General features: G+C 61.5%; 200 protein-coding genes, 1 tRNA gene, 2 rRNA genes, 15 pseudogenes, 2 riboswitches and 1 other annotated feature (1 of these 221 only partly in view). Of the genes and pseudogenes, 120 read left to right on the top strand and 98 right to left on the bottom strand.

Features of this window, described 5'->3' with window-relative positions; all coding sequences use genetic code 11:
- The 3 genes from OVY48_RS01085 to OVY48_RS01075 all read left to right on the top strand — a co-directional run.
- Nucleotides 1–2,086, top strand: a 23S ribosomal RNA gene (locus OVY48_RS01085) (it extends 710 nt beyond the left edge of the window).
- 163 nt (nt 2,087–2,249) lie between these two features.
- Nucleotides 2,250–2,364: ribosomal RNA gene (gene rrf, locus OVY48_RS01080) — 5S ribosomal RNA — on the top strand.
- Between the two features lie 106 nt (nt 2,365–2,470).
- Nucleotides 2,471–2,547: transfer RNA gene (locus tag OVY48_RS01075), tRNA-Met, on the top strand.
- Between the two features lie 95 nt (nt 2,548–2,642).
- Here the strand turns inward: OVY48_RS01075 and OVY48_RS01070 are convergent.
- The 6 genes from OVY48_RS01070 to OVY48_RS01045 form a co-directional block, all read right to left on the bottom strand.
- Complete coding sequence (locus OVY48_RS01070; protein ID WP_313921605.1) at nt 2,643–2,939, bottom strand: hypothetical protein; 297 nt, start codon at nt 2,937–2,939, stop codon at nt 2,643–2,645.
- Nucleotides 2,939–4,567, bottom strand: coding sequence for an IS66 family transposase (gene tnpC, locus OVY48_RS01065; protein WP_313921664.1), 1,629 nt, complete (start codon nt 4,565–4,567; stop codon nt 2,939–2,941). Before tnpC (OVY48_RS01065) ends, OVY48_RS01070 begins: the two co-directional genes overlap by 1 nt.
- A 63-nt stretch (nt 4,568–4,630) precedes the next feature.
- Nucleotides 4,631–4,978, bottom strand: a complete 348-nt coding sequence (tnpB, locus tag OVY48_RS01060; RefSeq protein ID WP_096064158.1) for an IS66 family insertion sequence element accessory protein TnpB — start codon at nt 4,976–4,978, stop codon at nt 4,631–4,633.
- The gene (gene tnpA, locus OVY48_RS01055; protein WP_313921603.1) at nt 4,975–5,349 is read right to left on the bottom strand and encodes an IS66-like element accessory protein TnpA; all 375 of its coding nucleotides are present in this window, start codon (nt 5,347–5,349) and stop codon (nt 4,975–4,977) included. The genes tnpB (OVY48_RS01060) and tnpA (OVY48_RS01055) overlap by 4 nt, the downstream gene beginning before the upstream one ends.
- Nucleotides 5,350–5,412: 63 nt before the next feature.
- Nucleotides 5,413–7,032 (bottom strand): recombinase family protein, encoded by a 1,620-nt coding sequence (locus OVY48_RS01050; RefSeq protein ID WP_313921663.1) that lies wholly within the window; start codon nt 7,030–7,032, stop codon nt 5,413–5,415.
- 322 nt (nt 7,033–7,354) lie between these two features.
- Nucleotides 7,355–8,263 carry an AraC family transcriptional regulator gene (locus OVY48_RS01045; RefSeq protein ID WP_313921662.1) on the bottom strand — a complete coding sequence of 303 codons (909 nt, stop codon included), beginning with the start codon at nt 8,261–8,263 and terminating at the stop codon, nt 7,355–7,357.
- A 131-nt stretch (nt 8,264–8,394) separates the two neighbouring features.
- Between OVY48_RS01045 and OVY48_RS01040 the strand changes: the two genes are divergently transcribed.
- From OVY48_RS01040 to OVY48_RS01025, 4 genes are read left to right on the top strand one after another with little or no spacing between them, the layout of a single operon-like run.
- Complete coding sequence (locus OVY48_RS01040) at nt 8,395–9,138, top strand: SDR family NAD(P)-dependent oxidoreductase (protein ID WP_313921661.1); 744 nt, start codon at nt 8,395–8,397, stop codon at nt 9,136–9,138.
- Between the two features lie 10 nt (nt 9,139–9,148).
- Complete coding sequence (locus OVY48_RS01035; protein WP_313921660.1) at nt 9,149–9,550, top strand: VOC family protein; 402 nt, start codon at nt 9,149–9,151, stop codon at nt 9,548–9,550.
- The gene (locus OVY48_RS01030) at nt 9,540–9,896 is read left to right on the top strand and encodes a hypothetical protein (RefSeq protein ID WP_313921659.1); all 357 of its coding nucleotides are present in this window, start codon (nt 9,540–9,542) and stop codon (nt 9,894–9,896) included. The genes OVY48_RS01035 and OVY48_RS01030 overlap by 11 nt, the downstream gene beginning before the upstream one ends.
- A gap of 23 nt (nt 9,897–9,919) precedes the next feature.
- Nucleotides 9,920–10,909 carry a saccharopine dehydrogenase family protein gene (locus OVY48_RS01025; protein WP_313921658.1) on the top strand — a complete coding sequence of 330 codons (990 nt, stop codon included), beginning with the start codon at nt 9,920–9,922 and terminating at the stop codon, nt 10,907–10,909.
- A gap of 216 nt (nt 10,910–11,125) precedes the next feature.
- Here the strand turns inward: OVY48_RS01025 and OVY48_RS01020 are convergent, their stop codons facing one another.
- The 5 genes from OVY48_RS01020 to OVY48_RS01000 all read right to left on the bottom strand — a co-directional run bounded on the left by OVY48_RS01020 (nt 11,126) and on the right by OVY48_RS01000 (nt 14,503).
- A complete protein-coding gene (locus tag OVY48_RS01020) occupies nt 11,126–11,854 on the bottom strand; it encodes an SDR family oxidoreductase (RefSeq protein ID WP_313921657.1) in 729 nt (242 codons plus the stop codon).
- A 7-nt stretch (nt 11,855–11,861) separates the two neighbouring features.
- Nucleotides 11,862–12,344, bottom strand: a complete 483-nt coding sequence (locus tag OVY48_RS01015; protein ID WP_313921656.1) for a nuclear transport factor 2 family protein — start codon at nt 12,342–12,344, stop codon at nt 11,862–11,864.
- A gap of 167 nt (nt 12,345–12,511) precedes the next feature.
- On the bottom strand, nt 12,512–13,252 hold the full coding sequence (locus OVY48_RS01010) for an SDR family oxidoreductase (protein ID WP_313921655.1): 741 nt from the start codon (nt 13,250–13,252) through the stop codon (nt 12,512–12,514).
- A gap of 103 nt (nt 13,253–13,355) precedes the next feature.
- Nucleotides 13,356–13,748 carry a VOC family protein gene (locus OVY48_RS01005; RefSeq protein WP_313921654.1) on the bottom strand — a complete coding sequence of 131 codons (393 nt, stop codon included), beginning with the start codon at nt 13,746–13,748 and terminating at the stop codon, nt 13,356–13,358.
- Nucleotides 13,749–13,762: 14 nt separating this feature from the next.
- Entirely contained in the window at nt 13,763–14,503 is a 741-nt protein-coding gene (locus OVY48_RS01000) for an SDR family oxidoreductase (protein WP_313921653.1), read from the bottom strand.
- A 112-nt stretch (nt 14,504–14,615) separates the two neighbouring features.
- Here OVY48_RS01000 and OVY48_RS00995 point away from each other — a divergent pair, with 112 nt between their 5' ends.
- Nucleotides 14,616–15,209, top strand: a complete 594-nt coding sequence (locus OVY48_RS00995; protein ID WP_313921652.1) for a TetR/AcrR family transcriptional regulator — start codon at nt 14,616–14,618, stop codon at nt 15,207–15,209.
- 197 nt (nt 15,210–15,406) lie between these two features.
- Nucleotides 15,407–16,405, top strand: coding sequence for a zinc-dependent alcohol dehydrogenase family protein (locus tag OVY48_RS00990; protein WP_313921651.1), 999 nt, complete (start codon nt 15,407–15,409; stop codon nt 16,403–16,405).
- Nucleotides 16,406–16,783: 378 nt separating this feature from the next.
- Here the strand turns inward: OVY48_RS00990 and OVY48_RS00985 are convergent, their stop codons facing one another.
- The gene (locus OVY48_RS00985) at nt 16,784–17,467 is read right to left on the bottom strand and encodes a FadR/GntR family transcriptional regulator (RefSeq protein ID WP_313921650.1); all 684 of its coding nucleotides are present in this window, start codon (nt 17,465–17,467) and stop codon (nt 16,784–16,786) included.
- Nucleotides 17,468–17,641: 174 nt separating this feature from the next.
- On the opposite strand from OVY48_RS00985, the gene OVY48_RS00980 reads away from it, so the two are divergent.
- The 6 genes from OVY48_RS00980 to OVY48_RS00955 all read left to right on the top strand — a co-directional run bounded on the left by OVY48_RS00980 (nt 17,642) and on the right by OVY48_RS00955 (nt 23,758).
- Nucleotides 17,642–18,520, top strand: a complete 879-nt coding sequence (locus OVY48_RS00980; protein ID WP_313921649.1) for a fumarylacetoacetate hydrolase family protein — start codon at nt 17,642–17,644, stop codon at nt 18,518–18,520.
- Between the two features lie 3 nt (nt 18,521–18,523).
- Nucleotides 18,524–19,291 (top strand): alpha/beta hydrolase, encoded by a 768-nt coding sequence (locus tag OVY48_RS00975; RefSeq protein ID WP_313921648.1) that lies wholly within the window; start codon nt 18,524–18,526, stop codon nt 19,289–19,291.
- Between the two features lie 9 nt (nt 19,292–19,300).
- Nucleotides 19,301–19,684 carry a DUF1636 family protein gene (locus OVY48_RS00970; RefSeq protein WP_313921647.1) on the top strand — a complete coding sequence of 128 codons (384 nt, stop codon included), beginning with the start codon at nt 19,301–19,303 and terminating at the stop codon, nt 19,682–19,684.
- Between the two features lie 54 nt (nt 19,685–19,738).
- Nucleotides 19,739–21,016: an amidohydrolase family protein gene (locus tag OVY48_RS00965; RefSeq protein ID WP_313921646.1), complete on the top strand. Its 1,278-nt coding sequence runs from the start codon at nt 19,739–19,741 to the stop codon at nt 21,014–21,016.
- Between the two features lie 47 nt (nt 21,017–21,063).
- The gene (locus OVY48_RS00960) at nt 21,064–23,388 is read left to right on the top strand and encodes a TonB-dependent receptor (RefSeq protein ID WP_313921645.1); all 2,325 of its coding nucleotides are present in this window, start codon (nt 21,064–21,066) and stop codon (nt 23,386–23,388) included.
- A gap of 112 nt (nt 23,389–23,500) precedes the next feature.
- A complete protein-coding gene (locus OVY48_RS00955; RefSeq protein ID WP_313921644.1) occupies nt 23,501–23,758 on the top strand; it encodes a hypothetical protein in 258 nt (85 codons plus the stop codon).
- A 44-nt stretch (nt 23,759–23,802) separates the two neighbouring features.
- Here OVY48_RS00955 and OVY48_RS00950 read toward each other — a convergent pair whose 3' ends face one another.
- The gene (locus OVY48_RS00950; RefSeq protein WP_313921643.1) at nt 23,803–24,201 is read right to left on the bottom strand and encodes a heme-binding protein; all 399 of its coding nucleotides are present in this window, start codon (nt 24,199–24,201) and stop codon (nt 23,803–23,805) included.
- Nucleotides 24,202–24,311: 110 nt separating this feature from the next.
- On the opposite strand from OVY48_RS00950, the gene OVY48_RS00945 reads away from it, so the two are divergent.
- Complete coding sequence (locus OVY48_RS00945) at nt 24,312–24,581, top strand: DUF5661 family protein (RefSeq protein WP_313921642.1); 270 nt, start codon at nt 24,312–24,314, stop codon at nt 24,579–24,581.
- 52 nt (nt 24,582–24,633) lie between these two features.
- Here the strand turns inward: OVY48_RS00945 and OVY48_RS00940 are convergent, their stop codons facing one another.
- Genes OVY48_RS00940 through OVY48_RS00925 form a run of 4 tightly spaced genes read right to left on the bottom strand, consistent with a single transcriptional unit; the run spans nt 24,634 to nt 27,671 of the window.
- Nucleotides 24,634–25,656 carry an aldo/keto reductase gene (locus OVY48_RS00940; RefSeq protein ID WP_313921641.1) on the bottom strand — a complete coding sequence of 341 codons (1,023 nt, stop codon included), beginning with the start codon at nt 25,654–25,656 and terminating at the stop codon, nt 24,634–24,636.
- A gap of 30 nt (nt 25,657–25,686) precedes the next feature.
- Nucleotides 25,687–26,421, bottom strand: a complete 735-nt coding sequence (locus tag OVY48_RS00935) for a 3-oxoacyl-ACP reductase family protein (protein ID WP_313921640.1) — start codon at nt 26,419–26,421, stop codon at nt 25,687–25,689.
- Nucleotides 26,422–26,469: 48 nt separating this feature from the next.
- A complete protein-coding gene (locus OVY48_RS00930; RefSeq protein ID WP_313921639.1) occupies nt 26,470–27,282 on the bottom strand; it encodes an aldo/keto reductase in 813 nt (270 codons plus the stop codon).
- 11 nt (nt 27,283–27,293) lie between these two features.
- Nucleotides 27,294–27,671 carry a transcriptional repressor gene (locus OVY48_RS00925; RefSeq protein WP_313921638.1) on the bottom strand — a complete coding sequence of 126 codons (378 nt, stop codon included), beginning with the start codon at nt 27,669–27,671 and terminating at the stop codon, nt 27,294–27,296.
- Nucleotides 27,672–27,821: 150 nt separating this feature from the next.
- Here OVY48_RS00925 and OVY48_RS00920 point away from each other — a divergent pair, with 150 nt between their 5' ends.
- From OVY48_RS00920 to OVY48_RS00900, 5 genes are all read left to right on the top strand, one after another.
- The gene (locus OVY48_RS00920; RefSeq protein ID WP_313921637.1) at nt 27,822–28,601 is read left to right on the top strand and encodes a helix-turn-helix transcriptional regulator; all 780 of its coding nucleotides are present in this window, start codon (nt 27,822–27,824) and stop codon (nt 28,599–28,601) included.
- 126 nt (nt 28,602–28,727) lie between these two features.
- The gene (locus OVY48_RS00915; protein WP_313921636.1) at nt 28,728–29,444 is read left to right on the top strand and encodes a siderophore-interacting protein; all 717 of its coding nucleotides are present in this window, start codon (nt 28,728–28,730) and stop codon (nt 29,442–29,444) included.
- Nucleotides 29,419–29,595 (top strand): hypothetical protein, encoded by a 177-nt coding sequence (locus tag OVY48_RS00910; RefSeq protein WP_313921635.1) that lies wholly within the window; start codon nt 29,419–29,421, stop codon nt 29,593–29,595. The genes OVY48_RS00915 and OVY48_RS00910 overlap by 26 nt, the downstream gene beginning before the upstream one ends.
- Nucleotides 29,592–30,116: a demethoxyubiquinone hydroxylase family protein gene (locus tag OVY48_RS00905; RefSeq protein ID WP_313921634.1), complete on the top strand. Its 525-nt coding sequence runs from the start codon at nt 29,592–29,594 to the stop codon at nt 30,114–30,116. Before OVY48_RS00910 ends, OVY48_RS00905 begins: the two co-directional genes overlap by 4 nt.
- Nucleotides 30,117–30,150: 34 nt before the next feature.
- The gene (locus tag OVY48_RS00900; protein ID WP_313921633.1) at nt 30,151–31,698 is read left to right on the top strand and encodes an IMP dehydrogenase; all 1,548 of its coding nucleotides are present in this window, start codon (nt 30,151–30,153) and stop codon (nt 31,696–31,698) included.
- Between the two features lie 49 nt (nt 31,699–31,747).
- Here OVY48_RS00900 and OVY48_RS00895 read toward each other — a convergent pair whose 3' ends face one another.
- The gene (locus OVY48_RS00895) at nt 31,748–32,803 is read right to left on the bottom strand and encodes an SDR family oxidoreductase (protein WP_313921632.1); all 1,056 of its coding nucleotides are present in this window, start codon (nt 32,801–32,803) and stop codon (nt 31,748–31,750) included.
- Nucleotides 32,804–33,033: 230 nt separating this feature from the next.
- Between OVY48_RS00895 and OVY48_RS00890 the strand changes: the two genes are divergently transcribed.
- Nucleotides 33,034–33,750 carry an SDR family oxidoreductase gene (locus tag OVY48_RS00890; RefSeq protein ID WP_313921631.1) on the top strand — a complete coding sequence of 239 codons (717 nt, stop codon included), beginning with the start codon at nt 33,034–33,036 and terminating at the stop codon, nt 33,748–33,750.
- A gap of 94 nt (nt 33,751–33,844) precedes the next feature.
- Complete coding sequence (locus OVY48_RS00885; RefSeq protein WP_313921630.1) at nt 33,845–34,759, top strand: LysR family transcriptional regulator; 915 nt, start codon at nt 33,845–33,847, stop codon at nt 34,757–34,759.
- A 120-nt stretch (nt 34,760–34,879) separates the two neighbouring features.
- Here OVY48_RS00885 and OVY48_RS00880 read toward each other — a convergent pair whose 3' ends face one another.
- Entirely contained in the window at nt 34,880–35,512 is a 633-nt protein-coding gene (locus OVY48_RS00880; protein WP_313921629.1) for a tyrosine-type recombinase/integrase, read from the bottom strand.
- A gap of 292 nt (nt 35,513–35,804) precedes the next feature.
- Nucleotides 35,805–36,683, bottom strand: coding sequence for a LysR family transcriptional regulator (locus OVY48_RS00875; RefSeq protein ID WP_313921628.1), 879 nt, complete (start codon nt 36,681–36,683; stop codon nt 35,805–35,807).
- Between the two features lie 210 nt (nt 36,684–36,893).
- Between OVY48_RS00875 and OVY48_RS00870 the strand changes: the two genes are divergently transcribed.
- From OVY48_RS00870 to OVY48_RS00815, 12 genes are all read left to right on the top strand, one after another.
- Nucleotides 36,894–37,589 (top strand): type 1 glutamine amidotransferase domain-containing protein, encoded by a 696-nt coding sequence (locus OVY48_RS00870; protein WP_037479462.1) that lies wholly within the window; start codon nt 36,894–36,896, stop codon nt 37,587–37,589.
- 2 nt (nt 37,590–37,591) lie between these two features.
- The gene (locus OVY48_RS00865; protein WP_313921627.1) at nt 37,592–38,047 is read left to right on the top strand and encodes a VOC family protein; all 456 of its coding nucleotides are present in this window, start codon (nt 37,592–37,594) and stop codon (nt 38,045–38,047) included.
- On the top strand, nt 38,047–39,153 hold the full coding sequence (locus tag OVY48_RS00860; RefSeq protein ID WP_409592751.1) for an NADH:flavin oxidoreductase/NADH oxidase: 1,107 nt from the start codon (nt 38,047–38,049) through the stop codon (nt 39,151–39,153). Before OVY48_RS00865 ends, OVY48_RS00860 begins: the two co-directional genes overlap by 1 nt.
- A complete protein-coding gene (locus tag OVY48_RS00855) occupies nt 39,150–39,815 on the top strand; it encodes an L-dopachrome tautomerase-related protein (protein ID WP_313921626.1) in 666 nt (221 codons plus the stop codon). The genes OVY48_RS00860 and OVY48_RS00855 overlap by 4 nt, the downstream gene beginning before the upstream one ends.
- The gene (locus OVY48_RS00850) at nt 39,812–40,300 is read left to right on the top strand and encodes an L-dopachrome tautomerase-related protein (protein ID WP_313921625.1); all 489 of its coding nucleotides are present in this window, start codon (nt 39,812–39,814) and stop codon (nt 40,298–40,300) included. The genes OVY48_RS00855 and OVY48_RS00850 overlap by 4 nt, the downstream gene beginning before the upstream one ends.
- A 76-nt stretch (nt 40,301–40,376) precedes the next feature.
- Complete coding sequence (locus OVY48_RS00845) at nt 40,377–41,117, top strand: SDR family oxidoreductase (RefSeq protein ID WP_037473338.1); 741 nt, start codon at nt 40,377–40,379, stop codon at nt 41,115–41,117.
- Nucleotides 41,118–41,228: 111 nt separating this feature from the next.
- Complete coding sequence (locus OVY48_RS00840) at nt 41,229–41,522, top strand: putative quinol monooxygenase (protein WP_037473339.1); 294 nt, start codon at nt 41,229–41,231, stop codon at nt 41,520–41,522.
- A gap of 460 nt (nt 41,523–41,982) precedes the next feature.
- Nucleotides 41,983–43,122 (top strand): glutathione-independent formaldehyde dehydrogenase, encoded by a 1,140-nt coding sequence (locus tag OVY48_RS00835; RefSeq protein ID WP_313921624.1) that lies wholly within the window; start codon nt 41,983–41,985, stop codon nt 43,120–43,122.
- A gap of 31 nt (nt 43,123–43,153) precedes the next feature.
- Nucleotides 43,154–43,723, top strand: a complete 570-nt coding sequence (locus OVY48_RS00830; protein ID WP_313921623.1) for a type 1 glutamine amidotransferase domain-containing protein — start codon at nt 43,154–43,156, stop codon at nt 43,721–43,723.
- Between the two features lie 313 nt (nt 43,724–44,036).
- Nucleotides 44,037–44,669 (top strand): TetR/AcrR family transcriptional regulator, encoded by a 633-nt coding sequence (locus OVY48_RS00825; protein ID WP_313921622.1) that lies wholly within the window; start codon nt 44,037–44,039, stop codon nt 44,667–44,669.
- A gap of 57 nt (nt 44,670–44,726) precedes the next feature.
- Nucleotides 44,727–45,164 carry an alcohol dehydrogenase catalytic domain-containing protein gene (locus OVY48_RS00820; RefSeq protein ID WP_313921621.1) on the top strand — a complete coding sequence of 146 codons (438 nt, stop codon included), beginning with the start codon at nt 44,727–44,729 and terminating at the stop codon, nt 45,162–45,164.
- A gap of 82 nt (nt 45,165–45,246) precedes the next feature.
- Nucleotides 45,247–45,717 (top strand): hypothetical protein, encoded by a 471-nt coding sequence (locus OVY48_RS00815; RefSeq protein ID WP_313921620.1) that lies wholly within the window; start codon nt 45,247–45,249, stop codon nt 45,715–45,717.
- A gap of 35 nt (nt 45,718–45,752) precedes the next feature.
- Here the strand turns inward: OVY48_RS00815 and OVY48_RS00810 are convergent, their stop codons facing one another.
- The 4 genes from OVY48_RS00810 to OVY48_RS00795 all read right to left on the bottom strand — a co-directional run bounded on the left by OVY48_RS00810 (nt 45,753) and on the right by OVY48_RS00795 (nt 48,555).
- Nucleotides 45,753–46,058 (bottom strand): ArsR/SmtB family transcription factor, encoded by a 306-nt coding sequence (locus OVY48_RS00810; RefSeq protein ID WP_120252771.1) that lies wholly within the window; start codon nt 46,056–46,058, stop codon nt 45,753–45,755.
- A 443-nt stretch (nt 46,059–46,501) separates the two neighbouring features.
- On the bottom strand, nt 46,502–47,266 hold the full coding sequence (locus OVY48_RS00805) for an IS6-like element IS6100 family transposase (RefSeq protein ID WP_001389365.1): 765 nt from the start codon (nt 47,264–47,266) through the stop codon (nt 46,502–46,504).
- On the bottom strand, nt 47,232–48,008 hold the full coding sequence (locus OVY48_RS00800; protein ID WP_313921619.1) for a FecR domain-containing protein: 777 nt from the start codon (nt 48,006–48,008) through the stop codon (nt 47,232–47,234). The genes OVY48_RS00805 and OVY48_RS00800 overlap by 35 nt, the downstream gene beginning before the upstream one ends.
- A gap of 1 nt (nt 48,009) precedes the next feature.
- The gene (locus OVY48_RS00795) at nt 48,010–48,555 is read right to left on the bottom strand and encodes an RNA polymerase sigma factor (RefSeq protein WP_076605507.1); all 546 of its coding nucleotides are present in this window, start codon (nt 48,553–48,555) and stop codon (nt 48,010–48,012) included.
- A gap of 325 nt (nt 48,556–48,880) precedes the next feature.
- Here OVY48_RS00795 and OVY48_RS00790 point away from each other — a divergent pair, with 325 nt between their 5' ends.
- Complete coding sequence (locus OVY48_RS00790) at nt 48,881–49,093, top strand: DUF6961 family protein (protein ID WP_037476111.1); 213 nt, start codon at nt 48,881–48,883, stop codon at nt 49,091–49,093.
- A gap of 10 nt (nt 49,094–49,103) precedes the next feature.
- On the opposite strand, the gene OVY48_RS00785 is transcribed toward OVY48_RS00790, so the two are convergent.
- Nucleotides 49,104–49,697, bottom strand: coding sequence for an alpha-ketoglutarate-dependent dioxygenase AlkB (locus tag OVY48_RS00785; protein WP_037476113.1), 594 nt, complete (start codon nt 49,695–49,697; stop codon nt 49,104–49,106).
- Nucleotides 49,698–50,265: 568 nt separating this feature from the next.
- A riboswitch (cobalamin riboswitch) is annotated at nt 50,266–50,500 on the top strand.
- A 217-nt stretch (nt 50,501–50,717) separates the two neighbouring features.
- Here OVY48_RS00785 and OVY48_RS00780 point away from each other — a divergent pair.
- From OVY48_RS00780 to cobJ, 8 genes and pseudogenes are all read left to right on the top strand, one after another.
- A pseudogene (locus OVY48_RS00780) lies at nt 50,718–52,708 on the top strand (TonB-dependent receptor).
- Nucleotides 52,709–52,789: 81 nt separating this feature from the next.
- Nucleotides 52,790–53,836, top strand: coding sequence for a HoxN/HupN/NixA family nickel/cobalt transporter (locus OVY48_RS00775; RefSeq protein ID WP_052027683.1), 1,047 nt, complete (start codon nt 52,790–52,792; stop codon nt 53,834–53,836).
- A gap of 87 nt (nt 53,837–53,923) precedes the next feature.
- Nucleotides 53,924–54,153: riboswitch (cobalamin riboswitch) on the top strand.
- 181 nt (nt 54,154–54,334) lie between these two features.
- Nucleotides 54,335–55,372: a cobalamin biosynthesis protein CobW gene (gene cobW, locus OVY48_RS00770; protein ID WP_037478584.1), complete on the top strand. Its 1,038-nt coding sequence runs from the start codon at nt 54,335–54,337 to the stop codon at nt 55,370–55,372.
- Between the two features lie 10 nt (nt 55,373–55,382).
- On the top strand, nt 55,383–58,667 hold the full coding sequence (cobN, locus tag OVY48_RS00765; protein WP_313921618.1) for a cobaltochelatase subunit CobN: 3,285 nt from the start codon (nt 55,383–55,385) through the stop codon (nt 58,665–58,667).
- On the top strand, nt 58,664–59,794 hold the full coding sequence (locus OVY48_RS00760) for a cobalamin biosynthesis protein CobG (RefSeq protein WP_043152858.1): 1,131 nt from the start codon (nt 58,664–58,666) through the stop codon (nt 59,792–59,794). Before cobN ends, OVY48_RS00760 begins: the two co-directional genes overlap by 4 nt.
- On the top strand, nt 59,794–60,423 hold the full coding sequence (locus OVY48_RS00755) for a precorrin-8X methylmutase (protein ID WP_037474434.1): 630 nt from the start codon (nt 59,794–59,796) through the stop codon (nt 60,421–60,423). Before OVY48_RS00760 ends, OVY48_RS00755 begins: the two co-directional genes overlap by 1 nt.
- On the top strand, nt 60,420–61,157 hold the full coding sequence (cobI, locus tag OVY48_RS00750) for a precorrin-2 C(20)-methyltransferase (RefSeq protein ID WP_037474432.1): 738 nt from the start codon (nt 60,420–60,422) through the stop codon (nt 61,155–61,157). The genes OVY48_RS00755 and cobI overlap by 4 nt, the downstream gene beginning before the upstream one ends.
- Nucleotides 61,154–61,915, top strand: coding sequence for a precorrin-3B C(17)-methyltransferase (cobJ, locus tag OVY48_RS00745; RefSeq protein WP_037474429.1), 762 nt, complete (start codon nt 61,154–61,156; stop codon nt 61,913–61,915). Before cobI ends, cobJ begins: the two co-directional genes overlap by 4 nt.
- On the opposite strand, the gene OVY48_RS00740 is transcribed toward cobJ, so the two are convergent.
- Nucleotides 61,879–62,640: a cobalt-precorrin-6A reductase gene (locus tag OVY48_RS00740; protein WP_037474427.1), complete on the bottom strand. Its 762-nt coding sequence runs from the start codon at nt 62,638–62,640 to the stop codon at nt 61,879–61,881. The genes cobJ and OVY48_RS00740 overlap by 37 nt on opposite strands.
- On the opposite strand from OVY48_RS00740, the gene OVY48_RS00735 reads away from it, so the two are divergent.
- From OVY48_RS00735 to cobU, 16 genes and pseudogenes are all read left to right on the top strand, one after another.
- The gene (locus tag OVY48_RS00735) at nt 62,639–63,847 is read left to right on the top strand and encodes a bifunctional cobalt-precorrin-7 (C(5))-methyltransferase/cobalt-precorrin-6B (C(15))-methyltransferase (protein WP_043152860.1); all 1,209 of its coding nucleotides are present in this window, start codon (nt 62,639–62,641) and stop codon (nt 63,845–63,847) included. The two genes, OVY48_RS00740 and OVY48_RS00735, sit on opposite strands and share 2 nt — an antisense overlap.
- Nucleotides 63,844–64,224: a cobalamin biosynthesis protein gene (locus OVY48_RS00730; RefSeq protein WP_037478077.1), complete on the top strand. Its 381-nt coding sequence runs from the start codon at nt 63,844–63,846 to the stop codon at nt 64,222–64,224. Before OVY48_RS00735 ends, OVY48_RS00730 begins: the two co-directional genes overlap by 4 nt.
- Nucleotides 64,221–65,018 carry a precorrin-4 C(11)-methyltransferase gene (gene cobM / locus OVY48_RS00725; protein WP_037474424.1) on the top strand — a complete coding sequence of 266 codons (798 nt, stop codon included), beginning with the start codon at nt 64,221–64,223 and terminating at the stop codon, nt 65,016–65,018. Before OVY48_RS00730 ends, cobM begins: the two co-directional genes overlap by 4 nt.
- Nucleotides 65,015–66,349 (top strand): cobyrinate a,c-diamide synthase, encoded by a 1,335-nt coding sequence (locus OVY48_RS00720; RefSeq protein ID WP_043153170.1) that lies wholly within the window; start codon nt 65,015–65,017, stop codon nt 66,347–66,349. The genes cobM and OVY48_RS00720 overlap by 4 nt, the downstream gene beginning before the upstream one ends.
- The gene (cobA, locus tag OVY48_RS00715) at nt 66,346–67,068 is read left to right on the top strand and encodes a uroporphyrinogen-III C-methyltransferase (RefSeq protein WP_037472924.1); all 723 of its coding nucleotides are present in this window, start codon (nt 66,346–66,348) and stop codon (nt 67,066–67,068) included. The genes OVY48_RS00720 and cobA overlap by 4 nt, the downstream gene beginning before the upstream one ends.
- Nucleotides 67,065–67,829: a precorrin-6A synthase (deacetylating) gene (gene cobF, locus OVY48_RS00710; RefSeq protein ID WP_037472921.1), complete on the top strand. Its 765-nt coding sequence runs from the start codon at nt 67,065–67,067 to the stop codon at nt 67,827–67,829. Before cobA ends, cobF begins: the two co-directional genes overlap by 4 nt.
- Nucleotides 67,819–68,445 (top strand): cob(I)yrinic acid a,c-diamide adenosyltransferase, encoded by a 627-nt coding sequence (gene cobO, locus OVY48_RS00705; protein ID WP_037472919.1) that lies wholly within the window; start codon nt 67,819–67,821, stop codon nt 68,443–68,445. Before cobF ends, cobO begins: the two co-directional genes overlap by 11 nt.
- A gap of 14 nt (nt 68,446–68,459) precedes the next feature.
- Entirely contained in the window at nt 68,460–69,107 is a 648-nt protein-coding gene (bluB, locus tag OVY48_RS00700) for a 5,6-dimethylbenzimidazole synthase (protein WP_037472928.1), read from the top strand.
- A 25-nt stretch (nt 69,108–69,132) separates the two neighbouring features.
- Nucleotides 69,133–69,540, top strand: coding sequence for a DUF1636 domain-containing protein (locus OVY48_RS00695; protein ID WP_037472918.1), 408 nt, complete (start codon nt 69,133–69,135; stop codon nt 69,538–69,540).
- Nucleotides 69,537–70,553 carry a nicotinate-nucleotide--dimethylbenzimidazole phosphoribosyltransferase gene (gene cobT, locus OVY48_RS00690; RefSeq protein ID WP_043153173.1) on the top strand — a complete coding sequence of 339 codons (1,017 nt, stop codon included), beginning with the start codon at nt 69,537–69,539 and terminating at the stop codon, nt 70,551–70,553. Before OVY48_RS00695 ends, cobT begins: the two co-directional genes overlap by 4 nt.
- Nucleotides 70,550–71,131: a histidine phosphatase family protein gene (locus OVY48_RS00685; RefSeq protein WP_037476294.1), complete on the top strand. Its 582-nt coding sequence runs from the start codon at nt 70,550–70,552 to the stop codon at nt 71,129–71,131. Before cobT ends, OVY48_RS00685 begins: the two co-directional genes overlap by 4 nt.
- Entirely contained in the window at nt 71,128–71,856 is a 729-nt protein-coding gene (gene cobS / locus OVY48_RS00680; RefSeq protein ID WP_037476296.1) for an adenosylcobinamide-GDP ribazoletransferase, read from the top strand. Before OVY48_RS00685 ends, cobS begins: the two co-directional genes overlap by 4 nt.
- A complete protein-coding gene (cobD, locus tag OVY48_RS00675) occupies nt 71,853–72,836 on the top strand; it encodes a threonine-phosphate decarboxylase CobD (RefSeq protein ID WP_037476298.1) in 984 nt (327 codons plus the stop codon). The genes cobS and cobD overlap by 4 nt, the downstream gene beginning before the upstream one ends.
- Nucleotides 72,829–73,778 (top strand): annotated as a pseudogene (cbiB, locus tag OVY48_RS00670) (adenosylcobinamide-phosphate synthase CbiB). The gene cobD and the pseudogene cbiB overlap by 8 nt, the downstream one beginning before the upstream one ends.
- Nucleotides 73,766–75,253 (top strand): cobyric acid synthase, encoded by a 1,488-nt coding sequence (locus OVY48_RS00665; RefSeq protein ID WP_313921617.1) that lies wholly within the window; start codon nt 73,766–73,768, stop codon nt 75,251–75,253. The pseudogene cbiB and the gene OVY48_RS00665 overlap by 13 nt, the downstream one beginning before the upstream one ends.
- Nucleotides 75,250–75,777: a bifunctional adenosylcobinamide kinase/adenosylcobinamide-phosphate guanylyltransferase gene (cobU, locus tag OVY48_RS00660; protein WP_037476300.1), complete on the top strand. Its 528-nt coding sequence runs from the start codon at nt 75,250–75,252 to the stop codon at nt 75,775–75,777. Before OVY48_RS00665 ends, cobU begins: the two co-directional genes overlap by 4 nt.
- A 626-nt stretch (nt 75,778–76,403) precedes the next feature.
- On the opposite strand, the gene OVY48_RS00655 is transcribed toward cobU, so the two are convergent.
- From OVY48_RS00655 to OVY48_RS00590, 14 genes and pseudogenes are all read right to left on the bottom strand, one after another.
- The gene (locus OVY48_RS00655; RefSeq protein ID WP_037478651.1) at nt 76,404–77,447 is read right to left on the bottom strand and encodes an IS110 family transposase; all 1,044 of its coding nucleotides are present in this window, start codon (nt 77,445–77,447) and stop codon (nt 76,404–76,406) included.
- 138 nt (nt 77,448–77,585) lie between these two features.
- A pseudogene (locus tag OVY48_RS00650) lies at nt 77,586–77,717 on the bottom strand (transposase); the annotation flags it as partial.
- A gap of 182 nt (nt 77,718–77,899) precedes the next feature.
- Nucleotides 77,900–78,628: an IS21-like element helper ATPase IstB gene (gene istB, locus OVY48_RS00645; protein WP_313921616.1), complete on the bottom strand. Its 729-nt coding sequence runs from the start codon at nt 78,626–78,628 to the stop codon at nt 77,900–77,902.
- Complete coding sequence (gene istA, locus OVY48_RS00640) at nt 78,615–80,129, bottom strand: IS21 family transposase (RefSeq protein ID WP_313921615.1); 1,515 nt, start codon at nt 80,127–80,129, stop codon at nt 78,615–78,617. Before istA (OVY48_RS00640) ends, istB begins: the two co-directional genes overlap by 14 nt.
- 283 nt (nt 80,130–80,412) lie before the next feature.
- Nucleotides 80,413–81,429, bottom strand: a complete 1,017-nt coding sequence (locus tag OVY48_RS00635) for an IS110 family transposase (protein ID WP_037475392.1) — start codon at nt 81,427–81,429, stop codon at nt 80,413–80,415.
- A 132-nt stretch (nt 81,430–81,561) separates the two neighbouring features.
- Complete coding sequence (locus OVY48_RS00630; RefSeq protein WP_313921614.1) at nt 81,562–82,482, bottom strand: nucleotidyltransferase domain-containing protein; 921 nt, start codon at nt 82,480–82,482, stop codon at nt 81,562–81,564.
- The gene (locus tag OVY48_RS00625; RefSeq protein ID WP_037475387.1) at nt 82,482–82,919 is read right to left on the bottom strand and encodes a TA system VapC family ribonuclease toxin; all 438 of its coding nucleotides are present in this window, start codon (nt 82,917–82,919) and stop codon (nt 82,482–82,484) included. Before OVY48_RS00625 ends, OVY48_RS00630 begins: the two co-directional genes overlap by 1 nt.
- Nucleotides 82,916–83,140: a CopG family transcriptional regulator gene (locus tag OVY48_RS00620; RefSeq protein ID WP_193378838.1), complete on the bottom strand. Its 225-nt coding sequence runs from the start codon at nt 83,138–83,140 to the stop codon at nt 82,916–82,918. The genes OVY48_RS00625 and OVY48_RS00620 overlap by 4 nt, the downstream gene beginning before the upstream one ends.
- 31 nt (nt 83,141–83,171) lie before the next feature.
- Nucleotides 83,172–83,597: a MarR family transcriptional regulator gene (locus OVY48_RS00615; RefSeq protein WP_051520215.1), complete on the bottom strand. Its 426-nt coding sequence runs from the start codon at nt 83,595–83,597 to the stop codon at nt 83,172–83,174.
- 44 nt (nt 83,598–83,641) lie between these two features.
- Nucleotides 83,642–84,541 carry a phytanoyl-CoA dioxygenase family protein gene (locus OVY48_RS00610; RefSeq protein WP_043155060.1) on the bottom strand — a complete coding sequence of 300 codons (900 nt, stop codon included), beginning with the start codon at nt 84,539–84,541 and terminating at the stop codon, nt 83,642–83,644.
- 11 nt (nt 84,542–84,552) lie between these two features.
- On the bottom strand, nt 84,553–85,167 hold the full coding sequence (locus tag OVY48_RS00605) for an acyl-homoserine-lactone synthase (protein WP_096063691.1): 615 nt from the start codon (nt 85,165–85,167) through the stop codon (nt 84,553–84,555).
- 134 nt (nt 85,168–85,301) lie between these two features.
- On the bottom strand, nt 85,302–85,592 hold the full coding sequence (locus OVY48_RS00600; RefSeq protein WP_052027838.1) for a helix-turn-helix domain-containing protein: 291 nt from the start codon (nt 85,590–85,592) through the stop codon (nt 85,302–85,304).
- A gap of 54 nt (nt 85,593–85,646) precedes the next feature.
- Entirely contained in the window at nt 85,647–86,063 is a 417-nt protein-coding gene (locus OVY48_RS00595) for an autoinducer binding domain-containing protein (RefSeq protein WP_052027839.1), read from the bottom strand.
- A 377-nt stretch (nt 86,064–86,440) separates the two neighbouring features.
- A complete protein-coding gene (locus OVY48_RS00590; RefSeq protein ID WP_076605622.1) occupies nt 86,441–86,707 on the bottom strand; it encodes a hypothetical protein in 267 nt (88 codons plus the stop codon).
- Nucleotides 86,708–87,018: 311 nt separating this feature from the next.
- Between OVY48_RS00590 and OVY48_RS00585 the strand changes: the two genes are divergently transcribed.
- The gene (locus OVY48_RS00585) at nt 87,019–87,282 is read left to right on the top strand and encodes a LysR substrate-binding domain-containing protein (RefSeq protein WP_235209967.1); all 264 of its coding nucleotides are present in this window, start codon (nt 87,019–87,021) and stop codon (nt 87,280–87,282) included.
- Nucleotides 87,283–87,515: 233 nt separating this feature from the next.
- On the opposite strand, the gene OVY48_RS00580 is transcribed toward OVY48_RS00585, so the two are convergent.
- Genes OVY48_RS00580 through OVY48_RS00570 form a run of 3 tightly spaced genes read right to left on the bottom strand, consistent with a single transcriptional unit; the run spans nt 87,516 to nt 90,495 of the window.
- Complete coding sequence (locus OVY48_RS00580; protein WP_052027840.1) at nt 87,516–87,947, bottom strand: DUF1636 domain-containing protein; 432 nt, start codon at nt 87,945–87,947, stop codon at nt 87,516–87,518.
- Nucleotides 87,948–87,949: 2 nt separating this feature from the next.
- Nucleotides 87,950–88,492, bottom strand: a complete 543-nt coding sequence (locus OVY48_RS00575) for a hypothetical protein (protein WP_037480377.1) — start codon at nt 88,490–88,492, stop codon at nt 87,950–87,952.
- Nucleotides 88,493–88,539: 47 nt separating this feature from the next.
- Complete coding sequence (locus OVY48_RS00570; protein WP_052027841.1) at nt 88,540–90,495, bottom strand: TonB-dependent receptor plug domain-containing protein; 1,956 nt, start codon at nt 90,493–90,495, stop codon at nt 88,540–88,542.
- Nucleotides 90,496–90,962: 467 nt separating this feature from the next.
- Here OVY48_RS00570 and OVY48_RS00565 point away from each other — a divergent pair, with 467 nt between their 5' ends.
- Entirely contained in the window at nt 90,963–91,997 is a 1,035-nt protein-coding gene (locus tag OVY48_RS00565) for an IS110 family transposase (protein WP_107126479.1), read from the top strand.
- A gap of 261 nt (nt 91,998–92,258) precedes the next feature.
- Here OVY48_RS00565 and OVY48_RS00560 read toward each other — a convergent pair.
- The 4 genes and pseudogenes from OVY48_RS00560 to OVY48_RS00545 all read right to left on the bottom strand — a co-directional run.
- Nucleotides 92,259–93,362, bottom strand: a pseudogene (locus tag OVY48_RS00560) (IS256 family transposase); the annotation flags it as partial.
- 481 nt (nt 93,363–93,843) lie between these two features.
- Nucleotides 93,844–94,635, bottom strand: coding sequence for an alpha/beta hydrolase (locus tag OVY48_RS00555; RefSeq protein WP_037480383.1), 792 nt, complete (start codon nt 94,633–94,635; stop codon nt 93,844–93,846).
- Between the two features lie 30 nt (nt 94,636–94,665).
- Nucleotides 94,666–95,442: an SDR family NAD(P)-dependent oxidoreductase gene (locus tag OVY48_RS00550; RefSeq protein WP_037480385.1), complete on the bottom strand. Its 777-nt coding sequence runs from the start codon at nt 95,440–95,442 to the stop codon at nt 94,666–94,668.
- 30 nt (nt 95,443–95,472) lie between these two features.
- Nucleotides 95,473–96,300, bottom strand: coding sequence for an alpha/beta fold hydrolase (locus OVY48_RS00545; RefSeq protein WP_037480387.1), 828 nt, complete (start codon nt 96,298–96,300; stop codon nt 95,473–95,475).
- Between the two features lie 124 nt (nt 96,301–96,424).
- Between OVY48_RS00545 and OVY48_RS00540 the strand changes: the two genes are divergently transcribed.
- On the top strand, nt 96,425–97,426 hold the full coding sequence (locus OVY48_RS00540) for a GlxA family transcriptional regulator (RefSeq protein WP_052027842.1): 1,002 nt from the start codon (nt 96,425–96,427) through the stop codon (nt 97,424–97,426).
- Between the two features lie 141 nt (nt 97,427–97,567).
- Here OVY48_RS00540 and OVY48_RS00535 read toward each other — a convergent pair whose 3' ends face one another.
- The 7 genes from OVY48_RS00535 to OVY48_RS00505 all read right to left on the bottom strand — a co-directional run bounded on the left by OVY48_RS00535 (nt 97,568) and on the right by OVY48_RS00505 (nt 103,611).
- Complete coding sequence (locus OVY48_RS00535) at nt 97,568–98,395, bottom strand: 23S rRNA (adenine(2030)-N(6))-methyltransferase RlmJ (RefSeq protein ID WP_037480389.1); 828 nt, start codon at nt 98,393–98,395, stop codon at nt 97,568–97,570.
- Between the two features lie 361 nt (nt 98,396–98,756).
- The gene (locus OVY48_RS00530; RefSeq protein ID WP_037480390.1) at nt 98,757–99,563 is read right to left on the bottom strand and encodes a S1/P1 nuclease; all 807 of its coding nucleotides are present in this window, start codon (nt 99,561–99,563) and stop codon (nt 98,757–98,759) included.
- A gap of 78 nt (nt 99,564–99,641) precedes the next feature.
- On the bottom strand, nt 99,642–99,857 hold the full coding sequence (locus OVY48_RS00525) for a hypothetical protein (protein WP_313921613.1): 216 nt from the start codon (nt 99,855–99,857) through the stop codon (nt 99,642–99,644).
- Between the two features lie 356 nt (nt 99,858–100,213).
- The gene (locus OVY48_RS00520) at nt 100,214–101,485 is read right to left on the bottom strand and encodes a Y-family DNA polymerase (RefSeq protein ID WP_037480396.1); all 1,272 of its coding nucleotides are present in this window, start codon (nt 101,483–101,485) and stop codon (nt 100,214–100,216) included.
- The gene (locus OVY48_RS00515; protein WP_052027853.1) at nt 101,482–101,895 is read right to left on the bottom strand and encodes a LexA family protein; all 414 of its coding nucleotides are present in this window, start codon (nt 101,893–101,895) and stop codon (nt 101,482–101,484) included. The genes OVY48_RS00520 and OVY48_RS00515 overlap by 4 nt, the downstream gene beginning before the upstream one ends.
- A 75-nt stretch (nt 101,896–101,970) precedes the next feature.
- Nucleotides 101,971–102,552: an SOS response-associated peptidase family protein gene (locus OVY48_RS00510; RefSeq protein ID WP_052027844.1), complete on the bottom strand. Its 582-nt coding sequence runs from the start codon at nt 102,550–102,552 to the stop codon at nt 101,971–101,973.
- Nucleotides 102,553–102,606: 54 nt separating this feature from the next.
- Nucleotides 102,607–103,611: an IS30 family transposase gene (locus OVY48_RS00505; protein ID WP_069064301.1), complete on the bottom strand. Its 1,005-nt coding sequence runs from the start codon at nt 103,609–103,611 to the stop codon at nt 102,607–102,609.
- Between the two features lie 182 nt (nt 103,612–103,793).
- Between OVY48_RS00505 and OVY48_RS00500 the strand changes: the two genes are divergently transcribed.
- The 4 genes from OVY48_RS00500 (at nt 103,794) to OVY48_RS00485 (ending at nt 104,954) form a co-directional block, all read left to right on the top strand.
- Nucleotides 103,794–103,985, top strand: a complete 192-nt coding sequence (locus OVY48_RS00500; RefSeq protein WP_037472503.1) for a DUF6771 family protein — start codon at nt 103,794–103,796, stop codon at nt 103,983–103,985.
- Nucleotides 103,986–104,135: 150 nt separating this feature from the next.
- Nucleotides 104,136–104,321 (top strand): hypothetical protein, encoded by a 186-nt coding sequence (locus OVY48_RS00495; protein ID WP_037472192.1) that lies wholly within the window; start codon nt 104,136–104,138, stop codon nt 104,319–104,321.
- A gap of 10 nt (nt 104,322–104,331) precedes the next feature.
- Nucleotides 104,332–104,754, top strand: coding sequence for a thermonuclease family protein (locus OVY48_RS00490; RefSeq protein ID WP_037472191.1), 423 nt, complete (start codon nt 104,332–104,334; stop codon nt 104,752–104,754).
- Nucleotides 104,655–104,954, top strand: a complete 300-nt coding sequence (locus OVY48_RS00485; RefSeq protein WP_237748742.1) for a DUF5818 domain-containing protein — start codon at nt 104,655–104,657, stop codon at nt 104,952–104,954. Before OVY48_RS00490 ends, OVY48_RS00485 begins: the two co-directional genes overlap by 100 nt.
- 222 nt (nt 104,955–105,176) lie before the next feature.
- Here the strand turns inward: OVY48_RS00485 and OVY48_RS00480 are convergent, their stop codons facing one another.
- Nucleotides 105,177–107,099: a S9 family peptidase gene (locus OVY48_RS00480; RefSeq protein WP_037472188.1), complete on the bottom strand. Its 1,923-nt coding sequence runs from the start codon at nt 107,097–107,099 to the stop codon at nt 105,177–105,179.
- A 392-nt stretch (nt 107,100–107,491) separates the two neighbouring features.
- Here OVY48_RS00480 and OVY48_RS00475 point away from each other — a divergent pair, with 392 nt between their 5' ends.
- The 21 genes and pseudogenes from OVY48_RS00475 (at nt 107,492) to OVY48_RS00375 (ending at nt 132,290) form a co-directional block, all read left to right on the top strand.
- The gene (locus OVY48_RS00475; RefSeq protein WP_037472185.1) at nt 107,492–111,046 is read left to right on the top strand and encodes a hydantoinase B/oxoprolinase family protein; all 3,555 of its coding nucleotides are present in this window, start codon (nt 107,492–107,494) and stop codon (nt 111,044–111,046) included.
- Complete coding sequence (locus OVY48_RS00470) at nt 111,043–111,714, top strand: DUF969 domain-containing protein (protein ID WP_037472184.1); 672 nt, start codon at nt 111,043–111,045, stop codon at nt 111,712–111,714. Before OVY48_RS00475 ends, OVY48_RS00470 begins: the two co-directional genes overlap by 4 nt.
- On the top strand, nt 111,711–112,661 hold the full coding sequence (locus OVY48_RS00465; RefSeq protein ID WP_037472182.1) for a DUF979 domain-containing protein: 951 nt from the start codon (nt 111,711–111,713) through the stop codon (nt 112,659–112,661). The genes OVY48_RS00470 and OVY48_RS00465 overlap by 4 nt, the downstream gene beginning before the upstream one ends.
- Nucleotides 112,652–113,647 carry a DUF2891 domain-containing protein gene (locus OVY48_RS00460; RefSeq protein ID WP_037472180.1) on the top strand — a complete coding sequence of 332 codons (996 nt, stop codon included), beginning with the start codon at nt 112,652–112,654 and terminating at the stop codon, nt 113,645–113,647. Before OVY48_RS00465 ends, OVY48_RS00460 begins: the two co-directional genes overlap by 10 nt.
- A gap of 691 nt (nt 113,648–114,338) precedes the next feature.
- On the top strand, nt 114,339–115,319 hold the full coding sequence (locus OVY48_RS00455; protein WP_037472179.1) for a hypothetical protein: 981 nt from the start codon (nt 114,339–114,341) through the stop codon (nt 115,317–115,319).
- Between the two features lie 2 nt (nt 115,320–115,321).
- Nucleotides 115,322–115,660, top strand: a complete 339-nt coding sequence (locus OVY48_RS00450) for a hypothetical protein (RefSeq protein ID WP_037472177.1) — start codon at nt 115,322–115,324, stop codon at nt 115,658–115,660.
- Nucleotides 115,661–115,699: 39 nt separating this feature from the next.
- Complete coding sequence (locus OVY48_RS00445; protein WP_037472175.1) at nt 115,700–116,053, top strand: hypothetical protein; 354 nt, start codon at nt 115,700–115,702, stop codon at nt 116,051–116,053.
- Between the two features lie 523 nt (nt 116,054–116,576).
- Nucleotides 116,577–116,867 (top strand): hypothetical protein, encoded by a 291-nt coding sequence (locus OVY48_RS00440; protein WP_313921610.1) that lies wholly within the window; start codon nt 116,577–116,579, stop codon nt 116,865–116,867.
- A 44-nt stretch (nt 116,868–116,911) separates the two neighbouring features.
- Nucleotides 116,912–118,275 (top strand): IS3 family transposase gene (locus tag OVY48_RS00435; protein ID WP_409592734.1). Its coding sequence is split into 2 segments (ribosomal slippage): nt 116,912–117,259 and nt 117,262–118,275, totalling 1,362 coding nucleotides; the frame shifts between segments, so codons are not numbered across the junction.
- A 72-nt stretch (nt 118,276–118,347) separates the two neighbouring features.
- A pseudogene (locus OVY48_RS00430) lies at nt 118,348–118,863 on the top strand (multicopper oxidase domain-containing protein); the annotation flags it as partial.
- Entirely contained in the window at nt 118,860–120,020 is a 1,161-nt protein-coding gene (locus OVY48_RS00425) for a copper resistance protein B (RefSeq protein ID WP_037474442.1), read from the top strand. The pseudogene OVY48_RS00430 and the gene OVY48_RS00425, both read left to right, overlap by 4 nt.
- Before the next feature lie 209 nt (nt 120,021–120,229).
- Entirely contained in the window at nt 120,230–120,820 is a 591-nt protein-coding gene (locus tag OVY48_RS00420) for a DUF305 domain-containing protein (RefSeq protein WP_288287812.1), read from the top strand.
- Between the two features lie 129 nt (nt 120,821–120,949).
- On the top strand, nt 120,950–123,640 hold the full coding sequence (locus tag OVY48_RS00415) for a vitamin K epoxide reductase family protein (protein ID WP_313921608.1): 2,691 nt from the start codon (nt 120,950–120,952) through the stop codon (nt 123,638–123,640).
- 324 nt (nt 123,641–123,964) lie between these two features.
- The gene (locus OVY48_RS00410) at nt 123,965–124,411 is read left to right on the top strand and encodes a DUF411 domain-containing protein (RefSeq protein ID WP_037478843.1); all 447 of its coding nucleotides are present in this window, start codon (nt 123,965–123,967) and stop codon (nt 124,409–124,411) included.
- Nucleotides 124,412–124,463: 52 nt separating this feature from the next.
- Nucleotides 124,464–124,814 (top strand): hypothetical protein, encoded by a 351-nt coding sequence (locus OVY48_RS00405; protein WP_237748951.1) that lies wholly within the window; start codon nt 124,464–124,466, stop codon nt 124,812–124,814.
- Between the two features lie 102 nt (nt 124,815–124,916).
- Nucleotides 124,917–125,201, top strand: coding sequence for a hypothetical protein (locus tag OVY48_RS00400; protein WP_037476709.1), 285 nt, complete (start codon nt 124,917–124,919; stop codon nt 125,199–125,201).
- Between the two features lie 133 nt (nt 125,202–125,334).
- The gene (locus OVY48_RS00395; protein WP_037476710.1) at nt 125,335–126,564 is read left to right on the top strand and encodes a TolC family protein; all 1,230 of its coding nucleotides are present in this window, start codon (nt 125,335–125,337) and stop codon (nt 126,562–126,564) included.
- The gene (locus OVY48_RS00390) at nt 126,561–128,048 is read left to right on the top strand and encodes an efflux RND transporter periplasmic adaptor subunit (RefSeq protein WP_288287814.1); all 1,488 of its coding nucleotides are present in this window, start codon (nt 126,561–126,563) and stop codon (nt 128,046–128,048) included. The genes OVY48_RS00395 and OVY48_RS00390 overlap by 4 nt, the downstream gene beginning before the upstream one ends.
- Nucleotides 128,045–131,185, top strand: coding sequence for an efflux RND transporter permease subunit (locus OVY48_RS00385; protein ID WP_288287815.1), 3,141 nt, complete (start codon nt 128,045–128,047; stop codon nt 131,183–131,185). The genes OVY48_RS00390 and OVY48_RS00385 overlap by 4 nt, the downstream gene beginning before the upstream one ends.
- Before the next feature lie 14 nt (nt 131,186–131,199).
- Nucleotides 131,200–131,592 carry a copper-binding protein gene (locus OVY48_RS00380; RefSeq protein ID WP_037476713.1) on the top strand — a complete coding sequence of 131 codons (393 nt, stop codon included), beginning with the start codon at nt 131,200–131,202 and terminating at the stop codon, nt 131,590–131,592.
- A 116-nt stretch (nt 131,593–131,708) separates the two neighbouring features.
- Nucleotides 131,709–132,290: a YgjV family protein gene (locus OVY48_RS00375; RefSeq protein ID WP_237748901.1), complete on the top strand. Its 582-nt coding sequence runs from the start codon at nt 131,709–131,711 to the stop codon at nt 132,288–132,290.
- A 48-nt stretch (nt 132,291–132,338) separates the two neighbouring features.
- On the opposite strand, the pseudogene OVY48_RS00370 reads toward OVY48_RS00375, so the two are convergent.
- Nucleotides 132,339–132,497: pseudogene (locus OVY48_RS00370) on the bottom strand (IS630 family transposase); the annotation flags it as partial.
- Between the two features lie 87 nt (nt 132,498–132,584).
- Here OVY48_RS00370 and OVY48_RS00365 point away from each other — a divergent pair.
- A pseudogene (locus OVY48_RS00365) lies at nt 132,585–133,722 on the top strand (IS3 family transposase).
- Nucleotides 133,723–133,968: 246 nt separating this feature from the next.
- On the opposite strand, the gene OVY48_RS00360 reads toward OVY48_RS00365, so the two are convergent.
- On the bottom strand, nt 133,969–134,973 hold the full coding sequence (locus tag OVY48_RS00360; RefSeq protein ID WP_069064301.1) for an IS30 family transposase: 1,005 nt from the start codon (nt 134,971–134,973) through the stop codon (nt 133,969–133,971).
- Between the two features lie 177 nt (nt 134,974–135,150).
- Here OVY48_RS00360 and OVY48_RS00355 point away from each other — a divergent pair, with 177 nt between their 5' ends.
- Nucleotides 135,151–135,618 carry a YybH family protein gene (locus OVY48_RS00355; RefSeq protein ID WP_037472261.1) on the top strand — a complete coding sequence of 156 codons (468 nt, stop codon included), beginning with the start codon at nt 135,151–135,153 and terminating at the stop codon, nt 135,616–135,618.
- Nucleotides 135,619–135,919: 301 nt separating this feature from the next.
- On the opposite strand, the gene OVY48_RS00350 is transcribed toward OVY48_RS00355, so the two are convergent.
- Nucleotides 135,920–136,369 carry a flagellar hook-basal body complex protein FliE gene (locus OVY48_RS00350; protein ID WP_037472259.1) on the bottom strand — a complete coding sequence of 150 codons (450 nt, stop codon included), beginning with the start codon at nt 136,367–136,369 and terminating at the stop codon, nt 135,920–135,922.
- A gap of 212 nt (nt 136,370–136,581) precedes the next feature.
- On the opposite strand from OVY48_RS00350, the gene OVY48_RS00345 reads away from it, so the two are divergent.
- The 3 genes from OVY48_RS00345 (at nt 136,582) to OVY48_RS00335 (ending at nt 139,983) form a co-directional block, all read left to right on the top strand.
- Nucleotides 136,582–137,813, top strand: a protein-coding gene (locus OVY48_RS00345; RefSeq protein WP_197716492.1) for an IS3 family transposase whose coding sequence is annotated in 2 segments (ribosomal slippage) — nt 136,582–136,918 and nt 136,918–137,813 — 1,233 coding nt in all. Because the reading frame shifts where the segments join, the coding sequence is not laid out codon by codon here.
- A gap of 407 nt (nt 137,814–138,220) precedes the next feature.
- Nucleotides 138,221–138,787, top strand: coding sequence for a hypothetical protein (locus OVY48_RS00340; RefSeq protein WP_052027594.1), 567 nt, complete (start codon nt 138,221–138,223; stop codon nt 138,785–138,787).
- Nucleotides 138,784–139,983 carry a carboxylate--amine ligase gene (locus OVY48_RS00335; RefSeq protein WP_088181955.1) on the top strand — a complete coding sequence of 400 codons (1,200 nt, stop codon included), beginning with the start codon at nt 138,784–138,786 and terminating at the stop codon, nt 139,981–139,983. Before OVY48_RS00340 ends, OVY48_RS00335 begins: the two co-directional genes overlap by 4 nt.
- A gap of 258 nt (nt 139,984–140,241) precedes the next feature.
- Here OVY48_RS00335 and OVY48_RS00330 read toward each other — a convergent pair.
- Nucleotides 140,242–140,466, bottom strand: a pseudogene (locus tag OVY48_RS00330) (transposase domain-containing protein); the annotation flags it as partial.
- The gene (locus tag OVY48_RS00325; RefSeq protein ID WP_037477681.1) at nt 140,394–140,780 is read right to left on the bottom strand and encodes a hypothetical protein; all 387 of its coding nucleotides are present in this window, start codon (nt 140,778–140,780) and stop codon (nt 140,394–140,396) included. The pseudogene OVY48_RS00330 and the gene OVY48_RS00325, both read right to left, overlap by 73 nt.
- Here OVY48_RS00325 and OVY48_RS00320 point away from each other — a divergent pair.
- From OVY48_RS00320 to OVY48_RS00290, 7 genes and pseudogenes are all read left to right on the top strand, one after another.
- Complete coding sequence (locus OVY48_RS00320) at nt 140,779–140,964, top strand: hypothetical protein (RefSeq protein ID WP_130753559.1); 186 nt, start codon at nt 140,779–140,781, stop codon at nt 140,962–140,964. The genes OVY48_RS00325 and OVY48_RS00320 overlap by 2 nt on opposite strands.
- Nucleotides 140,951–141,274: a recombinase family protein gene (locus OVY48_RS00315; protein ID WP_037477679.1), complete on the top strand. Its 324-nt coding sequence runs from the start codon at nt 140,951–140,953 to the stop codon at nt 141,272–141,274. Before OVY48_RS00320 ends, OVY48_RS00315 begins: the two co-directional genes overlap by 14 nt.
- Nucleotides 141,275–141,488: 214 nt before the next feature.
- On the top strand, nt 141,489–142,952 hold the full coding sequence (gene istA / locus OVY48_RS00310; protein ID WP_193378901.1) for an IS21 family transposase: 1,464 nt from the start codon (nt 141,489–141,491) through the stop codon (nt 142,950–142,952).
- Complete coding sequence (locus OVY48_RS00305; protein WP_076605538.1) at nt 142,952–143,575, top strand: ATP-binding protein; 624 nt, start codon at nt 142,952–142,954, stop codon at nt 143,573–143,575. Before istA (OVY48_RS00310) ends, OVY48_RS00305 begins: the two co-directional genes overlap by 1 nt.
- Before the next feature lie 477 nt (nt 143,576–144,052).
- Entirely contained in the window at nt 144,053–146,146 is a 2,094-nt protein-coding gene (locus OVY48_RS00300) for a recombinase family protein (RefSeq protein WP_037473055.1), read from the top strand.
- Between the two features lie 4 nt (nt 146,147–146,150).
- Nucleotides 146,151–146,312 (top strand): annotated as a pseudogene (locus OVY48_RS00295) (ATP-binding protein); the annotation flags it as partial.
- A gap of 49 nt (nt 146,313–146,361) precedes the next feature.
- Nucleotides 146,362–147,087, top strand: coding sequence for a recombinase family protein (locus OVY48_RS00290; RefSeq protein ID WP_313921606.1), 726 nt, complete (start codon nt 146,362–146,364; stop codon nt 147,085–147,087).
- 162 nt (nt 147,088–147,249) lie between these two features.
- Here the strand turns inward: OVY48_RS00290 and OVY48_RS00285 are convergent, their stop codons facing one another.
- From OVY48_RS00285 to OVY48_RS00220, 15 genes and pseudogenes are all read right to left on the bottom strand, one after another.
- Complete coding sequence (locus OVY48_RS00285) at nt 147,250–147,639, bottom strand: hypothetical protein (protein ID WP_288287737.1); 390 nt, start codon at nt 147,637–147,639, stop codon at nt 147,250–147,252.
- Nucleotides 147,640–147,719: 80 nt separating this feature from the next.
- A protein-coding gene (locus tag OVY48_RS00280) for an IS3 family transposase (protein ID WP_409592734.1) occupies nt 147,720–149,083 on the bottom strand; the annotation gives its coding sequence in 2 pieces (ribosomal slippage) (nt 147,720–148,733 and nt 148,736–149,083; 1,362 coding nt in all).
- A gap of 72 nt (nt 149,084–149,155) precedes the next feature.
- Nucleotides 149,156–149,737 (bottom strand): annotated as a pseudogene (locus OVY48_RS00275) (IS5 family transposase); the annotation flags it as partial.
- A gap of 16 nt (nt 149,738–149,753) precedes the next feature.
- Nucleotides 149,754–150,050, bottom strand: coding sequence for a hypothetical protein (locus OVY48_RS00270; RefSeq protein ID WP_313921605.1), 297 nt, complete (start codon nt 150,048–150,050; stop codon nt 149,754–149,756).
- A complete protein-coding gene (tnpC, locus tag OVY48_RS00265) occupies nt 150,050–150,844 on the bottom strand; it encodes an IS66 family transposase (protein ID WP_313922035.1) in 795 nt (264 codons plus the stop codon). The genes OVY48_RS00270 and tnpC (OVY48_RS00265) overlap by 1 nt, the downstream gene beginning before the upstream one ends.
- Before the next feature lie 11 nt (nt 150,845–150,855).
- Nucleotides 150,856–152,084, bottom strand: a protein-coding gene (locus OVY48_RS00260; RefSeq protein WP_096064161.1) for an IS3 family transposase whose coding sequence is annotated in 2 segments (ribosomal slippage) — nt 150,856–151,796 and nt 151,796–152,084 — 1,230 coding nt in all. Because the reading frame shifts where the segments join, the coding sequence is not laid out codon by codon here.
- Nucleotides 151,689–151,803, bottom strand: a sequence feature (AL1L pseudoknot). It overlaps the preceding gene by 115 nt.
- Nucleotides 152,085–152,132: 48 nt before the next feature.
- Nucleotides 152,133–152,681, bottom strand: a pseudogene (gene tnpC / locus OVY48_RS23800) (IS66 family transposase); the annotation flags it as partial.
- Nucleotides 152,682–152,693: 12 nt separating this feature from the next.
- A pseudogene (locus tag OVY48_RS23795) lies at nt 152,694–153,002 on the bottom strand (transposase domain-containing protein); the annotation flags it as partial.
- 63 nt (nt 153,003–153,065) lie between these two features.
- Entirely contained in the window at nt 153,066–153,413 is a 348-nt protein-coding gene (gene tnpB, locus OVY48_RS00250; protein WP_096064158.1) for an IS66 family insertion sequence element accessory protein TnpB, read from the bottom strand.
- On the bottom strand, nt 153,410–153,784 hold the full coding sequence (gene tnpA, locus OVY48_RS00245; protein ID WP_313921603.1) for an IS66-like element accessory protein TnpA: 375 nt from the start codon (nt 153,782–153,784) through the stop codon (nt 153,410–153,412). Before tnpA (OVY48_RS00245) ends, tnpB (OVY48_RS00250) begins: the two co-directional genes overlap by 4 nt.
- 105 nt (nt 153,785–153,889) lie before the next feature.
- A pseudogene (locus OVY48_RS00240) lies at nt 153,890–154,135 on the bottom strand (transposase); the annotation flags it as partial.
- Nucleotides 154,136–154,375: 240 nt separating this feature from the next.
- Nucleotides 154,376–155,896: a DUF1593 domain-containing protein gene (locus OVY48_RS00235; RefSeq protein ID WP_037473576.1), complete on the bottom strand. Its 1,521-nt coding sequence runs from the start codon at nt 155,894–155,896 to the stop codon at nt 154,376–154,378.
- A gap of 356 nt (nt 155,897–156,252) precedes the next feature.
- Nucleotides 156,253–159,330 (bottom strand): family 78 glycoside hydrolase catalytic domain, encoded by a 3,078-nt coding sequence (locus OVY48_RS00230; protein WP_313921602.1) that lies wholly within the window; start codon nt 159,328–159,330, stop codon nt 156,253–156,255.
- Nucleotides 159,331–159,373: 43 nt separating this feature from the next.
- On the bottom strand, nt 159,374–160,681 hold the full coding sequence (locus tag OVY48_RS00225; protein ID WP_237748780.1) for a glycoside hydrolase family 1 protein: 1,308 nt from the start codon (nt 160,679–160,681) through the stop codon (nt 159,374–159,376).
- A gap of 12 nt (nt 160,682–160,693) precedes the next feature.
- On the bottom strand, nt 160,694–163,021 hold the full coding sequence (locus tag OVY48_RS00220) for a TonB-dependent receptor (RefSeq protein ID WP_313921601.1): 2,328 nt from the start codon (nt 163,019–163,021) through the stop codon (nt 160,694–160,696).
- A 201-nt stretch (nt 163,022–163,222) separates the two neighbouring features.
- Between OVY48_RS00220 and OVY48_RS00215 the strand changes: the two genes are divergently transcribed.
- Entirely contained in the window at nt 163,223–163,864 is a 642-nt protein-coding gene (locus OVY48_RS00215; protein ID WP_037473580.1) for a TetR/AcrR family transcriptional regulator, read from the top strand.
- A 41-nt stretch (nt 163,865–163,905) separates the two neighbouring features.
- On the opposite strand, the gene OVY48_RS00210 is transcribed toward OVY48_RS00215, so the two are convergent.
- Nucleotides 163,906–164,973 carry an aromatic ring-hydroxylating dioxygenase subunit alpha gene (locus tag OVY48_RS00210; protein ID WP_037473581.1) on the bottom strand — a complete coding sequence of 356 codons (1,068 nt, stop codon included), beginning with the start codon at nt 164,971–164,973 and terminating at the stop codon, nt 163,906–163,908.
- An 88-nt stretch (nt 164,974–165,061) separates the two neighbouring features.
- Between OVY48_RS00210 and OVY48_RS00205 the strand changes: the two genes are divergently transcribed.
- Nucleotides 165,062–166,006 (top strand): LysR family transcriptional regulator, encoded by a 945-nt coding sequence (locus tag OVY48_RS00205; protein WP_037473583.1) that lies wholly within the window; start codon nt 165,062–165,064, stop codon nt 166,004–166,006.
- Here the strand turns inward: OVY48_RS00205 and OVY48_RS00200 are convergent.
- From OVY48_RS00200 to OVY48_RS00190, 3 genes are read right to left on the bottom strand one after another with little or no spacing between them, the layout of a single operon-like run.
- Entirely contained in the window at nt 165,993–166,904 is a 912-nt protein-coding gene (locus tag OVY48_RS00200) for an NAD-dependent epimerase/dehydratase family protein (RefSeq protein ID WP_037473585.1), read from the bottom strand. The genes OVY48_RS00205 and OVY48_RS00200 overlap by 14 nt on opposite strands.
- Nucleotides 166,901–167,455, bottom strand: a complete 555-nt coding sequence (locus OVY48_RS00195; protein WP_037473586.1) for a cupin domain-containing protein — start codon at nt 167,453–167,455, stop codon at nt 166,901–166,903. The genes OVY48_RS00200 and OVY48_RS00195 overlap by 4 nt, the downstream gene beginning before the upstream one ends.
- A 27-nt stretch (nt 167,456–167,482) precedes the next feature.
- Entirely contained in the window at nt 167,483–169,759 is a 2,277-nt protein-coding gene (locus OVY48_RS00190) for a TonB-dependent receptor (protein WP_037473588.1), read from the bottom strand.
- Nucleotides 169,760–169,882: 123 nt separating this feature from the next.
- Between OVY48_RS00190 and OVY48_RS00185 the strand changes: the two genes are divergently transcribed.
- The 6 genes from OVY48_RS00185 (at nt 169,883) to OVY48_RS00160 (ending at nt 175,841) form a co-directional block, all read left to right on the top strand.
- Nucleotides 169,883–170,797 carry a LysR family transcriptional regulator gene (locus tag OVY48_RS00185; RefSeq protein WP_037473590.1) on the top strand — a complete coding sequence of 305 codons (915 nt, stop codon included), beginning with the start codon at nt 169,883–169,885 and terminating at the stop codon, nt 170,795–170,797.
- A gap of 81 nt (nt 170,798–170,878) precedes the next feature.
- A complete protein-coding gene (locus tag OVY48_RS00180; RefSeq protein ID WP_037473592.1) occupies nt 170,879–171,994 on the top strand; it encodes an FAD-dependent oxidoreductase in 1,116 nt (371 codons plus the stop codon).
- A gap of 30 nt (nt 171,995–172,024) precedes the next feature.
- Nucleotides 172,025–172,927, top strand: a complete 903-nt coding sequence (locus OVY48_RS00175) for a VOC family protein (protein WP_037473593.1) — start codon at nt 172,025–172,027, stop codon at nt 172,925–172,927.
- 16 nt (nt 172,928–172,943) lie between these two features.
- Nucleotides 172,944–174,101, top strand: a complete 1,158-nt coding sequence (locus OVY48_RS00170) for an alpha/beta hydrolase family protein (protein WP_037473594.1) — start codon at nt 172,944–172,946, stop codon at nt 174,099–174,101.
- Nucleotides 174,098–174,877 (top strand): cyclase family protein, encoded by a 780-nt coding sequence (locus OVY48_RS00165; RefSeq protein WP_313921598.1) that lies wholly within the window; start codon nt 174,098–174,100, stop codon nt 174,875–174,877. The genes OVY48_RS00170 and OVY48_RS00165 overlap by 4 nt, the downstream gene beginning before the upstream one ends.
- Before the next feature lie 4 nt (nt 174,878–174,881).
- Nucleotides 174,882–175,841, top strand: a complete 960-nt coding sequence (locus OVY48_RS00160; protein ID WP_037473598.1) for a fumarylacetoacetate hydrolase family protein — start codon at nt 174,882–174,884, stop codon at nt 175,839–175,841.
- Nucleotides 175,842–176,128: 287 nt separating this feature from the next.
- Here OVY48_RS00160 and OVY48_RS00155 read toward each other — a convergent pair whose 3' ends face one another.
- From OVY48_RS00155 to OVY48_RS00140, 4 genes and pseudogenes are all read right to left on the bottom strand, one after another.
- Nucleotides 176,129–176,530: a type II toxin-antitoxin system VapC family toxin gene (locus tag OVY48_RS00155; protein ID WP_037473599.1), complete on the bottom strand. Its 402-nt coding sequence runs from the start codon at nt 176,528–176,530 to the stop codon at nt 176,129–176,131.
- A 3-nt stretch (nt 176,531–176,533) separates the two neighbouring features.
- Nucleotides 176,534–176,767, bottom strand: coding sequence for an antitoxin (locus OVY48_RS00150; RefSeq protein ID WP_037473601.1), 234 nt, complete (start codon nt 176,765–176,767; stop codon nt 176,534–176,536).
- A 260-nt stretch (nt 176,768–177,027) separates the two neighbouring features.
- Nucleotides 177,028–177,425 (bottom strand): annotated as a pseudogene (locus tag OVY48_RS00145) (IS5 family transposase); the annotation flags it as partial.
- Nucleotides 177,422–177,823: a hypothetical protein gene (locus OVY48_RS00140; RefSeq protein ID WP_313921597.1), complete on the bottom strand. Its 402-nt coding sequence runs from the start codon at nt 177,821–177,823 to the stop codon at nt 177,422–177,424. The pseudogene OVY48_RS00145 and the gene OVY48_RS00140, both read right to left, overlap by 4 nt.
- 96 nt (nt 177,824–177,919) lie before the next feature.
- On the opposite strand from OVY48_RS00140, the gene OVY48_RS00135 reads away from it, so the two are divergent.
- Nucleotides 177,920–179,119, top strand: coding sequence for an IS256 family transposase (locus OVY48_RS00135; RefSeq protein WP_145206734.1), 1,200 nt, complete (start codon nt 177,920–177,922; stop codon nt 179,117–179,119).
- Nucleotides 179,120–179,231: 112 nt separating this feature from the next.
- A complete protein-coding gene (locus tag OVY48_RS00130) occupies nt 179,232–179,846 on the top strand; it encodes a hypothetical protein (RefSeq protein ID WP_156106121.1) in 615 nt (204 codons plus the stop codon).
- Nucleotides 179,847–179,968: 122 nt separating this feature from the next.
- Here OVY48_RS00130 and OVY48_RS00125 read toward each other — a convergent pair.
- The 3 genes from OVY48_RS00125 to OVY48_RS00115 all read right to left on the bottom strand — a co-directional run bounded on the left by OVY48_RS00125 (nt 179,969) and on the right by OVY48_RS00115 (nt 182,470).
- Nucleotides 179,969–181,107, bottom strand: a protein-coding gene (locus OVY48_RS00125; RefSeq protein WP_148648459.1) for an IS3 family transposase whose coding sequence is annotated in 2 segments (ribosomal slippage) — nt 179,969–180,840 and nt 180,840–181,107 — 1,140 coding nt in all. Because the reading frame shifts where the segments join, the coding sequence is not laid out codon by codon here.
- A 161-nt stretch (nt 181,108–181,268) separates the two neighbouring features.
- Entirely contained in the window at nt 181,269–182,102 is an 834-nt protein-coding gene (locus OVY48_RS00120) for a ferredoxin--NADP reductase (RefSeq protein ID WP_313921595.1), read from the bottom strand.
- Complete coding sequence (locus OVY48_RS00115; protein ID WP_037473612.1) at nt 182,099–182,470, bottom strand: hypothetical protein; 372 nt, start codon at nt 182,468–182,470, stop codon at nt 182,099–182,101. The genes OVY48_RS00120 and OVY48_RS00115 overlap by 4 nt, the downstream gene beginning before the upstream one ends.
- A gap of 264 nt (nt 182,471–182,734) precedes the next feature.
- Here OVY48_RS00115 and OVY48_RS00110 point away from each other — a divergent pair, with 264 nt between their 5' ends.
- From OVY48_RS00110 to OVY48_RS00090, 5 genes are all read left to right on the top strand, one after another.
- Nucleotides 182,735–185,206, top strand: a complete 2,472-nt coding sequence (locus tag OVY48_RS00110; RefSeq protein WP_037473613.1) for a TonB-dependent receptor — start codon at nt 182,735–182,737, stop codon at nt 185,204–185,206.
- A gap of 38 nt (nt 185,207–185,244) precedes the next feature.
- On the top strand, nt 185,245–186,450 hold the full coding sequence (locus tag OVY48_RS00105) for a cytochrome P450 (protein ID WP_152542803.1): 1,206 nt from the start codon (nt 185,245–185,247) through the stop codon (nt 186,448–186,450).
- A 143-nt stretch (nt 186,451–186,593) separates the two neighbouring features.
- Nucleotides 186,594–189,002, top strand: coding sequence for a TonB-dependent receptor (locus tag OVY48_RS00100; protein WP_037473616.1), 2,409 nt, complete (start codon nt 186,594–186,596; stop codon nt 189,000–189,002).
- Between the two features lie 6 nt (nt 189,003–189,008).
- A complete protein-coding gene (locus tag OVY48_RS00095; RefSeq protein WP_037473618.1) occupies nt 189,009–191,246 on the top strand; it encodes a molybdopterin-dependent oxidoreductase in 2,238 nt (745 codons plus the stop codon).
- A complete protein-coding gene (locus OVY48_RS00090) occupies nt 191,243–191,632 on the top strand; it encodes a DUF4345 family protein (RefSeq protein WP_037473619.1) in 390 nt (129 codons plus the stop codon). Before OVY48_RS00095 ends, OVY48_RS00090 begins: the two co-directional genes overlap by 4 nt.
- On the opposite strand, the gene OVY48_RS00085 is transcribed toward OVY48_RS00090, so the two are convergent.
- From OVY48_RS00085 to OVY48_RS00065, 5 genes are read right to left on the bottom strand one after another with little or no spacing between them, the layout of a single operon-like run.
- Nucleotides 191,624–191,968 carry a hypothetical protein gene (locus tag OVY48_RS00085; RefSeq protein WP_037473621.1) on the bottom strand — a complete coding sequence of 115 codons (345 nt, stop codon included), beginning with the start codon at nt 191,966–191,968 and terminating at the stop codon, nt 191,624–191,626. The genes OVY48_RS00090 and OVY48_RS00085 overlap by 9 nt on opposite strands.
- Nucleotides 191,965–193,203, bottom strand: a complete 1,239-nt coding sequence (locus OVY48_RS00080; RefSeq protein ID WP_037473622.1) for an aromatic ring-hydroxylating oxygenase subunit alpha — start codon at nt 193,201–193,203, stop codon at nt 191,965–191,967. The genes OVY48_RS00085 and OVY48_RS00080 overlap by 4 nt, the downstream gene beginning before the upstream one ends.
- The gene (locus OVY48_RS00075) at nt 193,200–193,853 is read right to left on the bottom strand and encodes a glutathione S-transferase family protein (protein WP_052027557.1); all 654 of its coding nucleotides are present in this window, start codon (nt 193,851–193,853) and stop codon (nt 193,200–193,202) included. The genes OVY48_RS00080 and OVY48_RS00075 overlap by 4 nt, the downstream gene beginning before the upstream one ends.
- Nucleotides 193,854–193,886: 33 nt before the next feature.
- Nucleotides 193,887–194,744 carry a helix-turn-helix transcriptional regulator gene (locus OVY48_RS00070; RefSeq protein ID WP_052027558.1) on the bottom strand — a complete coding sequence of 286 codons (858 nt, stop codon included), beginning with the start codon at nt 194,742–194,744 and terminating at the stop codon, nt 193,887–193,889.
- A gap of 15 nt (nt 194,745–194,759) precedes the next feature.
- A complete protein-coding gene (locus OVY48_RS00065; RefSeq protein ID WP_156106123.1) occupies nt 194,760–196,157 on the bottom strand; it encodes a phosphotransferase in 1,398 nt (465 codons plus the stop codon).
- A gap of 163 nt (nt 196,158–196,320) precedes the next feature.
- On the opposite strand from OVY48_RS00065, the gene OVY48_RS00060 reads away from it, so the two are divergent.
- Both OVY48_RS00060 and OVY48_RS00055 read left to right on the top strand, forming a co-directional pair.
- Nucleotides 196,321–197,016: a TetR/AcrR family transcriptional regulator gene (locus OVY48_RS00060; protein WP_081912770.1), complete on the top strand. Its 696-nt coding sequence runs from the start codon at nt 196,321–196,323 to the stop codon at nt 197,014–197,016.
- Nucleotides 197,017–197,026: 10 nt separating this feature from the next.
- Nucleotides 197,027–197,225, top strand: a pseudogene (locus tag OVY48_RS00055) (IS3 family transposase); the annotation flags it as partial.
- Nucleotides 197,226–197,301: 76 nt separating this feature from the next.
- Here OVY48_RS00055 and OVY48_RS00050 read toward each other — a convergent pair.
- Nucleotides 197,302–197,526 carry a hypothetical protein gene (locus tag OVY48_RS00050; RefSeq protein WP_037473628.1) on the bottom strand — a complete coding sequence of 75 codons (225 nt, stop codon included), beginning with the start codon at nt 197,524–197,526 and terminating at the stop codon, nt 197,302–197,304.
- Nucleotides 197,527–197,901: 375 nt separating this feature from the next.
- On the opposite strand from OVY48_RS00050, the gene OVY48_RS00045 reads away from it, so the two are divergent.
- Nucleotides 197,902–198,933, top strand: a complete 1,032-nt coding sequence (locus OVY48_RS00045) for an IS110 family transposase (protein WP_037473632.1) — start codon at nt 197,902–197,904, stop codon at nt 198,931–198,933.
- A gap of 597 nt (nt 198,934–199,530) precedes the next feature.
- Here the strand turns inward: OVY48_RS00045 and OVY48_RS00040 are convergent.
- The 6 genes from OVY48_RS00040 to OVY48_RS00015 are packed head-to-tail and all read right to left on the bottom strand — an operon-like array spanning nt 199,531 to nt 206,863.
- Entirely contained in the window at nt 199,531–200,637 is a 1,107-nt protein-coding gene (locus OVY48_RS00040; RefSeq protein ID WP_037473633.1) for a phosphotransferase, read from the bottom strand.
- 38 nt (nt 200,638–200,675) lie between these two features.
- Nucleotides 200,676–201,443 carry an SDR family NAD(P)-dependent oxidoreductase gene (locus OVY48_RS00035; protein ID WP_237748782.1) on the bottom strand — a complete coding sequence of 256 codons (768 nt, stop codon included), beginning with the start codon at nt 201,441–201,443 and terminating at the stop codon, nt 200,676–200,678.
- Nucleotides 201,425–202,603, bottom strand: a complete 1,179-nt coding sequence (locus OVY48_RS00030; RefSeq protein WP_237748783.1) for a hypothetical protein — start codon at nt 202,601–202,603, stop codon at nt 201,425–201,427. Before OVY48_RS00030 ends, OVY48_RS00035 begins: the two co-directional genes overlap by 19 nt.
- Nucleotides 202,590–203,750: a sulfotransferase family protein gene (locus tag OVY48_RS00025; RefSeq protein WP_037473636.1), complete on the bottom strand. Its 1,161-nt coding sequence runs from the start codon at nt 203,748–203,750 to the stop codon at nt 202,590–202,592. The genes OVY48_RS00030 and OVY48_RS00025 overlap by 14 nt, the downstream gene beginning before the upstream one ends.
- A gap of 3 nt (nt 203,751–203,753) precedes the next feature.
- Nucleotides 203,754–205,244: an aldehyde dehydrogenase family protein gene (locus OVY48_RS00020; RefSeq protein ID WP_037473638.1), complete on the bottom strand. Its 1,491-nt coding sequence runs from the start codon at nt 205,242–205,244 to the stop codon at nt 203,754–203,756.
- Nucleotides 205,241–206,863 carry a GMC family oxidoreductase gene (locus tag OVY48_RS00015; RefSeq protein ID WP_037473639.1) on the bottom strand — a complete coding sequence of 541 codons (1,623 nt, stop codon included), beginning with the start codon at nt 206,861–206,863 and terminating at the stop codon, nt 205,241–205,243. The genes OVY48_RS00020 and OVY48_RS00015 overlap by 4 nt, the downstream gene beginning before the upstream one ends.
- Nucleotides 206,864–207,012: 149 nt before the next feature.
- On the opposite strand from OVY48_RS00015, the gene OVY48_RS00010 reads away from it, so the two are divergent.
- Nucleotides 207,013–207,663 carry a TetR/AcrR family transcriptional regulator gene (locus tag OVY48_RS00010; protein WP_161774232.1) on the top strand — a complete coding sequence of 217 codons (651 nt, stop codon included), beginning with the start codon at nt 207,013–207,015 and terminating at the stop codon, nt 207,661–207,663.
- Nucleotides 207,664–207,807: 144 nt separating this feature from the next.
- Nucleotides 207,808–210,000, top strand: a 2,193-nt coding sequence (locus OVY48_RS00005) for a TonB-dependent receptor (protein WP_313921587.1), incomplete at its 3' end; no start/stop codon positions are given.

Below are 210,000 nucleotides of genomic sequence, written 5' to 3'. Positions count from 1 at the left end.
CCCGGCGATCTATGCATGACCAGGTTGAAGGTGCGGTAACACGCACTGGAGGACCGAACCGTTCAATGTTGAAAAATTGTCGGATGAGTTGTGCTTAGGGGTGAAAGGCCAATCAAGCCGGGAAATAGCTGGTTCTCCGCGAAATCTATTGAGGTAGAGCGTCGGATGATTGCCGTTGGGGGTAGAGCACTGGATGGTTGCGGGGGTCGCGAGATCTACCAACACTAACCAAACTCCGAATACCAACGAGTCTAGTCCGGCAGACAGACGGCGGGTGCTAAGGTCCGTCGTCAAAAGGGAAACAGCCCTAACCTACAGCTAAGGTCCCCAAGTCATCACTAAGTGGGAAAGCATGTGGGATTTCCAAAACAACCAGGAGGTTGGCTTAGAAGCAGCCATCCTTTAAAGAAAGCGTAACAGCTCACTGGTCTAAATAAGAGATCCTGCGGCGAAGATGTAACGGGGCTAAAGTGATGCACCGAAGCTTAGGGTGTGATCGTTTACGATCACGCGGTAGCGGAGCGTTCCGTAGGCCGTTGAAGCGATCTGGTAATGGGTCGTGGAGGTATCGGAAGTGCGAATGCAGACATGAGTAGCGATTAACAGTGTGAGATGCACTGTCGCCGAAATTCCAAGGGTTCCTGCTTAAAGCTAATCTGAGCAGGGTAAGCCGGCCCCTAAGACGAGCCCGAAGGGGGTAGTCGATGGGAACCACGTTAATATTCGTGGGCCTGGAGGTGTGTGACGGATGGTGTAAATGGTCTGGGCTTATTGGATTGCTCCAGGCTGTGAAATCGTCCCAGGAAATAGCCCCTCCGTATAGACCGTACCCTAAACCGACACAGGTGGAATGGTAGAGTATACCAAGGCGTTTGAGAGAAGTATCCTGAAGGAACTCGGCAAATTGCCTCCGTACCTTCGGAAGAAGGAGGCCCCATATAAGCGCAAGCTCTTATGGGGGGCACAGGCCAGGGGGTAGCGACTGTTTAGCAAAAACACAGGGCTCTGCTAAGTCGGCTTCAAGACGACGTATAGGGCCTGACGCCTGCCCGGTGCCTGAAGGTTAAGAGGAGGTGTGCAAGCACTGAATTGAAGCCCAGGTAAACGGCGGCCGTAACTATAACGGTCCTAAGGTAGCGAAATTCCTTGTCGGGTAAGTTCCGACCTGCACGAATGGCGTAACGACTTCCCCACTGTCTCCAGGATATGCTCAGCGAAATTGAATTCTCCGTGAAGATGCGGAGTACCCGCGGTTAGACGGAAAGACCCCGTGCACCTTTACTGCAACTTCAGAGTGGCATTAGGAAAGAGCTGTGTAGCATAGGTGGGAGGCTTTGAAGCATCGACGCCAGTTGATGTGGAGCCATAGGTGAAATACCACCCTGCTGTTTTCTGATGTCTAACCTCGTACCGTTATCCGGTACAGGGACCCTCTGTGGTGGGTAGTTTGACTGGGGCGGTCGCCTCCTAAAGAGTAACGGAGGCGCGCGATGGTGGGCTCAGGACGGTTGGAAACCGTCTGTTAGAGTGCAATGGCATAAGCCCGCCTGACTGCGAGACTGACAAGTCGAGCAGAGACGAAAGTCGGTCATAGTGATCCGGTGGTCCCTCGTGGAAGGGCCATCGCTCAACGGATAAAAGGTACGCCGGGGATAACAGGCTGATGATTCCCAAGAGCTCATATCGACGGAATCGTTTGGCACCTCGATGTCGGCTCATCACATCCTGGGGCTGGAGCAGGTCCCAAGGGTTTGGCTGTTCGCCAATTAAAGTGGTACGTGAGCTGGGTTCAGAACGTCGCGAGACAGTTTGGTCCCTATCTGCCGTGGGCGTCGAAATTTGAGAGGAGTTGACCCTAGTACGAGAGGACCGGGTTGAACATACCTCTGGTGTACCAGTCGTTCCGCCAGGAGCGCAGCTGGGTAGCTATGTATGGACGGGATAACCGCTGAAAGCATCTAAGCGGGAAGCCTCCCTCGAGATAAGATTTCATCGAGCCGTCGTAGACCACGACGTTGATAGGCTGGATGTGGAAGTGGAGTAATCCATGAAGCTAACCAGTCCTAATTGCTCTGTTCGCGCTTAAACGGTTCATTCGTGAATCGCAGAGTCCCACCATCAATGACAGCACTGGCAACAGGTAGCTTGAATGAGATGGCGTGGTTCTTAAGCCAGCCAGAAATCACGACACACGCAAAACACCGTGCACGGTATCGATTATAAACCCTGATTTTGCGCCAGCTTCATTGCTTGGTGACCATAGCGTCTGTGACCCACCCGATCCCATCCCGAACTCGGCCGTGAAACCAGTCTGCGCCGATGGTACTATTGCTCAAGCACTGGAAGAGTAGGGCGTCGCCAGGCATTGAAGCTCGCGCAAAATCAGCAAAAACCCATTCACATTGTCAAAAAAGGCGGCCCCAAAGCCGCCTTTTTTGCGTTACCCCAAAACCAAGGGGCAACCACGTGTCGCGGGATGGAGCAGCCCGGTAGCTCGTCAGGCTCATAACCTGAAGGTCGTAGGTTCAAATCCTACTCCCGCAACCACCGAAACCGACATTCCACAAAGCCCCGACGCCAAAGCGCCGGGGCTTTGTGCATTCTGCGCCACTCGACGCTGTTCGATCGTAACCGTCCGATTGTTACCGCGGCTTATGGGCCTTGAAGCGCGCGGCGAGCTCGGGATCGTCGATAAAGTCATCGAGGAATTGGTGCCAGGCCTTGGTCGTGAGACGTGCTTGGCTAAGCATGTCCGTCAGTTCTTCCACGCCGTGATCCGTCAGCGCGGTGATGGACTCGTCCAGACCGGTGTGGACGCTGACGATGGCGCCGTAGGTGAGGTTGTCGTCGTTTGAAACGATGGCTTCCAGCAACTCCACGTTCTCGTCGAGTATCTTGGCGACATAGTCGAGGGTGAGCAAGGAAGTGACGGCGGCCATCAGGCGGCCAGTGCTAGCGGGATGGTGAGCGGCACCCAGTTCCAGGGTAACAGCTCGTCGATCCTGTTGATCTTGTGATCGTGGATGCGATTGAGCAAGTCGGTGATGTATGCTTGTGGATCGAGACCGTTCATTTTGGCGCTTTCGATCAGCGTCATGGCGCGGGCGAGGGTTTCGGCGCCTGTTTCGGAGCCGGCGAATAACCAGTTCTTCTTGCCCAGGCATATGGGCCGGACAGCCCGCTCGGCAGCGTTGTTGTCGATGGCGACGCGTCCATCGTCGATAAAGAGGCTGAAGGCGTGCCAGCGCCCCAGGGCGTAGCGAAAGGCCTTCGCCAGGTCTCCCTTGGTCGAGATACGGGTGAGTTGCTTCTCGGCCCAGCTATGCAGAGCCTCAAGCTTGGGTCGGCTCAACTCCTGGCGTATTGCCTGGCGGATATCGGCAGGCTTGCCCGCGATCTTGCGCTCAATGTCGTAGAGTTGCCCGATACGCTCGAGCGCCTCGTGTGCGATCTCGGATTTTTGCGACGTCCAGATGTCATGAAAATCGCGTCGCCAATGCGCAAAGCAGGCCGCTTCCCGGAAGCGAGGCTCACCATCCGCGACGGGTTCGTAGAGCTTAGCATAGCCTTTGTAGGCGTCGGCTTGAAGAATACCGCTTGCGCTGCCCAAGTGCGCCAGCACGTGCTCGGCTTTCCAGTTGGGCGCATAGCGGTAGAGGACGCCAGGCGGCGCGGTGCCGGCCCAAGGCCGCTGATCACAGACATAGCCCCAGATCCGGCCTTGCATCACACCCTTGCCGATACCCTTGGCGCGTCGTTCCGGAGCCAGCACGCGGATCGGTGTATCGTCGGCGTGCAGGATGTCGCTGCCCAGGACCGAGGCCTCGATCCGGTCGATCACCGGCTGCAGGATCCGCATCGAGCGACCACACCAATCGGCCAGCGTGCTGCGTGGGATGTCGGCACCCATGCGCGCGATGATCTCGTTCTGCCGGTACAGCGGCAAATGGTCGTCAAACTTCGAGATCAGCACGTAAGCCAGGAGACTTCCTCCGGCCATGCTACCGGGGATCGGTCGGCTCGGGGCTGGCACCTGGACCATCTTCTCGCAGCAACGGCAGGACTTCTTCGGGCGGACGACTTCGATGACCTGGAGCTTTGCCGTGATCATCTCGAGGATCTCGCTCACGTCTTCGCCGACGAGACGCAGCTCGCCGCCGCACTCCGGACAGGTGCTGCCGGGGTCAAGTTCGTGGCGTTGGCGCGGCGTATCCGCCGAGACGCGTGGGCGCCGAGATGGACGCGGCCCAGGGGTGGTCTCGGCAGACGCGACCGCCGCTTGCGCCTCGGAATCGTCCAGGCCACTTGTCACGAGGCCCTGTTGCGCGACCGAAACAAGCACGTCTTCGAGAGCGAACTCGAGTTGCTCGATCTCGCGTTCGATCTTCTCGGAGGATTTGCCGAAAGCCTGCTTCCTGAGCCTGGCGATCTGCAAACGCAGTGCCTGGACGACCAGGTCATGGGCGCGCAGCGTCGTCGTCAGCTTCTTGTTCTGGGCCTGCAACTGGGCGATCAGCGCCTTGAGAAGGGCCGGGTCTTCGGGAAGATCGGATGCCGCGTTGAGCATGGCTTTTTATACAGGAAATCGGCCGCAAAGCCTAGCAGAACAGCCGCTTTTGCAGAAGAAAAGTTACCCCGCGCGTGTAGGCGGCGCACCCCAGTTCGGACGCCTCCAGTCGATCCCTTCCCACAGCATCGCGAGTTGGGCCGATGTCAGTCGCGCCGCCCCGTCAGCCGCAGAGGGCCAGGGAAAACGGCCGCGCTCCAGGATCTTGTAATAGAGGCAAAATCCCTGACCATCCCAGTAAAGCAGCTTCAGCCTGTCGCCGCGCCGTCCCCGAAAGGCGAATACGGCACCACTGGCCGGCTTCTGTCGCAGCACGGTCTGGGCCAGCATTGCAAGACCCGAAATCCCTTTGCGCATGTCAGTGACGCCGCAGGCGAGATAGACCCTTACGCCGGTGCCCGGTCCGATCATGCAGCTTCCACCGACCGGATAAGCTGGGTCAAGGCAGTAGCCTCGATGCCGGCATCGAAGCGCAGCCGCCGTCCTTGCGCCAGACACAGCTCGACGATCAAGGGCGAGACCACCACCCGGTCATCGAGCACGGGCTCCGCGCTCAGCATGGGCGCCCCGATATCAACCGGCAAAAAGGTCGGCCCGTCCGCCGCAGGCAGCAACCCTCGCTTCCTGAACAGATGGCGCCATTGATAGATCTGGCTTCGCGACACATCGTAGCGCCGCGCGACGCGCGCCAACGTCTCTCCGTTCATTCCCACAGCGGCGACGATCTCGAGCTTCTCCGCGTTGCTCCACCGACGACGCCGTTCCCGGCCCAATATCTCCACCGCCGTCCCTCGCTTTGGCTCAGGACGTCCATAACGACGTCCTTATGGACGTCTCTTACGCGCTCACATCACAGCAAGGCAGGCGGCCTCAACCGGTCGGTTACGTTCGATCCACTCCAGGATTCTGCCAAACTCGCCATGGAGCATGGCGTTGACCTCACCACGCTTCGCGCCGGGCGTAAGCTCGATGCGCTCGATCAGCGCCCGCAACGCATCGGCGGCTTCCTGGCGCTCCTCCGGCTGCGATAGTGCGTGCGTCAATCGCTCGACTTTGCGCCGATAAATCTCGGAGATGTTGGGATGGATGTCCGGCACGTCAGCAGGGGCCGCAGCCAAACGAGCGCGGATCGCATCCTCCTGGGCTTCCAATTCCAAAAGCTCATCGACCAGCGCGCGCGTGCCCTTGCCTGCCTTTGCGAGTGTCACGAGACCCTTGATGGCCTTGACGACTTTCTGCAGGTCGGTTCGATCGGCACTTTCTGACGCGCGGCGCTGGTGGTTAATGCGATTATTCTCCTCGACATAGGTCCGAATGGCCTCTGCCGCGACCTCGGGGGTCATCATGCGATCGCGCAGACCATCAAGGACGCGCGCTTCCAGCTTGTCGCGTGTGATGCTGTGGCTGTTCGAGCAGCTTTTCGTATCACCATGGTTCGAACAGGCAAACCGCCCCTGCCCGCGAAGGGAATAAGGACCGCCGCAGCAGCCGCAATAGACCAGGCCTGAGAGAAGGCTTTTGGGGCGATGCGTTCGATTAAGAGCTGTATGGGCAGAGCGCGTTGCCTCGATGACGTCGGCATATTGGATCGCGATATTCTCCTGCCTTGCCTTCACAGCCTGCCAGAGTTCTTCATCCACGATCCGCAGGTCAGGAACCTCGGTCACAATCCATTCGGATTTGGGATTGATGCGGGAGACCCGCTTGCCGGTTTGCGGGTTCTTCAGATAGCGCAGCCGGTTCCAGACAAGTTTGCCGATATAAAGCTCGTTGTTGAGGAGGCCTGTGCCGCGCTTGGCGTGGCCGCGGATCGTGGTTGATGTCCACAGCTTGCCCGTTGGGGCTGAAATCCCGGAATCATTCAGACGGCAGGCGATTGCGTGGGGGCTGAGCCCGTTGGCGAACTGTCGGAAAACCTGGCGAATGACTTCAGCTTCGGCGGCATTGATACTCCGCTCGCCGTGGACCGGTTCGCCTTCGCTGGAGAAGCGCCGCACGACGTCATAGCCAAAGCAAAGCCCGCCCCCGGATTTGCCCTTCTCGACGCGGCCGCGCAGACCGCGATGGGTCTTCTTCGCAAGATCCTTGAGGAACAGCGCGTTCATCGTGCCCTTGAGGCCGACATGCAGTTCAGAAACTTCACCCTCTGCCAGGGTGACGATCTTCACGCCGGCGAACTGGAGATTCTTGTAGAGCGTGGCGACGTCGGCCTGGTCGCGTGACACCCGATCCAACGCCTCGGCCAGCAGAATGTCGAAGCGCCCCATCTGCGCATCGTGCAAAAGTGACTGGATGCCTGGACGGAGTATGACGCTTGCGCCGGAGATCGCGGCATCTTTATAATTGGCGACAATCCGCCAGCCTTCGCGCGCCGCCTGTTCACGGCATATCAAAAACTGATCGTCGATCGATGCAGGGCTCTGCTTATCGTCGGAATAGCGGGCATAAAGCGCTACGCGGGGCATTTGGAGTCTCCAGAGATGAGCTTTGGGGTCAGTCTACAGATTTGACCATTCTTGCCAATCTGAGGAAGATATCAAAATTGGAGCGCGCTTTTATGCTGTCCCCCGGAATTCCGCCCCCTCACTGCACAGGGGTCTGCGATGCCGGAATCGATAAGCGGGTGCAGTCTGTCTCCTGCTAATCCGGCGGGAGTCGACCAAACCAAGTCGTTCGACAGTCAACGGGCAAACGTCAGCTTACACCAGAACCCGCCGCCACCTTCGCAGGAGACGGCCGTCACCTTCAGGCTTGGCTAACCGGTTCGTGCAGCAAGTTACCGGAAAGCTACACCGTTGACACTTCACCCAGACGATTGTCGTACACTCTACGTAACAGGGCCGCATCACGCGAAGGCGGGAGGCCAAACTGGCGGGCGTATTCGCGGCTGAACTGGTTGGGGCTCTCATAGCCAACACCGAACGCGACAGCGGTCGCGTTGCCCTCGCCGGCCAGCAGCAGCGATCGTGCGTGCAGGAGCCGAACATGTTTCTGGTACTGAAGGGGGCTGAGCGCAGTGACAGCCTTGAAGTGCCGATGGAAGGCGGAGACGCTCAGGGCCGCCATCTCGGCCAAGGCCTCGACCCGCAGCGGCTTGGCAAAGTTCTCCCTGATCCATTGGATCGCAACGCCGACCCGAGAAAGCGCAGTGTTCGGTGTGGCGATGTCCCGCAGCATCCAACCTAATGGCCCCTGCAGTACGCGGAACAGGATCTCGCGCTCGTAAGCGGGCGCCAAGGCCGCAATTTCGTTCGGCCGCTCCATCAATCGCAGCATCCTGACCCAGGCGTCGAGCAGGTCGAGTGTCACCGGCGCAACCGAGAAGCCAGGCGCGTAGAGCCCGCCTCCGGCAGGTTTAGGCAGATCAGACAGCAAATTGGCAACGATCGTGGGTTCCAGCGTAAGGCTAACAGCGAGGTAGGGTTCCCCCTCCTCGGATGGGTGAACTGAGCCCACCGCCGGCAGGTCGATGGACATGACGAAGTACGTTGCAGGGTCGTAGCGGAAAGTTCGGTCCGCGACCGTCATCGTCTTTGATCCTGTCAGGATCAGATTGACCATCGGTTCGTAAACCGCGGCGAGCTGGTGCTCCGGGATTTCGCCCTGGACCATAGCGACGCGCGGGATGCCGGTCTCGGTCCGCCGGTTCTTTGCCTTGGCTGCGAGACCGCGGAGTTCCTGAAGCTGCATTTCCATGCTGCCCTTGTCTCATCCAAGCGGCACGGCATCAACACAAAAGCAGAAATAGGCAATCATAGAGGAGGATCGTGTGAGCGCACGGAGCGCAGGTACGGCACAACGCTGACAGACAGTTTGAAGGAGCAGCTATGAGCATCGTCATTATCACAGGAGGCAGCCGCGGCCTGGGCGCGAGCACCGCCATCCAGTGCGCCGCGCGCGGTATGGGCGTTATCCTCACCTACAACAGCAACCCGGATGCGGCGAACACCGTCGTCGCCGAGATCGAGGAGAAGGGCGGCAAGGCGGTCGCCCTGCAGCTCAACGTCGCCGACTGCGCCAGCTTTCCCACGTTTCGCGATCAGGTGCGTGACGCGCTGCAGGCGATCTGGGACCGCCGCGACTTCGACGCGCTCGTCAACAACGCCGGCTATGGCCTCTACAATCCGATCGCTACGGTCACAGAGGAGGAGTTCGACGGACTGTTCCGCGTGCACCTCAAGGGCCCGTTCTTCCTGACGCAGACGCTGCTGCCGCTGATCTCGAACGGGGGCCACATTGTGAATGTCGCAAGCGCCACGAGCCGGGTCGCGACCGCAGGGGTTGCACCTTACGCTTCCTTCAAGGGCGGACTGCAGGTGCTGACCCGTTACATGGCCAAGGAGTTCGGCGACCGCCGCATCCGGGCCAACTCGATCGCTCCAGGTGCGATCAAGACCGAACTGGGTGGTGGCCTCAACGACGAGTTCGAAGCCATGCTCGCAAGCCAGACAGCGCTCGGGCGGGTCGGCGAGCCCGACGATATCGGCTGCATGATCGCCAGCCTGCTGTCCGACGATAATCGCTGGATTAACGCCCAGAACATCGAAGTCGCCGGCGGCTACATCATCTGAGGAAAAGCACATGCTCGATCACATCTTCCTGACGGTGAGCGACACGGATCGCTCCATCGCCTTCTACGAACGGGTGCTGCCTGTGCTCGGAATCACTGCACGCGGCGACTATGACGGGAAGGACGGACCGCCCGGTCATCCCGACCTGAAGGGCTTCGGCGCCAGGGGCCGCATGTTCTTTTGGCTTCGGCAGGGCGTTGCCGCGCCGGACGCAGTGCATGTCGGCCTGGTCGCCGATTCCGAAGCGATGGTGAACGCGGCGCATGCCGCGGCGATGACAGCAGGAGCCAGTCAGATCCACCCGCCGGGTCCACAGCTCCACTACGATCCGCGCTACTATGCGGCGCAGGTTCGTGATCCGGACGGCTACAGTCTCGAATTCGTCTTCAAGAGCTGGCAGCATGAGGACTGAGGCCCGTCACGCGGGCGACCTGCGACCGATCGCCGACGCGCTGATTTCGGCGACCAATGCGTTCGCCGTCGAGCCGGCGTTGGGGTTGTTCACGGCTGACGCCGTGATCGATGATCCCTCGACCGAGGAGCGCTTCGACGGGCAGGCCGGCGTGCGTGACTACATCAAGCGCTTCTTCGTCGGCTACCGGACGGCCACGCGGCCGCTTTCGTTTACGCGCATCGACGAGCACCGAGCGCGGCTGCGCGTCGATTTCACCGGCGACTTCGGACACGAGATCGGCCTGCTGGAGATCGTCACCGATCCCGCAGGGCTGATCGTCCGCATCGACGCCCACCTCGAATAATTCAAAAGAAGGCAATCGATACGATGAACAGGCTGATGATCTACGGGGCAGCCGGCTATACCGGCCGCATGGCGAGCGCGAACGCCAAGGCTGCGGGGATTGACCTGGTCCTCGCGGGCAGACCGAAGGACGAGGCGAAGCTGGTCAGGCTGGCTGCGGAGATGGGCGCCGGGTACCGGCTGTTCGCGGTCGACGACGTTACGGGATGCGAAGGAGCGCTCTGCGATATCGCCGGCCTGCTCAACTGCGCAGGTCCGTTCATGCGGACGGCGGAGCCGCTGATGCAGGCGTGCATGGCCTCCGGCACCCACTATCTCGACATCGCGGCCGAATTGGACAGCTACCGCCTGGCCGAGCGATACGATGAGGACGCACAGGCCGCCGGCGTCATGCTTCTACCGGGCAGCGGCGGAAGCGTGGCGTTGCTCGGATGCCTCGCCGGGCATGCGGCCAAGCGTGTGGCGAATCCCAGTAAGCTGAGCATCGCTCTCCATGTGGCGGGCGGCTTCTCCCGGGGATCGGCCGTCAGCGCGAGCGAAAACGTAACTACCGAGACGCTCCACAGGGTGGACGGGGAGCTTGTCAGTCGTGCGGCCGACGAACTCCGCGAATTCGACTTCGGGAATGGGCCCGCCACCTCCTTCCCGGTCACCCTGCCGGAACTGATCACGATTTGGCGGGCCACCGATATTCCGAACATCGAGACGTACGTGCACGTGACCGACGGCGCTTTCCCAGAGGGCGATCTCGCAGCCATGCCCGATGGCCCCACGCTCGAGGAGCGCGAAGCCAACCGCTACCATGCGGCGGTCGAGGTCACGGGCGGGGACGGCACCGTCGTCCGCTCCATTCTCGATACGGTGAACGGCTATACGTTCACGACGCTGGCTGCGGCCGAGGCGGCGCGACGCGTGGTTGGCGGAGAAGCCCGGGCAGGCTTCCAGACTCCCGCCGGCCTGTTCGGCGACGGCTTCGCCGAGACGATCGCTGACACGACGATCGTCGACGTCTGATCGTCAGCACACGTTGGTCGTCTTCGCAGTCGGTGCGATCCTAAGCTCCGGGCGGCACGATGCGCCGCCCGGAGCCGATCCTGAATGCATATAACGGCACGGAGCATCTGTTTTGCCGCGACCGGCCCCCGATCGACGATCCGGGCGCTGCCGTGGGCGATCAGCAGCAAATTCTTCTGCGGATCGTAGCCTAGTGCTGCCGAGCCAGCTCGTCGCTCACCATGGCTGGCGGCCGTGACTCCCAAAGAAGCCGCCGGTCGGACCGTCCTTGTCGATCAGGGCCATCCTAATCGCAAGCTCGGCGCCTTCTTCCGGTGTCAAAAGGCCCGAGTTGCCGTTGAGGTCGGTTCGCACGTTTCCTGGCTCGACCGCATTGACCTTTATCTCGAACGGCTCGAGCTCCTTGGCGAAGGAGACCGTCACGGCGTTCAGCGCGACCTTCGATGACGTGTAGGCTAGAAGGTTGACGGTCGAGAACAGCGAGGTCGGATCGGTGATGAGGGTCAGCGAACCCAAGCCGCTGCTCATGTTCACTATCCGTGCGTCGTCGGCGGCCTTCAGGAGAGGGGCGAAGGCCTGCGTCACCCGGATAGGGCCGAAGGCGTTCACCTCGTAGGTGGCCTTTACGTCATCCATGCCGAGCTCGCTTGGCGGGGTCTGGAGATCGAGCACGATGCCTGCATTGTTCACGAGGACGTGGAGGGCGTCGAGCTCATGTCCGACCGTCTCGGCCGCGCGACGAACGCTTGCGTCATCGGCCACGTCGATCTCGACGAAGCGGACGTCGAGGCCCTCGCCGCGTAGGGACTTCACCGCCTCCTCCCCTCGGGAACGGTCGCGTGCGCCCATCCATACCGAGAGGCCGGCGGAGGCGAGTCCCTTGGCTATGGCAAGCCCGAGGCCTTTGTTCGCGCCGGTCACCAGCGCCTGGCGCTTATGGGTCATCACTGCCTCACTCCTCCGCGGCTTCAACCGGGGCGGCGGCATGCTTGCTGATGTCGCCGAACAGGCGGGGCTCGATCTCACGCGATGCGAAACGCCATGCCCCGTCATGAAGCTCGAAAGTGTCGATGTAGCGGCCGGTCACGATCGGCTGCAGCGGCAGGCCAGGCAACTCCTGGTGGACGGTGAAGTAGCAGATAGAACTGGCGGCCGTCACGGAGGCAACGTCGACGAGTACGTTCGAGACCGAATGCCAGGTCCGGGGCGTGTCATCGACATGGTACTGGAGGTTGTTGCGCAGGAACTGAGCGATGCTGTCGCGTCCTTCCACGATCGTACCGGCGATGTTGAACTTGGCAGCCGCCAGCAGCTCGGCATTCGCATCGACCTTCCCGTAGTCGAGGTTGTGGACATATTCTGCAAGCAGGCGGCGAACCTCGCTCTCGATGACGAGTTTATCGATCGCGCTGGGGAGGGTGGCATTGGTGGACATGGGTCTTTCCTTCATGATGATTTTGATGTGACGTTCACGGTCGGTGAGATGCTTTTTGTGCCGCCGGCCCGGGGGGAGTAGGCCGACGGCACGCAGGCTATGATCGCGCGAGGGGGGCGAGCGCGATCACGGCAGCTCGATGATTGGGACAGGACGAGTACGGTCCATCAGACCTGCGAAGCACCCCCATCGGCGAACAGTTCGGTGCCGTTAATGTAGCTGGCGGCATCGCTGCCGAGGAACGCGACCGCGCGCGCGATCTCTTCCGGCCGACCGATACGGCCGATCGTGCTGCGATCGGCGAGGTAGGCCAGCGCCTCGTCGGCCTGCTCGCCGAGGAAGGAACGCAGTGAGGCGGTGTCCACCGGACCGGGACTTACGATGTTAATGCGAACGCCCGATCCCTTGACCTCCGTCACCCAGCCACGCACCATCGCGCGCAGCGCCGCCTTGGTGCCGCCGTAGACGCTGAGGCCCGGACCTGGCTGGATCGAGGACGTCGATCCCACGATGACGATTGCGCCGCCTTCGCCCATAAGCGGCAGCGCCTTCTGGACGGAGAAGGTCACGCCTTTCACGTTGCTATCAAATGCGCGGTCGAAATGATCTTCGGTGATTGCCTCTAGCGGCACGATTTCGCCGGCGCCGGCATTGGCGACAAGCAGGTCGAGGCGACCGTGCTTCTCCTTCACATGGGCATAGAGCCTGTCGAGATCGGCAAGGTTCGAGACCTCCGCGCGCACGCCTTCGGCGCCGCTCCCGAGCACGGCAACCGCCTCGTCCAGCTTCCCACGGTTGCGACCCGTGATGATGACTCTGGCTTTCTGCGACGCGAGTTCCTGCGCGACAGCAAGCCCGATGCCGGATGTACCGCCTGTCACGATGACAACCTTATCGGCGAATGACATGATGAGTTCCTTTATTGATGGATAGCCGCGGCGGCTCTGCCGGGTGCTTCCCACTGAGATCGTTTGGAGGCTGTTCGCCGGTCCCTGACGGTGCGGACCCGAACTACTCGGTCTGGCAGACGGCCTCGATGTTGTTGCCATCGGGGTCGAGCACGTAGGCAGCGTAGTAGTTCGGGTGATACCGTTCGCGGACGCCGGGCGCGCCGTTGTCGCTCCCGCCGTTGGCCAGCGCCTTCTCGTGGAACGCATCGACGGCCTCCCTGTCGCCAGCGGTGAACGCGACATGGACGGGAAGTCGGTTGCCAGTCTCCTCGTGGAACCACAGGCTCGGATACCCCTCCTGGCCGAACCCGTGTCTCGCGCCCCCAGACGCGGTGCGCGCCGGATCGATGCTGACGACCAGCGACAGCCCAAGCGGCTCCAGCGCCGCATCGTAGAAGCGGCGGGACGCTTCCGCGTCGCCCACGGGCAGTTCGATGTGGTTGATGATACTCATAGTCGGATTTTCCTTCATGCCTGGGACGCCCCGCCATCGGCGAAAAGCTCGACACCGTTGATGTAGCTTGCGGCGTCGCTGGCAAGGAACGCCGCGACCTCCGCGATCTCCTCAGGCTCGCCGATGCGGCCCATCGGGCTCTTCTCCCGCAGGAAGGCGAGCCCCTCTTCCGCATGCTCGCCGAAACCGTCCCGCAGCGCCTGTGTGTTCGTCGGCCCCGGGCTGACGATGTTGATGCGGATGCCGGAGCCCTTCAGGTCGCTGACCCAGCTCCTGACCAGATTGCGCACGGCGGCCTTAGTGGCTCCGTAGATGCTCATCGACGGACCCGGATCGATCGAGGAAGTAGAGCCGACGATTACGATGGACGAGCCGAGCTGCAGCAGCGGCAAAGCTCCCTGGACGGTGAAGACGATGCCCTTCACGTTCGTGTCGAACTGCTGATCGTAAGCCGCTTCGGTGATTTGGCCCAGGGGCGCATGGACACCGCCGCCGGCGTTTGCGACCAAGGTGTCGATACGGCCGAAGTCGGAGCGGATCTGCGAGAAGAGTGTCGCGAGACTGGCGGGGTCGGAGACATCTGCGATCATACCGGACGCGTTCGCGCCCAGCTTGCCCACCGCGCGATCCAATGCATCCTGCCGCCGACCCGCGATGATCACCCGCATCCCTAAGGCGGCCATTTTGCGCGCGATGGCGAAGCCGATCCCGCTGCTACCGCCCGTTATAAGGGCAACTTTCATATCTGTTGGCATCGCTAACTCCTGCTCAGCCGGAATAATAGTGATCGCTATTAACAGTGCGCAAGGGGGCGTTGCAAATTTTTATAGCGAACACTATTATCTCTGTTGTTTTCAGGAGGTCCCAGTGAGCGAAAATGTCCGCAAGAGGCGGCCTAGGAGGCCGTTCGATCGGCAACTCGGCGTCGAGAAGGCGCAGCGCCTGTTTCACCAGAGGGGCTATGACGGCGTGAGCGTCGCCGATCTGACGCAGGCGCTCGAGATCAATCCGCCCAGCCTTTATGCGGCCTATGGCAGCAAGGCGGGTCTCTTCGAACATGCCCTGCGCCGCTACGCGGCCGTACACGCGCTACCGGTTTCCGAGATATTCGAGGGTCGTGATCTTGGCGAGGCTGTGACGATGATCTTCGTCTCGGCCGCTGAGCAGTATTCCAGCGATGCCGCGGCGCGGGGTTGCCTGGTCACGGAAGGCACGCGCGCGGCCGATCCCGAAGCACGGGCGATCGCGAGCGAGATCAGCGCTGTGATGGTGTCCGCGATCGGAGAGGAAATCCGCAAGCGCGTTCCTCAGAACGCAGATGCTGTCGCTGACGCGGTTGTGACCATGGTGCGTGGGCTTTCGGCCGCAGCCTACACGGGGATGGAGGCTAGTCGGCTCCGTGCTGCGGCCGAGCAGGCCGCCTTCATGTTCAAGGCTGGCCTGTCTGCATCCATGGTGTGACCGCTTTCATCGCGCCAGTTGTAGTGAACACTATTATCTTGTGGCGTTGAGTGATTGCCGTTATAGCAATCGCTACTATCTCGCCTCAAGGTGAGGTGAACCCACAGGCGCTTTCGTCATCGGAGAGGTCGCCTACGAGCATCGATGCGCGTGGGCCCCGTTCGAAATGGAACACGCGCCGCTACAGCGAGGATACCATGCAGCACGTTATATTTTCCGAGATCGGCGGACCCGAAGTCCTAGCGGTTGAGTCCTTCGATCTGCCGCCGACCGGACCCGATGAGGTTCGGGTCAGCATCGAGGCGATCGGGGTCAATCGGTTCGAGGCACTGTACCGGCGCAACTTCTACGTCGTTCCCCCCAGTCTGCCTTCGGTCATGGGTGTCGAGGGCGTCGGCACCGTCATGGAGGTGGGCTCTGAGGTCGTGGGCCACACCATCGGCGACCGTGTCGCCATTCTCCCTGTGCAGACGCCGTTCGTTGGATCCGGCATCTACGCGACCCACGCCAACGTGCCGGCATCGGCGTTAGTAAAGTCGATCCCTGGAACGACGGCGATCGAAGAATCCGCGGTCTGGATGGCGGGTCTTCAGGCCTATAATCTCATCACCAAGGTTCCGGTCGGCACCGGTGATTTCGTTTTGGTGACTGCCGGAACTTCGCCGGTCGGCAGTGCGCTCATCCAGTTCGCACGTGATATGGGGGCGACCGTTCTTGCTACGACCCGGACGAATGGGCGCAAGCGGGAGCTGCTCGATCTTGGCGCGCACCATGCCGTCGCCACGGATGAGGAGGCGCTGGCCGACATCGTCATGGCCGCAACCAACGGCAAGGGCGTGAAGGTAGTCCTGGATACGGTTGGCGGCGCCCTGCTGGCGCAGTGTGTCGCATGCCTTGCAGAAGAGGGAAGCCTCTTCAGCTACGGCGCTCAGACGTCGCCAGACATTACTGCCGCTCGCGTTGATGTACCCCTTGTGGCACTCGACCGACGTTCTCTTTCCTTCGTCGACCTCTTCGAACTGACCGACGTTCCGGAGCGGTTCGCTGCTGCGCAGGAATACATCCGCACCGCTGTTGCCTCAGGTGCCTTCAAGCCGCGGATTGACAGCACTTTTCAGCTTGAGAACGTACAGGAGGCCCATCGCCGGATGGAGGATGGCCGCTTAAGCGGTAAGGTCGTCATCACGATCGAGTAAGGTGGAGAGCGGCGTCCGACGCACAATTATTCGTCTGACCATCACGGTCTCGGATCAGCCTCGCTGATCCGGCTCTGGTCTGGATGTTGGCGCGTTGGATGACCATTTCTGTCGAAGGCCGTCGTTTGCGAGGGATTAGCGGACGACGGCTCTGTCCCCACGATGCGGCGCTCCATTTCCGGCAGGTCGCGACCACTACGAGACGTTCCCCGACAGGTACGCGAACGACCGTTCATGCCGGAACCCGCCATTACTTGGCATCGACTGGGTGCTCAGCAATGCCACATCAGTCACTCCTAGACGCAAATAACCTGCGAGATACTGGCATTCGTTCATTGTGTCGGCGTAAGCGGGTTCGAGTAATCCAAGCCCAGCGCTTTAATGTCCGACGAGCGACATTCTGACGGCAAGTAGATGGGCCTTGATTAGGTCCGCCGCCTTCGCCGCATCCCGTTCTCCTAGGGCTTCGACGATCGCGCCGTGCTGTTTCTGGTAAGTTTGGCGCCGATCGGGCGTGACGGTGCGCTCCTTGAGCTTCATCCATTCGGGTTGGTGCCGGGCCATGTTGATCGCTTCGTAAAGGCCGGACAAAAGTTCATTCTTGGCCGAAGCGATGATGACTTCGTGCAATCGTCCATCCCATATCTCAAATTCAGGTATATCGACTGACGCTTCGGCGCGTTCGAAACATTCGCGCATGGCCGCAAGGTCCGCCGACGTGGCCCGTGTCGCAGAAAGAGATGCTGCCCAGGGTTCCAGCACGAGCCGCACTTCCATCACTTCTGCCGGACTGGATCCGATCACGCGATCGAGCAAGGCCTGAGCATCCGACACCATCTGTGGTCTGGCTTCGGCCACGAACGAGCCCCGGCCGATATGGCGGACAATCTTGCCCTGATCCTCCAGAGTCTTGAGCCCCTTGCGAAGCGTATTGCGGGCGACGCCGAACTCTTCCTCAAGCTCGCGCTCGGTCGGTAGCCGGAAGCCTGGCTGCCATGTGCCCTCCGCAATCCTGGTTTCGATGCGCTCCACGATCTGCGCCACGGCTTCTGCGGCGCGCACGCGGACTTGGCTGGACGTTTTTGCTATTTGGTGATCCATTTGTGACCCAATAGTGGCATTCCGCCAATTAATCAAGATACCATTACTAAACCACTTGACAGATTATGTGATTCGCGATCATATTGGTTCACGAAGCCAAGATGATTGGTATATTATTGGTTTAGGAGCGTATGCATGAAGTTCGCAACCCTCACTGTCGGCGGGCAGAAGATTGTCGCCGCCATTTCGCCCGAGGGAGACCAGTATTGGCCGCTTGAAGACTTGGTCGGTCGCCCGATTGCCACCATGGTAGACCTGATCCGCGCTTATGATGAGGTCAAGGGCCAACTCAAACCTAACGGCGGCGCGCGCAGCCTGGCAGGCGTCAAGGTTAACGCCCCCCTGCTGCCGTTGCGCAACATCATGTGCGTCGGCAAAAATTACCATGCCCATGCGCATGAATTCACCAAGAGTGGGTTCGACAGCTCGGCCAAGGACATCAGCGAAGCGATCCCGACCGCCCCGATCATTTTCACCAAGGTGCCTGAGACAGTGATCGCAACCGGCGATGACATTCGTTACCCAACGGGGCTGTCCGACAGCATCGACTATGAAGCCGAACTGGGTGTCATCATCGGCAAGGCGGGCCGGGGCATTTCCAAGGACAATGCCCTCGACCATGTCTTTGGCTATACGATCATCAACGACATGACGGCGCGCGATCTCCAGTCGAAGCACAAACAGTGGTTTATTGGCAAATCGCTCGACACTTTCTGTCCGATGGGGCCGTGGCTGGTGAGCGCGGACGAGGTGGACGTCGCGAACCTCGACCTGAAATGCTGGGTCAATGGCGAGTTGCGTCAGGATGCCAATACGTCCGACCTCATCTTTGATGTGCCCACGCTCATCGAAACGCTGTCGGCAGGCCTCACCCTGCAACCTGGCGATGTGATCGCAACAGGAACGCCTGCCGGCGTCGGCATCGGTTTCGATCCGCCTAAATATCTGGCGCGGGGCGACGAGATCGCCATCGAGATTTCCGGCCTTGGCCGCCTCTCCAACATATTGGCCTGAACCATGCCGGATATTTTCGTAGAGAGCATAGGGACGGGTGATCCGATCCTGTTCATTCACGGGCTGGGCGGGACGAGCAATGTGTTTGCCCCCCAAGTCGGTGTGCTGTCGCGCTTCTTTGCCTGCCACAGGTTCGATCTGCCAGGGGCCGGCTTGTCGCCATCGTCCGGTGAGAACAGCATCGATGCGCTGGTCGATGCGACCATTGGCGTCATGGACGGGCTGGGGCTTTCAGGTCCGGTCCATATCGTGGCCCATTCGATGGGCACGGTGGTTGCGCAACATCTCGCTCTCAAGGTCGCAGATCGGGTCGCGAGCCTGTCGCTGATCGGCCCAGTCCATGCGCCTGGCGAAGCAGGTCGCGCCGCGATCAGGGACCGGGCCGCCAAGGTCCGCGCCGAAGGCATGGCATCGATAGCCGACGCCATCGTCATCGGCGGCACATCAGCCGAAACTAGGGCAGCGCGCCCCGAAGTCGCGGCTTTCGTGCGTGAGATCATCATGCGGCAGGATGCCGAGGGCTATGCCCGGCATTGTGAAGCGCTGGCAGGAGCACAGGCGGCTGATGTTGCCCTGATCGACGTGCCGACGTTGCTGGTGACGGGGGACGAGGACAATACTTCGCCCGCGCCAGCCTCGACGGCGCTCGCCGCAAAATTCCTCGATGCCAATCTCATAATATTGGGTCGGACGGGGCATTGGACGACGTTCGAAAGGGCAGGAGAGGTTAGCGATGCGATCGTCAACTTTCTCTTCTCTCAGAAGCTGTGATGCAAGCCGGTGGCTTCTTTGTTCCCGCCACCAGCGTGGCTGAAGGTTTGCACGACCTGCGATCGCTATGCGCCCGTACAGGGCGGCATAGGCGATCGGTTGGCCGATGCGCTGGAAGCGGCGTCGACGGACATGGTTGCCGGCGGCCGGCTGGCCTTCCGGCGGGTTCCGTGTCTCTCTGGATGCAAGCAGCCGGGAAACATCGCGCTTGGCGCTTCGGCCAAGGTGAAGATGAGGATCAATCGGGTGACCGCGCAGGATGCGGACGACCTGATACGCCTCGCCGAACTGTTCGCGGCGTCGCCTAAGGGCGATGTCCCTGAAGAAGACTGGCCGCCAGCGCTCAAGGGACATCTGGCGACCTATGTAAAACCCCGCCCCACAGGCGGATAACGCGCAGCGGACCAGCCGACGAAGATCGGTGTCCATGCCCAAGGAGAAGATGCAGTGGCTACTACGCTGTTCAAGAATGTCCGGGTGCTCGATAGCACGGGCGAGAAACCCTATGCAGGCGATGTCCTGATCGAAGGCAACCGCATTGCCAGGGTAGAACGCAATCTCAATATCATCACGGGCGACAATCACCGGATCGTCGAAGGCGATGGCATGACGCTGATGTCGGGCCTGTGCGACGCGCACACCCATTTCAGCTGGATCGACCAGCCATCGCTGGACGCGATCGGGATGCTGCCGGTTGAGGAACATACGCTTGAAGCCATGCGGTCGGCGGCGACCTATCTCGACATGGGCTATACCATGTGCATGGGCGCGGCCTCCGCCAAGCCCCGGCTCGACGTGGTCATCCGCAACTATATCAATGCCGGCAAGATCCCCGGTCCGCGCTATTATGCGGCGAGCACCGAGATCGCGACGATCGGTGGCCTGGGCGATCTCAACCCCTGTCATGTCGCCGCCTATACCTTTGTCGATGTCATCAATGGCCCCATGGAAATGCGGCGTTCCGTCCGTAAATTCCTCAAGGAGGGTGTCGATAACATCAAGCTCAACCTGTCGGGCGAAAACATCACCGGCATGGAAGCCGAGCGCACGCCGATGGCCGATGACGAGGTGCATGAGGCGGTGACGGAAGCGCGGCGTAAGCCCGGCACGCGGATTTGCGCCCATGCACGGTCGAACGAGAGCGTCTTGCAGTGCCTGAAATATGGCATCGATTTCATCTACCACGCCAGCTACGTCACCGACGAGACGATCGAGAAACTGGCCGCTGCCCGCGACAAGCATTTCGTGGGGCCGGGCGTCGCCTGGCTGTATCAGACCGTTTACAATGCGTCGGATTGGGGCGTCACGCCCGAAGTCGCACTGGCCATGGATTATCCGCGCGAACTCGAAGCCTGCATTGCGGGCGTGAAGAAAATGAAGGCAGCAGGCGTGCGCATCGTGCCGGGCGGCGACTATGGCTTCGCCTGGACCCCGCACGGCACCTACGCCAAGGATCTGGAATATTTTGTCGATCTGTTCGGCTTCACGCCGATGGAAGCGATCATATCCGCCACCGCGCTGGGTGGAGACGTCATGAAGATGGGCCATGAACTGGGCCAGGTGAAGGACGGCTTCCTTGCTGACCTCATTCTCGTTGATGGCGATCCGCTGGTCGACATTACGATCTTGCAAGACCGCAATCGCATCGCCGCGGTCATGAAGGATGGCCAGTTCCACCGCGAACTCGATCCTTCACAACGAAGGACTCTGGCGATGACCGGATAACGCCACTTCAACCGACAACTGAATAATTAAAAGATTGGGAGGATTTTATGCTTTGTTCCAAGATGATGACGCTTGCCTGCAGCACGGCGGCGATCGCGATTACCTGCCCGGCCTCCGCGCAGGATGCAGCTACCCCGCCGACGAATGCGACCGAAACGAGCAGCGCCTCAGTTGGTATCGAAGATATCGTGGTGACGGCGCAACGCCGGTCTGAAAACCTTCAGGACGTACCTATAGCGGTGACGGCGTTCAGCGCCGACGCCATTTCCACGGCTCGCATTCAAAGCTTCAACGACCTAGCAACGCGGATTCCCGGTTTCAGCGTCAATACCTTCTCCCAATCGCGCGCCAACCCGGCCCTGCGAGGTGGATCCACATCCTTGTCGGCGCCAGGGGCGGAACAGGCGATCGGTCTGTTCATCGATGACGTCTATTTCGGGGGCAGCGGCGATTTCGAGATCGACCTGTTCGACGTAGAGCGGATCGAAGTGCTCAAGGGGCCGCAGGGGACGCTGTTCGGGCGCAACACGACAGGTGGCCTGATCAATGTCGTGACGAAAACGCCGACGCAGGAATTGCAGGCCCAAGGCGAAGTGTCGATGGGCAATTACGACTATTTTCAGGTTCGCGGCTATCTCGCCGGTGGTCTGACCGACACTCTCGCCGGTTCCATCGCTTTCACGTCCAGCGATCGCGATGGCACGTCGTTCAACAGTTTTACGGGTAACCGGGTCGATACGATCAATCGGTCGTCAGTGCGCGGCAAGCTCGCGTGGGCACCATCGGACAGCGTCAATATCGTGCTCGGCGCAGGCTATAGCCGCGTCAATGAAACGGCACCGGCGCGCGACGCGATCTTTACCGGCGTACCGATCGAAAACCAGGCGCTGCTTGCGACTGGCTTTGTGCCGGACAATGATCCACGAGTCGTGCAGATGTGGACGGACGGCAGCTACAAATCAGAACAGTTCACCGCTAGCCTTCATGTAACCAAGGAACTGGGCGACGCCAATCTGCTGTCTATCACATCCTACCGCAATCTGCGGACACAGCAGTCGCCAATTTCCTTGGCCGGTGTCACCACCCCAGTCTATGATTTCGGCGAACCGCGTGAACTGGATGCGGCCAGTCAGGAATTTCGGTATATTTCCGACTATTCCGGCCCATTCAATTTCGTCGGAGGCGTATTTCTTTACTATGCGAATGAAAGCCGGGATCTGAACGGCATCGCCCAGTGGGAAGAAAATACCGTCGGCGGCTATTTCCAATCTCTAACCCTATGCCCTCTTCAGAACCCGGACGAGCTGGTCGTCTCCCAGGCCTGCAAGGATAATTATGCCTCGCTGTTCGAACCATCCAACTTTCGGGTCTTCCAGCGCACCAAGACGAAAAGCGCGTCCGCATTCTTGCAGGGCAATTACGAGCTGACCGATTCGCTCAAGCTAACGCTTGGCGGCCGCTACACCTATGACAAGAAATCCGCGACGGGCTTCTCATCGGGCGACCTCGAATTTTTCTGGCATCCGGCCGATATCCTGGTGGATGACTCCGAGAGTTGGGGACAGTTCACCTATCGCGCGGCGGTCGACTGGAAGGTCACCGACGATATTCTGCTCTATGCGTCGCGATCGACGGGCTTTCGCAGCGGTGCCTATGAACTCACGCAGAGCGACCCTGCCTTGTCAGCGGTGCCGGTCGGGCCGGAAAAGGTTCTTAGCCATGAAGTCGGTTTCAAGAGCCGTCTCTTCAATGACATGATTCAGTTCAATGTCGCCGTTTTCCACGCAAAATATACCGATCTCCAGTTTTTCGTGAACACCGGCGACGCCAGCGTGACGACCAATGCCGGTCAGGCGACGGTCAAGGGAATTGAAATCGATGCGGTCGTGGCACCTGTGCGTGGTGTGACCCTGTCGGCTGCCTATTCATATCAGAAGGGCAGTTCCAAGGGCATTCCGGTTCAGGCGGAAATAGCCGATGGCACGCCGCCTGCGGGCACCATTCCCCATACCATAGTGCTTGGCGCTGACTTCGAACATGAGTTCGCCAATGGCAGCGCCGTTTTTCTGCACGGCGATTTCACCCATAAGAGCCGCTACGGACTGGAATTCAACGATACGCCGCAGTTCAGGAGCGGGGTGAAATCCATGATCAATGGCAGCATCGGCTATCGCTTCGCCAACAAGATGGAATTGCGCATCTGGGGCAAGAACCTGACGAACGAGAATGTCGTGACTTATGGCCAAAATTTCTGGTTCGCATTTTACAGCCTCCCCACAGCTCTCGCCAATCCGGACGTGATCACCAAGACGGCGCAACCACGCTATGCCGATCCACGCACCTTCGGAGCGACGCTGAGCTTCAAATTCTGACATGCCGATGGTGATCGCCGATAGAAATATTGGCGATCACCGTCCTTTTCATGTCGCTGGCAGCTAAGCGGAGAGTCGGCATTGGCTTCATGCTGATCGTCTGGAGTGAATTATGGAAATGGGCCGAGCCGAGAGCTATGGCGATTATGCAACGCTATTTACGGAAATAAACAATGCCGGCCGATGCTTTGCCGTGCTGGCGCCATCGCTGGTGGAACAGTTGAAGGCCATGCGGTCGGCGGACAATAGCGTGTCGCTCATGACGCAATTGGGGATCAGCTACAATACATGGCGAAAGGTCCAGGCGGGACATCCGGTCCGCCGGTCGATCGCCGCGCGCATTGCGGCGCAACTGGGTGAACTGCGCTGAACGACGCAAGGCAGCGTCACGCCATCCAGCCCTGAATCAAAGCTTCATCCGGTCAGCAGGCCGAGGGCGTCGATGCCCGCTTGCGCGATCTGCTCGTCCTGGGGCGAGGTCGCGCCAGACACGCCGACGGCACCTACGCATTGTCCATCGACGATCATCGGCAAGGCGCCCTGCAAGGGCAGGCGGTCGTTAAATGCCAGGATGGTCAGGCGGTCGAGCGTCGCGATTTCAGCCACCCCTGAAGGTTTGCGCGTCATGGTCGATGTCCTGGCTTTCCGCAGCGCGACATCGGGCGTGCCATAGCCAGCACCGTCATGGCGGACCAGATGCATCACATGCCCGCCACCATCGACCACCGCCACGCTTACGATCCAGCCATGGCGCTTGCACGCGGCATTGATTGCCGCGGCGTCGTCGGCTGTCAGCATCTGCTTCGATCGCATTATGACTTCCTTGGCTTGGCGTATTTCAATTATAAATAGACGTTGTAGCGCTATACCGCCTTGAGCATGGCCACTATATCGGTGGCACATGCAATGATGCGGAGGCCTACATGGCAGATCATGATTTTACGCGAGAAGAGGCCCTAGCGATCGGCAATCGGCTTTCCATCGATTGGACGCGATATGATGTCGAGGAGTTCAGGCTTGGCTTGGGTGTCGAGCTTGAACATGGCACCGAAAACCCCTCGACCAACGTGACGGACGATGATCTGGATGCGACCGCCAAGATCGCGATCGCCCATCTCAACGACCTTCCCGATTATTATACGCGCCTCTACCGCATGTTCGCCAAAGCCGGCTATGAGGTGGCCGGGCGATAGCAGACAGAGACCGCGGGAAGGGCGCGAAGCGGCATCACGTTCATGCCGCCTGTCAGCCCTGTTCGTTGAGCATGGGGAAACTGCGCTGGTGCCAGACGGGGTAGGCAGCAGGGGCGTCGCTTGCGGCATCCAGGCGGGCGACCTGATCGGGCGACAGCGCCCATCCGACAGCACCGATGTTGGAAACAAGCTGTTCCTCATTGCGCGCACCGATGATAACGTTGGCGACTGTGGGCCGACGCAACAGCCAGTTGAGCGCGATCTGCGGGATAGTTTTGCCGGTTTCCTGCGACAACTCGTCCAGCACATCGACGATCGCGAACAGCCGTTCTTCTGGATAGACAGGGCCGGTCCCAGCGATGTCGTGTGCGCGGGTGCCCGGCTGCGCGGGATGGCCTCGGCGGATCTTGCCGGTCAGCTTGCCCCAGCCGAGCGGACTCCAGATGGTTGCGCCAATGCCCTGATCCCGGCCAAGCGGCATCAATTCCCATTCGTAGTCGCGGTTGAGCAGCGAATAATAGACCTGATGTGCGACATGACGGGCATAACCATAGCGTTTGGCGACGGCCTGCGACTTCATCAAGTGCCAGCCTGAGAAGTTGGATGCCCCGATATAGCGGATCTTGCCCTGGCGCACGAGTTGGTCGAGCGTGGAAAGCGTCTCCTCGACCGGCGTATTATAATCCTGCCCATGGAGTTGCAGCAGATCGACATGATCGACACCCAGCCGCTTGAGCGACGCCTCGACTGCGTGGATCAGATGCTGACGCGAAGAGCCATAATCGTTCGGACCCTCGCCAGTGGGGAACGTGACCTTCGTGGAGATCAGCAGCCGATCACGCTTGCCCTTGATCGCTTCCCCAAGAATTTGCTCGGCAAGTCCGTTCGAATAGCCGTCAGCGCTGTCGAACATGGACACGCCATGGTCGAGGCAGATGTCGATCAGGCGCGCCGCTCCATCCGCGTCGGTTGATCCCCACGCCTTGAAAAAATCGCCGGTGCCTCCGAAGGTCGCCGTGCCAAAACTCAAGGCAGGGACACGCAGGCCCGAAGCACCTAATCGCCGATATTCCATGATAGTCGTCCTTTAGCCATTCAGGGAAATTCAGTTCATGTACCAGCCGCCATTGGCGTTGATGGTCTGTCCGGTGATGTAGCCGTTCTGGGCGAGCAGCAACGCGACCGACGATATTTCGTCTGGTTGCCCGAAGCGGCCCATCGGTATGAGGTCGGGTTTGATCCGGTAGTTGCCCTTGAGCATGTTCGTTTCGATGAGAGCGGGGGCGATCGCGTTGCACGTGATGCCTTCCTTTGCCAGCAGGCTGGCATAGCTGTGAACGAGGCCAAGGATACCCGCCTTGCTGGCTGCATAATGCGGACCGATGACCCCGCCCAGTTGCGCGGCGACCGAAGACAACATGATGAGGCGGCCCCAACCCTGCGCACGCATCGCCGGGAGCACAGCCTGGGTCACGTAAAATGCCGAACTCAGGTTCACCCGGATCGTCTCGTCCCAATCGGACGCGGTGATCTGATCGAGCGGCCTGGACGGATTGACCCCGGCATTGTTGACCAGGATCGAGATGGTCCCAAGGGCATCGGTCGCCTTCTTTACCATGTCCGCCGCCTCTTGCGGATTGGACAGATCGGCTGAAAGAGCCTCGGCTTTGCCACCGCGCGCCTTGATCCCGTCGGCGACGGCGCAGGCTTCATCCGCGCCCCTGCGGTAGGCGATGGCTACATCGGCGCCCGCGTCTGCCAGCGTAAGCGCGATTGCGCGGCCGATCCCGCGTGACGCGCCGGTAACCAGCGCAACCCTGCCAGAGAGACGGTTCATCATTTGTCCTTCATCCGTGAAAACCGTGGCCTGTTGATCGCAAAAAAAAGGTCAGCGATCATGCCACCAGGCGATGATGCGCTCGCGATCCTGGGCAAGCGCGCCGCTGCCCGCGGCCATATTTTGCGCCATATGGGCAGCGTTGCCGGTGCCTGGGATGACGCAGGTCACGGCATCATGGCCGATCACATATTTGAGGAAAAGCTGCGACCAGCTGTCGCAACCGATCTCGATCGCCATGTCGGGTAATGGTTCGCGCTGTGCCGTTGCCAGGTAACGCCCGCCGCCAAAGGGCATGTTGACGATGACGGCAATCCCCTTGTCCCTTGCGAGCGGCAGGATGCGCCTTTCGGCCGCAGGATCCTCGATCGAATAGTTGATCTGCACGAAGTCGAGCGGATAGTGCTGAAGGACTTCTTCCAATTCCTCATAGGCTCCGCTGTGATAATGAGAAACGCCCACATAACGCGTGCGGCCATCGGCCTTCCATCCGGCCAACGTGTCGAGATGATGACGGGCATCGATCAGGTTATGAACCTGCATCAGGTCGACATGATCCGTTTGCAGCAGGTTCAAGGATCTTTCCATCTGAGCGATCCGAGTCGCTCGCCCGCGCGTCCAGACCTTGGTGGCGAGGAAGGCGTCATGGCGGCGGCCGGTTGCGGCCATCACCCGCCCGACATTCGCTTCCGCCTCACCATACATGGGCGAGGAGTCGATCATGGTTCCGCCATGATCGAGCAGGGGAGTGACGACATCGATAAGCAGCTCGATACGCTCCTCAGGTACGTCGAAGCCGCGATAGGTGCCGCAGCCTATGACGGGCAGACTTTCGCCGGTGGAAGGGATGGCTCGCTGTTCCAAGTCACTCTATCTCACACAAGTGCCGACCTGCGGGAAGGCAAGGCGAATATCTCCAGCCGATAGGAGACGATATCATAGCCCAGTTCCTCCGCCAGCCGCGCCTGAATGGCGTCGATGCGCGGATCGCGGAATTCGATGACCTGGCCAGTCTCGACATCGATCAGATGATCGTGCGGCAATAGGGGGGCCAGTTCATAGCGGGCCGGGCCATCGCCGAAGCGGTGGCGGACCACAAGCTTGAGATCCTCGAACAGCTTGACCGAGCGATAGACGGTCGCAGCGCTGATATTGGGATCAATGCCCTTGGCGCGCCTATGTATCTCCATGACGTCGGGATGGTCGTCCGACGTCTGGAGAACCCTGGCGACTAGGCGTCGTGGTTCAGTCATGCGTCCGCCATGCCGCACGCAGGCCTCCTCAATGGCTTCCATCCTGACATGTTGCGGCCCGCGCGAGGCGGCGGGAAATCGGCTGGGCGCTTTCATAAGGCTTATTTAGAGCGAGACGCGCTTGCAGTGTTAGGCCTATAAAGACAGATAATGTCGCAAAATCGCCAAACCCATCCCGCCGAAAATCATGCGCCTTTGGTTGGGCTGGCGAGCGATCACGCACCCAGCATCTTGGCGACCCATGTCCATGACGACCGGGCGCAACTCATGTACGCGGTGCGCGGCATGATGAATGTCACGACGCCTGCGGGCCGTTGGATATTGCCGACGGGCAGCGCTTTATGGATCGCGGCGGGAACGCAGCATGGCCTTGCGGTGCGCCGTCCCGTCTCGCTCCATAATCTCTATATCAAACCGGGCATGACGGGCGTGCCCGGATGGCGCGGATGCACTGTCGTCAATGTCTCGCCCCTGCTGCGCCAGTTGATCGCATCGAGCATCGCGCTGCCATGGGACTATGCGCCCGCCTCGGCGGAATCGCGATTGGCGCATGTGCTGGTCGATCAGCTTGCCGCCATGGCGCAAGCGCCCGTCGACCTGCCAGAACCGTTGGACCCTCGAGCGGTCCGCCTCGCCCAGATCGTGCGGGACGACGTCACCGATCGGCGGCCTCTGTCGATACTCGCGCCCCTGGCTGGAGCCAGCATGCGTACTGCGGAACGACTATTCGCTTCGGAAACCGGGATGAGCTTTGGCATGTGGCGCACCCGGCATCGCCTGATGACCGCGATCGAATTGCTGGCGGAAGGAGATTCGGTGGCCGCGACAAGCTTCGCCGTGGGGTATGACAATCCTTCCAGCTTTATCGCGGCATTTCGCGCCATGTTCAGTAAGACCCCCGGAACCTATTTCGACGAGACATCCGGCTGAGCAGCCATCCGCAATGATTTGGCGGATTGCCATTATTTGATGGCACGATACCGCGATGCCAGCAGATTTGCGAATGATTATCAATACTCTATCACTGGAGCGCCCCATGCGCCTCAGAAAAGGAGCATGATGCATCAGCGTCCCGTCTATCGCATGTTTGATACCGTCGTGAAGCGCGTGGAAGACATCACGCCCCGTATGCGGCGCGTCTCATTGTACGGCGACGATCTGGAGGAGTTTCGCAGCGATCGGCCGGGCCAGTGGATCAAGCTGTTCTTTTGCGATAGCGACAGCGGGCGGGCCTTCACGATCCGGCAATGGGATCCTGCCAGTTGCGAACTGGTGGTCGATTTCGTGCGGCATGGCCATGGGCTGGCCGGTCGATGGGTCCGCGACGCTCAGCCAGGTACGTCCGTCCGCCTTGCAGGCCCACGGAGCGACTTCCAGCATCGGCCCGGCAGCAAACTGTTCCTGTTTGGCGACGAAACCGCGCTACCCGCCATTTCTGCCATCGTCGAAGACCTGCCGGCGACCGCCTGGGTGATGGCGGTCGTGGAGGTCGCCGATCGGTGCGCCATACAGCAGGTCGCGTCGCGTGCGTCGGTCCGCTGGCACTGGATCGTCAACGCGCAGCATGAGCCCGGAGAGCCGCTGGCAGACTATGTCCGCAACCTGACACTCGGCGCTGAATCTACCCAGGTCTGGATCGCCTGCGAATGCAACGCGGCGCGCGCTTTAAGGGCGGAATATCGGCAGATGGGATCCGACAAAAAGTCCCTGCACGTATCGGGCTATTGGAAGAAGGGAGCAGCCGAACATGTCGACCAGGAAAGTGACTATTGATCCGGCCGGCCATGGCCGCCGGGCGTCGGCTTCCAGCCCGATTATCCGTTTTGGCATGATCCTGGCGACCGGCCAGGAGGAAGGCCTCGCTGCGATCCTTTCCCGGCCCGATGCCGAAGGCAAGGCCTTCGTCGACGCGATGAAGCGATGACGAGCGCGCCGAACGATGCGGTACTCGCGGCAATGGTCAGGGTCGATCATGCTGGCGAGTTCGGTGCGGTCCGCATCTATGACGGACAACTGGCGATCCTGGGGCGAACGGCGGTTGGCGACGACCTGCGCGCGATGCGCGACCAGGAATGCGAGCATCTCGCGACCTTCGCCGACATATTGGCGCGGCGACGGGTGCGGCCGACGGCGCTGCTGCCGTTGTGGCACTTTGCGGGCTTCGCACTGGGGGCGGCAACCGCCCTTATGGGCAAGGAGGCAGCCATGGCCTGCACGCAGGCGGTCGAGGACAGCGTGGTTGCGCATTATGGTAATCAGATCGCTGCGCTCGGCGAGACAGAGCCGGATCTCAGGACTACAATCATACGCATCCAGGGCGAGGAGCAGGCGCATGGCGATCATGCCGTGGCGGCCGGGGCAAAAAGGGCCCCAGCTTACGCCCTTGTTTATCATTCCATCCGGCTTGGTTGCCGCACAGCGATCGCCATCAGCCAGAAATTCTGATCCCGCATATAATATCATTACGACAGGAAACGGCGTGGCTTTCATCTATCCCGAACCGAGCCGGACATTCGGCGAATATCTGCTCATCCCCAATCTCACGGCACGTCAGTGCGTGCCCGCCAATGTTGATCTTGCGGCGCCGCTGGTTCGCTTCGACAGCCCTGTCGCGGACGGTGCGCCGAATGCGAAGAACAGCGCGCTGACGATCAACGTGCCCTTCACGAGCGCGTTGATGCAGTCGGTATCGGGCGATCGGCTGGCGATCGCGTTGGCGCGTTCGGGCGGCCTGTCCTTCATCTACGGCGCCCAGTCGATCGCGGCGCAGGCGGCCATGGTGGCGCGGGTGAAACAGTATAAGGCGGGCTTCGTCGCGAGCGATTCCAATCTTCCGCCGACAGCTTCACTGGCCGATGCCATCAGCCTGACCGCCACTACCGGCCATTCGACCATCGCCATCACCGATGATGGGACGTCAAGCGGCCTCTTTCTCGGCATCCTTACAAGCCAGGACTATCGCCTTGGCCGCACCGCACTCGACACGTCCGTCACCCAATTGATGACGCCGCTTGACGCGGTTCATTGCGGCCGTGTGGGCATTGATCTGGGCGAAGCCAACGATCTGATCTGGGCGCATAAAGTCAATTGCCTGCCGGTCCTCGACGGCGATGGTCGCCTTGCCCATCTGGTGTTTCGCAAGGATCATGAGACCCATCGTGACCATCCGCTTGAGAATGTCGACAGCGACAAGCGCCTGATCGTGGGCTCCGCGCTCAACACCCGCGATTATCGGACGCGCGTTCCGGCGCTCCTGGCGGCCGGTGCCGACATCTTCTGCCTCGATTCCTCCGACGGCTATTCGCAATGGCAGGCCGAGGCGATCATATGGATCAAACAGACCTATCCGGGACGTGCCTATGTCGGGGCGGGCAATGTCGTCGATCAGGACGGGTTTCGCTATCTGGCGGACGCCGGGGCTGATTTCATCAAGGTCGGGATCGGCGGCGGTTCTATCTGCATCACCCGCGAACAAAAGGGTATCGGTCGCGGGCAGGCATCCGCCGTCCTCGACGTGGCGCAGGCGCGCGCGGCCTATCATCGCGAAACCGCTATCTATGTCCCTCTCTGTTCGGATGGGGGAATCGCCCAGGACTGTCACGTCACCGTGGCCCTCGCGATGGGAGCGGATTTCGTCATGCTGGGCCGCTATTTCGCCCGGTTCGATGAAGCGCCCGGCGCCAAGGTCCAGATCAACAATCAGGTGATGAAGGAATATTGGGGCGAGGGCAGCAGCCGGGCGTGCAATTGGGAACGCTACGACCATGGTGATGGCAAGGAAAGCACCCGCCAGATGATCTTCGAGGAAGGCGTCGACAGCTATGTCCCCTATGCGGGCAAGCTGAAAGATGGCCTTGATACGACTCTGGCCAAGCTTCGCTCGACGCTCTGCAATTGCGGCGCGCTGTCGATCGCAGAGCTGCAATCCAAGGCCAGACTGACCGTCGCGTCTGCGGTCAGCATCCGGGAGGGGGGCGCCCGTGACGTTCTGGTCAGGGACGGACGTCCCGAGCATAGCAATATCTGAGACGCGCCGGCGCTGGCGGCGATTAGCCGTCCAGCGCCGGGGATAGCCCTCAAACGCCCGGAATGATCCTGTCGGCCCGCAACTGCGCGAACTGCTGTTCGAGCATATGTTCGGTATCGATACAGGGATGGAAACCCGCCTGCCGAGCCTTGATGGTGCTGCTGATATTGTCGAAGCCGCTGGCGAAGATGAAATCGCCAAATGGCCAGGAGGCAATCAGGTCATAAGGGATGGGTTTGAGATTGTAGCGTGCGGCCATGCTTGCCCACAGCCGTGCTTTGTCGGTCATATAGGTTGCAAGCGGCATGGGAATGGGATCGGCCCAGTCCATGTCGAACATCTTCGCAATCTTGGGCCACATATGCTGCCAGCGGAAATAATCGCCGTTGGTGATGTTGAAAATCTCGTTGCGCGCTGCCGGACTTGTGCCGGCCCAGTCCGCCGCTTGCGCCAGGATGTCGGCCGAACTGACCTGATAGAGGGCGGTATAGGCGGCCTGGGTGCCGGGGAAGCGAAGCGGGATGCCGAGTTCCTTCGATATGGCGGCATAGACCGCGATGACGGTAAGCAGGTTCATCGGGTTGCCGACGGCAAAGCCGCATACCGCTTCTGGCCGCAGGGCGGTAAAGGCCCAATCCTTGCCCACCTGACGCTGCCGCAGCATGTCTTCCTGATCATAATAGAAGTTCGGCGGCATCAGGCGTGGGTCATCTTCCCGCGCTGGCGTCTTGAAGGGACCAAGATCCGCGCCATAGGCCTTGCCGCCCTGATAGAAGCTAACATGCTGCAAGCCTAGCGACGCGACCTCCACGACGTCGAGCAGATTGCGCAGGATCGCGACATTATATTCGCTCTTTTCGGCGGCCGTCTGCTTTTCGATATAGGCTCCGAAGACGATGTGGGTCACGTCCTTCACGTCCGCCAGTCTCGCCTGCACCTGCTGCGGGTCAAGCAGATCGACCGACAGGGTCTCGACGCCGGGAATAGACGGATCCGTCCGTCGCGAAAGGCCTATGACCTCTGTATCGGGCTGGACCGACAGATGAAGCGCGGCGGCGCGACCGATGACGCCATGAACGCCCGCCACGATGATCTTTCTCTTCATAACGCACTCCTGCAATGCTGCTGACGAGAGAGATGGAGGGGCGGACAGGTGTTAGGTAGCCCCTTCCATGGCGATAGAGTTTTACCGCTGTGGAAAGCTGAAGCAACTTCCAGCGTTGCAGCAGGGTAAATCTCATTCTCTTTCTGCGGCGTTCCAAACTCATTCGGTAAAACCTAATTTCGTCGCCCAGGGCCAACATGGCAGTTGAGCCGTCGCCAAGGAGACTATTGATGATATTGCAGGACAAGAAGATCGTCGTGATCGGCGGAAGCTCCGGGATTGGCCAGGCCGTCGCCGCCCGCGCACTGGCCGAAGGCGCCTCGGTCGTCATTGGTGGACGATCGCAGGAGAAGCTGGATGCCGCCAGGCGCGCTTTGGGCGGCAAGGTAACGACGATCGCCTTCGACGCTGGCGATCCCGAAGGCGCCGCGAACGCCTATGGCGAAATCGGCCCGATCGATCATTTCCTATCGACAGCCGCCAGTCTTACCTATGCCCCTGTGACCACCATCAGCCTCGCTGATGTGGACGCTATGATCAGTTCCAAAATTATGGGCCCTCTGCTCGCTGCCCGCTTTGCGGCAGCGCAGATACGTGATGGCGGATCGATGACGTTTTTCACGGGCCTTGCCGCCTACCGACCCGGTCCGGAAACCGTCATGGTCGCGACCGTAAATGCGGCGCTCGAAGGCATGGTGAAAGCGCTCGCGGTTGAACTGGCACCGCTCCGCATCAACCGGCTCTCTCCCGGCGTGACGGAAACGCCCGGCTGGGATTTCATGCCGATGGCAGATCGCGAGGCTCTATTTGCGGGGCTTCGGACCAGCTTGCCGACCCGGCGGATCGGCACACCCGAAGATCTGGCAGCAGCTGCGATCCTGCTGATGACGAACCCCTTTATCACTGGCACGGTGCTGGATGTGGACGGCGGCGGTCGCCTGAGTTGAAGATGTCGCGCCGCTTGCCCCAATTTCGATGGCAAGCGGCGCAACCCTTGCTACACGGTAAGGATTGGGCATTGTGAGCCAGGATCGTTCCGAAATGGATAAACAGGATCAACTCCGCGGTATCGTAGAATTTGTTTCAGCGGCGCAGGGCGGCAGTTTCTCGGCGGCGGCGCGATCCATGGGCGTCTCCGTTGCCCATGTAAGCCGGGCCGTTCGAGATCTGGAGCAGCAGATCGGCGTGCAACTGATCCAGAGGAATACCCGCAAGAGCAGCCTCACTGATGCCGGGCGTAGTTTCTTCGATAAGTGTCGCAATATATTAGAAGAGCTGACGGAGGCGCGTGAGCGGCTTCAGACCGGGCAGCACGCCGTTCGCGGGCCAATCCGTATCAGCATGAATGGCTATTTCGCCGAGAGCCGGATTGCTCCCGCACTTGCCGCTTTCGCCGTCCAGCATCCCGACATACTGATGGAGGTCGAGATGAATTCCCGCAACGTCGCCTTGATCGATGAAGGCTTCGATCTGGCCGTTCGCGCTGGGCCGCTCGAAACGTCTGCGCTGATCGCGCGCAAATTGGCGGGCTTCCCGATCATCACCCTGGCGGCGCCGGCCTTGCTTGCACGTGTCGGCTATCCCGACCACCCGGGGCTGCTCGACCCTGCGATATGCCTTCCCCTTGGCGAACGGCTCTGGACGTTTCGCCGAGGGGGCGAGGAATATGCGATAACGGCTGCCGGCACCTTCCGCAGCAACAGCGGTGCCTTGCTCGTGACTGCCGGTATCGCGGGAAATGGCGTCATCCGGTTGCCATCCTATTATGGAGCGGCGGAAATCGAAGGGGGATCGCTGGTGCCGATACTGACGGACTGGAGCGATCCGAAAGGAGATTTCGAGTTCCACCTCGTCTATCCGGCCCAACGCCATCTCCCGCATCGGATACGGATTCTCATCGATTATCTCGTGCAGGAATGCGGTCGGCAACAGATGTTTGAACAGGCGATAGAATGAGACATTGTCTCCCGAAGGGCCGGATTAAGCGAAAGCCGCCATTCAAGTGCGCACCTGAACGACGGCTTTGTCCCAAGGGCCCGAGTTCGGCTCCTCGCCGGCGACGAGGAGCCGAGGAGTTCAAATTTCAGTGTTCTCGGCAAGGGCGAGCGCGTCCTCCACATCTATCCCGAGATAGCGTACCGTATTCTCGATCTTGCTATGACCGAGGAGAATCTGGACAGCGCGCAGGTTGCCAGTTGCCCGGTAGATGATAGATGCCTTTGTCCGGCGAAGTGAATGGGTGCCATAATCGCTTGGCATCAAGCCGACGCCCTTCACCCATTCATCCACAAGCCGGGCATACTGGCGAGTGCTGAGATGACCATTATGGTCGACCCGACTTGGGAAGACATAATCGTCTACCGTGCCGCCCCGACGTTCAAGCCATGCCAATAGGCTGGCCCGGGCATCGGGCAGCAGTTCAAACTGAACAGGTCGAGCCGTTTTCTGCTGCATCACTATTGCACGCGTTCGTATTTGCCCACCGCTGACAATGTCGCCGATTTTCATCCGGACGAGATCGCAACCGCGGAGCTTGCTGTCGATCGCGAGATCAAAGAGTGCCCGGTCTCGCAGGCGGCGCCGCTGATTGAGATAAAATCGGATCTCCCATATCTGCTTCGGTTTCAGGGCACGCTTGGCACCGACGGTCCTTCCCGCATTCCAGACCTGAAGTTTGGTGGTAGTGGGTTCTGTTTCAGGCATCTCCATGATTGTTCTCCAATGGCCATAATTGGCCATCTGAAGAACGCCTGTCGGCCCGATTGGTAAATTCCTACGAGGCATGTGCCGACCAGATCCAGTCGTTCACAGTCATCACAGCGATCGACCGGTTTCGATAAAATCTGCCGTCCGCGCGCGCCGATGCTGCCCGGCGGCAATGCGCCCTAAAATCGGTCGTTCGGCCTTGTCGCCGACGATCCCGAAAGCCGCCATTCGTTCAGCCAGCGCTCAATGGTTCAGACCCGACATTGCGCTCCCGGCTTAATAGCCGTCACCACAATCATATTCGGAGTGCAGCGATCAGCGCGTCGCGCGCCATCGCCACCCGCGGGTGTCGCAGCGATGAGCGTGCCCACACGAGGTAGTAAGCGTTGCGCGGCACCGTGACTGGGGCGGGTATCTCGATCAGCGTGCAGGCCGAGCGTTCGCCGCGGGTGAGATAGCCGGGCAGTACCGTCCAGCCGAGGCCCGCGCACAATCCCGAGCGTAACACTCTCAAATCGGGCGCGGTCAAGGCCGGCTGGCTGGTCAGCTCGATCTGGTTTGCCTCGAGCCAGGTCCGCAGCAACGGCCGGTCGAGATCGTAGGCGAGGTGGGCTGTTTGATTGAGCCCTTCGACCAGCGGCAATTCAGCAATCCGCCTCGCCACGGCGGGCGAGGCTACGGCGCGTAGGTGTTCCTCGCCCAGCGCATGAAAGGCCAGCCGCGGATCGTCGGGTTGCGAGGCGGTGACGGCCAGGTGCACCTTGTCCTCGAGCAGCATGGCGTAGAGCGCCTCGCGCCCGCCGATATGCAGGCGCAGGTCCAGCCCTGCTTCCAGCAGCGGAGCCAGTCGGGGCGTGATCATCTCTCCCAGCAGGTCCGACGGTGCGGCGATGTGGACCGTGCCCGAGATGCGCGACGATCGGGCCCGCGCGCTGGCCAGTGCCGATTCCGCCGTGTCGAGGCTGCTTCCGATCGAAGCCGCCAGATCGTCGGCAATCGCTGTTGGTCGAACACCCCGCGAATGGCGATCAAACAAGGGACGGCCCAATTGCGCCTCGAGCGATGCGATGTGCTGCGACGCAGCCGGTTGGGTAATGCCGATTGCCCGGGCCGCCTCGCTCAGTGAACGACGGCGGTAGACTTCGACGAAGGTGCGCAACTGCAGGAGGGACATTGCGGTTCCATAAGCGGATTTATGGCCGTCCGCCATTCCCGCTGGATTTCATGATGCCGTTCCCGGCGTATCTAAGCCGCCGAAAGGCACGATCGAATGAAAAATCGCCGCCAACTGCTGAAAGCTCTCACAGCTGTCTTTGTGGCGGGTGCGGCTGCGCCGGGTGCGTTTGCTCGTGTCCCCGACATCAATGGAACAGGACAATTGACGATGACCCGCATTCTGATGGTGGCCACCTCCGCCGACCGCATGACCCCCGGCACCGAACCGACGGGTGTCTGGCTCGAGGAACTTACCACCCCGTATTATGCCTTCCGCGATGCGGGCGCCGAGGTGACGCTTGCCTCGATCAAGGGCGGCGCCATCCCCGTCGACCAGCGCAGCGTCAATGCCGACGGCGAGAACGACGCTTCGGTCGAGCGCTATCTGAAGGACGAGGCCCTGAAGGCCGAGGTTGTCGGCACGCCGGTGTTCACCAGCATCGATCCCGGCGGCTACGACGCGCTGTTCCTGCCCGGTGGCCACGGCACCATGTTCGATTACCCCGGCAGCGACGAACTGGCCCGCCTGGTCGAACGCTTCGACCGCGAAGGCAAGATCGTCGCCGCCGTCTGTCATGGACCGGCAGGGCTGGTCTCGGCGAAGAAGGCCGATGGCACGCCCCTCGTGGCTGGCCGCCGTGTCGCGGGCTTCACCGACAGCGAGGAGCGCGCGGTCGGCCTCGATCAGGCGGTGCCGTTCCTGCTCGAAACGCGCCTCAAGGAACTTGGGGGCAAGCACGAGGGCGGCCCCGATTTTGCCCCCTTCGCCCTACGCGACGGCAATCTGGTGACCGGTCAGAACCCCGCCAGCGCGGCGCGCACCGCGGAACTCGTGATGGAAGCCCTCAAGGAAAAGGTCGCCTGATCATGCGCTATCTCCACACCATGCTGCGCGTCGCCGATCCCGAGTCGTCGATCCGTTTCTTCACGCTGCTGGGCCTCAAGGAGACCCGGCGCATGGAGAACCAGGCCGGGCGTTACACGCTGATCTACCTTGCCGCCGACGAGGATTTCCGCGGCGACGGCGAGCAGGGCGATGCCGAGGTCGAGCTGACGTACAACTGGCCGCCCGAGGACGGCAGCCCTGCCGAGACATACACGGGGGGCCGAAACTTCGGCCATCTCGCCTATCAGGTCGACGACATCTACGAAATCTGCGCGCGGCTGCAGGCGGGCGGCGTGACGATCAATCGCCCCCCGCGCGACGGGCCCATGGCGTTCGTCCGCTCTCCGGACGGGATCTCGATCGAACTGCTGCAGCAGGGCGAACACAAGGCTCCGGTCGAACCCTGGGCCTCCATGCCCAACACGGGCGAATGGTGATGGCGAAATTGTTCGAAACGATTGAGGTTGGCGGGCTGCGGCTCGCCAACCGCATCGTTATCGCGCCGATGTGCCAGTATTCGGCAGTCGACGGCGCGATGACCGACTGGCACCAGATGCATCTCGGGGAGTTGGCGCTCTCGGGCGCGGGCGCGCTGACGATAGAGGCGACCGCGGTCAGCCCGGAAGGGCGCATCACCTACGGTGACGTCGGCCTGTACGATGACCGTACCGAAGCGGCGATGCGAAGCGTGCTCGAAAGTGTGCGCCGTTGGTCGGACATGCCGCTTATCATCCAGCTGGCCCATGCCGGCCGCAAGGCGAGCTGCGCCAAGCCGTGGCACGGCGGAACGCAGATCGCCCCCGATGCGGAGAATGGCTGGCAGACCGTGGCACCCAGCGCCATCCCATTCGCTCCGGACGACCATCCCCCTGTCGAACTGGACGAGTCAGGGCTTGCCCGCATCCGGGAGGCGTTCGCGGATGCCGCCCGGCGCGCCGGCAGGCTCGGCATCGAAGCCATCCAGATCCACGCCGCGCATGGCTATCTGCTCCACGAGTTTCTTTCGCCGATCTCCAACCGGCGCGGCGACGACTACGGCGGCAGCCTCGACAACCGGATGCGGTTCCCGCTCGAAGTGTTCGATGCCGTGCGCGAAGCATTTCCGGCCGACCGCCCGGTGACCGTCCGCGTTTCCGGGACCGACTGGGTTGAAGGCGGCTGGACGGCGGAGGAAACCGCATTGTTTGCACAGCAGCTGGAGCGGCGCGGTTGTTCGGCAATCCACGTCTCCGGCGGCGGCCTCGACCCGCGCCAGCAGATCCCTGTCGGCCCCGGCTATCAGGTGCCGCTGGCGCGGACGGTCAAGGACGCGGTCGCCATGCCTGTCGTGGCGGTCGGAATGATCACCGATCCGCATCAGGCGGAGCGCATCCTCGAAGACCGGCATGCCGACGCCATAGCGATAGCCCGCGCTGCGCTGTGGGATCCGCGCTGGCCCTGGCACGCCGCCGCCGCGCTTGGCGCATCGGTCAAGGCGCCCCCGCAATATCTCCGGTCCGAGCCCCAGGAAGCGGGCCGCATTCTCAAGGAAATGATCCCATGAAAATCTCCGTCAAACTGCTTCTTGCCGCGGGCGCGGCTTTAACGCTCGCCGCCTGCTCGACGACCCGCGAGAGTGCATCCGCGCCCCAGATCGAACAGGTCGCGACCTTCGATGGCGCGATGCCGACTGGCGTGACCGTCGCCCCCAACGGGCGCATTTTTGTCAACTTCCCGCAATGGGGCGACAACGCGCCGTTCACGGTGACCGAGTTGGTCGACGGCAAGACGGTGCCTTATCCCGACGCCGCGACCAACCGGCCCGATCCGGCAGACCCGGCGGGGCATTTCATCTCGGTGCAGAGCGTGGTGGCCGATGGCGCCAACCGCCTCTGGGTGCTCGACACGGCGGCGCCCAATTTCTCCCAGCCCCAGGCCGGCGGTGCAAAGCTGGTGGCGATCGATCTTTCAACCAACCGGGTGGTGAAGACGATCGTTCTGCCGCCCAGCGTGGTGCTGCCCACGACCTACCTCAACGACGTGCGCTTCGATCTGCGTCAGGGCGCCGAGGGCGTCGCCTACATCACCGACAGCAGCAACGCCGGTGTCGGCGGCATCATCGTCGTCGATATCGCCAGCGGGCGTGCGATCCGGCGCCTGTCGAACCATGCGACGACCAACCCCGAGCGCGGCTTCACCCCGGTCGTCGACGGCGCGGGCTCATGAACCGCCCGGCCGACGGCCCCGCGACGCCGGTCGCGATCGCCAGCGACGCGATTGCGCTCAGCGCCGACGGCAGCCTGCTCTACTATGGACCGCTGTCGGGTCGCATGCTGCACGCGGTGCCCACGGCGCTGCTGCGCGATGCCGCGGTGTCCGAGGAGGGGTTGGGCCGCGCGGTCCGCAACCTGGGGCGCAAAGGCGCCTCGGACGGGATTGCCGAGGACGACAACGGCCGCGTGTTCGCCGGCGATTACGAGAACAACGCGATCCGCGTGCTCGACCAGGGCAGCTGGACGACGGTGGTCAGCGACCCGCGCATCAGCTGGCCCGACACGCTGTCGATCGGCACCGACGGCTACCTCTACTTCATCGCCAACCAGCTTCACCGCCAGCCAGGCTTCCACGGCGGGCGGGACTTGCGCCGCAAGCCCTACGAACTGCTCCGCATCAAGGTGGGCGCCGGTCCCGTCCTGTTGCGCTCGCAGTGACCCCATCAGGCCGGGCGGGCTCGCGCGGGGCCGCGATCCGGCGAAAAATCAACAACTGACTTGAAGGAATACAGTCATGACCAAGGGTATCGAAGGCAAGGTTGTTCTCATCACCGGCGGCAGCACCGGTATCGGCGCAGAAACCGCGCGGCTTCTCGCTGAACGCGGCGCCAAGGTGGCCATCGCCGCCCGGCGCAAGGACAGGCTCGACGAGGTCGTCGCGGACATCGCCGCAAGCGGCGGCACGGCACGTAGTTACGCGCTCGACGTAACCGACAAGTCGGCGGTCCAGTCTGTCGTCGCCGCGATCGTCGCCGACTTCGGCCGCCTCGACGTGCTGATCAACAACGCCGGGCTCATGCCGATCCGTCCGATGGCCGAGGTCAATACCGACGAGTGGGACCAGATGATCGACGTCAATCTGAAGGGTACGCTCTACGGCATCGCGGCTGCCCTTCCCGGTTTTCTCGAGCAGGGCAGCGGTCACATCATCAACCTGAGCTCGGTTGCGGGCATCAAGGTCTTCGCACCGGGCGGCACGGTCTACTCCGGCACAAAGTTTGCCGTCAGCGCGATCAGCGAGGGCTTGCGCCACGAAGTGGGGGAAAAGGTCCGGGTCACGTCAATCGAGCCTGGAGCTGTCGAAAGCAATCTGAAGTTCACGACATCCGGCACGGCTGCCGAGACGGTGCTGGACTTCTACAAGCAGGCCATCCCGGCGGCATCGGTGGCGCGTGCTATCGCGTTCGCTGTCGAACAACCTGATGACGTCGATGTCAACGCGATCGTCATCCGGCCGACCGCACAGGAGTTCTGATTTCGACGAGGAGGCGGGGCCGCGTGTGCTCCGCCTCATGGGGAACGTACCGGTCTGCTCGTCCGTTACTTTGCCGAATAATATCTGTCCGTTTCACTTGAGGAGTCATTTATGCCCAAACTTGCCCTGTATGTACCACTGAAGGCCAAGCCCGGAAAAGAGCGCGATGTCGCCGATTTCCTCACCTCGGCATTGCCGCTCGTTCAAGCTGAGCCGGGCACTCTGACCTGGTATGCGATCGAGGAAGGTCCCGGTGCGTACGCGATCTTCGATACGTTCGACACAGAGGATGATCGCCAGGCCCATCTTGACGGCAAGGTTGCCGCCGCACTGATGGACAAGGCAGACGAACTGTTTTCCGAACCGCCGCAGATTCACAAGTTCACCCTGCTGGCCGCGAAATAGCGGAGCGGTCGGCACCCTAAGCTGCCGTTTGGCTGCAGTGTAAGGCTCGTGTCTCCATCCCGAATGGATGCCCCGGCCGAACCGAGAAATGAGTAAATGAATACGACAGGCCATCCGCGATAGTGGATGGCCTTGTCTTTTGCGCTTATCAAACCTCTGAATTTGCTGATAAGGCGCCGTTGATGTGTCGCGACGTAACGACATCATTGCTTCGTTGGAGATTTTTTGAGCACTTCAATTTGGCGCGTTATTCGGCCGTTCTGGCTACATCATTCATAAAACCGCCGCGAACCGATCCCAGGATGGCCCTGCGGGAAGGAACCTCTCAGGTAGCATAAGGTTCAGGAAACTGAGATCACTTGGAAGGGCGCGATGTCCTCCGCCGTTGCGATGGCCCGGATCATCAGCAAGCTCTCGATTTGATGACGCATTGAAGAATAACTGCGAAAGGTAAAGATCCGTGAAAGCTGTCGTGTACAACGGGCCCAAAGATGTTTCTGTCAACACCATAGATGATCCCAAGATCGAAAAGCAGACCGATGTTATCATCCGGCTGACCACGACCAATATCTGCGGGTCGGACCTTCACATGTATGAGGGCCGGACCAGCTTCGAGAAGGGCAGGGTCTTCGGTCACGAAAACCTTGGCGAGGTCGTCGAAGTCGGTTCTGCCGTCGATCGTATCAAGAAGGGCGATCGCGTGTGCATGCCGTTCAACGTCGGTTGCGGTTTCTGCGAAAACTGCGAACGCGGTTTGACGGGATTTTGCCTCACGACCAACCCTGGAACCGCCGGCGCGGCGTATGGCTTTGCCGAGATGGGTCCGTGGCAAGGTGGTCAGGCCGAGTTGATGCGCGTTCCTTATGCGGACTTCAATTGTCTGAAGCTGCCCGAAGACGCCGAAGAGAAGGAGGATGACTATGTCATGCTCTCCGACATCTTCCCCACGGGTTGGCATGGCGTCGAACTGTCCGGTTTCCTGCCTGGCGAAAGCATCGCTATCTACGGCGCCGGTCCGGTCGGTCTGATGGCCGCGCACTCAGCCGAAATCCGCGGTGCCTCTCAGATCTTCGTGGTCGATTCTCACGATGACCGCCTGAAACTGGCCGAGGCGATGGGCGCCATTCCGATCGACATGCGCAAGGGCGATCCCGCCCAACAGATCCTTGACGCGACCGGCGGCCTCGGGACCGACCGGGGGGTCGAGGCGGTCGGGTATCAGTGTTGCGATCGCCACGGCAAGGAGCGCAGCAATTACACGATGAACTGCCTCGTCAAGAGCACGAAGGCCACCGGTGGAATCGGCGTCGTCGGCGTGTTCATTCCGGAAGACCCGAACGCGCCCGACGATCTCCAGAAGGAAGGCAAGATGGCGTTCGACTTCGGCAACTTCTGGTTCAAGGGCCAGAAGATCGGCACCGGCCAGTGCAATGTAAAGCACTACAACCGGCGACTGATGAAGCTTATCGAGCAAGACCGGGCCAATCCTGCCCAAATCATCTCGCACCGCCTGCCGCTTGATCAGGCACCCGACGCCTACAAGCATTTCGATGCGCGCGATGATGGATGGACAAAGGTCGTGCTTAAGCCGACCGCCTGACCTTAGTCTTCTACGGAATAGGGAATAAGTTATGACGTTAGAGGGCAAATCAGTTGCCGTTCTGATCGCGCCCCGCGGGACGGAAGAGCCAGAATTCTCGAAGCCCAAGCAAGCTATCGAGGAGGCTGGCGGCAAAGTGACCGTGGTCAGTTTTGAAGCGGGCGTGGCTCGCACAGTCAATAGCGACCTTGACGAGGGCGGCAGCTATACTATCGACAAGACGTTTGCCGAGGTCAAAGCCGACGATTTCGACGGACTTGTTGTGCCCGGGGGGACTGTCGGTGCCGACAAGCTGCGCGGCAGCGTCGAGGCAATTGCTTTCATCCGGGCTTTCTTCGATCAGAAAAAACCTGTTGCGGCTATATGTCATGCACCCTGGACATTGATCGAGGCGGGCGTGCTTGAGGGTCGCACCTTGACGTCCTACCCGACGCTGAAGGTCGATATCGAGAACGCCGGCGGTGCATGGACCAATGAGGAAGTCGTGGTCGACAACGGCCTTGTTACCAGCCGCGATCCCAATGATTTGCCCGCCTTCTGTGCCAAACTCGTTGAGGAAATCGCAGAAGGCGTGGGCGCAGCGCTCGCAGCAGGGAATTAAGACGGGGCGTTTCGACGAACCATGTGAGGGCCCTCTCCTTGAAGAAGGTCCGCACAAAGCAAGCGTGGCGGATGGCCAGCGATTGGCCGTCCGCCACGCCGCGTATCACACGAACACGGCGCACCTGACGGGCACTCAAACCCTAGGGTCAGGACCCATTGATATAACCGGCTCGATCTGATCAATGGGTCCTGACCCTAGGTTGGCGATGGCATAAAATGAAGCCATAGGACTTGGAGCTACGGTTCCTAAAGAGATAGTTCCGACATCACATGCTCTTGCATTTATTAGACGATCGGTCTATTAAATCAACATGGATGTTGCCAATGTTCCCCGTCGCCGTGGACGACCCCCGAAAGCTGCGACAGGTTTTAGCGAAACCCGCGCGTCGTTGGTGCGTGCAGGGCTGGTCAGGCTGACCGAGAAAGGCTTCACCGCCACTGGGCTGGACGAGATCCTGAAGGTGGCCGGTGTACCCAAGGGCTCATTCTATCATTATTTCGATAGCAAGGGGGCCTTTGGCACAGAGCTCATCGACCGATATGGGGCGTATTTCGCCGGCAAGCTGGAACGGTTCTTCAACGATCATTCCCGTTCCCCATTGGCGCGGATTGAAGCCTTCATAGCCGATGCGGAAGCGGCCATGGAACGCTTTGCCTATTCGCGCGGTTGCCTTGTCGGCAATCTCGGACAGGAGATGGGGGCGCTGCCCGAACCCTTCCGCCAGCAACTCTGCGACGTTTTCGCCGACTGGCAGCATCGCACAGCCGGGTGCCTGCGGGCCGCGCAAGCCGCAGGCGAAATCGGCTCTCTTCACAATGCCGATAACCTTGCCGCGTTCTTCTGGATCGGTTGGGAAGGCGCTGTGCTGCGAGCCAAACTCGAACGCAGCGGCAGCCCGCTTCAAACATTCGCAGAGGGGTTTTTCACAATGATCCGAACCTGACCCCCTTTTTTGAATAATACTAGTCGATCGGTCTAATTATTAGGAAGGAACCCAACCATGAGCATATTTCGTGCGGTCGTGATTGAGAAGAACGACACGGGCCAGACCGTCACGCTGAAAGATTTCAGCGAAGCCGACCTGATGGAGGGTGATGTCACTCTCCGAGTGACGCATTCGACGGTAAACTACAAGGACGGCCTTGCCTTGACCGGAAAGAGCCCGGTCGTGCGACGCTTTCCCATGATCCCCGGCATCGACTGCGCCGGGGTGGTCGAGATATCCAGCAATCCCGACTTCCGGGCCGGAGATCGCGTTATCCTCAACGGTTGGGGCACGGGGGAAACGCATCTGGGCGCCTATGCGGAAAAGAGCCGCGTGAAAGGCGATTGGCTGGTGCCGCTACCGGACGGCCTGACGCCTGCCGAAGCGATGGCGATCGGCACCGCGGCTATACCGCCATGCTCAGCGTGCTTGCCCTTGAGAAACATGGACTGAAGCCGACTGACGGGCCTGTCGTCGTCACAGGTGCGGCCGGTGGCGTCGGCTCGGTCGCGATTGCCCTGCTCGCCAAGGCTGGATGGCACGTAATCGCGTCGACGGGCCGGGCCAAAGAGGCGGACTATCTCAAAAGCCTCGGCGCGACCGAGATCATCGATCGCAACGAACTCTCTGGCGCCGGCGGCCACTGGGCAAGGAGCGCTGGATCGCCGGCGTCGATTGTGTGGGATCGCATACTCTGGCCAATGTCCTGTCGATGACCAGATATGGCGGTGCCGTCACCGCATGCGGCCTCGCGCAGGGGATGGATCTCTCTGCCTCGGTGGCGCCCTTCATCCTGCGCGGTGTCTCGCTGCTCGGCATCGATTCCGTCATGTGCCCGAAGCCGCGTCGCGTTGAAGCCTGGGCACGCCTTGCGACCGACCTCGATCGCGGCAAACTTGCCGGGATCACCTCGACCATCCGTCTGGAAGATACCATCGCGGCCGGAGCCGACATTCTCGCGGGGAAGGTGCGCGGGCGTCTGGTCGTTGAGATCGATCGGAACTGATCAGATGGGGATGGAGCGGCGCCGGAGCGCGCCGCTCAGATCAGGTCGCGCAGTTCCTTCAGGAGGGCCGCGATATTCTCCTCGTGGCGCTTGTAATAGGTCCAAGGTCCGATGCGCTGCGAGGTCACCAGCTTGGCGCGCTGCAAAGCGGTCAGGTACAGAGAAACGGTGGACTGGGACAGGCCAGCCTGTTCCTGAATGATGCTCACGCAGACGCCAATCTGCTCAGGATCAACGTCCTGTTCAGGGTAACTTTTTCGCGGGTCCTTGAGCTTCGCCAGGATTGCGAGCCGGGCGGGATTGTCCAAGGCCTTGAGTGCTTCACTGATATCGATGCTCATGTTCGTTTATATAATTATATTTTGCAATATTGCAATATTTCACTAGCCATCCGGGCTCTGATGCCGCCAGGGTGCTGGAGTGGCAAGCGTTTCGGTTTCTGGCTTTGCCGAATGGCCGCGTTGAAGGCGACTAATGGACATATTCGTGTCGCGCCAGTCGACATCGATGATCCCGTTCGATTACCGCCGCTGTCGAGGGCTGCACGATCATCGTCAATGCCGTGCGCCTGCGTGGCGAAATTGAGCCGAGTGCGGTCCTCGATTTCCACGAGCGTATCATGAAGTCCGTGGCGGACCTTGGGCAGGAGCTTTCGATCCAGGTCGTCATCGTCGGTGGGGCCGGCACGGTGCGATTGCCGGACGGCCGCCGCTTCTGGCAATCTCCATCCGGCTCTGTTGCAAAGATTGGCGGCAGTCAGAGGTAGGCTGTCGCTCTGCGCCGATCAGGCGGCTGCTGCGAAATGGTGGTTGAGCATGCCCATGGCCTCCGTCAGCGCCGAGGGCCCAATGCCAAAAGCTCTCTCCACAAGGCGCACCTCGCCCCTGATGCCGGGCTGCAGGCACCAGGGGCGAGCCTGTCCTTTGCGCAGGGCTCGCATGACTTCGAATCCCTTGATCGTGGCATAGGCCGTGGGGATCGATTTGAAACCGCGCACCGGCTTGATCAGTATCTTGAGCTTTCCGTGATCGGCCTCGATCACGTTATTGAGATACTTCACCTGCCGGTGGGCCGTCTCCCGGTCCAGCTTTCCTTCGCGCTTCAATTCGGTGATCGCTGCACCATAGCTCGGCGCTTTGTCGGTATTGAGCGTGGCAGGCTTTTCCCAGTGCTTCAGGCCTCGCAGGGCCTTGCCCAGGAACCGCTTCGCTGCCTTGGCGCTGCGGGTCGGCGACAGGTAGAAATCGATCGTGTCGCCCCGCTTGTCGACTGCCCGGTACAGGTAGGTCCACTTGCCCCGCACCTTGACGTAGGTTTCATCCAGGCGCCAGCTCGGATCAAAGCCACGCCGCCAGAACCAGCGCAGCCGCTTCTCCATCTCCGGGGCGTAGCACTGGACCCAGCGATAGATCGTCGTATGGTCGACCGAAATGCCGCGTTCCGCCAGCATTTCCTCAAGGTCGCGATAGCTGATCGGATAGCGACAATACCAGCGCACCGCCCACAGGATCACATCACCCTGGAAATGGCGCCACTTGAAATCCGTCATCGTTCCGTCCGTCCAATCTCCGCCAAGCATGCTCAAGCTTCACGATTTTTGCAACAGAGCCGGTAACATCGTGTCCAACAACATGGTCGGCTCGCGCGACGTCCACCGATCCGCGCAGGAGGCGGACGAAATATGTTTGGTCCGAGCGGAAGCCGACATCAAAAACTGTTCCGTGAGCGGTCACGATGGCATCGCCGACAGAAACGATAAACGGCCTCTTATCATGGGCCACTTCGAACCGAGCCTTGCCCTGCTCGAGGCGGAGCGACCTTGAACTTGGCGTAAATCGCATCGACACGATGCTGTCCGTGTCGAGTGTAATCTCTGATCCGTCTGCAAGCTGAAGCTTACGGATCTGTCCGACCCTGCTTGCGAATTCGGCGGTATGATGCCCAGCGTCGGCGACGATTGCGGGTCCGTTCTTTTGGCCCTTATTGCCAGCTGGCATCCAGACGATGGCAGAGAAGGAAAGCAGGATCACAGCGACCGCCGCAGCAAGAGCCACCGCATGTCGGGAGTGCGTCGGCGCAGCGTCTGCTTCGGCTTTGGTCGGCGACACCAGCGACTTTCCTATGCTGTAGACTTCCGCGATCCGCGCGTAGGCAATTCGGTGGTCTGGATCTGCGGCAAGCCATGCCTTGAATTCCTGGTCGCGGTTTTGGGCATCTGGACCCTGCATCGCGGCGAACCAGGATGCGGCTTCTTCGCGCATGGCGGAGCGCTTCTCTTGTTCATCGAGCATGTCAGTCGTCCAGAGCTTGTGCGATACGCGCCAGTGCGCGGCCCAGATGATATTGAACGGTAGGGACCGCGATTCTAAGCTTTTCACCGATTTCTCGATAGGTCAGATTCTCTACCCGATGCATGAGGAAGACTTGCCGGGTCTGGTCGGGGAGACCATCGACGGCCGCCTTGTAGAGACGCATGACATCCTGCCTTTCGATTCCGAAGCTTTGCTCCGGGGCAGCGCCGATTTCGGGTAGTTCATCCAGCGTCGGCCCTATGGTCGCGGCCGCACGTCTCGCACTGCGCATTCGATCCACGAGAAGATTGCGGGCTATGCGTTGCAGATAGGACGCTGGATGAACGAGTATCTTCGTACGCATATGGGCTGCAAGCCTGGCAAATGCTTCCTGCATGAGATCGTTGGCGTCCTCGTCATCCCGCATGCGTTGCTTGAAATAGCGGATGAGGCCCGGAGCTTCTGTGCTGTAAGTATCACTTAGAATCGCCGTGTATGCGCTGTCTTTTGCGACAGATAGGGAGCCGCCTGGATGCTTGTCGGGCATAGGAAGCGGTTGAGCGCGATCCGTCTGGGATCGATTGATGGGGAGAGGACGTAACACGCGAGCTTGGCCAACAGGCCGACAGAATCGGTCCCGAGAATCCCGGGGGCGATTGAGCTAGGTGTGTCTCAAGCGATGGCGGGCCGTCGCTCCGACCGCCCCAAAAATCAGAGGGGCGTCAGTTATGCCTGACAGGATAATCCTACAGCGGGGCCGTCAGCAAAATCCCCCCTGCCGACCTATGATGCCGCGGCCCAGTCTGCAGATCAAGAGGTCAAGACGAATAGTTATTCCTGATGGGTACGCTGGGCCGTGGTACTGCTGAGCGTTGATCCTGCATTGCTTCGATTCTCTCGAGCATGATCCAGGCTGGGCCGAAGCGCTGGCGGTCGAACGGCAGCATGGCGCGAACACGAGCGACTTTATTGCAGAAAGAGTAAGAACGCTGGCGCTGGCGGGTGATCAGGCCGGTGTTGCGCGGTGGCTCGACGTTGCGACGCGCTTGGACCAGCTTCTCGATGCGGGCACCATGGCGCATTGAAGGAGGGCAGCTATCTGATCATGTTCCGGCCCGTCAGTTTCTCAGCGAGCGTACGGAAGGTGATCGACCAGCGGGTCTCTCCCATTTCGGCTATGCTATGTTCCCATTGGTACCGCGCTTCGCCATGAAGGTGATAGACCGAACGCGGCGCGAGCGGAATGGTGACGCGATCGAACCCGCTGGCGTTGCGCCGCCGAAAACGCAAGGGGGCCGACACGCCCAGCGAAATGCCGACGACATGGTCGAAGACCGGGCGATCACGGTGCCAGCCTATGCCGGCACCAAGATCGTAGCGGATGAGGAGCGCCTGGGCTAGGCTGGCGGGCTCAAGGCCGACAAAGACAGCGGCTTTTGCACGCACAGGTAGCAGCCAATCCGGCATGGGATCTGTAGGTCCGAAGCGTGCGTCGTCGAAGTCGTAGCGCCAGCCATAGGAACTGGTCAGGCGCTTGCCGAGCCAACCCTGGAAACGAAACGGCTCGAGCGCGGATGCGTCGATCCCGTCGATCAGCCTCAACTCTTCATCGCGGGAGATAAGGTCTTCCCGATAGGACAAGCCCGGGATTTTCGGAGTCTCAAACAGGTCGGGGAACAGGCTGGCCATCAACGTCTAGATTGGGAGCCTGCGCGCACAAGGCAATCGCATAGCTGATTTTTTGATGGATAGCGCGGTCCGTAAAGCGTTCGATCAATTCGAGTCTGTTTTGGGCACTGACCGGATTCCGACACTGATTTTATGTTGTTTGGCAAATGGGGTAGGTGCGGTGCGGCTTGGAAAACTGTAATCATCAGTGAGCCGCCATGAAGTTCGAGCCATTTTAGTAGGCTGGGCCGTGCAGATCCCACCCATTTGATTAAGAGAGGGGCAAGTGTGCTTCGTAAAATCCGACCCTTTGTCGCCGTTCAGCTGCCAATTTCTTGTTCCTAGGTGCGGTCCTTCCGCTAATCGACAGGTCGCGACCACTTCCGGGCGTACAGGAGTCCGATGGCCAACGACAGGTTCAGGGAAAACCCGCCATTCAAAGCGAGTGCGTGCGGTTGGCGCGCTCTGGCCGTGCCAATGGCAATGGTGGCGCGGGATGCAGTAATCGTTGATTAAATCCCAGCTCCAAGCGTTATTGGCTTTTCCGTTCACTTCAGTTAGGCGAGGGATTGAGAGGCGGACAAGTTCGGCTTTCATTGATCGCGCCGGTGCCCCCAAAAGGGGCTTAATCGGGAATGTGGTGCGGAAGCTTGCTTCCAAATCCGCGGCTGTCTCTGCAACTGTAAGCGGATAGCGCGATGTACATGGCTCCTCTTTGAAGGGGCAGCCACTGGGCCGGACGCTAAATCATGCGAGGTCTGGGAAGGCGTGCATCAAGCTGTGACCCGTGAGCCAGGAGACCTGCCGGCGTCTGGTCGCTCTTGCCTTGGTCCAGAGGATGGCTGCGGCACGGTGAACTCCGTCTGAGCGACGAATGAGCGGCTGGGGCCGCATCGGAGACGTGCGTCGGCCGCCCATGGCGTCCGGCCGCCGCGCGGCTCGCCCGTTCGCGCGGGTATGCCCCGGCCACGTCGCAAGACGCCGGAGGACTATTTCGTGATCAAGACCATTACTACCAGCAGCGCACTTGCGCTGATCTGTATGGGAACGCCAGCCTTTGCCGAACCCTTTGAGAAGGGATCGCAAACAAGCGCGGACGCGGTCGAGGCGGGCAACGACATCGTGGTTTTCGGTCGTGGTGAGGCCATGATCGGCACTGCCAGATCAGCCAGCGAGGGAAGCGTCGGAGGGGCCGATGTCCTCGTGCGGCCACTTCTCCGCGTGGCGGAACTGCTGGAAGCGGTGCCCGGGCTGGTTGCAGCCCAGCATTCGGGGAGCGGCAAAGCCAACCAGTATTTCCTGCGCGGTTTCAACCTCGACCATGGGTCTGACTTCACCACCTATATCGATGAACTGCAGATGAACTTTCGCACACACGGACACGGTCACGGCTATCTCGACCTCAACGGCCTCATTCCGGAGATCGTGGGCCGGGAGGATTTTCGTAAAGGGCCCTATCGCGCCGACGGCGGTGATTTCGCTCTGGCGGGAGCAGCCTATATGATGACCATCAAGGGTTACCACCGGCCGTGGGCATCGGCCGAGGCTGGTTCATATGGTTGGCGCCGCGTCGCCGTAGGCGGAACAGTGCACGACGTGGGCGTGGGAGATCTCACGCTTGTCGCTCAGGCCAAGACCTACGACGGACCGTGGCAGGAAACTGAACGTCTTCGCCATTACTCGGGTTTCGCGAAATATAGCATGCCGAGCGGTGCGGGCACATTGGAGGCATCTCTCCATGCCTACCGGGCGACATGGCACCCTACCGAGCAAATCCCGGAGCGCATTATCGGCACGGCGTTGTGTGCGGATGTGTTCTGCTCTCCAGATCCTTCCGCGCGGGGTGAGACGACGCGCCAGGTGGCTAACATCGCGGTCAAGCAACCGACATGGCGCGCCAATGTCTATGCCCAGTTTTACGACTGGTCGATGTTGTCGAACCCCACTTACACCGATCCGGATGGCACAAGCGCGCAGATCAAGCAGTTCGACCGGCATTGGGTACTAGGGCTGTCCGCTCAAAAAAATTGGGAAATCGCTGACAGTCTGGCTGTGAGCCTTGGCACCGAAAACAGATACGATGCCATCGGGAATGTTGGTGTCGATCGAACGGCTGTCCGCACATTTCTTGAATCTCTCGGGCACTATCAGGTCGGGGAATTGTCTTCCGCGCTCTACGGCGAAGTCGCTTGGAAACTCTTGGCTGGACTGCGTGTGACAGGTGGTCTTCGCGGGGACTATTATCACTATTCCGTGCGTGCACGAGATGTGGTTGCGGCGTCGCTGGGAGAAGGCAGTGGCTCGGCGTCGATTCTCTCACCTAAGGTCTCGATCGCCTATCAGGTTACGCCGCAACTTGAACTCTACGCCAACTGGGTCCGTGGATTCCATTCCAACGACGTTCGGGGTGCGGTAAACAGGGGCACGCCTGTTCCGGTTCTCGTTCGCGGCATCGGCAAGGAACTGGGGGGACGCCTTCAATTCTCCGGGGTCACGTTAACCGCGACTTACTGGTGGCTGCATGTCGGCAGCGAGCTTCGTTTCATTGGCGATTCCAATGCTGTTGAACGTCGGGTGCCAGTGGGTGTCATGGCTATGAAATCGTCGCCTTCTGGCGGCCGTTCCCGTGGCTTGCGCTTGATGGAAACTATACTGCCAGCCATGCCCGCTTCGACAATGGCGATCACATCCCTAATGCATTTGAGAACGCGGCTTCAGCCGGTGCCGCCATCATTCTTGATCCCTGGGAAGCCAGCATTCGGGTGCGCCACCTCGGACCTTCTCCGCTTGTCGAGGACAACAGTGTCCGGGATCGGGGCAGCACCGTCATGAATGCCCGCGCCGCGTGGACGGGCAAGAAGGTCGAGATATTTGGAGAAGTGCTGAACATCTTCGACAGCCGGGACAAGGACATCGCCTATTATTACGAGTCCTACATCCCCGCCTTTGATGCAGGTGCTCCGGTGGAAGGCCGGTTGAGTCGTGTGGTCGAGCCTCGAACCGTGAGGATTGGCGCAAAGGTCAATTTCTAGCGAAATCCCTTGATGGGCGGCGCTGCAGCACGTCTGCTGCGCCATCCTCCGTTTGTACATTCCTTAATCGCCGAGCCAATCATGCCCCTCACGAAGACACTGCCATCCCTGTCTCTGCGCCTACGAATTGGTGCCTTGTTTGCCGGATTGATCGCCGCCAACATTGGCGTCTGGGTCTGGGCATTCAGCCTGTTTCATGCGCAGCCGTTAATGCTCGGCACCGCTGTGCTTGCCTGGGGGCTTGGCCTGCGCCATGCGGTCGATGCCGATCATATTGCGGCCATCGACAATGTGACGCGCAAACTGATGCAGGATGGTCAGCGCCCGGTTTCGGCCGGCTTCTGGTTTGCGATCGGGCATTCCGGGATCATTGCCATAGCATCGATCATCATTGCGGTGACGGCCAGCGCGCTGTCGCAGTTCGGCGCCTTCAAGGAAATCGGCGGCGTGATTGCAACCGTGATTTCCGCGCTTTTCCTGTTCACGATCGCCGGCATGAACCTGGTCATCCTGCGCTCTGTCTGGCGGACCTTTGCGCATGTTCGTGCAGGCGGCAGCTATGTCGAGGACGATCTTGATCTGTTATTGGGTGGGCGCGGTCTGCTTTCCAGACTGTTCAGGCCGATGTTCCGCCTTGTGAACAAAAGCTGGCATATGGCCCCGCTGGGGTTTCTGTTCGGGCTTGGGTTCGATACCGCAACCGAAGTTGCCATTCTGGGCATGTCGGCCAGCCAGGCCGCCGATGGCCTGTCGATCGGGACAATCCTGGTCCTGCCCGCCCTGTTCGCGGTCGGTATGGCCCTCATCGATACGGCGGACGGCGTGGTGATGCTGGGCGCTTATGAATGGGCCTTCGTGAAGCCGATCCGCAAGCTCTACTACAACATCACAATCACCCTGATCTCGGCCATCGTGGCGATTGTCATTGGTGGAATCGAAACGCTGGCCCTGATTGGCGACAAACTGGCCCTTACGGGTGCCCCATGGCGGATCGCCATTGAATTGGGCGAAAATTTCAATGGTCTGGGCTTCGCCATCATCGGACTTTTCGTGTTCTGTTGGCTGGCGAGTTACGCGATCTATCGCTGGAAGCGGTTCGATGAGATCGAGGTTTCTGTCGTTACCTGATCGTCCATCGTTGCATGAAGCAACATCATCAATTGGCTTGGCTCCGATCTTCGTCTAGGGCGCATGGCGAAGGACGGGTTGATTCCGCCCTTCGATGATCGCGCCGGTGCCCTCGCAAGGGGCTTAATCGGGAATGCGGTGCGGGGGCTTGCTCCCAAATCCGTGGCTGTCCCTGCAACTGTAAGCGGATAGCGCGATGCATATGCTCCTGAACTCAGGGGCGGCCACTGGACAGCGCGCAAGCGCCAAGTCTGGGAAGGCGTGCATCAAGCTGTGACCCGCGAGCCAGGAGACCTGCCGGCGCACCGGTCGCTCTTGCCTGATCCAGGGGATGGTCACGGCACGGTAACTCTCCGTCTGAGCGACGAAGCTGTGTGGCTGGGGCTGCACGGTCGCGTGGTAACGGGTGCTTTGTCGCGCTCGCCCGTCGTCGCGCGCCGACCGGACTTGTCCGGCAAGCCCCGCCGTTTGTCGCTCTGGCGCGCGGAGGAATTGCTTGTGGCCGACCTGTCAAAGGTGCCTGTCACCATCATCACGGGCTTTCTGGGCGCGGGGAAAACCACGCTTATCAGCCACCTGATCCGCAATGCGGGCGGCCGCAGGCTGGCGGTGGTGGTCAACGAATTCGGTACGCTGGGTGTGGATGGCGACATTCTTGCATCCTGCGCCATTCCAGACTGCCCGGCGGAAAACATCGTCGAACTGGCCAATGGCTGCATCTGCTGCACCGTGGCGGACGATTTCATTCCTACGGTCGAGAAGCTCCTCGCGCTTGATCCCCGCCCGGATCACATCCTGATCGAGACATCGGGTCTGGCGTTGCCAAAGCCGCTGCTCAAGGCGTTTGACTGGCCAGCGATCCGCAGCCGGATCACCGTGGACGGCGTGCTGGCGCTGGCCGATGCCGAGGCGGTTGCGGCAGGCCGGTTTGCGCCCGATGTGGCCGCGCTTGACGCCCAGCGCGCCGCCGATCCGAGCATCGATCACGAAACGCCGCTGTCCGAAGTGTTCGAGGACCAGCTTGCCTGCGCCGATATGATCCTGCTGACCAAGGTTGATCTGGCCGGACCCGAAGGCGTTGCCGCCGCACGCGCGATCATCGCGGCAGAGCTTGGCCGCCCGGTGCCGGTGATCGAACTGACCGAAGGCGTGGTCGATCCGCGCGTGATTCTGGGGCTTGATGCCGCCGCCGAGGACGACATCGCCGCGCGCCCATCGCACCATGATGGGGATGATGATCACGAACACGATGATTTTGACAGCGCCGTTATCGAATGGGGCGAAATTGCCGATCCGGCGGCCCTTGTCGCGCGGATCGAAACGCTGGCGCGCGATCACCATATCCTGCGCGTGAAGGGCTATGCCGCCGTTGCGGGCAAGCCGATGCGGCTGCTGGTGCAGGCGGTAGGCGCGCGGGTGCGCCACCAGTACGACCGTCCGTGGCGGCCTGACGAGCCGCGCCGCACCACGCTGGTCGCCATTGCTGAGCACGATCATGTCGATCCAGACGCCATTCGCGCGGTGCTGCTGGCGTAAGGCGCAGGCGATGCACGTCATTTTCCGCGAAACGCACGGGATGGAGGAAACCGCCGTCCCGCAGGATCTGGGGCAAGAGCCTGCGGATCTTGTGGTCCTGTCCTTTTCGGACAGCGATCTGGGGGCGTTCGCGGCGGCATGGCATCAGGCCCGTGCAGACGATGCGACATTTCCTTCGCTGCGGCTCGCCAATCTGGCAGCGCTTATGCACCCGCTATCGGTCGACACCTATGTCGAGCGGACGCTGTCAGGTGCGAAGGCGATCCTGATCCGGCTGATTGGCGGTACGCCCTATTGGAGTTACGGGCTGGAACGAGTGGAGGCTCTGGCCCGGTCGCGAGGCATCGCGCTGGCCGTGCTGCCCGGCGACGGCTGGGAGGACGGGCGGCTGGATGCAGTTTCGACCGTCCCCGTGCCTGCTTTGAGAAGCCTTGCGCAATTGTGCGATGCCGGCGGTGCAGGGGCGGCGCAGGCGGCGCTTGTTGCGCTTTCACGGCTGGCAGGGCTGATCGATACCCCTCCCCAAAATTGCGAGCCGCTGCCTATGGCGGGAGGTTGGCATCCCGACCGGGGCGTCGTCGATCCTGAATCCTTTGCGCGCAATCCCGGACGACCGCTGGTCCTGATCATCTTCTATCGTTCTTACCTGACCGCCCACGATCTGGACCCGTTTGCCGCCCTGCATGCCGCGTTCGACCGGCACGGCTTTGACGCACTGTCGATCTTCGTCCCCTCGCTGAAAGCCCCGCAGGTGCGCGATCAGGTGGACCGCTGGGTGCGCGGCCTTGGCCCGGCGGCGATCATCAACGCCACCGCCTTTTCCGCGCGTGGCGAAGACGGCGATACCCCGCTCGATGGCGCGGGCGTTCCCGTGTTCCAACTGGCGCTGGCCACGTCGGGCCGCACCGGCTGGGCAGCGGCTTCGCGCGGGCTGTCCCCCGCAGACCTCGCCATGCACGTGGTCTTGCCCGAAATTGACGGCCGGGTCTTTGCCGGGGTCGCCAGCTTCAAGGAAGCGGGTGCGCGCGATCCCGCACTAGGTTTTGCCCGCACCGTCCACCGCGCCGATCCCGACCGGATCGAGGCGATCACTGCGCGCGTGGCAGGCTGGATCGCCCTTTCGCAAAGGCCGGTTGCCGATCGGCGGGTTGCGCTGATCCTGTCGACTTATCCCGGCAAGGCATACCAGATGGCCCACGCCGTGGGGCTGGATGCGCTCGCCTCAGCCGAGGCGACCCTGGCCGATCTGGCCGAGGCGGGATATGCCACGGATGGCCAGACCGATCTGGGCGCGCGCCTTGAAAGCGAACATCAGCATTGGCCGCTGGCCGCGTATCGCAAGGCGCAGGCGGCATTGCCCGAGACCTTGCGCGCTGATCTTCATGCCGCGTGGGGCGAACCGGAAGCCGATGTGGCAGTCGCTGACGGCGCGTTCCGTTTTGCCGCGCTGTCCATCGGCAGCGCGCTGGTCGCCTTGCAGCCCGAACGCGGCGAGCGCGTCCATCGAGACGGGGACTATCACGATCTGTCCCGCTGCCCGCGCCATGGCTATGTTGCGTTCTATCTGTGGCTGCGCGAACGGGGCAGCGACGCGCTGGTCCACATCGGCGCGCATGGCACGCTGGAATGGCTGCCGGGCAAATCGGTCGCGCTGTCTGGCGCTTGCTGGCCCGAGGCGCTGATCGGCGCGATGCCGGTGATCTATCCGTTCATCGTCAACGACCCCGGAGAAGCTGCGCAGGCCAAACGCCGGATCGGTGCGGTTACTATCGGACACGTTCCGCCGCCACTGGTGCAAACTAAAAGCGGCGCGGGGCTGGCCCGGATCGAGGCGCTGCTGGATGAATTCTCCAACGCTTACGGGCTGGACCCGGCCCGCCGCGACCGCCTGCAAGCGAGCATCCGCGACGAAGCGCGCGTGCTGGGGCTGGAGGCGGAACTGGGCCTTGATGGCGCGGCCACGCTGGTTGAGGCGATCACCCGGATCGATCGCTTCGTTTGCGATGTAAAGGACAGCCAGTTCGGTGACGGGCTGCATGTGTTCGGGCGGGGCGATCAGGGCGCAGCCGAGCGGGCCGGATTGCTGACGGCGCTGGACGGACGGCGCGTTCCGCCCGGTCCCTCCGGCTCCCCGTTTCGCGGGCGCAGCGATGTGCTGCCGACCGGGCGAAACCTTTATGCAATAGACCCGCGGGCGGTGCCTTCACGCGCGGCCCACGCGCAAGGCGTGACACTGGCAGAGGAACTTATCCGGCGGCATTTGCAGGATCATGGCGATTATCCGCGCGGGCTGGTGGTCGATCTGTGGGGATCGGCCACGATGCGCACGGCGGGCGAGGAATTCGCCATGGCGCTGCACCTGCTCGGCGCAAAACCGCTGTGGGACATGACATCCGAACGGGTGGCGGGCGTTGAGATTCTGCCGCTGGCGCTGCTGGACCGGCCGCGCATCGACGTGACACTGCGGGTTTCAGGCCTGTTCCGCGATGCCTTCCCGGCGCTGCCCATGTTGTTCGGACAGGCGGTGCGAGCGCTGTGTTTGCGGGACGAACCGGCGGACTGGAACCCCTTTGCGGGGCAGGCGCCGGCCCCGCGAGTCTATGGACCGGCGCCGGGGAGTTATGGCCTTGGCCTTGGCGATGCGGCCGAGGTCTATACCGATGCGGCGCGACGCTCGGCCGGAGAGGCATGGCTGGCGGCATCGGATCATGCGTTTGACGCAACCTCCGATGCGATCGGGGGCACGCCCGATCCTGAGGGCCTGCGTCGGCGCGTCGAAGCGGCAGACGCCTTTGTTCATCTTCAGGACTTGCCGGAAACCGATCTGCTGCTGGCCGCGGACTCTGCCGCGCATGAGGCGGGCTTTGCCGCTGCCAAGGCGCTGATAGGCGGGACGGCAGCGCTCTATCACCTCGATAGTCGCGACCCGCTGAAGCCGGCCGCGCGCACCCTGACCGAAGAGATCGCCCGCGTGGTCCGTGCCCGTGCCGCCCATCCCGACTGGGTTGCAGGCATGATGCGGCATGGTTTTCGCGGGGGCGCGGAACTGGCCGCGACGCTGGATCATATGGGCGCCTTTGCGCACCTTTCAGGTAGCGTGCCGCCGCATCTGTTCGATCTCTATCACGATGCGACGCTGGGCCAAGCCGATGTTCGCGCGTTTCTTGTGCGCGAGAATCCCGGCGCGCTGGCGGCGATGGAAGCCCGCTTTGCAGCGCTCCATGCCGCCGGGCTGTGGCAGACCCGGCGCAATTCCATCCTCGCCAGCCTGCCCAGCCATGAGGACCGGACATGACCGGGCCTATGGTGAGGGGTTGGTGCCCCGATGCGTGGCACCCGATGATCGCGGGCGACGGGTTGCTGATGCGGGTAAAGCCGCGGCTTGGCCGCCTGACCCGCGCGCAAGTGCTGGGCCTGTGCGATGCCGCCATCGCGCATGGCAATGCCCTGATCGACATCACCGCCCGCGCCAATCTCCAGCTTCGTGGGGTGCGCGATACCGGCTGGCAGGCGCTGCTCGACCGGTTGCTGACGCTCGATCTGGTGGACGGTGACCCCGTCATCGAACAGCGACGCAACATTCTGGTCGCGCCGGATTGGCGGGTCGGTGATGACAGCCATCGCATTGCGGGCGCGTTGCTGACCCGGCTGGATGAGTTGCCCGATCTTCCGGGCAAGATGGGCTTCGTTATCGATGCTGGTCGGGCCTGCGCCCTGCACGGCGAGGTGGGCGATTTCCGCATCGAGCGCGACGAAAAAGGCGGCCTGATCCTGCGCGCCGATGGCCATCCGGGCGGTGTTGCAGTTGTCGCAGGTCAGGAAGTGGACGCCCTGATCGCGCTGGCACACTGGTTTTCTGCCAGCGGTGGCGCGGAAGCGGGGCGCATGGCCCGGCACACGGTTGCCCTGCCCGAATGGGCCTGTGGCGACATTCTGCCCGCGCCGTCGGCTGCTCGCATCGCGCCCGGCATCCATGATCTGGGCTGGGCTTATGGCCTGCCGTTCGGCCGGATAGAGGCGCCGATACTGGCTGGTGTGATGGAGGGATCGTCTGCCGGGGGGGTGCGGATTAGCCCGTGGCGGGTGCTCGTAGTAGAAGGCGCGCCTGCCATGCAGGTGGATGGCCTGATCACCGACCCTGCCGATCCGCTGCTGCATGTGGATGCCTGTCCGGGCGCGCCGTGCTGCACGCAGGCGTCGGTTGAAACCCGCGATCTTGCCCGCCGCCTTGCCCCGCATATCGCGGGACGGCTGCATGTTTCGGGCTGTGCCAAGGGCTGTGCCCGCCCGCGCGCCGCCGATGTCACGCTGACGGGCCGCGATGGCCTGTTCGATCTTTCCCTGAACGCGCGCGCCGGAGGGCCTGCGGTTCACTCCGCGCTTGGCCCGGCCGACCTTCTTGCCCAATTTGGAACCGCTTGATGCCCCATATCTATGAAACCGATGGCGCGGCCATTTATCGCCAGTCCTTCGCCACGATCCGCGCCGAAGCCGATCTGGCGCCCTTTTCTGCCGATGAGGAGCCGGTGGCGGTCCGCATGATTCATGCCGCCGGGATGGTCGAACTGGCGGCGCATATCCGCTTTTCGTCCGGCTTCGCACAAACGGCCAGTGCCGCGCTGGCCGATGGCGCGCCGGTGCTGTGCGATGCGCGGATGGTGTCCGAAGGGATCACTCGCGCCCGCCTGTCGGCCAACAATCCGATCATCTGCACGCTCAGTGCGCCGCCAGTACCGGACATGGCGCGGGCGATGGGCAACACCCGTTCCGCCGCCGCGCTGGAACTGTGGCGACCGCATCTGGCGGGCGCGGTGGTGGCCATCGGCAATGCGCCAACCGCGCTGTTCCATCTCCTGAATATGCTGGAAGATCCCGATTGCCCGCGCCCTGCGGCCATCATCGGCTGTCCGGTGGGCTTTGTCGGCGCGGCCGAATCCAAGGCCGCGCTGTGGGCCGCGCCGCCGGTGCCGTGCTGCATTGTCGATGGGCGGCTTGGCGGCAGCGCGATCACGGTCGCCGCGATTAACGCGCTGGCAAGCCGCGCCGAATGAGCGCGTCGTCATCAATCGGAACCATCCACGGCGTCGGGCTTGGTCCCGGCGCGGCCGATCTGCTGAGCGTGCGCGCCGACCGGTTGGTGCGTGGCGCTCGCCATGTTGCCTATTTCCGCAAGGCCGGACGGCCGGGGCAGGCGCGGCGGATTGTCGAAGGGATGCTGCGCGCCGACGTGATTGAAATCCCGATGGAATATCCTGTAACGACCGAGATCCCGTTGTCCGATCCCCGCTACAACGACTGTCTTTCCGCCTTCTATGCCGAATGCACCGCACGTTTGCTGGCGCTGGCGCAGGCGGGCGAGGACGTGGTTGTGCTGTGTGAGGGCGATCCGTTTTTCTACGGCTCGTTCATGCACCTTCATGGCCGTTTGGCGGGCATCGTCCCGGTGACGGTGGTGCCGGGTATCACCGGCATGGCCGGGGCATGGAACGCGACTGACATTCCCATCACCTGGGGCGATGACGTGCTGACCATCGCGATGGCGACCCTGCCCGAGGAGGAACTGGCCCGGCGCATCCGCGATACCGATGCGCTGGTGGTGATGAAGATCGGGCGCAACCTGCCCAAATTGCGCCGCGCGGTGGCAGCGGCGGGGCGCGAGGACGCGGCATGGCTGGTCGAACATGCCGCCATGCCCGGCCAGCGCGTCACGCGGTTGATCGAGGCGACCAGCGTCACGCCCTATTTCTCGATCCTGCTGATTCATGGACAGGGGCGTCGTCCATGAGCGGTTCGCTATCCATCGCCGGTCTGGGACCGGGCGACGAGGCACTGATCACGCCCGAAGTCACCGCCGCGCTGGCAGGGGCAAGCGATGTTATCGGCTATATCCCCTATGTCGCCCGCATCGCCCCGCGTGAGGGGCTGACGTTGCATCCATCCGACAACCGGGTGGAGCTGGATCGCGCGGCCCATGCGCTGGAACTGGCGGCGCAGGGCCGGCGCGTGGTGGTGGTGTCTTCTGGCGATCCCGGCGTGTTCGCGATGGCCGCCGCCGTGTTCGAGGCGCTGGAGGCTGGCCCGGCCCACTGGCGCGATCTCGACATCCGGGTGCTGCCCGGCATCACTGCCATGCTGGCCGCCAGCGCGCGAGCGGGGGCGCCGCTGGGGCACGATTTTTGCGCGATCAACCTGTCGGACAACCTCAAGCCGTGGTCCGTGATCGAAAAGCGGCTGCGGCTGGCTGCAGAGGCAGACTTTGCGATGGCGTTCTACAACCCGCGGTCGAAAGCCCGGCCGGAAGGTTTCGAACGTGTGCTGGAATTGCTGCGCGCGGTGTGTGGCAATGATCGCCCGATCCTGTTCGCCCGCGCCCTATCGACGCCCGACGAACAATTGCAAATCGTACCGCTGGGTCAGGCCCGCGCGGACATGGCCGATATGCGCACGATGGTGATCGTCGGATCGAGCCTGACGCGGATCATCGAACGTGCGGCTGGTCCCATTCTCTACACCCCCCGCTCGGCCTTGGGTTCGGCATCATGACCCAGCCACGCGAGCACATCCTCCGGGCGATAACACTCGGTCCGGCCCGGAACGGCGGGTCGGTCAATCATCAGGACCGGCAGGCCCAGCGCCCGCGCGGCGATCAGCTTGGCATCGGCACCACTGCCGCCAGCGTTCTTGCACACCACCAGATCGATGGCGTGCGCCTGCATCAGCTGGCTGTCGCCCATGACGGTAAATGGCCCGCGATCAACGATCAGGGTGTGATGGGGCAGGCCCGGCGGCTGCTCCGGCGCGTCCACGAAACGCAGCAGATAGTGGTGGTGTGGCTGCGCGGCGAAGGCTTCGACATGCATCCGCCCCAGCGCCAGCATGACGCGGCGGGCCTGTCCTGCCAGCGCGGCGACCGCGCCGTCGATATCAGCAACGCGGGTCCAGCGGTCACCAGCAACCGGTTCCCACGCGCGACGGGTCACGGCGACATGGGCCACACCCACAAGCCGCGCAGCCTCCACCGCATGACGGCTCATCGTCGCGGCAAAGGGGTGGGTCGCGTCGACCAGATGGGTCACGCGATGGTCGCGCAGATAATCGGTCAGCCCAGCCATCCCGCCGAACCCGCCAACCCGCACCGGAACCGGTTGAGCGCGGGGATTTTTCGTCCGTCCGGCATAGCTGAGTGTCGTCGCAATGCCCTGCGCGGCAAGCAGGCGGGCAAGAACGCTCGCCTCGGTCGTTCCACCCAGCAGGAGGACATGTCGCATGGCTGATACGGCTCCTGAAGCGTGGTTGACGATCATCGGCATCGGCGAGGACGGGCCGGATGGCCTGTCCGCTGCGAGCCGGGCGGCGCTGGCGCGGGCCGAACTGGTCATGGGACCGGCCCGGCATCTGTCGCTGCTGCCCGCGATTACCTGCCCTGCGACCGAATGGCCAGTGCCCTTTGCCGATGGCATCACCCTGTTGATGCAACATCGCGGACAGCGCGTGGTGATGCTTGCGTCGGGCGACCCGTTCTGGTTCGGGGCGGGGAGCAGCGTAACCCGGCAGCTCGATCCGGGCGAATGGGTGGCGATACCGGCGCCTTCCACCTTCACGCTGGCAGCCGCACGATTGGGCTGGCCGTTGCAGGATGTGGCCTGCCTTGGCCTGCACGCCGCGCCGCTGGAGCGACTTAAGCCCCATCTGGCGTCAGGGCAGCGCATTGTGGCGCTGTTGCGCGATGGCGAGGCCGTGGGCGCGCTGGCCGATTATCTGACCGGCCAAGGCTTTGGCCCGTCAGTGCTGCACGTGATGGAAGCGCTCGGTGGTCCGCGCGAACGGGTACGCCGGGTGACTGCAGAAGCGCTGACCTTCACCGACATTGCCCATCCGGTTGCGGTCGGGATCGACTGTGTGGGCCACGGTGATGCCTTGCCGCAGGCGGCAGGACGACCGGACCACTGGTTCGCATCCGACGGGCAGTTGACCAAGCGCCCGGTGCGCGCCTTGACTTTGTCGGCGCTGGCCCCGTGTGTGGGGGAACTGCTGTGGGACATCGGCGCGGGATCGGGTTCCATCGGGATCGAATGGCTGCTGGCCCACCCGGCCAACCGCGCCTGCGCGATGGAAGCCGATCCGGTGCGCGCGGACCGGGCGCGGGCCAACGCCGCTGCGCTGGGTGTCGACCGATTGCAGGTGGTGATCGGACGTGCGCCGGATACTTTGCCGCCGGGACTAGTGCCCGATGCGGTGTTCATCGGCGGCGGATTATCGGAAGCCTTGCTGGACGCGCTGTGGGCACGATTGCCCGCCGGAACGCGGCTGGTGGCCAATGCGGTGACGCTGGAATCAGAAGCGCTGCTAGCCCGGTGGCATGGCCAGAAGGGCGGGAGCCTCCTGCGCATCGAACTGGCCGACGCCGCACCGTTGGGCAACCGGCACGGCTGGCGCGCGCGCTATCCGGTGGTGCAATGGAGCGTGACGCTGTGATCGTCGCAGGCTTCGGCTTTCGCGCGGGCGCGGCCCTGCCCTCACTGCGCGCGGCGTTCGCGCTGGCGCAACAAGGGCAGCCGCCGGTGACGCATCTGGCCACCGCGCAGGACAAGCTTGCGGCGCTGGTCCCGCTGGCAAAGGCGCTTGGCCTGCCGCTGACGGGCGTGGCGCCCGATGCATTGGCCGCCGTCGCCACCCTCACGCGCTCCGCCGCCAGCCTGACCGCCCGCCACGTCGGCAGCGTGGCCGAAGCATCCGCCATGGCCGAAGCAGGCGCCGGCGCGCGCCTGCTGTCGCCGCGCCGCATCTCGCCCGACCGCATGGCCACGTGCGCCATTGCGGCCAGTGTCACCTTTCAGGGAACCCCAACATGACCGTCCATTTCATCGGCGCCGGTCCCGGCGCGCCCGACCTTTTAACCTTGCGCGGACGCGATCTGATCGCGGGCAGCCCGGTGTGCCTCTATGCCGGGTCGCTGATCCCGGTCGCCGTGCTCGATCATTGCCCGCCGTGTGCCCGGATCGTGAACACCGCGCCGCTGGAACTGGACCAGATCATGGCCGAGATCGCCACTGCCCATGCCGCCGGGCACGATGTGGCGCGGCTGCATTCGGGCGATTTGTCAGTCTGGTCGGCGATGGGCGAGCAATTGCGCCGGCTGCGCGCGATGGACATTCCCTTTACCGTGACGCCCGGTGTCCCAGCGTTCGCCGCCGCCGCCGCTGCGCTGGAGGCAGAGCTGACCCTGCCCGCGCTGTCACAATCGCTGGTGCTGACCCGCACGCCGGGCCGCGCCAGCACCATGCCGCCCGCCGAAAGCCTGACCAATTTTGCCGTTACCGGCGCGACGCTGGCCATTCACCTTTCGGTTCACAATCTGGCGCAAGTGGTGGCGGACCTGACGCCGGCCTATGGCGCGGATTGCCCGGTCGCGGTGGTCTGGCGCGCCAGCTGGCCCGATCAGCAGATTGTCCGGGCGACGCTCGACACCATCGAACAGGCCGTGGCGGGCAGCACGGCCAAGAATCTGCAACGCACCGCCCTGATCCTGGTCGGGCGGGTGCTGGCGGCGCAGGATTTTGCCGAAAGCAGCCTCTATGCGCCCGGTTATGACCGCCGCTTTCGGCCTCAGGATGCCGGTTCGCGGTTTGCGGGGGCATCGGAATGAGCGCGCGCCACCAGACTCCGGGATTGATGATCGCCGCCCCCGCATCGGGCACCGGCAAGACCACGGTGATGCTGGGCCTGCTGCGCGCGCTCACCGAAGACGGGCTGGCGGTGCAGCCGTTCAAGAGCGGGCCGGACTATATCGACCCGGCCTTTCACCGCGCCGCCTGTGGCCGACCGTCCTTCAACCTTGATAGCTGGGCGATGGAAGGCGATCTGATCGCTGCCATCGCGGGGCAGGCTGCGGGCGCGGACATGGTGCTGGCCGAAGGGTCGATGGGCCTGTTTGACGGCGTGGCCAGCAAGGGCGCATCGGGCAATGGTGCCAGCGCCGACATGGCCCGCCGCATGGGCTGGCCCATCGTGCTGGTGCTGGATGTATCGGGGCAGGCGCAGTCCGCCGCCGCCACCGCACTCGGGTTCAGCAGCCTTGATCCGGGGCTGCCATTTGCCGGGGTGATCCTGAACCGCGTGGCCAGTCCGCGTCATGAACGGCTGGTGCGCAAGGGCATGGAGGCGGTGGACATTCCGGTGCTGGGTGCCCTGCCAAGGCGCGGCGACCTGACCCTGCCCGAACGCCATCTTGGGCTGGTTCAGGCGGTGGAGCATCCCGACCTTGATCGCGCGATTGCCGAGTTTGCGGCGTTCCTGCGCGCCCATGTTGATCTTGATGCCGTTCGCCGTGCCGCCGGTGCCGAACCACAAGCCGATGGCGGCAAGCTGCCCGTCCCGCCGGCCCAGCGCATCGCCATGGCGCGCGATGCCGCCTTTTCGTTCGTCTATCCGCATCTGATCGAAGGGTGGCGGCGCGCCGGGGCGGAGATCCTGCCGTTTTCGCCACTGGCCGATCAAGCGCCCGCCGCCCATGCCGATCTGGTGTGGTTGCCTGGCGGCTATCCCGAACTGCACGCCGGAACCATCGCCGCCGCAGCGACATTCCTGTCCGGCCTGCGCCATTATGCCCAAACGCGCCCCGTTCACGGCGAATGCGGCGGCTATATGGTGCTGGGTGAGGGGTTGATCGACAAGAGTGGTGAACGGCACCGGATGGCCGGGCTGTTGGGGCTGGTCACCAGCCATGCCCAGCGCAAGATGCACCTTGGCTATCGCCATGCCGAACTGCTGGTGCCGATATCGGGCCTTGCCGCCGGGACCAGGCTGCGCGGGCACGAGTTCCACTATTCAACCATTGTCGAACAGAGCGACGCGCCGCTGGCGCGGGTGACCGATGCCGAGGGCGCGGCGGTGGCCGAAACCGGATCGCATCGCGGCCATGTCACCGGCAGCTATTTCCACATGATTGCGCCACTGAACCCCGTGGACGTGTCATGACCGGTTTTGTTTCCTTCGTGGGGGCCGGGCCGGGCGATCCCGAGTTACTGACGCTCAAGGCGTTGGCGCGGTTGGAGGCCGCCGATGTCGTGCTGTTCGACGATCTGGCTTCCGGTCCTATCCTTGACCGCGTGCGCCTGGACACCACACTGGTGAATGTCGGCAAACGGGCGGGACGGCAATCGCCCAGCCAGGCCGAGGTGAACCGCCAACTCGTGGATCATGCCGCTGCGGGTGGCCGTGTAGTGCGGCTAAAATCCGGCGATTCTGGGATCTTTGGCCGTCTTGAGGAGGAAATCGAGGCATTGCGGCTTGCTGGTATCGGTTTCGAGATCATCCCAGGCGTCAGTTCTGCCAGTGCAGCGGCGGCCACTGCCGGCATTCCCCTGACAAGGCGCGCGCTTTCACGGCGGGTCCAGTTCATCACCGGGCATGGTGCGACGGGTGCCTTGCCTAATGACCTCAACATGGCAGCCCTGGCCGATGCCGAAGCGACAACCGTCGTGTTCATGCCCAAGCGAACCTTCCCTGAACTGGCCGCCCGGCTGGTCGCTGCGGGGCTGCCCCCACAAACGCCGGCGTTGTTGGCCGAGAATGTGGGCCGCGCCGATCAGCGTCTCACGCGCAGCTCGGTTGCCGGGTTGGCAGACACGCTGGCTGAGGGCGTGGGGTTCGCCCCGGCCCTGATCCTCTACGGCCCATTGTTGGAGGAAGCATGATCGAGCTTTCCCTCATCGGCATCGGCACGGGCAATCCCGATCACCTGACGGCGCAAGCCGTGCGGGAGATGAACAACGCCGACCTGATTCTGCTGCCGCGCAAAGACAGCGCCAAGTCCGACCTGATCGACCTGCGCCGCGCCATCTGTGGGCAGGTGTTGACCGGCCCAGTGCCGATTGTCGAATTCGACATGCCGGTTCGCGACGCAGGCCGGGATTACACGCAAGCGGTTGACGATTGGCACGAGGCTATCGCTGCAGCATGGCGCGCCCAGATCACCACGCATCTGCCAGCGGGCGGGCGGTTGGCATTGCTCGTCTGGGGTGATCCTTCGCTTTATGACAGCACCTTACGGATCGCCGAAAAACTCAAAGCTGGCGGCCTTACGATGCAGGTGCGCGTTGTGCCCGGCATCACAAGCATTCAACTGCTGACCGCCGCGCATGCCATTCCGCTCAATCCCCTTGCCGGGGCGGTGACGATCACCACCGGGCGTAGGCTACGCGGCCAGGGCTGGCCCGAAGGGACCGACACGCTCGTTGTCATGCTCGACAGCGGCTCTGCCTTTGAGGTGCTGGAACCGCAGGGCATCACCATCTGGTGGGGCGCCTATCTGGGCATGGCGCATGAAGTGCTGGAGCGGGGTGTGCTTGCTGAGGCTGGCCCCCGGATCGCCCAGTGCCGGGCCGAACTGCGCGCGCGCCATGGCTGGATCATGGATGTCTACCTCATGCGAAAGGAACAAATTGATGGAAACTGACAGCGAAGTGCAAGCGGTGAGCGACGATGCCCGCCACGCCGAAAAGATGCGCAAGAAGCAGACCGCGCAGACCAAGATCATGGCCAGCAAGACCCGCGAGCAGGGCCTGCTGATCGTCCACACCGGCAAGGGCAAGGGCAAGACCAGCGCCGCGCTGGGCATGGTGGTTCGCGCCATCGGCCACGGCATGAAAGTGGGCGTGGTCCAGTTCGTCAAAGGGGCGATGAAGACCGGCGAAAAGGCGGTGTTCGATGCCTTTCCCGACCATGTCGAATTCAAGCCGATGGGCGAGGGTTTTACCTGGGACACGCAGGACCGCACACGCGACATTGCGGTGGCCCGCGCCGGCTGGGACGAGGTCAAGCGCATGATCGCCGATCCCAGCTATCACATGGTTCTGGCCGACGAACTGAACATCGTGCTGCGGTATGACTATCTGCCGGTCGATGAAGTGGTGGCGGTGCTGACCGCGCGCGACGCCATGAAGCATGTGATCGTCACGGGCCGCAATGCGCCCGACGCGCTGATCGAGGTGGCGGACCTTGTCACCGAGATGACCATGGTGAAGCACCCCTTCCGTTCAGGCGTGAAGGCCCAGGCCGGCATTGAATTTTGACCGGGGATCGAATTCTGAGCGACGCCCCGCCTGTGTTCGACGCGGAATTTACGGAGCAATTCACGCAATTGCTACGCTGGCGGCGCGATGTGCGGCAATTCGACCGCCGCGCCGTGGCGGAAGCTGACATGCGCGTGCTGCTGGCCTGCGCCGCGCTGGCGCCGTCGGTCGGCAATGCCCAGCCGTGGCGCTTTGTGCGCGTGCGGACGCCGGACATACGGGAGGCGCTGGCCGCGCATGCCGATGGGCAAAGCGCCCATGCGGCAGAGCGCTATGCCGGGCAGGCGCGGTACGATCACTACCTGTCGCTCAAGCTGCACGGACTGCGTGAGGCGTCCGAACTGATCGCGGTGTTCTGCGACGAACAGCCCGAGGCGGGGCACGGTCTTGGCATTGCCACCATGCCCGAAATGTTGCGCTATTCGTGCGTGCTGGCGATCCACAATCTGTGGCTGGCGGCGCGGCTGCGCGGGCTTGGCCTTGGCTGGGTGTCGATCGTTGATCCACCGGCGGTCCATGCCCTGCTCGACGTTCCCGCCACCTGGTCGCTGATCGCGCTGTTGTGCATCGGTTACCCGGCAGACACGTCCGATACCCCCGAACTGGAACAGCGCGGCTGGCAGCAGCGTGAGCCGTGGGCTGACCGGGTGTTCGAACGATGATTTTCAATCAAAGGACCAGAAAACCATGCTGATACCCGTGGAGGATGGCCCCGCTATCGTGGCCTGCAACACCTGTCGCCACAGCGCCGACGCGCGTGAGGATGACGGCGGGATGCGCGGCGGCGCGCAGATGGTGGCGGCGCTGCGCTCGGTTCAGGAAAGCGACGCGCGCTATGCCGGGGTCGCCGTGCAAGAGATGCCGTGCCTGTTCGCCTGCACCGATTTCTGCACCATCCACCTGCGCGCACCGGGCAAGGTCGGCTATGTGCTCGGCCGGTTCACGCCGGACGAGGACGCCGCCACCGCCATTCTGGACTATGCCGTCCACTATGCCGCCAGCGAGCATGGCCGGGTGCCGTTCAAGCAATGGCCGCAAGGGGTGAAGGGCCATTTCATCACCCGCACCCCGCCGCAGGGCTTCGTCACAGAATGAGCCGGTTTGCCACGCTGGCCGCGTTTGAAGCGGCGCTGGAGCATATGCCCGTGGCCGATGCGGACGCCATGGCCGCTGCACGCGCGCGGCAGGCCATCCTGACCAAGCCGGCCGGATCGCTGGGCCGGCTGGAAGACATTGCCGTGTTTATGGCCGGATGGCAGGGCATAGCGCAGCCGGTGATCAAACAGGGTCGCGCGGCGATCTTTGCTGGCAATCATGGTTTCGTCGTCCACGGGGTCAGCGCCTTTTCCGCCAGCGTGACCGCCGCGATGGTCGGCAATTTCACTACTGGCGGCGCGGCGATCAACGCACTGGCCGGGGCGGCCGGACTGGATCTGCGGGTGGTTGCACTCGATCTCGACCGGCCCACGGCGGATTTCACCGTCGCTGCGGCAATGGACGAGACGGAGTGCCTTGCTGCACTTTCTGCCGGAGCGGCGGTGGTGGAGCCGGGGCTGCACCTGCTGGTCGTCGGCGAAATGGGCATTGGCAATTCGACCGCCGCCGCCGCGCTCTGCGCGCGCAGCTATGGCGGCGCGCCCGCGCAATGGGTCGGGCCGGGCACGGGGGTTGATGCGGGCGGAATCGCGCGCAAAGTGGCGGTGGTGGAACAGGCACTGGCCTGTCATGCCAATGTGCCGGACACCCCGTTTGAGACTTTGCGCCGGTTGGGCGGGCGCGAAATCGCCGCGATTGCCGGGGCCGTGCTGGAGGCGCGCCGCCTGCGTATTCCGGTGGTGCTGGACGGGTTCATCAGCTGCGCCGCGCTGGCGCCGCTGGCCGCCGCCGTTCCGGCGATCACTGATCATTGCCTGGCGGGGCACTGCTCGGCTGAACCGGGGCATATCCGACTGCTGGGGCATTTGGGCCTTGATCCCCTGCTGTCGCTGGGGATGCGATTGGGCGAAGGCAGCGGCGCGGCACTGGCGGTGTCGGTAATCCGGGCAGCGCTGGCCACGCACAATGGTATGGCGACATTTGCCGAGGCCGGGGTGGCAGACGGCTTGTGAGCAGCTTTTCACTTTACCTCTTGCGCCACGGCGAACCGGAAGGCGCGGGGCGGCTGATCGGCCGCACCGATGCGCCGCCTGTTGCCACAGGTATCGCGGCCTGCGCCGATCAGGCGCGGGATCTGGCGGCGGAAGTTCTGATCGCTTCCGACCTTTCCCGTGCGCGTTTGGCGGGCGAGGCCATCGGGCTGGAGACCGGCGTGCCGCTGTCAATCGATCCGCGCTGGCGCGAGCTGGACTTTGGCGCATGGGAGGGGATGGCGCCGGGCGATGTCGAAGGCGCGGCGCTGGCGCGATTCTGGGACGATCCCGATGGCCATGCGCCGCCCGGTGGAGAACGCTGGTCGGCGCTGGTGGACCGTGTGTCCGCTGCCATTGGCGATCTGGCCGCCCGGTCGACGCTGATCGTCACGCACGCAGGCGCGATGCGGGCAGCAGTGGCGGTGCTTTGCGGGTTTGATGTGCGCCAGACCTGGGCAGTTGATCTGCCCTACAACGGCCTGCTGGCGTTGCGCGTCTGGCCCGCTGAGGGACCGGGCGAGCGCCCCACAGCACAGATCGCGGGGCTTTATCCGTGAGGGGCTTCATCATCGCCCTGCAGTTTCTGACGCGCTTGCCGACACCCGTGGTTGTCGTTGACGATGCCGCCTTCGCCCGATCCATGCGCTGGTTTCCCGCTGTAGGCCTGGTTATTGGTGCAGCGGTTGCGGGAGCCGCATGGGCAGGCGCGCTGGTCGATCACCGGCTGGGCGCATTGGCCGCGCTGATCGTCTGGGTGGGCGTGACCGGCGCGCTGCACCTTGATGGCCTGGCCGACCTCGCCGATGCCAGCGGCGCGGCGCATAAAGATCGCGAGCGGCTGCTGGCCGTTATGGCCGATCCTCATGTCGGCAGCTTCGGCGTTGTCGCGATTGTGCTGCAACTGCTGAGCAAGTTGGTGCTGCTGGATATGCTGGTGGATGCACGGGCGTTTGGCGCGCTGGTACTGGTGCCGTTTGCCGCGCGCATCGGCCCGCTGGTGTGGACATGGTGGCTGATGCCGCTGCATCAGGGGCTGGCGGCTCGATTCCGTTCCGCGATCGGCCCGATCGATCTTGCGGGCTGGGCGGCCGCGCTGGCTGCGGCGGCGTGGTTCACTCCGGCGCTGCTTATCACACCATTGCTCGTTCTGTGGTGGGGGAGGCACGTGCGCCGCGCATTGGGCGGGATTTCCGGCGATGGCCATGGTGCAGGCATCGAGTTGATCGAAACCGGCTTGCTGCTGAGCGTGGCAATCACGGGCCTATGGATACACACGACATGAACAGCTTCAGTTTTCACGGCGGCAGGTTGGCCGATGCCATGGCGCAGTTCGGCATGGGCAAGGCGCCGTGGGTCGACCTGTCCACCGGCATCAATCCGCTTGGCTGGCCCGGCGCGGGCGATCTGGCGATGGACTGGCAGGCGCTGCCCGACGCGGGCGCGCTGGACGATCTGGAGGCCGCTGCCGCTGCCCATTTCGGCACGGACCCGGCCCATGTTTGCGCGGTGCCGGGCACCGAGATCGGCCTGCGGATGTTGGGCGACATCGTGCCCGGCCCCGCTATCCATGCCCAGCCCAGCTATCGCACCCATGGCGAGATGATTCCCCGCAGCCGTCCCGTAGCCCTGACCGAATTGGCGGGGACAGAGGAAGCGACCCTCATCCTCGCCAATCCCAACAACCCCGATGGGCAGATCACCCCGCCCGCGACGCTGCTGGGCTGGCTGGAGGCGCGGCGCGACAGCGCAGCGTGGCTGGTCGTGGACGAAGCCTTTGCCGATGCCGCCCCGCACAGCAGCCTTGCCGCCCATGTGCAGGACGAACAGCGGCTGATTATCTTCCGCTCGTTCGGCAAATTCTTCGGGCTGGCCGGGGTGCGGCTCGGCTTTGTGCTGGGACCGCGCGCGCTGATCGCGCAATATCGGCAGCGGCTGGGCAGTTGGCCGCTATCGGCAGCGGCGCTGGCCATCGGCACAGCGGCATATCAGGATGTGGACTGGACAGCCGCCATGCGGATGGCCCTGCGCGAACAGGCCACCGCGCTGGATACGGTGCTGGCGCGGCGGGGCTTCAGCGCGATAGGCGCCTGCCCACTGTTCCGGCTGATCGAAACCGACGATGCCGCCGCGCTGTTCGAACGCCTTGCGCGACATGCCATCCTGACGCGGCCGTTCGATTACGATCCGCGCTGGCTGCGCCTGGGCCTGCCCGCCGACCGAGAGGCGCTGGATCGCCTTGATGCGGCGCTGGCTGATGATTGATCTGACTGCTTTCCTGGCCTTGGTGCTCGACGCGGCAGTGGGCTGGCCTCAGCCGCTGTATCGCCGGATCGGCCATCCGGTGGGCATTTTTGCGCGGATTATCGCCGCGCGGGAACGGCGCTGGAATGTCCCCTCGCGTTCCGATGGACAGCGGCGCATGGCCGGGGCGGTCACCGTCCTGATCCTGCTGGGTATGGCGGGCGGTGCGGGCTGGATGCTGCAAAGTCTGCTCGTGGCAATCGCCGGGCCGTGGGCCTGGCCCCTGATCGCTGTGCTGGCCTGGCCGGGTCTGGCGCAGCGCAGCCTGTACGACCACGTCCGCCCCGTTGCCGATGCGCTGGAGCGGCAGGATCTGCCCGCCGCGCGCGCCGCTGTCGGCATGATCGTTGGCCGTGATACGACGGCGCTTGATGAAGCGGGTGTTACCCGCGCGGCGATCGAGAGTCTGGCGGAAAGTTTCTGCGACGGGGTGGTCGCGCCGTTGTTCTGGCTGCTGGTGCTGGGGCTGCCCGGTATCTGGGCCTATAAGGCGATCAACACCGCCGACAGCAGATTTGGCACCGCGAGGAGCAATGGCGCGCCTATGGTTGGGCTGCGGCCCGCACCGACGATGCGATGAACCTCATTCCAGGGCGCCTGTCGGGATTTCTAATCTGCCTGTGCGGCGGGGGTGGCTGGCGGATATTGTTGCGCGATGCTTCCAGGCACACCTCGCCCAATGCGGGCTGGCCCGAGGCCGCGATGGCCGGGGCGCTGGGGCTGCGCCTAGCCGGGCCAATTGCCTATGACGGAATTGTTTCGGACAAGCTCTGGATTGGGGAGGGAGGCCGCCCGGCCCGGACAGAGGATATGCGGCGCGGATTGGGCGTCTACGCCCGTGCATGTCTGTGCCTGTGGTTGATGGCGGCCGGAATTGCAGGAGGTGCAGCATGGGCGCTATAATGCTTCAGGGCACCGGCTCTGATGTGGGCAAATCGGTGCTGGTGGCGGGGCTGTGCCGCGTCCTAGTGCGGCGGGGCTTGCGGGTCTTGCCGTTCAAGCCGCAGAATATGTCGAACAATGCGGCTGTCACCAGCGATGGCGGCGAGATCGGCCGGGCGCAGGCCTTGCAAGCGATAGCCTGCAAGGTGGAGCCGCATACGGACATGAACCCGGTACTGCTGAAACCACAGGCCGATCGCACATCGCAACTGATCGTGCATGGCCGGGTGCGCGGCACATTGGGCGCGGGCAATTTTCGGCAGGCACGGGGCGCGCTGCTGGGTGAAGTTATGGAGAGCTACGACCGGCTCCGCCGGGCGTGCGATATTGTCGTGGCCGAGGGTGCGGGCTCTCCTGCGGAAATCAACCTGCGCGCTGGCGACATCGCCAATATGGGCTTTGCGCGAGCGGCAGGCGTGCCCGTCGTGCTGGTCGGCGATATTGATCGCGGCGGAGTCATTGCCGCCATCGTCGGCACGAAGACGATCATCGACCCGGCGGATGCCGCGATGATCAAGGGCTTCATCATCAACAAGTTCCGGGGCGATCCCGCACTGTTCGCCGATGGTTATCGCCAGATCGAGAGCCTGTCGGGCTGGCGCGGATTCGGCGTGGTGCCGTGGCTGGGCGCGACCGCACGGCTGCCAAGCGAGGATGCCGTGGTGCTGGAGCGCGGCAAGGCGCGCGCGGGGGGCCGCAAGCTGATCGCCTGTCCGATCCTGCCGCGCATATCCAATTTCGATGACCTCGATCCGCTGAAGCTCGAACATGGTGTGGACCTGCACATGGTTCCGCCCGGCCAGCCGATCCCGGCAGAGGCCGCGCTCATCATCCTGCCCGGGTCAAAGGCGACCATCGCCGATCTGGCCGCTCTGCGCGCAGAGGGCTGGGACATCGATATTCTGGGGCATCACCGGCGCGGCGGGCTGATCTTTGGGCTTTGCGGTGGTTACCAGATGCTCGGCAAAAGCATCGCCGATCCCGATGGTCTGGAAGGCCCGCCCAGCACCGCAAGCGGCCTCGGCCTGCTCGATGTCGAAACGACCTTGCACGCACACAAGGCGCTGCGTCCGGTCAGCGGTATGGCGATGGGCGCGCCTTTTCATGGGTATGAAATGCACATGGGGCAAACCAGCGGGCCGGACCCGCAGCGGCCCTTCGCCCTGCTTTCCGATGGACGCCGTGATGGCGCGATAAATGCGGGCGGAACGGTGTTTGGTTCTTATGTCCACGGCCTGCTGGCCGATGCGGAGTTGCGCCGAGCGCTGCTGTCGCGCATGGATGTAGAAGCCGGGGGGGTGGACTATGGCTTCACCGTCGAGGCGGCGCTGGACGAGATCGCAGCCGCGCTGGAGGAGCATCTCGATATCGACGCGCTGGTGGCGATGGCGATGGCGGAACCACCCGCCTCCGTCCCAGCGAGAGACAGCGCATGAGCAGTGCCTTGCCCCATTTGCTGGTGCTGGGCGGAGCGCGTTCGGGCAAAAGCCGCTTTGCCCAGGGCCGGGCAGAGGCCCTGACAGGTAAACTGGTCTATCTGGCGACAGCGCAGGCCTTCGATGATGAGATGCGCGAGCGAATCGAGCTGCACCGCGCCGATCGCGGTCCGCGCTGGTCAACTGTCGAGGCACCGCTGGACCTGGCGGTGGCAATCACGGCATATAGCACGCCGGAAACGGTGGTGCTGGTCGATTGCCTGACGTTGTGGGCTTCGAACCTGATGCTAGCGGAACGCGATACTGCTACCGCTACAGACGGACTGGCGCGCTCGCTTTCAGCCGCACGGGGGCCGGTCATTCTGGTCGCCAACGAAGTGGGTCTGGGCATTGTACCCGACAACGCCCTTGCCAGAAGGTTTCGCGATGTTGCGGGCCGCATCAATCAGGAAATAGCGGCAGTGGTTGAAGAGGCAGTCATAATGTTCGCCGGCCTTCCCTTGACGCTGAAACCTAAAGGATGAGCGGCTAGCCATACCACTTGCCACTGTGCAACTCGGAGGGGCAGGTGGTATGGAGCAAAGCTAGATCCAGCGTGTCGGTGACGCCGCCGGCCATCACTGTGGTGCACAGCTTCCACTAGATGATGTAGCGGGAATAACGGTGTCTGCGGCTCGCTGATTAGCGAGTACGCCTTCGGACGCGGGGATCCCCGACCGCAGAGGTAATCACCGAAGCGCGCCAGTGCTCGACTGTCGACCGGTCTTGACAGCCTGGCCCGATTTTATCCCGGTGTTGCACCTGATACCAACCTGCATTGATCACGACCCACGTGCCCATTTGCGGCGTCCAATTGTCATGATGCGCCATATGTGGACGGCCCCCTCCCTGCAAGATTTGGCAGATAATATTGATCGGATCGCTTGCGTTCATATGTCCGGCCTGTGGGTGCGTTCGCACATGAACGCTGGCCAAGATGGTTTCCGCGACACGAGTTCCAAACAAGGCTGCGACCTGCAACGGCCACTGGCGCATACGGGCTATCACGCGTCTCGGATCGATCGATCCACCATCTGCTGTTTCTTGCAAGTTCACGCATCAGTTCAGGATGGTAGCTCTGACTGTCCGCTCACCATCGCTGCCTGATCTCTTATGCCGTGCATTTCAACTCTGATAGCACGACGCTTTTTCGATAAGTTTCGCCGGTGGCCATCATTTTCCAAGCGATCCGCGCAATTTTGTTCGCCAATGCCACGGCCACCAGCTTGGGCGGTTTGCGTTTGAGCATGGAGAGCAGCCAGGGCGTGGCATTTTTTCCGCTTCCATCCCTGACACGTCGAAGCAATGATGTGGCCCCGACCACCAGTATACTTCGCAATGCTTCGTCGCCAGCGCGCGTGATAACGCCCTGCCTTGCTTTGCCGGCGGTTGAGTGATCCTTCGGGGTCAGGCCTAGCCAAGCTGCAAATTGACGCCCCGACGCGAAGAGTTCCGGGGCGGGCGTTTTCATCATGAGAAGCGATGCGCCAATCGGCCCGACGCCTGGAATTTGGGCCAGGCGTCGGCTGCACTCATTTTTGCGGTGCCATGCTAGTAGCTTTGCCTCGACGTCTTCAAGCTGCCGTTCCAACTGTTGGTATTCGCTGGCGTGCAACGCGAAGAGTTCGCGTGCCAATGTCGGAACGGTCTCATCGGTTGCAGTGCGTTCGAGCAGCGGCTCGATCTTGTATATGCCCTTGGCTGTGGTTAGTCCGAACTCGGCAGCGTAGCCGCGGATCGCATTGGCGAGTTGGGTTCTGCTTCTCACCAGCCTGTCGCGCATTCCGACCAGCATTAGCGCTGCCTGCTGTTCTGCGGTCTTTACCGGCACGAAGCGCATTGTCGGGCGGCTCATGGCCTCGCACAGCGCCTCGGCATCGGCGGCATCATTCTTGCCGCGCTTCACGTACGGCTTTGCCAATTGTGGTGCGATCAGCTTCACCTCATGACCGAACGAGCCCAGCAGGCGGGCCCAATGATGTGAGGCGCCGCACGCCTCGATGGCGACCACCGTTGACGGCAGCTTCTGGAAGAAGTCGATCATTTCCTTGCGTCGCAGCTTCTTGCGCAAAATCGGCTGTTCCGCTGCATTCACACCGTGCAGCTGAAAGAGATGTTTTGACGTATCCATGCCAATGCGGATAATCTGTTCCATGGGCGGTCTCCTTCGATCGAAATCTAACGACTCACTCTGGCACATTCTGATGCCATACGGAGGCCGTCCACCCCAGCAGGGCTGATCGATCAGCCTGTTCCAGGCTTCGCAGCAAAGGTCGACGATGTTGTCGTGGGACGTGAAGATGCGGTTGGATAGCCAGTTATCGCGCATGAATTGCCAGATATTTTCGACCGGGTTGAGTTCAGGACATTTTGGCGGCAGCGGAACGATGCTGATATTATCGGGTCCTTCCAGCTTCCCGGTCATGTGCCTGTCAATCGGCGTGCAAACGGGACCCCTTATCGGCGCGCAAAAGGGACCCCCTGTCAGGATGGCGGAGCGTTGATGTGACGGGCTTCCTTGCGCTGCGCGCGGCGTAGGGAGGGCGTAGCCCGACCGGAGGCGCGCGCAGCGCAAAACATCTTCTAATTGATCGGTGCTGGGGGGGATCAGCTGCGGTTTTTGAAGCGCCAGCTGTCATTGCCGGTCTCGACGATGTCGCAATGATGGGTGACGCGGTCGAGGAGCGCGGTGGTCATCTTGGGATCGCCGAACACGGTGGGCCACTCGCCAAAGGCGAGGTTGGTGGTGATGATGACGCTGGTCTGCTCATAGAGTTTGCTGATCAGGTGGAACAGCAGCTGGCCGCCTGATCGGGCGAACGGCAGATAGCCCAGTTCATCGAGCACGATCAGATCGAGGCGGGATAGCTGGGCGGCGAGAGCGCCACTCTTGCCGATCCTGGCCTCCTCTTCGAGGCGGGTCACCAGATCGACCGTGTTGAAGTAGCGGCCTCGGGCGCCGGAGCGCACTACATTGGCGGTGATGGCGATGGCCAGATGGGTCTTTCCTGTGCCTGTGCCGCCGACCAGGACGATATTGCGCCGTGCGGGCAGGAACGCGCCGCTGTGCAATGAACGCACAAGCCCCTCGTTGATCGGGGTACCCTCGAACCGGAAGGCATCGATGTCCTTTACGACTGGCAGCCTGGCAGCGGCCATCCGGTATCGGATCGACGCGGCATGACGATGCGTCGCCTCCGCTCGCAGGAGATCGGTCAGTATCTCCATGGTGGTGCGCTGGCGCTGAAGGCCGGTGATGACGGCATCGTCGAACGCGCCCGCCATGCCCTTGAGTCCAAGCCCGCGCATGGCCTCGATCATATCATGCCGCTGCATCGAAGGTCCTCAGCTGGTCGTAACGGGCACAGTCGGCGATCGGGGGATGGCGCAGAGCGCTATCCTCGGAGGTGATGATCGTCAGCGGACGCGGCGGTTCCCGGCGTCGTGCCAGGATGTTGAGGATCAGGTCGTCGCTTGCCGTGCCCGTCGCCAGTGCCTCATGCACAGCGGCTTCGACAGGCTCCAGGCCATCGGTCAGTACGGCCGACAGTACACGGACGAACCGGCGATCGGCATCGTCGCCATTACCCAGCTTGCGGCGCAGGCGGGCAAGCGCCGGTGGCAGATCCCAGTCCTGGAAGGGGGCACCGTTCCGCAGCGCGCCAGGCTTGCGGGCCAGCACTGGCAGATAATGCCAGGGGTCATAGATCGTGCGGTTGCGCCCAAAGTAGCGAGGATGTTCAGCGACAACCTCTTCGCCGCAGCGAACGACGATGCGATCGGCATAGGCGCGGACCTGCACCGTGCGTCGTGCCACCGTCGATAGCACCGAGTAGCGATTGCGGTCGAAGCTGATCAGGCAGGTGCCGGTCACAGCATGCTCGCTCTCATTGAAGCCGTCGAACGGTCCCAGCATCGGCTGCAGCGCAGATCGTTCGATCTCCAGCATCTGCGCCACGGTCAGCTCTCCCTGTTCGGGATGGGGCTGCCGTTCCGCCCAGCGCCGACACTCGGCCTCCAGCCAGCCATTGAGCTCTTCGAGACTGGCGAACCGCAACCGGGGCTGGAAGAAGCGACCCCGGATCGTCTGCACCTGGTTCTCGACCTGACCCTTCTCCCATCCCGCCGCAGGCGAGCAGGCCGTGGGCTCGACCATATAATGGTCGGTCATGATCAGGAACCGCCGGTTGAAGACGCGTTCCTTGCCGGTGAACACGCTCGTCACAGCCGTCTTCATATTATCGTAGATGCCGCGCCCTGGCACGCCGCCGAAGAAAGCAAAGCCGCGCGCATGCGCGTCGAACAGCATCTCCTGGCTCTCACGAGGATAAGCCCGGACATAGACCGCGCGTGAGGCACACAGTCGCATATGCGCGACCTTCACCCGCATCGGTGCCCCGGCGATCTCAACATCTTCATGGCTCCAGTCGAACTGGTAGGCCTCGCCTGGCCTGAACATCAGCGGGATGAAGGCCGTGACACCATCGCCGGCATCTTTGCGCCGCTCGATCTTCCAGCGCGTCGTATAGCGCCGCACCGCATCGTAAGAACCCTCAAAGCCTTCGCGCACCAGCAGGTCATGGATCCGCGTCATCCGCAGCCGGTCACGCCTGCCGCGCAGCTCGTTCTCTTCCAGCAGCGTGTTCAGGCGCTCCTGAAACGGACCGATCCTGGGCAGCGGCTGAACCTTGCGCTGATAATCAAAGGCGCCCTCCGGCGCTCGGACCGCTTTGCGGATGACCTTCCGCGACACATGCAGATCCCGTGCGATCGCCTTGATCGCCTTGCCTCCGGCATACTCGCGCCGGATCCGTAAAACTGTCTCCAAAACCAACATCCCGATCTCGCCGCCTGAAAATCCAGCCGGCTGCTTAAACCATCGAAATGAGGGGTCCCTTTTAGACGCCGATCACCCCGCTAACGGGGTCCTTTTTGCACGCCGATCCACAGCCAATGGTTGTCTTCGGGGTCATCGGACAGCTGGGAGAGCCTTTTGTCCGTGCCTCATGATCGCGGCCGAGCGGTGGTGGGTGGACGTCTCCGGGTCCCAAACGAGGTTTAACCCTCCACTTTTGTGACGAGATCGTCCGGGCATGGCTGATCGGGAGCGGGGCGCCGGGTCAGACCCAGCGGAACTCGGTCTCGTTCAACCAAAGGGAATGGAGTAATATGGCCAGCTTCCGGGCGACTGCGACCCTGGCACGCTTAGGACCTTTGACTTCGGCCAATTTCCTACCCCAGCGTTGCAGTGCGAATGGCTGCCTTACCCGCGACAATATGATGTTGGCCGCCTCGTACAGCGACCGTCGCAGCATCGGATCGCCGGCCTTTGAGATATGACCTTGCGTATCACGTTCGCCAGACTGGCTTCGTCGAGGGACAAGCCCAGCATACGCCCCAACGTCCTCACCTCTGGCAAAGCGACGAGGATCTTCTATGCTCATGGTGTAGGTGAGGGCGGTGATCGGCCCAACGCCAGGGACCGTCATCAGACGCGCGCAAACGGGATCCGAGGCAGCCCTCTTCTCCAATATTCGGTTCGAGGCGCGCAGTTGCGCTTCGATCACCTCGATGGATGCCATAAGCGGCGCGAACAATGCCTCCAGATCGGGGCGTTGGGCATAAAGCACTATCAGGCGGTCGGTTCGTTTGCCGGGAGCTCGGGCTGAACCTAAGCGAAGGCCGAACAGCTTCAACAAGCCGCGCAACTGGTTGATCATGGCAGTCCGCGCCGTGATAAGCTGTGCACGAATTCGTATCGCGGCACGATCAAAATGCGTGGCGGAAGCTTTCATATGGATGCGCTTGAACCAGCCCGTTCGGGCCATCTGCGCAATCCCCTCAGCATCATGAACATCGCTCTTGTTGACCCGCGCCGACAGCACGCCCTTGGCATGGCGAGCACAGATACACTCTACCGGCACATCGCGGGCTACCATGCCATGATAGAGAAACGCCGACAGCGGCCCCGTCTCAAGCACCACGCGCACCAGATCCGGGCAATAGCGGCCAAGCCATTTAGCGATGACGTCGGGATCGCTCGCCAGAACCTCGCGCCGCAACACAGCGCCTTCGCCATCAACCACGCACACATGCGTGGACTTGTCACTCACATCCAGTCCTGCGTAGATCGACATGGTCACCCTCCTGCATTGAAGCGTTCATGCGACTTCGTACCATACAGAAGGGTGGCTACATCAATTACGCGGTGTCCCAAACTCGGTCATTCCGGCGTCGGATATTTTACGCAGCAAATCCGTGCGACAACGTCAATGGCGCGCTTTTTCCTTTAGCTTGGTTATGTGAGAAACGCATATCGAATGGGTCGTCTGGCCGAGATTTTCGATGCGTTCAGCTAGCCAACGCAGCTCTTCTAAATCGATCTGATAATGCTTGGAATATCTCGCCTTCACATAGGCGTCCTTGAGCTTTTGGAACATCGCCCGCTCCTTTCGGGAGTTCCGTGGCCATATGTCAAACAGCGCAGGGTGCCTGCTCTCAGCTTGTGCGCGGCGAAATGCGATGTTGTGGTCATATGGCGTGTAGAAGGTGAGAGTTAGCAAAATGGCTTGATAGAGACGCTCAGTAGTCTGGTGGAGATCAAATGCCGCCTTCCTGACGAATGACTTTTCAATGCCAAACTTTGCGACTTCGAACACTTGCATGGCTTCAGAAAAATAATCGTCGAAATAGTCCTGCGCCGCATTCGCTGCTTCCGACGGCGTCTTGGGCTTGGGTTTGGCCAGTTCGCGATCATCGGCTTCGTAGAGGGCGATGCCCTGTTCGGCTATTTCCATGAAGAAGACCCGGCCATGGCTGAGGCCCTGGTTCACCTGCTGAAGCGAGTGAACGATGAAATGCACCGGCGTATGGATGCGCTTCTCGATCAGATAGGCGTCGATGAGGCGCTGCTCTGCGACCGACCAATAGGCAGCGACGTCGGCCAGTTCCTTCTGGTTGACGATGACCAGGATATCCATGTCGGATTTATACTGATTGGCATCGAAGGGCGCATCGACCCAATCGCCCCGCGCATAGGAGCCGAAAAGGATGATCTTGAGGATGCGGGCCGACTTCTTGCGGCCAGTCGCATTCTCGGTTGCCTCCCGAAACTCGGCGAACAAGATGCGCACGACCTCTTCGAGCTCTCGCTGCTTGGCTGCTGGGAGGTGGTCAAGGTTGGTACGCATCACTGATGTCCAATGAGGTGGATCGCGTCCTTGCCCCCGGCCACCCCCTTGGGCGTCAGGCGGCGATCAAAAGTCGCGAGCTTGCCCCCATTTGCGACCGCAAGGGCAAGGAGATAGGTGTCGGTCACCTGCGCTGACGTCAGGATCTGGCTTGCATCGACATGGTCTGCGGTCAGCAGGCTGATATCGTCCGGCCAAAAACTGTGACCGGGAAGTCTGCACATCTGGGCCATGATCGTCGCGACCTCGGCCGGAGAACCCGGCGTTGCGGGATAGCGGACGTTGCCGACGATCCGGATCACGCCGTTTTCGGTCATAGGGCAAGTCGCCCAGGCCTTGCTGCCTTCCGCCTCGAACCAGCGGTGCGCTGCCTCGTGACCGACATGATTGGGGTCGATCAATGCGACAAGAATGTTGACGTCCAGAAGGTAGGTCATGGCGCCTCATCACGAAGGGCGTTGACGATATCCTGCGTCACCACGACCCCAGGCTTGGCTGGCAAGAGACTGATCCCGTTGCGCGTGCGCGTTGCTTCGGGCGCACGGAGCGCCTTACGGGCGAGATCCGACAGGACGCGCCCGATCGAACTATGCTGATGATCGGCGATCGCACGCGCCGCCGCCATGACATCATCATCGATCACAAGGGTCGTCCGCATTGCATCATCCTCACGCATTGAGCATCGCGCATCATATGCCATCTGAATCGATGGCGCAACGATGGACGAATGCGGCGGCGGCCGCACAAGCCCCATCCATAATATGGTTGAGGGCATTTTTGATTGGCGGCGCCAGCCGAACCGTGATCCGCCGCTTGTCGCGCGGGTCGGGACGGCGCGTCAATATCTTCCGCACGGCAAGGTTGGCGGTCCACCGATGCGCGCTTGAATGGGGGATGTTGGCGACCGTGCAGAGGGCGGACTGATAGACCGCAAAACCTTCCAGCTCGGCCTGGTACAGATGGAGCAGCATGTCCCAGTTGGGATTGGTGCACAGGTGACTGCCCAGGCTCTTTTCGATCAGACGACGTTCCTCGATCAGTGCCCGGCACGTCTCCAGCCGTTTATGCCGCCGCCTCGCTGCGGCCTCTTCCAGATCGTCGTCGTTGTGCCGCATTTTATCCCCTGTCGATGCACGCGAATATCTATCCCTGCTTTTGCTCAGCCGGTGACCGGCTTCGGCAATTCGCCAGCCCGGAAAGCGTCGATCAGCGCGTGCTGCTCGGAGGCGAGCATGTCGATCGCGCCGACCTGCCGCCCCGGATCGCGCAACAGCAGGGAAGGACAGCGCCCCTCATGGTTGCCAAGATTAGGCCGGTGAATGCGGTAGCCCAGCAAATCTGTCAGATCGGCATCGAAGGTGCGGGCGACTTCGGGCGGGTAGGCCAGCCACTGCAGTTCATAAGGCTTAAGCCATCCCAGTGTGTAGCTGATGATCATGCCGCGGCGGGGCGCGAGCGAACGATTGGCCCCGCCGGCATGCAGCGTGGAGCCCAGGAACAGGAGCGCCGCGCCTGGTTCCATCTCGGCGACGATGGATTCGTGTGGATCGATCAGCACCTCGCTGCAGCGCCGATGGCTGCCAGGCCAGACATGGGTTGTGCCATTCTCCTGGGTGTAGGGCGTGAACGGCCACATCACATTGACCAGAAACTCGACCCCGAGGGCCGGATCGACCAGGCGGCTGCATGGCCACATATCCTGGTCGCGATGCGGCACCTGCTTCCGCGAACCGGGCATCAGCTCAATCGCTTGCGTAAGGTTGAGCGAGAAATGATCGCACCAGGGACCCAGCACTTTCTGCACGATATCGAGGATCATGGGATGCTGGACGAAATCCCTTGTCCGGTCTGACCGCCTGAGCAGACTGCCAAAGCGTTTCGTATCGTCGCCGTAAAATGGCCCCGCCGAAAGCGGGGTGGCGCTAAAGTCGTCGGCGAGGTCGCACGCCAGGGCTGTAACCTCACATGGGGATATGGCCTGCGGAATGATGCAATAGCCCTGGTCGAGCAGTAGATCGGCGTGAAACTCTGCACATGGAGTATCGGGTAAATGTGCCATGGTCGTTTCTCCTATGCGGCGGCGACCGCGGCGAATTGAGCGGGGGCAGGGCGCCAGACGCCGGCGGCTTGCATCAACGCGGGCGTGTCTTCCGAGATGATGATCTGCATCGCACCCAGCATGCCGCAGGCCAGCGTCCTTGGAAGGCCAAGCGGGCGACATTCCCACCCGAAAGACAGGATCTGGCTGAACCAGGGCATGTCGGCCACGCAGCAATAGCTCTCGATGCCTTCCTCAAGCGCGAAGCTGGCCGCCATCGTCACAAGATGATCGCGGACCTGACGGCGCTCGGCCGCGCGCAAGTCGCGAGACAGGCAGAAGCGCGATATCTCCCAGATCGTGGTGCTCGCGGGTGGCGCCAGGTCGCACAGTTCAGGGAAAATATCGCCAAGCAGGTTGGGGCCGCTGGTGGGCAGAAGCCGCATCGATCCCAGATGGGTGCCGTCGCGCTCGGCGGCGATCAGATAGATGGTCGATGGACCGTCGAACTGATCGATTTCATAACGTCCGGCCAGGACGGGGATGTCCCAGCGGAGCAGATCGATGAAGACGCGCTTGCGCGCCTCATACATGGATCGAAGAACGGTTTGTTCCTGGAGGCTCCCGCCTCGAATGATTTGCATCATGTCGGCTCCCTTGTCCTGTTGGCAAGTCAGCGTCGCGCAACAGGGACGGGGGAACAATTCCTCCAAAAAGAGGGATGGCGGAGAGCGGGGGACCGAAGATAGTGCCGCACGCAAAGCGTGCGGCTTTGGAAGATCTACCTTCTGATATTGAGGGCGCGGTAGCAAATCTGTCCGTCGAACAAGGCGCGCACGACCAGCTCGGTTCGCTTGTAGACATCATATTTGCGCATGGCATCCTCAATATATTGGCGGACCGTGTTCGGTGAAATATTGAGGATACCCCCAATTTCGGCATTGCCCTTACCGCATCCGACCAGGGCAATGCAGTCAAGCTCCCTCTGACTGAGCGCGGGAATGTCGGGCGTTTTCGTGCCGGGTGCCCATCGCGCTCGCTGCAGACGGCGCGCCGCTTCAAACGCGAACATGCCGATGACTTGAGCGGCCCCTAACAGGTCGGCGGTGGGCCTGACAGTCTCGCGTCATGCGAACGAACAGCTTCCCCTATATTCGCCAGCCGCCTGCACCGGGATGGTCAAGCCCTCGCGCAAACCGAATGGCTTGGCCTCTTCCAGGATGTGGCGTTGTCGTTTCGTCATCCTGATCATGGCGGGAATGACGCTCCACAGGAACGCCGTTACCGTTTTCGTGCTGGCCGCATGCACGGGGTCGTCGACATAATAGTTGCGTAACAGAGATCGCTCTATCCAGCCCTCAGGGTAGCTCGTGATCACCATGGTGTCGTGGGGCGGACCGATCAGATCCACATGATCAACGAGGGCGAATTGCTCGAAACCCAACGAGGGCGTTGCCTCGCCGAGCAGCGCTTTGAGCGCAAATTCGTCCGTAACTTCTCTGCAGTCATCTACAAAGGTTGCGAGACGCGGTGACATATACATGACTTTCTCCTCATATGGGTTGGCCTGTCGGCGACACTGTCCAAATTGACGACGCGATCCTGGCGCATCGGTCCGCTCACTGCCGGGCTGCTGCCCATCCCGGCCGTGGAGGAGAGCCGGGGTCACTTTGCTCAGCGGAACGGGAGAAGAGTAACAGCGGCGACGTCAGCGCCAAGTCGGTTTTAAACCGAAATGTTCTTTTCACAAATTTGTCATCGAAGGCGTGGCTTGGACGCAACATCCTATCGGCGGCAAGCGCGCCTCAACGGGCCCGCCCGCCCCGATACACAAGGCACGGTGCTGCGATTTGGGCGATGGGTTTAGGCAGTGATCTTCGCGATAATGCCAGGTCAGCATTCTCATCACTGATCGACCGCCTATCTTGGCGGCTTCGACTTCTTGCCAGGCATTTTGGGTGGTAGCGGGGGCTTGAGGGCGGCAATGGCTGCTGCGCCACCACGTTGGATCGAGAGCTGCCGCAGCTCGCGCAACTCCCGTTCAGTCAGTGTTTCTACCGACAGATCCTGGACAACAGCAGCATAGCGCGATTGCACGGAGATGCGCGCAGCGTCGATCTCGTTGGACGATTTGCGCTGTCTCGTCTCAAGCTCGGCCAGACGTTCGCGTGCGGTTAGTCTCGGCATGATCCATGGTCCTCATGGATCTGGCCGCCGGAAGTGAGAATGCCAAATCTACACAGCGTTGCAAGGGGGGTGTCGGCGCTAAGGTGCAGATACTGCTCGTTCAGGGGAAGCGATCTGGCAGGCGCTGACCCGATCGGGATTACGGCTTTTCCAGATCCTCCAAATAATGGGACGCAAAGTCTACCTTGAAGGCTGACCTAAGAAGGAGGTGGTGATCTGGCATCTGGTAGGTCCGCCATTCTTTACAGGTCGGCAGCTTGCCCTTCTTACCGGGCTTGATCTCCGGGGTGTACGGGGGGGGCGACAATATCGTGGATATAGTCCCCCGCCTGATCGTCAACAGCATCGATGCGACCATCGCCGCTGCTGAGGCGGGGGTGGGACTCGCCAATCTGCTGAGCTACCAATCGGCCCCGCGCATTGCGAACGGGCAGTTAGTGGAGGTGCTGGCGGATCATGCCCCGTCCCCCATGCCGGTAAGCCTGCTCTACGATCCCGGTCGGGCGGCTATGCCTGCGGTTCGCGTGTTCATTGAGGCCATGCGGGAACAAGGGAGGCAAGGAGCGTGGTCCTGATCAAGATCGGTGCGAACCGAGAGCACAAAATCATTGTCTCGAGAACGGAGCGCAACGCCCGGTTGCGCGAATCAGGAATTTCCCTTTGAAAGGCTGGACTGGTTCGATCGCGGAATTGAGTAGGCCGTTTTTCCCCTGAACGCGGACCTCCAAATCAACGACCAACGACCTAAACTGGATAGGGCTTTGCCTTCTGCCCAGCCGAAATCACCCCGCAGAACTTCGGTGCGAGTCTAAGCTATCCCGTTTAGCTGGACGCTTATGTCGCCAAAGCCAACGGGCGGCGCGCGTGTGATGAAATGGCCCTTCACCCCGTCGGGCCATTGCGCATAGGGCACCTGCCCATGTTCGCTCTGTGCATAGTGAACCGCATAATCAAGGATGGCGCGTGCCGCCGCCTCATCGGGCAGGAAGTGCCTAAGCACATAGCTGATCTTGCCGGGCGCACGCAGATGGATGGTGCAATGCGCCTTGCAGGCAAAAAGGCAGGGCATCTCCTGGACGTCCACGCCATCATAGCGGTTCGAACTCGCTTTGACCTGGTGCAGTGCCTCCACCAGCTTCCCTCCGCCGAACAGGCCATTTGCGTCCTGCCGCTCCTCGGGGGAGAAGCGACAGCTGTTGCAGGCGACGATGGCAGGCCCATCCTTGACCGCTTGCAACATGGTCAGGCCGCCGCCCGCAGATCGCGCCTCAGCAGGCCGCCGCTTTCCAGCAGAAGCTGGAACAGGCGCAGGCCACCCAGGATAAGAGCGTAACGGACAAATTGCCGCAGCAGGATGTCCGGTGTGAACGCCCCATAGCCTGCGTTCATCGCCACGGCACCGATCAGAACGACCAGCTTGAACCCGACAAAGGCGGCGATATAGGCCATGACGAGCCGCGCAAAGGAGGACTGGTTCGGCAAAGCGCTGACTATGCGATCAGCTACCAGCAAGGCAGCGATAGCCGCCAGCGCCAGAGTGACGGCCCAACCGGCATTCTGCGCCGTCAGCGAATAGTCCAACAGGCAATAACCGACGGCTTGCGACGCCGACCAGGCGGCCAGCATGAGGATGATCCCCGCCTTGCGCGGCACATAGAGAGCCGCGAGCGCAGCCAGAGCGGGAAAGGGCGTGGCGCAGGCCAGCACCAGCGTCGTCGCTATGCTGGCGAAGGTCATCGATCCGATCCACAAATTGCGGGCGGCGGCAGGGGACATAGGCTGCATGGACAGGCACTCCTTGGCTTTACGAGGGTGGGGATAGGGCCGGGTCATCACAGCCGCGCCCGGAACCCGGCGTAGATGCTGCGGCCAAGCTGGCCATAGCGACGCGCGGTTTCATAATAGTCGTCGAACAGATTTTCGGCCCGCGCGAACAGGGTGAGGGTCTGCGTCACCGGCATCTCCGCGCGCAAGTCGATGATCGTATAAGCGCGGTTGACGAAGGGCGTCACCGTGGCACTGGTCCGCGCCGTGTCGATCGTCTCGCCTGACCATCGCATGGCGACCGCCGTGTTGAGGCCGAACGGCCAGGCATAGCGCGCTGTCGCATTGGCGGCGTGGCGCGGCCTGCGCGCAAGCTGATTGCCGAAATTGAGGCCCGGCGACCGGTCTTCCGCCACGATCCAGCTATAATTGCCGTCGATGGTCAGGCGGCCGATCTGGGCAAGGCCTGCCATTTCCAGACCATGCGCTTCGCTGCGCTGGATATTGGCATAATAGCCCGCCCGCGGCGTAGTCGTTCCTGGCGCAAGACAAAGCGGCGGGCGGTTGCTTGTCGGACAGCCATTATAGGTGATCAGATTGTCCGTGTTCCGTTCGAACCAGGTGGCCGACAGGATCAGCTTATGGTCGAAAAGATGCTGCTCAACCCCTGCGTCCCAACCGCGCGACTTTTCCGGGTCGAGCGCGCTGTTCCCATATTCGCTGTGCAACTGGTAGAGGGTAGGGGCTTTGAAGCCCTCGCCATAGCTGGCGCGCAGGATCGTGCGATCGTCAAACAGCGACCAGACCGCGCCGCCACCAAATACCATATTGCCACCAAAGGCCGAATGACGATCATGGCGAAGCCCGCCATTAAGCGTGAGGCCAACGACCGGTTCGATCCTGACCTGTGCATATTGGCTGTCGATCTCGGCCGACGCCCGGATGGTGGTAAAGCTGGCCAGGCTATTGGGAGGCGAGGCGGAGCGCATTTTCTGTTCTTCGCGTTCCACACCAAAGACGATGGTCCAGCCCTGGGCGAGGCCAAGCGTGCCCTGATATTCGTACCGATCGGTTTGCCCCTTGGCGGCGAAGCTTTGCGGACGCACCGTCCGCAACGGATTGCTATTGTCGCGCACCGTTTCGCTGCGGCTAAAGCCCAGGCGGTTGCGCAGCGCGCCGTCGAACAGATCGGCATTGAGCCCGGCATAGCTGGTCCACTCCTCGACCAGCGAATATTCCGGACTGTCCGGGACCGATCCTGCGCTGTCGATGTCGGCGCGCCCCTTGGCGTAATAGCCGCGCAGATCGACGGAGATACCGGGCGACAGGGCAATGCCGACCCGCCCGTTGAGCGTGCTGTTGGTATATCCGTCCCGCTCCTTGCCGCCAAAGCGCGGGCTGATCGCGGAGATGCCCTCGGTTGTGAAGCGCCCCCCTGCAACGCGCCAGTGAACGGGGCCGCTGCGCCCGCCCACGGCTGCCCGCGCATTGACGGTATCGCGCGAGCCCGCTTCGATATCGGCGGACGCCTCGAGCGCGCGATCGGGCGTTGCCGTCACGATGTTGACGACGCCGCCGATCGCCTGGCTGCCCCACAGGATCGATTGCGGCCCGCGCAATATTTCGATCTGGTCGATGTCGCCGGTCATCAGTGTCGCGAAATTATAGCCGCCATCGGTTGAAGATGGGTCTGCCAGCTTCACCCCGTCAATGACCAGCACGGTCTGGTCGCCCTCGGCACCGCGGATACGGATGGATGTCGCCGTGCCATAGCCGCCATTGCGCGTGAAGCTGATGCCCGGTGTGCGGACCAGCAGGTCCGACACGACCGGTGCTTGCGATGCGTCGATGGCCTTCTTGTCGAGCACGGTGAGGCTGGATGCGACAGTGTCGACAGGCGTTGGCGTGCGCAGGGCCGACACGACAATAACGCCGCCCGCATCGATCGCCGCCAGGGGTTCGGCCTGGACGGCCATGGGAAGGCAGGCCAATGCGGCCACAGTGGTTTGTAAAATGTTACGCATCGTTAATCCCCCGTCTTTGACAAGACCGGGCGCGCACGACGCGGCGCGGGGACGAGCGCAGAACGCACGACACCACACCGCGCGAACACGCACGGTCGAACTGTCGTTGCGCGAGGATATCCTCGTTCGACCGGCACACCCTGTCCGGACGAAGAACGACTGCGACGGGCAGGTCTCCTGGCTTGCGGGTCAACGCCGGTTCGGCCGCCTTCTCAGAACCTTGAAGGTTCCAATGGGATCGTGTCCCACAGCGTGGTGTAGGTTCGCTGGGATAGCCACAGCGACCTCCGGCTAAGCCGGATTGATCATGCTGCCATGGCAGGCAACGTGATGATGGGATTATCGCTTAAACCTGAGACGCTCTCAAGTGTCATGTAGCGGCAGCGTTGGACGGCCCATTTGATGGCATGGACCACCCCCATGCAAACGATCATATTATATGGTGCCATTAAAGTGGAGGAAGCGCGATGTCAGTTGTTACGATTGGCCTTGATCTGGCCAAAACGGTTTTCCAAGTTCACGGTGTAGATGAGGCCGGCTTAACCGTGCTTCGCCGAAAGCTCTCTCGGGCCGATATGGCGGCCTTCTTCAAAAAGCAGCCGCCGTGCCTAGTCGGAATGGAAGCGTGTTCTAGCGCGCATCACTGGGCGCGCTTGCTTGTGGAGATCGGCCACACGGTCAAGCTCATTCCACCTCAGTACGTTAAGCCGTACGTGAAGCGGAACAAGACGGACGCCGCCGACGCGGAGGCCATATGCGAGGCCGTCGCCAAGCCGAACATGCGGTTTGTTCCTATCAAGACGAAGCAGCAACAGGCGGTTCTGGCTTTGCATCGTGTCCGCAGCCTGTTGGTCCGACAGCGAACGGCGACGATCAATGCACTGCGCGGACTGCTGGGCGAATACGGGCTTATCGCGGGCAAGGGCGTGCGACAGCTCGCGATATTGAGCGAGCGTCTTGCAACCTCGGACAAGACCGTCGTCCCGGACGAAGCGCGAGAAGCGTTGCGATGTCTTTTCCGGCACATCGACACATTAACCGATAAGCTTGGCGAGATGGAGAAGCGGATCGTCGCCTGGCACAAATCAAACCCGGACAGCCAGCGTCTGGCTACTGCTCCGGGCGTGGGCCCAATTACGGCGACAGCGATTGTGGCAGCCGTCGGCGATGGCAGTCAGTTCAAGTCTTCCCGTCATTTTGCAGCTTGGCTTGGCCTGACGCCACGGATTCGAGCGAGCGGGGGAAAAGAGAAGATTGGTCGGATCAGCAAAGGCGGCGATCGATATCTCCGAACGCTCTTGATCCATGGAGCTCGGGCCGTTGTAGGAACAACGTTCCGCAAGGACGTGACACCTCGGCCCTGGCTTAAAGCTTTGGTCGACAGGAGGCCCGTGAATGTAGCCTCAACAGCCGTCGCTCACAAGACGGCTCGCTCGATCTGGGCCATGTTGACCAGGAATGAGGTATACCGCCGTCCATCGCCTTTGCCGATGGCGGCCTAACCAGTTCGGCGCCGATGTGATGGTGCCGACTTGCGAGGGCAACGACAGAGTATGGCGAACCGGTATCACCGGGGATCGACAAAGGTCACTGAAATGATGCGAACCAATTTGAGTTCGTCCATTTGTCCGGCCGTCGATCCGCGGAAACCATAGGGGCCTGCGGCGTGTTATGCCGCACAACAAGGCCGGATACACGACCGCAAGATCCGAAATCGTCGAAATCTGTTGAAAAGCCTTGCAAGGTGGGGGTGGTCCATACACGTCGTTCTGTTCCAGAAGGATAGCGCCGACGAGACGGGTAATCGCCTCTTCGTTGGGGAAGATGTCGGCAACATCAGTACGCCGCTTGATCTCGCCATTGAGCCGCTCGATCGGATTGTTGCTGTGCAACTTCGTGCGGTGTTGGGCTGGGAAGGTCATGTAGGCCAGCACATCCTCCTCGGCGCTGTCCATCAGGGCAGCGAGTTTTGGCACGGTAGGGCGCAATTGATCGGCGACGCTACGCCATTGGGCCTTTGCGGCCTCTGGAGTTTCCTGGGCGAAAGCGGTGGCGATGAATGCCGACACGACCCGGCGTCCGCTCTTGCCGGCATGGGCCAGCGCATTGCGCATAAAATGAACCCGGCATCGCTGCCAGGTGGCGCTGAACACTTTGGCGACGGAAGCTTTTATGCCTTCATGGGAATCGGAGATCACCAGCTTCACGCCGCGCAGACCGCGACGAGCAAGGCTGCGTAGAAACTCGGTCCAGAAGACCTCCGCTTCGGAATGACCGATCGCCATGCCGAGCACTTCGCGCCGGCCATCGCTGTTAACGCCAACGGCAATGATGACCGCGACAGAGACGATGCGACCGGCTCGCCGCACTTTGATGTAGGTCGCGTCCATCCAGAGATAGGGCCAGTCGCCTTCGATCGGACGATCGAGAAAGGCCTTCACCCGCTCGTCGATCTCCACGCACAGTCGGCTGACCTGGCTCTTTGAGATCCCACTCATGCCCATGGCTTTGACCAGATCGTCCACAGAGCGGGTCGAGATCCCCTGGATATAAGCTTCCTGGATGACGGCCGTCAGTGCCTTCTCTGCCATACGGCGGGGCTCCAGAAACCCTGGAAAATATGTTCCCTTGCGCAGCTTGGGGATCCGCAGCTCGACCGTGCCTGCCCGCGTCTCCCAGTCCCGATCCCGATAGCCGTTGCGCTGCGCGAGGCGCTCGGGATCCTTATCGCCATAGGCCGCGCCCGTAAGGTCGCCCACTTCCAGCTCCATCAGCCGCTGCGCGGCAAAGCCGATCATATCGCGTAGAAAATCGCCGTCGGCTGTCTTCCCAACCAGGGCGTGCAGGTCCATCTTGTCATTGGTCATCGGTGGTCTCCGTAAGTTGAGTCTCGCAACCCAAACTTATCCGAAGTTCGCCGGTGACCACCCGCGAAACTGACCGGCCGCTACAGCGCTTTATCGATGAGCGCGCGTCCGGTCAGCTTCGCTACCCTCAAAACCTACACCACGCGCCGGGACACGACCCAGGCGCCCATCTAAAGACGCCCTGCTTCGAAAGCTACAGGCTCCGCTCGAAAAGATGTTGCAAACTGCGTTTCTTGGCTCAGCCTGGCAGAGCGAGAGGGAATGGCTGCGACCCAGACCGATCAACGCTCCAAGTTTCGGAAATAGTTCGAAGCACCGAGCGTGAACGCTCGCAATTTTAGCAGGGGGGCGATAGGCGGACAATCGGCACTTCGGGATCAAAAATTGAACACTAAGTGGCAGATTTGGTTCGGTTTCAATAGCAGCTGCCTGGATCCAGTAGATTGTTCAAGCTGCAGTTCTGCCGTCCAGGCAGTAACGATCAGCCAGTCACACCGCGTTGATGACGCTCTGCCCAATCCAGTGCGGTGTCGGCGACCTCCTCCCAACCTTCGTCGAGCAAAGTCCAATGCGAACGAATTGGGAATTCGAGATATTCGGTCAGCGTCGCCGCTTGCTTCTGTTTGGCGAAGATGGCGCGCGTCATCGCTGCGTCGGCGATCAGGTCCTTGCCCCCGCCGATGAGCAGCATCGGCGCGCGCGCCGGATTGCGCCAGTCGATCTTCATCGGGTCGATGACGCCGTCCCAATAGACCCGTCCGGGGGTTGGGACGATATAGCGATCATAGAGCGCGTCGGCCCGGTCGGCTGGCACCGTCTGGGCGAAACGACGTGCGAAGAAGCGGCGCGACATATGCTTGACCCTGTTCCGGCTGAACGGATCGAGAAACACAGGCAGCGCCGAGACGATCGCATGGGGATAGAGCGGCACCCCAGGCGTGGGCGCAGGATGGATCACGATGCCCGCAACGCCCAGTCCCCGGTCCATCAGATGCTGGACGAACACCCCGCCGACCGAATGACCGATCAGGATTGGTTGTTCCGGAAGGGCGCGGATGATCGCCTCGTAATGCGCGACGATTTCCCGCTGGCCGATTTTGTGGAGGCCAGGATGAGGGACCGCGCGCAGGTCAGCCGGATCGCGATCGTCGAGCGGCCAGTCGGGGACGATCACGGTGTAGCCGCGAGCCTCGTAGCGGGCCTTGACGCCGTCCCAGCTCCTGGCATTGAGCCAGGCACCGTGCACGAGGACAATGGTCTTTGATCTGGTCATGACTAGATTCCCTTCTGTGGACGGCCCGCATCAAGCCCGGTAGCGGGCGGCGGCATGGTTGCGGGAGAGATTGGGCCGCAGCGCCGCGCGTCCGGCCAGATAGGCATCAAGATCGGCGCTGTCGGGTAGGGCTGGAATGGTGATAGTTTCGCCCAGGTCGAGGCCCCTCATGGCGGCGTCGACCATCTCGTCGGCTTCCATCACCATGTCGGCCGGGATGTTGGCAAGCTGCTCCTGGGTCCAGATGGCGGTGCGGGTTATCCCCGGCAGCACGGCCTGGACTCGAACGCCTTTTGTTCCCAGTTCACTCTGCAGTGCCTCGGTAAAGGCGAGAACGAACGCCTTGGTTGCTGGATAGAGCGCGGTGAAGCCTTCGGGCATCAGCGCCGTGACGGAGGTCATGTTGATGATCGTCCCGCTGCCCAACCCGACAAGGCGCGGCGCGATGGCCGCGGTCAGGCGGGTGACAGCCAGCACATTGAGGTTGATCATGCCCGTCAGGAAGGATGGATCTGCTTCCACCAGCGTGGTTTCCCCCGCGATGCCAGCGTTGTTGACCAAGCCAACAATGCGGTCGTCTGTTCGCAGTCGGCTTTCGATACGGGCAAGATCGTCCGCGTTGGACAGATCCGCGCTGATGACCTCCACTGCGACGCCTGTCTGCGAAGTAAGCTGCTGCGCCAGGGCCGCCAGCTTGTCTGCGCGGCGGGCAACGAGGATCAGGTCGTGGCCGCGGCGGGCCAGCCGGTCGGCATAGATGGCACCAATGCCATCGGAAGCGCCGGTGATGAGGAACATATTGTTCATGGCGAATATCCTTTGTGCGAAACGGAGGCGTCAGTTGCGGATGAAGGCGAGCAGATCGGCATTGAACCGATCCTGATGGGTCTGCGTCAGGCCGTGGTCGGCACCCTGATAGATGGTAAGCACCGCATCCTTGACGATTTTCACCGTTTCCAGAGCCGATGCGCCGATCGGCACGATCTGGTCATCGTCGCCATGCAGGACGAGCGTTGGCACATCGAATTTGGCCAAGTCGGCATGGAAATCACTCTCCGAAAAGGCCCGGATGCTATCGAGTTGACCCTTGAGCCCGCCCATCATGCCCTGCCGCCAGAATTCATCGCGGATGCCGTCGGATATCACCGCACCTTCGCGATTATAGCCATAGAAGGGGATCGTCAGATCCCTGAAGAACTGACTGCGGTTGTCTAACGTGCCCTTGCGGATGCCATCGAAGGCATCGATCGGCAGACCGCCCGGATTGGCCTCGGTCTTGAGCATCAACGGCGGCACCGCGCCAATCAGCGCGACCTTGGCGACGCGGGCCGTCCCATGACGGCCGATATAGCGGGTCACTTCCCCGCCGCCGGTCGAATGGCCGACCAGGATCACGTCGTGCAGGTCCAGCGTCTCGATCAGCTCGGCCAAATCGTCGGCATATTGATCCATGGTGTTGTTGGCCCACACATGGTCCGAACGACCATGGCTGCGGCGATCATGGGCGACCGTGCGGAAACCCTGATCGGCAAAAAAGACCATCTGCGCGTCCCAGGCATCGGCACTCAATGGCCAGCCATGCGAGAAGAGGATCGGCTGGGCCTCCTTCGATCCCCAGTCCTTGTAAAAGATCCTGGTTCCATCCTTGGTCGTAATCCTGCTCATGTTGGCACTCCCTGTTGAATGGGGCGGTTGCGCCCTGTGATCAGAGGAATAGGATCGTTGCGCGACTGGCAGGAGCGGCGGTTCCGACATTAAGCAGGTCAAAACCGACAAAGGGAGCATAGACATGGCGGTGGGGGCGGGAACGGTGGCTGACCTGGGTGCCGAAGTGGGGCTGGTTCTTTATCCCGGGTGCCAGATCGGCATGGTGTATGGGGTCACGGATCTATTCATGATCGCATCACAATTTTCGCTGGACCGGGGCGGTAAGGCGTTGCGCGTCAGCCACTGGTCAGTCGACGAGGCTCGCACTTTCACCCGGACGTTCGACACCCATCCAGATCAGCCGGGCATGCCGACGATCCTGATCAGTCCGGGCCGGCTGTCGGGCCCGCCCGACGCGCAGGAGGCCGCGCCCTATGCGCGTTGGTTGCTGGACCGCCATGCGCAGGGCACCGTTCTGGCATCAAATTGTGGGGGCACTTTCCTGCTCGCGGCGACGGGCCTGCTGGCAGGCCGGCCCGCCACAACGCACTGGCTATTTGCCGACCAGTTTCGCGATCGCTTTCCCGACGTCAGGCTCGACACGGCCAAGATGGTGATCGAGGATGGCGATATCATCACGGCGGGCGGCCTCATGGCCTGGACCGACCTTGGCATGCGGATCGTGGATCGGTTGCTGGGTCCCACCGTGATGATCGAGACGGGCAAGTTCCTGCTGATTGATGCATCTGGCCGGGAACAGCGCCATTTTTCCAGCTTTGCGCCGCGCCTGACGCATGGCGACGAGGCGATATTGAAGGTGCAGCACTGGCTACAGGGGCGTGCGGAGCGGCCGGTCAGCGTCGGCGATATGGCGGGAACGGCGGGGCTAGAGGAGCGCACCTTCTTGCGCCGGTTCAAGGCGGCGACCGGCATGAAGCCGATTGAATATGTGCAGAACCTGCGCGTCGGTAAGGCACGCGAACTGCTGGAATTTACCAGGCGGTCTGTAGACCAGATTGCCTGGGCAGTCGGCTATGAGGATGCAACCGCCTTTCGCCGCGTGTTCCATCGCATATTGGGCTTGGCACCTGGCGAATATCGCAACCGCTTCTCGAGCGGATCAGACGTTCAGATAGCGGCATGACTTCTGGACAAAGCAAATCCGACAAAGGGCCGATTAACGAATGAGACGATCAGGACGTTGAAAGACAGGCTCGTCCCAACCTATGTTCAGAAGACTGGCGCATTGTCGGACTGGCTCGGAAAAGCTCGAGAGGGCTGGCCACTAGCTCAACAAATCGGTCGTGATCTCGCCCCTATGCCCTTTCGGCGCCAGCGCGGCGCGCAGGGCTTCCAGCAGAGGCGGCAGCGCCTGCGTGAAGGCGTAGGGCGGATTGACGATATAAAGGCCCGCGCCGTTGTATAAGCCGGACTGGTCGCCATCGTATAACCAATGCTCCACCCGCAGCAATTTCGGAATGCCGAGTTTGCGTAACTGCTCCCTCCACCGCCAATGCGTGGCGCGGTCTTTCAGCGGATACCAGATCACCGTCACGCCATGCGCCCATTTGCGGTGTGCGGCGGCAAGTGTGGCTGTGATGCGTTCGCGTTCGTCTGCCTGCTCATAAGGCGGATCGACCAGCACCACGCCGCGCGCGGTGCGGGGTGGCAGCATTGCTAGCCAAAGCTCGTAAGCGTCGCGCTCATGTACGGCAGCGGTCGTGCCGCGCATCATGCCGCGCAGGGTATAGGCATCCTCGGGATGTTTTTCGTTCAGGATCAGGAAATCCTGCGGCCGAAGAAGCTGCGCCAGAATGCGCGGCGAGCCCGGGTAGAAATGTGCCTCGGTCCCGACATTTACCGCTTGTACGACGGCGCGGTAGTCGTTCAGCAAGGCGCTCGAGTCGGCAAAAGCCCGCTGCACGCCCTGCGTGGACTCGCCGGTGCGTTGGGCATCCTCCCCATCAAGGTCGTAAAGCCCGCAGCCGGCATGGGTGTCGATCAGGGTCAGCGCGCTCTGTTTTTGCTGCAAGGCCCGCACGAGGGCGATCAGCAGGCTGTGCTTGACGACATCGGCGCTATTGCCGGCATGGAAGGAATGGCGATAATTCATTGCGACCCGACTGCTTGACGATCTACATTTATATTTGAGGCTGGGCACGGTTGCCGCGCGCGAAGCGATTGAAGAAACCAATCCGGCGCTAGTATGAAGTCGTGTGGAAACCTTCAATACACTTCTGCACGGCGCCTCAAGTCCGCGTTAGCGATCGCTATCAGAGGCGAAGACGCAGGGCTCCGCGTGCATGGACATGTTCGAAGAACATAACGGACTTGCGCCCGCTCAATGTAGGATGACTTGGATTAGTTGACTGCTGCCGGACAGGGGGAAGCTCGGCCATGGACCTGCCGAAGTCGGAAATCGCATGGCCGCTGGCCGTAGACGTCGACACATTCACAATATGCATCATGATATGTCATTTAGTTCGTGCGGCCGGACCTTTGCCGTTCCCAGGCTCGAACACCCAATTGAGATAGGCCGCGACCCTTATGCCTCCGCGCTTCAGTCGATCGTCCATCTCCGATCGATGCTTGTAGGCATAGTCCCAGGATATGCTGGGGTCGGCGGGGTAGATCGTCCTGCGCAGCGCGATGCTCTCGGAAATCCAGACCGAAGGCGCAGGATCGCTCCAGTCGATTAGCTGCTCGGGCGATATCGAGCGCGACAGCCATTGCGCATATTCGGAATAGGACAAGGCGCGTTGTTCGATCATGGCCGAATCCCACACCGAATGAAGGTTGGTCGCGCGGCCGAACCAGGTCACCTTGACATCATTGCCGCCCCGGTCATCTCCACCGCCGGCGTGCAATGGCTGATGCAGATCGCCGATGATGTGCACGATGAAGCGGAGGGCCAGCCGCTTGTCCTCGATGGACGATTTGGGATTGCGCAATGTAGCCGTAAAACCATCGAGCGCGCTCATGGCATCACCCTCTGGCGGCGCGTACTTGCTTTGATAGCTGTTCCCTTGCCTGACCGTTACATAGTGCCATGGGCCAGCCTTTTTCTGCCAATATTCAGCGGGGTCGGACTTCATGTCATCGGGCCAGGTCGCCGCTTCCGCCAAATTCTCGGCTCCAAGCAAGAGCCGGACATGGGCACGTGCAACACCGCTCAGATTTTCATCGGCGATGGCACCGGTTATGCGGTGGCCGACAGGACCCCAAGCTTGTGCAGGTGCGCATGCAAGGAATGGGATGGCGAGAAGGGAGAATATACGCATGGCTGTTTCTTGGCGGCATTTCCTCTCCAGGGAAAGAAGGATTGCTGTAGATGACGTGTCTCTCCGCATGGCGCGAACCTAAATCGTCCTGTCGGCCCTATCGTCCAGCATCAGCCTTTCGCCCTGCTTCTCTACTATGGCGGCGATCGGCCCTGACATCAGGCTCAGCATGCCAGGAAGATGGAGCGTCACCCGCAGCCGATTGTCTTCCGCATCAACGGTGCAGGGCACTTCGACGCCCATGGTCGCGACCGTCACTGCAAGACGCTCAGCGCTGGGCCATGAATGGGTCACAGTGGCTGCGCCGCCCGGGATGTGCGAGGCCAGTTTGCTAACGCCCCCTCTCCATGCGCCGTATGGCCTCATCGCGACCAAGAGTGTGGGGAATGTCAATTTCAGTGGGAGTTACCATGGTCCATGGACGCTTGGACCAAGGCTGTGGTCCGGCTCTGTCGCGTGGGTCCGCATCATGAGGCTGGGGCTGTGGGGTAGGGGGGGGTGGTGCTTGACCGGGAAGGGGAGGGACTGCCTGCATGCCCAATTGTGGGCAGCGCTGACCGTTCACTGCCAGGATCGTTCATCGCTCGAGATCGGCCGGTTGGGCGATATCCAGCCACATCGGACAAGGGATCTCCAGCAGCAAACCTCGCTCATCTCGCCTTTACGGCGGGCACCTCGGCAATGCGGGTGGTGTAGTTGGGCGACTTGCTGTCCGATCTGGCCGCCCATTCGCGCTTGAACCCCTGACTGGCTGGAACGGCCGCGAACTTCCCCAAACGCATATTGACCTGATCCATGGCGACCATCAACCGATCACGCCGTCCGCTATCCTCCTCGAACAGCGTTCGCGGTCGTCGGTCAGCGTCGATGAGGTCTTCCAGCATGACGCCCGCCTTGGTGATGCCATAGCCCTCTCGCCAAGCGCTCTCTATGCCGCGCCGGGCGTAGGCAAGAAGCATGAGGCCATCGTTGGTCATGGGCTGTATGGCGAGCGTCCGTGTCGCGGAATATTGCGGCCGGTCCTGCTTATGTCGATTGGTATGGAAAAATACCGTCAGGCGTCCTGCTACCAGGCCATGCTGCCGCAGCTTCTCTCCCGCCCGCATCGCATATTGGGCAACGGCACCCATCAGCAGGCCCTTATCGGTAACAGGCGTGCCGAATGAACGGGTGACAGCCATGCCCTTGCGCTGAGGCTCCACGGTTTCGATGGCGCACGCCGGAACACCCCGCAATTCAGCGACCAGCCGTTCCAGCACGACACCGCCGATGGCGCGGGCCTGCTTCAGAGCCATGTCGCGCAGCTGCCCGGCGGTACAGATATCCAAGCCTGCAAGTTTCGCCGCACTCGCCTTGCCGACACCCCACACATCGCCCACGTCGAACTGGTCGAGCACCCGGCGGCATAAGTCTTCGTCGCGCAGGTCGGCGACGCCATCAAATGTCGGGTTTTTCTTCGCCGCCGCATTCGCCAGCTTTGCGAGCGTCTTGGTCGAAGCGATGCCCACACAGGTGGGAATGGTGGTCCACTGCCGAACCTGCGCGCGCATGGCACGGCTATGCGCGGCGAGATCCAGATGCTCGAAGCCTGCAAAATCGACAAAGGTCTCGTCGATCGAGTAAATCTCGAAATCCCGCGCAAATGGCTCGATCGCCGCGACGACCCGCCGCTGCATATCGCCATAGAGCGCATAGTTGGATGAGAGGACGCGGATGCCGTGCTGCCTGATCTTGTCGCGGATCAGATGGACCGGATCCCCCATTTTGATGCCCAGCGCCTTGGCTTCACCCGAACGGGCAATCGCACAGCCGTCATTGTTGGAGAGGACAATGACCGGGACACCAACTAGGCTGGCATCGAACGCTCTCTCGCAGGACACATAATAATTGTTGCAGTCAATCAGGGCGACCGGCGCGCTCATCCGTATTTGCGGGCCAGTCCGACGACCACACCCCATATCTCGACATATTCATCCACGATGATGTCAGCAAAGCCATCGGCTTCCGGGACCAGCCAGAAGCGCCCGTCGCGCCGTTTCAGCCGCTTCAACGTGCGATCGCCATGGACCACAGCGACGACGATATGGCCTGCAACAGGCTTTTTTGCCCTGCTGACGATGATCAGGTCGCCGTCGGCAATCCCGGCCCCGGTCATGGAATATCCATCGACGCGCATGATGTAACTTGCCGCCGGATGCTCCACCAGCCAGTCGGCCAGATTGATCGGTTCCTCCATGTCGTCCTGCGCGGGCGAAGGAAAGCCTGCCGGCAGGCTCACCAGCAGCAGCGGCAGATCGGGCATGGCAAGGCAAATGGGTATGGGTTCAAACATCAAATAGGCCACGAATCAGATACCCGATCCGGCATAGCCTGATTGTCCGAAACGGTCATTTGTTCTTTTTATGTTCTACCCTTGAACGGTCATCCGCGCGGCAGGATATGCCATCGCACAGGCACCGTCATAATCCGTCGATAACCATGCCTGATAATCGCTGGGTTCAACGATGACCGGCATCGCCTTGGGATGCAGCGGCGCGACCAGCGCATTGGGTTGGCAGGTCAGAAACGCATAAACCGGACCCTGGTCGCTCTGTCGCCAAATACCGGCGAACGCGGCGATCGGCTGGTCGATCACGTTGAACCACCACTCATCGCGTCCTTCCCCGATCTTGGGTTCCGCAAATGTCGAGAAGGGGACGAGGCACCGCTGCGGAGGATTAGCCAGCATCGACTTCCAGAATGGGCTGCTGAGATTCCGCACATTGGTGACGCGCTTTTCCAGCATCTTTCCGCTTTTGCCTTTGACCTGGGTTGGCACGCCCCAGGACATGACGTCGCTTCGGAGCACACCGTCATCGTTGCGGACGATCATGCCCGGCTTTTTGGGCCAGACGTCCGTGGCGAACGCGGCGTTGGGCTGGCGGATATCGAACCCCGCATAGTCCCGCCAACTGAGGATGGCGGTTTCGATTTGAAGCGCGACATCCATGGGATGCGTAGCATTTCATCCAGGGTGGGGCGAGCCCCACCCTGGATGGCAAATCTACCGGGCGTTGAGGAGGGTGATTTGCTCTCCCAGAACGTCATGCGGGGTGCGATAGTTCAGGCACTTGCGAGGGGTGCTGTTGATGCGATCAGCAACGGCCTGGATTTCCTTATCCGATAGCAACGCCAGGTCCGTGTCAGACGGCAGGAAGCGCCGTATGCGACCGTTGCTGTTTTCCACGCTGCCCTTTTGCCAGGGTGCCGATGGCAGGCAGAAATAGCTCGTCATCGCGAGTTTCTTCTGGAGTGTCACAAAGGCAGCAAATTCCGTTCCCCGGTCAAAGGTGATGCTCTGACGCAGGGAAGGGGGCAGCATGTGCAAGTGGTGCTGGATTCCCGACATGACGCCGGCGGAATGCCGACTGGGATTGCGGGCGAGGATAGTAAACCGGCTGCGGCGCTCGACCAGCGAGGTGAGGTTGGCTTTGCCATATTCCAACCTGAAGATCATCAGGTCGCCTTCCCAATGACCAAAGCTGCTGCGATTACCGATTTCGGAAGGGCGTTTGCCAATGGTGTTGGCCAAAGGGATATGCAGACCGCGGGGCTTGCGCGCATAGCGCTGCCGTCGAGATCGACGGGCAACAGGCAGAAGGCGCCACAGGCCCTGGCTTCGTCCGTCCGGCCCATAGACGAACTGGTAGATGGTCTCGTGACAGACGGCTTCACGATTACCGCGATGGCGTCGAAGGTATCCCGCAATCTGCTCCGGCGACCAGGCTGCTGACAAGCGGTCGGCGATATAGGCGGCAAGCTCGGGCTTTCGGGCGATTTTGCCGCCACGCACCCGGCGCCTGTCCGCCATCGTTTGTGCGGCCGTTGGAAAATAGCCACGAAACACCGGCTCGTCATCGAGATGCTGATTACGTTTGAGCTCGCGATAGATGGTCGAACGATGTCGCTGCAGCGACGCTGCTATCTGATGCACGGACCGCCCGGTTGCAGCCAGTTGATAGATCTGTCGCCGCTCATCCAAACCCAGATGCTGGTAGCCGTTCATCATGTGCCTTCCTGGAAAGGGGATCAAACCCCTATAAATCCTAGGATTTCGCACTTCGATCTAGAATCCACCGGATCTTGTCGGGGTCGGTTCGATAATGATTGCACATCCAGGCAGCCTAGCGATCGCCAATTTCATCGCAAGCCTCTTGCTTCGTTCCTGATATGTTCTTTACGATCAGACCCATGACTCACCCTGATTCTCTTTGGCTCGCGCAGAGCCTGCTTCATGCCCCGGCCTGGGCACGCGTTGCCCTCACCGCACCCAACGAGCGCCTGCGCGAACAGGCCGCGGTGGAACTGGCGCAAAGCGTCATCGCGGCTATCGAGCATCCCCCCACAATCCCTGACATCCGCCAGATGACGCTGCCCCTGTGACGCAAAGCCTGCGGTACATCCGCGTGATGCACATGGTCAGCGATGCTGAATAGTCTGCCGCTTTCCTGATCTTGAGCAATAGACGGCATAGCGGCTGTGCAATCCGGCACCGCCACGCTAGCGTCTCGGTTTGAGCGATCGGGAATAGATATGAACGGATTTGTACGTTTGGAAACGGTGGACGGCGATTTTGTGGTCGTCAATGTCGATCGGGTCAGTTTCGTTCGGCGCTACCGCGGTGAAAATGGCACCAGCGCGATCAATTTCGAGAAGGGAAATTATATCGTTGTCAAAGGCAGTCTCGACAGCGTCATGACCATCCTGGCCGAAGGCTGAAGCGAGGCTCATGCTTGCCGTCCTATCCGCGGTCGTTCTGGCATCCGGACAGGTCTTTGTCTGCACGCCTACCCATGTCTGGGACGGAGACGGCCCGATCTGGTGTGCGGAAGGTCCAAAGGTGCGTTTGGCCGGTATAGCTGCCCGCGAGATGGACGGCACATGCAAAAAGGGGCACCCCTGTCCCAAGGCATCGGCTATTGCAGCACGAGACCGGCTGGTGCGCTTGCTGGGCGGCGCGAAAGGCAAGGCGCGGACCGGCCATATTCTCGTATCGGCGCCGACCATGCGCTGCGTGTCGAATGGATCGGCACGGGGCGGTCGCACAGGGGCATGGTGCAATCTGCCGGGCACGGGCGACATAAGCTGCGCCATGATCAGGTCAGACACTGTCCTGCGATGGGATCGCTATGCGCGGGGGCATTGCCGCTGATGCCGAGAGGAACGCGCCACGAACTGACCGGCATTCTTCTGGAAGGCGACTTCTATCCGGTGCTGCGTGTTGCTGATGGAGGCGAGTGGCGACTGGAGATCACCAAGGCCTGGCGGCCGCTGCTGGGCAAGCGCGTCACAATCATCGGCGTGCGTGACGGTTTTGATCTGATTGCCGTCGAGCGGATCACCCTGTCATGACGCACGATCAGCTTTTGTGGGGGAAGGTGTCGATAGTGATGAAGCAGCATGGTGAGCAAGCACCGCGCAAGGTGGACGAACGGATAGGTATCCTTGCGGTTGAGGGGTAAGGGGACTGCATCGTAACGAGCGCCGGGCCGCAAGGAGGCTGCTGCGCTGTGTCCAAGCCAAGCAAGACGCTTTTCTGCTTGGCGGCGGCAGCGCAAAATTGTCACTGGCTGATCAGCGACTCAAACCGAAACGATCTTCAAGGAAGGCGGCGATGCGGCGATACCCGTGAACGCGATTGGCAAGGCGGGCGATACCATGTCCTTCGTCCGGGAAGCGCAGATAGGTGACGGTTCCACCACTTGCTCGAATGCCCTCCACCAAACGGTCGCTCTCGGCGACCGGATCCCGCGGGTCGTTCGCTCCGTGCATGACGAGCATCGGCGTGGTAATTTTGGCTACGTTATTGATCGGCGACAGCTTGGCAAAGAAGGCGCGGACCTTGGGATCTGCGATATCACCGAATTCAAGCTTGTCAGCGGCCTTCAGTCCGGGGCTGGCTTGCTCAAGCGCTGTTACCCAGTCCGATACACCCACGATAGAAACGCCGGCCACGAACATGTCGGGATATGTGCCAAGCGCCTGGTTGGTGAGATAGCCGCCATAAGAGCCGCCACCGACCGCGATACGGGTGCCATCGACCTGACCCGACTTGCGCAACCATTCCGCCGCGTCGGCCAGATCTCCGACCTCGTCGACCTTCTTCTCACGGTCATTCAACTGCTCGAACGTCTTCCCTTGGCCCGTCGAACCGCGATAGTTGAAGTCGAGTACCGCAATGCCGCGGGCGACATAATATTGGATGTCCGCCGAAAAGCCTGACGTAGCATAAGCACTGGGGCCGCCATGGATACGCATGAACACTGGCGGCTTGCGGCCGTCGGGCGATGTCGTCGGCAAATACAGGAGCCCCGTGAGCGGTGCCCCGTCACGCGCGGCGAAGCGGACTGGCTCTGGAACCACCATCTGCGACAGGTCGAGCCCGGGCGCATCGGTCGGCACCAGAACACGGGCGGCGACATCCTTTGCGGACAGATCCCAGGAAAGCACTTCGCCCGCCGTAGTCGGGCTGTTCGCACTGATCAGGAGCATTGGCCTCTCCCCAGCGAACTGGACAGACACAGTGCCTGAGGGCAATTTTGGCACAGGGATGTCGTGGCCGGTGCTTAAGTCGCGCGCGTGCAAACGGCTGAACCCAGTCTCGATCGTGGTCCAGACCAGGTAGCGGCCATCGGGGCTGAGCGCGATCTGACCGATATCGAAGCCTGGCTTAACGATCGTTTGGAGCCGACCCGCGCCTACATCATAAAAAGCGATCTCGTGATAGTCTGAGGATTGATTGGTCGAAAGATAGAAACCGCGGCCATCGGGCTTCCATGCGATAGAGCTGTATTCGGCGATAGTCTTCGGCTCGAAAACGGTTGTCATCTCGCCGGTCGCGGCGTTGAGCAGGTGAAGGTTATTACCACCCCCGCGGGTCTCGCTAACCGCTATCAAATCACCACCTGGCTGCCATGCGACTGCGTAGAAGCCGCCCTTTCCATCATAAACGCGCCGACTTTGGCCGGTCTCAACGTCCGTCACGTAGATGTCGAAGTCGGTACCGTTGCGCTCGGTCGAGGAATAGGCGAACCGGCGCCTGTCGCGGCTCCAAGCACCAAAGCTGCGGAACGCTGGCGACTTCTCAACGATTGTCCGCTCTTTGTTTCCGTCGATGGTGAGCAGGTGCATGCCAACGCGCTCGTCTCCGTCGGTATCAGCGCCGTACAGCCAATGCCCCGAGGGGCCGGGCTCCAGCCAGTCGACGCCCGATCCGTAGGTGAGTTGGTCTGGAAAGCCGCCGCTTACCGGCATCGTCCAGATCTGGGGCGAACCGGTGATGTCGCTGATCCAGGCAATGTGCGTCCCTTCCGCGGAGAGGGCTGCACCGCGCGGGCTCCGTACAAGCAGGAAACGGGTGATGTCGAGTTTGCCATCTTGTTTGGGCGCGAGCGAAACTGGCTCGGCCTTGACAATGTCCTCAGGACGAGGCGTTTGCGCCGCACCTGCTGCTGCGGCACCGCTCGATAGCAGCAATGAAAGGATAAGGGCCCGCATCAGGTGCTCCGTCGCTTCTCGAATGAACTGGCAGGCTGGCCAGCCGTCTTCTTGTTGAAAACAAAGCTAGCCGGATGCGGATGGGAAAGCGAGGCAGAATACCCCCATTTGCCCTACACCGATCGTCAACTCTTTGACGTCTGCCGCTGCTCCTCGTCTTGCACCTAATTCCACGCCCGCCTTGCCCGCACGTGCGATGCAAAGCCACATCGACTTGTGTGGCGCCTTCTGGGCCGTTTGCCGAACGGCAAGTCCCGTGACTTTGACGATTTTTAATGGCCGATTCCGGCAATTGCGACACCTGAAGCGGACATCCACTAGACGCCCCAAGTCTGGACAAAGCTGCTGGCAGCGGCCTAGTTCGTAGGCCATGATTGAGAGAAGGTAGCAGAATGAAGGCTTGGCGCTTTGCGGTAGATCGTGGCGGTACTTTCACCGATATCGTCGCGACGACCCTTGAAGGGGAGCTGGTGACCGAAAAGCTGCTGTCGCAGAACCCGGGATTGTATTCAGATGCCGCCAGCGAAGGCGTGCGGCGCCTGATGCTGCGGTATGGCAAGGGACCGATTGCTGAGCTTCGTATCGGGACAACGGTAGCGACCAATGCGCTGCTCGAACGTAAGGGGGAACGGTTGGCGCTGGCCATTACGCGCGGTTTCGGCGATGCATTGCGGATCGCCACGCAGGCGCGGCCCGATATTTTTGCCCGTCACATTATGCTGCCCGAGCAACTGCCTGCCAGGGTGGTCGAGATCGACGAGCGGGTCGGGGTTGATGGCAAAGTTCTGCGGCCGCTCGACGACGCGCAGGTTCGGCAGCAACTCGACGCCCTGCGTGCCGGCGGCTTCGATGCTCTTGCGATTATCCTGATGCACGGGTGGAAGCACCGGGACCACGAGGCGCGGCTTGCGCGGATGGCGCGCGATATCGGCTTTACGCAAGTTAGCGTCAGTCACGAGGTGGCACCGCTCATCCGTCTGATCCCGCGCGGCGATACGACGGTGGTCGATGCCTATCTTTCGCCGGTGCTGCGGCGCTACACCGATGCGCTCGAGGCCAGCCTCCCCGCGACCGGGAGCCTGCGTTTCATGCAGTCGAACGGCGGGCTGGCGGAAGTGGGCGCGTTTCGCGGTAAGGATGCTATCCTGTCCGGCCCAGCTGGCGGCGTGGTCGGCATGGTCGCGGCGAGCGCACCACTGGGCCATACCCGGCTGATTGGCTTCGACATGGGCGGCACGAGCACCGATGTTGCACATCATGCCGGCGAATATGAACTGACCGGCGACAGTGTGGTTGCGGGGGTTCGGGTCGCGGCACCGATGATGCAGATCCACACAGTCGCGGCGGGTGGCGGGTCGATCTGCCGCTTTGACGGCGCTCGCTTCAGGGTCGGGCCGGAAAGCGCCGGGGCGGACCCTGGCCCTGCCTGCTACCGCAAGGGCGGACCGCTGACCGTGACCGACTGTAATCTTTTCCTAGGTCGCCTCGATCCTGCGTTCTTCCCGGCCGTGTTCGGTCCACAGGGCGATGCCCCGCTTGATCCGGTGGTGGCACGAGGGCGGCTGGAAGAAGTTGCCGCAATGCTCCCCGAACCAAGGCCGCTTGAAGAGATCGCCGAGGGCTTCCTTGCCATCGCGGTCGACAATATGGCCAACGCCATCCGCAAGATCTCGGTCGCGCGCGGGCACGATGTGACGACCTATGCGCTTGCTTGCTTTGGCGGAGCGGGCGGACAGCATGCCTGCAAGGTCGCCGATGCGCTAGGGATGGAGACGGTGTTGGTCCATCCGCTTGCAGGGATGCTCTCGGCCTATGGCATAGGCCTCGCGCCGGTGAAGGCCATCCGCGAGGTCAGCCTCGTGCGCGCGCTGGACGAAAGCTTCGCTCGTGAACTAGCTGCGCTTGAGGAACAGGCGCGGCAGGAGCTCCTTGATCAGGGCATCGCTGCCGACGCAATCCGGACCGACAGCCGCGCAAGGCTGCGCTTTGCTGGCACTGACAGCCAGCTAGCCATAACTTGCACCGATCCGGCGGCAATGGATGTAGCTTTCCGCAAGCTGCACCGCCAGCGTTTCGGCTATTCCGACGCGGGGGCGGCAATCATGGTGGAGGCATTGAGCGTCGAAGCCAGTGGGCAAGCGGGTGGGCTGTCCGCATCGGTCGAGTTGCCCGAGGCGCTGGCTGTTGGTAATGCCCTTATATATGGCGCTTGGAAGATTCTGTCGCGTCGCGCCTTCGATGTCGGCAAATGCGAGCCCGGGCCCCTGCTGGTCATCGACCCAGGGTCGACGACCGTGGTCGAGAAAGGCTGGCAGGCGCGATTGGCCGATGAAGGAAGCCTGATCCTGACCCGCGCCGTGCCGCTGAAGCGTGAGCGCGCGGCGGGAACGGATGTCGATCCGGTCCGTCTCGAGATTTTCAATAACCTGTTCATGGCCATCGCCGAGGAAATGGGGGTGGTGCTGCAATCCACCGCTACCTCGGTCAACATCAAGGAACGGCTTGATTTTTCCTGCGCACTTTTCGATCGCAGCGGGGCGTTGATCGCCAACGCGCCGCACATTCCGGTGCATCTTGGCAGCATGGGCGACAGCATTGTGCGGGTGATCGATGCGCGTGGGAGCGGGCGCGACGGGCGCGGGTTTCGGCGCGGCGATGCTTATGTGCTCAATGATCCCTATCGTGGCGGCACGCACCTACCCGATATCACGGTGATCGTGCCCGTGTTCTACAGCGAAGAGGCGAGCGAACCCGATGCTTTTGTTGCAGCGCGCGGGCACCATGCCGATATTGGCGGGATCGCGCCCGGATCCATGCCGCCGGAAAGCCGGACGATCGAGGAAGAGGGTGTCCTGATCGACAATGGCTTGCTGGTTGACGAAGGGCAGTTTTGCGAAGCGGAAATGCGCAAATTGCTGGCGGCAGCGACATTCCCCGCCCGCAATCCCGACCGCAACCTGTCCGATCTGCGCGCCCAGCTTGCCGCCTGCACGCGCGGTGCGGGGCTGCTGCGGGGCGCAGCAATGGATCACGGTCCAGACGTGATCGCGGCCTATATGGATCATGTTCTGGCCAATGCCGAAGAAAGCGTGCGGCGGCTGATCGATCGGCTTGAAGATGGCGGCTTTGCCTATGAAATGGACAATGGCGCGACAGTGAAGGTCGCCATCCGCATCGACCGCGCAAGCCGCTCGGCGGTGTTCGACTTTACGGGCACCAGCAACCAGTTGCCGGACAATTTCAATGCGCCGCGCGCGATTACTCGTGCTGCCGCGCTCTACGTGCTGCGCACGCTGATCGACGATACCATTCCAATGAACGATGGCTGCCTGCGCCCGGTCGAACTGATTGTGCCAGAAGGCTCGATGCTGAACCCGAAGCCCGGCGCAGCCGTGGTCGCCGGGAATGTCGAAACCAGTCAGGTGGTCACCGATGCACTGTTCGCCGCGTGCCGACGCCTTGCGCCGAGCCAGGGGACGATGAACAACTTCACGTTCGGTAATGAATATCACCAATATTACGAGACAATCTGCGGCGGTTCGGGCGCGGGTCCCGATCATGACGGGACGAGCGCGGTGCAGACGCATATGACCAACAGCCGTCTTACCGACCCGGAGATACTGGAAACGCGGCTGCCCGTGCGGATCGAGCGGTTCGCAATCCGTCATGGTTCGGGCGGGACGGGTTTGCATTGCGGCGGCGACGGTGTCGAGCGGCGCGTGACCTTCCTTGAACCGATGCGTGCCAACATGCTCGCCAATCGCCGGCGGATTGCGCCAAGCGGGATATGCGGAGGCGAAGATGCACTGGCTGGCCGGAACTGGGTGGAGAGGGCGGACGGATCGCGTGAGGAGCTCGGGGCGACAGCGTCGGCGCATATGCAACCGGGTGATTGTTTTGTAATTCTCACCCCCGGTGGCGGCGGATTTGGGAAGGTGTCTCAATGAGCTATTGGCCACTCCTTGGAATTGCGATCGTCGTTGTTGGTTTTGCGTTGCGGTTCAATCCGCTGATGGTGGTGGTGGGTGCGGCGCTTGCGACTGGTGTGCTCGCCGGGCTGGATATCGTTGCTGTGATTGAAGCGCTGGGCAAAGCCTTTAATGACAATCGCTACATTACTGTCACATGGATCATTCTTCCGGTGATAGGCCTGCTAGAACGTTACGGGTTGCAGCAACGCGCCCGCGCGGTGATCGAAGCAATGCGTGGCGCGACCATGGGCCGGTTGCTGGTCGCTTATCTTGCCTTTCGCCAACTCACCTCAGCGCTCGGCATGAAGGATATTGGCGGGCATCCGCAGGCCGTGCGCCCCTTGGTGGCGCCGATGGCGGAGGCGGCCGCCATCAAGATCCATGGCGATTTATCCGAAGGTGACCGCGACAAGATCAAGGCCATGGCCGCTGCGACCGACAATGTGGGCCTGTTTTTTGGCGAAGACATTTTTTTCGCGATTGCCTCGATCCTGCTGATCCAGGGCGTGTTCGAGAGCGCGGGCTACCCCATGACCCCGTTGCAGCTTTCCGTCTGGGCAATCCCCACGGCCATCTGCGCCTTTTTGATCCACGGCGGCCGCATCCTCGCTTTCGACCGCCGGTTGGGGAGGGCGCGCCAGTGATCACCTACGAATGGCTTTACGCGCTGGCGGGCGCGGCCTTCGCGCTTTGGGCACTGCTCAGCTTGCATGAACGGCGCTGGGGCAATGCCGGGTTCTGGGCGCTGCTGGCCGCGAGCTTCCTGCTGGGCAGTCATGTCTCCGATTTCATGAACGGACTATTGGTGCTGGCGATGGTGGCAATTGCGGGGGGTGGCGGGCTGACGCGGAGCGATCCTGCGACGACCACGCCCCAGGAACGGCAACTGCTGTCAGAACGGCTCGGCAACCGGTTGTTCCTGCCAGCCCTGGTGGTACCGCTGACCGCTGTCGCGGGGACGCTGCTCTACAATTACACGGCTTTTGGCGAGACCGGATTGTTCGAGTCGCGGCGCGAAACGCTGATCCTGTTCGGCTTGGGCGTGTTGGCGGCGCTGGTGGGCGCGATCGGGTGGCTGCGCCCGCCGCTGCTGGCTCCGGCCGAGGAGGGGCGGCGGCTGCTCGATTCGATCGGCTGGGCGGCGATCCTGCCGCAGATGTTGGCGGCGCTCGGTGCAGTGTTCGCGCTCGCGGGCGTTGGCGAAATTATTGGTGGCCTTGCAGGTGATATCATACCTCGCGGTAGCGTTTTTCTGACAGTTGTCGTCTTTGCGCTGGGCATGGCGTTGTTCACGGTGATTATGGGCAATGCATTTGCTGCCTTTCCGGTCATGGCAGCGGCGATCGGGATTCCGTTACTGGTCCAGCAATATGGCGGCAACCCGGCGGTGATCGGCGCAGTTGGCATGCTCGCCGGCTTCTGCGGAACGCTGTTGACCCCGATGGCGGCTAACTTCAACATCGTTCCCGCCGCGCTGCTTGAGCTGAAAGATCAGCATGGGGTGATCCGCCAACAGATCGGGACCGCTCTTCCGCTGCTGGTCTGCAATATTGTCATCATTTATGTAGGGGCTTTCCTGTTGTGGAATTGACCGAAGATATTGCCCGCCATTTCGCAAGGATAGCGCTTAGCCACGTGACGCGGCCCTATCCCTACAAGGACGACCATGTCTTCGAGAGCGACCAGGACGTTCGGCCCCCGCGCATGGCCCACCCGGTTTTCTGCGGCAGCTTTGACTGGCACAGCTGCGTGCACGGATGGTGGACCTTACTGACGTTAAGGCGGCAATATCCTGGCATGGCCGAAGCTGGGCCAATCGAAGCGCTAGCCGACGAAACCTTTACGGTTGCCAAGCTTGCGGTGGAGTTGGCCTATCTCGACCGGCCGATGTCGCGCGGCTTCGAGAGGCCCTACGGATGGAGTTGGCTGCTATACCTGCATCTTGAGGCTGAACGGCACGATGATCGCGAATGGTCTGTCCGTCTTGAACCCTTGGCGCTGGCTTTCGCGGCGCGCCTTTGCGATTACCTTAGGATACTGACTTACCCGATTACCGTGGGCACACATTTCAATACGCCTTTTGCGCTGATCCTTGCACGACGTTGGGCGTTCGGTCGCGACGAGGCGATGGTGGCTCTAATCGACGCGTGGACAGAGCGAGCCTTTGGCAACCGTACCGATTATCGCGGTTGGGAGCCAGGTGGCGATGAATTTCTCTCCCCCGTTCTCACTGCGGCACTATTGATGACCGAGACTCGTTCGAAGCAGACTTTCGCTCCCTGGTTCCGAGCCCTGGTGATTGCCAATGGCTGGCTTGAGAACGAATGCCGCCCTGTGCTCGTTTCCGATCGCACCGACGGAAAGATCGCTCATCTCGATGGTCTCAATCTCAGCCGCGCCTGGTGTCTTCGCATTATCGCAGATGCGCTTGACGATGAGGAAACGCAAAAGGCGCTGATGCTTTTGGCGAACGAACATCTTGAGGCAGCGCTGCCGCATGTGGCTGGCGATTATATGGGAGAGCACTGGCTCACCAGCTTCGCAGTTCTGGCGTTGCTCGCGCCAAAGCAATTCTAGCCACCAGCACGCCGCCGGACCCTTTTGTATCTACTCGTGGCCACTGACAGGAAGAGCAGGCCAGCAAATCTATCTCAGCCGAACGGCAGATTTTCGAGCGAGGCGCCGTTCGCGCTCGGGAATAGAAAGGCGTATGTTGGTCGGGTGCTGCCGGCGGCGGTACGGCGCCGGCTTCGTTGAAATCGATCGCCGCGTTTTGGGACATTTCTGCCGGTCGTGGGGAGTACGTCGATGGCCGGTTTTGTCTTGCAAGCCGACACTCAATGGGCCGATCGTCAGCGCAGAACGACAGTGCGTGCGCTGCTTGCTCATGGGCAGCTTTAGGATGGGCATCGAGGTCCTCAAGGGCCCGAGCTACGCGCAGGCCAAGGCGGTCTGGTAGCCGAGGGCCTTCAAGACGATGGGCGATGCCGATCCGGTCAGCATCCCGCTTCCAAACTGTACCTGTGCCTCGTCACCGCGCCCGGCTATGCACAGTCCTGCCGGATGCACGCGACACTTTAAACACGGCGCGGCGGGCGCTTTTCAGCGCTCCGGCAGTCAAGCCACAGCTCGTGCCCGATGGCATCGCGCGCCGAAGGCTCGCTCCGCGTCTCGCAGTATTGAGGGCGGCGTCAGATGCATCGGCGGTAGCAGTTGCCCTGACACGATTGCGCCAATATCGTGGCAAGACCTTCTGGCGGAGCACTTTGTGGACGGCATTGACGACCTGCGGCAGTTCGAGAATGAGGCGGACACCGCGATTGCCGCGATGCCGATCATGGCGCTTCCCGCCCGGGCGGTCTTGGCGGGACTGCATTATTTCCTCTGGGTCACCCAGCATGCAGGCCTGCTCGACCTGGACCCGCAACCGGGGGTTTCCGAGACCGCGATACGGCGCATGGGATACCTGCTGCCGCTATTGGTGCGGCGCCAGGCCGAACCCTTTGGAGTTTCAGCCCGCGACGCTCTGGACGGATTCTTGAAAGCGGATCCCACGGGCGAGCAGATGGCGCAGCTGCTGAGCTACGCGCATTTCAGCGAGTTCATGCCGGAGGCCCACAAGAAATACTATACGGTCACGACCATCAGGGAGGGGTTTCGCCTCGTCCTGCGCAGCGAATGGTTTGAGCAGATGCAGGCGCGCGATATCCTGCTCAGCGAGCTTGCGCTCGTGTTCCCGTTCCCGGCGAAGAAGGAGCTGGATCCTGTCCTGCGCGAGATCGTGCGGGATCTCCCGGATGCGAACTGGGACCTGGTCGGCCCGTTGCTGGGCCGCAAGATCGAAGCGCTGCTCTTCTCGCTCGCCGAGCCCAACCTCGTCGCGCCCGAAGGCATGGAGCGCATCTTCGGGTCGGGATATTCGGGATTCTATCGCATTCGCGCAGCGATCCTCGCCTATGCCGAGCTGGCGCTCGAGATATCGATGATCCTCGGGGCGACGTCCAACCGCGAAAATGACGGGAAGGGCATCTCCGACGAGACCCTCGAATGGATCTCGTGCAACGTCGAGGCAGAGTGGTTTGTCGGGCTGATCGCGAGGCTGTCGGCCGCCGAGCCCGGGATGTCGAGCGCTTCATCCGATTTTTCTGCGTTGATTTCCGGCAATCGCCAGCGCGCCACAACGGCGGGGATGGCCTGTTCCCGCCCTTCGCGCGCTTCGAGAAGAGCTACGTCTTCTCACCGATCCTAGTCTTGAACTTCCTCCATCTCCGCAATGCCGTCTTCGCCTTCTCCACGCTGGATGCCCGTACCTATGCGAACCACGTCTCCCACGAGCTGGAGCCGGTGCTCATCAGCCAGGCAATCGAGTTCCTGCGGCGGAGCCATCCCTGGTTCCTCCGACCCGGCTACGATTATGCGGGTGGGGAAATCGACCTCGTCGTCGTTGGCGAGACCGGGCCTGTGCTGCTCATCCAGGCCAAGGGGACGCTGCCACCGCAGGGGGCTCGCCTGACGGAGCGACTGGCCGATCGCATTCGCGAAGGCATTGGCCAAGTGGAGAAGTTCCGCGCACTGGAGGTCACCGAGTAGGAAGCTATCGCGAGTGCCGCCGTCGGGCGGCCTGTTGCGGTGGCTGACATCCGGCACGGCATCCTCGCTCGGTCGTGCTTCGGTGCACCCGAGATCTTCGATCCCGCGCTAGGGATCGCGCGGATCACGCTGCCGCTTCTGTCGCTTGCGCTCGGCGAGATGCGTGCCCGAGGGGAGCTGGCGGACATAGATGCGCTCCTCCTTCACCTGGAAGGGATCGAGCTGCGCTATTTCGTGGAAGCCGACCCGCGGTGGGAAGAAGGAGCGTTCTCGCTGGCGGGCCGGCACCTGCACGTGCCGTTGTTCAAGTACGATCAGGACATGGTAGACATGGTTCGCGCACAATCGTGGGAATGCTCGTTTATCGAGGAACCGAACGGCGGGCCCGATTGATCGGCGAGCTTGATCCATTTCGGCCTGGCGCATGCATGTGCGCCATGCGGGAACGATAAATCAAATTTCAAGAGATCGACCGCCACTGAGACGTCGTTCGCGACTCCGTTGGTGCGGATGTGGCGGCGCTCCCTTTTAAGAGACGGTTCGCTCGGAACAGGCGCGATGGCAGCTTCCGTCGATACCTGACGTTGGTTAGCGCGGTCCTAAGCGACTATCTTGATCGGTAACGGCACGTGCAACCTGCGATTTTCTGGCCATCCCAGACGATGCCCTAAGAAGCCAGATTCCTCGACAACCAGCCATTGTGACTCAGTTGAAGACCGATCGCGTTGAAAAATAATTGTCGCGTTCGGTCTCTATCGGCCGCCTGAAAAATTTAAAAAGAGTGACAATATCTTGACCGCCATCAGGTTCTGGCGGACATCGGATCGAGCTATTTTTTCAATCAAAGATCGGTATAGCCTGCATGGATGCCCCAGCGGACGTCACCGCCGTTCCCGTCATCTACAAGATTCTGGGTATGAGCAATGACGATCAATTAGCGCCTTTGGTCGACACGCTTACGCAGACGCCTCTCAGCATACTTAAGATCTGCCGGGCCTATGAACGGCACGCCCCGAATCACAGTCGGTATACCGATCAGATCGGCGATGAGATTTACCGCCTTGGCCAGAAGGCACTGAATATCACGGATGGTAGCCGCCCTTCGTATCAACGCATGATCGACGCGTTATGCAAACAGCTGGGGTCGCCTGCCCAGGAGGACGAGCTGTCCGCCGTCAGCACCAATGGCACAGATTTGAGGTTGTGATCTAAGGAGGATCTGGGCTTCGTCGTAGTGACGAAGGAACGAAGATGAAGCCCAGATCCTCCAATGTAAAATCGCCCGCCAAGGCCCCAGCAGAGCGGGTAGTGAAGGACATCCGCCGACAGACCCGGCGCCACTTTTCGGCCGAGGACAAGATCCGCATCGTGCTGGATGGCCTGCGCGGGGAAGACAGCATCGCCGAGCTATGCCGCAAGGAAGGCATTGCCCAGAGCCTGTATTACACCTGGTCGAAGGAGTTCATGGAAGCTGGCAAGCGCCGCCTGGCCGGCGACACCGCCCGTGCCGCGACCACCGGAGAGGTCCAGGACCTGCGCCGCGAAACCCGGGCCCTGAAGGAATGCGTGGCCGATCTGACACTGGAAAACCGTCTGCTCAAAAAAAGCATGATCGCGGATGGGGGCAACGACGAATGAGGTATCCCGCATCCGAGAAGCTCGAGATCATCAGAACCGTCGAGCAGTCGCACCTGTCGGCCAAGCGCACGCTGGACCAACTCGGCATCCCTCGTCGGACATTCTACCGCTGGTATGATCGCTACCTCGAAGGCGGGCCGGAGGCGTTGGAAGATCGGCCATCGGCGCCGAGCCGGGTGTGGAACCGCATCCCGGCGGGCATCCACGACCAGATCATCGAGCTGGCGCTGGAACAGTCTGAGCTGAGCCCCCGGGAACTGGCCGTGCGCTTCACCGATGGGCAGCGCTACTTCGTGTCGGAATCCACGGTTTACCGCCTGTTGAAGGCCCGCGACCTGATCACCAGCCCGGCCTATGTCGTGATCAAGGCTGCCGATCAGTTCCACACGAAAACCACGCGGCCGAACGAGATGTGGCAGACCGACTTCACCTACTTCAAGATCATCGGGTGGGGCTGGATGTATCTGTCGACCGTGCTCGACGACTTCTCGCGCTACATCATCGCCTGGAAGCTGTGCACCAACATGCGAGCCGAGGACGTCACCGACACGCTGGACCTCGCCCTGGCGGCTTCTGGTTGCGACAGCGCCACGGTGCTGCACAAACCCCGGCTACTCAGCGATAATGGCCCCAGCTACATCGCGGGTGAGCTGGCGGAATACATCGAGGCCCGGAAGATGAGCCATGTCCGCGGCGCCCCGTGTCATCCCCAAACCCAGGGCAAGATCGAGCGCTGGCACCAGACCCTGAAAAACCGCATCTTGCTGGAAAACTACTTCCTGCCCGGCGACCTCGAAGCTCACATCGAGGCCTTCGTCGAGCACTACAATCACCAGCGATACCACGAGAGCCTGGCCAATGTGACGCCTGCCGACGCCTACTTCGGCAGGGCTCCGGCAATCATCAAACTGCGCGAAAGGATCAAGCGACAGACCATCGAACATCGGCGCTTGCAGCACCGCAAGTTCGCCGCCTAACATCAACCCCCTGACGAGGTCCGCACTCCGCTAATCTACGCCGCGAGTTGTGCCGAATGTTCTGACGACGGACAGTCACCGGGCGTGCAGACGATCTCGCCTATGCCGATGGACCGCACCGGAGAACCCGGTCAGGGTCTCGAGAATGTCGGCCACAAGGTTCTCGTCTACAAGGATCTCATGGCGCTGGAGCGCAATCCTGACGTGCGTGCTCCGGACCGCAGTCTCGATATTCATCTCACCGGCAACATGGAGCGGTTCATGTGGTCGTTCGACGGCGAGAAGATGTCGGACGTGCATGACCCGATCCCCTTCATCGAGGGTGAGAGGGTTCGGATCAATTTGATCAATGACAGCATGATGGGCCACCCGATCCACATTCATGGTCACTTTTTTGAACTGGTCACGGGTCATGGCGATCATGCCCCGCGAAAGCACACGGTCATTGTACAACCCGGTGGCAAGGTCACATGGGATTTTACCGCTGATGCGGTCGGCGACTGGGCGTTCCACTGCCATCTTCTCTACCATATGCACGCCGGGATGATGCGCGTCGTGAGTGTCCGTCCGAAAGGAGAGGCGGCATGAAGCGTACTTTGACGGCATTATTTGCCGGCTCGGCGATGGTCCTCGCCATGCCGGCGATCGCACAAGGTCAATCGATGCAGGGCATGGATCATTCCAACATGCCCGGCATGGCGATGCCGGCGAAGAAAACCGCTCCCGCCAAGCCCGCCAAAAGGCCGACGCCGAAGAAGCCGGTCCCTAAGAAGGCAGCGCCGAAGAAAGCGGCCCCTGCAAAGCCGGCGGCCAGCCATGATATGGAAGGCATGGATCATTCGGCCATGCCTGGAATGGCGATGCCCCAAAACGCTCCGGCGGAGGATAAGGGCACGCCAGCAATGGATCACAGCTCGATGCCCGGCATGGATATGTCAGCAGACCATGCCGGCCACGACATGGGCAAGATGCAGGGCATGGAAATGACCGGAACCGCCCTTCCGCCAGGAAATGCCCCGGCTCCCAGGCCGGCGGTGGATCACTATGCCGACAGGCAGTTCCCGTCCGCCGAGATGGAACGATCTCGGATGGAGATGATGCACGAGCAGGGCGGGCAAGCTTTCTATCAGGTGATGTTCAATCTTGCCGAAGTGCAAGTGCGACAAGGCCGCGACGCCTATCGCTGGGATGGAGAGGCCTGGTTCGGAGGGGACATCAACCGCCTGACGATCAAGTCCGAAGGGGAGGGCGTCTTCAGGCAGGGCGTCGAAAGCGCCGAGGTTCAGGCGCTCTACAGCCGGGCGATCGGTCCCTATTTCAATTTGCAGGCGGGTATTCGCCATGATATTCAGCCATCGCCGTCCCGGACCTATGCCACCATCGGTTTCGAGGGGCTTGCGCCTTACTGGTTCGAGGTGGAGGGAGCAGTCTTCCTTTCGGACAAAGGCGACGTCCTCGGCCGCCTCGAAGGCTATTACGACCAGAGACTGACCCAACGGCTCGTTCTCCAACCTCGCGTCGAATTCAATCTTGCCGCGCAGGACGTTCCTCAAAACCGGATAGGTTCCGGTCTCGTCGATGCAGAGTTGGGGCTACGCCTGCGATATGAGATCACCCGGCAGTTCGCGCCCTATGTCGGGGTTTCCTATGAAGCCAAGACGGGGCGGACAGCGGACTATGCGCGTGCCGATGGCGAAGATCCAACGACGACGAGCCTCGTGGCAGGTGTGCGCATATGGTTCTGACCCAAATGCGGCGTTGCGTTCGCACTCCGCGGCGAGGCCGGGCGAGGGCGCTGAATTAGAGAGATATGATAACTGATGGTCTCGATCTCGCTTGTAGATCAATGACGACGACCGCGGGATCATGTTGAGCATGAAAGAGTTGGACTAATGCGCGCTGAGGCGCGCCAATTCGGGGGAAGGGCGGCATAGGTGTAATAGGGAGACGGTAAATGGAAGACAAAAAGGGCGGCATGGGCATGGGCATGGGCTATGGCCGGTTCGCGGCGATGATTGCGACGTCTACGGTCGTAATGTTCGGGCTGATGTATCTTAACACCTATGCTTTGAGCCATGTTCAGTTTAGCCAGACCCGCAGCTGGATGGCGCTCGTCATGGGCGCGGTCATGGCGGTGATCATGCTCAGTTTCATGTGGGGCATGTACAAGAACACCCGCCTCAACATCGGCATCCTGATCGGCAGTGCCGTCATTTTTGGTTTAGCGCTCTGGTTGGTGCGGAGCCAGGAAACGGTCGATGACGTCTCCTACATGAAGGCGATGATCCCGCACCACTCGATCGCGATCATGACCAGCGAGCGCGCGCACATCAAGGATCCGGAAGTCAGGAAAATGGCCGACGGCATCATCGATGCGCAGGTGCGCGAGATCGCTCAGATGAAACAGATGATCGCGCGCCTGCAGGCTAACCCGGCGCCGGAGGGTGCTCCGGACCTGCCCTCGTATCGCGATCGCGGTGCGTCGCCACCGCCCCCGCAAACCGATGAAAGCACCGGTATAGATACTCGAAAGCCGATTTCCTGAGGTCGGTTCTTCGAAGTAAAACAGGATGGCATATGATCGGGTACTGCCGGAAAGGCTTCGTCATGCGCGATCTTGCTCAAACGCCCCAGCGATCGGCGCTCTCCGCGAAAGAGCCAGGATAGTGTACTTATGACCGACATCGAGCGCAGCGGTCCGAGTGGCGCCAAAGGCGCTTCTGAGATCGTCCTCGTCACCGGAGCGAGCGGTTTTATCGCCGCGGCCCTGATCGCCCGGCTCGGCGAGCGCTACACGGTCGTCGGTCTCGATCGCGCCGGTCCGCCCGAGCCACCACCGCCCGCCGCCGCTATCGACATTGATGTCGGCTCGGATGAAGCGGTTCACGCTGCGCTCGAGGAGGTTCGCGCGCGATACGGCAACCGCATCGCTTCGGTGATTCACCTCGCCGCCTATTATGACATTTCTGGCGATCCCAATCCGCTCTACGACAAGGTCACCGTCCAGGGCACCCGGCGGCTGATCGACGGACTCCAGTCGTTCGATGTCGAGCAATTCGTCTTCGCCAGCACGATGCTGGTCCATAAACCGACCGCCACTCCGCAGGAGCGCATCAACGAGGAATCGCCGATCGGTGCCTCCTGGGCGTACCCGCAGTCCAAAGTCGACACAGAGGCGCTGCTGAACGAGCGTCACGGACGGATACCCGTCGTCTACCTGCGACCCGCCGGAGTTTACGACGACGATGGGCGCTCTGCGTTCCTCGCACAGCAGATATCGCAGATCTACGAGCACCGCCTGATCTCGCATTTCTATCCTGGCATGCTGTGCGCGGCGCAATCATCGGTGCACCGCGATGACCTGGCCGAAGCCGTGGTGCGCCTGGTCGATCGGCGGCACGATCTTCCGTCTGAACTGCCCCTGCTCATCGGCGAACCCGATGCCCCCGGCTACGCCGAAATCCAGAATATCGTCGGCGAGGCGCTCCACGGCGAGGGCTGGAAGACAATCCGCATCCCGCAGCCGCTCGCGAAGGCTGGCATCGTTCTTCAGAGCGAGGCACTCGGCGATGACGACTTCATCCAGCCATGGATGATCGATAGCAGCAACGACCACTACATCCTCGACATCTCGCGCGCCCGGTCGCTGCTCGGGTGGGAGCCGAAGCACAGTCTTCGCGAAACGCTTCCGACGATCGTTGCGGCATTGAAGCGCCACCCGCGCGCCTGGTACCGGAACAACAAGCTCAACGAGAACCTCGTCGCCTGGAACGACAAGTCCGATCCGAAGCCGGCCGAGTTGGACCATAACCCGCCTGAAGCGGCAGCCAGCGCGATGCCCGGCATGGAGCCCGAAGCTGAGGACCATGGGAACATGGACCATGCCGCTATGGGGCACGCGCCCGGGGATGGGGACATGGCGACGCCCAGCCACGGTGCACATGGCGATCACATGGCAATGATGGACCGCGACGAGCGCCGTGCGCGCTGGGCGCTTTACGCCAACGTCGGTCTCGGCCTGTGGCTCGCGTCGAGCCCGCTCATCTACGACTCTATGACGACGCAGAGCGTCAGCGAGGCCGCGCGCTTCGTGACCGTCGATCGCGGGCTGCCGTCGATCGAGTGGCGGGCGAGCGCACTGTCCATCAGCGATCTCGTCAGCGGGCTTGCCATTGCGCTGTTCGGTGCGCTGTCGCTCGTACCACGCACCAAGACGTGGGCTCAATGGGCTGTCGCATTCGTCGGCATCTGGTTGCTGTTCGCGCCGTTGATCTTCTGGAGCCCGAGCGCGGCGCAGTACAACAACGATTTGCTCATCGGCTCGGCCGTCATCGCGCTGTCGGTGCTCGTGCCGATGATGCCGGGCATGAGCATGGCAGGGATGATGGACCCCAAGAACATCCCACCCGGTTGGACCTATTCCCCGTCTACCGATGCCCAGCGGCTGCCGATCGTCGTGATGGGTCTGATAGGTCTTCTTACCTCGCGCATCCTGACGGCATACCAATTGGGCCACATCGATAGCGTCTGGGAACCCTTCTTTGCCGGCTCGCTGAGCGACCCGCGCAACGGTACCGAGGAGATCATCACGTCTAACATGTCAAAGGCGTGGCCGATTCCCGACGGCGGTCTCGGCACGGTGAGCTATGTGCTCGAGATCCTGATGGCGGTGATGGGCACCCGCGACCGCTGGCGCACGATGCCGTGGATGGTGACCTTCTTCGGCATCCTGGTCATTCCGCTCGGCGTGGTCAGCATCTATTTCATCATCAGCCAGCCCATCGTCATCGGCACCTGGAGCACGCTGGCGCTGATCGCCGCCCTTGCCATGCTGATCATGATTCCTTTCGCGCTGGACGAGGTCATCGCCATGGGTCAGTTCCTTGTGTGGGCGAAATGCCGCGGCAAGCCGCTGATCCGCACCTTCTTCCAGGGCGACGCGATCGAGGCCGGCAGTGAGGACGCGTCCGACGTGATGTCGTCGCCTGCCGCATTTTGGGCCGATGCAAAGCGGGGGCTGACCCTGCCGTGGACGCTGGCGGTCAGTATCGCGCTCGGCGCATTCCTCATGCTCACGCGGGTGACACTGGGCAATGAGGGCGCCATGGCGAACAGCGACCATGTGATTGGTGCCCTGGTCATCACCGTCGCGATCATCGCCACCGCCGAAGTTGCCCGCGCCGTGCGCTTCATCAATAGCGCGCTCGGCGCCTGGCTGGTTGCTGCCCCGTTCCTGCTGACGGGGGCCGGCCACCTCGGCACGATCGTTTCGGTGGTCATAGGGCTCGCCCTCGCCGGTCTCAGCCTTCCCCGCGGCAAGCGCAGCGCTGAACATTATGCGAGCTGGGACAAGTATGTGATTTGAAGTCGCTCTGCGTGATGTGGAATCGAACAGGAAAGGATACGTTACGCCTGTCGGGAAGGCGGGACTCGAAATAGCCAACTTATGGCCGTGCGATCGGGTCGCCGAGATGCGAAATGCGGCCCTACTCGGGTGCAATAATGGCTTTCGACTGCATCATCGACGCGAGTGCGAGAGGTCTGCAACGGCCCTGGGTTGCTCATCGACGAATGTCGGTTCGTGATCGCTACGGTAAGCTAGCGACCGTCTGCAATTTTTTGAGGGGTCGGCGGCGGTCGCGCGTAATATGAACAGTAGCCTTGAAGAATGGGTGCGGTGAAGGACGATATGAAACTCAAAGCCGCATTATCGTTGGTCCTTGCATCGGTTTCGGTCGCCAGCGCGGCGGCGACGCCTATCGTGGTCCACCGCGATCCGGGCTGTGGCTGCTGCGCGCAGTGGGCGGCGCAGGTGCGTAAGCAATTCGGACGTCAGGTAACGATCATCGACGATCGCCAGCGCTCCGGCTTCCAGCGGACCCAAGGCGTTCCTTCGGGCCTGTCGTCCTGCCATACAGCGATTGTAGACGGCATGGCATTGGAGGGTCATGTCCCGATCGCCGACATGAAGCGTCTGCTGGCTCAGAAGCCGCACGGCGTGCGTGGACTAGCGGTTGCCGGGATGCCGATGGGCTCGCCAGGGATGGAAGTTCCAGGACAACGCGCCGACACCTATAATGTGATCGCCTTCGGTCCAGGCGGACAGCATGTCTTTGCGCGTCATGGCGGACGATGATGTCGTTGCTCTAAGATAAGGACGGGTGTAAGAAGTAACAGTTGTGAAACGGATGCTGCCTCTCTTTCTCCTGCTGGGAGCTTTGCTTGGTCTGATGGGCCAGGCGACAGCCTATGCGTCTATCCCGGCTTCGGTCTCCGCGCCGATGGCGATGTCGGGGATGAGTGCAGACTGCATGAATGCGATGGCTCAGGAACAACAGCCCTCGGGCAAGCCCTGCAAGGGGCTGACGCTCGACTGCATCGCATCAATGGGCTGCGTGGTTCCGATGGTTCTGCGCGACGCGCCGCCGGTCCCGGCATCGCCCGTGGCTCACGAAGCTATGGCATTCTGGACTACGACATCGATCCTGCATGGCAGTGATCTGACCCCCGAGCCTGAACCACCGACTATCCTTGGCTGATCGACCACAGCCGTAGGCTGGCGGTTTCCGTGCGCCCTGAGCGCAAACAGACCCCCGGCAGACCTGCGGCTATCCAACGATTATTTGCCAAGGATTTGTAACATGAAAACGCTCAAAATCGCCGCTGCCATCGTTGCGGCTTCCGCCTCTGCTTTCACTTTTGCGCCCGCGTTCGCGCAGGACAGCGCCGCCAGCGCGGGTCATTACGAGTGGCGCGCGGCGCCACAATATGGCCCCCGCGCACCTCTGCAAACGTCCAAGCGAGTGTGGGTTCCAGACCACGCCCAGATGGCAAACTGCAACTGCAACATGATGAAGATGAGCGCCGCGGATTGCATGAAGGAAATGCATGGCATGATGTCTCCGTCCGGCGCCTCGGCAGGCTAGCAGCAGGTTCTGGCCGCTTCAGGTCGCATAGACGGCTAGGCCAGCAGTGGCGGCGGGACGCCCCTTCCTGCCGCCACTGACATGCCTGGTATCGTGTGCCATGCTTGCCTGAACCTCCGATCAGGAGATCTCCATGCGATTGTTTTTGTGTATGCCGCTGTTAGCGGCAATCCCCGGCATTGCCTTCGCCGGGCCGCTCACCTTCGACGCGGCCCTCCAGCGCGCCCGACAGGAAGCGCCGTCGCTCAAGGCGAAGGCTCTTGGTGCCGATGCCGCCCGTTCCGCGCGCCGCGCGGCCGGCGCCCTGCCCGATCCGACACTTGCGGTTGGGATCGACAGTTTCCCGATATCGGGACCGCTCGCGTTTGAGCCGCAGCGCGACAATTTCAGCATGGCGCGGGTCGGCGTGTCCCAGGACATTCCCAATCTCGCCAAGCGCCATGCGCAACGGGCGCGCGCCGACAGCGACATAAAGGCGGCCGAGGCTGATACCGCAGTCGAGGCGCGCACGGTCGAGGTTGGCACCGCGCTAGCCTGGATCAACCTGGCCTATGCCGAGCGCAGGCTCGCCGTGCTCGACGATATTCTGTCCGATCTCGAGCGTGTGGTGGGAACGACGCCAGGTGCGGTCGCATCGGGAGGCGCGCGCCCGGCGCAGACCCTTGCAGGGCGCCAAGCCGTCGCCGCGATGCAGGATCGCCGCAGTGAACTCGTCTCGAACGTGGCGCGGGCACGCGCGACGCTAACCCGCTGGACCGGAGACCCCGCGCCGGAGATCGCCGGACCGATCCCCGATTTTGCGGTCGACGCAGCGGGTCTGCGCGCAGGACTCGACCGCCACCCCACCATCCAGATGATCGATGCCCAGGCCGGGCAGGCGGATGCCGATGTGCGCGTAGCCGATGCCGGCCGGCGTTCCGATTTTGGTGTCAACCTGGCCTACCAGCGCCGCGATCCCCGGTTCGGCGACTATGTCTCGGCCGGTGTGACAGTCAGCCTGCCGTTCTTCACGCGCAGTCGCCAGAGTGCCGGGATCGCGGCAGCCCAGGCAAATGCCGGACGAGTGCTGGCTGAACGCGAGGCCTCGCGGCGCGCGCTCGCCGCCGACCTTGATGCGGATATCGCCGACCATGTCATGCACCATGAGCAATGGATGCGTGCGCAGAGCACACTGCAACCGCTCGCTGAGCAGCGCGTGAAATTGGAAACCGCCAGTTATGCGGCTGGTCGTGCCAGTCTCGTCGATATCGCCGACGCCTATGCCGCGCTGGCCGATGCCACCATCACGACTCTTGATCGTGAAGCCCTGGTCACCGCGGACGGTGCGCGGCTGACACTCACCTACCGGAGCGAAAATCGATGAGCCAGGTTATGATAGCCCGCGGGTGGCTCTTTGGCGCAGCTGCTGCTCTTGCGCTTGCTGCCGGCGGTCTCGGGTTCGCTCTGGCGGGCTTCCAGGGCACAAAAGATGGTGGGGCCGTAAAGCCGGCAGCGCGCAAAATTCTTTATTGGTACGATCCGATGATACCGGCCGAGCACCATGAGGGTCCCGGTCTCTCATCCATGGGGATGCAGACGATCCCTCGGTATGCGGACGAGGGCGGAGCAAGCGCGCAGGTGCCGGGCATTTCGGTCGACGCTTCCGCCTCGCAGGCGCTCGGTCTGCGGATCGCCACGGTGCAACGCGGCGAGCTGGCTAGCAGCCTCACCGCGACCGGTACAATCGACTTCAACCAGCGCGATGTCGCGATCGTCCAGGCACGTGCCGGGGGCTTCGTGCAGCGAGTCTATGGTCGCGCGCCGGGTGACGTGGTCGGCGCGGGGGCGCCGCTCGCCGATATCCTGGTGCCGGAGTGGGGCGGGGCGCAGGCCGAGTTTCTCGCGGTGCGCCGCACCGGCAACGCAGCATTGACCCAGGCGGCCCGCCAGCGACTCATGCTGCTTGGCATGCCGTCTGGCACCATCGCGTCGGTCGAGCGCGGCGGCCGTCCGCACAATGTCATCACGATCTCCACGCCGATCGGCGGCGTGGTCAAAACATTGGACGTGCGGGCCGGCATGACACTGACGGCAGGACAGACGCTCGCAGAGGTGAATGGTCTCGGCACTGTCTGGCTCAATGCCGCCGTGCCCGAGGCGATCGCCGGACCGCTCAAACCCGGGCAAACCGTGCGGGCGACGCTCGCGGCATTTCCCGGCGAGATCTTGTCGGGCCGCGTTTCAGCGATCCTGCCGCAGACGCAAGCCGACAGCCGGACGCTGACCGTCCGGATTGAGTTGCCCAACCGCAGCGGACGCCTGCGTCCCGGCATGTTCGCCACCGTGTCGTTTGGCGGAGCCACGCAACCGGCGCTGCTGGTGCCCTCCGAGGCGCTGATCCGTACCGGCAAGCGGACATTGGTGATGCTCGCGCTCGACAAGGGCCGCTATCGGCCGGCTGAGGTCCAGACCGGGCGGGAATCCGGGGGCCAGACTGAGATCCTGGCGGGCCTGGGCGAGGGTGAGAAGATCGTGGCGTCGGGCCAGTTCCTGATAGACTCCGAGGCGAGCCTGTCCGGAGTCCAGGCGCGGCCGATCGGGGGTGGCGCGCCCATAGCCGCCAAACCCGCCGTTACCGGCAGACTCTACGAGACTGTCGGCAAGATCGAGCAGATAACCGCCAATACGGTAACACTGAGTCACGAGCCGGTGCCGGCTATCGGCTGGCCGGCGATGACGATGACCTTCCAGCTTCCCGATCCTAAGGTCGCGCGCGGCCTTAAGACTGGCGATCGGGTCCGTTTCGCATTCGATCAACCTCCGGCTGGGCCGACGGTGCGTCGCATGGCGCAGGTAGCTGGCCAGTGATCGCCCATCTCATCCGCTGGTCGGTCAGGAACCGCTTCTTCGTTCTGATCGGCGTACTGGCGCTCATTGGCGTGGGCGTCTGGGCGGTGCGATCGACCGCGATCGACGCGCTCCCCGATCTCTCCGACACGCAGGTCATCATCCGCACCAGCTACCCCGGCCAAGCGCCGCAGATCGTCGAGAATCAGGTCACCTATCCGCTCACCACCACCATGTTGTCGGTTCCCGGCGCGAAGACGGTGCGCGGCTATTCCTTCTTCGGCGACAGCTTTGTCTATGTTATCTTCGAGGACGGCACCGATCTCTACTGGGCGCGCAGCAGGGTGCTCGAATATCTCAATCAGGTGCAGGGACGACTGCCGACAAGCGCCCGCAGCGCGCTCGGGCCGGACGCCACCGGGGTTGGCTGGGTCTATGAATATGCGCTGGTCGACCGCACCGGCCGCCACGACCTGTCGCAGCTCCGCGGGATTCAGGACTGGTTCCTGCGCTACGAGCTGAAGACCGTGACCGGCGTCGCTGAGGTGGCCAGCATGGGCGGCATGGTCAAGCAGTATCAGGTGCTGCTCGATCCGGTGAAGCTGGCCGCTTATGGGATCACCCATCAGCAAGCGGTCCAGGCGATCAGCCAAGGCAATCAGGAAGCGGGCGGCTCGGTGCTGGAGATGGCCGAAGCCGAATATATGGTTCGCGCCTCGGGCTATCTGAAGACGCTCGACGATTTCCGGGCGATTCCGCTCAGGACCGGCGCCGGTGGTGTGCCCGTGCGGTTGGGCGACGTCGCCACCATCCAGATCGGCCCCGAGATGCGACGCGGCATCGCCGAGCTGAACGGCGAAGGGGAGGTCGCCGGTGGCGTGGTCATCCTGCGTTCGGGCAAGAACGCGCGCGAAACGATCGCCGCAGTCAAGGACAAGCTCACCGAACTGAAAAAGAGCCTGCCACCCGGCGTCGAGGTGGTGACGGTCTATGATCGTTCGCAGCTCATTGATCGCGCAGTCGAGAATCTCACCCACAAGCTGGTCGAAGAGTTCATCGTCGTCGCGATCGTCTGCGGCCTGTTCCTCTGGCACGTCCGTTCAGCGCTGGTCGCGATCCTCACCCTTCCGCTGGGGGTGCTGGCGGCGTTCGTCGTGATGCGGTTCCAGGGGGTGAATGCCAACATCATGTCCTTGGGCGGCATCGCCATCGCGATCGGCGCGATGGTCGATGCGGCCGTCGTCATGATCGAGAATGCCCACAAGAAGATCGAGCATTGGGAACAGGATCATCCGGGCAAGCATCTCGAGGGCGAGATGCGCTGGATTGTCATCACCGAAGCCGCCGCAGAGGTTGGCCCCGCCCTGTTCTTCAGCCTGCTGATCATCACGCTCTCCTTCATTCCCGTGTTTACACTCGAAGGACAGGAAGGGCGGCTGTTCGCGCCGCTCGCTTTCACCAAGACCTACGCGATGGCGTCGGCGGCGATCCTATCGGTGACCTTGGTGCCGATCCTGATGGGTCTGCTGATCCGCGGGAAGATCCCGCCCGAGCAATCCAACCCGGTCAACCGCTGGCTCACCAATATCTACCGGCCTGCGATCGACTGGACGATGCGGCGACCGAAGACAGTGCTCCTGATCGCGGCGCTGGTCTTTGCGACCACGGCCTGGCCGCTCACCCGCCTCGGCGGCGAGTTCATGCCGAATATGGACGAAGGCGACCTGCTCTACATGCCCTCGGCACTGCCCGGGTTGTCGGCCGCGAAAGCCGCGCAGTTGCTCCAGCAAACCGACCGGCTGATCAAGACCGTGCCCGAAGTTGAGAGCGTGTTCGGCAAGGCCGGTCGCGCCGAGACCGCCACCGATCCGGCCCCGCTCGAAATGTTCGAGACCACGATCCAGTTCAAACCACGCGACCAGTGGCGGCCGGGGATGACGCCGGAGAAACTGGTCGATGAGCTGGATCGCACGGTGAGGCTCCCCGGCCTCGCCAATGTCTGGGTGCCGCCGATCCGCAACCGCATCGATATGCTGGCGACCGGCATCAAGAGCCCGATCGGGGTCAAGGTGTCGGGGTCCGATCTCGTCCAGCTCGACCGGATCGCCCATGATGTCGAGACGGTGGCGAAGACCGTGCCCGGCGTCAGTTCGGCGCTGGCCGAGCGGCTGACCGGTGGGCGCTATGTCGATGTCGATATCGACCGTGCCGCTGCTGCCCGGTTCGGGCTCAACATCACCGATGTGCAGGGAATCGTCTCGGGCGCGATCGGCGGCGAGACGATCGGCGAAACGGTCGAAGGCCTAGCCCGCTACCCGATTAGCGTGCGCTACCCGCGCGAGGTGCGCGACAGCCTGGAAGGCCTACGCACGCTTCCGGTCCTGACGCCATCGGGGCAGCAGATCACGCTCGGCACGGTTGCGAACATATCGATCGCTGAAGGGCCGCCGATGCTCAAGACCGAAAATGCGCGGCCCTCGACCTGGGTCTATGTCGATGTCCGCGGCCGCGATCTAGCCTCGGTCGTCGGCGATCTCCAGCGCGCGGTGGCGAAGCAGGTCAAGCTCTCGCCGGGCGTCAGCATCGCCTATTCCGGCCAGTTCGAATATCTCGAGCGTGCGGTCGACAAGCTGAAGCTGGTTGTGCCCGCGACCCTGCTGATCATCTTTGTGCTGCTCTACATGATCTTCGGCCGGTTCGATGAAGCCGCGCTGATCATGGGCACGCTGCCGTTTGCGCTCACAGGTGGCATCTGGATTCTCTATTTCCTAGGTTTCAACCAATCGGTCGCGACCGGCGTCGGGTTTATCGCGCTCGCCGGCGTTTCGGCGGAGTTCGGCGTGGTGATGCTGATCTATCTGAAGAACGCGCTTGAGGAGCGGGTCGCCGATCCGGATGCAGCCGAGGTAGAGGCCGCGGTGCGTGAGGGTGCACTGCTTCGCGTACGGCCCAAGGCGATGACGGTCGCGGTGATCCTCGCCGGTCTGTTGCCGATCCTGCTCGGCTCGGGCGCCGGCTCGGAGGTGATGAGCCGGATCGCGGCGCCGATGATCGGCGGCATGCTCACCGCGCCCCTGCTGTCCATGTTCGTGCTTCCTGCCGCCTATCTTTTGCTCCGGCGGCCAAAGAGCAAGCCCACATCTCAACCCCTTATATAAAGACGGAGAAAACCATGAAGCATGCACGACTGACTATTGCCCTCGGCCTGGCCGCCTTGACTGCCGCTTGCGGCAAGAAGGCGGAAACACCCGTTGCGGTCGAGACCAATCAGGCGGCCCCTGCTGCAGCCATGAGTGGAGACATGGGGAACATGGCGATGGCGCCGGCGGCCCCCGCGTCGATCATGGCCAAGGGTCATGGCACGGTCACCGCCATCGACAAGGCTGCCGGCACGATCACCCTCAACCATGGCCCCATCCCCGAAGCTAAGTGGCCAGCGATGACGATGGCGTTCAAGGCCGCGTCCGCCATCACCGACGCGGCGAAGGTGGGCGACAAGGTCGATTTTGATGTCACGCTTGTGGGCAGCGCCGGTGAGGTGACAGCGATCCAAAAGAAGCCTTAAGGAGGGGATTTTATAAGGCCCATTAAAGGCTAATTAACCTCGTTCCTTCACGCTTCAGCCATGAGAAAATCACAGGTTGAGCGCGAAACGCAGATCAAAATTGGAAGAACCGAGCGGTGGCAGTCGTGATTGCCACCGCCTTCGGTTGCGTGGCGCTTTTTTGCGTCATTATCTGGCCGTTCTTCAGCGACTACAGGACAGTCGTAAAAATTCAGAGCGTGGGTGCTGCCGCGTTTGCGGTGTATTTTTTAATGTTGGGATCGCCCACTGCGGCGGTGGCATGCCTCATTTCTTGCGCGCAACTCCTCGTCTCGGCATCGGTGCGTGACCGCTATGTCGTCGTGCGACTCTATGGCGCCAGCCTCATTGTGTTGTCCTTCCTATCGGTCATAACATGGCACGGAATACCATCCGCGCTGGCGTTGACCGGTAGTTCGCTGGGTAGTCTGGCCCGCTTGCAGACATCGACGACGCGTATGAAGGGTCTGTTCCTCGTGGGGGCTCCATTTTGGCTCGCCCATAATTTGATCGTTGGAGCTCTTTTCGCGTTGGGAACAGATGCGGTATCGTTGGCGTCAAACCTTGCAAATCTGATAAGGCTTATGACGCGTCGCTGGAGAACTTTTCCGTTCAGCCCTACGCCCAGCGGTGCCGTCGAGACGCCCGCCGGAATATTTGCTCAGGGGAGAGCAGTCTAGACATTGGGCGCTCAGTCGCCTCGCGAACAGCGCTAGAGCAGAATCCGATCACTCTTGTTCATATCCGGCGGTAGAGAAGTAGTTGGCGCATTCCATTGGGGTGAAGCGCGGCAGGACGTCGCGGATCGCATCCCACAGGTCGGCAACAGTTCGTGCGGCAGCCTTGCGCAGGATTGCCTTGAGTTTGGAAAAGGCCATTTTGATCGGATAGAGGTGGCCTGGCAAAACTGCACATCGGGATAAGTGGATTTTCTGCCTGCCGGCGGCCAGGATGGCCGCGTGACTGGAGTAGAGATGAGCAAACGACCACGCCGGAATCACAGCCCGGCATTCAAAGCGAAGGTGGCATTGGCCGCCGTGAAGGGCGAGAAGACGCTGGCGGAGCTGGCGCAGCAGTTTGACGTGCATCCGAACCAGATCACGCAATGGCGCGGGCAGCTTCTGGAAGGGGCTGCCGGTGTATTCGGGAGCGAGACGCGGAGCGAGGCTGCCGAGCCAGTGATCGACGTAAAGACGCTGCACGCCAAAATCGGTGAACTGACGTTGGTGAACGATTTTTTGTCAGGGGCGCTCGGGAAGGCGGGACTGTTGCCGAGCGCAAAACGATGATCGACCGTTCGCACGCACTGCCGTTGGCGCGGCAAGCCCGGGAGCTGGGGATCAGCCGGGGCAGCATTTATTATCTGCCCAGACCGGTGCCGCCTGCCGATCTCGCCATCATGCGGCGGATCGACGAACTGCACCTGGAGTTTCCATTCGCCGGGAGCCGGATGCTGCGCGACCTGCTCCGGCAGGAGGGCTTCAAGATCGGCCGCCAGCATGTTGGCACGCTGATGAAGACGATGGCGATTGAGGCGATCTACCGCCGCCCGAGCACATCGAAGCCCGCGCTGGGGCACAAGATCTATCCCTATTTGCTGCGCAAGCTGGCGATCGTGCGTCCCAACCAAGTCTTGGCGACCGACATCAGTTACATTCCGATGGCGAGGGGCTTTGTATATCTCGTTGCCATCGTGGACTGGTTCAGCCGCAACGTTCTGGCCTGGCGGGTGTCGATCACGATGGAAGCCGATTTTTGTGTTGAGGCTCTGGAAGAAGCACTGGCGCGCTTCGGCAAACCGGAGATTTTCAATACAGATCAGGGCAGCCAATTCACGAGCATGGCCTTCACCAGCGTGCTGCTCCGAGAAAAAATCGCCATAAGCATGGACGGCAGGGGCGCGTGGCGCGACAATGTCGTTGTCGAGCGCCTGTGGCGCTCAGTCAAATATGAGGAGGTTTACCTCCGGGCCTACGGCGGGTCAGCGAAGCCCGCGCGTCGATCGGTCGTTATCTGAACTTTTACAATGGAAGGAGGCCACATTCGAGCCTCGCCGCCAGGACGCCGGATCAGGCGTATTTTGACAACCTGCCGGTAATGATGGCAGCATGAATTTGGCAACCGATACGGGGCGTCACTCCGATCGGGCTACGCCCTCCCTGCATGACGCCCCGTATTGGCAAGGCAAGGAACCCGGCAGACGATCCACTTAACCATTGCCGATCCCTGTTCAGACAAACCCGGCCACCTCTCTTACCTCTCTTGTTCAGGTAGGGCGGTTTCGATTTGAAGCGCGACATCCATGGGATGCGTAGCATTTCATCCAGGGTGGGGCGAGCCCCACCCTGGATGGCAAATCTACCGGGCGTTGAGGAGGGTGATTTGCTCTCCCAGAACGTCATGCGGGGTGCGATAGTTCAGGCACTTGCGAGGGGTGCTGTTGATGCGATCAGCAACGGCCTGGATTTCCTTATCCGATAGCAACGCCAGGTCCGTGTCAGACGGCAGGAAGCGCCGTATGCGACCGTTGCTGTTTTCCACGCTGCCCTTTTGCCAGGGTGCCGATGGCAGGCAGAAATAGCTCGTCATCGCGAGTTTCTTCTGGAGTGTCACAAAGGCAGCAAATTCCGTTCCCCGGTCAAAGGTGATGCTCTGACGCAGGGAAGGGGGCAGCATGTGCAAGTGGTGCTGGATTCCCGACATGACGCCGGCGGAATGCCGACTGGGATTGCGGGCGAGGATAGTAAACCGGCTGCGGCGCTCGACCAGCGAGGTGAGGTTGGCTTTGCCATATTCCAACCTGAAGATCATCAGGTCGCCTTCCCAATGACCAAAGCTGCTGCGATTACCGATTTCGGAAGGGCGTTTGCCAATGGTGTTGGCCAAAGGGATATGCAGACCGCGGGGCTTGCGCGCATAGCGCTGCCGTCGAGATCGACGGGCAACAGGCAGAAGGCGCCACAGGCCCTGGCTTCGTCCGTCCGGCCCATAGACGAACTGGTAGATGGTCTCGTGACAGACGGCTTCACGATTACCGCGATGGCGTCGAAGGTATCCCGCAATCTGCTCCGGCGACCAGGCTGCTGACAAGCGGTCGGCGATATAGGCGGCAAGCTCGGGCTTTCGGGCGATTTTGCCGCCACGCACCCGGCGCCTGTCCGCCATCGTTTGTGCGGCCGTTGGAAAATAGCCACGAAACACCGGCTCGTCATCGAGATGCTGATTACGTTTGAGCTCGCGATAGATGGTCGAACGATGTCGCTGCAGCGACGCTGCTATCTGATGCACGGACCGCCCGGTTGCAGCCAGTTGATAGATCTGTCGCCGCTCATCCAAACCCAGATGCTGGTAGCCGTTCATCATGTGCCTTCCTGGAAAGGGGATCAAACCCCTATAAATCCTAGGATTTCGCACTTCGATCTAGAATCCACCTAGCAGGATTTGCTTGGTTTGATAATACTAGCGATATCGGTACAAGAATTCCTGAGGGCACCTTATGAATGGTGGCCTCAACCATCTTGCGGTATCAAAGGGGGAAACATGATTTTGGTATTGAGAGTAGCAGTAGCCACAGCGTTGGCCATGCCGATCGCAGTCACCGCGCAGCCTGAGCGAGTCGCGGATACAGGGGCCGTGGAGGCGGTGCTGTCACAGTACAAGGCGGCGATCAAGAAGCTCGACGCAAAGGGTACCGAGGATCTCTTCGCGGTCGACTCGCAGATATTCGAAACGGGTGGCTACGAGGGAACCTACACAACATACCTTGCCCATCATCTTGCGCCAGAGCTGGCGGCGTTCAAGTCGTTCACATTTTCTGACTACAAGGTCAGCGTTCGCTTTGAGGGACCGGTTGCACTCGCTACTGAGACCTACCGCTATCGGATCGAACCCAAGAACGGAGCCGTTGCCGAGCGTATTGGCGTCGCGACCAGCGTCTTAACGCGCGTGGGAAATAGCTGGAAAATCGTCAGCATGCACAATAGCGGTCGCAAGCCGAAAGGCTCCTGATCGGTCTGTGGCCGCTACTGCTTCTTCGCTGGATTTGGCGTAGGCGAGTGCGCTGTCGCGTTTGTAGAGTTCGTCGGGTGATCGTGCTCCGCTATGCCGGCATAATGGTTCATCTGATCCTCGGAGATGTCCGACGTTTTTTCGCTGCTGCCACAAGCCGTTACGGCTAGGGATAACAGAAACATGGCCGCGATAAGCGCCCTCGATCTTCTCATAACATAATACCCTTCGATGCCGAGCTGAACCATCATAGCTGATCCGGTGCTTGACTTGCTTACAATGATACGGTCGACAGCTTGCGCTAGACCGGCATGCTCATGATGTCCTTATACGCGGAAAGCAACCTATTGCGAACCTGCAGCGTCGCTTCGAAGGCGATCGACGACTCCTGCCGCGCGAGCATGACCTTTGCAATATCGACCTCTTCGCCGCGCTCATAGGCGACTGTCAACTGGCCGGCGCGAGCGTTGATGTCATTAATCTTTTGAAGCTGTGTTTGCAGTGTAGAGGTAAAGCCGCCTGGTTCCGTGCGTTCAGTCCCCAAAATCCTTTGGTTTGAGCCAGGGCCTGCAAGCGAGTCTGCACCGTCCGCCTTTCCAAGCACGGTATCCATCGCTGCTTCGAATTTTGCTCCCGCACCCCCGGGGCTACCAACAGAACCCGCGCTGCTTGCTACATTTCGAAGCGCCGCATTCCTGTCGAGGATGGCGCTTCGCATAGCCAAGAGGTCGTTGATGGAGATGCTGCTCATGTTCACCCCGGTGCGATTTTTAGCATTGCCATATAATGGCATCGCAAGCGTTAGAGGATAGTTAACGACGCTTAGGAATGATTGCTTGATCGTAAAAGCCGCGTGCCGATTCTCATAGGTTGTCCACCGTCAGCACCAATGGCTGAAGTAGCCCCCAAAATCGCCTGACAGGCCCTCACACTTATGGAAGTGTGATGCATATGCCTGACCGTATGACTGGAACATATGACCGCGTAGAGGTCATTACCTCGGTGCAGCGCCGTCGGCGCTGGACGCCCGAGGAGAAGATTCGCATCGTTGAGGAGACCTATTTGCCGGGGAACTCGGTGTCGCTGGTCGCCCGCCGCCATGGCATCGCGGGCAACCAGCTATTCACCTGGCGACGGCTGATGACTCAGGGCGCACTCACAGCCGCTGCGGCCGGCGAGGAAGTTGTGGCCGCATCCGACTACCGCGCGCTTGAGGCGCAAGTCCGCGAACTGCAGCGCCTGCTCGGCAAGAAGACGATGGAGAACGAACTGCTGCGCGAGGCTGTCTCCCGGGCCGCAGGCCCAAAAAAACAGCTGTTGCGCTCGACCTCGTGGCCCGAGGGTGGACGGTGAGCGCGGTTGCAAATGCCGTCGGCATGTCACGACCGCATCTCTCCGCAATGCAACGACCAGCAGAACGACGGCGTCGCGGGCGTCCGCCCTTGCCCGACGCCGAACTCGCCGCCGATATCCGCAGGCTGATCGCCGACCTGCCAACCTATGGCTATCGGCGCGTGCATGCCCTGCTGCGCCGCGAGGCGGAAAAAAACGGACGCGCAGCGCCCAATCCAAAGCGCGTCTACCGCGTCATGAAGCTGCATGGCTTACTGCTCCAGCGCCACGCCGGACGCCGCGAGGAACGCCGGCATGACGGCAAGATCGCCGTCGTCACCCGCAATACACGCTGGTGTTCGGACGGCCTCGAGATCGGCTGCGACAATGGCGAGAAGGTCCGCGTCGCCTTCGCCCTCGACTGCTGCGACCGGGAGGCGATGGGATATGTAGCCACTACCGGCGGCATCACCGCCGAGGACGTGCGCGACCTCATGGTTGCCACCGTCGAGCATCGCTTCGGCCAGGTGAACAAGCTGCCCCACACCATCGAATGGCTGACTGATAACGGCAGCTGCTACACTGCCCAAGATACAAGGCGCTTCGCGCGCGACATCGGCCTGGCACCACGCACCACGCCGGTCGAAAGTCCGCAGAGCAACGGAATGGCCGAGGCTTTCGTCCGGACCCTCAAACGAGACTACGCCCGCGTCAGCCCGCGACCCAACGCACAGGCCGTCATCGACCAGCTGCCAAAATGGCTCGACCACTATAATCGCGTGCATCCGCATCGCGCTCTCGGCTACAGATCGCCAAGAGAGTTTATCGAACGTTCAACCCGTGAGGAACTGTCCGGCCTTTAGGGGGCAACAACAATGGCACAGATTTGAGGTTGTGAATTAAGGAGGGTTGGGGCTTCGTCTTAATGACGAAGGAACGAAGATGAAGTCCAAACCCTCCTTGAAAAAATCGTCGCTGAAGGCCCCCTGTCCGCGATTTAGTGAAATATCTGTCCGGGATTTTCCGAAACACGCAGATCAAGCGACAGACCCTCGAGCATCGGCGCTTGCAGCACCGTAAGCTCGCCGCCTAAACATCAACCCCTGACGAGGCCCGCACTCCGCTAATTTACGCCGCGAGTTGCACCAAATGTTCTGACGACGGACAGACCGGCTATCGAATTTGTCGATGCACACCCGAACGTGATTCAACATCAGTGCGCCTTGGTATTGGCTAACAATTGGTAAGGCTATGATGCTATGCCCGGCGGATGACGCGCGCGCCCACTACGATCGACACGGCATTGCCCGCCAGCCGGCTGGCAACGGAAATCACGGCGGACAAGAATTTGCGGCTGTCCGTCACCGGCGAGCATGGAGTCGGCTGGCTGATGAAAAGGATGGAAGCGCGCGGGATCACGAGCATGTTCTTCGATCCCATGCCCGGCGTCGTCCGTGGCCCCGATCGTGTGACGCGGATGCTCGAGCCGATCATGGCGCGTGGGCATGGGGTACAGGTGCATTTCCACACCGAACGGCTGGAATGGTTTTCCGACTCGCCCGTAGACGGATGCCTAGGACGGCATATAGGCGATTTCGCGCTAGAGGGTCTGACGTTGCTGACCGGAAGGGCGCAGAATGCGCTGATCGAGGCGGAGGCGGCCGCAGGCCTGCGGTTCGCGGCCAGTCAAGGGCAGCATAGCTTCGTCGTGGCGACCCATAGTTTCGAGATGCTGTCGCATGACCGGCTCGCGCCCAGCCGGGTCCGCACGGACCCACGCATGGTTCAGCTGGCGTGGGCGGCAATCCGCTATGAAAATGCGCTGCAGTTCGCATGACCTTGCCCGTTGCCATCGTTCTGGGCGTGGACAGCGCCATCGGGCTTACGGTCGTGCGTGAGCTTGGCCGCCTTGGCGTGCCGGTTGTCGCCATCGGCAGGAGCGTAAAGGCGATCGGGCGCTATTCGCGACACACCGCGCGCTTCGTCGTGCGGCCTAGGGCGCGCGATCTGGCCGACTGGTTGCCCAAGGTGATTCGAGAAACGGGCGCGGCGGTGCTGCTGGCGATCAGCGAGGGCGATCTGATCGCGCTCGCTGATCTGCCGGAGGTTATCGAAGGCTGCCGCATCCTGACCCCGCGCGCCGACCGGCTGGCGGTGGTGCTCGATAAGACGCGCACGCTGGAAGCGGCTGCAGCTGTGGGGATCGCCGGCCCGCCAAGCTGGCAGCCGCTGACGGGTGAGGATTTCGCCGCGAAGGCCGCGACTCTGCCCTATCCTGCCATCCTGAAATGGAGCGATCCGCCCGCGATGTGGGCCGCGCTCGATGCGGCGGGCCTGCCGTTCGAGAAGATTGCCTACGCGACCGACGCCACCGACCTGCTGGCGAAGCTGGTACCCTATGATGCGCTGGCGGTGTGGCCGCTAGTGCAGGGCTGGTGCGGCGGTTACGGCTTCGGGCAGATGCTGATGATGGCGGGCGGGGAGGCTCGGCTGCGCTTCCAGCATCGCCGACTGCGCGAATTTCCCGCGAGCGGCGGCGTGTCCACCCTGTGCGCAACCGTTCCCCTGTCGGACCATCGCGCACAGATGGCGAAGTCCGAGGCACTGCTGCGTTATATCGGTTGGGAAGGGCCAGCGATGGTGGAATATCGCCATGATCCTGCGACGGGTACTTACTGGCTAATGGAGATCAACGGTCGCTTTTGGGGCAGTTTGCCGCTGGCCAGCCAGGCGGGGGCGCAATTCGCCTGGGAACAGTATCGCGCGGCGGTGCCCGAAGCTGGCGATGCCGCGCCGCCTCTCTATAGCAATCGCCGCGCCCGCTACGCGATCCCGGATGCCAAGCGGCTCGTACAGATATTGCGCGCACCCGCTGCCGTGTCCGTGCCGGGGCAGAGGCCACCGAGCCGTCTGCGGGAGAGCATCGCCTTTGCGGTGGAGTATCTCCATCCGCGCACCGGCTATTATGTGTGGGACTGGCGCGACCCGATGCCGCTGGTCGGTGACATCATTAGGATTTTGCGGGGACAGTAAGCATGAATCTTCCCCTGCAAGTGGAGAATTTATGCTTGAACAGTCCTCTCGATCAGCCCGCCGCCCAGCATGGGCCGTGTCCACGGGGTTCTCTAATCGCCACCGTCAACAGCTGATCCTTAGCGTTTCAGCGGGCGCGCCGGGCTCCAGGGTTCTCTCCGCGGTCGTCGCGCTGGACGCCGCATGCTGCCTGGTTGATGGCAATCCTCACCGTTGTTCTCGCCGGCAAGGGCGTAGGCATTCGGTGAAGGCCGCGGATCAGGCGGCTTTGCGTTGATCTTCGGCGGCGCACCAATTCCAGGGAAACAGTTCGTGGAGACGACTTTATGGGATGTCTGCGATCTGCGCGAGAACATCGGCGAGCCGAGCCTGAGGATCGATGTCGTTGAGCTTCGCCGTGCCAATGAGGGTCAACATGAAAGCGGTGCGCTGACCGCCGCGGTCTGACCCAGCGAAGAGCCATGATTTTCTGCCCAAGGCCATCGCAGGGTCATTCTGCCCATGTCGGGCAGATGGTAGAGTTTCATTATCGCTGGCATCCATATTACGGCGGTCGTTTTCGGCATGAAGGCCGCGAGGACCGGGTCAATGGCGCGATCATCCGGGTAGAGATCAGGCCGGGTGAGATCATCCAGGTCGCAGAGTGGATGCTGGACAGGGCGTTGTGCGCCGACATGGAGATGGGCGAACCGCGCGTTGCGGTGATTGGGCTTGTAGAGCTTCATGGACTGCTTACCGATCGCGGTTTCAGGCAGACTTCGACGGATGGACTCACGGCCATCCAGGAGGCGCGCCATGAAGGCACTACCACGACCCTCGTCGCTATCGATGCTGACCCAGCAGCTGAGCATGCCGCTCGATACGCCGCAGATGCGAGGCCTGAGCGAGGCGCAGCGAAGCGCCGTTGTTGCCAGGCTGGCGACCCTCTTGATGGCCGCAGCCGGCGTCGCGGCGAAGGAGGCCAGCGATGACGGGCAATGATCTCCTTCCAGTCACGGTGCTCAAGCGCAAAGCTGTGGTGTATGTCCGACAGTCGACCCCGGGTCAGGTCCAGAACAACCTGGAGAGCCAGCGCCGACAATATGAGCTTGTCGATGTTGCGCGACGCTGGGGATTTCACGATGTCGAGGTGATCGACGATGACCTTGGTCGGACCGCCAGCGGCACTGTCGACCGCCCCGGTTTCGAACGACTGGCCAGCGGCCTGTGCACGGGCAAGGTTGGCGCGGTGCTTTGCTTGGACGCATCTGCGCGGCGACAACTACGATGGCCGGTTGAGCGGCGACTATGATGGCCGGTAGGATCGGTTGTCTGGTCTGATCGTAGGGAGGGGCGCAGCCCCGACCGGAGAGCGGACCAGACAACCGGTGGCGATCTTTTTCCCCTTCTTTCGGGGGGCAGATCGGGGCTGTGGCGGGCGGTGGTATCGGAACACTCATCGAACAACGAGCGATGGGTTTGCGATGCCGGGCCACCACATTTCCGATCAGCAGGTATTTCTCTTCATGACCCATCGTCGCCAACACACCCAGGCCGTCGCGGCTGCCAAGGCCGGTATCAGCGAACGCAGCGCACGCCGGATCGAGAACGATCCGCAGCTTCCGTCCCAGAAGAAGAAGGAGCGCCACTGGCGCACCCGCGCCGATCCGCTCGAGCCATTCTGGCCACGTATAGAGGAGTTGCTCCAGATCGACGGTATCATTGCCGTCACGGTCTTCGAGACGCTCCAGGACGAGTTCGGCGAGGATGCTGTTCCCGATGCGATACGACGAACACTGGAACGCCGGATCGCCCGCTGGCGGGCACTGCACGGCGGCGAGAAGGAGATCTTCTTCCCGCAGCATCATGAGCCCGGTCGGCAGGGCCTGTCGGATTTCACGGTATGCGACAGTCTCAAGGTCACCGTTGCCGGCGAGACCCTGGCCTATCGCCTCTACCACTTCCGCTTGGCGGCGAGTGGCTGGGAGCATGCGGCTGTCGTGCTGGGCGGGGAGAGCTTTGCCGCCCTTTCGGAGCACCTGCAGGATGCGTTGTGGAAGCTGGGCGGTGCGCCGGCCGAACACCGCAGCGATTCCCTGTCAGCCGCCTACAAAAACCTCGACGCCGATGCGCAGCGGGATTTCACCCGAAGCTATGACGAGCTGTGTCGTCATTACGGCATGCTTGCTACCCGCAACAACCGCGGCGAGGCGCACGAGAACGGATCGATCGAAGGTCCCCATGCCCATCTCAAGCGACGGCTCGATCAGGCCTTACGCCGGCGGGGCAGCCGCGATTTCGTCAGCATCGAGGCCTGGCGCGAGTTCGTTGAGGCGCAGGTCGCCAGACAGAACCGGCGGCATGCTGCGCGCATCGATGCAGAACGCAGGGTACTCAAGGCGCTGCCCGCAAGGCGAACCACCGATTTCGCCATGGCCACCGTCGATGTCACCCGCAACGGCACCGTCGCCATCGATCGGGTTACCTATTCGGTGCCTTCCCGCCTCGTCGGACGGCGCCTCAACGCGCATCTCTTTGACGATCGCATCGAGCTCTTCCTCGGTCCGGACAGGGTAATGTCCACGCCGCGTGTGCGGATCAGTCATCCCCACCGGGGGCATAGCATCGATTTCCGGCACATGATCGGTAACCTGCGCCGCAAGCGCGGTGCACTGCGCAACCTCGTCTACCGCGAAGCCCTCTTCCCCGATCACGCCTACCGGCGGGCCTGGCAAGCCTTCGATGCCCAACTCGATGGACGGCAGGCCTGCCGCGATGCCGTCGCGCTGCTCGATATCGCCGCCAGGGGCGACTGTGTCGACGTGCTGGCCCGGCGGATCGATGAGGCTCTCGACAGCGGGCGCTTGCCCGATGTCGATGCGCTCAGGGACGAGTTCCTGCCAACCGCAAGATCGCAGCGCGATGTCGCTATCCCGCCACCCGATCTGCACAGCTACAACAGCCTGATCGCCAGCGGGGAGGTGCACTGATGACCCGCACCAAGGATCAGGCCGCCGCCGTACTGCCTACCCTGCTGAAGGCCTTGCGCCTGCCGAGCATCAACCGCAACTGGAAGCGCCTCACCGACACCGCCGATCGCGATGGCTGGCCGGCCGCCAACCTGCTGGCCTCGCTTCTCGAGATCGAGATGGCTGATCGCTCCTCCCGGCGCATCCAGCGCCATCGCGACCAGTCCGGCTTGCCCGCAGGCAAGACCTTCGCCACCTTCGATTTCGACGCCGCCCCCGGCATCCGCAAACCGCACCTCTTGTCCCTCGCCGCCGGTGACGACTGGATCGAGAACGGCGGCAACCTGCTGCTGTTCGGCCAGAGCGGGACCGGCAAGACGCACGCAGTTGCCGCCATTGGCCATGCCCTCATCGACACGGGGCGGCGCGTCCTGTTCTGCTCCACCACCGACATGGTCCAGAAGCTCCAGTCCGCGCGCCGCGACCTCAGCCTGCCCGCCATGCTCGACAAGCTCGACAAGTTCGATCTCATCGTGCTCGACGATCTGTCCTACGTCCGCAAGGACCAGGTCGAGACCAGCGCCTTGTTCGAGCTCATCGCCCACCGCTACGAACGCCACTCGCTCGCCATTACCGCCAACTAGCCATTTTCGGCATGGGACAACGTCTTCCCTGAGCCAACCATCCAGTGATACCCCTGATATCGACGGGCTGATCCGCCATGTAACGGTGACGTGCCCTCAGCATCCGCTCTTCGGCGAGCGGTTCGAAGTTCTGAAGCTGGTGTCTGATCGCGGGCCGGCTTGGATGACTATCCGGGTGCCGCATGGCGGGCAGCGAAACATCCTTCGCTCCGTCACCGATCTGGCTACCGCTCCGCCTGACTCGAAATCCGCGCCGTTGGTCTCAGGCTCCATCCTAATGCGAGTCGTTGCGCTGGCAGAGGCGTTGCGCCGTTCATCACAGGACGAGGAATGCCAGAGTGAACATCAGCTCTCCCCGGAGACGGCCAAAGATCCAGATATGGTCGAGCCTGCCGCCAGCAATCCAGCGTCAGCTGGCGGCGACGATAGCGCAGGCTTTGTGCTCGCGCCCAACTGCCCGCTACGCCGGTGACACCGATGTTGAGAGATTATGCCGTAGATGAACGGATAAGCACCACGCAGCAGGCCAAGCTGGCCTATGTCTATGTCCGTCAGTCGAGCGTCGGCCAGATCCGCCATCACCAGGAAAGCACGGCGCTTCAGTATCGGCTTGTCGACCGCGCGCTTGGCCTTGGCTGGCCGCGCGAACGGGTCGAGATCATCGACGACGATCTGGGGAAATCCGGCGCGGAGGCTCAGCACCGATACGGCTTCCAACGCCTAATCGCTGAAGTTGGCTTGGGTCACGCCGGTCTCGTTCTGAGCTACGACGCGTCGCGCCTCGCACGCAACAACAGTGACTGGCATCAACTGCTTCAGCTCTGCTCGATGTTCAGCGTTCTCATCGCCGACAGCGAACGAATATATGATCCTGGACTTTACCATGATCGGCTTTTGTTGGGTCTCTCGGGGATCATGAGCGAGGCTGAGCTGCATCAGATCCGCATGCGCCTGCACACGGGGGAACGGCAGAAGGCGGCGCGCGGCGAACTGCGTATCCCGCTTCCGGCAGGGCTGATCTACGCGCCCGCCGGAGGGATCATGCTCAATCCCGACGCCCAGGTTCAGGAGCGCATCAGACTTGTGTTCGACAGCTTCATGCGCCTGGGAAGCGCAAAGGCAGCAGTGCGCTATCTGCGCCAGGCCGATCTTGCCCTGCCGGTCAGGCCGTTGAAGGGACCGGCGCCACACGAAATAGCCTGGCGCGATGCAACCGATGCGCGTGTGCGCAATATCCTGAAAAACCCTGTCTATGCGGGAGCCTATGTCTACGGACGCCGGTGTGCTGCGCCCGAAAAGCGAAGCGAGGGGGCCAATAACCCGACGCGCGCTGTTCCGCGCGAACAGTGGGAAGTCTGCATCCAGAATGCTCATCCAGCGTATATCAGTTGGGAGACGCATATGGCGATCAGCGACAAGCTCACGGACAATGTCGGCAACTTCAAAGCCGGGCATCGTGGCATGCCTCGGAAGGGAAAGGCGCTGCTGCAGGGTATAGCGATGTGTGGCAGTTGCGGACGGCGCATGGCACTCAACTACTCTGGCCCTGACAGCAACCATCCGGTATATCGGTGCCGTTCCGAACGAGCGACCTGCGTCGGTCAATATTGCCAAGAGGTGCGTGCGCCGCGGGTTGAGGCTGAGGTCGAACGGCAGTTCCTTGCAGCGCTCACCCCTGACCAACTCGCCATCGCGTTGGCCGCGCTCGACGCCATCGACGCGGACGTCCATGGACTCGAACGGCAATGGACACTCAAGCGCGAACGCGCCGAATATGAATGCGAGCGTGCCCGGCGCCAATATGACGCGGTCGAGCCGGAAAACCGCCTCGTTGCCCGTTCGCTCGAAAGCATCTGGGAAAGCAAGCTGCGTGAGGTCGAAAAGGTCGAGCAGGACTATCGGCGGTGGAAGACGGAGCAAACCGTTGCGTTGAATGCCGACGATCGCGCCCGTATCGCAGCGTTCGGCATCGACCTGCCTGATCTTTGGGAAAGAATCGAGAACAGCGAACGCAAGGCGATGCTCCGCCTCGTGATCGACAAGGTCATTCTAGATCAGCGGCGGGCGAAAGGCATGGTGTGGATCCGCATCATCTGGCAGACGGGCGCAGCGACCGAACACTGGGTCATGCGGCGCACTCAATCCTATGCTGAAGCTGCTCATGCCGACGTGCTAGAACAGCGGATCCGAGAGCTCAACGCCGCTGGCATGATGGACGCCGAGGTCGCTACCGCGCTCAACACAGAGGGTCTGCGGAACAGCCTGGACGGGCTGTTCGACCACAACACGGTGCACCTGTTGCGCCAGCGCTGGAATATCCCCACCGTAAAGATCAACGGCGTCGAGCATAATCCGCCCCGTTGGCCGGATGGCAGCTACTCGATCCAAGGTGCCGCGACCGCGCTCGGCGTCACTGAGCAGACGGTGTTCAAATGGCTGAAACGCGGTAAGCTTCAGGGCCGGCAACTAAAGAAGGGACAGCCGTGGCAGGTGGAACTGACCCTCCAGCAAATAAAGGCGCTCACAGCGCCAAATTACAGTATGACCCCTTCCAGGAAAGCAGCATCATGAAACGTTCGGCGATCCCGCCATGACTGTCGCCGCGATCGACCGCCTCGTGCACCACTCGACCATCATCGAGATGAACGGCGAAAGCTACCGCAAGCGTTCCGCCGTCGCCCGCATCAACGCCGGCGATTACGACCCGCCCAATGGCGCCCCGGACCGGCCATCATAATTGTCGCTGGCTTCGCGCTCGGGAGCACCCTTGCTGAGGCAACGGGTAATTGTCGCCAGCGGCAATTACATGCCAACCATCCCATGCGCTTCAAACCCTCGCTTCCGGCCAGCGCCAGCGACAATTACCCAGCGTCGTAATTGTCGCTCGACGGTTGCTCCTCGCAACAGCAAATGGTAGCCAGAATTCACCAACCGGCGCGGCCACCTATCGGCCATCAAAATTGACGCCGACCGGACTCCGTAATCGTCGCGCTACAGCATCGCGCCTTTCCCGTAATGGCCGGGACTGGCACCACCTTTTGGAGCTGTGTGGCCTGGTTGAAGCGCGCGTGATCGATCTCGACGGGGTATACGATCCCTGTCGACCAAACGATCGATTGTTGTTGGGCATGAAGGGCAGCATCAGCGAGTTTGAGCTTGGCATTTTGCGAACACGCATGCTTGACGCGGCGCGCGCCAAGGCAAGGCGGGGAGAACTGCGCCTCAGTGTTCCGATCGGCTATATCTGGCACCGCGAATACGGCCTGGGGCTGGATCCCGATATCCGGGTACAGGAGGCGATCCGCCTCATCTTTTCGCGTTTCCGCGAGCTTGGCAGCGCCCGCCAGGTGCTGATTTCGCTGACAGCTGACAATTTCCATTTTCCCCGCCCTTCTGACGGGCGCAAAACGGTGTGCTTCGATTGGGTGCCGCTTCGCAGAAATAGCTCGTCATCGCGAGTTTCTTCTGAAGTGTCGCAAAGGCAGAAAATTCCGTTCCCCGGTCAAAGGTGATGCTCTGACGCAGGGAAAGGGGCAGCATGTGCAAGTGGTGCTGGATTCCCGACATGACGCCGGCAGAAAGCCGCCTGGGATTGCGGGCGACGACAGTAAACCGGCTGCGGCGCTCGACCAGCGAGGTGAGGTTGGCTTTGCCATATTCCAACCTGAAGGTCATCAGGCGCCTTCCCAATGACCAAAGCTCCTGCGATTACCGATTTCGGAAGGGCGTTTGCCAATGGTGTTGGCCAAGGGGATATGCAGACCGCGCGGCTTGCGCGCATAGCGTCGCCATCGGGATCGGCGGGCAACAGGCGGAAGGCGCCACAGGCCCTGGCGTCGTCCGTCCGGCCCATAGACGAACAGGTAGATGGTCTCATGACAGACGGCTTCACGAATACCGCGATGGCGTCGAAGATATCCCGCAATCTGCTCGGGCGAAGAAGCTGCTGACAAGCGGTCGGCGATATAGGCGGCAAGCTCGGGCTTTCGGGCAATCTTGCCACCACGCACCCGGCGCCTGTCGGCCATTGTTTGTGCGGCGGTCGGAAAATAGCCACGAAACATTGGCTCTGTCCGTCGTCAGAACATTCGGCACAACTCGCGGCGTAGATTAGCGGAGTGCGGACCTCGTCAGGGGGTTGATGTTAGGCGGCGAACTTGCGGTGCTGCAAGCGCCGATGTTCGATGGTCTGTCGCTTGATCCTTTCGCGCAGTTTGATGATTGCCGGAGCCCTGCCGAAGTAGGCGTCGGCAGGCGTCACATTGGCCAGGCTCTCGTGGTATCGCTGGTGATTGTAGTGCTCGACGAAGGCCTCGATGTGAGCTTCGAGGTCGCCGGGCAGGAAGTAGTTTTCCAGCAAGATGCGGTTTTTCAGGGTCTGGTGCCAGCGCTCGATCTTGCCCTGGGTTTGGGGATGACACGGGGCGCCGCGGACATGGCTCATCTTCCGGGCCTCGATGTATTCCGCCAGCTCACCCGCGATGTAGCTGGGGCCATTATCGCTGAGTAGCCGGGGTTTGTGCAGCACCGTGGCGCTGTCGCAACCAGAAGCCGCCAGGGCGAGGTCCAGCGTGTCGGTGACGTCCTCGGCTCGCATGTTGGTGCACAGCTTCCAGGCGATGATGTAGCGCGAGAAGTCGTCGAGCACGGTCGACAGATACATCCAGCCCCACCCGATGATCTTGAAGTAGGTGAAGTCGGTCTGCCACATCTCGTTCGGCCGCGTGGTTTTCGTGTGGAACTGATCGGCAGCCTTGATCACGACATAGGCCGGGCTGGTGATCAGGTCGCGGGCCTTCAACAGGCGGTAAACCGTGGATTCCGACACGAAGTAGCGCTGCCCATCGGTGAAGCGCACGGCCAGTTCCCGGGGGCTCAGCTCAGACTGTTCCAGCGCCAGCTCGATGATCTGGTCGTGGATGCCCGCCGGGATGCGGTTCCACACCCGGCTCGGCGCCGATGGCCGATCTTCCAACGCCTCCGGCCCGCCTTCGAGGTAGCGATCATACCAGCGGTAGAATGTCCGACGAGGGATGCCGAGTTGGTCCAGCGTGCGCTTGGCCGACAGGTGCGACTGCTCGACGGTTCTGATGATCTCGAGCTTCTCGGATGCGGGATACCTCATTCGTCGTTGCCCCCATCCGCGATCATGCTTTTTTTGAGCAGACGGTTTTCCAGTGTCAGATCGGCCACGCATTCCTTCAGGGCCCGGGTTTCGCGGCGCAGGTCCTGGACCTCTCCGGTGGTCGCGGCACGGGCGGTGTCGCCGGCCAGGCGGCGCTTGCCAGCTTCCATGAACTCCTTCGACCAGGTGTAATACAGGCTCTGGGCAATGCCTTCCTTGCGGCATAGCTCGGCGATGCTGTCTTCCCCGCGCAGGCCATCCAGCACGATGCGGATCTTGTCCTCGGCCGAAAAGTGGCGCCGGGTCTGTCGGCGGATGTCCTTCACTACCCGCTCTGCTGGGGCCTTGGCGGGCGATTTTACATTGGAGGATCTGGGCTTCATCTTCGTTCCTTCGTCACTACGACGAAGCCCAGATCCTCCTTAGAGCCTGATTCATAATTATCCGATGAAATTTCATAGCCTTGCGATGCGGCGCGCGAATAGCTGTATGGAGGCTATGAACAGCCACGCATTTGCCGATGCGATGGTCCGTTCAAAGTCCTTTGCGAGCCGACGGTTGCGGTTCAGCCAAGCCAGTGTTCGCTCGACGACCCAGCGGCGCGGAAGAACCACAAAGCCTTTTGCACCATCGGATCGCTTGACGATCTCGACAGTCCATTTGCCGATACGCCGGAGCGCTTGCCTGAGCTTGTCGCCAGCGTAGCCGCCATCGGCAAAGACATGGCGCAGCCATGGAAAGCGGTGGATGATTTCACGCAGGACCAGCGGCGCGCCGTCGCGGTCCTGAATGTCGGCGGTATGGATCACCGCATGAACCAAATGACCCTCGGTGTCGGTGAGGATGTGGCGCTTGCGCCCCTTGATTTTCTTGCCTGCGTCAAAGCCGCGCGGGCCGCCACTTTCCGTTGTTTTCACGCTCTGACTATCGATCACGCCAGCACTGGGCGAAGCCTCTCGGCCCGTCGCTTCACGCGCCATCAATAGCAGGGTATGATTGAGCGAGAGCCACAGTTTGTTATCGCGCCACAGGTAAAACGTAACCGTCCGATTGTTACCGCGGCTTATGGGCCTTGAAGCGCGCGGCGAGCTCGGGATCGTCGATAAAGTCATCGAGGAATTGGTGCCAGGCCTTGGTCGTGAGACGTGCTTGGCTAAGCATGTCCGTCAGTTCTTCCACGCCGTGATCCGTCAGCGCGGTGATGGACTCGTCCAGACCGGTGTGGACGCTGACGATGGCGCCGTAGGTGAGGTTGTCGTCGTTTGAAACGATGGCTTCCAGCAACTCCACGTTCTCGTCGAGTATCTTGGCGACATAGTCGAGGGTGAGCAAGGAAGTGACGGCGGCCATCAGGCGGCCAGTGCTAGCGGGATGGTGAGCGGCACCCAGTTCCAGGGTAACAGCTCGTCGATCCTGTTGATCTTGTGATCGTGGATGCGATTGAGCAAGTCGGTGATGTATGCTTGTGGATCGAGACCGTTCATTTTGGCGCTTTCGATCAGCGTCATGGCGCGGGCGAGGGTTTCGGCGCCTGTTTCGGAGCCGGCGAATAACCAGTTCTTCTTGCCCAGGCATATGGGCCGGACAGCCCGCTCGGCAGCGTTGTTGTCGATGGCGACGCGTCCATCGTCGATAAAGAGGCTGAAGGCGTGCCAGCGCCCCAGGGCGTAGCGAAAGGCCTTCGCCAGGTCTCCCTTGGTCGAGATACGGGTGAGTTGCTTCTCGGCCCAGCTATGCAGAGCCTCAAGCTTGGGTCGGCTCAACTCCTGGCGTATTGCCTGGCGGATATCGGCAGGCTTGCCCGCGATCTTGCGCTCAATGTCGTAGAGTTGCCCGATACGCTCGAGCGCCTCGTGTGCGATCTCGGATTTTTGCGACGTCCAGATGTCATGAAAATCGCGTCGCCAATGCGCAAAGCAGGCCGCTTCCCGGAAGCGAGGCTCACCATCCGCGACGGGTTCGTAGAGCTTAGCATAGCCTTTGTAGGCGTCGGCTTGAAGAATACCGCTTGCGCTGCCCAAGTGCGCCAGCACGTGCTCGGCTTTCCAGTTGGGCGCATAGCGGTAGAGGACGCCAGGCGGCGCGGTGCCGGCCCAAGGCCGCTGATCACAGACATTGAAGCGCCCCGGGTTTTCAGGAGGCAGTTTTCATTTGGCTATGCAGCCATATCGAGGTTCTCGAGGGCTGCATAGTAATTGTCTTCGGCCTCAGCGGGCGGGATGTGCCCGATAGGGCCGAAGAGCCGGTGATTATTGTACCAATCGACCCAGCGCAGCGTTGCCATTTCCACGGCCGAAACGCTTGGCCATGATCGCTGCCGCCAGATGACCTCGGCCTTGTAAAGGCCGTTGATCGTCTCGGCTAAGGCGTTGTCGTAGGAATCACCTACGCTACCGACCGAGGGGACGAGTTTGGCCTCGGCCAAGCGCTGGGTATAGTTCATCGCAAGATATTGAACTCCCCTATCGCTATGGTGGATCAGTCCATCATCGGGATCTGGCCTGCGGGCATGAATCGCCTGCTCCAGGGCATCCAGAACGAAGCTGGCAGTGGCTGACGTGCTGACCTTCCATCCGACAATCCGCCGGGCAAAAGCATCAATCACGAAGGCGACATAGACGAAGCCTGCCCAAGTATGCACGTAGGTGAAATCGACGACCCACAGGGCGTTTGGCCGGCTGACGCGAAATGCCCGATTGACCTTGTCCAGCGGACACGGCGCCTTCGGGTTGCTGATGGTGGTGATCGTCTTCTTCCCACGACGGACGCCTGCCAGCCCCATGGCGCGCATTAATCGTTCCACCGTGCATTTCGCCACCATGATGCCTTCACGCCGCATCTGGTGCCAGACCTTGCGTGCGCCATAGAGACCGAAGCTGGCCTCATGGACCCGCTTGATCTGCTCCCTGATCTCGTCATCACGCTGCGCACGTGCTGGACGCCTGCCGGGATCGGCACTACGCGCGGCGTGTTCATGGTAGGAGGATGGGGCGATTGCCAGTTCCCGGCAGATCGGCTCGATACCCAAATCCTCGCGATGGACGTCGATGAACGCCATCATCATCTCCCGGGGCGGTCGAGCTCCGCCATCGCAAAATACGCAGATGCCTTGCGCAAAATCTCGTTGGCCCGGCGTAGTTCCTTCACTTCGCGCTCCAGCAATCTCAGGCGTTCCCGGTCATCCGCCGCCAGCGCCGCTGGCCCCGCTCGTCGGCTCGCCTCCTCGCGGCACCACCGGCGCAGCGTCTCCAGCGAGCAGCCGATCTTCGCCGCGATCGACTTCATCACTTCCCATTCCGAGCCGTACTCGGCCCGCTGCTCCACCACCATACGAACCGCCCGCTCGCGGACTTCAGGTGAAAATTTGTTGGTTGTCTTGCTCATAACGGATGCTCCTTCTCACAAGTTGGAGCCTCCTGGAAACCCGGGGCGCTTCACATAGCCCCAGATCCGGCCTTGCATCACACCCTTGCCGATACCCTTGGCGCGTCGTTCCGGAGCCAGCACGCGGATCGGTGTATCGTCGGCGTGCAGGATGTCGCTGCCCAGGACCGAGGCCTCGATCCGGTCGATCACCGGCTGCAGGATCCGCATCGAGCGACCACACCAATCGGCCAGCGTGCTGCGTGGGATGTCGGCACCCATGCGCGCGATGATCTCGTTCTGCCGGTACAGCGGCAAATGGTCGTCAAACTTCGAGATCAGCACGTAAGCCAGGAGACTTCCTCCGGCCATGCTACCGGGGATCGGTCGGCTCGGGGCTGGCACCTGGACCATCTTCTCGCAGCAACGGCAGGACTTCTTCGGGCGGACGACTTCGATGACCTGGAGCTTTGCCGTGATCATCTCGAGGATCTCGCTCACGTCTTCGCCGACGAGACGCAGCTCGCCGCCGCACTCCGGACAGGTGCTGCCGGGGTCAAGTTCGTGGCGTTGGCGCGGCGTATCCGCCGAGACGCGTGGGCGCCGAGATGGACGCGGCCCAGGGGTGGTCTCGGCAGACGCGACCGCCGCTTGCGCCTCGGAATCGTCCAGGCCACTTGTCACGAGGCCCTGTTGCGCGACCGAAACAAGCACGTCTTCGAGAGCGAACTCGAGTTGCTCGATCTCGCGTTCGATCTTCTCGGAGGATTTGCCGAAAGCCTGCTTCCTGAGCCTGGCGATCTGCAAACGCAGTGCCTGGACGACCAGGTCATGGGCGCGCAGCGTCGTCGTCAGCTTCTTGTTCTGGGCCTGCAACTGGGCGATCAGCGCCTTGAGAAGGGCCGGGTCTTCGGGAAGATCGGATGCCGCGTTGAGCATGGCTTTTTATACAGGAAATCGGCCGCAAAGCCTAGCAGAACAGCCGCTTTTGCAGAAGAAAAGTTACCCCGCGCGTGTAGGCGGCGCACCCCAGTTCGGACGCCTCCAGTCGATCCCTTCCCACAGCATCGCGAGTTGGGCCGATGTCAGTCGCGCCGCCCCGTCAGCCGCAGAGGGCCAGGGAAAACGGCCGCGCTCCAGGATCTTGTAATAGAGGCAAAATCCCTGACCATCCCAGTAAAGCAGCTTCAGCCTGTCGCCGCGCCGTCCCCGAAAGGCGAATACGGCACCACTGGCCGGCTTCTGTCGCAGCACGGTCTGGGCCAGCATTGCAAGACCCGAAATCCCTTTGCGCATGTCAGTGACGCCGCAGGCGAGATAGACCCTTACGCCGGTGCCCGGTCCGATCATGCAGCTTCCACCGACCGGATAAGCTGGGTCAAGGCAGTAGCCTCGATGCCGGCATCGAAGCGCAGCCGCCGTCCTTGCGCCAGACACAGCTCGACGATCAAGGGCGAGACCACCACCCGGTCATCGAGCACGGGCTCCGCGCTCAGCATGGGCGCCCCGATATCAACCGGCAAAAAGGTCGGCCCGTCCGCCGCAGGCAGCAACCCTCGCTTCCTGAACAGATGGCGCCATTGATAGATCTGGCTTCGCGACACATCGTAGCGCCGCGCGACGCGCGCCAACGTCTCTCCGTTCATTCCCACAGCGGCGACGATCTCGAGCTTCTCCGCGTTGCTCCACCGACGACGCCGTTCCCGGCCCAATATCTCCACCGCCGTCCCTCGCTTTGGCTCAGGACGTCCATAACGACGTCCTTATGGACGTCTCTTACGCGCTCACATCACAGCAAGGCAGGCGGCCTCAACCGGTCGGTTACGGTAAAACCAGCGCCGAACCGTCGAGACCGGCGGAAAGCAGGGTGGCAGCATTCGCCACGGCAGCCCCCCACGCAGCAGATATAGGATCGCCTCAACGATCCGTCGCAGCGGCCATTTGCGCGGACGGCCTACGTGGGAGGGTGGCGGCAAGAAAGGTTCGAGCACCGACCATTCGGCATCGGTCAAATCGCTTGGCAAAGTCAGTCCCGCGCGGGCATATTGCGCCCGAGTGGTATCGGTCCACATCGTTGATCTCCGGAAGTTTGTTGCAAAACCCCTGAATCAACGACTGCCGCAAGCGTCAAGCTAACCCGCTGATACCACTCAACTTAGTTTCGGATCGGGCTCTTAGATCACAACCTCAAATCTGTGCCATTGGTGCTGACGGCGGACAGGCCGTTCTTTATCTAAAACCGCAACGCAGTGAGGTCTATTCTCCTAATATTCTCCTGTCCCTGAAGCTATACATCAGGCTGTGCGCACTCATCAATGTACAGTTACAATGATCTTTTCATAGCGAGTCAGTGCCGGCTTGCCGGCATCCGTCGCTTCTGCGACGATCTGAATCCTGTCTCCTGCTTTAGCAGTGTTTGCCACCACAAAGACAGCCTGACCATTCACTCTCTGGTTAAGTACCTGTTTGTGGAACGTCCCGCCCTTCTCCTCGAGCAACCACCAGGTCAGCGACACTTTGTCGCCATCGGGGTCCCTTGTCCTTCCTTTGAGTGACAAAGTTGTTCCAGGTTTAGCTGATAAGGTAGTGGGCATTCCAAGAATGATGATCGGATGATGATTTGCGGCCCCATAGCTTGTCGCTTGGCTCCAGGCCAATCGTCCCGCAAAGTCCCGCTGAGCAGCCGCTAGGAAAGGATGCGTCGGCGCACGGACAGGCGTAGAGAAAGGTCCATTGAATTCTCGCATGCTGACCAGGCGCGGTGCCGGATCGAGATATCCACCCCAGCCGCCAAAACTGTCATCGAGATACCCCTTTAAGCCATTGTCTATCAAATTTAGGAAGGTGGGGGTGTCGCCTTCACCAATGAAGCTCCCCTTCGGCCTGATAGGCGTCCAGATGTTATACCCCTCCCGTTGCAGTTCGTCCGCACTTTTTCCAGCAAAACCGAAATAATCGAATTTATCGCCCGCGACCATTTGCCGTCCATCACCCCATACGTAGTAAAAAGATCCAGCACGCCCGCGCGCTGAGATATTTTTCTGGGTCCAAGGGGCGGAAAAATACAAGGCATCATCTGCGCTTACCGCATCGTGCGCGAAGTAACTGAGATTGACCGCGTCGAGTGTTAATTGATATCGAATCTCTGGCCAATGAGGCTTAATATATTTCGCATATGTGTCATCCTGGTCCCCTGATGGATGAATTACAGCTTTGCGGATGATTTTCTCACGAATCGCATTCCATCGGATCGTACCCTTATAGGTGTCTTCGATGGACTTCAGTGCGCGTGCGATTGTGCTTTGACCACCCCAAGCATGAAGATAAACCGGCGCATCGTCATCGTCGAGTAGCACTGTCTTGATGAGATCGGATCCTGGCGTATCTTCAGACATCTCTCCATCAAACGCAACATTACCCCAACGGATTCGGTCTTTTAGGGACGCAGGCGTGGGATAGCCTCGCTTGTGCCGACGTAAATTCGGATAAACTTTGGAATAGAGGGCTACTGCATCGTCAATAAACCGCTCGTCTGGGTTCCATCTCCACGACGTACAAGGACAAGGCTTCACCTTTAATCGACGATAATCCATCCCATCTGGTACAGCCAGTGTGCCTTTACCGTCACCCTTCCAGTGAAACTGACTGCTAGCGTAGATGAGGCCTTCCGTTCGAAAATCCGAGCTGTAAAGCAGGTACCGCAGAAGGGAGTTCGAGTCGTCCAACTCTGGGTCTGCTGTAATGATTACTCGTGGCTTAACATCAGCCGACCGAGACCGAGGAGTGGATGCATTAAGAGTTTCGGCAAATGTGCATAGAGACACGCTCAGCATGAGTAGTGCTGTGCGTAATATTTTCCAATAACTTTTCATTTGCTATGTAACTCCGTCTGAAAATTTCTTTTTCGCCTACTAATTAGATGCTCTATAGGCACAAAAAATCGGAGATTTAACCAATCAAAAAAATGTATATATTCAATCGTATTCCACTGATAATGCTGTTTTTTAAAGGTTTGCGATGCCATACCGAAAGCAGGTGGTGAAAGTACCTAAATTTCCGTGTCAATCGTCATTACGTAAAGTCGATAGCGGGCTATTTTAGGATGCCGGTGATCCAATGATCTAGAAGAAACGGGCTGGATCAGTCGATCTGTAATTGCGTACACAGGTAATGGCTAAAACAACCACGGCTAAAATGTGAATTGGTGATGGCCTGCGCCTACGTCGCGCCGCGTACCCTGAACAATAATCTCGGCGGTCGTATTGGATGGAACGACAAGGTCCAGCGCCGCATGACCATCCCGGAAGTTCCATCGCGTCTCGATCGGCCCTCTGATACTATCGACCTTGCCGCCGAATTGCGGAATGCGCGGGTCGAAAACCGGCGCCACGCGAAATTTGGCGAAGCCGGGCTCGATCGGATCGATGCCTGCGATCCTGCGATATAGGAAGCCGCAGACCGCGCCGAGCGCATAATGATTGAACGAGTTCATCGCGACATCGCCTGTGTCACCATTCCACCGCTCCCAGATCGTGGTCGCGCCCTTACGCACCATATAGCCCCAAGAGGGAAAATCGGAGCGCAGCAATAAATCCCAGGCAAGTGTGCCTTCCCCGACATCGGCAAGCGCGTCGAGAGCTAGCGGCGTGCCAAGGAAACCGGTGGAGAGCAGGGTTCCACGGCTGCGGATATCGGCAGCCAATAATGCGCCTGCCTTGGCGCGCAGCGCGGGCGGCACAAGATCAAGGCGCAGGGCCAGGATATAGCTGCACTGGCTGCCGTTGCCGACCAGGCCATCGGACGTCACGAAGGCCGCGGCGAACGCATCGCGGATCCGACTATGTTGCGCGCGCCATCGATCGGCTTCGGACGCGCGCCCTGTCCATGCCGCCATCTGCGCCAGTTGATCGACCGACCGGGCAAGCATGGCGGTTCCGATCAGCGCTTTGGGCGTGGTTTCGTCCATCGGGAATTTGGCGTCCAGGGCCAGCCAATCGCCAAGGTCAGCACCCCTGTCCTTGCTCCATAGCCCGTCAGGGTTGGTTGCAAGGATACCGCCGACATAGGCGGTCATCGCGGCCCAGTTTTCATCGACGACGGTGCGATCGCCGCTATGGAGATAGGCGGTGTAGGGCAGCATTACCCCGGCATCGGCCCATCCAGGCGTTGCGCTGTTCGTGCCCCATCCCAGACCTTCGGGCGAAGGTGCCCAAAGCGGATAGGCGCCGTTCGGGGCTTGGGTGTCGCGCAGGATGCGGCTGTAGGAGCGGGTAAAAGCACCGACGTCCATATTGAAGCTGGCGGCGTCCCAGAAAATCTGGGCGTCGCCGGTCCATCCCAGCCGTTCGTCCCGCTGGGGGCAGTCGGTGGGCACGCCCATGAAGTTGGAACGCTGGCTCCAGAGCGTGTTCAACCATAATTTCTGCACATTGGGATCGCTGATTTGGAAGCTGCCTGTCTCCGGGATCGCGCTGGACAACTGGATGCCCGCGATCATGGCCGACGTCAGCGTGGCGACGCCCTCCACTTCGGCATAGCGAAAGCCCTGATAGCTGAAGACGGGCTCCAACGTCTCCGGCTTGCCCGTGCCCTGTAGCCGATAATGATCCTCGGCGCGCGCCGCGCGCAGGTTGCGGCGGTCCAGTTCGCCCGTGTCGGACACTATCTCGGCGTGGCGGACGATGACGTGCTGGCCAGCGGCACCCTTCACCTGCAACCGGACGCGGCCAGCGAAATTCTGGCCAAAATCGATGATATGACGAGTGTTACCCACTCTGCGGATCGTGACAGGGGCCAGGGTTCGAACAGCGCGCACCGGTTCGGCGAGGGCGGCGGCACAGGGGGCGGTCGGCGATGGCGCCCGCCAAGCGCGGTCCCACTGGCCGTCATCGAAGCCCAGCTTGTCCCATCCGCTTTGCGCCAGGCGAAGATCCTGATCCTCACCCGCATAGATTTCCGACATCTGGACCGGTGCTTCGGCGTGCCGCCATGTCGTGTCAGTCGTGACATGGTCGATCCGCCCGTCCTGCCGGGTGATTTCCAGCATCGCCCGAAAACGGCGGGGCGCCGCGCCAAAGGGATAGCGGCCGTTGGGAGCCTGATAGCTAGCGAAGTAGCCGTCACCGACCATCGCGGCGATGACATTCGCACCGTCCCGAACCAACCGGGTGACATCATAGGTGCGGTAGGGAATGCGCGCGGCGTAATTGCCTGGTTCGCATTGGAGTTCGTCGTCGTTGATGCGACCGCCGTTGAGCCACAGGCGATAGCCGCCCAGCGCCGCAACATAGAGCCGCGCGCGCACGACCGCGCCCTGGCTGTCGAAGGCGCGACGCAGCAGGCGGGCGGGCGTCGGTGGCCATGGGAAGATGGGCTGTCGGTCGAGAGCGACGGCGGTCGACCAGGGTTCCCTGTCGCCCAGCCGCGTCTCCCAACCCTGGGTGATCCGATGTGCCGAACCAGTCGAATCGACCAGACGGATCTGTGCAGCCAGCGATACGGATGGTTTGACGAAAAAACCGGGCGTGGGTGCGACATCAACGGTGAGGACATGCTCGCCAGCACCGATCTCCAAGGGCAAACGATAGGCGGGCGCTCCGCCGAACGCATTGGGATCACGTTCCGGCAAGGTGAGCGGCTGCCCGTCCAGCGTCAGCCGCGACATCACTCCGTCGCCGACGATGGTCAACAGCGCGGTCTGCGCCCCGCTTTGAAAGGGGAGACGGAATGACCGTGCTTGTGTAGGGGAAGGCGCGGTACCGCCGACCCATGTGGCACCTGCAAGGCGATCATCCCGCTCGGTTGCGCCCTCCACGGCCAGCCAGTCGCCGTACCAGTCATCCTGGTCAAGCAGCCCCATTTCCCAAAAAGCAGGATGGCTCTGCATTGATTTGCCTGTCTGGTCCCAGATCTGCACCTGCCAATGACAGGTCTGACCCGACCGAAGCGGCTGCCCCGCATAGAGGATTCCGGTGCATGCCGCGCTTTCGATACGCCCGCTGTCCCACAAATCGCCGCGCCCCCGCGTCAACTCCGCCAAGCTGGAGGACACGAGGATGCGATACGCGGCCTGCATCGTGCCGGTTTTGGCCTTGATCCGCCAGGACAAAGCCGGTTGCCGATCATCGATCCCGATCGGCATTTCGCGCATGGCGGTGCGCAGCCCTACCACCATCGGATTCGCGCGCGACGCCGCCGTCGCGCCCTGAGCGCTCAATCCGACGATCGCGCCGGTAGCAAGGAAGGATCGGCGGTCGAGATTGGGCATCGGGCTATCCTAGGTAATGGGGACGAGGCGATAGGGGCGCACGTCAGATGCTGTTGTCGCGGGCGTACCGGCCTAAATGCAAGGCACTGGGCTTCATCGTGCGCCGAAAGGTCGTGCGATCGACAGCGACCAAGCCGAATTGGGCAGTGTAGGCGCGGTTCCATTCGAAATTGTCGAGCAACGACCAGTGAATATAGCCGCGGACATCGACGCCATCCTGGATGGCTCGGCCAAGACCGGCCAACGCCCCGTCGATATAGGCGATCCTGCGACTATCGTCAGCCGTCGCGACGCCGTTCTCGGTCACGATCACGGGTCGGCCAGTGGCCTTGGCTGTCCAGCGGACCGCTGCTTCAAGCGCTTGCGGATAAAATTCCATTTCGGTCTGGGTCAGTTCCACACCGGCGGGCGGCGGCAGGTCTGCATCCTTGCCGACCAAAGCCCGGCCGTAGGTCTGGACCCCGACAAAATCATCCTTCGCCACGGCCGCGAACCAGGGCGCGTAAACCTGTGCGATCTTGTGCTTGAGACCTTCGGGGTCAGGGCCAGCCTGTTCGTCGGCCACGGCGAGGCTAAGGCCGAGTTGCAGGTCGGGCCGCACCGACTTGATCGCCTCCACTGCTCGGCGGTGCGCGTCGGCCTGAATCGGTCCCGCGCGCGCGGCATCGAAGATGGGTGTGGACGAGAAGCGGTTGCTACCGACCGCCTTCGCGGCGGCGGCGTTGGCCTGTGCAAAATAGGGCATGGTGGCGCGGAAGCCCGGCTGCCAGGAAAGTTGCGCCGCCAGATTGGGTTCGTTGAACGTCAGGCCATGACTATAGTTGGCCCCAAGCGCCTTTGCGGCCCGCTCGCAAAAGCGCAGGAAATGATCGACATTGGCAGCTTCTTCCCAGCCGCCCTTCGCCGCGAACCAGCGCGGGACGGTGAAGTGGGAATAGGTGACCATGGGCTGGAGACCCATTTCAGCGCATCCGTCAATCATGGCCCGGTAGTGATCAAGCGCAGCCCGTGAATATTCGCCCGCTTCCGGTTCGATCCGCGACCATTCAATCCCGAAACGATAGCAGTTCAAGCCCATTTGCTTGACGAGCGTCATATCCTCGCGCCAGCGGTGATAGCTGTCACAGGCATCGCCGGAGGGGGCGGCAAAATTGTTGGGCTGGAGATGCTCCATTACCCAGCTGTCGCTGTTGACGTTGCCGCCCTCCACCTGATGCCCGGCGGTCGCTGCGCCCCACAGGAAGTCGGGGCCGAGCTTGCGTCTGGCGGCAAGAGCGGGTCCAGCAAGCGTCGCGGCAAGGCTGCCCGCCGCAATTTGCATCATTGAGCGGCGCGAAATGTTGGAATGCATTAGGTGCCTCCTTTAGAAGCGGAACTGGATGTTTGCGCCGACCGTCCGGACGGAATCGAACCCGAATTGCTGGTTATAGGATGCAATCCCCTGAATGGCGTCTCCTGCGTCCAATCCAATGAAATTGGGGTTATATTCGTTCGTGCAGTTCTTGCAGAAGATGGACAACCGCATGCCGTTGTCCAGGCGCACGCCCGCGCTGGCCCCGATCAGGTCGAGCGTCGGCACTGTGGCACCGGGCGCACCATTGATCAGATAGTTGATCGCAGTGCGATGATACCAGTTACCCTCTATGAAGGGATGGATGAAGCCGTCCGTCTGCACTTCATATATGGCTTGCAGCGACGATGTGAATTTCGGTGCCGTCGGCGTGCGGCGACCGGCGGCGTTGAAGGAGCCGGTTGTTGCGCAGCTAGGAGTGGCCTGGCCAGGATAGCATTCCGCGCCCGCGAAATCGTCGAACTTGGAGCTGAGAAAGGTCGCCGAGCCATTGAGCGACAGGCCCCGGAACGGATTGGCGTTGACGGTCAACTCGACGCCCTTGCTGGTTACGGACGCCGCATTCTGGATGATGAAGCTCTGCAGCTGCGTGTCGAGCGACTGTGTCTGATACTGGTCGAACTTGGTGTGGAAGGCAGAGGCATTGACGATCAGCCGGCGATTGAACCAGCTGGTCTTGAAGCCGATTTCCGCCGTGTTCGATTTTTCCGGCTGCACCACCAGCGGCGCGTTCGGGGTCGCGCCGGTATCGTTGAAGCCCGGCCCTTTATAGCCGCGACCGTATGAGCCATAGATCATGGCGTCCCGTGTCACCTGATATTGGCCACCGACACGCCAGCTGAAATCGGTGTTGCTGTATGATTCGACGATAGCACCCGGCACGCCCAGGGTGACGAAATATGCGCCGCGATTCTGGTCCAGGTCGATGCCGATCTCGTCGCGGGTGACTCGTCCGCCGGCAAAAATTTTGAACTGATCGGTCACGGCGAAGGTCAGCTGGCCGAAGGCGGCATAGCTGTCAGTCGTCATGCGATAGCTGTTGTCGCGGCCAAGGAAATAATCGTTGCTGGTCGAACAGGTCGGAGGAAATGCCCCAGGTACGGCGGTAGCACCGACGCAGAAGGGAAAAGTCGGCAGTAGGAAATCGGGCAGATAATTATTGCCGGCAATCTGGCTTCGCTGTTCGATCGTCGAATGGAAATAATAGAGCCCAGCCTGGCCGCTCAGGCGGTTTTCGGCAGGCAAGGCGATACGCAACTCGTTTGAGAATTGGTCATAATCGGCATGGGAAGAATTGATGTTGGCACCGTTGCTGTTGGTGAAATCGGTGTCGAGTTGAGCATCAAAATTATAGAATTTCCAGGCGAAGATATTGCTGACGACGATACCGTTATCGGCCGTATAGGCAAGCGAGGCCTGGGCACCACCAAGTTTCAGATCACGCCAATATCCACCGTCTCCTGCGACGGAGAAGTTCCGGTCGCCTGGAACGATGCCAGAGGCAGCGAGTGGATCGGCATTGATGCTACCTGCGCCCAGCTGGCGATAGCTTCGGTCGTAAATGCCCGCAACACCATGCGATTCCGCATATTCGCCGATGACGTACAGTTCGAGGGCGGGCGTGATCTCTTGTAGATATTTGACTCGGGCGCCGTACTGCTTGCGATCAAGGTCATTGCGCACGCCGCCTGTCCCAACGAAATGGGTGCCCGGCTCTTCGATTGAATATGTGCCGTTGATCCGCAGCGCGCCGCTCTGGCCTACCGGGACATTGACTGTCTGGCGGGCGATCGCTGACCAGGACTGTTCGTCGCTGCCGGGCGTATCCCGATTATTGAGTTCCAGATTAGTTTCGCTCTCGAACTTGCCGATCTTGGGTCGTGTTGACACGACATTGAGCAGGCCAGCCGAGGCATTCTTACCGAACAGCAATCCCTGCGGGCCATTGAGAACTTCAACCCGTTCGACATCGTTGAAAAGGCCTTGTGCCAGAAACGGACGGCCCAGATTGACGTCGTCCAGCGCGGTTGCGACGCTCGAATCGATCGTGGTCGCGAACGCCTGCGTACCCACGCCGCGGATTGCAAAGCTGTTATCGTTGCCGACCTGAAGGCTGGGCGCTGCGAGGGCGACCTGGGTGAGATCATTGAGGTTGCGCGACTTGAGCGCGTCACCGCCCAATGCGGTCACGCTGACAGGAACATCCTGCAGCCGTTCAACGCGGCGCTGCGCCGTCACGACGATTTCAGCGACGCCTTCGCTGGGCTGTTCAGTCTGGGCGTAGACGTTCGGAGCCATCGAAGCCAGGCTCGCGCCCACGAACAACATTGTCTTGCGCATATATATCCTCCCCTATCGGTCATGCAGTTGGCCTGCGCTTGCGTCATGCTTTGATGTGATACATACAAACAGTCAACGCTGTTTGTATGTATGGTTATCGATCGATTTTAGTTATGGATGACGTGCTTGCACACTGCAGCGCGACATTGCAGATCGTTGCAAGCCAGTCCTAGTCGCCAGCCTTAGTGAAAGTGCAATCATATGTCCGATCAGAGGGGTTCCAGGCCCCGTCGAACGCAGGAAGAGAGGACGGCACAGACGCGGCTGGCGCTCATTGAAGCAGCGATCGCCGTGATCGGCGAGTGCGGATATGCCGGTGCCAGCACCGCGCTGATCGCGAAGAAAGCAGGCGTTAGCCGTGGCGCGATGGTGCATCATTTTGCAACCCGCGCCGCACTGATGGCCGAGGTGGTGCGGCATGTTTTCGATGACGAGATGGCTACCTATGAAGAGATCCGGCTGCGAACCGGGATCGGCAATCAGCTCTACGACTGGCCCAAGCTCCTTTGGACGGTTCTTAGCCGCCTGTCGGGAATGGCCGTACTTGAAATCCTTCAAGCGACCCGCAGTGATCAAGAACTGGCGGCGCTCGTGGTCCCGATGCAGGAGGCCGTCGAGCAATCTGCTCTCAAGGCGATACGCAGTGCCTTTGGCGGAGATGAGAAACTCGCGCTTTCCGTGATGCGACTGATGGTCTGGTCTGTCCGCGGCCTTTCGATCGCAGAACGCTATCTTCCCCACCGCGCCGAAACGCAGGATGCCGTCGAACTGCTAGGCCAATTGCTTCGTCAGGCTGCGCCTGACGGGACGATCGGACCCTTGCAGTCTTTGATGGACGAATGAGATCGGGTAGCCGACAGCGCGCCTTCTCACCGTCCATCGCGTCAAGCAACAGACATCTCTTCGCCCGCTTGTGCGCGGAATAACCGCTGGATGAACTGGCGCGTCTGCCGCCCGCCAACGTCGCTTGCGATGTCCAGCATCGGGCGGTCAGGTTCGCGCGCGATTCGCTTCTGCTGCATTTCTAGGACCAACTGATCTTCCTTGAACGTGCGCGCTGTTTGCTCGAACACTAAGTCGGGAATATCGCCCTCGACAATGTTGGTCGACATCGACCAGAAATAATGGGTGCTACTTTCGGTTTCCGGGGTGATGCCGTGGAAACCCAGCATCGACAGGCCATGTGATCGATCACCGTCATAGGCGCCCGTGCCTTCGTCGCAGGCGCCGGTGTGGATGCGGATGAACATCGGATGGAATTCGATTTCCTGCCAGCGATCGACCAGCCCGGCAAAGCCGGCCGCCGCGACGTAAGTCGGCGGCGGGACCGAGGATGGCATCCGCCGTTCGACGCGGACGCCGTCTGCCAGCCGGGTCGCCTGCGTCGGCGTCCTGAAATGCAATTCGGGATCGCCGCCGATCGTCAGCGGATGGATATAGGGCAGGTGTGACAGGTCCATCAGATTATCGACCAGCAGTTGCCAATTGCCCTGCACGTCATAATGAGCGCTGCGCCAGGCCCAGCCCGGATCATTATGCCAGGGATGATCGGGAATGGCGGCAGGATCGGCCTTCGCCGCGTCGCCCATCCAGATCCACAACAAGGCGTCCTTTTCGACAAGTGGATAGCGGCGGATACGTGCGGTGGCCGGAATCTTGTCTTGCGCTGGAATGCGGACACAGGCGCCGTCGGCGGCGAATTCAAGGCCATGATAGGTGCAACGGATATTGTCCCCGACGACCATCCCCTCGCTCAGCGGCATGGCGCGGTGGCAGCAGCGATCCTCCAGCGCGGCGACCGCCCCGGCTTCGGTGCGGAACAGCACCAGCGGCTGATCCATGATCGTGCGGGCTGTGCGCGTGCCAGGCGTCAGTTCATGGCCCCACCCCGCGACATACCAGATGTCGGTAAGGAAAGAGGACTCGCCGGCGGATGCGGGCTGCTGGGTCAATGCGCTCTCCTGTCTTGTCTCACACATGGCTTAGCGCGTTTCGAACTAATTTATGTAACTAGTTATGCTGATATGGTAGATCAGCGATATGGATTACCGTAGACTGGACCTGAACCTGTTGGTGGTGCTCGACATCCTGCTAGAGGAGCGCGGAGTGCATGCCACCGCACGGCGGCTGAACATGAGCCAGCCCAATGTTAGTTTTGCGCTCGGCAAGCTGCGCCAGTTTTTCAGTGATGCATTGCTGGTGCGCATCGGCAACGCCATGCAGCCCACGCCCCTGGGCGATCGGCTGCGCGAACCGGTTCGACGGATATTGGAGACGGTCGACGCAGAATTGATGGGCTTGCCGGTCTTCGATCCGCCCCGTTCGGAACGTTGCTTTGCGATCAGCACTTCGGACATCGGCGAACTGGTTTTCCTGCCGACCCTGCTGGAGGTGCTGAAGCATCGCGCGCCGGGCGCCACATTGCGCTGCCATTCCATGCCGCCCCAGGAACTGGAAAGGGCGATGGCGGACGGCGTGGTCGATATCGCGCTCGGCTATTTCCCGGACCTTCAGGGCAGCAGCTTCCTGTGTCAGACCCTGTTCGATCATCCCTTCAGCTGCATTGTGCGGCGCGATCACCCGACCATCGGCGACAGCCTGTCGCTCGACCAGTTTCTGGGCCTGGGTCATATCCTGGTGTCGCAAAAGGGGCGCAGCCAGGAATTGGTCGAAATGCGGATGCAGCAACTGGGCCTGTCGCGCCGCATCCAGTTGCAGTCGCCCCATTTCATGAGCGTGCCGCTGCTGGTCGCCGGGTCCGACCTCATCTCCACCGTGCCCCATGCGGTTGCGGCCATCCTGGCCACCATGGCGCCGCTCAAGCTGTTGCCGCCGCCGTTCGAAACACCTCTCATCAGTCTTCAGCAATTCTGGCATAGACGGGTCGACGGCGATCCGGCGATCGTCTGGTTTCGCACGCTGATCGCCGAACTGTTTCTGGGCCGCGACCCGTCCATGCCGGTAAACTGCTCTATGGCGGGCTGATTGCTGCCATCACGGATGCAATTAATGCGTCGAGGCTCTCGTCCGCGCGGAAGCCGGCCGAGAGCGCCGCGGGCGTCGCCAGAGGCGGCAGAGAGCCGAACAGTCGCTCGATGTGAGGATCGGGCGCATGATGGACGAGAGAGCGATCGGAAAAGAGGCACCCCACCAGTTCTCCGATCGAAACGCGCAAGGCCGGGCACGTCAGGCTGCGCCCGTCATTGATATCGCAACCGAGGGCATGGACCAGATTCCAAGCCGCCTTTCGTGCCGATAGCAGCCAAATCGTGGCTTCGACTGATATGGGCAGCACTATGGGACGTTGGTCCCTGGCGGCATGGAACAGATCGCTCATGAATGCAGATACGAGCCCGCTGGGTGCAGCGGGGCGGGCGACGATGCCGGGTAAGCGCAGGCTGATCCCGCGCACGCGGCCTCGCCGCGTAAACTGGACCAGCGCGCTCTCGATCATTTGCTTGTGGGCGCCATAGAGTGTGGTGGGGGCGGGAAGAGTTCCGTCATCGACATCAGCTGCTGGCGTTCCGAACACGGCGATTGAGCTGGCATAGACGAAGCGGCAGCTATGCGTCGCCCGGTCGAGATGCTCCAGCATGGCGAGCGGCGCATCGACATTAACGCAGCGGGCGAGGGCGGGATTCTGCTCCGTACCGCCACCTGGGATGGCGGCGAGATGAAGGATGGCATCGACCCCTTCAAGCAGCGAGCCCAACTCGCCGGTTGCGGCCAGATCAAAAGGCATCGCCTCAAATCCGCTGCCGTGCGGGATCGGCGGTGCGGTCCTGTCGGTAAGCCACACGGCGCTAAACCCGCCCAGCTGCACCAGCAGGTGCACGACCTCACGCCCAACGAATCCGGCCGCTCCGGTTACCAGCAACGTCATGCCAGATCGTCGCTGAATACACCGTCGATCAGGATGAACACGATCCGGCAGGACGCGCCTGACCGATTGATCCAGCCATGATTTGTCCCGCGCTGGATAATGATATCGCCTGCGCACGCGACGGTTTCTCCAACGTCCATCATTAAGGTGATCTCGCCCGACAGCACGATCCCATAGTCGATCGAGCGGGTGCGATGGAAACTCGCGTGCCGATTTGACGTTTTGCCGACATGGGCGTCGCTGCCGCCGATCGCGTCGAACACGGCGTCGAAATCCGCCCCGGCCTGCTCGGGCGGAATATCAAGCAGGCGAATACGCGTCCCGCCTACTGGAGGCGCCAGCATGAGGCGATCCTCCGGCGGTTCGGCATCCTCCAGGTCGAGGACGGCTGGCGTTTGCCGGGTATTCCAAACTTCGTAAAAGACCAGCCCTTCTTCGCCCAGATTATCAAAGACCCGCGCTGGTGCCGCATCACTGGTGACGCGCGACCGTAGCTTCTCATCATGGCCGGTCACGATCCGGCGAAATGGGGAACCGGGCTCCGTACCCATGCTATTCTCCCGCTGCGCGATGGCCGATCAAAATCGGAAGCCAGCGCGGATGCCGTAGGTGCGGGGCGGGCGTAGCTGGTTATAGATGACACCGGGCTTCGCGGGGCTTTGCAGCGAGTTGGCGAACACCAGTTCATTTTCGATGTTGTTGACGAAGCCGGTGAGCGAAAAATTGCCCGATGGCGTCTCGTAGGACAGGCGCGCGTTCGACATCATATAGCTGCCCTGTCGGCCCAGATCGAGAAAATCGAGCGAGAGATAGCGCGATGTTTCGATCCGTGTGTCCATAGCGGCTATGATCCGGCCATGATCGCCCAGCTGGAATCCATGTTCATAGCCGAGGTTAAACACCCATTTGGGCGCGTTGACCAGCGGACGGCCTGAGCAGTTGACGTTGAATATACGCGCCGCCGGCGATGCGCCGGTCAGGGTAGTTGGCGTGACCGCGCAGCCGATAACGGGCGCAATGCCCGTGGTCGAATAGGCCTGATAGATCAGTTCGTCATATTTGGTGTGGAGATACTGGATGTTGGCGGAGAATTGGGCGTTGGCGGACGGCTGGAACAGCGCTTCCAGTTCGAGGCCGTAAATGGTCGATTTTCCGGCATTCTCCGTGGTGAAGACCGGGCCGAAGATCGGGCCGCCTGGGGTGCTGGCGACCTGAACGGGACCAAGATGCGAAATCTGCTGGTCCTTATATTTCCAGTAAAAGGCTTCGGCGTTGACCTGCACCTTGTTGTCGAAGAAGCGGTTCTTCGACCCGACCGTATAGGCCATCATATTTTCCGGCGCAGAGTAGTTACGACCTGTCGCGGCAAACAGTGCGCCCGATTTGAAGCCCGTCGCGGCCGAAGCGTAAAGCAGCGAACGTGGACCGACGTCGAATTCTACGCCTACTTTCCAGGTCAACTTGTTGAAATCAACGTTCGTGCGCGGATTGCTGAGGATGTCCAGGATGATCGGTGTGAAATTGCCCTGAGCCGGATTGACGAAGCCGACGAAGGGCAGCGTGTGCGCCTCGGTAGCCTGACGCTTGGTGTCGGTGGTGTAGCGCAAGCCGCCGGTCACGCGGAATTGATCCGAGAAGGACAGCGTGGCCTGGCCGAACGCTGCAAGGCTTTCGGTATCCAGCTGTGAATTGAGACGGGTGCCGTTACTAGCCTGGTCGAAAAACTGCCGGGCGCTGACATCTTCGGCGAAGTAATAGCCGCCCACCACCCATTCCACTGGTCCGGATCGACTGGCGAGCCGGGTTTCCAGCGACATCTGGCTCGACTTTTCCTGAATGTCGATCAGAAAGCTCGACGCATAGGAACGGAAATCAAGGTCCGTCTTGCGGTAGGCGGGCACCACCGTCAGCGTCGCGAAACCCAGATCGGCATTGACCGTCAGCGCCGCGCCGAAGAAGCTATTGTCCTGATAGCCATCGTCGCTGGCGATCGCCTGCGGCACCGGGCGCGTGGGAGAGCGGGCGACATAGGCCGCAATGACGCGCGGATCGCTCGGCCCCAGACGCGTCTTGCCGTCGAGCAAGGGCATGATGGTGCCGCCCGATCCCATGCCGCCGACATGGGCATAATCGACCGACAGGGTGGCATCCAGGCCGGTGCCGGTTTCCCCGCGCAATTGGGCACGCACGGCTTGCGTATCTTCATCGTCATAGCCGTCGCTATAATAGCCGTCGCGCTGCACATATTGGCCTGCGACCCGGAAGGCGACCCTGTCGCCCAACGGCAGATTGAGCGCTGCTGATCCCTTCAGCGCATCGTAATTGCCATATTCCGCGTTGATATAGCCGCTCGTCTCACCAAGCTTGGGCTTGGCGGTGATGACGTTGACGGCGCCGCCGGTGGCGTTGCGGCCGTACAGCGTGCCTTGCGGTCCTTTAAGCACCTCGACCCGTTCGAGATCGTAGAAAAGACCGGCCGGCGCGGCCGGGCGGGAGAGATACACGCCGTCGAGGTTGAAGGCGACGCCCTGTTCGGCAAAAGCGTTGGCGCCGAAGGTGCCGACGCCGCGCAGATAGATTTGCGTGAAGGATGCCGCAGGTGCGACCTGCAACGCAGGCACGACGCGCGTCAGGTCATTGGCCTGGGTGATACTCTGCTGGACCAGCGTGTCGCCGGTCACGGCGCTGACGGCGATGGCGGCATTCTGGAGATTTTCGCTGCGGCGCTGCGCCGTGACGATGATGTCCGCGATGCCGCCCCCATTCGCCTGATCATTGCCCGCTCCTGCCTCGGCGTGAACGGGTAAGATCGGCGTTAAAAAAGCGGTGGCGGTCGCTAGCAGGGCTGCCTTCATGGTCGTCTCCTCTCCAAATGCGCGCGCCTGATCCGGCGCGTCTGTCAGGAAAGCCTAGACAGGAAGGGCGCATAGGTTAAATCGTTTGATCTTATCGGTATCCAATCATAGAATGGATGGATTATGCGTTTTCGCGGTCTCGACCTCAATCTACTCGCCGTGTTTCAAGGGCTGATGCAAACCCACTCGGTGTCGGAAACAGCGCGTCAGATGCATCTGAGCCAGCCCGCCATGAGCGCTGCCTTGTCGCGGTTGCGGGATTATTTCGGTGATCCTCTGCTCGTCAGTCATGGCAAGCGCATGTATCCCACCGCCTTTGCCGAGAGCCTCTCGCCCCTCGTGCGTGAATGTCTTGGCGGGATTGAAACGCTGCTGGCGACATCGGCATCATTCAATCCGCAATCGTCTCAACGGCTCTTCAAGGTCATCGCATCTGACTATGTTGTCGCCGCCGTCATCGCCCCGTTGCTGGCGCGCCTTGCGGTCGAAGCCCCGACCGTCACGGTCCAGCTCATGTCGCCAGGCGAACAAAGCACATCGCTGATCGCGGCGGGCAAGGCTGATCTGATGATCAGCCCGCGTGAATTCCTGTCACAGGATCATCCGAGCGAACTGCTGTTTGAAGAGCAGCATGTGGTGGCGGGATGGAGGGGCAATGATCTGCTGTCCACGCCACTGGACGAGAAGCGCTTTCTGGCCGCTGGCCATGTCGCCATCGCGATCGGCGCGCTATCCAATGCGGCTTTCGCAGATCGACAGCTGACCCTCATGGGTAAGCATCGGCGTATCGAGGTGTCTGCATCGTCCTTTACAACCGTCCCCTGGCTGCTGGTCGGAACGCAGCGGCTTGCCATTATGCATGAACGACTGGCGCTTGCGGCGGCCCGGATGTTTCCGATCGTCTATCAGCCCTTGCCATTCCCCTTCCCGGTGATGGAAGAACTGGTGCAGTTTCATCAGACACGCGCAGCAGATGAAGGCCTGCGCTGGTTACGGTCTCAATTACGCGCTGCCGCCATCCATAAAAATCACGGATAAATAATCATCCAAACAATCGAATTTTGATATTTTTTTTCGACGCTAGACTTGCCTCCACGGGATAAGAGTGGAGAGCGAAGTTTGGACGCGCAGCGGATTCTGGTCATCGGTGGCGGCATTGGCGGACTGACCGCAGCGATCGCACTTCGCGCGAAAGGGCATGACGTTCATGTCATCGAACGCGACCCCGACTGGTCGGTCTATGGCGTTGGCATCATACAACAGTCGAACGTCGTCCGGGCCATGAGCGACTTGGGCCTGCTCGACGATTATCTTTCGGCAGGCGTCGGCTTCGACGCGGTGGAGATATTCCTGCCCGACGGGACGATGATCGCGCGGGTGCCTTCGCCCCGGCTGGTGGAGGGGAAGCCCGCCAATGTCGGAATCGGTCGTCGCGCGCTGCACAAGGTGCTGGGCGACCGCACGCAGGCGAGCGGCGCAACTGTCCAACTCGGTGTAACAACGGCGTCGATCGATGATGATGGCGCTGGCGTCGACGTCGCTTTTTCCGATGGCGGTTCGGGTCGCTACGATCTGGTCATCGGCGCCGACGGCGTCTATTCGCAGACCCGATCTGCCCTTTTTCCCGATGCACCCGGACCACAGTTTACCGGCCAGGCCGTGTGGCGCTATAATTTCGCGCGGCCTGAGGGGCTGGACGCGCTTCAGGTCTATAATGGGCGAACCGGGGTGGGGCTGGTGCCAATCTCCAGCGCCCTGATGTATATGTATGTGACCACCCCGGAGCCGGACAATCCGCGCTATCCACGGGAAGGTCTGGCCGCGACCATGCGCGGCAAACTGGCGGAGACAGCGCCTGCCATCCGCGCGCTTGCCGAGCAGATCGTGGATGATGAAGGCGTGGTCTATCGACCGCTGGACGGGCTGCTGGTCGATGGCCCCTGGCACAAGGGCCGGGTCGCCCTGCTGGGCGACGCCATACACGCGACGACGCCGCATATGGGACAGGGCGCAGGCATGGCGATCGAGGACAGTCTGGTCCTGGCCGACGAATTGTCGCGCCACGACGATCTGGATACAGCCTTCACCGCCTATCGCGACCGGCGTTTCGATCGCTGTGCCTATATCGTGCGCGAAAGCCTGGCCATCTGCCACGGCCAGATCGGCCGGGGTCCGCCGGTCGACAATGCCAAGGCCACCCACGCCATGTTCGCGATCGTCGCCCAGCCAATCTGAGGCGCGCCCTTTTCCCAGGAGTTATCTACCATGAGCCGTGTCACTGAAATTCGTTATGTCGGCTATGCCGTTCCCGACCTGGAGGCCGAACGCGCCTTCTATGCCGAACAGTGGAAGCTGGTCGAGGCGGGCGAGAAGGACGGCATGACCTATTTCGCCGCTGACGGCGGCGAAGAGGGCTATGTCGTCCGCCTGCGCGCCGCAGCGGACAAGCGCATCGACGTGATCGCGCTGGCGGCCGACAGCCGGGCCGATGTGGATGCGCTGCACGACAAGGTGGCGGCATCGGGCGCGCGCATCATCTTCACGCCGAAGGATTTGGATACGCTGGGCGGCGGCTATGGCTTTCGCTTCTTCTCGCCCGACGGCCTGCCGTTCGAGATTTCCAGCGACGTCGCCGTCCGCACGCCCCGCTTGCTCAGCCGCTGGGAGGGCGTTCCGCAGAAGATCAGCCATATCGTGCTCCATTCGCCCGATCACAAGGCGATGGCGCAGTGGTTCTGCGACGTGCTGGGGTTCAAGATCAGCGACTGGCTGGGCGATTTCATGGGCTTCCTGCGCTGCAATGCGGCGCACCACCGCATGGCGATCCTGCCTGGACCGCCCTGCCTCAATCATGTCGCCTATGACATGTTGAGCGTCGATGACATGATGGTGGGCATCAACCGCCTGCGCCAGAAGGGCACCGACATCCGCTGGGGTCCGGGCCGGCACACGGCGGGCAACAACACCTTCAGCTATTTCACCACGCCCGCGGGCTTTGCGGTCGAATATACGTCGGAACTGGAGGAGGTGGACTTCGAAAACCATGAGGCCAAGGTCCATGTGCCTGGCCCCAAGACGATGGACCAGTGGGGCATTGGCGTCGGTGGCCCGCAGACCATGCCGCACCCGGAGGCCGATACAGGCCTGTTCCAAGCCGTAGAAGCGTGAAGGGGCAAGCATAACCATGGCCCTGTTCGAATATTTCCCCAACTATATCTGGAACCTGTCGGTTTCGATCGCGATGGAGTCGGGCGCGCAGCTTGGCGAGATCATCGACATGTGCCAGCCGATCCGCGACGCGGCGGCCAGCGGCGCGGACGCGGGCACGCCGCAATTCATGGCGCAGTGGGCGGCGATGGGCGACAAGCTGATCGGGCTGGCGCAGGAGGATGAAGCGCGCGGCCGGGCCTTTTCGGCCTCCGACAAGCTGGAGCGGGCCGCCCTCTATCTTATCACCGCCGAACGGATGCAAGGCCATGGCCATCCGGGGCGCAAGGACACCTATGCCAAGGCGCTGGCCGCGTTCGAAACATCGACGAAGCTGGGTAGCCTCAATCGCGAGCGGGTGGATATCCCGCTGACAAACGGCACCATGCCCGCCCTCTACACCCGCGCGCCTGGTGAAGGCCGCAAGCCTGTCGTCGTCTATTGCAACGGTCTCGATAGCTGCAAGGAGCTGCTATACTGGTCGCGCTTGCCCGAAGCACTCGCGCGGCGTGGTATCTCGACCCTGTGCGTCGATCAGCCCGGCAGCGGGGAAGCGCTGCGTTTGCAGGAATTGCCCGTCGATCCGCACAGCGAAAGCTGGGCCAGCAAGGCGGTGGACTGGCTGGAAACGCAGGATGATGTCGATCCCGCCCGCATCGGCATGACCGGCATTTCGCTGGGTGGCCATTTCGCGCCGCGGGCCGTGGCCTATGAACCGCGCTTCGCCAGCGGCGCGGTATGGGGCGCCAATCATAATTGGGCGGAGGTGCAGCAGAAACGCCTCAACCGCGAAGGCGAAAATCCGGTGCCGCATTATTGGGCGCATGTCATGTGGGCGTTCGGCGCCAGCGACATGGAGGATTTCCACGCGAAGAGTGCGGACATGAACCTCAACGGCCATATGGACCGCATTACCGTGCCGTTCCTGGTGACGCACGGCGCCAAGGATCGGCAGATCAGCCTGTCCTATGCCGACGATCTCTACGACCAGCTCGTCAACAGCCCGCGCCGCGAGAAGGTAATCTTCACTGATCGCGAAGGCGGTGTCGAGCATGTCGGCGCCGACAATATGGCCTATGGTCGCGACGTCATTGCCGACTGGTTCGCCGAAACGCTGGGAGGCCGGACCGCATGAGCCGCCGTTTCATTGATCTGTCGATCACGCTCGACAATGATGTGGTGTCCGATCCACCCTTCCTACGTCCCAAGATCACCTATCAGACGCATGGCGAGACGGTGGGCGAACTCCAGCATTTCTTCGCCGGCGTCACCGCAGACCAGACGCCCGACGGCGCGGGCTTTGCGGCTGCGGAATGGGTGACGCTGACGACGCATAACGGCACGCATCTTGACGCGCCCTATCATTATCATCCCACCATGGACAATGGCGAACGGGCGATCACCATCGACGAGGTGCCGCTGGACTGGTGCTTCCGTCCGGGCGTCAAGCTCGACTTCCGACACTTCGCTGATGGCTATGTGGTTACGGCGGCCGATGTCGAGGCCGAATTGGCCCGCATCGGCCACGACCTCCAGCCGCTTGATATCGTCCTGGTAAACACAGCGGCGGGCAAGGCGCTGGGGCGGCCCGACTTCGTCGATGTCGGTTGCGGCATGGGCTATGACGCGACCATGTATCTCACCAGCCGCGGCGTGCGCGTCACCGGCACCGATGCCTGGAGTTGGGACGCGCCGTTCAGCTATACGGCGCAAAAGGTGAAAGAAACCGGCGACACGTCGCTGATCTGGGAAGGGCATAAGGCGGGCCGCGACATCGGCTACTGTCATCTCGAAAAGCTGCATAATCTCGAAGCACTGCCCGGCAACGGCTTTATCGTCAGCTGCTTCCCCCACAAGATAAAAGGCGCTTCGGCGGGCTGGACCCGCGCCGTCGCGATCATCGAGGACTAGGCTGATGCGTCTTGCTACCCTGTCCAACGGCACCCCTGACGGCGCACTGGTCGTCGTTTCGCGCGACGCGCAACGTTTCCTGCCCTCCAACGGCACGTTGCAACAGGCAGTCGAGCGCTGGACCGAGACCGAACCGGTCTTGCGCGCGTTTGACCGGCGGCTGGCGCGGGGCGAAGGCGAGCCGCTGGACCATGATTCCCTGCTCGCGCCGCTGCCGCGCGCTTGGCAGTGGCTCGACGGTTCTGCCTTTCCCCAGCATGGTGTTTTGATGCAGAAGGCGTTCGACCTGCCGCCGATCGAGACCAATCGTCCGCTGATGTATCAGGGGCTTTCCGACCGTTTCCTGCCTGGTCATGCCGATGTCGCCCTTCCCAGCGAGGCGGATGGCATCGATTTCGAGGGGGAATTCGGCGTCATCACGGACGCCGTTCCGATGGGCATCGCGGCGAGCGACGCGCTGGCCCATGTGAAGCTAATCCTGCTCATAAACGATTGGTCCCTGCGTGCCATCGCGCCCGTCGAAATGAGGACCGGGTTCGGCTGGATCCAGGCCAAGCCGGCCTGCTCCGTGGCGCCCTATGCCGTCACACCCGACGAGCTGGGTGATGCATGGGCGGAGGGTCGGGTACATCTGCCGCTCAAGGTGACGTTGAACGGCGAATGGTTCGGCCATCCCCACGGTCGAGAGATGCAGTTCGGTTTTCATGATCTGATCGCCCATGCCGCGCGCACCCGTCATTTGGTCGCGGGCACGATCATCGGATCGGGTACTGTGTCAAATGCAGATTATCAAACCGTCGGATCGTCCTGCCTTTCGGAGAGGCGGGCCATCGAGGCGATCGAAATCGGATCCGCAGTGACCCCATTCATGCATTTTGGCGACCATATTCATATGGAGGTCGCGGGCACGCACTTCGGACCGATCAGCCAAAAAATCGTGCCCCCGTCCTTGCAACCCGGTTAGCAGCAACATCGCCCACCTACCTGGTGCAACGTTGTACGCCTGACAGCTCTTGATCAGTTGACGGCAGTGGGGGCGTCAATATTGCAGTGCGAGCGCTTCCTTGGCTGGCTACTCTTCAGGCGTTGCTACCATCTTGTTTCGACGCCGATCGGTGAGATGTCCCAGTTTCGTTCTTAAACGCGGCCAACTTCGTCTAATGCCGCAATGCAGACCGAGGACGAAGTCGCAATCCATGCCTTAAACGGACCGAAAAAATTTTCGCTGATGCAGTTAAATTGCTGGCAATATCATGATGAACGTAACCAGTTTGCGATGGTCAGTCCGGTAACCCGCTGAAATTCTCTCACGTTGTCCGTCACCAGCGTGACTCCGAGACTTAGAGCATGTGCGGCAATCAGCATATCGTTGCCGCCAATAGGTTGGCCACGCTTTTCCAGGTCTGTGCGCAACCGCCCGTACTCCATGTCGGCATCGTCGCCCAGCGGTAGCACCGGCACGAGGGAGAGCACCGCCTCAAGCTGCCGGGTTAAGCGGTCGGATCCACGGCGCTCTGCGCCATAACGCAACTCGCTGGCGACAATGATGCTTGTCGCAATCTCTGCTTCTCCGACAACCGCGATGCGATTTGCAATTACGCCTTGAGGGTGCCGAATTAGGTCTGATAGGATGTTCGTATCGAGCAGGAACATAGGTCAAAGAACTACAGGTTCAGGTACGTCATCGTTGATCGAGCCAAAATCGTCCTCGATTGGCGAAAGCGTCGCCAACAAGCCGAGCAACGACGTTCGGGGGGCGGGTTCAATGATAATGCGCGAACCTTCTTTGCGCATTATAGCGTCATCACCCGGAAGTTCGAATTCGCGGGGAATGCGGACGGCCTGACTACGGCCGTTCTTGAACAGTTTCACGTGACGTTCGACACCCATAGCAGCTCCTTGGCCTATGCCCTAGCATATGCCAAACACTTTGGCGACCCAATAACGGCTCGACCACTGGTGAGGATGTGGATCGGCGTCGCAGGGGATTTCTGCCTTGGTGCGGTACAACTATCTGAAAAGACACCGAGAAGGGGATATCGGCGGGTCATGATCGGCGCTTATCAGGACCCCAGCTTCGGATGTTTTCTCATTGAAATACAGTGGTATGGAAGTAATTTTAGGGGGTTCCGCTTCGGCGCCGATCCACACCCTTGCGCATCGACGACCGCGTGGATTTTGGTCGTAAGCCCGCCTCGGGAGCGACCGAGGCAATGATCTCGATCCCCCTTTTTGCCGTCGCGGCCTGCTGGTGGGCCCGAACAGAGGTGCTGTCGATCATCTGGATGTCGCCGTCGTGCGCAGCGGTGATGGCATTCATCATCCGGTCCCAGACGCCAGCCTTTCGCCATCGCACGAAGCGGTTATAGCAGGTGGTGCGCGGCCCATAGCGCTCGGGAAGATCGCGCCACGGAGCACCGGATCGCAGCACCCAGAAAATGCCGTTCAGGACGCGTCGGTCGTCAACACGCGGAACGCCTCTGGGCTTGTTGGGCAGCAGCGGCTCGATCACGCGCCACTCAAAATCGGTTAGGTCATATCGGCTCATGCCGCCGCTGAATCACAAGTCGAAGCGAGACAAAACCCATTATGTGCTATCCGGCGTGTATCCAGGTCAAAGGCAGTGTTGAAATGAGCGAGTGGCGAGATGTTCACGTTGGCTTTGAGGGCGACGGTGTGAAAATCAGCGGCATTGCAGTCTGGCAGCAAAATTGGCGACGCACTGGGGAAGAAGCCATTCAACTCCCTCATCCAAGCTACCAGCATCAGCGCCATCGGTTCGATATTTACGAGGTCGGGCCTACAGATAGCCCAATCCGCTTCGCGGCTGGCGAACTCTCCAACGGTGTATGGGGCTTCTACATCCCAGCCTGAATCGCGTTTGGTCGTGTCCCAGGAGGTGGTGTAGGTTTTGAGGGTAGCGAAGCTGACCGGACGCGCGCTCATCGATAAAGCGCTGTAGCGGCCGGTCAGTTTCGCGGGTGGTCACCGGCGAACTTCGGATAAGTTTGGGTTGCGAAGCTCAACTTACGGAGACCTCCGATGACCAATGACAAGATGGACCTGCACGCTCTGGTTGGGAAGACAGCCGACGGCGATTTTCTACGCGACATGATCGGCTTTGCCGCGCAGCGGCTGATGGAACTGGAAGTGGGCGGTGCGACCGGCGCTGCCTATGGTGAAAAAGATCCTGAGCGCCTCGCGCAGCGCAACGGCTATCGGGATCGGGACTGGGAGACGCGAGCAGGGACGGTCGAGCTGCGGATCCCCAAGCTGCGCAAGGGAACATATTTTCCAGGGTTTCTGGAGCCCCGCCGTATGGCAGAGAAGGCACTGACGGCCGTCATCCAGGAAGCTTATATCCAGGGGATCTCGACCCGCTCTGTGGACGATCTGGTCAAAGCCATGGGCATGAGTGGGATCTCAAAGAGCCAGGTCAGCCGACTGTGCGTGGAGATCGACGAGCGGGTGAAGGCCTTTCTCGATCGTCCGATCGAAGGCGACTGGCCCTATCTCTGGATGGACGCGACCTACATCAAAGTGCGGCGAGCCGGTCGCATCGTCTCTGTCGCGGTCATCATTGCCGTTGGCGTTAACAGCGATGGCCGGCGCGAAGTGCTCGGCATGGCGATCGGTCATTCCGAAGCGGAGGTCTTCTGGACCGAGTTTCTACGCAGCCTTGCTCGTCGCGGTCTGCGCGGCGTGAAGCTGGTGATCTCAGATTCCCATGAAGGCATAAAAGCCTCCGTCGCCAAAGTGTTCAGCGCCACCTGGCAGCGATGCCGGGTTCATTTTATGCGCAATGCGCTGGCCCATGCCGGCAAGAGTGGACGCCGGGTCGTGTCGGCATTCATCGCCACCGCTTTCGCCCAGGAAACTCCAGAGGCCGCAAAGGCCCAATGGCGTAGCGTCGCCGATCAATTGCGCCCTACCGTGCCAAAACTCGCTACTCTGATGGACAGCGCCGAGGAGGATGTGCTGGCCTACATGACCTTCCCAGCCCAACACCGCACGAAGTTGCACAGCAACAATCCGATCGAGCGGCTCAATGGCGAGATCAAGCGGCGCACCGATGTTGTCGGTATCTTCCCCAACGAAGAGGCGATTACCCGTCTCGTCGGCGCTATCCTTCTGGAACAGAACGACGAATGGGCCGTCCAACGCTGCCGCTACATGACACTTGAGAGCGTCTCAGGTTTAAGCGATAATCCCATCATCACGTTGCCTGCCATGGCAGCATGATCAATCCGGCTTAGCCGGAGGTCGCTGTGGCTATCCCAGCGAACCTACACCACGCTGTGGGACACGATCTCGCGTTTATGGGTTCACGACCTAGATGGCGTGGAGGTCACAGATGGCAACTTTGGCTGAACCGCTACCTGGATATGGGCGGGATGACCGGTTCTTTTTAAATATGGCGATCGCGATGGCTTTGACCATCGTTGCGGGCTTTTCCCTTCAGGCGGCGACAGGTCGCTCGACGTTTGGCGCGCCGCCGCTTGTCCACCTTCACGCCTTCATCTTCTTTGGTTGGGTGGTGCTGTTCGTTTCCCAAAGCTTCCTAGTCTCACGGGGTTCGATCGCTCTTCACCGGCGGCTCGGTTGGGTAGGCGCTGGGTGGGCCAGCGCCATGGTTCTCGTCGGCATATATACGACCATAGAAATGACGCGAAATGCCGCCACGCCGTTCTTCTTCCTTCCCGCATATTTTCTTGTCATGAACATCCTGTCGATCCTCTGCTTTGGCGGATTGGTCGTCGTGGCGATATCGATGCGCAAGCGGATCGAATGGCACCGGCGTTTGATGTTTTGCGGCATGGCCATCCTGACCGGACCAGCCTTTGGTCGCCTTTTGCCGATGCCGCTGCTTGTCCCATATGCAGAATGGGGCGTTTTCGCCGCAGTGATGCTGTGGCCGTTGATTGCGATCGTTGCGGATCGTCGCCGCCGAGAGAGGTGGCCGGGTTGATTTGAACAGGGATCTGCAACGGTTAAGTGGATCGTCTGCCGGTTTCATCGAACTGCCGATATGGGGCGTCATGTCGGGAGGGCGTAGCCGACCAGAGTGACGCCCCATATCGGCGGCCAAATTCAAGCTGCCATCAACATGGGCAGGTTGTCAAAATAGGTCTGGTCCGGCGTCTTGGCAGCAAGGCTCGAATGCGGCCTCCTACTATTGTAGAAGCTCAGATACCGACCGATCGATGATCGGGCTTCGCTGACCCCGCCGTAGGCGTGCAGATAAACCTCTTCGTATTTCACCGAGCGCCACAGGCGCTCGACCATCACATTGTCGCGCCATGCGCCCCGACCGTCCATGCTGATGGCGATTTCTTCGCGGAGCAACACGCTGGTGAAGGCCATGCTCGTAAATTGGCTGCCCTGATCGGTGTTCAAGATCTCCGGTTTGCCGAAGCGCGCCAGAGCTTCCTCCAGTGCCTCGACACAGAAGTCGGCTTCCATCGTGATCGACACCCGCCAGGCCAGGACCTTGCGGCTGAACCAGTCGACGATAGCCACGAGATAGACGAACCCCTTCGCCATCGGAATGTAACTGATGTCGGTCGCCCATACCTGATTGGGCCGTACGATCGCCAGCTTGCGCAGCAAATAGGGATATACCTTGTGCCCCGGCGTCGGCTTTGAAGTGTTCGGGCGGCGGTAAATCGCCTCGATCGCCATCTTCTTCATCAGCGTAGCTACATGCTGGCGGCCGATCTTCATGCCTTCCTGCCGCAGTAGATCGCGCAGCATGCGACTGCCTGCGAACGGAAATTCCAGGTGCAACTCGTCGATGCGCCGCATGATCGCCAGATCAGCCTCCGAAACCGGTCTGGGCAGGTAATAGACGCTGCCCCGGCTGATCCCCAGTTCCCGCGCCTGCCGCGCCAACGGCAAACTGTGCGAACGATCGATCATCGCTTTGCGCTCGGCAACAGACCGGCCTTCCCGAGCGCGCCGGCCAAAAAATCGTTCGCCAGCGTCAACTCGCCGATCTTGGCGTGCAGCGTCTTCACGTCAATCGCCGGCTCGGCCGTTGCCGACGCATTGTCCGAATCAAATACCCCGGCCGCGCCCTCCAGCAACTGGCTACGCCACGTCGTGATCTGGTTTGGGTGCACGTCAAACTGCTGCGCCAACTCGGCCAGCGTCTTCTCCCCCTTCACGGCAGCCAATGCTACCTTCGCCTTGAAAGCCGGGCTGTGATTCCGGCGTGGTCGTTTGCTCATTTCTACTCCTGTCACGCGGCCATCCTGGCCGCCGTCAGGCAGAAAATCCACTCATCTCAATGTCCAGATTTCCCAGGCCACCTCTGATGCCCGCCGAGCCGAGGCTAGGCCGATCTGAAGCCCATCTATAAAAATGGCAAGTGACCAGCATCCCGCCGTTATTAACCGACAAAGGCTCGTTCGATCACATAATCGCCCGGCTTCGCGTTGGAACCTTCGATAAAGCCCCGCGCATCCAGCAGGCGAGCGATATCCTTGATCATGGCCATGCCGCCACATAGCATGATGCGATCGGTCTGGACCGAGAGCGGCGCACCACTCAGTCCAACCTGCGCGAACAGGCTGCCATCTTTGATCATCGTTGTGATACGCGCGTTGCAAGTAAAGGCTTCGCGCGTGACCGTGGGCAGATAGGATAGTTGCACCATTGCCGGTTCCGATACCAGCGGATCATCCTGCAGGCCGGATTCCAGTTCCGCACGAAACGCCAGGTCGTTTGCCTGCCTGACGCTGTGGACGACGACCACGCGCTCATAGCGTTCATAGACGTCGGGGTCGCGGATCAGACTGAGGAACGGCGCCAGCCCGGTGCCACTCGACAGCAGCAACAGCCGGTTGCCAGGCAACAGCGCGTCAGTCACCAATGTGCCCGTGGGCTTGCGCCCAAGATATATCTGGTCACCGGGCCGGATATTCTGCAATCGCGACGTCAGGGGGCCGTCCTCCACCTTGATCGACAGAAATTCCAGTTCCTCGGCATAGGCAGGGCTGGCCACCGAATAGGCGCGCAACAGCGGTTTGCCACCCTCGCCCGCGAGTCCGATCATGACAAACTCGCCGGACCGAAACCGAAAGCTCGCCGGGCGTGTCACCGAAAAGCTGAACAACCGGTCGTTCCAATGGCGGACTTTCAGGACAGTCTCGACCGACAGGGCGCTGGTCGCGGTCAGTTCTATCTTGTCGCTGTGTATCGCGAGTTGGTCCGAGGCGGTCATGCCGACATCGCCGGATGGAAATAGCGGGCCAGGAAGGTGCCGTCCTCGCCGAAATGATATGTCTCAAGGCTGTGCACTGTGACGGGATGGCCATTCATCATGCCTTCGTTCCGTACGCAGGCCGCGGCCTCATGCCCGTTCACGATCAGTTCGACAAATGTCAGCTTCCAGCCGACATAGCGGTCGAACAATTCCCCGATCAGGTGCAGCCCCTCCTGACGATCGCTACCCACCGGGTCATCGATCAGCAGCCCGCCTGGCGCGATGTCACGGTAGGCGGCGATGAAGTCGTCACGCTGACCCTGATTGAACATATCAAGTTGATGCCGGAGAAATGCTTCGATCCGGTCTGCGTCGAGCGTTGCCATCTGTATGTCCTTTTTAGCGGCCCGCAGCCGCTGTTCTGATTGCTGGAACGATCTCTGACCATGGGAGAAAGGGCGGGCAAGGCGACAAGCTATCGCCGGAATGCAATAGGCTATCGTTTCGCAACAATCATGTGACGCGGAAGCGGCGCGGCTATCGCCGACCCGCGTTTCACTATCGATGAACCGTGCCACCCTTTCCTAAGGTAGGTTGTCATCCCATCGAAATGTCGCCTGTCCGCCATCAATAAAGATATGTGGGAGAGAATGATGAAAACGTCCAAACTGATGGTGGCGACGATGCTGTCGGGCCTGCCTGTCGCGATGGCTCAGCCTGCGCGGGGGCAAGTCGCACCACAGGAAGCGGCGCAGGAACAGTTCAGCGGCATTCAGGATATCGTCGTCACCGCGCGGCGGACCGAGGAAAGCCTGCAAACCACCCCGCTGGCCGTCACGGCATTGGGCGCTGTCGCGATTCAGCGCGCGCAGATCGTCAGCGTGCAGGACGTGCAGCGTGTCGCGCCCAGCGTCGTCATATCGACCGGCTCTGCCTCGACGTCCGGCTTCGCATTCGTGTCGATCCGCGGCCAAGGCAATCTCCAGCCGCTGATCGCCAACGATCCGGCGGTCGCGACCTATATTGACGGCGTTTATATCGCCCGGCCTTCGCAGGGCCTGACCGATCTGCACGATCTCCAGCGGCTCGAGGTGCTACGTGGTCCGCAGGGCACGCTGTTTGGTCGCAACACGACGGGCGGCGCGATCAACATTCTGTCCAAGGATCCTGTCGATCGGCTGGAAGCCAGCCTGAAGGGCGAGGTCGGCAATTATGCCTATCGGGATGTTGAAGCCGTTTTGAACGTGCCGCTGGCAGAGGGCCTGGCCGCGCGTGTCGTCTATGATTTCCATGATCGCAACGGCTATGGCTACAATGCCCGGCTGAACCGCGACGTGGGCGATCAGAAAAGCCATTTCCTGCGCGGCAAGCTGAAATATGAAAATGACGGGTTCGACGTCACCCTGAGCGGCGATTATAACAAGATAACGGACATGGGCCAGCTTGCCCAGACCGCCGGGTTCAACCCGCTGTCGTTTCAGGGGCCGCTGGCAGCCTTTGCGCCCGGCCTGGCCAGCGCGATTCACACGGAGGACAATTGGTACACGACCTATGCAGGTGGGCTGACGCGGCCCACGACCAACCCGACCTTCGCCACGCTGCCTGCCGACATCCAGGCCAAATACAGCCAGTTGCCTTTCGACAAGCTGGTTGCCTATGGCTTTTCCGGTGTAGTCAACATCGACATTGGCGAGCACAAGCTCAAATCGATCACCGCCTATCGCTATTCGGATTCCGACGGTCTGATCGATCTCGATGGATCGCCATCGCCGGTCCTTGCCGTATTCGGCGGCGCGCATTCGGAATCCTATTCGCAGGAACTTCAAATGTCCGGCAATATCACGGATCAATTGAGCTACATTCTGGGCGGATATGCGTCGCGCGAAACAGGTTTTGAATATTCCCAGTCGCAGATTTTTGGCGGGCTAATCCGCAACAGCTTCGGCGACGCGAAGAACACGACCAAGGGCGCCTATGCGCAACTCTATTATAATCTGACTGACAGCGTGCGTGCAGTGGGCGGCTTCCGCTACACCTGGGACGGGCGTGAGGTTGTCCTGCACAACCAGCAGGTGCTGGGCCTTGCCCCCAATGCGCCCGTCGCGGGCACGCCGTTCGGCGTGAACTGTAATCTGGTCAACCCGGACCAGACGCCAACGGCCACGCAATGCAACCAGACCCAGGCGAAGAATTTTTCCTATCCCGCCTGGAACCTGGGGCTAGACTGGCAGGCGAGCGACGACATCTTCCTCTATGTTGCCACGCGCGGCGCAGCTAAGGCGGGGGGCTTCAACATACGCGCCGGGTCGCTTCCCGCCTTCTCGCCGGAAAAGGTCAAGGACGTCGAAGGCGGCATCAAGGCAAGCTGGCTCGACAATCGGCTGCGCACCAATGTCGCGCTGTTCCACACCTGGAAAAGCAATGCGCAGGTGATCGTCAATGCCGTAGCACCGGGGGTCGGCGTCACCCAATATACCCAGAATAACGGCGACACCCGCGTCTGGGGGGCTGAGTTCGAGGTCGTGGCGGCGCCATGGTCGGGCATGGAGATTTCGGGCAATCTCTCGCTGCTCGACGGCAAATATAAGGCGGGGAGCATTTCCGAAGTGCAGCGGATCACCAGCGCCACGCCGCTGACAGGATGCGCCGCCGCGCCGCCGACCGCCGCCGGCGTCCCGCGCTACGACTGCACTGTCGACCTCAGCGGTCGCGCGCTGACGCAGCTGCCCAAGATCCAGTTCAGCATCGGCGCGACCCAGACCATCGCCCTGTCGACCGGCGACCTGATCCTGCACGTCAATTACGCCTATGTCGGCAAGCAGCATTTCAACCCGGTGGTGGCGTCGGACCAGCAGACCGCTGCGGTCAAAGCCGCCTACGCGCAGGAAAATGCGTTGGGTGAAACGGCAGGATATGGCCTGCTCAACGGCCGCATCGCCTATCAGCTCAACGATCCGAATATCGAACTCTATGTCTATGGCCGCAACCTGACAGCCAAAAAATATCTCAGCCGCCGCTTTTCCGATCTCTACCAGACCGGCGGCCTGGGCATAGCTGTCGACTATGCGGGCGACCCCCGCGTGGTCGGCATTGGTATGCGCTATCGTTTCGGCGCACAATAAAGCGTGCCCGATCGAAACCTGGACAAGAAAGGCTGCTCGTGATCGACCTTCCCGACAATGTTCCGCGCGAACTCGTGATGCCCTTTGCGCTTACGCCGCGTCGGACGACCACGGTCAATCCCTATACCGACATCATTCCCAGACTGCATGAAGGCCCGCCGATCTTCTACGGCACCGACGTGTTTCCGGGGCGTCAGCCAGGCTGGGTAGTGCGGCGCGCGGAAGACCTGCGGAAAATCTATGCCGACACTGATAGTTTCGGGAAACGCGGCAACACCGGCTTTGCCGCCGGGATCGGCGAAAGCTGGGACATCATCCCGACCGAACTCGACCCGCCCCGACACACCGGCTTTCGCAATGCGCTCAATCCCGTCTTTTCGCCCAAGCGGATGGGCGAACTGGACGGCAAGGTGCGGCTGCGCGCGCGGGAATATATCGACAGGTTCAAGGACCGGGGGGAATGCGATTTCGTCCGGGATTTCGCCATCCCCTTTCCGGTGTCGATCTTCCTCGACCTGCTCGGCCTGCCGCAGGAGGAGATGCAGCAGTTTCTCGATTGGGAATTTTCCCTGTTACACACCGACGACATGGAAGATCGGGTCAAGGGCACGCGCGCGGTCAAGGCCTATCTGCTCAACGCCATCGAAGATCGTCGCAAAAGGCCCGGCGACGACCTGATAAGCATCGCGCTCCAACTGGAATATGAAGGGCGCAAATGGACGCCCGAAGAGGTGTTCGGCCATTGCTTCAATCTGTATCTGGGCGGGCTGGATACGGTGTCGGCGAATATCGGCCTGCATTTCCAGCATCTCGCGACCCATCCGGCCGATCAGGATGCCCTGCGGCAAAATCCGGCGGGTGCCACCGTAGCCATCGAGGAGTTGCTGCGCGCTTATGCCGCTGTCACGACCTTCCGCATCTGCACCAAAGACGTGATGCTGCACGATGTCACGATCCGCGCGGGTGACCGGGTTGCGATGTCGACCCCTTTGGGATCGAACGATCCCGAAGCGTTCGAGGCCCCGACGCACATCCGTTTCGACCGCCGCCCTTCGCATCTGACCTTCGGCTATGGCCCACATCGCTGCCTCGGCGCACATCTTGCCCGGCGCGAGCTACAGATCGCCATGCAGGAAATGCTCGCCGCCCTGCCGGCTTTTACAGTGCAACCGGGGTTCGATGTGCCCTTCTATCTCAGCAACATCATCCATGTGGAATCGCTTCCACTGGTCTGGGCCAGATAGGTATGGCGCGCTCAGCGATAGCGTCTTTGCAACGAGCGATAGCAAAGGCGGTCGTGCCCCGGCGGCGGCTGCCCTAGTTTGCACCTGAGCACCACAGGCGATCCATGGATCGACACAGAAGGTGCCCAAGGGGAGATGAAGCTATGAGATCCGTCAAATGCCAGGTGCTTGCCACCAGCGCGCTGGCCCTGTTCGCGACCGCCGTACCTGCCTTGGCACAGCAGCCTGCCGACCAGCCTTCGGTCAATAGCGGGCTACAGGATATCGTCGTGACCGCACGCCGTCGCGAGGAATCGCTTCAGTCGGTGCCGGTATCGATCACCGCCATCTCCGCCGAGATGCTGGAGCAGAAATCGGTCCAGGATCTGAGCGATGTCGCCACGCTCACACCCGGCTTCCGTTTCTCGCAGGAGGGCGGCAAGAACCAGCCGACGCTGTCGTTGCGCGGCCTTGGTCAATTACCGATCGGCGAAGGGGTGCCCGCTATCGTCGCCTATTTCAACGATGTGCCCCTGTCCAAGGAGGGCGGCAATATTCCGACGTTCGACTTGGCCAATATTCAGGTGCTGAAGGGGCCGCAGGGCACATTGTTCGGGCGCAACACCATCGGCGGGGCGGTGCTGGTCAATTCGAAAAAGCCGACCTTCGACACCGAAGGCTATATCCAGGCCGGCTATGGGAATTTCGATTATAAGGAATTGGAGGGCGCGCTCAACGTGCCGTTGGCCAAAGATGTGGCGGCGCTTCGCATTGCTGCACAGTATCGCAACCGTGACGGCCGGACGAAGAACCTGACATCCGGCAATCCCGACCTGGACGACACCAACCAGTTGAGCTTTCGCGCGTCGTTGCTACTCCAGCCTACCGAAAATCTGACCAACACGCTGGTTTTCGATTATTTCCGCGCGCGGGAAAAGCCCGCCGCCGAAGTGCCCAATCGCTACAATGCCGGTGTGCTGTCAGGTATATTGGTCGGCGGCTTCGGCTTCGCGCCCGCCGACGCAGCTGTCTACGAAGCGGATCTTGCCAGCCTGTTTGCGCAGCAACAGGCCAACGGTCCCTACAAGGTCACTAACGAACTGGTCAACGATGGTAGCGGCCTGAAAGTTGCGGCCGATCGCCGGATCTGGGGCATCACCAATACCACCAGTCTGGAACTGGGCGACGTCACCATCCGCAACATTTTCGGCTATCGCGACGTCTATAATTATCAATTCGTCAATACCCAGGGCACCCGCCAGTTGATCGGTCCTCAAGGACGGCTTGTCATCTATCACACCGGCGCCGAAGCAAATAAATCCTTCCTCACCGACGAGTTTCAGGTGCTGGGCGACATGGGCCGCCTCAACTGGCTTGCGGGTGCCTTTTACAGCAAGGACAAGCCCACCGGCACCAACGTCAATTTCCCGCAGCAGTTCAGCTTCATCGACCTTTATGGCCCGGCGGTGAATTACAGCACGTCGCACTATACCAACAGCAGCTTCGCCCTGTTCGCGCAGCTGGGGTTCAAGATCACCGACAAGCTGACCGCCAACGCAGGCGCACGCTACACCTGGGACAAGGTAGAGGCGTGCGCGGGCAACAGCCTGGCAGGGGCGCTCAGTCAGCAGCAATGCGCCGATCAGGCTGCGCTTGGCTTGCCCGACGGCACTGGCATCGTGAAGAATAAGGGCGATTACGCGACCTGGACCGTGGGGCTGGATTATCAGGCAACCGACGACCTGTTCCTCTATGTTACGTCCCGGCGCGGCATTCGCGGCGTCAATGTCAACACGCCGCTGTTCGAAACGCCGTTCACGACGGGCGGCGTCGGCGCGTGCCTGGGCGGGGTCAATTGCCCTGACCTGCGACCTTACCAGGAGGTGAAGCAGGAACAGGTGACCGACGTCGAATTGGGTATGAAGCTCAACTGGCGCGCGGGCGCTATGAAAGGCCGCTTCAACGTATCGGCGTTCCAAACGAAGTATAAGGACGCGCTGCAATTCTTCAACGTCCGCCCGCTCGGCATTCCGCCGACGGCACCCGATCAGCCGACCCGGACCTCGCTCGCCATCAACGCATCCGACGCGACCGTGCGCGGCATAGAGGCCGAACTCGTGATCGAGCCAGCGCCCTGGCTGACGTTCAGCTTTGGCGGTGCCTATGTCGATCAGAAGGTCGATGACGTAAAGCCGTTCGGCCCGCTGACGCTGACCAAGAATGAAGTCACGCTCCCCACCCCCAAATTCTCGGGGACAGCCGCTTTACGCGCCGTGCTGCCGATCCGTCCGATGGAGGGGGAACTCGCCTTCAACGCCGACCTCTATCACACATCGGCCTATGACGCGCAGTTTGGTCAGCAACTGCCCGGCTATGATGTCGTCAACAGCCGCCTGGAGTTGAGCGACATTGGCGGGCGCGGCATCAGCATCGCGGCCTATGTCCGCAACCTGTTCGACAAACAATATCCGATCGGCCCGGCCGTGCTGCTCAGTTCCTTTCCGGCCAGCACCGTCTATTATGGCGATCCGCGCACCTACGGTCTCCAACTCACCTATCGATTTGGCAGCTAGGACAGCATGACGATGACCCACGACGGCGTACAGCACCGCACCTGCCCCCTGTGCGAGGGGATGTGCGGGGTTACCGTGACCGTGGAGGGCGGACGAGCGGCGACCGTCCGCCCCAACAAGAAGGATCGCTGGAGCCTGGGCCATATCTGCCCCAAGGGCACGACGCTGGGCGCGCTCCATCATGATCCCGACCGGCTACGCACGCCGATGATACGCGACGGGAGCGAGTGGAAAAGCGCTTCGTGGGAAGCCGCGTTCGATCGTCTGGAGACGTTGGTCGATGGAGTGCGCGAGCGCCACGGCCCCCATGCGTTCGCGGCCTATGGCGGCAATATGGCGGGCAAGGACGCCACGCTGTCGCGCTATTCGGGGCTGATGCTGGCGACGTCGGGCATTCAACAGGTCTATTCGTCTGGCACGGTCGATCAGCACCCCAAGAATTTGTCGGCCATGCTGATGTTCGGCAGTGAATGGAAAATCCCCATTCCCGATCTCGACCATACCGACCTGTTCGTCATCTTCGGCGGCAATCCGGCAGCATCGAAGGGCAGCATCTTTTCCCATCGCGACGTGATGGGCGCGATGCGGGATTTACGCGCCCGCGGCGGGCGAGTCATCGTGATCGATCCGGTCCGCACCCAGACGGCGCGATCGGCCGACCAGTGGATCGGTCTGAAACCCGGTAGCGACGCAGCCTTCATGCTGGGCATCGCGCATGTCCTGTTCGCCCGCGACGCCGTGCGGTTGCGGCACCTTGATGGGCTGGTCGATGGGCTGGAGACGCTGCGGGAGATCGTCACCGGGTTCAGCCCCCAATGGGTCGCCCATCATTGCGGCATCGACGCCATCGTCATCGAAAACCTGGCCGACGAATTGATCCGCACCGAACGATCCGCCATCTATGGCCGCATCGGCACCTGCACCCAGACGTTTGGCACGCTGGCGTCCTGGATGATCGACGTGCTGGCTATCCTGACCGGCAATCTGGACCGGCAGGGCGGCAGCATGTGGAGCCGCCCGGTCGCACCACTGGTGGACATGCTCGCGACGCTGCCTGCCGATATGCCGGTCGTCATGGGCAAGAGCCGGGTGCGCGGCGTTCCTGCGGTGCTGGGCCAGTTCCCCGCTTCCTGCATGGCCGAAGAGATCGCGACGCCCGGACCGGGCCAGATCAAGGGGCTGCTGACCTTCGCCGCCAATCCAGCGCTCAGCGCGCCGGATTCGGGCAAGCTTGCCGAGGCGCTGCCGCTGCTGGAATGCATGGTCAGCTTGGACAATTATCTCAACGAAACGACTCGACACGCCCATGTGATCCTGCCCAGCCCATCCTTCCTGGAAAGCGCGCACTATGACATGTGGTCCTGGGTCTTCTGCCTGACCAGCGGCGGCCATTATTCGCCACCGATCTTTCCAGTTACCGATCGCCCGGACCATTGGCGCGTCGTCGCGCGCGTCGGCGCGATCATCGGTGGGCAACCAAGTGCCGATATCGACGCCATGGACGATGGCTATTTCCGCGCACTCGCCACCGGGCGCGGGATCGATCCCGACATGGCGATCATGGCGCTGCCTAACCGTGGGCCGGATCGCATTTTGGACCTGGCAATTCGAACCGGCCCATTCGGCGATCGCTTCGGCACGGTAGCGGGCGGCCTGACACTCGACAGTTTCCGTGACGAACCAGACGGCCTGATCGTCGCGCCCGCCATCCCTCGCGCGCATGAGGGGTTTGAAACCGCGTCCGGCAAGATCGACCTCACGCCCGCCCTCATCCTGTCCGATCTTCCCCGGCTGGAGCGGGCCTTGGTCGCCAACAATCCCTCGCTCGTCCTGGTCAGCCGTCGCCATCTCCGCTCGCTCAACAGCTGGATGCACAACATCGATACGCTGGTGAAAGGCAAGGATCGCTGCACCCTGCAAATGCACAGCATCGACGCCGCCGCTCATGGGTTGGCCAATGGCGATATGGTCGCGCTGACCTCTGCATCGGGTGAAATCCATGTACCGCTGGAGATTGACGACGACATCCGCCCCGGCGTGGTGTCGATGCCGCACGGCTGGGGGCATCGCGATCCACAGACACAAATCGCGATTGCCCAGGCGCACGCCGGGGCCAACACCAATATCCTTAGTCCCGGCATGATGGTCGACGTCATTTCGGGCAATGCTGTGCTGAACGGCATTCCGGTTCAGGTCCGCAAGGCCGACCTTCAACCCTGCGAAACAATGGGAGCAACTGCGTGAGCAAGATATTGGGAGCCTTGTCCGGCGTGATCGGTTTCGCGCTTATCGCCTTCGGCATTTACGCCCTGGTCGCAACAACCGCCATTACCGATATGACCGCGCTGGACCCTAGGGGCGTGGCCGGCCTGAACGAAGCCCGCGCTATTTACGCTGGCTCGTTCTGGGCCATGGGCGGGTTGATCCTCTATGGTCTTGGCACGCCGCGTTTTCGGCAACCCCTTTTTCTCGCGGTGGGTGTGATCTTTGCAGGCTTCGTCGTCGCGCGGATCATATCGATCGCGATGGACGGCTATGCCCCGATCCTCTCGGCGTCGATCGGATCGGAAGTCGTGGCGGCGCTCATCCTGATCGCCGCGAGCCGGACCGCCCCTATATCCTCAGTCTGATAGCGCGGCCTGGCCGCCCACGGCGACAGTGTGCGGATAGGGCGCGCCGGGCAGGCGGGCAGCGGCGAAAAACTCCACCGCCTGCGCCGCCTCCACCAGCCCCAGCGCCACGCGATAGAGCCGCGCTTCGGCCGATGGCAGGGTGTCCGATCCGAACGCATCCAGATGCGCCATGATGTCGGCCAGTCGGGGGGCGGCAGCATCGTAAAACTGCTTCAGCGCATCGAATGGGATGTCCTGTCGCGCGCGATAGCGGCTTTCCATCGTCTCCAGTCCGATCCACGAATGGGCGAACGGTTCCAGATCGGCAAAGGCCGCGGGCAGGCTGGCACTCATGCGGCGCTCCTCATATCGGCCCGCGCGCCGTTCAAAACGGATCGGATTACCGCCGCGCGGTGGCGGGGCAACATTTCCGCCTCGCCATAATAGAAACTTTCGGTCGCGCCGGACGCCAGCCCCTTTTGCTGCCGCGCCATCACCATGAAATCCTCCATCCCCGAATCCCGCCCGAATGTAGTGGCCTGAGCGATCGCGAAGCGTTCGCTGGCCGTGATGGGGGCATGATAATAATAATGCGCTGTCCAGCGATGACTCTGCGCCGTCAGCGGCCAATGCTGCTGCGTGAACCAGCCGCCTGCGCCGGGATGGATCATGAAATTGGGAAATATCGCCAGCGACGCCGGTGTCTCAGCGCTTGGGTAGCCCTCGCCAGCCACACGTCCCGCCAATGCCCCCATCGCCTGCACCGCAAAGGACTGGACGATCCGGTCGGCGCGTGGTCGCCAACTCGGATTACCCTGCGACCAGCCTGCCGCGTGCGGCCCGGCAAAGGCCATCTTACGGAATTCGGAAAAGGGGTTGGCAGGCGTCACCGATATTTCGCGGATCGTCAGCGCGTGGACAGTGCCGACATGATAGCCTTCATATTGCGGATCCAGCCCCGCCTTCCAGTTGGCCGCGACTTCGTACGACAGGCTGTCCCGGTGGGTGAAGGGGGCCAGCGTCGTCGCCTCCAGCAGCGGCGCGATGCCGCCTAGAAACGCCGGGAGCGACAAGGCCGACAGCGGATCGAGATTGATGAACACGAACCCTGCAAATATGTCGATCGCGATCGGCGCCAACCCCAGGTCGCCCGCATCCAGAGCCGGAAAGCGTCGCTGGTTGGGGATGGCCTTCAAGCTGCCGTCCAGGCGGAAGGTCCAGCTATGATAGGGGCAGCGAAATGCCTCTGCCTTGCCGCAGGGGGCATCGGCGACCGGCATCCCGCGATGGCGACAGACATTGTGGAATGCGCGCAGCACCTTGTCCCTACCCCGCACGATCAGCACCGACACGCCGCAAATTTCGACATCGCGGACCACATAATCGCCTGGTTCCGGCACGTCCTCCGCCCGGACCATAAAAAGCCAGCATCGGCGGTATATCGCGTCGCGCTCGGCCGCATGTTGGGCCTCGCTCCAGAAGCTGTCCGCCGCTACACGACCATCGCGCAGGATCGCGGCGTCTGGCTGCATCACGCCATGTCCCAGATCGAAACCGCCGTCCGGCGTGGCCGACAATATATTGGTCATGCAACTGGCTCCCGCAGTCCCGCCTTGCCCGCCAGTCTATAGTCGCCGCCTCGCTCGATGCTCCGCCGGAACGCGGGACGGCCATGCAGCCTGTCCAGCCAAGTCACGATATGGCTATAGGCGTCGATCGGCATCAGCGTTTGCGCGATTTCCGGGATGAAGCTCATCTGGATATCGGCAGCAGAAAAATCCTCGCCGAGAAGAAACGTACCGTCGGCCAACGCATCGTCGATATAGGTCAGCGCCTTAGCCAGTTCGACATTGGCTGCTTCATCGATCGGACTGCCATCCAGACCAAAGGCGCGGGCATAGACCTTTATCATGATCGGGTTCATGCCGGACGACACCGCATAATAGAGCCATTGCCGATACCGTTCATGCGCATCCGTACCGGGCACTGGCGCCAATCGACCATCGCCATGCCGCTCGATGATATGCTCCGTAATCGCGCCCGATTCGATGACGATCCGTCCCTCATCCTCGATCATCGGCGATTTGCCGACCGGATGCAGCGCCTTGAGCGCGGGCGGTGCCATCATCGATACCTGATGCCGCTGATAAGGCACCAGATCATAGGGCAAGCCCAGTTCTTCGAGCAGCCATATCGTCTTCTGGGCGCGGGAGTCGTTGAGGTGATGTACGGTCAGCATTGTCGGTGACTTTCAATCTGGAGAAGGAGCCGATCAGCATCGCGTCCGATACTCGACCGGCGTCATGCCCGTCGTCTTGCGAAAGGCGGCCGTAAACGCCGCTGCGCTGGCAAAGCCGCAGGAATAGGCGACTTGCTTGACCATCAATTTCTGGTCGTCGAGCAACGCCTTGGCGCGGTTCAGTCGCTCCCGTGCGATATAATGGCGCAGCGTAACGCCCGTGGCGCGCTTCACCAGCGGTGACAAGGCACGCGACGTCACGCCACAATGCTGTGCCAGATCGACCACCGTGGGCAATTTGCCGCTTTCATGCAAAACCTGCCGCAACATCGTCATCTGGCCGGGCGAAAGGGTGCCGTCGCACTTCTGCGGCACCGGTTGCCCCAGCGTCGCCCGGCGTATCTCGCCGCAAATGGCGAACAGTAGCGACCGGACCATGAACCCGCTGTCGAGGCCCGGCGTGACGACCTCGTCAGCGATACGGGTCAGGCCGGCATGGAGGAACGGGCTATCGAGATTAAACTGATGGTCCCCGTCGAGACTGGAGAGGAACGATAGCAATTCGGGATAGTCAGCCAGTAATTCGGATCGAAAGCTACAGGATATGGTCCGAAGGCGGCCGCTGTTCCAGCGGGTCCGCACCGCCTGCCCTGGCGGCACGAGGATGACGGCATGAGACGTCACGAAGTTGCGCCCCGGACGTGCGCATTCGATATCATCCTCCCGGTACATTAGCCATTCCAGGAAGAATTGATCCGACAGGATTGTTGCTTCGCCAGGCTTCGACCATCGGACATTGTCGACCCGTACCGAATAATCCGGGTCCACAAGCGCGCCTTCCAGCATTCCGGTATAGAGCATTTCACCCCTGAAAGCCTGCTCCTGCTCCATGCGCCTATCCTCTTTCTAGATATGGGTGGCCGAATCGTGCGCCATGACAGTCGTCGAAGGCGGATCGGAAAAAGCCAGCCGATCGATAGGGCCGGGCGCTCTATCCACGATGGGTCCAGGGTAGCCACGCAGCAATTGCAGCGCGCGCATCGTCCGGCGATGGAACAGGCCGATCAGATCGGCTTCCTTATCTGGCCCGGCGGCCAGCACATATTGTTCCAGCGTCGCCTCGGCCGCTGCCGCGCCTGCGAAACTTTGGCCCAGCAACTGCTCTGCCTCCGATCGATCGCGGCGCGCAATCTCGTGGCCGATGGCGTCGCGGCGCTGTACATAGCGGGCGAGCGATAAGGCTGGAGGTTCGCGCAATCGTCCGCGCGCCGCTGGCAGATCGGTACAACTCGCGACCAAATTATCATAAATGATGTCGGTCGCTTTTTCGACGGTTACAAGATCGGCGACAGGTGTCAGATCGACGCTGCGCACCTGCGCCAATATTTCCAAAGCAGCGCACCTACAGCCAAGATCCCAGGACAGATATTCGACATAGGCAGGCAATTGGCGCTGCGTGCGGAGTGCCGACTCCATCCGCATCGGCACAGCAAGGAAAGACGCGATGGTGTGAAAATCGAGCGCCACCCAGTCGATCGGGTTACCGCTTTCCACGACATAGCGCTGCAACAACGACGTCAGATCGCCGATCGGTTCGTTGATGTCGCGCACCCTGATCGATGCTAGGTCCGCCATGGGGTCGCCTAAATGCGCCAGTTCCAGATCATAAATATGGGTGATCCTGTCCCCATCATGAAAAAACTGCGGCGCGTCGGCGATCAGCAGCGCCGTTTCCGTGCGATGCAGCGGAAGATTGCCCAGCACCCATTTACGTAGAAAGGCGATCAATGGATCGGGACCATCGCGATGGCTTTGATACTGTTGATCCGCATCATCAAAATAGGCGAGCGCAATGGCTTGCGGGCTTTGCGGTTGTGGCAATCCGATCCCTGCGGCCTTTACTGTATCGATCCGGTGAACGGACGCCATGATCGCCATATAATCGCTGACCAGCCGATGCAGGTTTGCGTCGCGGTCGGCGCCGCCCGCGAAAGCCGTCGCGTCGATGCGCTCCATGGCAATCGCCGCGGGGTTGTCGCACCAGCCATGGATATGCGGTACGGCGATGCCCTCGTCCGCCAGCAACCGCAAGACATCATGTTCTACGCGCAACGGCTGCGTTTCCTGGCCCGCACCGCGATCGCCGCGAATATGGATATGGATTACGCCCTCTGGCGTGCGGACCGATGCGTTCCACGCCGGGCGCCATCCCGGCAGGATATCCATAGCGACAATATCGCCCATCGTCGCTTGGATCCAGAGCCGGATATTCTGCTCAGCTATTAAGTTCGGCTGGTCGATCACCAGGCATCCTCATGAATGTTCGTCACACCGCAACGCGGATGCAATCTTTATGTGAACAGCGTTATCATAATAGGGTAACACTGTTCATTCAAGCGAATTTATCGCGGGGCAATGCGCCGTGATTGCGCTATTCAGCACCCGACATCGGACAGGAAAGCGCGCAATGGAGAGCAATGCTAAGGGCCACCAAGATATTCTAGTCGCTGGCACCACGGCATCACCTCGTCGGGCGCGCAGCGCAGAGGCTAAGGATCATGTGCGGCAAGCATTGATTGACGCGGGACGTCATCTGCTGCTGGCCAAGCCCTCAGGACCGATATCGCTCCGTGGAATTGCCCGCCATGCCGGCTATTCCTCCGGTGTCGTGTATCGGTATTTTGCGGATCGCGATTCACTGTTTCTCGCGATCCGTGACAGCGAATTGGCCAATTTCGGTGATAGGCTAGAGATGGAATTCGCCACATATGACGAAGCGGAAGAGCGCCTGTTCGCCGTTGCCGATCGGGCCTTCGATTTTTCACGCGACCAGATCGCCGCCTTCGGCATGAATAGCTTGTTCCTGTTCTGGTTCGACCCCGCTGGCACGCAGAATGGCGCTCCCATTCGTGATACTGCACCCGCAGCAGCGCGCATCCATGCCTTTTTCGAACAGGCGGTCAGCTCCGTAATGGCACCCAGTTCGCACCAGAATTCGAACATTCAATCGGCAGTAGGAGCCCTGATGGCGTCTATATCAGGGGCCGTACTCTTACCGCGGGGAAGCGATCATGATGATTTCCCAGATGGCCGTATCATACTGCGTGACATCGTCGAAGCATTGATCTGCCGTTGGCAGGCTACGTCGGAGCCGACACATTAATAATTGACAGATGCCGGGCGACCTTGAGGCTCAGATCGAGGCCTTCGTTGAGCACTAGAACCATCAGAGGTATCAAAAGAGCCTGAGCAACGTGACGTCCGCCGACGCCTACTTTGGCAGGGGGCCCAGCCATCATTAAGCAGCGCGAAAGGTTCAAGCGGCAGACCATCGAGCATCGGCGCTTGCAACACCGCAAGCTCGCCCCCTAAACCTACCCCCACACGAGGCCACCACTCCGCTAATTTATGCCGCGAAGTGTGCTGAATGTTCTGACGACCGAAAACGTCAAATCATTGGCCAGCCATAGGCATCCTTCATCCCGGCGAAGACCGCCTTGATATGCACCGCCAAGGCCGCATCGCTGAGCAGACGGTGCGGCTGCTTTGGGCCAATATCGGTGGCTTGCTGCAATCTGTGATGACGATAGCCGCTAGCGCTGACCTGCAAAACACGGCACTGCACCACGATCGGCCAGGTGCCACCATGTCGCCGGATCAAGGCATACCTCACCGCGGCTCCCTCGCGAGTCTACCGCTGTTTTTTAGAATGTGGCTCTCCATGCGCACTCGCACCAGCTCGGCCTCCAGCCGTGCGATCTCCATCTGTTCAAGGCTCACGGCTTTAACGTGAACATCAAGAAGGCGACCGGTGTCCTCCGCCTTTACTCCGTCCTTCGTCTGATACCCCTTCTCTGATCTGTTCATACCAGCCAGGGGAAACGTCAGGCAGGGACAAGCTCACGGAACAAAACATGGGATAATCGCGGCGCGATTCATCCTGGGCATCAGCTTTTTGATATAGCTGACAGGGGTGGTTGCCCCCCGATATGATGGAAAAACGGGCTCACGATTGGCACCGGGCCCAAGCATCGCACGGAGAGCAACCATGAAACAATATATAGGCTTTGACGTTTCACTAAAAGATACCGCGATCTCCATTCGTCAGGATGGAAAACGGATCTGGCGCGGCAAGTGCGCATCGGATCCCCAGATCCTGGCGCAGATAGTCCGCAAACACGCCCCGCATGCGGAGCGGGTGGTATTTGAGACAGGTCCATTGTCGACCTGGTTCTATCATGCGTTAACGGCGGCGGGAGTTCCCGCGATCTGCATCGAAGCGCGTCATGCGCAGAAAATATTGAACGAGACGCTCAACAAAACTGATGCCAATGATGCTGACGGTCTGGCCCAACTGGCAGAAGCCGGCTTTTACAAGGCGGTCCGGGTGAAGTCGTTCGACGCCATGTTGACCCGCACACTGGTGGGCGCCCGCAACCTGTTGCTTACCATCTCAACGCAGCTGAGCAATCAGATCCGCGGGGTCATGAAGACGTTTGGCATCGTCGTTCCCAAGGGTACAGGTCGTGTATTCGACGGGAATGTCCGCGAGCTTCTGGACGGCAGGGATGGCCTGGCACAGATCATATTGCCTTTGCTGGAGGCCTGGCGCGACATCCGCAAGCGCGCCGCTGAACTTGATCGTCAGTTGCTCGCCGCAGCCCGGCAAAGCCAGGCAATCAAGCTGCTGATGACGATCCCGGGAGTCGGGGCGGTCACGGCCGTCTCCTATGCTGCGGCGATCGAAGACCCAGCAAACTTCAAAACTTCACGCGCGGTCGGCGCTTGGCTCGGGCTTACCACGCGGCGTTACCAATCAGGCGAAGTGGATTATGACGGCCACATCTCGCGGCGAGGCGACAACCATCTGCGCGGCCTCTTATACGAGGCGGCAACGGTCATTCTCACGCGCACCAGCGCTAGCAACCAGAGCGGCCTCAAAGACTGGGGCCTCAGGCTACGCGAGCGGCTGGGCTTCAAGCGCGCCGCGGTCGCTGTGGCCCGCAAACTGGCAGTCATCATGCACACAATGCTCAAAACAGGAGAGGCATTCAACACATCGGCTGGCGTCACCGCATAACCAATTCACCAGCTTAACTTCTCAACGCGTCAGCATCTGACGTATTGAGGCGTCCTTGCCGTGGACGTGGGTCAGGTCATTCCGCTTTAACGGCTGCAGCTTTTTAAAGACTGCGCACAAAACATAGGAAGACCTTGCCTGCGGAGACCCATCATGCGGCGGCTTTATGCCGACCGCGAAGACAACCCTGCTCCCGGCATACGAACACCCTCGCGCGACACGCCGCATTGAGAAAAACAAGCACAAGGTTGATTAACGTGTCGACGCACTAACCGACGCGATCAGCCTTCCCATGCCAACCACGCTTGACTGGAGGGACGCGATTATACAACAAGTTGACTATAATTCGGAGTTCAACACCAGCTTCCACATTTCACTGCTGTTTCTGGCGTCAGGTGCCGGTTGAAGTCGCCATTTTGATCGCGATCCGGTAATTGTTCATGTCGATGCCGCTAGATCTCAAATAGCGATGAAAATGGGAGACAGGCGCTCTTTCTCGAAGATGCTGGTGATCTCTGCGGTTGTGGCGTGGTTACGAACCTCTCGACGCTGCCCTCTGCAATGACGAGCGGGGGGCGCGTCGCCAAGCTCGATCTGTCACACTACCTGTGCTATCAACCGAGCTGTTTCGTGATCCTCGAACGCCGTGGTCAGGCGAAAATGGTTCATGACATTGATTTCCCAACCATAATTGACCACTGGCGTCGTCAGCCAGCCGATATAGACGCCCCACATCAGGCAACGGCCAAACTCGGTGAAACTGTCCTCGAACGAAGGCCCATCGATCACGCCCTCGGACGCCAGCCTGTCCAGATAGAAGCGGACCAGATCCTGTTCATGGGCGCGGCGATCCTCCACTGACAGCGCCGTCGTCACCAGATAGCTGACATCATGCATATGATGGCCGCGACAGGTGAGTTGCCAGTCGAGCAGGCCACCCGACCCGTCAGGCAATATATAGCTGTTGCCGATATGCATGTCGCCCTCGACCAGCGTCTGGGGCAGGCTCTGCTGGTGCCGGTGCAGCGCCAAGGTGCCGTTGCGCAGGTCCGGGCCGGTCGTGCGCAGCCGCTGCACCATTTCGCGCTTGAACGACACGGTGTCGATCTCATGCTGGATCAGCGGCTGCGCGCCCACCATCATCAGGTCGGCCACCTTGCCCTCGACATGGCTCCCCGCCCAGGCCAGATCGCCGCCGGGCCGCAGGCGCGGACTTTCCCAGAAACGGGCGTGCAACTTGGCCTGCTGCGACAGGATCGACCGCACAGTGTCCAGCGTCACCGGCGACAGGACGCTGGGAAAGGTCGCGCCGCGCAGCGTCAGGTCTTCCAGCACGATGGCAAAGTCGCTCGATGCCGCATCGAAGCCCGCGCCGAAACTGCGCGGCGTCTCCAGGTCCAGTTCGGGACGGACGCGGTTGTAGAAATTGACTTCATTTTCGTAGAAGGGTGCCAATATTGTGTCGACGCCGCGCGCGACCTTCACGACCAGACGGGTGGGCAGGTCTGCCGGACTGCCCGGACCATAGCGGACATTGACGATCACGCGCCCGGCCGTGGACACGAACTGCTCGCCATAGGTCTTGGCCTCCACCATATTGACATGGGTGACGGTCACGCCGGGGACGGCCTGCGCCATCAGCCTGGTCAGATAAGCGGGCGTGATGTCCGCCGCCGATGTCGGGTGCGCCAATGGGTCGGCCATGCAAAGCTATCCTTTCCTGTTATGGTTTATCGGCGGGGCTAACCGGCCATGATCCCGCCATCGACCGCCCAGCAGGCGCCATGCACCCGGCGCGCGCGGTCGGACGCCAGGAACAGCAGCGGCTCCACCACGTCCTCGGGCGGGCAGGGCGGCCGCATCCCGGTGTAACGGGCCAGCAATTTGGGATCGGCGAAGTCGGGAAATGCCATCCCCTGCAACATTTCCGTCCGCATCGGGCCGGGGGCCAGCACGTTGATCCTGACCGGGCTGTCCATCATCTCCATCGCCAGCGACAGGGTCAGGCCGACAAGGCCGAATTTGGACGCGGTATAGGGAGCCAGATAGGCCTGGCCCATGAAGCCCGCGGTGGACGCCACGCTGATGATATTGCCGTGACTTTCGACCAGATGCGGCATAGCCGCCTGCATCAGGAAGAAGGGGCCGGATAGGTTGGACGCGATGGTGCGACGCCACTCGTCCGCCGTGACGTCCGACAATTGGTGGAACATCACGTCGGCGGCGATATTGCACAGCACGTCCAGCCGCCCGAACGCCGCGATGGCCGCTGCGATCGACGCGGCGCAATCATCGGCATCGCCCAGGTCGAAGGGCAGTTCCACGCTGCGGCCGCCCGCTTCCCCGATCAACCGCGCCGTTTCCGCCAGCTTGTCCGCGCTTCGCCCCAACAGGCACAGCGTCGCCCCCTCCCGCGCGAAGGCCAGGCTGGCGGCACGGCCCAATCCCGATCCCGCCCCGGTGACGAGGACGACCTTGCCGGTAAATTCCATCACCAGCGCCGCCGCCATTGCGCGCCTCGCCTGCGCCTACGAAGCGCTTCATCGCGCTGCGATGGCGTCACCACCGGCGTATCGCTGGGCAGGTGATCGCGTACCTCTGCCGCCGGTACGATTTTGAGCGTGGGTTCCGGCCCCGAACTCGCGCCGGTCCAGCGCAGCATCAGCGATCCTTCCAGCCGCCCGGCCGGGTCCAGCCAGTTGGGCACGCCGGGATCGTCTATCGCGATCACGGCGCGAAACCGGCCGTCACTATCCAGAACGGCCTGGCCGCCATTCAAGCTGCTCTGATGGTTGATCCAGTCGATTGTGTTCCACAGCGGATCGTTCAACTGCACATTCCAATAGCGGACCTGATCGGGCATCGCGGTGTCGATGATGATCACTTGCCCCGGTTCCAACCGGAAAATGCCCTGATAATAATGCTGCCCGGCTACGCCGCCGCGCCCGGCCCAGTCGTCATATTCTAGGCGATTAACGAAGCCTTGCGCCCGCTGCCGCTGGACATAGCCCAGCGCGAAACCGGCATAGCGTTCGACGAAGGCGGACAGGCGATCGAGCCGATGCACGATCTCGGTTGCTGGCATAAGCGCGCCGCCCACCGGCCGGTCGACCCGCTCGATGGCGATGCGCAATTCCTGGCCTACGCCCCAGTCATAATAAGCGTGGCGCAGGCCGATGGTGACGGCGCGCGGATCGAGCGGGAACCAGTCGCCCGCATGGTCCTCCGGCCGTTGTCCGCCGACCAATATGTCGAACGCCCCGTCCGGCCCCAGCGTGCAGGCATCCAGGTCGATCATCCCGACAGACGGCCCTAGTTGCTCCATCGGCCCCAGCCCGCCCGCGACCAGATCGATGAACACGAACACGCCGTCGCCCCGCTGGCCCGACAGCCGGTACACGCCCCCGCCATCGATCCGCGCCGCGCCATAGATGAAGTCGGGATTGACCCCGACGGTGTTCAGCACATTGCTGACCGACGGCACGAAATCGGGCCGGTCGGCGTCGGCAAAGGCAGTCTGGTAGCCGGTGGCGAGTGCGGCAAAGAGCAGGCGGTGCGCCTCCGCCCGTGCCTGCGGGTCGGCGGGGTCCGTCAAACTGTCCAATACGCTGTCCGCTTTGGCCATCGTCTCCAGCCAGCCGCGCCAGGCGGAGGGTTCAGATATAGGCACGGTAAGTCTCGATATATTCGGCGAACCGGTCGCTGACCTGATCGGTGGTCAGGCCATAATCGGCCAGCGTATAGCTGCGCGCGCCATGCTTGCCCGCCGGATTGTCATGCAGCCAGCCAAGGATGCCCGTTTCCGATTCCGGGGTGAAGTCCCAGCCGAAATGGTCGTAGGCGGCGCGGATGGTGGCGACCGGATCAGCGACCAGATCCTTGTAGCGCATGTCGTGGATTGGCAGGTCGGGATGCGCCTTGCGATAGTCCATGCTGCACTTCACCCCGTCCCACCAGAGTTGCAGAAATTCGGCCCCCAGCGCGTGCAGGTCGAGATCATCATAAGATGGTCCGCGAATGACGCTGATCAATTGCGAGATGGAGGCGATGACGGTGGTAGGGTCGCGATGCGGCTGGATGAAGATTGCGTCGGGATAGACGCTGCGCAGCGCGGGCAGTTTGTACATATGCTCCTGTATCTTCAGCACCCAATGCTGGCCCGGATGGCGCCAGCCCAGATGCTGGAGCCACATTTTGTGCACCTCGTAGCGGAAGGTCGCGTCGATCCCCTTGAACCAGTCGTAGAAGCGGGGAAGATGCTGGAACATGCACGGGTTGCTGCTCTGGAACGACGTGGTCATGAACGACCCGCATTCCTGCGGTATCTTCGCACCCAGCGGATGGGCCTTGAGCAATTCGTCGGCATCCGCGCCCAGTTGCGCGCGCAGATGCGCGTCGAAACGGGCGATGCGCGGGTCGGTGTCCGCCGTGGCGGCCTCTGGCGGGGGCGAGGGTTCGGCCACTTCCCACATCAGTGGAGTGCGGACCTGCGGGTCGCCGTCCATCAACGCATGGAGGAAACTGGTGCCGCAACGGGGCAGACCCAGGATGAACAGTGGTTGTCTGATCTCCACCTCGGCAATTTCGGGGTAGCGCGCGCGATCGTCGGCTATCGCTTTCAGGCGCGACAGATCATCGTTGACGATATGCAGGGCGCGGGCATGGCCATTGGCGTTGAGATCGCGGTCCTCCGCCATCGACGCCAGCAACATCGTCAGGCCGGGCCTGACATTGTCGCGCAGATAGTCGGGCAGGGGATAGCGGTCCAGAAGCGTATCGGCGTCGGGGAAATCATGGGCGCTGCTGATCGTTGCCATGGCTTATATCCCCACCGGATAGAATATCGACTTCTGATTCTGATATTCATGCAGCCAATCGGGACCATATTCGCGCCCGACACCCGATCGCTTATAGCCGCCGATCGGCGCATAGCTCATGCGCCCGGTGCCGCCGTTCAGCATGACGCTGCCCGACCGGATTTGCAGGGCCATTTCGTATCCCTTGGCCGCATCCGCCGTTTCGACGCCGCCATTCAGCCCATAGCGGCTATCATTGGCGATGCGGACTGCTTCCTCGTCGGTGTCGAAGCCGATGATGCAGCCGACCGGGCCGAACACCTCTTCCTGGGCAATAGTCATGCTGTTGTCGACATCGTCGAAAATCGTGATGTCGGTGAAGAAACCCTTGTCCAGACCCGCAGGCCGCCCGCCGCCATGGACGATCTTCGCGCCTTCATCGCGGCCGATGGCGATCAGATTTTCGACCTTGCTCCGCTGCGATTCGCGGATCAACGGCCCCATCGCCACACTCGGATCGGCAGGATCTCCGATCTTGAACTGGCTGGCGACGGCGCAGGCGGTTTCGACGAACGCCTTTCGGATACTGTTATGGACGACCAGGCGGGTAAGGAGCGCGCAGCCTTGGCCCGCATTGACCGACAGCACGGCGACTGCCATCGCCGCCGCCCGCGCGACATCGGCATCGTGCCGCAGGATCAGCGCTGACTTGCCACCCAGTTCCAGATGGACGCGCTTCAGCGTCGGGGCCGCCTGCGCCATGATCGCCGCGCCGACGCCTTCGGACCCGGTGAAGCTGACCAGGTCGACGCGCGGGTCGCTGGTCAGCATCGTACCAACCTCCGGCCCGCCGGTGATGACGTTCAGCACACCCTTGGGCAGGCCGATCTCGTCGGCGATCTCGCCGAACAGCAAAGCGGAAAAGGGGGTGAAGGGAGACGGCTTGAGCACCAGCGTATTGCCCGCCAGCAGCGCCGGCACGATCTTGGCCAGGTTGATGAGGAAGGGGAAGTTATAGCCGGTAATGCCTGCGACCACGCCGACCGGCTCGCGAACGACCGTCGTGCCGCCCATTTTGCGGGGGCCATCGGGGTCGAAGGGATTGGGGGTGATGTCGATCGGCAGGCGGACACTATCGTCGCGCGTTGAATGTTCCAGCGCAGCGAGAAGATGGTCGAGCGGATTGGCGACCTGCATCCCGTGGGTCACGCCCTGCGCGCAACCGACCTCCGCCACGATCAGCGCGACGATCTGCGGCCGCCGCGCGTCCAGCGCCGCGTGCATCCGGCGCAGATAGGTTGCGCGCTCGGCCATCGCCATGCGCGGCCACACGCCATGATCGAACGCCTCGCGGGCCGCCGCGATCGCTGCTTCCGCCGCCGCCGCGTTGCCCACAGGCGCGTGGCCGATCACCGCTTCGGTCGCCGGATTGATGATAGCGTCGCGCTCCGCGCCTGCGGCAACCCAGTCGCCGTCGATGTAGAGTTTGTCGATCGTTGTGAAGGGGATGGTCATGGGTGGATATCCTGTCCGGGCCGCAGGATCATCTCCGCGGCGTTGAGGGCGATGGCCATCGCTGGCGCATTGGTGTTGCCCGACACAATAGTCGGCATGATGGAGGTATCGACCACGCGCAGGCCGGTGACGCCGCGCACGCGCAACTGCGGGTCGAGTACGGCGTCTTCGTCCGCGCCCATCCGGCAGGTGCCGCAGATGTGGAATGTCGTGCCGCCAAGGCTGATGGCATTGGCCAGTATGTCCTCGTCCGTCTCGATGCCCACGGTTTTGCCGGTTTCCGCGACGATCCAGTCCTTGAGCGCGGGTTGCGTGGCCAGATCGCGTAGCCAGCGGAACAGGGCGACGAAGTGCCGCCGGTCGGCATCGGTGGCCAGGTGATTGGCGTCGATAACGGGCGGCGCATCGGGATCAGCGGCGCTGATCCGCACCTGCCCCTGGCTGTCGGGCCGCAGATAATAGGCGATGACGGTCATGCCGGGATAGGGGTCCAGCACCACCGCGCCCTTCGCATCGGTATGAAAGGAATAGAGCCCCAGGCCGATCTGGGCATCGGGCCGGTCAGGCGACGCCTGCGTCTTGATGAAGCCGCCCACTTCATGCGCGCCGTGGGTCAGCGCCCCTTTCGAGCCGAAGAAGTATCGGAGCACCGACGCGATCAGACCTAGGCCAGACAGTTTCTGGTTCAGGCTGTTGCCGCGCACCTTGTAGGTAAAGCTCAGATAGCGATGTTCACGCAAATTGGCGCCGACGCCGGGCGCGTCGACCACGACCGGAATGGCCAGCGGTTCGAGCAGGGCGCGGGGGCCAATGCCCGACAGTTGCAATAATTTGGGGCTCTGGATGGCCCCCGCCGACAGGATGATTTCGCGCCGTACCGCGACTTCGTGCAAGCCATTTTTGTCACGCAGCAGGATGCCGCTGGCCCGCTGCCCGTCGAACAGGATGCGCTGCACGTCGGTATCGGTCACCACGGTCAGGTTCGCGCGTCCCCGCACCGGTTTCAGGAAAGCGCGCGAAGCGGAAAAGCGCTTGCCGCGATAGGTGGATGTCGGCTGATAGCCCATGCCACCCTGCGTGACCGCAGGGATGTCGTTCATGTCGTCCACCCGATGCGTCCCGGCCTGCTCGGCCGCGGTTAGGAACGCTTCGCACAACGGATCGCCGGACGGATGGACGCTCACCTTGAGCGGGCCGCCGGTCCCGCGCCACGCCTTGATGCCCAGCGCATGATCCTCCAGCGCGACGAAATGGCGGCCCATCGTCTGCCAGCCCCAGCCGGTGCAGCCCGCCGCTTCCCACGCGTCGTAATCGGCCGGCGCACCGCGCACATAGACCATGCCGTTGACCGAACTCGATCCGCCGACCGTGCGCCCCTTCAGCCAGCTTTCCTGCGGCGCATTGCCGCCCGGCGACACGGCATAGTCCCACACATGGGGATTGCCCGGCGCCAGCAATTTGCCGATGCCGCGCGGCATGGCGATCAGCGGGCTGTTGTCGTCCGGGCCAGCTTCCACCAGCAATACCTTGACCGCCGGGTCGACCGACAACCGGTTCGCCAGGACGCAGCCGGACGACCCGGCGCCGATGATGATATAGTCGTAGCCATTCTGGTTCATGCCGTTCGAGTTCCTCGCCATAGCCGCTAAAGACCATAGACGTGGCCTTAGTCCCACCTGTCGGGTGATAGGTGGACGGTCGGCGCGCTCGTCGCGGGTGGTTCGCTTTCCGCTTGGCTTGGCGGCAGCGAATTGCGATGCGTGCGGGCATGAAGGGTAAATGGGAAGATTATGGACCCGGCGCGCGCAAGCTGCTGCTCGCCGTGGAGGAAATCATCGCCGAACGCGGGATCGAGGGTGCATCCATCCGCGAAATCCTGCGCGTCGCCAAGCAGGGCAATAACTCCGCCATCTATCGTCATTTCGGATCGAAAGAATTATTGATCCGGGCGATTTACGACATCCGCCAGGCGGAAGTGGACGATTGCCGGATGCTGCGGATGCAGGGGTTGCCGCGCCTGCCCGACGATATTCGCGGCCTGCTCGAATTATTCCTGTTGCCGGTGCTGGACGCCTTCGCAGGGCGGCAGAGGTGGATTTATTCGCAGTTCATCCTGCACCTGATCCTGAACGATCCGTTTGACGAAGCCTTTGACCGAGCCAGAGAAGGACCGGCGGTCGCGCTGGTTCATCAGGCGTTGCGGGGATGCTGCGCCGCCATGTCGGACCAGGTCTTCACCATGCGCCTGTCGGTGGCGGTGACGAATTTCCTGATGGGCGTCAGCTATGGGGACCGGGTCGCCAATCTGACCGGCGGCGCCTATCCGCGCTCCGACCAATATCTTGAAGACCTGATCACCGCAGGCTGCGCCTTGCTGATGCTGCCGCCCTTCGTCGAAGCCGCCGACACGCCCGGCTGACGATTGGCGGGGTCATGGACGAAAATCGAGGGCCCTCTCCGGCGATAGGCACGACTAAGACGATCGTCTTCTACTTCTCCCGACGGCACTGGCAAAGGTCAGGCTTGCGAGAACATGACGTTCTGCTGCTCAGGGAGAGATGAAATGCGCCCGATTTTCACCGCGCGTCTTGCGGTACTTTTAACGTCCGTTGCACCCCTGGCCCTGCCGGTCCTGGCGATCGCCCAAACGGCGCAGCCCCAGGCGTCGCCTAGTATCGACGACATCGTCGTCACCGCCCGCCGCTCCGAGGAAAGCATCCAGTCGACGCCTGTGTCCGTCACCGCCTTCAACGCGGATATGCTGCGCGAAGCTAATATCGCAACCACCGCCGACCTGATGATCAAGACGCCCGGCGTCTATCTGTCCGGATCGGGCGGGCGCGAAAATTCGGTGTTCCAGATCCGTGGCCAGTCCAAGGCGTTGAGCGGGTCCAACGCGCCTGCCGTCGTCAGCTATTTTGCCGATGTGCCCGCGCCCACCTTCGGCAGCGGCGTCGCAACCTATGACATGGCATCGGTCCAGGTTCTCAAAGGGCCGCAGGGCACGCTGTTTGGCCGTAACACCACCGGCGGCGCCGTCCTCTATTATCCCGCCGCGCCCGAATATGTCCTGGGCGGCTATGTTGAGGCGGGCTACGGCCGCTATGAACGCAAGCAATTGGAAGGCGCGCTGTCCATCCCGATCGTGGACAACAAGCTGGCGGTACGGGTCGCGGGCCGGTACGAAAAGCGCGAGGGTTATACCAAGAATATCGGACTGGGCGGCGACCTGGACGACGTCAATTCCCGCGCGTTCCGCGTGTCCGTGCTGGCCGAACCAGTCGAGGGTTTCAAGAACCTCACTATCTTCGATTGGTATCGCAACAACTACACCGGCGACGCGGTGTTGCTGACCAGCCTGTTCGACAATCCCAGCCTGATCGACCTGTTGGGTCTGCGCAGCGCGATGCAGGAGGCGCTGGCGGCGCAGCAGGCGCGTGGTCCCCGCGTCATCGACAGCGACGTGTCCCCCGCAATCAACCGCACCCGCCGCTGGGGCATCACCAACCGCACCGATATCGACCTGGGCGACAGCGGGGTCAGCTTCACCAACATCTTCGGCTATCGCAAAACCTATGTGAACTATAATATCAACACCGACGGCGTGCCGTTGCTGATCACGACTGGCAATCCTGCTGCCGGACTGCCCGCCGGCTTGCCGCTGACCCTGCTGAACGCAGGCGCGGTCAACAACGTCGAACAATATACCAATGAAGTGCAGATCAAGGGCAGCGCGCTTGACGACCGGGTGGACTGGCTGGTGGGCGGATTTTATCTGAAAAGCCAGCCCTACGGCCCGACAGGCAGCGGCAATTCGATCGCCCAGGTCGTGCTGCCACCTTTCCTGCCGGCCGAAAATTACGGCACCTTCCAATATAATTTCTACACCGAAAAGAGCAAAGCGCTGTTCGGCAACGTCAACATAAAGCTGGATGAAATCGCCCAGGGTCTGCGCTTCAACGCCGGGCTGCGCTACACCTGGGACAAGGAAATCGCCTGTACGGCGACCGACAACACCACCCAGGGGACCGTCCGCCCCAATGAATGCGTATCGACCAACCCGATCCTGATCGGCGCAACCACCAACACCGCCAAATCCGATGCGCCCACCTGGACCGTGGGTTTCGACTGGCAGGTGACGCCCGACCTCTTCACCTATATTTCCACCCGGCGCGGCTATCGCACCGGCGGCATCAATACGCCCACCTTCGGCGGGCGGCTGGCGCCCTATCAGTCCTTCGGGCCGGAACGAGTCACCGACCTGGAACTGGGGGTGCGATCCGACTGGACGCTGGGCGACGTCCGCGTCCGCCTGAACCTGTCGGGCTTTGTGGGCTATTATGACGGGGTGCAGATTGCACTGAGCGGCTTGCTGACCCAGCCGGGCTGCGTTGCGGGCGATCCGGTCTTTGGCGAAGCGCCCTTTTCCCCCGATGGCGATTGCAGCGCGGACAACGATCCGCAGTCGGGCACGATGCTGGCCAATGCCGGCAAGTCGCGCGTCGCGGGGCTGGATTTTGACGGTCGCATCCTGTTTTCCGATCGGCTGACCTTCACCTTCGGCGGCAACCTGCTCGACACCAAAACGCGCGAACTGACCGCCCCTGCGCCGATCGCCGCTTATCTCACAACCCAGGAAATCCCGTTCGACCTGGTGGCGAAGGCGACCTTCACGCTGGGCGCGCAATATCGCATCCCACTGGGCGCGATGGGCGATCTCAACGCGTCGGCGGACTATTATCATTCCAGCAAATTG

The sequence above is a fragment of the Sphingobium sp. SA2 genome, from assembly GCF_032227065.1.
In the GTDB taxonomy this organism is placed as follows: Bacteria; Pseudomonadota; Alphaproteobacteria; order Sphingomonadales; family Sphingomonadaceae; genus Sphingobium.
Note: the sequence above shows the minus strand (reverse complement) of the source record. Positions and strands in the feature narration are given on the sequence as shown.

Excerpts from the sequence above, each read along its gene's own strand:
- OVY48_RS00200 (WP_037473585.1), bottom strand. The coding sequence starts at position 166,904 with ATGACGTTGCTGGTAACCGGAGCGGCCGGATTCGTTGGGCGTGAGGTC.
- OVY48_RS00860 (WP_409592751.1), top strand. The coding sequence starts at position 38,047 with ATGGCGAAATTGTTCGAAACGATTGAGGTTGGCGGGCTGCGGCTCGCC.
- OVY48_RS00520 (WP_037480396.1), bottom strand. The coding sequence starts at position 101,485 with ATGAGCGCGCCGGTCGCCCTGATTGACTGCAACAATTATTATGTGTCC.
- OVY48_RS00185 (WP_037473590.1), top strand. The coding sequence starts at position 169,883 with ATGCGTTTTCGCGGTCTCGACCTCAATCTACTCGCCGTGTTTCAAGGG.
- OVY48_RS01025 (WP_313921658.1), top strand. The coding sequence starts at position 9,920 with ATGAACAGGCTGATGATCTACGGGGCAGCCGGCTATACCGGCCGCATG.
- OVY48_RS00870 (WP_037479462.1), top strand. The coding sequence starts at position 36,894 with ATGACCCGCATTCTGATGGTGGCCACCTCCGCCGACCGCATGACCCCC.
- OVY48_RS00160 (WP_037473598.1), top strand. The coding sequence starts at position 174,882 with ATGCGTCTTGCTACCCTGTCCAACGGCACCCCTGACGGCGCACTGGTC.
- OVY48_RS00095 (WP_037473618.1), top strand. The coding sequence starts at position 189,009 with ATGACGATGACCCACGACGGCGTACAGCACCGCACCTGCCCCCTGTGC.
- OVY48_RS00080 (WP_037473622.1), bottom strand. The coding sequence starts at position 193,203 with ATGACCAATATATTGTCGGCCACGCCGGACGGCGGTTTCGATCTGGGA.
- OVY48_RS00530 (WP_037480390.1), bottom strand. The coding sequence starts at position 99,563 with ATGCGTATATTCTCCCTTCTCGCCATCCCATTCCTTGCATGCGCACCT.
- OVY48_RS00475 (WP_037472185.1), top strand. The coding sequence starts at position 107,492 with ATGAAGGCTTGGCGCTTTGCGGTAGATCGTGGCGGTACTTTCACCGAT.
- OVY48_RS00605 (WP_096063691.1), bottom strand. The coding sequence starts at position 85,167 with ATGATGCAAATCATTCGAGGCGGGAGCCTCCAGGAACAAACCGTTCTT.
- tnpC (WP_313921664.1), bottom strand. The coding sequence starts at position 4,567 with ATGCTCAACGCGGCATCCGATCTTCCCGAAGACCCGGCCCTTCTCAAG.
- OVY48_RS00590 (WP_076605622.1), bottom strand. The coding sequence starts at position 86,707 with ATGCCGAGACTAACCGCACGCGAACGTCTGGCCGAGCTTGAGACGAGA.
- OVY48_RS00845 (WP_037473338.1), top strand. The coding sequence starts at position 40,377 with ATGACCAAGGGTATCGAAGGCAAGGTTGTTCTCATCACCGGCGGCAGC.
- OVY48_RS00950 (WP_313921643.1), bottom strand. The coding sequence starts at position 24,201 with ATGCGATCGAAGCAGATGCTGACAGCCGACGACGCCGCGGCAATCAAT.
- OVY48_RS00305 (WP_076605538.1), top strand. The coding sequence starts at position 142,952 with ATGACCCGCACCAAGGATCAGGCCGCCGCCGTACTGCCTACCCTGCTG.
- cobJ (WP_037474429.1), top strand. The coding sequence starts at position 61,154 with ATGAGCGGTTCGCTATCCATCGCCGGTCTGGGACCGGGCGACGAGGCA.
- OVY48_RS00420 (WP_288287812.1), top strand. The coding sequence starts at position 120,230 with ATGGAAGACAAAAAGGGCGGCATGGGCATGGGCATGGGCTATGGCCGG.
- OVY48_RS00070 (WP_052027558.1), bottom strand. The coding sequence starts at position 194,744 with ATGGAGCAGGAGCAGGCTTTCAGGGGTGAAATGCTCTATACCGGAATG.
- OVY48_RS00630 (WP_313921614.1), bottom strand. The coding sequence starts at position 82,482 with ATGCGTACCAACCTTGACCACCTCCCAGCAGCCAAGCAGCGAGAGCTC.
- OVY48_RS00980 (WP_313921649.1), top strand. The coding sequence starts at position 17,642 with ATGAAGTTCGCAACCCTCACTGTCGGCGGGCAGAAGATTGTCGCCGCC.
- OVY48_RS00885 (WP_313921630.1), top strand. The coding sequence starts at position 33,845 with ATGGATAAACAGGATCAACTCCGCGGTATCGTAGAATTTGTTTCAGCG.
- OVY48_RS00190 (WP_037473588.1), bottom strand. The coding sequence starts at position 169,759 with ATGAAGGCAGCCCTGCTAGCGACCGCCACCGCTTTTTTAACGCCGATC.
- OVY48_RS00270 (WP_313921605.1), bottom strand. The coding sequence starts at position 150,050 with ATGGCCGCCGTCACTTCCTTGCTCACCCTCGACTATGTCGCCAAGATA.
- OVY48_RS00505 (WP_069064301.1), bottom strand. The coding sequence starts at position 103,611 with ATGATGAACGGCTACCAGCATCTGGGTTTGGATGAGCGGCGACAGATC.
- OVY48_RS00075 (WP_052027557.1), bottom strand. The coding sequence starts at position 193,853 with ATGCTGACCGTACATCACCTCAACGACTCCCGCGCCCAGAAGACGATA.
- OVY48_RS00220 (WP_313921601.1), bottom strand. The coding sequence starts at position 163,021 with ATGCGCAAGACAATGTTGTTCGTGGGCGCGAGCCTGGCTTCGATGGCT.
- OVY48_RS00355 (WP_037472261.1), top strand. The coding sequence starts at position 135,151 with ATGATTTTGGTATTGAGAGTAGCAGTAGCCACAGCGTTGGCCATGCCG.
- OVY48_RS00205 (WP_037473583.1), top strand. The coding sequence starts at position 165,062 with ATGGATTACCGTAGACTGGACCTGAACCTGTTGGTGGTGCTCGACATC.
- cobA (WP_037472924.1), top strand. The coding sequence starts at position 66,346 with ATGACCGGTTTTGTTTCCTTCGTGGGGGCCGGGCCGGGCGATCCCGAG.
- OVY48_RS00785 (WP_037476113.1), bottom strand. The coding sequence starts at position 49,697 with ATGGCCAGCCTGTTCCCCGACCTGTTTGAGACTCCGAAAATCCCGGGC.
- OVY48_RS00020 (WP_037473638.1), bottom strand. The coding sequence starts at position 205,244 with ATGACCATCCCCTTCACAACGATCGACAAACTCTACATCGACGGCGAC.
- OVY48_RS00425 (WP_037474442.1), top strand. The coding sequence starts at position 118,860 with ATGAAGCGTACTTTGACGGCATTATTTGCCGGCTCGGCGATGGTCCTC.
- OVY48_RS00175 (WP_037473593.1), top strand. The coding sequence starts at position 172,025 with ATGAGCCGTGTCACTGAAATTCGTTATGTCGGCTATGCCGTTCCCGAC.
- OVY48_RS00620 (WP_193378838.1), bottom strand. The coding sequence starts at position 83,140 with ATGCGGACGACCCTTGTGATCGATGATGATGTCATGGCGGCGGCGCGT.
- OVY48_RS00855 (WP_313921626.1), top strand. The coding sequence starts at position 39,150 with ATGAAAATCTCCGTCAAACTGCTTCTTGCCGCGGGCGCGGCTTTAACG.
- OVY48_RS00975 (WP_313921648.1), top strand. The coding sequence starts at position 18,524 with ATGCCGGATATTTTCGTAGAGAGCATAGGGACGGGTGATCCGATCCTG.
- OVY48_RS01020 (WP_313921657.1), bottom strand. The coding sequence starts at position 11,854 with ATGACCCATAAGCGCCAGGCGCTGGTGACCGGCGCGAACAAAGGCCTC.
- OVY48_RS00515 (WP_052027853.1), bottom strand. The coding sequence starts at position 101,895 with ATGTTTGAACCCATACCCATTTGCCTTGCCATGCCCGATCTGCCGCTG.
- OVY48_RS00910 (WP_313921635.1), top strand. The coding sequence starts at position 29,419 with ATGTCGACCAGGAAAGTGACTATTGATCCGGCCGGCCATGGCCGCCGG.
- OVY48_RS00915 (WP_313921636.1), top strand. The coding sequence starts at position 28,728 with ATGATGCATCAGCGTCCCGTCTATCGCATGTTTGATACCGTCGTGAAG.
- OVY48_RS00150 (WP_037473601.1), bottom strand. The coding sequence starts at position 176,767 with ATGGGTGTCGAACGTCACGTGAAACTGTTCAAGAACGGCCGTAGTCAG.
- OVY48_RS01005 (WP_313921654.1), bottom strand. The coding sequence starts at position 13,748 with ATGAGTATCATCAACCACATCGAACTGCCCGTGGGCGACGCGGAAGCG.
- OVY48_RS00800 (WP_313921619.1), bottom strand. The coding sequence starts at position 48,008 with ATGCTCGATGAACAAGAGAAGCGCTCCGCCATGCGCGAAGAAGCCGCA.
- OVY48_RS00755 (WP_037474434.1), top strand. The coding sequence starts at position 59,794 with ATGCCCCATATCTATGAAACCGATGGCGCGGCCATTTATCGCCAGTCC.
- OVY48_RS00410 (WP_037478843.1), top strand. The coding sequence starts at position 123,965 with ATGAAACTCAAAGCCGCATTATCGTTGGTCCTTGCATCGGTTTCGGTC.
- OVY48_RS00315 (WP_037477679.1), top strand. The coding sequence starts at position 140,951 with ATGACGGGCAATGATCTCCTTCCAGTCACGGTGCTCAAGCGCAAAGCT.
- OVY48_RS00810 (WP_120252771.1), bottom strand. The coding sequence starts at position 46,058 with ATGAGCATCGATATCAGTGAAGCACTCAAGGCCTTGGACAATCCCGCC.
- OVY48_RS00380 (WP_037476713.1), top strand. The coding sequence starts at position 131,200 with ATGAAGCATGCACGACTGACTATTGCCCTCGGCCTGGCCGCCTTGACT.
- OVY48_RS00045 (WP_037473632.1), top strand. The coding sequence starts at position 197,902 with ATGAAACAATATATAGGCTTTGACGTTTCACTAAAAGATACCGCGATC.
- OVY48_RS00905 (WP_313921634.1), top strand. The coding sequence starts at position 29,592 with ATGACGAGCGCGCCGAACGATGCGGTACTCGCGGCAATGGTCAGGGTC.
- OVY48_RS00895 (WP_313921632.1), bottom strand. The coding sequence starts at position 32,803 with ATGAAGAGAAAGATCATCGTGGCGGGCGTTCATGGCGTCATCGGTCGC.
- OVY48_RS00850 (WP_313921625.1), top strand. The coding sequence starts at position 39,812 with ATGAACCGCCCGGCCGACGGCCCCGCGACGCCGGTCGCGATCGCCAGC.
- OVY48_RS00225 (WP_237748780.1), bottom strand. The coding sequence starts at position 160,681 with ATGCATTCCAACATTTCGCGCCGCTCAATGATGCAAATTGCGGCGGGC.
- OVY48_RS00495 (WP_037472192.1), top strand. The coding sequence starts at position 104,136 with ATGAACGGATTTGTACGTTTGGAAACGGTGGACGGCGATTTTGTGGTC.
- OVY48_RS00655 (WP_037478651.1), bottom strand. The coding sequence starts at position 77,447 with ATGGAACAGATTATCCGCATTGGCATGGATACGTCAAAACATCTCTTT.
- OVY48_RS00595 (WP_052027839.1), bottom strand. The coding sequence starts at position 86,063 with ATGTATATGTCACCGCGTCTCGCAACCTTTGTAGATGACTGCAGAGAA.
- cobD (WP_037476298.1), top strand. The coding sequence starts at position 71,853 with ATGAACAGCTTCAGTTTTCACGGCGGCAGGTTGGCCGATGCCATGGCG.
- OVY48_RS00390 (WP_288287814.1), top strand. The coding sequence starts at position 126,561 with ATGAGCCAGGTTATGATAGCCCGCGGGTGGCTCTTTGGCGCAGCTGCT.
- OVY48_RS00610 (WP_043155060.1), bottom strand. The coding sequence starts at position 84,541 with ATGGCACATTTACCCGATACTCCATGTGCAGAGTTTCACGCCGATCTA.
- cobI (WP_037474432.1), top strand. The coding sequence starts at position 60,420 with ATGAGCGCGTCGTCATCAATCGGAACCATCCACGGCGTCGGGCTTGGT.
- OVY48_RS01000 (WP_313921653.1), bottom strand. The coding sequence starts at position 14,503 with ATGCCAACAGATATGAAAGTTGCCCTTATAACGGGCGGTAGCAGCGGG.
- OVY48_RS00165 (WP_313921598.1), top strand. The coding sequence starts at position 174,098 with ATGAGCCGCCGTTTCATTGATCTGTCGATCACGCTCGACAATGATGTG.
- OVY48_RS00395 (WP_037476710.1), top strand. The coding sequence starts at position 125,335 with ATGCGATTGTTTTTGTGTATGCCGCTGTTAGCGGCAATCCCCGGCATT.
- cobO (WP_037472919.1), top strand. The coding sequence starts at position 67,819 with ATGGAAACTGACAGCGAAGTGCAAGCGGTGAGCGACGATGCCCGCCAC.
- OVY48_RS00035 (WP_237748782.1), bottom strand. The coding sequence starts at position 201,443 with ATGGCGGCGGCGCTGGTGATGGAATTTACCGGCAAGGTCGTCCTCGTC.
- OVY48_RS00945 (WP_313921642.1), top strand. The coding sequence starts at position 24,312 with ATGGCAGATCATGATTTTACGCGAGAAGAGGCCCTAGCGATCGGCAAT.
- OVY48_RS00935 (WP_313921640.1), bottom strand. The coding sequence starts at position 26,421 with ATGATGAACCGTCTCTCTGGCAGGGTTGCGCTGGTTACCGGCGCGTCA.
- OVY48_RS00815 (WP_313921620.1), top strand. The coding sequence starts at position 45,247 with ATGGCACGTAATCGCGTCGACGGGCCGGGCCAAAGAGGCGGACTATCT.
- OVY48_RS00480 (WP_037472188.1), bottom strand. The coding sequence starts at position 107,099 with ATGCGGGCCCTTATCCTTTCATTGCTGCTATCGAGCGGTGCCGCAGCA.
- cobU (WP_037476300.1), top strand. The coding sequence starts at position 75,250 with ATGAGCAGTGCCTTGCCCCATTTGCTGGTGCTGGGCGGAGCGCGTTCG.
- cobT (WP_043153173.1), top strand. The coding sequence starts at position 69,537 with ATGAGCCGGTTTGCCACGCTGGCCGCGTTTGAAGCGGCGCTGGAGCAT.
- OVY48_RS00665 (WP_313921617.1), top strand. The coding sequence starts at position 73,766 with ATGGGCGCTATAATGCTTCAGGGCACCGGCTCTGATGTGGGCAAATCG.
- OVY48_RS00115 (WP_037473612.1), bottom strand. The coding sequence starts at position 182,470 with ATGGCAACGCTCGACGCAGACCGGATCGAAGCATTTCTCCGGCATCAA.
- OVY48_RS01030 (WP_313921659.1), top strand. The coding sequence starts at position 9,540 with ATGAGGACTGAGGCCCGTCACGCGGGCGACCTGCGACCGATCGCCGAC.
- OVY48_RS00415 (WP_313921608.1), top strand. The coding sequence starts at position 120,950 with ATGACCGACATCGAGCGCAGCGGTCCGAGTGGCGCCAAAGGCGCTTCT.
- OVY48_RS00470 (WP_037472184.1), top strand. The coding sequence starts at position 111,043 with ATGAGCTATTGGCCACTCCTTGGAATTGCGATCGTCGTTGTTGGTTTT.
- OVY48_RS00235 (WP_037473576.1), bottom strand. The coding sequence starts at position 155,896 with ATGCTGAGCGTGTCTCTATGCACATTTGCCGAAACTCTTAATGCATCC.
- OVY48_RS00120 (WP_313921595.1), bottom strand. The coding sequence starts at position 182,102 with ATGACCGCCTCGGACCAACTCGCGATACACAGCGACAAGATAGAACTG.
- OVY48_RS00215 (WP_037473580.1), top strand. The coding sequence starts at position 163,223 with ATGTCCGATCAGAGGGGTTCCAGGCCCCGTCGAACGCAGGAAGAGAGG.
- cobM (WP_037474424.1), top strand. The coding sequence starts at position 64,221 with ATGACCGTCCATTTCATCGGCGCCGGTCCCGGCGCGCCCGACCTTTTA.
- OVY48_RS01015 (WP_313921656.1), bottom strand. The coding sequence starts at position 12,344 with ATGTCCACCAATGCCACCCTCCCCAGCGCGATCGATAAACTCGTCATC.
- OVY48_RS00400 (WP_037476709.1), top strand. The coding sequence starts at position 124,917 with ATGAAAACGCTCAAAATCGCCGCTGCCATCGTTGCGGCTTCCGCCTCT.
- OVY48_RS00300 (WP_037473055.1), top strand. The coding sequence starts at position 144,053 with ATGTTGAGAGATTATGCCGTAGATGAACGGATAAGCACCACGCAGCAG.
- OVY48_RS00100 (WP_037473616.1), top strand. The coding sequence starts at position 186,594 with ATGAGATCCGTCAAATGCCAGGTGCTTGCCACCAGCGCGCTGGCCCTG.
- OVY48_RS00740 (WP_037474427.1), bottom strand. The coding sequence starts at position 62,640 with ATGCGACATGTCCTCCTGCTGGGTGGAACGACCGAGGCGAGCGTTCTT.
- OVY48_RS00925 (WP_313921638.1), bottom strand. The coding sequence starts at position 27,671 with ATGACTGAACCACGACGCCTAGTCGCCAGGGTTCTCCAGACGTCGGAC.
- OVY48_RS00155 (WP_037473599.1), bottom strand. The coding sequence starts at position 176,530 with ATGTTCCTGCTCGATACGAACATCCTATCAGACCTAATTCGGCACCCT.
- istA (WP_313921615.1), bottom strand. The coding sequence starts at position 80,129 with ATGTTGGTTTTGGAGACAGTTTTACGGATCCGGCGCGAGTATGCCGGA.
- OVY48_RS01010 (WP_313921655.1), bottom strand. The coding sequence starts at position 13,252 with ATGTCATTCGCCGATAAGGTTGTCATCGTGACAGGCGGTACATCCGGC.
- istB (WP_313921616.1), bottom strand. The coding sequence starts at position 78,628 with ATGCAGCGGCATGATATGATCGAGGCCATGCGCGGGCTTGGACTCAAG.
- OVY48_RS00575 (WP_037480377.1), bottom strand. The coding sequence starts at position 88,492 with ATGCAGCCTATGTCCCCTGCCGCCGCCCGCAATTTGTGGATCGGATCG.
- OVY48_RS00195 (WP_037473586.1), bottom strand. The coding sequence starts at position 167,455 with ATGGGTACGGAGCCCGGTTCCCCATTTCGCCGGATCGTGACCGGCCAT.
- OVY48_RS01050 (WP_313921663.1), bottom strand. The coding sequence starts at position 7,032 with ATGCCCCGCGTAGCGCTTTATGCCCGCTATTCCGACGATAAGCAGAGC.
- OVY48_RS01035 (WP_313921660.1), top strand. The coding sequence starts at position 9,149 with ATGCTCGATCACATCTTCCTGACGGTGAGCGACACGGATCGCTCCATC.
- OVY48_RS00405 (WP_237748951.1), top strand. The coding sequence starts at position 124,464 with ATGCTGCCTCTCTTTCTCCTGCTGGGAGCTTTGCTTGGTCTGATGGGC.
- OVY48_RS00025 (WP_037473636.1), bottom strand. The coding sequence starts at position 203,750 with ATGGCAACGATCAGCAGCGCCCATGATTTCCCCGACGCCGATACGCTT.
- tnpB (WP_096064158.1), bottom strand. The coding sequence starts at position 4,978 with ATGATCGGACCGGGCACCGGCGTAAGGGTCTATCTCGCCTGCGGCGTC.
- OVY48_RS00140 (WP_313921597.1), bottom strand. The coding sequence starts at position 177,823 with ATGAGCGCGCGTCCGGTCAGCTTCGCTACCCTCAAAACCTACACCACC.
- OVY48_RS00890 (WP_313921631.1), top strand. The coding sequence starts at position 33,034 with ATGATATTGCAGGACAAGAAGATCGTCGTGATCGGCGGAAGCTCCGGG.
- OVY48_RS01040 (WP_313921661.1), top strand. The coding sequence starts at position 8,395 with ATGAGCATCGTCATTATCACAGGAGGCAGCCGCGGCCTGGGCGCGAGC.
- OVY48_RS00555 (WP_037480383.1), bottom strand. The coding sequence starts at position 94,635 with ATGACCAGATCAAAGACCATTGTCCTCGTGCACGGTGCCTGGCTCAAT.
- OVY48_RS00820 (WP_313921621.1), top strand. The coding sequence starts at position 44,727 with ATGAGCATATTTCGTGCGGTCGTGATTGAGAAGAACGACACGGGCCAG.
- OVY48_RS00350 (WP_037472259.1), bottom strand. The coding sequence starts at position 136,369 with ATGAGCAGCATCTCCATCAACGACCTCTTGGCTATGCGAAGCGCCATC.
- OVY48_RS00990 (WP_313921651.1), top strand. The coding sequence starts at position 15,407 with ATGCAGCACGTTATATTTTCCGAGATCGGCGGACCCGAAGTCCTAGCG.
- OVY48_RS00735 (WP_043152860.1), top strand. The coding sequence starts at position 62,639 with ATGGCTGATACGGCTCCTGAAGCGTGGTTGACGATCATCGGCATCGGC.
- OVY48_RS00550 (WP_037480385.1), bottom strand. The coding sequence starts at position 95,442 with ATGAACAATATGTTCCTCATCACCGGCGCTTCCGATGGCATTGGTGCC.
- OVY48_RS00040 (WP_037473633.1), bottom strand. The coding sequence starts at position 200,637 with ATGGCCGACCCATTGGCGCACCCGACATCGGCGGCGGACATCACGCCC.
- OVY48_RS00760 (WP_043152858.1), top strand. The coding sequence starts at position 58,664 with ATGACCGGGCCTATGGTGAGGGGTTGGTGCCCCGATGCGTGGCACCCG.
- OVY48_RS00920 (WP_313921637.1), top strand. The coding sequence starts at position 27,822 with ATGTCGCAAAATCGCCAAACCCATCCCGCCGAAAATCATGCGCCTTTG.
- OVY48_RS00500 (WP_037472503.1), top strand. The coding sequence starts at position 103,794 with ATGACTCACCCTGATTCTCTTTGGCTCGCGCAGAGCCTGCTTCATGCC.
- OVY48_RS00865 (WP_313921627.1), top strand. The coding sequence starts at position 37,592 with ATGCGCTATCTCCACACCATGCTGCGCGTCGCCGATCCCGAGTCGTCG.
- OVY48_RS01070 (WP_313921605.1), bottom strand. The coding sequence starts at position 2,939 with ATGGCCGCCGTCACTTCCTTGCTCACCCTCGACTATGTCGCCAAGATA.
- OVY48_RS00335 (WP_088181955.1), top strand. The coding sequence starts at position 138,784 with ATGACCTTGCCCGTTGCCATCGTTCTGGGCGTGGACAGCGCCATCGGG.
- istA (WP_193378901.1), top strand. The coding sequence starts at position 141,489 with ATGACCCATCGTCGCCAACACACCCAGGCCGTCGCGGCTGCCAAGGCC.
- OVY48_RS00880 (WP_313921629.1), bottom strand. The coding sequence starts at position 35,512 with ATGGAGATGCCTGAAACAGAACCCACTACCACCAAACTTCAGGTCTGG.
- OVY48_RS00840 (WP_037473339.1), top strand. The coding sequence starts at position 41,229 with ATGCCCAAACTTGCCCTGTATGTACCACTGAAGGCCAAGCCCGGAAAA.
- OVY48_RS00135 (WP_145206734.1), top strand. The coding sequence starts at position 177,920 with ATGACCAATGACAAGATGGACCTGCACGCTCTGGTTGGGAAGACAGCC.
- OVY48_RS01045 (WP_313921662.1), bottom strand. The coding sequence starts at position 8,263 with ATGGAAATGCAGCTTCAGGAACTCCGCGGTCTCGCAGCCAAGGCAAAG.
- OVY48_RS00110 (WP_037473613.1), top strand. The coding sequence starts at position 182,735 with ATGATGAAAACGTCCAAACTGATGGTGGCGACGATGCTGTCGGGCCTG.
- cobF (WP_037472921.1), top strand. The coding sequence starts at position 67,065 with ATGATCGAGCTTTCCCTCATCGGCATCGGCACGGGCAATCCCGATCAC.
- OVY48_RS00720 (WP_043153170.1), top strand. The coding sequence starts at position 65,015 with ATGAGCGCGCGCCACCAGACTCCGGGATTGATGATCGCCGCCCCCGCA.
- OVY48_RS00940 (WP_313921641.1), bottom strand. The coding sequence starts at position 25,656 with ATGGAATATCGGCGATTAGGTGCTTCGGGCCTGCGTGTCCCTGCCTTG.
- OVY48_RS00540 (WP_052027842.1), top strand. The coding sequence starts at position 96,425 with ATGGCGGTGGGGGCGGGAACGGTGGCTGACCTGGGTGCCGAAGTGGGG.
- OVY48_RS00565 (WP_107126479.1), top strand. The coding sequence starts at position 90,963 with ATGTCAGTTGTTACGATTGGCCTTGATCTGGCCAAAACGGTTTTCCAA.
- OVY48_RS00510 (WP_052027844.1), bottom strand. The coding sequence starts at position 102,552 with ATGGATGTCGCGCTTCAAATCGAAACCGCCATCCTCAGTTGGCGGGAC.
- OVY48_RS00170 (WP_037473594.1), top strand. The coding sequence starts at position 172,944 with ATGGCCCTGTTCGAATATTTCCCCAACTATATCTGGAACCTGTCGGTT.
- OVY48_RS00960 (WP_313921645.1), top strand. The coding sequence starts at position 21,064 with ATGCTTTGTTCCAAGATGATGACGCTTGCCTGCAGCACGGCGGCGATC.
- OVY48_RS00340 (WP_052027594.1), top strand. The coding sequence starts at position 138,221 with ATGACGCGCGCGCCCACTACGATCGACACGGCATTGCCCGCCAGCCGG.
- OVY48_RS00875 (WP_313921628.1), bottom strand. The coding sequence starts at position 36,683 with ATGTCCCTCCTGCAGTTGCGCACCTTCGTCGAAGTCTACCGCCGTCGT.
- OVY48_RS00580 (WP_052027840.1), bottom strand. The coding sequence starts at position 87,947 with ATGTTGCAAGCGGTCAAGGATGGGCCTGCCATCGTCGCCTGCAACAGC.
- OVY48_RS00060 (WP_081912770.1), top strand. The coding sequence starts at position 196,321 with ATGGAGAGCAATGCTAAGGGCCACCAAGATATTCTAGTCGCTGGCACC.
- OVY48_RS00625 (WP_037475387.1), bottom strand. The coding sequence starts at position 82,919 with ATGACCTACCTTCTGGACGTCAACATTCTTGTCGCATTGATCGACCCC.
- OVY48_RS00010 (WP_161774232.1), top strand. The coding sequence starts at position 207,013 with ATGAAGGGTAAATGGGAAGATTATGGACCCGGCGCGCGCAAGCTGCTG.
- OVY48_RS00570 (WP_052027841.1), bottom strand. The coding sequence starts at position 90,495 with ATGCGTAACATTTTACAAACCACTGTGGCCGCATTGGCCTGCCTTCCC.
- OVY48_RS00285 (WP_288287737.1), bottom strand. The coding sequence starts at position 147,639 with ATGTTTCGTGGCTATTTTCCGACCGCCGCACAAACAATGGCCGACAGG.
- OVY48_RS00635 (WP_037475392.1), bottom strand. The coding sequence starts at position 81,429 with ATGTCGATCTACGCAGGACTGGATGTGAGTGACAAGTCCACGCATGTG.
- OVY48_RS00130 (WP_156106121.1), top strand. The coding sequence starts at position 179,232 with ATGGCAACTTTGGCTGAACCGCTACCTGGATATGGGCGGGATGACCGG.
- OVY48_RS00955 (WP_313921644.1), top strand. The coding sequence starts at position 23,501 with ATGGAAATGGGCCGAGCCGAGAGCTATGGCGATTATGCAACGCTATTT.
- OVY48_RS00535 (WP_037480389.1), bottom strand. The coding sequence starts at position 98,395 with ATGAATTATCGCCATTCCTTCCATGCCGGCAATAGCGCCGATGTCGTC.
- OVY48_RS00545 (WP_037480387.1), bottom strand. The coding sequence starts at position 96,300 with ATGAGCAGGATTACGACCAAGGATGGAACCAGGATCTTTTACAAGGAC.
- OVY48_RS00805 (WP_001389365.1), bottom strand. The coding sequence starts at position 47,266 with ATGACGGATTTCAAGTGGCGCCATTTCCAGGGTGATGTGATCCTGTGG.
- cobN (WP_313921618.1), top strand. The coding sequence starts at position 55,383 with ATGCACGTCATTTTCCGCGAAACGCACGGGATGGAGGAAACCGCCGTC.
- OVY48_RS00490 (WP_037472191.1), top strand. The coding sequence starts at position 104,332 with ATGCTTGCCGTCCTATCCGCGGTCGTTCTGGCATCCGGACAGGTCTTT.
- OVY48_RS00320 (WP_130753559.1), top strand. The coding sequence starts at position 140,779 with ATGAAGGCACTACCACGACCCTCGTCGCTATCGATGCTGACCCAGCAG.
- OVY48_RS00230 (WP_313921602.1), bottom strand. The coding sequence starts at position 159,330 with ATGCCCAATCTCGACCGCCGATCCTTCCTTGCTACCGGCGCGATCGTC.
- OVY48_RS00360 (WP_069064301.1), bottom strand. The coding sequence starts at position 134,973 with ATGATGAACGGCTACCAGCATCTGGGTTTGGATGAGCGGCGACAGATC.
- OVY48_RS00775 (WP_052027683.1), top strand. The coding sequence starts at position 52,790 with ATGCCCCTCACGAAGACACTGCCATCCCTGTCTCTGCGCCTACGAATT.
- OVY48_RS00440 (WP_313921610.1), top strand. The coding sequence starts at position 116,577 with ATGAGCAATGACGATCAATTAGCGCCTTTGGTCGACACGCTTACGCAG.
- OVY48_RS00015 (WP_037473639.1), bottom strand. The coding sequence starts at position 206,863 with ATGAACCAGAATGGCTACGACTATATCATCATCGGCGCCGGGTCGTCC.
- OVY48_RS00825 (WP_313921622.1), top strand. The coding sequence starts at position 44,037 with ATGGATGTTGCCAATGTTCCCCGTCGCCGTGGACGACCCCCGAAAGCT.
- OVY48_RS00830 (WP_313921623.1), top strand. The coding sequence starts at position 43,154 with ATGACGTTAGAGGGCAAATCAGTTGCCGTTCTGATCGCGCCCCGCGGG.
- OVY48_RS00485 (WP_237748742.1), top strand. The coding sequence starts at position 104,655 with ATGGTGCAATCTGCCGGGCACGGGCGACATAAGCTGCGCCATGATCAG.
- OVY48_RS00695 (WP_037472918.1), top strand. The coding sequence starts at position 69,133 with ATGCTGATACCCGTGGAGGATGGCCCCGCTATCGTGGCCTGCAACACC.
- tnpB (WP_096064158.1), bottom strand. The coding sequence starts at position 153,413 with ATGATCGGACCGGGCACCGGCGTAAGGGTCTATCTCGCCTGCGGCGTC.
- OVY48_RS00325 (WP_037477681.1), bottom strand. The coding sequence starts at position 140,780 with ATGGCGCGCCTCCTGGATGGCCGTGAGTCCATCCGTCGAAGTCTGCCT.
- OVY48_RS00615 (WP_051520215.1), bottom strand. The coding sequence starts at position 83,597 with ATGCGGCACAACGACGACGATCTGGAAGAGGCCGCAGCGAGGCGGCGG.
- OVY48_RS00600 (WP_052027838.1), bottom strand. The coding sequence starts at position 85,592 with ATGTTCGCGTTTGAAGCGGCGCGCCGTCTGCAGCGAGCGCGATGGGCA.
- OVY48_RS00085 (WP_037473621.1), bottom strand. The coding sequence starts at position 191,968 with ATGAGTGCCAGCCTGCCCGCGGCCTTTGCCGATCTGGAACCGTTCGCC.
- OVY48_RS00795 (WP_076605507.1), bottom strand. The coding sequence starts at position 48,555 with ATGCCCGACAAGCATCCAGGCGGCTCCCTATCTGTCGCAAAAGACAGC.